Here is a 224,856-nt window from a genome sequence, read left to right on the forward strand (position 1 = left end):
GTCCGGAGCGATCTCACTCCTCCAAGGCCTGCGGCGGCACCACCGCGACCGGGCTCGCCGCGTGCAGCAGGACCGCCTGGGTGACCGAGCCGAGCAGCCGTGCCGGGGACAGCAGGCGGCGGCGATGACGGCCCACGACGACGAGATCCGCGTCCTTGGAGGCGGCGACGAGGTGACCGGCCGCGTCGCCCGGTGCGACGTACGGTTCGACGAGGACGTCCGGGTGGTCCTTGCGGTGCGGGGCGAGGAGGGACTCGGTGAGGACGCGGGTCTCGTTCTCGATGGCGTCCTGGTCGATGACCGGCGGGACGAGTTCACCGGTGGACGCCCAGGTCTGCGGCGGCCACGGGTAGGCGGCGACGACCTGGAGACGGGCTTCGCGCAGGGCGGCCTCGGCGAAGGCGAAGGCGAGGGTGGTGCCGTCGGGGCTGTCCACGTGCAGGCCGACGACCACCCGGGGTCCGGGCTCGGCCGGTGGCGCGTCGTGGACCTCGCGTCCGGGCCGGGGCACCACGACGACGGGGCAGCCGGCGTCGCGGGCTGCTGCCATGCCGTTGGAGCCGAGCAGCAGGCTGGCGAAGCCGCCGCGGCCACGGGAGCCGAGCACCAACAACTGTGCGCCGGCGCCGAGTTCGGGCAGTACGGCACCCGGTGCGCCCTGCAGCCCGAGGTACTCCGTGACCGGCCGGTCGGGGCGCCCGTCGAGGTGGGCACGGACCTGGTCGAGCACCTCGTCCTCGTCCGTGCCGGGCGGTCCGGCGACCGGGACGCCCGGCGGTGTCCAGGCGGCCGCGTTCTGCCACACATGGACGACCCGCAGGGGCGCCCCGCGTCCACGCGCGGCACCGAGGGCCCAGTCCAGGGCGCGCAGGCTGTCGTCCGAACCGTCGACCGCCGCGATGACCGGCAGGGTGCTCTTGGGGGTGCTCATGGGGTTCCTGACCTCCGGAGTAACGGGACCTTCCCCTCCGGGGCCAGCCTGGCTCAGCCGCCGGCTCCGGAAGGGCACTCAAGGTCGCGTGTCCGGAAAAACAGGTGGGACACCCTCCAGGTCAGGTGAAACGCCCTTCAGGTCAGGTCGAACTCCCCTTCCCGCGCCCCCGACACGAACGCGCCCCATTCCGCGGGCGTGAAGATCAAGGAAGGGCTTTCCGGGCGGCCACTGTTGCGCATCGCGATGAATCCCTCGACAAAGGCGATCTGGACATCCCCCAGTCCACGGCTCCCTGAATGCCACTCGGCGTCACTGAGGTCCAGCTCCGGCTTGTCCCAGCCCGCAAGCGGGTGCTGCTGGATGGTGCTCTCGGCCACGTCCGTGCTCCTCCCGGTTCGTCGTCCGCGGCCAGCCTAGCGATCGGTTTCTGATGCCAACAGGCCACGTGAGGGGGACCTTTCAGGAGGCGGGGGGTTCGCTGCCCACGAGCCACATCGAGAAGAACTGGGATCCGCCGCCGTAGGCGTGTCCGAGAACCCGTCGGGCCCCTTCCACCTGGTGTTCTCCGGCCTGGCCGCGCACCTGGAGGGCGGCCTCCGCGAAGCGGATCATGCCGGAGGCGCCGATCGGATTGGTCGAGAGCACCCCTCCTGACATGTTCACGGGAAGGTCGCCGTCCAGCTCGGTCACCCCCGACTCGGTGAGTTTCCAGCCCTCGCCCTCGTCGGCGAATCCGAGGTTCTCCAGCCACATGGGCTCGTACCACGAGAACGGCACATACATCTCGACGGCGTCGATGTCCCGGCGCGGGTCGGCGATCCCCGCCTGCCGGTACACGTCGGCCGCGCAGTCCTTGCCGGCCTGCGGCGACACACAGTCCTTGCCGGCGAACAGTGTGGGCTCGCTGCGCATGGCGCCACCGTGCATCCAGGCCGCCGGACGTGGCGCCCGGGCCGCACCCGCCCGGTCGGTGAGGACCATCGCGCAGGCGCCGTCCGAGGAGGGGCAGGTCTCCGAGTAGCGGATCGGGTCCCACAGCATCGGCGAGGCCTGGACCTTCTCCAGGGTGATGTCGTGCTCGTGGAGATGGGCGTACGGGTTCTTCAGCGCGTTGCGCCGGTCCTTGTACGCCACCAGGGAGCCGACCGTGTCGGGCGCTCCGGTGCGCCGCATATAGGCGCGCACATGCGGGGCGAAGAAGCCGCCCGCGCCCGCCAGCAGCGGCTGCTGGAAGGGGATCGGCAGGGACAGTCCCCACATGGCGTTCGACTCGGACTGCTTCTCGAAGGCGAGGGTGAGGACGGTGCCGTGCACGCGGGCCGCGACGAGATTCGCGGCGACCAGCGCGGTCGACCCGCCCACCGACCCGGCGGTGTGCACCCGCAGCATGGGCTTGCCCACGGCGCCCAGCGCGTCGGCGAGGTACAGCTCGGGCATCATGACGCCCTCGAAGAAGTCCGGCGCCTTCCCGATGACGACGGCGTCGATGTCGGCCCACGTCAACTCGGCGTCGTCCAGGGCCCGTCGGGCCGCCTCCCGCACCAGCCCGGCGATCGACACGTCCCGGCGCGCGGCGACATGCTTGGTCTGGCCGATCCCTACGACGGCCACGGGCTCCTTGCTCATCGCGGATCCCCTTCGAGTACGGCGACCAGGTTCTGTTGCAGACAGGGGCCGGAGGTGGCGTGGGCGAGGGCCCGGTCGGACTCGCCCCGGTGGATGCGGGCGGCGGCCTCGCCGATGCGGATCAGTCCGGCGGCCATGACCGGGTTCGCGGCGAGGGCTCCTCCGGACGGGTTGACGCGCACGTCGTCGCCGAGGCGCAGCGCCTTGCGCAGCACGACCTCCTGCGCGGTGAACGGCGCGTGCAACTCAGCGGTGTCCACCGGCCGTTCAAAAGCCCCCGCCCTCTCGGCGGCCAGCCGCGTGGACGGCGAGTCGGTCAACTCCCGCACACCCAGACCGTGTGCCTCGATGCGGTGGTCGATGCCCCTGATCCAGGCGGGCCGTTCGCACAGTTCGCGGGCCCGGTCCCCGGCCGCGAGGATCACGGCGGCGGCTCCGTCGCCGATCGGCGGACAGTCACCGGTACGCAGCGGCCGTACCACGTAGTCGCCCTGTGGCACCGAACCCCGCACCTGAGCATGGGAGTTGGCGCTCGCATCGGTCCGGCTGCGGGCCGCGACGGCGGCGAGCGCGGGTTCGTCGGTGTCACCGGCGTCGATGAGGGCCTGCGCCTGGAGGGCGGCCAGCGCGACGGAGTCGGGCCACAGCGGGGCGACGTAGTACGGGTCGAGCTGCCGGGTCAGGACGTCGCGTACGGAGCCGGGGGACGACTTGCCGTACGAGTAGACGAGCGCGGTGTCGGCGTCGCCGGTCAGGAGTTTGGTCCAGGCCTCGTAGAGCGCCCAGGCGCCGTCCATCTCGACGTGCGACTCGGAGATCGGCGGCCAGGCGCCGACGCCGTCGAGGGCGAGGGTGAAGGAGAAGGCCCGGCCGGCGAGGTAGTCGCTGGAGCCGGAGCAGGTGAAGTCGATGTCCGCGGTCTTGAGGCCGGTCTGTTCGAGTACGCCGTGCAGGACCGGCATGAGCATCTCCACCTCGGAGAGCTCGTCGGTGGTGCGCCGGTGGTCGGTCTGCGCGAAGGCGACGACGGCGATCTCACGCATCGCGGCAGCTCCATGCATCACAGCAGCTCCTTGTAGGCGTCGTAGTCGGCGTCGGGCTCGCCGGTCGGCCGGTAGTGGTCCGGATAGCGACCGCCCTCGCTCCACACCGCCTCGACACGCAGCCCCATGCGCACCTGGTCGTAGGGGATGCCGCCGATCCGCCCGTGCAGCGCGAGGTCGGCTCCGTCGAGGGCGATGTGCGCGTAGACGTACGGCACCTCGATGTCGAGGTTCTTCGCCTTGATGTTGACGATGCAGAACGTGGTGACGGTGCCGCGCGGCCCCACTTCGACGTGTTCCGCCGTGGCGACACCACAGGTGGGACACGCACCCCTCGGCGGGACGTACACCTTGCGGCAGGAGGGGCAGCGTTCACCGACGGTGCGCCGCTCGGAGAGCGCGTGGATGTAGTCGGTCTGGGCGCGGCCGGGCGAGTAGACGTAGTCGAGACGGGCGGGGGCCACGATGCCGGTGACCATGTTCTCGAACTCGCCGCTGTGGCCGGTGGATTGGGGTGAGTCGTCGCCGTCGTACGGCTCGAAGCAGGCGATGTCCGTGATGGCGCCGGTACGTTCCCCGGCCCAGCGGACGCGGACGCGCATTCCGGTGCGCACGGCCTCGGGGCCGGGGGCGTCGAGGGCGTGCAGGAGGGCGGTGTCGGCTCCGTCGAGCCGGACCAGAACCCAGGCGAAGGGTGTGTCGAGGGGCTGACCGCGCCGGGGTTCGTGGTTCCAGGCCCAGGTGGTGACCGTGCCGGTGGATGCGACCTCGACCAGGTCGCGGATCTCCTCGGCGGTGACGGGGTCGTACTCGACGGGAGGCACGAGGGTACGTCCGTCGCCGGTCTTCACACCGAGGACGACGCGTTCACGCAGCCCGGTGAGAAACGCACTCTGGACGGGCCCGAGGGATCGGGTGAACGGAAATTCAAGGACCAGAGGCGCTTTGAGTATTTCGGGCACAGCATCTCCTATGACTGAAAAGCTCGGGCCACGCTTCCCCACTCAGGGGCGCGGGGCTGTGTCGTATGAGCGGCTCCGCCGCGTGGGCGCGACCGGCCACAACGAACCCGCAGATACGAACCGGCCTCCTGATGGAGCACTACGCCCGCTTGTAAACAGGCGGCCTCTTCTCCGCAAAGGCACGCGCCCCCTCCTTCGCATCGGCGGTGTCGAAGATCGGCCACCCGCGCTTGAGTTCGGCCGCGAGGCCCTCCGTCTCGGTCAGCTCCGCGGTCTCGTACACCGACGCCTTGACCGCCTCGACCGCCAACGGCCCGCATGCATTGACGAGTTCGGCGATCTCCAACGCCTTGGCGAGAGCCGTCCCGTCGGGGACGACGTGACCGACCAGACCGACATCCGCCGCCTCCCGCGCGCTGTACGGCCGCCCGGTGAGCAGCATCTCCAGAGCATGGGTGCGCGGAATCTGCCGCTGGAGACGGACAGTTGAGCCCCCGATCGGGAAGAGCCCGCGCTTGACCTCGAAGAGCCCGAAGGTCGCGGACTCACCAGCCACCCGGATGTCCGTGCCCTGAAGAATCTCCGTACCGCCGGCCACGCAGTACCCCTCGACCGCAGCGATCACCGGCTTGCGGGGCCGGTGATGCCGCAGCATCGCCTTCCAGTGCAGATCAGGATCGGCGGTGAGCCGCTCGCGGTACTGCTGACCCTCCATGCCTTTTCCGGCAAGGGCCTTGAGGTCCATGCCCGCGCAGAACGCACCGCCCGCCCCGGTCAGCACGATCGACCGGATCCCGTCGTCCGCGTCGGCCTCGATCCACCCGTCGTAGAGCCCGACCAGCATCGGCAGCGAGAGCGCGTTCTTGGCCTCGGGCCTGTTGAGCGTGAGCACCAGTGTGGCGCCTTCGCGCCGCACGGTCAGGTGTTCCGTACCGCTCATTGCCGTCCTCCCGTCGCCGTACCGCCTCCGGAACGAGAACAGGTTGCAGGAGGCGCCCTGCCAGTACAAGAGGTTTCTGACACTCAGTCAGATTTCTTCTGCGCGGACCCTTCACAGTTGCCGCGCCCTTTGCTCTGATGACCGGCGAACCGACGTCAGGAGGAGTGGTGGAGTACAACATTGCCGACCTGTTCGAGTCGGTCGTCGACGTGGTCCCGGACCGCGAGGCGCTCGTGTACATCGACCACCCGGGCTCGGGCGCGGAACGCCGCCTGACCTACGCGGAGTTGGACGCGGCGGCGAACCGCATCGCCCACCATCTGATCGATGCCGGGATACGCCCGGGTGAGCACCTGGGGCTCCATCTCTACAACGGCGTCGAGTACTTGCAGACGGTGCTGGGCTGCCTGAAGGCGCGGGTCGTGCCGGTCAACGTCAACTACCGGTATGTCGAAGAGGAGTTGGTGTACCTCTACCGGGACGCCGATCTCGTCGCGCTGGTCTTCGACACGGAGTTCACCGAGCGGGTGGCGGCCGCGCTGCCACGCGCGGAGAAGCTTCGGCACCTGGTCCGGGTGGGGGCACCGGCCCAAGACGCTCCGGAGGTACCCGCCGTGGCCTTCACGGACGCGGAGGCCACCGGGTCCTCCGGGCGGGGATTCCCGGACCGTTCGGGGGACGACCAGTTCATCATCTACACCGGCGGCACGACCGGCATGCCCAAGGGCGTGATGTGGCGCCAGGAGGACCTGTTCTTCTCGGGGCTCGGCGGTGGCGCGCCGACCGGCGAACCCGTGAAGACACCCGAGGAGTTGGCCGAGCGGGTGGCGGCCCGCGGGGCGGGGATCACGTTCTTCCCCACTCCTCCGCTGATGCACGGCACCTCCACCCTCACCGCGTTCATCGGCTTCAACTTCGGCCAACGCATCGTGATCCACCGCAAGTTCGTGCCGGAGGAGGTGCTGCGGACCATCGAGAAGGAGAAGGTCACCAGCATCTCCCTGGTCGGCGACGCGATGCTGCGGCCGCTGATCGACGCCCTCAACGGGCCGATGAAGGGCACGGACTGCTCGTCGGTGTTCAGTGTCTCGTCGTCGGGCGCGATCATGTCGGAGACGGTGCGCCGGCAGTTCCAGGAGCTGCTCCCGAACACGATGCTGCTGAACAACTACGGTTCGTCCGAGTCCGGCTTCAACGGCACGGCGACGGCCGACTCCGGGGCCGGGCAGTCCTTCCGTATCCGGGTCAACTCCCGTACCCAGGTGGTCGATCCGGCCACGCACGAGCCGGTCGCCGTCGGCGAGATCGGCCGGGTCGCGCAGTGCGGCCATGTGCCGCTCGGCTACTACAACGACGAGCGGAAGACCGCCGAGACCTTCTTCGAGAAGGACGGACGGCGGTGGGTCCTGCTCGGCGACATGGCGACCGTGGACGAGGAGGGCGTCGTCACGGTGCTCGGCCGTGGTTCGCAGTGCATCAACACCGGTGGGGAGAAGGTGTATCCGGAGGAGGTCGAGCAGGCGCTCAAGTCGCATCCGGATGTCTACGACGCTCTGGTGGCCGGGGTGCCGGACGCGAAGTGGGGCAATCATGTGGCCGCCGTCGTCGAGTTGCGCGCGGGTGCGGTACGGCCGTCGCTGGACGACATCCAGACGCACTGCCGTTCCCAGCTCGCCGGGTACAAGATCCCCCGGCAGTTGGTGATCGCGGAGACGATCCAGCGGTCACCGAGTGGCAAGGCGGACTACCGGTGGGCGCGGGAGGTGGCCGTCTCCGCAGATCAGTGAGTCAACAGTGGGTCAACACGCAGGCCGTATTGAACTGGCGGTAGCGTGCCACCGTACTTTTGGTGACGGATCTGGTGGCCCGGGCCAGGTGCGTCATGCCATCACCGGGCTCAGCACGGAAGGACGTTCGGGTGCCGCTCTTCACTCGCTCTCACCCATTGGCGCAGCAGAAAGCCAGCGGGGAGACCGACTCGACAGCGGCGACGGAGGCCGCCGCACCGTCCGAACCACAGGACCCACCCGAGCCACACGACTCGGCGGACACGTCCGGGCAACTCGAACAGGTCGACGCGCCCGAGACGGCCGCCGAGTCCACGGGCCCCGCGGAATCCGCCGCGCCCGACGAGCTCTCTGAGCCGACGGAGTCCTCTGAGTCCTCTGAGTCCTCTGAGTCCTCTGAGTCCTCTGAGCCAGTGGAGCCTACGGCCTCCGAGGCGGAATCCGCGGCCGACTCCGCCGAGCGGTCGTCCCAACTCCCGCGCCGCGCCGGTTGGTTCGGCTGGCGGACTCGGTACCCCCGTACCGCAGGCGCCGTAGGGGTGGGCACGACCGTACTGGCCGGTGTCCTGTTGTTCGTCGCGCTGCTCGTGCCCGACCGACTCGACCGGATCACTCCCCAGTCGTTCTTCCGCTTCCCGGTCGAGGCGATCGTGCTCGCGATCGTCCTGCTCGTACTGCCCGCGAAGGCACGGCGGATCGTGGCCGTCGTGCTGGGGGCGTTCGTCGGGCTGTCCACCGTCCTGAAGTGCCTCGACATGGGCTTCTACCAGACCCTGGCCCGGCCGTTCGACCTGGTCTTCGACTGGGTCCTGCTGAGCGACGCGGCGGACTTCCTGAAGGACTCGGTCGGCCGCTCGGGCGAGGTCCTCGCGATCGTCGGGGTGATCCTGGCGCTGATCGCCGTGCTGGCGGGGAGCGCGCTGGCGATGGTGCGGCTGTCGGACGTGATGGCCAGGCACCGGCCCATGGCGGTACGCACCACACTCGTCCTCGGCGTTGTGTGGATCATGTGCTTCACGCTGAGCTTCCAGGTGGGCGGCGTCACGCTCGCCACGAAGGGCTACAGCACGTTCCTCGCCAACCGGGTGCAGTACGTCCGCGAGGGTCTGGGGGACGCCGACGTCTTCAAGAAGCAGCTCAACGTCGACGCCTTCGCCAAGACCCCGCCCAACCAGCTGCTGACCGGCCTGCGCGGCAAGGACGTGCTGTTCACCTTCATCGAGAGCTACGGCCGGGTCGCGATCGACGATCCGACGATGGCGCCGGAGATGGACGCGACGCTGAAGGCGGGCGACGCCCGGCTCAAGGCGGCCGGCTTCGCCTCGCGCAGCGGCTGGCTCAGGTCACCCGTCACGGGCGCCGGCAGCTGGCTCGCCCACTCGACGTTCCTGTCCGGCCTGTGGGTCAAGAACCAGCAGCGGTACCGGACCGTGACCACCAGCACCCGCGCGACCCTGACCAGTTACTTCCAGAAGACCGGTGCCTGGCGCACGGTCGGCATCGTCCCCGGTGTGCGCAAGGCCTGGCCCGAGGGCAAGTACTTCGGTCTCGACAACATCTACGACTCCACGCACCTCGGCTACCACGGCCCGTACTTCAGCTGGACGCCGGTGCCGGACCAGTTCAGCCTGCAGTCCTTCGAGGATCTGGAGTACGGCAAGAAGAACCGCGACCCGATCATGGCGGAGATCATCCTCGCCTCCAGCCACAACCCTTGGTCGCCCATCGCCCACACCATCCCCTGGAACCAGCTCGGGGACGGCACGATCTTCAACCAGATCAAGAAGGAGGGCACCAACCCGACGGAGGTCTGGAAGAGCGCCAAGCGCGTGCGCACCGAGTACCGCAAGGCCATCCAGTACTCCGTGGACAGCCTGACCCAGTGGATGCAGCGCTACGGCAACAAGAACACCGTCCTCGTCTTCCTCGGCGACCACCAGCCCGTCCCGACGGTCACCGGAGGCACCTCCGACCGGGACGTGCCGATCACGATCGTCGCGCACGACCCGAAGGTGCTGGACAAGATCTCCAGCTGGAACTGGACGGACGGGCTCAAGCCGGCGGACAACGCACCGGTGTTGAGCATGGACAAGTTCCGGGACCGCTTCATGACGACGTTCGCGAAGTGACGGTCGCCGTCCGGTCGTCGCCCGGCTCCCCGCTCCGCCCCGCGAGGAACGGCTCCACCGCCGCCAGGAACTCCTCCGGCCGGTTCTCGTGCACGAGGTGTCCGGCGTCGATGGTCACCAGGCGGGCGTCGGGGATCCGTTCGGCGAGCGTGACGACCCGGTCCTGAGGAACCCCGCTGGAGGGACCGCCCGCGATCACCAGCGTGGGCATGGTGATCCGCCCCATGTGGTCCCACCACGTGGGGTCGGGGAGGTTCGCCTGGACGTCGGCGGCCTCGATCATGGCCCAGTCGAACGGCAGTTGCCCCTCGGGGCGTTCGGTGGGGGGCCTCGGCGGATCGAAGGGGATCGGCGCCGGCACATCCTCCAGGACCAGTCGCCGTACGACCTCGGGCGCCTCCTGCGCGAGCAGGTACGCGACGATGCCGCCCAGCGAATGGCCGATGACGTCGGCCCGTTCGAGGCAGAGGACGGTGAGGAGCGCGCGGATGTCGTCCCGCATCGCCTCGTACGCGTACACGTCGGCCGTGGCTCCCGGCGCGGTGCCGGGCCAGTCGCTGCCTCCGTGGCCGCGCAGGTCGGGGGCGTACACGCGGCGCGGGTCGGGTCCGGTGGCGAGCCGTTCGGCGATCCGCGTCCAGTCGCTGCCGTCGGCGCCCCGGCAGTGGAGCAGGAGGACGGGCGGCGCCTCCTCGGGGCCCCGGGCGCGAAGGGCGAGGTCGATGCCGTTCGCCTTGACGGTACGGGTCTCGGTGTCCATGTCGGGAACGTAACCGCCGCGGCACCGGTCCCGCCCCTACTCTGCCGAGGGCAGAACCGCACCGTCCACGTCGAGAAACGCGACGACATGGCGCACGAACCACTCCGGATCGTCCAGCCACGGGTAGTGACCGGAGCCTGGCTGCACAACCGAGGTGGCGTCCCTGAAGACGTCGGCGCTGCGACGGGCGAGCTCGGGTCGGGGACCGCCGTCGAGTTCACCCGCGAGAACCAGCACGGGTGCGGGCAGCCGGCCGAGGGCGGCCCGGAGGACCGGTGGGTCGAAGGCGCCCTCCGAGAAGTACCGTTCGGCGGCTTCGTCGTTGGTCTGTTCGTCTTCGAGTGCGGAGTTCTGTTCGGCGACGGCATCCCAACGGCCGTAGAAGAAGGGCTCGAAGACGGGGTCGAAGTCGGCGGTGCCCGCGAGCCACGCCTCGAATGCCGGGAACGCGTGCTCGAACCACGGTTCGCCCTTCCGCAGCCGGGCGGCGGCGAGCCGTCCCTCGGCCGTGGCCGGCATGCCCAGCGCCCAGGGGGTGACGGTGATCAGTGCCAGGCGTGTCACCCGCTCGGGGTGGCGGGCCGCGTACAGCATCGCGAGGCTGCCGCCCGCCGAGTGCGCGAGCAGATCCATGTGGTCCAGGCCCATGTGGGCGCGCAACACCTCGACGTCGTCGACCAGTCGGTCGCAGCGGTACGTCTCCTCGTCGGCCGGCACCGCGGAGTCACCGGTGCCCCGCAGATCCAGCAGGATCAGCCGTCGGTGCGCGGTGAGCCCGCCCAGGTCGCCGAGGTAGGCGGAGGCCCGCATGGGTCCTCCGGGCAGGACGACCAGCGGCTCGCCCGCACCCCGTACGTGGTAAGCGAGTTGGGTGCCGTCGGTGGTGGTGAAGGTGCCGGTCACGGTCTGCATGACGGTAGATCCTCACGGCCGACCGGGCACGGGCGCAAGGCAGGGCTCAGCCGTCGAACCGCTCCCGCAACTCCCGCTTCAGGATCTTCCCGCTGGCGTTCCGCGGCAGCCTGTCCACGAACACGACCCGCTTCGGTGCCTTGAAGTGGGCGAGCTTCTCGCGGGCGTGGTCGATGAGTTGGGCCTCGGTGACCTCGCCGCGCGGGACGACGACCGCGGTGACCGCCTCGATCCAGCGGTCGTCGGGAAGGCCAATCACGGCGACCTCGGCGACGCCCTCGTGGGTGTAGAGCGCGTCCTCGACCTGGCGTGAAGCGACCAGTACGCCACCGGAGTTGATGACGTCCTTCACCCGGTCGACGACGGTGAAGAAGCCGTGCGCGTCCCGTACCGCGAGGTCGCCGGAGTGGAACCAGCCGTCACGGAAGGCCGCGGCGGTCTCCTCGGGCTTGTCCCAGTAGCCCTCGCACAACTGCGGTGAGCGGTAGACGACTTCGCCCTGGGTGCCGTCGGGTACGTCCTTGCCGTCCTCGTCGACCACGCGCGCGTCCACGAAGAGGACCGGACGTCCGCAGGAGTCCAGCCGGCCCTTGTGCTCGTCGGGGCCCAGGACGGTGGCCAGGGGGCCGATCTCGCTCTGTCCGAAGCAGTTGTAGAAGGCCAGCTTGGGGAGGCGTTCGCGCAGCCGCTCCAGGACGGGCACCGGCATGATCGACGCCCCGTAGTACGCCTTGCGCAGGCCGCTCAGGTCGCGGGTCTCGAAGTCAGGGCGGTTCGCCAGACCGATCCAGACGGTGGGCGGCGCGAACAGGCTGTCCACCCGCCCGGCCTCGATCAGGTCCAACAGTCGGTCGCCGTCCGGCGCGTCGAGGATGAGGTTGGTGGCGCCGACCGCCAGATACGGCAGCAGGAACACGTGCAGCTGCGCCGAGTGGTACAGCGGCAGCGCGTGCACGGGCCGGTCCCCGGCGCTCAGGTCCAGGGCGGTGATCGCGCTCAAGTACTCGTGCACCAGGGCCCGGTGGGTCATCATCGCGCCCTTGGGCAGCGCGGTCGTGCCCGAGGTGTAGAGCAGCTGCACCAGGTCCTCGGTGCGCGGCTCGGGACCGTCGTACGGCGGCGCGGACGCCAGCCGCTCCAGCAGCGAGCCGTCCGCGTCCCGCAGCGGCAACGTCCGTACTCCGTCGGGGAGTTGACCGGCGAGGTCGGGGTCGGTGAGCACGAGCGCGCTGCCGGACTGGCCGACGATGTACGCGAGGTCGTCGCCGGTGAGGTTCTGGTTGACCGGCACGTGCACGAGGCCCGCGCGGGCGCAGGCGAGGAAGCCGATCAGATAGGCGTCCGAGTTGTGGCCGTAGGAGCCGACCCGGTCGCCCGGTGCGAGGCCCTGGTCGAGGAGCACGCTCGCCGCCCCGGAGACGGCGTCGTCGAGTTCCTGGTACGTCCAGGAGCGCTCGCCGTAGTCCACCGCCACGCGGGCGGGAGTGCGCCGGGCACTGCGTCGCAGTACCCCGTCAACCGTGCTGCCGTGTCCGGGCGTCATGACACATGATCCTCGGGCCGGCGCCCGGGCGGGTCAAGCCGGGTGGCCGAGGTGGGCCCGGCCCCCATGGTCCGGGCCCGCGCGGGCGGCACTCACATGGGCCTCGTATGCCCCTCCCAGTACGGTTCCCGCAGCCGCCGCTTGTACAGCTTGCCGTTGGGGTCTCGGGGCATCTCGGTGATGAAGTCGATGCTCTTGGGCCGCTTGTAGCCGGCGAGTTGCTCGGCGCAGTGGTCGAGGAGGGCGGCGGCGAGGTCCGGGCCCGGCTCGTACCCCGGGGACGGTTCGACGACGGCCTTGACCTCCTCGCCCCAGTCGTCGTGCGGGATGCCGAAGGCGGCGGCGTCGGCGACGGCGGGGTGGGCGAGGAGCGCGGACTCGATCTCGGCCGGGTAGATGTTGACGCCGCCGGAGATGATCATGTCGATCTTGCGGTCGCGGAGGAAGAGGTAACCGTCCTCGTCGAGGAAGCCGAGGTCGCCGACGGTGAAGAAGTCGCCGATGCGGTTCTTCTGCGTCTTGGCCTCGTCCTTGTGGTAGGCGAAGCCGCCCGTGCTCATCTTCATGTAGACGGTGCCGAGTTCACCGGGCGGGAGCCGGTTGCCGTCGTCGTCGAAGACCGCGAGTTCGCTGATCGGCCAGGCTTTTCCGACCGTGCCCGGCTTCTTCAGCCAGTCCTCGGCGGTCGCGAAGGCACCACCGCCCTCGCTGGCCGCGTAGTACTCCTCCACACAGTCGCCCCACCACTCGATCATGGCCCGCTTCACATGGTCGGGGCACGGGGCGGCGCCGTGGATGGCGTGCCGCATGGACGAGACGTCGTAGCGCGCCCGGATGTCCTCGGGGAGGGCTAGGAGGCGGTGGAACTGGGTCGGGACCATGTGGGTGTGGGTGCACTTCTCGCGGTCGATGAGGCGGAGCATCTCCTCCGGGGTCCACTTGTCCATCAGGACCAGGCGGTGCCCGATGTGCAGGCTGGCGCCCGCGAACTGGAGGACGGCCGTGTGGTAGAGCGGCGAGCAGACCAGATGCACGTTGTCGTCGAACGGCCTGATGCCGAAGATGCCGAGGAAGCCGCCGAGGTACGCCGACTCGGGCGGCTTGCCCGGCAGGGGGCGACGGATGCCGCGGGGGCGGCCGGTGGTGCCCGAGGTGTAGTTCATGACCCAGCCGAGCGTGCGGTCCGCGGGCGCCGACTCCGGTTGTCCTGCGAGGAGTTCGGGGTACGGCCGGAAGCCCTCGATCGCGCCGACCGCGTACCGGTGGGTGGCCGGGAGGCCGGCCTCGTCGGCGGACCGGCGGACGGGCTCGGCGAACCGCTCGTGCGCGATGAGCACCTTGGCGCCGGAGTCGGCGACGATCCAGGCGATCTCCGGTGCGACGAAGTGGTGGTTGACGGGGACGAGGTAGAACCCGGCCTGGGTGGCGGCCAGATGGGCCGTGAAAAACTCGACGCCGTTGGGCAGGACGACGGCGAAGGCGTCGCCGCGTTCGAGTCCGGCGGCGCGCAGGCCGTGGACGAGCTGGTTGGCGGCGGCGTGCAGGCGGCCCGCGGTCCACACCTCGCCGTCGGGAGCGACGAGGACCTCACGGTCGGGGTTCTGAGCGGCCTGGGCCCAGAAACCGGCGGGGGGTGTGCTCACGCCCTGTGCGGCGGACGCGCTCCCCGTAGCCCCGCCCTGTGCAGCGGCGGACCCGCTCCCCGTGGCCCCGTCCGGCGTGGCGGCTCCATCTGCCGCGACCCCGCCCTGCGTGGTCTCACCCCGTGCGCTCTCGCCCTGTGTGCTCACTGGCCGCTCCTTCCGGCGATGCGGTTGATGCGGTCGACGGCCTGCTCGAAGCCGCGGGTGAGGTCGTCGAAGACGGCCTGGACACTGCGTTCGCTGTTCATGCGGCCGACGATCTGGCCGACGGGGGTGCCGAGCAGTGGTTCGACCTCGTACTTCTGGATGCGCGAGACGGCCTCGGCGACGAGCAGGCCCTGGAGTGGCATGGGGAGCGTGCCCGGGCCGTCCGGGTCGTCCCAGGCGTCGGTCCACTCGGTGCGCAGTTGGCGGGCCGGTTTCCCGGTCAGGGCGCGGGAGCGCACGGTGTCGCCGGACCCGGCGGCGAGCAGTTTGCGGGTCACGCCGGCCGAGTGCATGTCGGCTTCCGTGGTGGTCAGCCACAGGGAGCCCAGCCACACACCCTGGGCGCCGAGGCTGAGCGCGGCGGCCACCTGCTGTCCGCTGCCGATGCCGCCCGCGGCGAGTACCGGCAACGGGTCGACGGCGTCGACGACTTCGGGCGTGAGCACCATGGTCGCGATCTCGCCGGTGTGTCCGCCCGCCTCGTAGCCCTGGGCCACGACGATGTCGATACCGCCCTCGGCGTGCTTGCGGGCGTGCCGGGCACTGCCCGCGAGCGCGGCGACCAGTACGTCCTGGTCGTGGGCGCGGGCGACGACGTCGGCCGGTGGGGAGCCCAGCGCGTTGGCGAGCAGCTTGATCGGGTAGTCGAAGGCGACGTCGAGCTGGTTGCGGGCGACCTGTTCCATCCACCCGGTGATGCGCCAGCCGGACGCCTCGCCCTCGGCGAGTTCGGGCACGCCGTACTTGGCCAGGGTCTCGGTGACGAACCGCCGGTGCCCCTCCGGGATCATCGCCTCGACCTGGGCCTCGGTGACGCCTTCCACCTTCTTCGCCGGCATGACGACGTCGAGGCCGTACGGCATCCCCTCGACATGCGCCTCCAGCCAGTCGAGGTCGCGCTTGAGATCGTCGGGGGCGGTGTAGCGGACCGCGCCGAGCACACCGAATCCGCCGGCCCGGCTGATGGCCGCGGCGACGGCGGGGAACGGCGTGAAGCCGAAGATGGCGTGCTCGACTCCCAGTTTCTTGCTCAACTCCGTCTGCATGGGCGCAGAATGCCGCAGTCCTCCGGACGACGGAAGGCCTTTTCTGATGCTCCGTCAGATTTTCCCGACGGTCAGGTACCCCGTGCCGTGAGGACGGGCTGGTAGAAGCCGCTCCCCTCCGGCTCGTGCCAACTGACGTCCGTGAAGCCCGCGTCGAGCACGGCGTCGGTCAACTGGCGTCGGGTCAGGGCCCAGTAGGCGGTGCGGCGGACCCGTACCTCCCAGCCGTTCCCGTCCGGCACGAGCTGGAAGTGCTCCAGGTCGTAGCGCTCACCGTCCTCGTGCCAGTGCCACAACTGGAAGGTGACCACGCGGCCTTCGGCGGTCGTCGCCACCTGCGGAGGCGCGGACGCCGGGCGGGCGGCGCGGATCGTGTCGTAGTCCCGGACGCTGAGCAGCAGGAGCCCGTCCTCGCGAAGGACCCGGCGCATGTCGGCCAGGGCCGTGCGCAGGTCGTCGGCCGCGAGCAGATGCGGCAGCGAGTTGTCGGCGCAGACCACGACCTCGAACACGGAGGCGCGGAACGGCAGTGCCCGCATGTCGGCGGCGGTCGCAGGAAGGCCGACACCCCGCGCCGCGGACTCCGCGGCGGCGCGCGCGGCAGCCGCCGGACTCAGGTCGCTGCCGACCACCCGGTGTCCGCGCCCCGCCAGCCCGATCGCCTGGGTGCCGATCCCGCAGGAACAGTCCAGCACCCGCTGCGGCCCCGCGCCCAGCCGGGCGCGGACGACCGCGTCCAGCGCGGCCGCCTGCCGGGCCATGCTCGCGTCCCAGTCCGGGAAGATCAGGTGGTAGTCGGCGGCGAGGCCGTCGTAGAAGTCCCGGACCGAGGACACGATCACCTTTCCGTCAGCGGCTTTCCAGTCGGACGTGCAGTTCCCGCTCCTGATCGCCCGACGTCACCGCGAGGTCGTGCACGGTGAACAGGGAGTCCAGGGTCGTACGGAACTGTTCGATGGCCCAGTAGCCGCCCTGGAGGTCCGCGTCGACGGAGGCCGAGAGGCGGGCCGGGGTGCCGGTGGGGCGCTCGTGGGTGTCGGCGACGTCGAAGGTGCCGAGCCAGACCGTGGGGCGGGTGTCGTGGTGGTCGCGGGGTACGTCGTCGGCGCACCGGTCGGATCCGAAGCACGCGCACAGCGTGTCGAACACGATCCGGGCGTCCTCCTTGCTGCACCCGCTGATCTCCACCGAGACGGATTCCGGGTGTCCTGGCACTGTGTGCACGCTGTCCATGGCGAACACTCCTCTCGTCCACTCCCAGAAAAGCACCACTCCCCCGGCAGGGCACCAGGGCGGTCAGCCCGCGTCGCCCGCAAGTACCGCCATCGCCGCGTTGTGCCCCGGTACCCCGCTCACTCCCCCGCCGCGCACCGCGCCCGCCCCGCACAGCAGCACGTTCGCGTGCCGGGTCTCGACGCCCCAGCGGCCGGTGTCGTCCTGGGCGTAGGGCCAGGTCAGTGCGCGGTGGAAGATGTTGCCGCCGGGGAGCCGGAGGTCGCGTTCCAGGTCGAGCGGGGTCTTCGCCTCGATGCAGGGGCGGCCGTCCGCGTCGGTGGCGAGGCAGTCCGCGAGCGGTTCGGCGAGGTGGGCGTCCAGCTGGGCGAGGGTGGACTTGAGGAGTTCCTCGCGTACGGCGTCGTTGTCCCGTGCGAAGAGCCGGGCCGGGGTGTGCAGGCCGAAGAGGGTGAGGGTCTGGTAGCCGTCCTCGACGAGGTCCCGGCCGAGGATGCTCGGGTCGGTGAGGGAGTGGCAGTAGATCTCGGAGGGCGGTGCGGCGGGCAGTGAACCGGACGCGGCCTGGGCGTGTGCGGCGGCCAGTTGGTCGTACCCCTCGGCGATGTGGAAGGTGCCGGCGAAGGCCTCGCGCGGGTCGACCGAGGTGTCGCGGAGTCTGGGCAGCCGCTTGAGCAGCATGTTCACCTTGAGCTGGGCGCCCTCGGCGGGGGCGGGCGGTGCGTCGCCGGTGAGGGCGGCCAGTTGCTGCGGGGAGGCGCCGACGAGGACGTGCCGGGCGGCCACGACGCCCTCGCCGTCGGCGGTGCGGTAGGTGATCTCGGCGGCGTGTCCGTCCGTGTCGATACGGACGGCCTCGTGGCCGGTGGCGAGTACGGCACCGGCGGTGCGCGCCGCGGTCGCCAGGGCGTCGGTGAGGGCGCCCATGCCGCCGACCGGAACGTCCCAGGCACCGGTGCCGCCGCCGATGACGTGGTAGAGGAAGCAGCGGTTCTGGGCGAGGGAGGGGTCGTGGGCGTCGGCGAAGGTGCCGATGAGGGCGTCGGTGAGGACGACTCCCCGGACCAGGTCGTCCGTGAAGTTCTCCTCGATGGCGACGCCGATCGGCTCCTCGAAGAGCATCCGCCAGGCGTCCTCGTCGTCCACGCGGCGGCGCAGTTCGTCGCGGGTGGGCAGCGGTTCGGTGAGCGTGGGGAAGACCCGCTGCGCCACGCGGCCGGTCATGCCGTAGAGCCGCTGCCAGGCCGCGTACTCGCTCTCGCCGCCGGTGAGCCGGGCGAAGGCGTCGCGGGTGCGGCGCTCGCCGCCGCCGACGAGGAGGCCGGTGGGGCGGCCGTCGCGTTCGACGGGGGTGTACGACGAGATGGTGCGCCCGCGGATGCGGAAGTCGAGGCCGAGGTCCCGCACGATCTTCTTGGGCAGCAGGCTGACCAGGTACGAGTACCGGGACAGCCGTGCGTCGACCCCGGCGAACGGGCGCGTCGACACGGCCGCGCCTCCGGTGCCGTCCAGTCGTTCCAGGACGAGCACGGAGCGCCCGGCCCGGGCCAGGTAGGCGGCGGCGACCAGGCCGTTGTGGCCACCGCCGACGATGACGGCGTCGTACGTCCGGTGTCCGGGTCCCTCGTGTGCAGGCATGGTTCTTCGTAACACGAGGTGATCTAGGTCGGCCAGAGGTGGACGCGGGACCGTGTCAGCGCCCGCCGGATGCCCGCCCCTGTCGCAGCACCGCCACCCGGCGGTACAGCTCGACCGCCTCCGCGTTGCGGCCGAGCTGTTCCAGGCAGTGCGCCTCGTCGTTGCGGCTGGCGAGGGTGTCGGGGTGGTCGGGGCCCAGGACGCGCTCGCGGGCGGCGGCGACGCGGCGGTACTCGGTGAGGGCGTCGGCCCAGCGGCCGAGCCAGCCGAGGCCGACGGCGACCTCGCGGCGACTGACCAGGGTGTCGGGGTGGTCGGCGCCGAGGACGCGCTCGCGGATGGCGCAGACGTCGCGGGACTCGGCGAGGGCCTCCTCCCAGCGGCCGAGGCGGCCGAGGTTGACGCCGAGGCCGTGGCGGGCGCGGAGGGTCTCCGGGTGGGCGGGACCGTGGACGCGGGTGCGGTCGTCGATCAGGTCGCGGTAGAGCTTGAGGGCGTCGGCGCTGCGGCCCAGGCGGCCGAGGCTGATGCCGATCTCGTAGCGGGCGGCGAGGGTGTCGGCGTGGTCAGGACCGAGGGCTTGCGCGCGGGCCTCGGCGACCTCGCCGTAGGTCTGGAGTGCCTCCTGCCAGCGGCCCAACTGGCCCAGCGCGTAGGCGACTTCGTAGCGGGTGACGAGGGTGTCCGGGTGGCCGGGGCCCAGCACCCGGGCGCGGGCGGCGGCGACCTCGCAGGCCATGCGGTACGAGTCCTCAAGGCGGCCGAGGCGGCTGAGGTTGAAGGCGAGGTTGTGGCGGCAGCGCAGGGTGTCCGGGTGATCGGGGCCCATCGCCCTTTCCCGGGCGGCGAGTACGGACGTGTACACCTGGTGCGCGTCGAAGTGGCGGCCCAACTGGCCCAGGACGTACGCCATTTCCTGCCGGGCGGCGAGTGTGTCGGCATGGTCGGCGCCCAGCGCCCGTTCCCTCGCGCGGGCGACGTGGGTGTACTCGCGCAGGGCTTCGGCGGCGTGGCCGGTGCGGCTGAGGGTGAAGCCGAGTTCGTAGCGGCTGGCGAGGGTGTCGGGGTGGTCGGGGCCCAGGAGGTGGCCGCGTTCGGCGGCGACCGCGCGGTGCACCTCGCCGGCCTCCGCCCAGCGGCCGAGGCGGCCCAGGCTCAGCCCCGCGTTGTGCCGCCCAGTCAGGGCCTTGAGGGCCTCCTGGGGCGGCGCGGACGGTGACTCGGGTGCGGGCGCCTCGGCGTGGCCGGTGGCCGGGCGCGCGATCCACTCGCCGGTGAGGCCGGCCCCGGCGTCCGGCGGGGTGGTGCGCAGTCCGACGCCGGTCGCCTTGTGCCCGGTGGTCATCCCGCGCGTCCAGGACGGCAGCCGCGGCTCGCGGGACACCGGCTCGGGCGGGGGCAGTTGGGGGCGCGGGGTGACAACTGTCGGCACGTAGAGGGGTGTCGTACGGCCCATGGTGATACGGCGGCCCAACTCGCGTGCGTCGTGCGGGCGTTGTTCGGGGAGTTTGGCCAGCAGGTCGAGGATGACCTTCTCCAGGTACTCGGGCAGTTCGGCGCGCTGCGTACGCGGTGGCCGGGGCGGGGTGTCGCGGTGGCCGATGAGGATGGCCCAGGCGTCGCCGAGGTCGAACGGCGGTGCGCCGGTGGAGAGTTCGTACAGGACGCAGCCGAAGGAGTAGAGGTCGCTGCGCTGGTCGACCTCGGAGCCGCCGATCTGTTCCGGCGACATGTAGTGCGGGGTGCCCATCGCGATACCGGTGCCGGTCAGCCGGGAGGTGAAGCCGATGTCGGCGCCCAGGCGGGCGATGCCGAAGTCGCAGATCTTCACCGTGCCGTCGGTCAGCCGCATGATGTTCGCGGGCTTCAGGTCCCGGTGCACAATGCCTTGTTGGTGGCAGTAGGCGAGGGCGGAGGCGACCTGCTCGGCGATGTCGACGACGTCAGCTACGGGCAGCGGCTGCTGCTGGTTGTCCTCCAGGAGCTGGCAGAGGTTGCGGCCGTCGAGGAGTTCCATCACCAGGAAGAGGACGCCGTCGGACTCGCCGAAGTCGTGGACGACGGTCACCCCGCGGTGCTGGAGCGCGGCGGCGACCCGGGCCTCGCGCCGGAACCGCTCGCGCAGGACGCGGGTGAACGACTGGTCGTGGTGCGGGTTCAGCGGCTTGAGGCACTTCACGGCGACATGGCGCCCCAACGACTCGTCCCGTGCCCGCCACACCTCGCCCATGCCGCCGCGCCCGATCAGGTCGAGCAGCCGGTAGCGGCCCTGGATCAGCCTGCTGTCCCCCATTTCCCGCGATCGCCCCCGTCGGTGTTCGTCCTGCCCTCCCCTGGCTCGTCCAGTATGGCGAGCGATCGTCCGACTTTGTACGGGGCTGGCCGGGAGCCGGGGCCGAGCCGTGACATGGCGCGGATGACGTGCTTGGGCGGGAGTTGCCGGCGCACATGTGCCGGAACGCAGCGCAACAGGGTGCCTACGACGCGAAGTTGCCGGGTGACGGTGGCTGGGGCGGGGGCCGGTCTGCCGTACAGGCGGTGGGCGTACGGCGGCAGAGAGGCGTACGCCAGGTGTGCGACGCGCCGCCAGAGCAGCTCGCGCGCCGGGACGAGGAGGGGGTGCGTCGGTGGACGGAGCAGGAAGTCGTCCACTTCGCGTGCCTCGGGTCCGGCGGCGAGGGCGGGCCTGATCCGGTCGAAGTAGGCGGCCAGTTCGGCCCGGTCACCCGGCACGGAGGCGGGGTCGAGGCCCACCAGGCGGGCGCTCTCCCGGTGTTCGGCGAGGTAGCGGTCGGCCTGGGCGTCGGTGAGGCGGAAGCCGGAGCGGCGCAGCACGTGCAGATAGGAGTCGATCTCGGCGCAGTGCACCCACAGCAGCAGCTCGGGTTCGTCGACTGCGTACCGCTCCCCCGTGTCCGGGTCGGTCGCCCCGAGCATGCTGTGGATCTTCCGCACCCGGGCGCCCGCCTTCTCGGCGGCCTCCGTGGTGCCGTACGTGAGGGTGGCGACGAAGTTCGCGGTACGCATCAGCCGGCTCCAGGCGTCCCGTCGGAAGTCGGAGTTCTGCATGACCCCGCGGACGGCTCTCGGGTGCAGGGCCTGGAGGTAGAGCGCGCGGACGCCGGCGATCCACATCATGGGATCGTCGTGAACCTGCCATGTCACGGACTCCGGACCGAACAGTCCCGGGTCGCCCGTCCCAGGGGCGTCCATGTCCGCAGGCTAACGCCGTACCCTCGGCATTCCCAGACCTATCCACGAGATGATCTCGCGCTGGATCTCGTTGTTGCCGCCGCCGAAGGTGAAGATCACGGCGGAGCGGTAGCCGCGTTCCAGTTCGCCGTGCAGGACGGCGCCCGCGGAGCCCTCCTTCAGGGCACCGGCCGCGGCGACGATCTCCATGAGCCAGGCGTAGGCGTCGCGGCGGGCCTCGGAGCCGTAGACCTTGACGGCGGAGGCGTCCTGCGGGGTGAGGGTGCCTTCCTGGACGGCGTTCACCATCTGCCAGTTGAGGAGTTTCATCGCGTCGAGCCTGGCGTGGGTGCGGGCGAGGAGGCGGCGGACCCAGGGGAGGTCGACGACGCGGCGGCCGTCGGCGAGTTTGGTCTCCATGGCCCAGTGCTGGACGTCGTGCAGGGCCCGGATGGCCATGGTGCCGTGGGCGGCGAGGGTGACGCGTTCGTGGTTGAGCTGGTTGGTGATCAGGCGCCAGCCCTGGTTCTCCTCGCCGACCCGGCGGGAGACCGGGACGCGGATGTTCTCGTAGTAGCTGGCGGTGGTGTCGTGCGAGGCGAGGGTGTTGATCACCGTGCAGGTGTAGCCGGGGTCGGCGGTCGGCACCAGGAGCATGGTGATGCCCTTGTGCGGCGGGGCCTCGGGGTCGGTGCGGACGGCGAGCCAGACCCAGTCGGCGGTGTCGCCGTTGGTGGTCCAGATCTTCTGCCCGTCGACGACGTACTCGTCACCGTCTCGCACGGCCCTGGTCTTGAGCGCGGCGAGGTCCGTGCCGGCCTCGGGCTCGCTGTAGCCGATCGCGAAGTCGATCTCGCCGGAGAGGATCTTGGGAAGGAAGTACGCCTTCTGTTCGTCGGTGCCGAACTGCATGATCGTCGGGCCCACGGTGTTGAGCGCCATCAGCGGCAGCGGTACACCGGCCTGCGCGGCCTCGTCGAAGAAGATGAACTGCTCCATCGGCGTCAGCCCGCGCCCGCCGTACTCCTCGGGCCAGCCGACACCGAGCCAGCCGTCCGTGCCGAGCCGGCGGATCGTCTCGCGGTAGAAGCGTTTCTGGGCGGCCGGGTCGGCGTAGCGGGAGTAGGCGTGGTCGGGCACCAACTCGGCGAAGTAGGCGCGCAGTTCGGTACGCAGCCGCTGCTGCTCGGGCGTGTATTCGAGATGCACGGCGCCTCCAGGCTCCCAAGGCCGGTCCTGACGGCGCACACCGTAGAACGTGTTCCAGAAATTGGGAATGGCGATGCCCCCGAAGAGAGCGCCCGCCGCGGTCAGTTCAGCGTCGCCAGGAACTCCGTGCACGCCCGTGCGCAGTCCCGGCAGGTCTCCGCGTCCGCCTCCGCGCCCGCCCGCCCGTCGAAGACCTGGGCGCACTCCAGGCAGACGAGCAGACACCACTTGGCCTGGAGGCGCAGGGCGGACTCGTCCTGGAGGTTCTGTTCGGCCAGCATCCGGCAGGTCGCGTCGCACACCTCCGCGCACCACAGCGCCTTCTGCCGTACGAGTGCCTCGTGGTCGGTGGCGTCCGGATCCGTGCGGCTGACGCGCAGGACACAGGCCCGCGCGCACGCGGTGCAGGCCTGCGCGCAGGCGAAGCGGTCCTCCAGAAACCGGACGAGCTCCTGTTGGGTCGTCATCGCAGTCACGGACTCCGGGTTGCCGCCGCCGGCCGCCGCAAACCCGGCGGGCGGGCGTCCGGGGGTGCGCCGGGGCCCGGCGATCAGTACGGTGCTGTCCAGGTGTTCGACCTTGGACACAAGCGACTGCGCACGTCATCGAGGGGTTGAGGCGGCATGGCCGGCAAGAAGGCGGCAAAGCTGACGCGCGAGGCGTACGAAACCGAACTGCTGCGTCTGCAGACGGAGTTGGTGAAGCTCCAGGAGTGGGTGCGGGCCGAGGGCGCCCGGCTGGTGATCGTCTTCGAGGGCCGGGACGCGGCGGGCAAGGGCGGCACCATCAAGCGGGTCGCGGAGCACCTCAACCCGCGCGTCGCCCGGATCGCCGCACTGCCGAAGCCGACCGACCGGCAGCGCACCCAGTGGTACTTCCAGCGGTACGTCGAGCATCTGCCGGCCGCCGGGGAGATCGTGCTGTTCGACCGCTCCTGGTACAACAGGGCCGGCGTCGAGCGGGTGATGGGCTTCTGCACCAAGGAGGAGTACCAGCTGTTCCTGCGCCAGTGCCCCATCTTCGAGCGGATGCTCGTGGAGGACGGGATCCTGCTGCGCAAGTACTGGTTCTCGGTGAGCGACGCCGTGCAGCAGGACCGGTTCCGGCGCCGGCTGGAGGATCCGCTGCGGCGCTGGAAGCTGTCGCCGATGGACCTGGAGTCCATCACCCACTGGGAGGGCTACTCGCGGGCCAAGGACGAGATGCTGGTGCACACCGACATCTCCGAGGCCCCGTGGTACGTCGTGGAGAGCGACGACAAGCGCCGGGCCCGGCTGAACATGATCGCCCATCTGCTCGGCTCCCTCGCCTACCACGAGGTGACGCCACCCGTCCTCGAACTCCCGCCCCGTCCGCCGTCCACCGGTTACGAGCGCCCGCCGCGCGATCTGCAGACCTACGTCCCGGATCACGCGGCGAGCCTCTGAACGCGACAGGCCGAGGAACACCGTGTCCCAGAGCCCGGGCGGGCGCCGCGCGGAGTGGCGGCGCCTGACGCCCGGAATCGCCGCGCTCGCCGGATACCGGCGCGCCTGGCTGCGCGGCGACCTGCTGGCCGGTGTCACGGTCGCCGCGTATCTCGTCCCGCAGGTGATGGCGTACGCCGGGGTGGCCGGGCTGCCCCCGGTGGCCGGCCTGTGGGCGATCCTCCCCGCGCTCGCCCTCTACGCCGTACTGGGCTCGTCCCGGCTGCTGTCGGTGGGCCCCGAGTCGACCACCGCGCTCATGACGGCGACCGTGGTGGGTCCCCTCGCGGCCGGCGACCCGAGCCGGTACGCCACACTCGCCGCCGCCCTCGCGGCCACGGTCGGCCTGCTGTGCGTGGCCGCGTGGGCCGTACGGCTGGGCTTCGTCGCCGATCTCCTCTCCCGCCCCGTCCTGATCGGCTATCTGGCGGGCGTCGCCCTGATCATGATCGTGGACCAGCTGCCCAAGCTCACCGGAGTGCCGACGACCGGTTCGGCCTTCTTCCCCCAACTCTGGTCCTTCGTACGGCACCTGGACCATCTCCACGCACCCACGCTGCTGTTCGCCGCCGTCGTGCTCGCGTTCCTGTTCGCGGTGGCGCGCATGTCCAAGGCGGTGCCCGGTCCCCTGCTGGCCGTGGTGCTTGGCACGGCGGCCGTGGTGGTGTTCGACCTCGACGACCGGTACGGCATCAAGGTGATCGGCCATGTCCCGGCGGGGCTTCCCACAGTCGGCCTGCCGGACCTCACCGAACTGCCCCACCTGGTGCTGCCCGCACTCGGTGTCCTGCTCGTCGCCTACACCGACTTCATCCTCACCGCCCGCGCCTTCAGCGGCGGCGACGAGGACGAGGGCCCCGGTCTCGACGCCGACCAGGAGTTCCTGGCACTGGGCGCGGCCAACCTCGGCGCCGGTGTGCTGCACGGCTTCCCGGTGAGCAGCAGCGCCAGCCGCACCGCGCTGGCCTCCTCGGCGGGCGCCCGCAGCCAGGCGTACTCACTGGTCGCCGGGGCGGTCGTCCTGGCGGTCCTGCTGTTCCTGAGCCCCCTCCTGTCCCGCACCCCCTCGGCGGTGCTCGGCGCCCTCGTCGTCTACGCGGCCGTCCGCATGATCGACCTCTCCGGCTTCCACCGCCTCGCCACGTTCCGCCGCCGCGAACTCCTCCTCGCCCTCGGCTGCCTGGCCGGAGTCCTCGCCCTGGACATCCTCTACGGCGTGATCGTCGCCGTCGGCCTGTCGGTGGCCGAGCTCCTCACCCGGGTGGCCCGCCCGCACGACGCGGTCGAGGGCCTGGTCCCCGGCATGGCCGGCATGCACGACGTGGACGACTTCCCGCAGGCCCGCACCGTCCCCGGCCTGCTGGTCTACCGCTACGACTCACCGCTCTTCTTCGCCAACGCGGAGGACTTCCGCCGCCGCGCGCTGGCCGCCGTCGACCAACAGGCGATCCCCGTAAGGTGGTTCGTCCTCAACACCGAGGCCAATGTGGAGGTGGACATCACCGCCCTGGACGCGGTCGACGAACTCCGCCGCGAACTCGTCCACCGCGGAATCGTGTTCGCCCTGGCCCGGGTGAAGCAGGACCTCCGCGACGACCTGGAGGCGTACGGGCTGGTGGACTCGGTCGGCGAGGGCCACATCTTCCCCACCCTGCCGACAGCGGTGGCCGCGTACGGGGCGTGGAGCGACGGGACCGCCGGTCAGGGAACGGCGGATTCTGCAACCTAGCAGGCGAGTTGGCCGGATGAGGGCTGCCCGAGTCACTGATCCGTACTTCAACAGGTATAGACCCTTGACCTGGCGTGGGCCGCCCCGGGCTGGATCAGCGGCGGGTTCTGGTCCACCGACACCATCAACTACCTGATCTCCTGGCTGGGTTGCGCCAAGCAGCACGGTCTGACGATCAGTTACCTCGGCGGCTGGAACGAACGGGGACACGACGCCGGCTGGTACATCCAACTGCGGTCCGCGCTCGACGGCGCCGCCCCGGGGCGAGCCGGACCAACGGCACCCAACTCGCGCTCTGGGACTGCAACGGCGCCGCGAACCAGGCCTGGACCCTGACCCCGGCCGGCCAACTCGCCGTCTACGACGGCACGAAGTGCCTGGACGCCAAGGGCGGCGCCACCACCGACGGCACCCCGGTGCAGATCTACGACTGCGACGGCACCGCCGCCGAGAAGTGGACCGTGAACAGCGACGGTTCGGTGGTCAACCCCGCCTCGGGCAAGTGCCTGGACGCCACGGCCGGGGGCACCACCCCGGGCACCCTGCTTGAGCTGTGGACCTGCACCGGCGGCACCAACCGGAGCTGGCTGCGCGGCGCGGTCGCGGCACCTCTCAAGGGCCAGGAGTCCGGCCGCGGTGTGGACGTCCCCGGTGCCAACCAGGCCAACGGCACCGAGCCCGCGCTGTGGGACTGCAACGGCGGCACCCATCAGACCTGGACCTCCACGGCCACCAACCAGCTGACCGTCTACGGCTCCAAGTGCCTTGAGGTCACCGGCGGTGCCACCGCCGACGGCAGCCCGGTGGAGATCTGGGACTGCAACGGCGGCGCCCACCAGCAGTGGCGGGTGCGCTCCGACGGCAGCGTCGTCAACGTCGGCTCCGGCAGGTGTCTGGACGCGGTCGGCCACGGCACGGCCAACAGCACCGCACTGGAGATCTGGACCTGCACGGGCGGCGCCAACCAGAACTGGCGCCGGTCGTAGTCGTCACCGGCCCCCGCCGGGTCGTAGGCCATGGGTCTGTTCCTGGGCGCGACCCGGCGGGGGGCCGCTCCCGCCCGTGCGGAGATGGCACGGAGCCCGTCCGCTGAGTAGCCTCCGGGACATGCGGATCTCTGTTTCCTCCGACATGGACGAACCTGTGGCGCGCGCCCTCGTCGCGGAGTTGCGCGAGCGCGGTCACGAGGTGCTGACGCACGGGGCGCTGCGGCCCGGGGACGACCCGCAGTGGGCGGTCTGCTCGGAGGCGGCGGCCCGCGAGGTCGCGGCCGGGACCGCGGACCAGGCGGTCGTGTGCTGCTGGACCGGCACGGGTGCGTCGATCGCCGCGAACAAGGTGGCGGGCGTACGGGCGGCGCTGTGCACGGACGGCTACACGGCGGACGGCGCGCGCCGCTGGAACGACGCCAATGTGCTGGCCCTCGGTCTGCGCCTGACGTCCGAGCCGCTGCTCAGGGAGATCCTCGACGCCTGGTTCGCGGCGGAGCCGAGCACGGACGCCGACGACCGGGAGAACGTGGCCCGAGTCGGCCGGCTCGACCTGAACAGGACTGCTCCGTAGGCGAGTTCTCGTACTAGGACGCGATCGCCCGCCGGAGTGCCTGACGGCAGGCGCGGATGGCGGGGTGGGGGCCGCGTCCGCTGCGTACGGCGGTGAACAGGGAGCGGGTGCGTTGGCCCTCGGGGAGCTGTCGCAGCGCGACGGCGGGCGGGCGGCCGTGCCAGGCGAGGTCCGGCAACAGGGCGGCGGCATGGCCCAGTTCGGCCAGCCTCAGGTGCAGCACCAGGTCGGCGGACTCGAAGCGCACATCCGGTTCGAAGCCCGCGGTGCGGCACAGTGCGGTGGCCCAGTGCCGGGCGGGTGAGCCCACGTGTTCCATCACCCAGGGGTGGTCGGCCAGCGCCCGGAGCGCGTCCATCGGTCCGGTGTCCTGGTCGACGGGTCTCGGGGTGGCCAGCCGGAGTGGGTCCTCGCAGAGGGGTTCGTGTTCGAGTTCGGCGGGCCGGGGGTGCGGGTTGCCCGGGTACTCCTCGGTGATGACGAGGTCGAAGTCGCGGGCGAGGAGCGCGGGCAGCGCCTCGCTCGGCTCGGCCTGGGCGACCTCGACGCGCAGCCGGGGGTGGGCGCCGCGCAGCAGCGTCAGCGCGGTCGGCACCAGGGCGAGCGCCGCGGTCTGGAAGGAGGCGATGCGCAGCGTGCCGGTGAGGTCGGTGAGGGAGGTGGCGATGTCCGCCTCGGCCTCCTCCAGCCGCTTGAGCACGGCCTCGGTGTGCGCGACGAGGATCTCCGCCTGCGGAGTGAGCCGCACCCTGCGCCCCACGGGCACCAGCAGCGGGACGCCGACCTCGGATTCGAGCTGCGAGAGCTGCTGGGAGATCGCGGAGGGGCTGTACGACAGCGCGGCGGCGACGGCGGCCAGCGTGCCGCGGTGCTTCAGCTCGCGCAGGAGACGCAGTCGGTGCAGGTCGAACATCACCGGCCTCCATCGGTCTGCCCTCGGTCGACTGCCGGTCAGTTTTTCTGACGAATACCGTTCGAAAACATGCGCTGGACTAATCATACAATTGATCACACGCTGATCAGGTGTCCAAGACCCCTCTCCTCTCCGACAGCCCCGCCCCGCGCCGCCTGCCCTGGTACGTCAGGTCCGGCGCCCGAACCTGGACGTGTGCGCCGCCTCCGGCCGAGGTGCGGGACTTCCACGCCGGGCTGCCCGGCTACGCGCCCACCGCCCTGACCGAACTCCCCTCTATGTCTGCCGAGTTGGGGGTCGATCGGGTGTTCGTCAAGGACGAGTCCGCACGCCTGGGGCTGCCCGCGTTCAAGGCGCTGGGCGCGTCCTGGGCGATCCACCGGGTGTTGGCCCGGCGTACGGACGGCCGCCCGGTGCGCCTGGTCACCGCCACCGACGGCAACCACGGCCGGGCCGTGGCCCGGATGGCACGGCTGTTCGGGCAGCAAGCCCAGGTCTTCGTGCCGCGAGGCGTCCACCCGGCGGCCGTGACCGCCATCGAGGACGAGGGCGCGGACGTGGTCCTGGTGCCCGGCTCCTACGACGAGGCCGTGCGCCGGGCGGCCGAGGCGGCGGGCGGGCCGGACTCCGTGCTCGTGCAGGACACCGGCTGGCCCGGCTACGAACGGATCCCCGGCTGGATCGTGGAGGGCTACTCCACCCTGTTCGCCGAGATCGACGAGCAGCTGGGTGCCGGGGCGCCGGACCTGGTGGTCGTCCCGGCGGGCGTGGGCTCGCTCGCGCAGGCCGCCGTCACGCACTACCGCAGTCGGCGGGACGGGGCCGCCGCGACCGCGTTGCTCTCGGTGGAGCCCGTCACCGCGGCCTGTGTGCTGGCGAGCCTCGGCCGCGGGGAGCCGGCCGGTGTGCCGACCGGCACCACCACCATGGCCGGACTGAACTGCGGCACCGTCTCCAGCCTGGCGTGGCCGCTGCTGCGCGACGGTCTGGACGCGGCCGTCGCGGTCACCGACGCCGACAGCGCGGGCGCCGTCCGCGATCTCGCCGCCGCCGGTGTCTTCGCGGGCCCCTGCGGCGCGGCCTCGCTCGCGGGTGCCCGTGCCGCGCTGACCGGGGCGGGCGCCGCCGGGCGCCGTAGAGCCCTGGCCGTCGGTTCCGACTCGACCGTGGTCCTGCTGAGCACCGAGGGCACGGCCGCCAACCCCCACGTCCAGGAGGAGCAGCGATGACGCAGAAGTCCGAAGAGCTCGACCCCGTACACCTGTTGGGGCGGCTGGTCGCGGTCGACTCGGTCAACCCGGGTCTCGCGGCCTCGGGCGCGGGGGAAGGAGCGATCGCCGATCTGTGCGCGGACTGGCTCGGCGCGCGCGGGTTCGAGATCCACCGGCTGGAACGGAATCCGGGTCGTCCGTCCCTCGTCGCGATCGCCCGGGGCACCGGTGGTGGCCGTTCGCTGATGCTCAACGGCCATCTCGACACCGTGGGCCTGGGCGGCTACGAGGGCGAGCCGCTCATCCCCAGGACAGAGGACGGGAGGCTCTACGGGCGCGGGGCCTGCGACATGAAGGGCGGTGTCGCGGCCATGATGGTCGCCGCCGTCCGGGCCACCGCGCGGGGGCCGTTGCGCGGTGATGTGCTGCTCGCCCTTGTCGCCGACGAGGAGAACGCGAGTGCCGGTACCGAGGAGGTACTTGAGTCGTTCACCGCGGACGCGGCGATCGTCACCGAGCCGAGCCGGCTCCAAGTGGTCCTCGCCCACAAGGGGTTCGTCTGGTTCGACGTGATCGTGCACGGGCGGGCCGCCCACGGGTCGCAGCCCGGCCTGGGCATCGACGCGATCGCCAAGGCCGGTCATTTCCTCGTGGCCGTCGAGGAGTTGGGCCGACGCCTCGCCGCCGCCGAGGGCCATCCGCGGCTCGGCTCCGGAACCGTGCACGCCTCCGTCGTCCACGGCGGCGAGGAGCCCTCGACGTACCCCGCGCAGTGCCGGATCACCCTGGAACGGCGCACGGTGCCGGGCGAGGACGCCGACACCGTCCGGGCGGAGCTGACCGCCATCCTCGACCAACTCGCCGCCACCGTCCCGGACTTCAGCTACGAGCTGCTCCGCGGCCTGCACCGCGAGCCGTTCGAGGGGGACCCGGACCAGCCCGTCGTCCGTACACTGCTCCGCCACGCGCGGTCCGTCCTCGGACACACGCCCGCCGTCCTCGCCGAGCCTTACTGGACCGACTGCGCCCTCCTGGACCGGGCCGGGATCCCCTGTCTGCTCTTCGGGACCGACGGCGCGGGGGCCCACGAGGCCGTCGAATGGGCCGACATCGCCTCCCTGCACAGGCTGACGGACATCCTCGCCGACACGGTCACGGACTTCTGTTCCTGACGCCCGCGCGGCTGGCGCCGTAGACTGCCGCGGGTCGTGGACATGTTCCGGCCCGGACGGACGAGGATCGAGGTGGTGGGATGAGTACGGCCACCGACGGTCGACCGTTCGTGCATCCCGCGCTGTTCTACCGGGGCGAGGAGCAGTACGCGGCGGGCACGGTGCCGTTCGTCCGGGACGGTCTGGCGGCCGGGGAGCCCGTCGCGGTCGCCGTTCCGGGCCCCCACCTCGACCTGATCAGGGCCGGACTCGGGCCGGGCGCCGCCGGGGTGCGGTTCCTCGACATGACCGAGGTCGGCCGCAATCCGGGGCGGATCATCCCGGGCGTGCTGCGGGCCTTCGCCGACGCCCACGCCGGCGGCCGGGTGCGGATCGTAGGGGAACCGGTCTGGCCCGGTCGCACGGCTGTGGAGTACCCGGCGTGCGTCCAGCACGAGGCGCTGATCAACTCCGCCTTCGCAGGCCGCGAGGTGACGATCCTGTGCCCCTACGACGCGGATCGTCTGGCACCGCAGGTTCTCGCCGACGCCCGCGCCACCCACCCGCTCGTCATCGACGGACAGGGTCGACTCCCCGTCGACACCTACGATCCCGAGCGGATGATCGCCCGCTACAACGAGCCTCTCGTCCATCCGCCGGGTGCGGCCTCCCTCGCGTTCGGCGCGGGCGAGCTCCCCAAGTGCCGCGGTTTCGCGGTGCAGGAGGCCGGGCGGCTGGGCCTGGCGGGCACGCGGTCACAGGATCTGGCGCTGGCCGTCGCGGAGCTGACCACCAACAGCGTGGTGCACGGGGGCGGTTCGGGGACGCTGCGGATCTGGGCCGAGGGCGAGCAGATCGTCTGCGAGGTCGAGGACCGCGGCCGGCTGACCGACCCACTGGCCGGCCGCCGCCCGCCGTCACGCGACCTGCCCGGCGGGCGCGGACTCCTCCTGGTCCACTCCGTCGCCGACCTCGTCCGCGTGCACACGGCCCCGGAGGGCACGACGATCCGTTTCTATCTCTCCCGTTGACGGTTCAGGTCCGCGCCGCCGGAGGGGTCCAGGCCGCTTCGGCCGCCTGCGCGGTGGGGTGGGTGGCGAAGACCTGGTCGAGGCCGACCATGTGGAAGATCCGGTCGAGGTGCGCGGGGACCGCGGCCAGCGCGATGTCCGCCCGGGCGGCGAGGGCGTGGTTGCGGGCCGCGAGCAGGGCGGTGATGCCGCTGGAGTCGCAGAAGGTGACTCCGGTCAGGTCGACGACGAGCTGCTGGCCGTCCCGGAGCGCGAGTGCGGGCAGGAGGTCGCGCACCTGGGCGCAGCTGTCGTAGTCGAGCTCGCCGGTCAGTTCGACGACGGGGCCCGCGGGGGTGGTCCGGGTCTGTACGGCGAGTCGGTTCACTGCTGCTCTTCGCTGGGCGGTCGGGGCACGTTGATGGCGAGGACGGCGGTGTCGTCGTCGATGCCGGTGCCGAAGGTGTCGAGCAGGTCGCGGATCGCCGCGACGGCGCCCGAGGCGGTGGTGGGTGCCAGGGCCCGGGCGAAGTCGAGAAGGGCCTCGTCCCCGTAGCGGTCGCCGTCGCCGCTGCGGGCCTGGCGGGCCTCGGTGAGACCGTCCGTGTGCAGCAGCAGGGTGTCGCCCGCCGCCAGATGGACGGTGGCCGTGGCGATGTGGGCGTCGGGCAGGACGCCGATGAGCTGTCCGCCGGGGGTGTCCACCTGGTCGGCGCTGCCGTCGGCGCGCAGCAGCAGGGCCGGGGGGTGGCCCCCGCTGGCCAGGGTGATGCGGAAGCCGCCGTACTCGCCCTCGGGGGTGAGCAGGCCGAAGACGACGGTGCAGAACCGCGGGTCGTGGCCGTTGTACTCGTGGTTGAGGACGGTGTTGAGATTGCTCAGGACGGCGGCCGGATCGGGGTCGTAGACGGCGGCGGCGCGCAGCGTGTAGCGGGCCAGCGAGGTGACGGCCGCGGCGGCGGCGCCCTTGCCGCACACGTCCCCCAGGAACAGTCCCCAGGTCCCGGCGGAGAGCGGGAAGAGGTCGTAGAAGTCGCCGCCGACCATGTCGGTGGAGGCGACGTGGTAGTACGCGGCGACGTCGAGTCCGGGCACGTTCACCAGAGTCGGCGGCAGCAGGGTCTGCTGCAGGGTGGCGTTGAGACGCATGAGTTCTTCGCGTTCGCGCTCGGCCTGCCGGCGGGCGCGCAGCAGTTCCGTCTCGTAGGCGCGGCGGTCGCGGGCGTCGAAGACGGTGGTGCGGATCAGCAGCGGCCGGCCGTCGTCGCCGGTCTTGACCGTGGACGTGACCAGCACGGGCAGCCGGTCGCCGTCGGTCTTCCGGAGTTCCAGGGCGATGCCGCTGACCTCGCCCTGGATGCGCAGCAGCGGGGCGAAGTGGGTCTCGTGGTAGAGCCGGCCGCCCACGGTCAGCAGGTCGGAGAAGGTCCTGCGGCCCACCAGGTCGCCGCGTTCGTGGCCGAGCCAGTCGAGCAGCGTCGTGTTGATCTTCGCGATGGTGCCGTCCATGAGGGTGGACAGGTAGCCGCAGGGCGCGTGTTCGTAGAGGTCCTCGGCGCTGTCCTCCAGGAGTGCGGAGAACGCCGCGTGCTCGGTTCCGGGCTGTGTCCCGGGTGGGCGGTGCTCGCCGCGCCCGGTCCCGCCGCTGATGTTCATCGGCGGGTGGCCCCGACGAATCCGGTGATCGCCGCGGCCGTCTCCTCGGGCGCGGCGAGCTGGGGGCAGTGGCCGGTCGCGTTCAGGGTGACCAGGCGGCTGCCCCGGATCCGGGACCGTACGAACTCGCCGACCTCCGGGGGCGCGATCGCGTCCCGGGAGCACTGGGCGACCAGCGTGGGCACGGTGACGTCGGCGAGGTCCTCCCGGTTGTCCGACAGGAAGGTGACGCGGGCGAAGGAGCGGGCGATGTCCGGATCGGTGCGGCAGAAGCTGTTCGTCAGCTCCTCCGCCAGTTCCGGGCGCTCCGGGTTGCCCATGATCACCGGTGCCATGGCGCCCGACCAGCCCAGGTAGTTCGCGTCCAGGGAGCCCAGGAGTTCGTCGATGTCCTCGGCGCTGAACCCGCCGCGGTAGCCGGTGGCCGGATCGTCGACGAAGCACGGCGAGGGAGCGAGCAGCACCAGGCCGGCGAACGTCTTGGGCTCGCGCGCGGCGGCCAGGACGCCCATCATCGCGCTCACCGAGTGCCCCACGAAGGTCACCGGGCCGAGGTCCAGTTCACGGCAGATCTCCAGCACGTCCTCGGTGTAGCCGTCCAGGGTCGAGTAGCGCTCCGGGCTCCAGGCGGACAGATCGGACCGTCCGGCTCCCACATGGTCGAAGAGCACCACGGTGAAGTCGCGTTCCAGGAGCGGTACCACCAGCCGCCACATGTGCTGGTCGCACCCGAACCCGTGCGCCAGCACCACCACCGGCCCGCCGGCCCGGCCGGTCGCCGTCACCCGGTTTCTGCTGCGCACATCCATGGGGTCCATCCTCACAGACCGCTTCCTCACCCACCCACTCCGCCCGCCCCGCGGCGGACGCCCGCGACGGCTACTTCGGCTTCCCCAGCGACCAGCCGGACACGTCCGTGAGCCGGCCGCGCCACAGGGGCATGACCACGGACCCGCCCCCGGCGGCGAAGCCGGTGGCGTCGCGCAGATGGATCCACTGCGGCAGCCGTTGCGGTGCGGACCGGCCCTGCCGCTCCTCGACCACCTCGTCCACCTGCTCCGGGAACCGTTCCAGCAGCTTCGCGCCGGGGCCGTCGAGACCGTGCAGGCTGCGCGCCCAGTCGGTGGTCCACGCCTCGTGGGAGATCAGGTCGCCGTGCAGGAAGGCACCCCCGACGGTGAGCGTGACGGGCAGGGCGGCCTGGGCGTCCTGGCCGATCAGCCGTACCAGCAGCTGGAGTTGGAGGTCGGGTACCGGCTCGGTGACGACGGGTGCGGACGGTTGGTGGAGCGGATCGTGCTCGGCGCTCATCCCTGACCTTTCGGCGCGCTGCGGGCGGGGATCACGTGGACAGGAGGCCGGTGCGCAACTTCTTGAGGGTGCGGTTCAGCAGGCGGGAGATGTGCATCTGCGAGAGGTCCAGTTCGCGGCCGATCTCGGCCTGGGTCAGCTCCTGGCCGAAGCGCATCTCGATGATGGTCCGCTCCCGTTCGTCGAGCCGTTGCAGCAGCGGGGCGAGCGTGTGGAGATCCTCGAACAGTTCCAGGGCCGGGTCTTCGTCGCCCAGGGTGTCCGCGTACTTGGGCGCGCCGTCGGTCTCGTCGTCGCCGCCCGGGGTGTCGATGGAGCCGGCGACATAGCCGTTGGCTGCGATGAGCCCCTCGATGACCTCGTCCTCGGTCAGCTCCAGGTGGGTGGCGAGTTCCTTCACCGTGGGGGTGCGGCCCAGTTCGGTGGCGAGGGTCTCCTTGCTCTTGGCGAGGTCGACGCGGAGTTCCTGGAGGCGGCGCGGGACGTGCACGGCCCAGGTGGTGTCGCGGAAGAAGCGCTTGATCTCGCCGACGATGTAGGGGATCGCGAAGGAGGTGAACTCGACCTCGCGGGTCAGGTCGAAGCGGTCGATGGCCTTGATCAGGCCGATCGTGCCGACCTGGATGACATCCTCCATGTCGCCGCTGCCCCGGTTGCGGAAGCGGCGGGCGGCGAAGGCCACCAGGGACAGGTTCATCTCGATGAGCGTGTTCCGCGCGTACTGGTATTCCTGAGTGCCCTCCTCCAACTCCCGCAGCCGGTCCAGGAAGAGCCTCGACATCACGCGTGCGTCCTTGGGAGCGACCTTGGACCCGTCCTCGATCCACGGCAGTTCGTCCGCCGACTGCTCTGTTCCCGCGCGGGCAGGGGCAGTTGCGCCGAGGGTGTTCACGGAGGAAACCACGATGCCGCCTTGAGTGGGAGGACAGGACGAACCCCACGTGCCCCCTCCGGGCGACTTCATGTCTGCGCGGACGGATATTTGTTCCCCGGCCCCCACCGGATTTCGGCCAGGCACCGGTCACAGGCGGCGCCAGCGCGCCGACGCGAAGGAGAATCCGCCGAACAGGACGAGTCCGACGGCCACCGCGACCAGCAGCCGCGGGCCCGCCGGAGTGTGCGCGAAGGTGCGGAGGGTGGCGTCCATGCCCTTGGCCCGGTGCGGGTCGAAGCGGACGGCCGCGACCAGTACGAAGACGCCCACCCCGGCGAACACGGCACCGCGCGCCGCACCGCCGGCCACACCGAGGGCGGTGACGACCTGCCGTACCCGGCGGCTCATCCTCCCGGTCTCCAGCCTCCGCAGGAAACGCCGCATCACCGCGCGCACCGCGAGGGTCGCACCGACTCCGATCAGGACGCAGCCGGCGAGCCCCACCAGGACCTGGCCGCCCGGCAGCCTCAGCGCCGAGGCGGTCCAGTCCCGTGATGTGGCGTCACCGCCGGACGACCCACCGGTACCGGCGGCGAAGGAGGCCGTACCCCAGCAGACGAAGCCGTAGAACACGGCCCGGCCGCCGTCCAGCAGCCGTGAACCGAACTTTTTCTTCGGCCCCTTGGCCGGCAACGCCCGGGAACCCCGCCAGATCGCCATGCAGCCGAAGCCGACGACCAGCATCCACAGCATCACCTTTCCGAAGGGCTGCGCCGCGACCTGCTGCAACGCGCCCTGCCGGTCCGCCTCCGGGCCGCTGTCGCCGAACGCGATCCGCAGGGCGAGGGCGCCGACGAGGACGTAGACGACGCCTCGTGCGACAAATCCGGCGCGCCCCATGACGGACAGCGTCCGCTTCCCCTCGGCCTCGCCCGGCACGCGGCTACGGCGGTTCGTGGAACTGCCGTTCCGTGAGCCCCACTTGTGCGTATGAGACGACGCCATGACGCCTTCCTGGAAACCACTGGACGGGCCGATGCGCGGGCGCACGGAACGTGGCCCACTTTCCCGCGTGCCCCGGTCGGGCGGTTCGATGTGCGTCGGAGGGGATGGCGTGCGGGTGCCGGTAGGGCGGCGACGGCCGGACCGACCGCCTCCGGAACGCCGTGCGGCGCGCTCCCGCCCCGCCATCGTCTACAGTGCCGTAGACGGTCTACAGAATTGTAGTCACCCAGGGGAGCTTCATGCGCCGGACCATCCTGGTCGTCGAGGACGATCACGCGCTGCGGGACGTGCTGATGCGCGGGCTGCGGGACGAGGACTTCGACACTGTTCCCGCGTCGGACGGCGCGACCGCCCTGCGGCTGGCCACCGGCGACATCTGTGCGGCCGTGCTCGACATCGGGCTGCCCGACGCCGACGGGCGGGACGTGTGCCAGGCGATGCGCGCGAACGGGTTCCGCTCCCCCGTCGTCTTCCTCAGCGCGCACCACCGGCTGCCCGACCGGCTGTCCGGGTTCTCGGCCGGAGGCGACGACTATCTGTCCAAGCCCTTCCATCTCGCCGAACTCGCCGCCCGGCTGCGAGCGGCCCTCAAACGGGCCGCGCCACCGGCCGCCGCCACGGCGGGAGACCTGGTGCTGGACGCCGTCCGGCACACGGTCGACGTGCGCGGCGCGCGGGTGGATCTGACGCCGACCGAGTTCCGGCTGCTGGCCGCGCTCATGGCGGCCCACGGCGGGACCGTCAGCCGCCGCGAACTGGTCCGGGCCGGCTGGCCCGAAGGGGCCCGGGTCCACGACAACACCCTCGACCAGTACCTGACCCGGCTGCGCCGCAAGCTGCGCGAGGCGGGCAGCGAGCGGACCATCGGCACGGCTCGCGGGATCGGGCATCACCTGGCATGAGCGAGAACGGGATCGGGATCGGGATCGGGATCGGGATCGGGATCGGGATCGGCAGCCGGAACGGGATCGGCCCGCATATGTCACGAGTCGGCCGACGGCAGTCATGAGCGGCGCCCTTCGCCGGTGGCACGTGAGCGGCGCCCGTCGCCGGTGGCCCGCGAGCACCCTCCTGCGCCGTGCGGCGCCCCGCACCCTGCGCGGCCGGCTCTCGCTCGTGGCCCTCGTCACGGCCACGCTGCTGATGCTGGTCCTGACCGTCGCCTTCAACGCCGTGGCCGGCCACCGCCTCCAGCACCAGGCGGACGACGAGCTGCGCACCCGCGCCGCCGCCGTGGCCACGACGATCGACACCAGCGGCCCGACGGTGAGGGTCCTGGAGACCTCCCACGACGACCTCCTCGACGCCGACGTGTGGATCTACTCCGGCCGTCGGCTGCTGGAGGCGCCGCCGGCCTCGGGCCCCCTGACCCGGGTCGCCGACGCGCTCGCCGGGCGCGGTGGGCAGCGGTGCGTCACCACCGACGTCCACGGGCCGCTGCGCCTGTGCTCCCGTCCGGTCCCCGGCGGCACCGGTGGAGCGACCGTCGTCACCGCGCTGGACCTCTCCCCGTACCGGAGTTCGGCCGACACCCTGCTCCTGGGATCCCTCGCCCTGGACGCCGTCATGCTCGCCTGCACCTACGTCCTGACCCGGCTGGCGGTCGGCCGCGCCCTGCGTCCCGTGCGCACGATGACCGACCAGGCCGGCCAGTGGAGCGCCGTGGCGTCCGGGGAACGCTTCGGCAGCATGCGGCACCCGGCCGAACTCGCCCGTCTCGGCGCGTCGTTGGACGCCATCCTCGACCGCATCCGCACCCTGCTGCGCCACGAGCGGCAGCTCACCGGGGAACTCTCGCACGAGCTGCGCACACCCCTGAGCCGGATCATCGCCGAGCTCGACTGGTGGCGGGCCCGCCCCCGCACGGCCGACCAGACCGACGCCAGTCACCAGGTCATCGCGGAGGCCGCCGAGTCCATGCGCACGATCTGCGACACCCTCCTGGCCGACGCCCGCGACGGCACACTCACCGCCCCGGGCACCGCGGAGACCCTGCCCACGCTCCGGCGGCTGGCCGAAGTCCACTGCCCGAAGGGCAACTTGACGGTCACCGTCGACGGCCCGTCCCTGGTGGCCGGAGTGCCGCCCGCCCTTCTCGAACGCATCGTCAGTCCACTGCTCGCCAACGCCTGCCGCTACGCCCGCACCGCCGTCGCCGTCCGCGTGCACCGCACACCCGACGGCGTGGGTGTCGACGTCACCGACGACGGCCCCGGCGTACCGTCCGCGTTCGCCGGGCTGCTCTTCGAGCCCGGCCGGCGGGCGGATCCGGACGACGGCCACGGCGGGGCGGGCCTCGGCCTGCCGCTTGCCCGACGCCTCGCCCGGTCCGCCGGGGGCGAGGTGGCGTACGACGCCGGGCACAGGCCCGGGGCACGGTTCGTGGTCACGCTGCCCGCCGGGTGACCGCGTACCTGTCCCTCACCCCGTGGCGCCCTGCCCGACATCCTTGCGGGAGAACGCCAGGTACGCCACGAAGCCGAGGATGGCCACCGTCCAGGACAGCGTGACCGGCCCGAGCCCCATGGCGAGGCCGCCGCGGCCGTGGCCGACGGCCATCCAGTCGGCGACGGACGCGCCGAGCGGGCGGGTGATGACGTACGCCGTCCAGAACGCGGCCACCGCGTTCAGGGAGCCCCACCGGTGGGCGAAAGCCGGAACGGCGATCGCGACGGCGTACAGGACGGCGGAGCCGAGGTAGCCGAGGCCGATCGTCGCGGTGAGGTCCCCGGCGGCCGTGCCCAGGGCGAAGGTGGCCAACACCGTGGCCCAGTAGAAGAGTTCGCGGCGCCGGGTGTGGATGCTGTGGATGGACAGGGTGCCTTCGGAGCGGTACCAGAGGGCGAAGACCGCGGCCAGCGCGACCATGAAGAACGGCGTCGAGACCGCGTACGGCACACCGAGGCCGACGTGCAGGACGTCGGCGGCCATCGTGCCGAAGACGCTGACCATGACGACGGCGGTCCAGTAGATCCAGGCCACGTACCGCCGGACCGCGAACTGGACCACGAGGGCGGCCACGAGGGCGAGGCCGCCGAGACCGACGGCGGGGATCGGGCCGAACGCGTGGGCCAGGAAGTCGGAGGCCGTCTCGCCCATGCCGGTCGTCAGCACCTTGATGATCCAGAAGTAGACGGTCACCTCCGGCACCTTGCTCGCCGTGTGTCGTACGTGGCCCGGGGGCCGGTGGTGCGTGAGGTGATCTGTCGTCATGGCAGGCACGATGACATGCTGTCCGGCTCTCGCCCCAGCCCCCTTTGCCAGAGCTTTGGCGCTTCTGGTGCGTGAGTTGGCCGAGGCGCGTCCGAGCCTGAACACAACCTGAACGCGGCGGCCGAAGTCCTGGTCAGCGGCGTGCGGCCGGTGGTACTGGCACCGCTCCCGCCCGTCAACTGAGGCCATCCGCAAGGTCAGTTCGCCGGCGCCGGCGATCGGCGTTTCTTGCGTCGCCCGAAGCGTGACTGGTAGGACTGTGGCGCGCCGTACGTCACATGTTCGATTCTGCGGGGGTTCATGTGGTCGCCACGGCCGTCAGGTCTTCGCCGCGACGGGGCCCGGGTGCTCCGCGTCCGGCCCGGCGGCGGCTTCCCGTGGTCGCCAGGCGGGCCGCACAGCACGGGCTGGTGCTGGCCGCCGTCGCGGTGACCGTGCTGCTGTGCGCGACGGCACTGGCCGCCCTCACGGCGCTGGCGGGCAGTTCGGTGCAGGCCGGTGCCGTACGGCGGCTGGCCGCCGACCCCGACGCCCAGGTGAACGTCAACGCGTCCTTCCGCGCCGGAGGCATGGCAGCGGCCGACCGTGATGTGCGGGCCGCCGCCGACCGGGTGTTCGCCGGGGTGCCGCAGCGGACCTATGTGGGGCTCCTGGGCACCTCGCCGGTCTCGGTGACGGGCGTCGACGGGGTCGCGGGCCCACCCCACACCCCCGGAGGCACCGGGCTGCATCCGGTCGCGGTGCAGGACGGGGGCGGGTTCGGGCAGTTGGTCGCGGGGCGGTGGCCCGCCGGTACCGCCGACGCCCCGGCCGACGCGTTCACCTCGCTGCCCGAGGTCAGGGTCTCCACCGGGTCCACCGCCCCGGTCGACACGGCGGTGCCGGACGCGCTGGCGAAACGCCTGGGCATCGGACCCGGCTCCGGCCTCCAGGTGAAGGACGCCTTCGACCGTGCCATGACCCTGCGGGTCACCGGCGTCTTCCGCGCGACCGGGGCCGTCGGGTTCTGGCCCGCGATGGCCGGCGACCTCGCCGAGGGAGAGACCGCGGACCAGGACCTGCTGGTGGTCTCGCCGTCCGCTCTCAACGGCAGCGCCGTCCTGAACGGACATCTGACGGCCCACTGGAGTGTGCAGCCCGACCTCTCCCGGCTCGACGCGGACGGCCTCGCCGCACTGCGCGACCGGCTGCGCGCCTTCTCCGGCAGCCGGAGCGGAGTGTCGGTGTTCGGGGGACATCGACCGTCACTGGCCGATGTGACGGTGGCCTCCGGACTGCCGGGCGCGATCGACGACCTGACGGTGCCGACGGTGGCCGCCCGGTCCTCGCTGTACCTCCCGAGCGTGCTGCTGGCGGTCCTCGCCCTCGCCACCCTGGTACTGACCGCCCGCGAACTCACCGTGCGCCGGCGCGAGGAACTGGCACTCCAGCAGGCCAGAGGCGCCGGCACCCCGCGGCTGCTGCGCGGCGCGGCGGCCGAGTGGGCGCTCACCGGTGTCCCGGCCGCCGTGGCCGCCCCCTTCCTGGCCGGGCTGCTGCACCCCGGCAGGCGGGGCACCGACGCGTGGGCGGCCGTAGGACTGACTCTGCTGGTGCACGCGGCGGCCGTACTGCTTCCCGTACTCCCGTCGGCGCGGTCGCGGCCGACCCGTGGCGCACGGGCCGCCGCCGCACAGCGGCTGGGCGCAGACCTGGCCCTGCTCGCCGTCGCGGGCCTGGGCTATCTGGAGCTACGGCGGCACCACTCGCTGATCGCCGACATGGGCACCGGCAGCGCCTCCGTGGACCCGGTGCTGGTCCTGGTGCCGACGCTGGTGGCCGGTGCCGCCGCGCTCCTGCTGCTGCGGCTGCTGCCGCTGACCTCACTGCTGCTGGACGCGTTCGGCCGGCGCGGCCGGGGGCTCGTACTCCCGCTGGCCGGCTGGCAGTTGGGCCGGCGGGCGGCACGCAACGCGGGGCCGGTGGTCCTGATGTGCCTGGCCATGTCGGTGAGCGCCTTCGCCACCACAGCGCTGGCCTGCCTTGGCGGTCTGGCTTCGGAGCAGGCCGCGTTCACCGTCGGCGCGGACGTACGGATCACCCCGTCGGCGGACGACGGCTACCCCTCCCCCGTCCTGGGCGCCGCCTATCGCGCGCTGCCGGCGGTGACCGGCGTGGCCCCGGTGACGCGGTCGACGGTGAACCTGCCCGGCGGCGCCACCGAGGACCTGGTCGGCACGGTCGGCGGCCCCGCTCCCCGCACCCCGGCACCGGTCGTCCCCGGCCTACCGCTCCCCGGGCGTCCCACCGCGCTGCTGCTGGAGGAACGACTGCGCAGCGACGGCAATCGCGTGGCACCGAGCCTGGAGCTGACCGTGCAGGACGCGTCCGGCCTCGTCAGTGTCGTGACGGCCCGGCTGCCCGCCGCCGACGGTGCGAGACACACCGTCGCGATCCCGCTCGGTGTGGCGCTGGGCGGCGGCCACCCGAGGGCGTATCCGCTGACGGTGACCGCCGTCAACGTCCTGCCCCAACCCCACACGCGTCCCGCGCGCTTGAACCTCGATCTGATCCGGATCGGCGCGCGCGACACCACGGACAAGTGGGTCACCCGCCTTCCCGGCGAGCAGGTCTGGGCCGACGGCACGGACCACGCCGCCGACTCCACCGAGGGCGCCTGCAAAGGGCAGTTGGCCGACAGCTACGAACCCGGCGCCCCCGGGGTGTGCTCGATCGCCCGGGGTGGTTCCGAGGTGCTGCGGACCGTCATCAGCACCGGCATCCGGCCCTCCCGCGCGACCTCGGACGCCTTCGGCGGTCTGTCCGACAGCGACTACGACACCCGGCCCGGCAGCCAGGTGCGGCTGGTGGCGGGTCCGGCGGGCGGTCCTGCGCCGCTTCCGGTGCGCGCCGACGCCACGACTCTGCGCGCGGCACGGTTGAGTGTGGGCGGCACCACCACCCTGGACCTGGGCGAGGGCCGGATCACCGCCCGGATCGTGGGCCGAGTCGACGCACTGCCCGGACTCGGTCGCGGCCAGGGGCAGCTGATCGCCGATCAACGGCAACTCGCCACCGCGCTGACACAGGCCGGCGTGGATCAGGAGGATCCCGCGTTCTGGTGGCTCGGCAGCACCGACAGCGCGCGTACGGCCGCCGCCGTGGAGGCGCAGCCCGCGCTGGGCCGGGTCACCACCACGGCGCGCACGGCCGCGTCCCTCCGGGCCGACCCGTTCCGCGAGGGGCTGCGCCGGACGCTGGAACTGGTCCGGTATCTGGCCCCCGGTTTCGCGGTCGTCGCCTTCACCGTGCACGCGGTGGTCTCCACCCGGCAGCGGCGCAAGGAGTTCGCCCTGCTGCGTGCGATCGGCGTCCGCGCCAAGAGCCTCTCCGCGCTGCTGGGCGCCGAGCAGCTGAGTCTGGCGCTGTTCGCGGTGGTCCCCGGGGCGCTGATGGGCATGGCCCTGGCAGCGGCGGTGCTGCCGCTGGTCACCGTGGACGACAGCGGTCAGGCCCCCTATCCGCCGTTGCCACAGATCATCCCCTGGGGCACCGTGGCCCTGACCGCGCTGGCGACCGCGCTCGCCATCAGCACGGTCGTAGTGGCACTGGCCCGACTGCTGTCGCGGGTGGACCTGGTGCGTGTGCTGCGAGCGGGGGAAGACCGTTGAGCCATACCGCTGAACACGAGCGCACGGTGGCAGTGACGCGCCGTTTGATCCGCAAGGAGACCCGGGGCGACCTGCCCCTGCTGGCCTGCCTCGCCGCGCTGGTCCTGGTACTGACGGCACTGTGCGCCTGGGCCCCCGCCTTCGCGGGCGGCCAGGAGGACCGGGCGCTACGGCAGCGGGTCGACGCGGCGCAGGCCCAGGCGCCCCTGATCAGCCTGAGCACCACTCCGGAGGTCTTCAACACCCAGCCGCCCGCCGTGGACATGGCCACCCTGCTCGGCGCGGGCCGCACCCTCACCAAGCAGCTCGGCGGCGGGGCCGCCCGGCACGTGGCCTTCACCGGCGGCGGCAGCTACGACTACGACCAGGCGTCCCTGCTCTCCCCGCGACCGCCGGAACCGGCGACCACCAGCACCCAACTGACGGTCACCTATCTGCCATCCGCGCGGGCCCACCTGCGCTACGTCGGCGGCCACGCGCCCGCCGATCGCACACCGCCGGCCACCGCGCCCCAGATCGCGCTGTCGCAGACCATCGCGCGGGCGCTGGGTGTCCGCGTCGGCAGCCGGCTGACGCTCGGGTTCGCCAAGACGCCCGGGGCGCAGAACGCCCCGCCCCAGGCGCAGTTGGTGGTGAGCGGGGTCTATCGCACCACGGCCGCGACCGACGGTTTCTGGACCGGCCGGGAGACCCTGGACCAGCCCTCACGCCACCCGGCGGAGCGTTCCGCAGGGACCGTGCTCGCCGTCCGCGGTCTCGTCGGCCTGGACACCGCCGACCTGCTGGCCGGCGCCGGAGTGGGCGGCCCACGCGTGACCTGGCAGTTGCACGCCGACCTGTCCGGGGCGGCCCTCGACCGGGCCCGCGCCCTGACCGGGCCGCTGTCCCACTACGGCGCGGACCTGAGCGCCGCCCTGTGCCAGGGAGTCGACCCGATCACCAGCGACATCGCCTGCCAGGTCGGCGGCCAGACCACCGGCCCCCTGCTGCTGACCGACTTCCTGACGCCGATGCTCGCCGCGTTCACCGCGCAGGACCAACAGGCCAGATCCCTCGCGACGTTCGCCGTCGACGCGCTGGTCGCGGTCGCGCTGGCCACCGCGGCGGTGGCGGTACGACTGCTGCTGCGCCGAAGGCAGCCGCACCTGCGGTTGCAGCGGGCGCGGGGCGCGTCCACCGCGCGGCTGGTGCTGCTGCGCTGCGCCGTGGCCTGGCCGGTGGTGCTGACCGCCGCCCTGCTCGGCTGGGCGGCGGGACGAGCCCTCGCGCCCACCGGCACCTCCGGATCGCCGCAACCGGTGCCCGCCGCCCTGGCCACAGCCGTGGTGGCGCTGACGGTGCCGCTGATGACCTGGCTCGCGGTCCGCGAGCCGCGCAGGCCCGGCCGACTCCGCCGGTCGCGTCGGAGGACGGTCGTCGGCCGACGCCTGGTCCTGGAGCTGACGGTGCTGCTCACGGCTGCGGCCGGAGTGGCAGCGCTGCGCTCGCAGGGTCCCGACGGGATTCTGGGCGCGGTGCCGGTGCTGGTGGCGCTGGCCGTCGTACTGCTCCTGCTGCGGATCTACCCGCTCGTCCTGCGCCTGGTGCTACGGCAGGCCCGGCGCGGCCGGGGAACGGTGGGCTTCGTCGGCGCGGCCCGGGCCGCCCACGACGCCCCGGCGACCGGGCTGGCGCTCTTCGTCCTGGTGCTGACCCTGGGGACTGCCGTGTTCGGCGGCCTTGTGCACCGCACGATCGACGAGGGCCTGACCACGGGGGCGGCCTGGACCACCGGCTCCGACGCGAGCGCGACGGTGTCCGGGACCGCGGCCCCCGCCGGGGCCGGCACGACTGGTATCCGGACCGCCGTCCAGCGGCTCCGCATCCTCGACCTGGCGGGACAGGCCGACGGCGCGGCGATCCCCCAGGTCGCCGTGGTCACCGTAGATCCACGCCAACTGGCCGCCGTCGCCCCGAAGTCACCGCTGGCCGAAGCCCTGCTGTCCGGGCTTGCGGGGACCCGGTCCGATGCGGGCACCCCGCTGCCGTCGTTCCTCTCCCCCGGTCTCCGAGCGAGGGAGCGCACGGGCGCCTTCACCACCACCGTGGTGACTCCGGGCCGGCCTCCGGTGGACCTGACCCTCAAGCCGGTCGGCACCCTCACCGCCGCGCAACTCGACGACCCCCTCCTCGGGCCGGTCACGGCACTGGTCCCCGCCGGGACGCCGCTGCTGATCACCACCGCCGACGCCGACCGTCTGCTGCCCCAACAACCCTCGGGAAGCACCGTGTTGCTCCTCAAGGGCGACAATCCCGCCGGCACCGGGCCCGCCGCACTGCGGTCGGCGGCGGCCAGAGTGCTCGGGCCGTCGGCCCGGATCCTCGTCCGCTCCGAGACGCTGAACACCCTGCGCGCGGACGGCCTGACGCGAGGGCTCGTCACGATCTACACCGTCACCTCGCTCCTCGCCGCGCTGACGGGCCTGCTCGCGCTCGCCCTGGAGCTCACCCTCACCTCCGACGAGCGCAGCCGCACCACCTCGTTCCTGCGCACCCTCGGACTCGGCGCCAAGGAGGCCGGGGCGCTGCACTTCCTGCAGCTGCTGCCGCTGGCGGTGGCCTCGGCGGTGGGCGGCACCCTGCTCGGGCTGCTCGAACCCCGGCTCATGGCAGGGGTGTTGGACCTGCGGCAGTTCACCGGCGGGCCCGCCCAGCCGGCGCTGCGGACCGACTACTCGCTGACCCTCGTCCTCGTCGCCGGCGTGACCGCACTGATCCTGACGGCGGCGGCCACCGAGACTGTCCTCGCCCGCCGACGCCGGTTGGGGGCGGTACTGCGCCTCACGTGAGCGCCCGCTACACCGCGTCCTCGGCCTCGGACTTCGCCCGCCGGGCCGCCTCGTCCGGCCACACGCCGATGTGGTCGCTCTCCAAGGCGAGCCGCACCCGCTTGCGCATGTGCAGGCGTTCGGTGAACTCGCCCGGCAGCTGCAGTCGGCCGCTCGCGTCCAGAACCGCGTACTCCTCGGCCGTGAGCACATCGACGCCGTCCTCGCCGGTGGCGACCCGGCGCAGTACCTCGGTCGAGGTGCGGCCGTTGCGGATCAGGACGGTGCGCTGGACCTGTTCGGACACCAGCGCGTCGTGGGTGACCACGATCACGGTGACGCCCAGGTCCTCGTTGGCCCGGCGCAGGGCGGCAAAGACCTCGTCGCTGGTGGCGGTGTCGAGTTCGCCGGTGGGTTCGTCGGCGAACAGCACCCGGGGCTCGTTGGCGTTGGCGACGGCCACGGCGACCCGCTGCTGCTCACCGCCGGAGAGGGTGTCGGGGGTACGGTCCCGGCAGTGGCCGACGGACAGCAGGTCGAGCAACTCCTCGGCACGGGCCCGCCGTTGGGAGCGCTTGACCCCGGTGTACGTCATCGGGAGCATCACGTTCTCGGCCGCCGAGAGGTAGGGCAGCAGGTTGCGGGAGGTCTGCTGCCAGACGAAACCCACAGTCGTACGGCGGTAGTCGAGCCGCTCGCGGCGCTTCATGGCCAGCAGGTCGTGTCCGGCGACCTCGGCGGCACCCGCGGTCGGCACGTCCTGGCCGGAGAGTATGCCCAGCAGAGTGGACTTGCCGGAGCCGGAGGCACCGATCACCGCGATCATCTCGCCCTCGGCCACGGCCAGGTCGAGCCCTTGGAGGGCCTGCACTTCGACGCCCTCGGTCTGGTAGATCCGCACCAGGTTCTCGCAGACGACCAGCCCCTCCTCGCGTCGCGGGGCGGCGGCCGCGGTGGCCCTCCGCCGCAGCTCGTCCAAGTCCGGCGCCCCGGTGGGCTGTTGGTGAACTGCCACGCGGACTCCCGGGAGTTGAGGTCTGGCACCGAAGCGGTGGGACAGCGGCCAGGCTAGTGCGGAACGGCGCATGGGTGCGCGGCGGCGGGTGCGGTCAGGCGTCGTCGACGATGCGGCCGTCGCGGAGTTCGAGCACGCGGTCGGCCAGCGCCAGAAGTTGGGTGTCGTGGGTCGCGACGAGCGCGGTGACGGACTCGCTGCGGACCACGGCACGCAGCAGGTCCATCACGGTGAGACCGGTGTCGGCGTCGAGTTGGCCGGTGGGTTCGTCGGCGATGATCAGGGCCGGGTTGTTGGCCAGCGCACGGGCGATGGCGACGCGCTGCTGCTGGCCGCCGGACAGTTCGCCGGGACGCTGGTCGGCGTGCTCGGAGAGCCCGACGAGGGAGAGCAGGAGGGCGACACGGGCCTCGCGCTCGCGGGCCGGGACCTTCCGCAGCCGCAGCGGTACCCCGACGTTCTCGGCCGCGGTGAGAATCGGGATGAGCCCGAAGGACTGGAAGACGAAGCCGATACGGTCCCGGCGCAGCGCCAGCAGATCGTCCTCCCCCAGGCCGGCCAGGTCGGTGCCGCCCAGGGTGATCCGGCCGCCGTCGGGGGTGTCGAGACCGCCGACCAGATTGAGCACCGTGGTCTTGCCGGAGCCGGATCGGCCTCTGAGGGCGACGAGTTCACCGCGCGGCACGCCGAAGGAGACACCGCGCAGGGCGTGCACGGCGGTGTCACCACTGCCGTAGGTCCGCCGCAGGTCCTCGACCACCACCATGTCGTCCATGTTTCCCCCCACCCGCCGACAGCCGCACCGTAGGGTACGCCGGACCCGGCAGGCGATGTCGCGCGGAAGGGGACCGGCGGGCAATCCCGCCGGTCCCCTTTTCCACACCGGTGGCACGGGAATCAATTCCACGTGCCGAAGAACAGTGCTACCAGCGATACCACCGGCCGCTCCCGCCCTTCGGACGGGCCACAAAGCCGACGAGCCACAGCACCAGCACGATGATCGCGACCCACCAGAGAATCTTCAGCGCGAATCCCGCACCGAAGAGAATCAGGGCAAGCAGAAGAACTAGAAGCAGGGGAATCATAGTTTTCAACCTCCGACCCTCCGTGTTCCCGCCCATTCCTCGTTCACGCCCACGGATTCCCCGCGCGGTGTCCGGGCCCGCCTCGCATGTCACATCCGGGCCTCCCGCACGGTCTATGCGGTGACGGACAACGAAGCAGAGGGAATCATGCGAGAGATCCTGATCGTCGGCGGCGGCTACGCGGGCTTCTACACCGCATGGGGCCTGGAGAAGAAGCTGCGTCCGGGCGAGGCCCGGGTCACGGTCGTCGACCCGCGCCCGTACATGACCTATCAGCCCTTCCTGCCGGAGGTGGCGGCCGGTTCGGTGGAGGCACGGCACGCCGTCGTCTCGCTGCGCAGGCATCTGAGCCGTACCCGGCTGATCGCGGGGACCGTGACCGGGATCCGCGCGGCGGACCGTACGGTGACCGTCCGCCCGGTGCGCGGAGCCGCCTACGAGCTGCGCTACGACATCCTTGTGGTCACCGCCGGAGCCGTGACCCGTACCTTCCCCATCCCCGGACTTGCGCGGCAGGCCATCGGTCTCAAGCACGTCGAGGAGGCCGTGGCGGTCCGTGACCGGCTGATGACCGCCTTCGACCAGGCCTCGTCGCTGCCGGCAGGCCCCGAGCGGCGGAAGCTGCTCACCGTCACGTTCGTGGGCGGCGGGTTCTCCGGCGTCGAGGGCTTCGGAGAACTGCTCTCACTGGCGACCGCGATGCTCAGGTCCTACCCGGAACTAACCGCCCACGACCTGTCCTTCCACCTGGTCGAGGCCCGCGGCCGCATCCTCCCCGAGGTGAGCGACGCACCCGGCGCCTGGGTGGTGCGCGATCTGCAACGCCGGGGCGCACATGTCCACCTGAACACCCAGCTGCTGTCCGCCGAGGGAGGCCATGTCGTCCTCTCCGACGGGCAGGAGTACGACTCCACACTCATCGTCTGGACCGCGGGCAACGCCTCGAACCCGGTCGTGCACAACCACACCGACCTGCCGCTCGACGAGCGGGGCCTGCTGCTCGTCCGCGCCGATCTGCGCGTGGGCACAGACGCCGAACCGGTGCCCGGCGTGTGGGCGGCGGGCGACGACGCGTCCGTTCCCGACCTGGCCTCGCCGGTGCCGGGGGCGCGCACGGTGCCCAACGCCCAGCACGCCGTACGGCAGGGCCGGCTCCTCGCCCGGAACCTCGTGGCCGACCTGCGCGGGAAACCCGTCCGCACCTACCGCCACAGCAGCCTCGGCGTGGTGGCGACACTGGGGCTCGGGCGGGGAATCTTCCAGTACAAGGGCATCGTCATCAAGGGATTCCCGGCATGGTTGATGCACCGGGGCTATCACGTGCTGGCCGTGCCCAGCTGGGAGCGGAAGATCCGCGTCCTGGCGGTCTGGCTCACCGCGGCACTGACGGGCCGGGACCTCGTGTCCCTCGCGTCCGTGCAGCACCCCCGGGACGCCTTCGTCACGAGCGGGCGCACGCAGGGCCAGGGTGTCGGCCGTACGAAGGAAGGGAGCACGGCATGACCGCGCGGGGTTCTCGATTCCACCGGGGGTACGCCATGACCGCACGTGAGGAGGCCGCTCGCGGCCTGAGCGACATCGAGGGCTACCTGTACCGGGAGGCTCACATGGGAGCGGTGAACCGCCGTGTGGCGGACCTGACCGCGCGCGTGGAGGGGCTCACCCCCGAGCAGAAGCGGGACATCGGAAGGTGGTACGTCGACGAGCAGCGACACGTCGCCCGCATGGTGACCGACCACATCGCCGAACAGGTCGCCGCGGTGGAAGCGCGGCACCAGGCCCGGATCCGACAATGGCTGCGGGGAACGCTTGTCGCCATGGTCCTGGTCACCCTGGCGATGAGCGCCGTCGTCGTGGTGGTCCTGAAGTCGTCGCGCTGACCGGCGCGCGCGGCCCGAGAACGCCGGTGCGCGCCCTTCTCGCCGTTCACGGGCTCGTGTCCGGACCGGCGCCGCCTTCGGCGCGGGCCCGGTTCCAGGGCCGCAGTTTGTCGGGGTTGAGCATGACCCAGAACCGGGCGACCCGGTCGCTCGCGACGTCGAGGCTGATGACGGCGGTCACCTGACGGCCGTAGCGGGCGACGAGGCCGGTCCGGCCGTTGACGGAACGGGTGCTCAGGGTGGTGTGCGGGTGGTGGGCCAGGAGTGTCAGCAGGCTGTCGGCGACCGGCCGGCTGCCGTGGAGCGGTCCGGTCAGCGCGCGTATCTTGCCGCCGCCGTCGAAGAACGCCGTGACGTCCGGGCACAGCAATGACATGAACAGTCCGCCGTCCTCCGTGAGACTCGCCCGGTGCACCGCGCGGACGACGGCGTCGTGCTGGTGCCGTGTGGTGGAGCGGGTGCGCTGCGACCGCACCAACTGCCTCGCCCGTGCGGCGAGTTCGGCGAGTTCCGGCTCCGGGCGACCCACGATGTCGGCGACCGTGCCGGGGGCCATCCCGAAGGCGCGGAACACGAACGCCGCGCGCTCGGCCGTCGGCAGCGACTCCAGCGCGGTCAGGACGACCCGGCCGGCTTCCTCCTCCGCCTCCGACGGCCGTTCGTGCCCCGCCTCGCGGCCGGCCGCGTCCCGGCCGGGCAGTGCGAGCCGGCCCAGGCAGATCCCGCCGACGGTCTTCGCCAGCCAGGACCGGGGAACGGCGACCTGCCCGCGTGCCGCGCCGGACAGTCCGTACCACCGCCGATAGGCCTCGTCGACGACGGCTTCCGCCGCACCCGGGTCGCCCAGCATCCAGTGAGCGACGTCGAGCAGATACCGGCGCTCCTCCCACAGCTCGGCGATCGGCACCGCATCACCCTGGTCCACGTCGCACCCGCCCTCTCGCCCGCACGGCCCCGCACACGGCAGGGGCATGGGCTCACCCCTTGAGACCGGGAACTCCGGGGTCCTGTGACAGGGGCCCGCGGTGATCGCATGTCACACATTCGGCGGCTGCCCGGTCTTACAGGGAAACACCGCATTTCTTCTTCGACCGCCGAACGAGGTGACCATGCCATGCGCGTGGAGCGGGCGGACGGCATCCGGGGCGGAACGACGGACGGGGAACGCCGTGCGATGCGCGGACTCGACATCTCGCGCGCACAACGCTGCCCGGGCGATCTATGAGGGGCGGCAGCAACATGGGCAAAGGTGAAAGGCTCGCCGACTGGGCCGACGGACGCCTGGGCGTCCGCCGCATGGTGAGGGAGAAAGCGCGACGGGCTTTTCCGGACCACTGGTCCTTCCTGCTGGGAGAGATCTGTCTCTACAGCTTCGTCATTCTCGTCGTCACGGGCGTGTATCTCACCTTCTACTTCCATCCGTCGATGAACGAGGTGCAGTACAACGGCAGTTACGCACCGCTGCGCGGACAGATGATGTCCGAGGCGTTCGCCTCGACCTTGCACATCTCCTTCGACGTCCGCGGCGGTCTGCTGATCCGGCAGGCCCACCACTGGGCGGCGCTGATCTTCGTCGCCTCCCTGCTCGCCCACATGATGCGGGTGTTCTTCACGGGCGCCTTCCGCACGCCGCGCGAAGTCAACTGGGCATTCGGATTCCTGCTGTTGGTCCTCGCCATGTTCGCGGGACTGACGGGATACGACCTCCCGGACGATCTCCTGTCCGGGACCGGCCTCGCTGTCGTGAACGGAACGGTCATTTCCATTCCGATCGTCGGCACATACCTGTCGATGTTCCTCTTCGGAGGCGAATTCCCCGGCCACGACCTCGTGGCCCGCTTCAACACCATCCACGTGCTGATCATCCCTGCCCTCATGGTGGGACTCCTGACCGCCCATCTCGCCCTGGTGCTCCACCACCGGCACACCCAGTACCCGGGCCGCGGGCGCACCAACAGCAATGTCGTGGGGCTGCCGGCCAAGGTTCACGCCGTCAAGTCCGCCGGGTATTTCCTGCTGGTGACCGGCGCGGTCTTCGTCATCGCCGCGGTCGCGCAGATCAACCCCGTCTGGCAGTACGGCCCTTACCGCGCCGACCAGGTTTCGGCCGGGTCGCAGCCCGACTGGTACATGGGCGTGGCGGACGGACTGCTGCGGGTGATGCCCGGCTGGGAGATCAATCTCTGGGGCCATACCCTCGCGCTCGACAACCTGATTCCACTGACCGCCGGTGTCGGCTTCTTCCTCGCCCTGGGCGTATATCCGTTCATCGAGTCCTGGGTGACCCGCGACGGACGCGACCAGAACCTGCTGGACCGACCGCGCAACCGCCCTGTACGAACGGCACTCGGCGTGGCCTGGCTCAGTTTCTACGCGGTGGCCCTGATCGGCGCGGGGAACGACATCATCGCCGTCCGTCTCCATGTCGCGGTCGAGTCGGTGACGTGGGCTGTCCGCATCGGTCTCTTCATGGTGCCTGCCGCGGCCTATTCGGTAACGAAGCGATGGGCGCTCGGACTTCAGCGCGGCGACCGCGAAAAGGTACTGCACGGCCGCGAGACCGGCATCGTCAAACGCCTCCCCGACGGCGAATTCGTCGAGGTGCACGAGCCGCTCAGCCGGGAACAGCTCCACCTTCTCACCCAGCACGACCAGTACCGTCCGCTGGATCCCGGCACCGCGAACCCGCGCGCCGCGCTCCGCCTCGCCCGGGTCCTGCGCGCCCGGCTCAGCCGGAGCCTCTACGGCGAGGGCGCGCAGATCGCCAAACCGACGGCGCAGGAATACCAGGACCAGAACCCGCCGGCCAAAGAAGTCCGCCTTCGGTGAGCGGCGCCACGGCGCACGCTTCTCGCCACGGCGCACGCTGCAAAAGAAGTCCGGGTGGCCCTTTCGGAGGAAAGGGCCACCCGGAACGAACGGACTCTACTTCTGTCGCGTGAGCCAGTCGGCGAACCGCGTATCGGCGATGTGTGCGTCCGGACCCGGCAGGAGCGTGTTCTCCTGCAACTCGGCGCCCCAATAGGTCGCCTGCGGGTCCGTGACGATCTTCCGGGGGTCGTCCTGGGCCGTGAGCCCCATGCGGATGAACTCCTCCAGCTGGAACGCCTCGGGGCCGGCGACCTCCACCACGCCACCCACCGGGTCCCCGACCGCCGCACGGGTGACGGCCTCGGCGACGTCGTCGGAGACGATGGGCTGGATCTTCGCGTCGGGCAGGTGCACGGTGTCGCCCTGGGTGACCCCGTCGGCGAGTCCCTTCGCGAACTCGAAGAACTGGGTGGCGTGGACGATGGAGTAGGGGTTGCCGGACGCCTTGATCAGGTCTTCCTGGACCTGCTTGGCACGGAAGTACCCGCTCCCCTGGAGGCGTTCGGTGCCGACCACGGACAGCGCCACGTGATGCGCGACGCCCGCCTCGGTCTCCGCCTTCAGCAGATTCGTCGTCGAGGCGCGGAAGAAGTCCATGACCGCCTGGTCCTCGAACGACGGCGAGTTCGACACGTCGACCACCACCGACGCGCCCTTCAGGGCCTCGGCCAGTCCCTCGCCCGTCAGCGTGTCGACGCCGGTGCTGGGCGCCGCCGCGACCACCTCGTGCCCGTGCGCCGCGAGCCCGGCGACCACCTTCGAGCCGATGAGCCCGGTGCCACCGATCACTACGACCTTCATGACGGAATTCCTTTCGGGTTTGTCTGATGCCTGCATCAGGAGAGACCAGACACGGGCTCTGTTTGTGACACCGGCTCCTCGACCTATTCGACGAGTTTCCCCTCGGTCGACACGTCCTGCATCAGGGCGGAGATCTCGTCCGGGACGGCCGGAATTGCCTCGCGTGTGATGCCCGTCGTCGGGGACCACACGAGATTCACCCGCAGCGCCGAATCCAGTTCGGGATGGTCACTGCGGTTGTGGCAGCCACGCGTCTCACGGCGCTCCAAAGCCGATTCGAGAGTGGCCCGGGCCGCGAGCGCCGCGGACTTCAGGTCGAAGGCGTGCGCGAGATCCTGATAGCCCGCGATGTCCGGGTGGATGCCGACGGCTTCCATGCGCTTCTCGATCACGGTGAGTTCCGCAAGGCCGGCCCGCAGGCCGTCCTCGTCGCGTACGACGCCCGCGTGCTCGGTCATGGTGTCGCGGATCGCGCGTTGCAGGGCCCGTACGTTCTCCGGCCCGTCGGCGGCGAGGAGCCCGTCGATCTCTGCACGGGCCTGCGCGAGGGCCGACGCCGACCGCCGCTGCGCCGTCAGGGACTGCGCATACGCCGCGGCAGCCCGGCCGGTGAGGCGGCCGAACACCAGCAGTTCGATCAGGCTGTTGCCGCCGAGCCGGTTGGCGCCGTGCAGCCCGCTCGACGCCTCGCCGATGACGTACAGGCCGCGTACGTCGGTGCCGTGGTCCTCGGGGCGCACCCACACCCCGCCCATCGAGTAGTGCGCGGTGGGCGCGATCTCGATCGGATCGCGGGTGATGTCCAGCATCTGCAGGTCCAGCAGGGTCTGGTAGACCCGGGGCAGCCGCGTCATGATCGTCTGCCGGGGCAGGTGCGAGACGTCGAGCCACACACCGCCGTTGGGCGTGCCGCGCCCTTCCCTGATCTCCGTGTACGCGGCCAGAGCCACCCGGTCGCGGGTGGACAGTTCCATGCGTTCGGGGTCGTAGCGGGCCATGAAGCGTTCCCCGAGCGCGTTGCGCAGGATGCCGCCCTCGCCGCGGGCGGCCTCGCTCACCAGGGTGCCGGCGGCGTTCTCCGGTTCGATGATGCCGGAGGGGTGGAACTGCACCAGCTCGGCGTCACGCAGCCGGGCCCCGGCCTCCACGGCCAGCCGGAAGGAGTCCCCCGTGTTCTCGTCGCGCCGCGAGGAGGTCCGCCGCCAGATGCGGGTGTGGCCGCCGGCGGCCAGGATCACCGCGTCGGCGTGGATGACGTAGCGCCGTCCGCTCGTGAGGTCGAAGCCGTACGCGCCGAACACGGCGCCTTCGTGGACGAGCAGCCGGGTGATGTACACCCCTTCCAGCACCGGGATGTCCAGTTGCTCGGCGCGCCGGACGAGGGTGCGCTGGATCTCCAGGCCGGTGTAGTCACCGGCGAAGGCGGTCCTGCGGAACGTGTGCGCGCCGAAGAAACGCTGCGAGATCCGGCCGTCCTCCTCCCGGGCGAAGGCCATGCCGTAGCGCTCCAGGTCCTCGATGCCCCGGGCGGCGCCCCGGGTGACGATCTCCACGGTGCGGGGGTCGGCGAGGAGGTAGCTCTCCTTGAGGGTGTCGGCGGCGTGCTGCTGCCAGCTGTCCCCGGGGTCCATGGTGGCCAGGGCCGCGTTGATGCCGCCGGCCGCCAGTGCCGTATGGGCGTCCTCCTTGGGGCGCTTGCCGACGGCGAGGACATCGACGCCGGCCTCGGCCAGTTCGATCGCCGCCCGCAGACCGGCCCCTCCGGTGCCGATCACCAGCACCATGGTCGCGAGACGTTGTTCGGTGACAGCCACGATCCACTCCGATCACTGGGATTCATCCAGTACGACCGGACAGCCCCGCGATCTGTGACGGCTCAGGCCGTGGTGCCACCGCCCAGCGAGGCCGCGTAGGGTGCCAGCTTCTCCGGGTTCATGACCCACATGGCCCGCTCGATGCCACGTTCCGAGATGTCGAGGGTCAGCAGCACCACCGCCGTCCCCTCGGCCGTGACGAGGACGGCCGGCCCGCCGTTGGCCTCGACCCAGTGGATCTCCTTCTCCGGCCAGAAGCGCGGCGCGAACGCGGCGAGGTACCGGGAGACGTGCACCAGGCCGACGACCGGAAACTTCGACGCCCCGCGCAGTCCGTTCCCGTCGGTGTAGCTGACCACGTCCTCGGCGAGGATGTTCTCCAGCACAGCCAGATCACCGGTCTGCGCGGCGGCGAGGAAGACCCCCATCAGCCGCCGGTGCTCGGTGGCGTCGACGGGCTTGCGGCGCTCCGACGCGAGGTGCCTGCGCGCGCGACTCACCAGCTGACGCGTATTGGTCTCGCTGGTCTCCAGCATGTCCGCGATCTGCTGGTAGGGGTAGTCGAAGGCCTCGCGCAGCACATAGGCGGCCCGTTCCACGGGGTTGAGCCGCTCCAGCAGGAAGAGCACCGCCGTGTCGAGCGCCTCGGCCCGCTCGGCGCCCAGCTGCGGATCCGCGCGCGTGTCGACCGGCTCCGGCAGCCAGGGGCCGATGTACGACTCGCGCCGCACCCGGGCGGACTGGGCGACGTTCAGCGCCAGCCGGGCGGTGACGGTGGCGAGGAACGCCTTCGGCTCACGGACGACGGCACGGTCGGTCTGCTGCCACCGCAGCCAGGCCTCCTGGAGTACGTCCTCCGCCTCCGTGACGCTGCCGAGCACGCGGTAGGCGATCCCGAAGAGCTGGGGGCGCGCCGCCATGAACACGTCCGCCGCCTCGTCGAGGGAATCCGTGCCGTCCCCGATACCCATGAGTGCCGCCTTCAGTTCCGATCCGGTTCGCGCAAACGCCTGCTCATGCTACGGCGGCCCTCTCCTGCCGATCTCGCTCGGCTGGTCCCGCGGCGGCACGATCGGCAGGCGCGTCAGGTGCTCTTCTTCACCTGGTCAGCGGCGGCGCGGTCGACGTCGAGTTCGGCGACCAGGCCGCGCAGGACGGGGCCGTACTCGGGGTGGGCGAGCGCGAAGGCCATCTGGGCGACCATGTAGTCGGCCGGATTGCCGGTGTCGTACCAGCGGCCCTGGATGACCTGTCCGTACACCGCGCGGGTGGCGGCGTAGGCGTTGATGGCGTCCGTCAGGTAGACCTCGCCGGTCCTCGTCTCGTACCAGCGGCGGGTCTGCTCACGCAGTTCGTCGATGATTCCGGGGGTGACGACGTAACCGCCGATGGCCGCGTACGACGACGGCGCGGCGGCGGGCTCGGGCTTCTCGACGAGGCCGGTGATGCGCAGTTGTCCGTCCCCGAGGTCCTCCTTGACGATGGGCACCCCGTAGCGCTGGGAGTCGACGGGGTCCATCGGCATGAGGGCCAGCACCGGGCAGCCGGTCTGCTCGTAGGCGCGGACCAGCTGCTGGGCACGGGGGATGTCGGCCACGAAGACGTCGTCGGGCCACAGCACGAGCACCGGTTCGTCGCCGAAGGCACGGGCGGCGTTCAGCACGGGGGTGCCGTTGCCGTAGGGACCGTACTGGTCGAGGTAGGTGATGTGGCCCCGCCGGGCCAGCTCCGCGACCTCCTCCACCGCGTCCGCGTAGGCCGTCTTGCCGTCCTGGCGGAGCTGGTCGACCAGGGCGGGGTTGGGGCGGAAGTGCTCCTGGATCAAGGACTTGCCGCCCGAGACCACAATGGTGATGTCGGTGATGCCGGAGTCCACCAGCTCGCGGACGGTGTGCTCGATGACCGGCTTGTCGCCGACCGGCAGCATCTCCTTCGGCGTCGCCTTCGTCAGCGGCAACAGCCGGGAACCGAGCCCGGCGGCGGGAATCACGGCCCTGCGAATCGTCGGGGACATCACGTCTCTCTCCGGTCGAGCGTCATGCGCCCGTCGGCAGGCACACCCCGCCGACGCTACCAACGGCCTGCGCCGAACCCCGCGCGGCGCCCAAAGCGAAGATCGAGTACAAGCCATGCCGGAGTGGTGCGGCCGTCCCGTCTCGACAACGCGGAGTGCGTCGGCGGCGCGGGCATCGCAGGCCGTCGCGGTCCGACCTCGGCAACGGCTGAAGGGGCAGGCAGCCTGAAGGCCGTCCGGTGTCACCCGGGCGGGGAGGTGGCGCGGAGCCGTGTGATGGCCTGCCGCAGCTCGTTGTAGGCGCGTTCTTCCTCCCGCGGGTCGGCGCGGGACGCGGCAAGGACACTGTCACGCGCCCCACGGACACGGGCATAGACATCGAAGCAGGTGAGGACCTCTTGGATCACCACCTCCCGCGGCGTGCGGGAAGGCGTGGAGGAGCGTTCGTTTCGGAGTGACATGGCCGGACTCTTATCTCATCGCGAGGCTACGAATCGGGAAGAAGCAGGGCGTCCATCAGGCGCTGCATGCCCGGTACCCGGAGAACGCGCACGCTGCGCGGCAAGCGCGGGGAACCGCATAACGGACCGGCTTGCAGGGGCCGGCAGCAGCGCGCTGGACTCGGGTCAACAGAGGTGGCCTTGCCGGGGCCCACTTCCGTGCCGCCGGGAGCCCGGGCCAAGGCTCCCAGGAGGTGCCTCCGGGCACGAGAAGCTTCCCGGGCGATCGACTTACCCGGCAGGCGGACGACCGCAGGAGAGCGTGGAGGGACCGTGAGCGGCACAGCAAGCCTTTCGGGCGCGGACTGACACGTCGCCGACCAGGCTTCCCGGCACACCACCCACCCCCGAGCGGCGAGGTGAGCTGTCGTCACCCTACGCGCCGCCACGGCCGCCAGCACAGTCCGGACCGCCGCCTCAGCCGTCCGCATCCCACGCGGTGTGCTCTTGCCGACTGGCCCATCCCAAGGCTCAGGCCAAACGGGCCGCCGCGGGCCGACTCACCGCGCCACCACTGTCGTCGTGGCCCGTTGGCCGACCAGGACAGCCGGTCCGTATGGCCGGGCCGCGCCATTGCTTGAGCCGGTTGATGCATCGTTCGACCGTGTTGCGCTGCTTGTATGCCTCGGCGTCGAAGGCGGGCGGCCGACCTCCGGCGCGGCCTCGCCGCAGACGATGGCCGGTCTGGTCGGGCGGCTGGGGAACGGCAGCGGGGATCCCGCGTCGGCGGAGGTGATTTCGGATTGCGCGAGATGAGGATGAGTACGCGCGGTCCGCGAGCACAGTGTCGCGTCGGGTTCCCGGTCCTCCGGGACCGCATCGCGGCACACGGAATCGCTGCCATGACAGCCTTCAGGGCCGGAGCATCGCCCGCCTGGCCTGCGGTGACCCGAAGGGCCAGCGACCGGGCATGGCTGTCGCCGGCGAGGTCGACCTTTGCACTCGGGCCGCCTCGGGAGCGTCCGAGAGCGTGGTCGTCAGGCTCGGCCCCGCCTGGAGCCCCTTTGTCCCGGTCCGAGCGGCATGCTGGTGGCCCGGCGGACGGTGGAGTCCACCGACACCGTCCAGCCGACGTCGTCGCTGTCTTCCGCTGCTGACAAGACTGCCGCAAGGATCCGTTCCCAGGTGCCGTCCGTGGCCCACCCGATCAGCCGATTGCGGGCGGTCCGGAACGAGCCGAGCGCGTCCGGCAGGTCCCGCCAGGGCGAGCAGGCGCGGCACTTCCACGCGACGGCCTCCAGGGTCTGCCGGTGGTCAGCCCCATCGCGGACCGGATCGGCCGGCATCAGCGGCTCGATCCGATCCCACATCGCGTCAGTGATCACTATCCGGACAGACACACCCGATCACCTGACCAACCGACCAACAGGCCAAGGAGGCACGCCGGCCGGTGCGAACTGGACATGAACTCCCACCTCGACCTCGCCGCCGCAGTGGCCGCCCTGCCGAGCCCCCGCACTCCGCCCGAGGTGGAGTCCGCACAGTTGGCGGCGGCCAGTGCGGCCGGGTCGGCAACCGGAAGACCACAGAACCGGCGTCGCCGGCGGGCGGTCGGCGTTTGACCCCACTACGGGGCCGTGAGGGTGTCGAGCCGGGCGGCGAGGTCGGGGTGTGCGGCGGCCAGGTGGGGGCGGGTGGCCGTGAGCGGGGCGATGAGGTCGGCGGGGTCGTCGTGGGCGAGGGCCGCATGGAGTTCGCCGAGCGGGCGGCGGGCCGCGGCGGGCAGGTCGGTGAGTGCGCTGATCTGTCCGGCAAGACGTCGCAGGTCGGCTGCGTTGCGGCGGGCCCAGGCGGCGGCGGTGCGGTCGGCGGCACGGGCCTGGCGGGTGGCCGTCACGCGCTGTTCGCCGGTGGTCCCGACAGGGCCGGGGCGGCCGCGCAGGTAGCGGCGCTCGGCGGCCTGGCGGCTGGCGACGCCGAGGGGCTGGGCGAGGTCCGCCCAGCTGGCGCCCGCGTCGCGGGCGATTTCGATCAGGCCGGTCTCCCATCCGGCGAGTTGCTCGCGGACCTGCCGCAACAGCATCAGTGAGGCCAGAGCCTGCTCCGGGCCCGGCCCGGCATCGGAAGGATTCGGGGCCCCCTGCCGGGCTTCGCGCAAGGCGTCGTCTATGGCGTTGAGGGCCACCGCGGCGGCGAGGAACGACGCCGGGCTGTGGGCGTCGGTGCCGGTCGTGGACGGCTGGTCGGCCGAGGTCACGGACACCTCCCTGGGGTCGTCATCGAGGTGACGACATCATGTTTGTCATCCATTGGATGACATGTTACAACGGTGTCAGTGAGGCGCATTGGCAGCAACTGCCTGAACCTGCTGGAGGTGTTTTCACGATGTTGATGCGCACTGACCCCTTCCGTGAGCTGGACCGGCTGACGCAGCAGCTGCTGGGCCCGGGAACCTGGTCGAGGCCGTCGGCGATGCCGATGGACGCCTACCGCGAGGGCGACCAGTTCGTGGTGGCCTTCGACCTTCCCGGCGTTACCGCGGACGCGATCGACATCGACGTCGAACGGAACATGCTCACCGTCAAGGCCGAGCGCCGGCCGGTGGTGAAGGCCGACGACGTGCAGATGGAACTGTCCGAGCGGCCGCTGGGCGTCTTCTCCCGCCAGATCGTGCTCGCCGACACTCTCGACACCGAGCACATCAAGGCCGACTACGACGCGGGTGTGCTCACCCTGCGCATCCCGATCGCCGAGCGCGCCAAGCCCCGCAAGATCTCCATCGGCGTCGGGACCGACCACAAGGAGATCTCCGGCTGACACCGGCCGGACCGGTGCGGAGGACGGGCGGCTGATCTCCCCCTCACCCCGTCCTCCTCACCCCCGTGGGCAGTTTGAAGAGCAAGAAGGGGTGGCGGCCGAGATGACACCACGACGCGAAGTGTTTCTCGACCAGGTCAAGGAACGCGGCGAATACGGCACTGTGGAGGAAGCCGAGCGCGCGGCCCGTGTGGTACTCGCCCTGCTCGGCGCACACCTGGTCGGCGAGGTCCGCGCCCTGCTCGCGGCACGCCTGCCGGAGGAATTCGCCCTGATTCTGCTCAACCCGCTGCAGAGCGCCGAGCCGCTGCCACCGGAGCGGTTCGTGCGGGCGACCGCCGCCTGGATCGAGGGCGCCACCGAGCAGACCGCGACCTGGGACGTCAGCGCCGTGCTGTCCACGGTCGCCGACACCTCCGGCGACGACCTACTGGGGCAGATCCTGCTCCAGCTCCCCGTCGGCTACGACCTTCTCTTCGGCCGCCCCCAACCCACCTGACCACCGGTGCCGCACAACGGCACCCACCCGACCCCGGCTTGACGAAAGGCATCCACCGCAGTGATCACCGACGTGCGCGTACCGCTTGAGCACCAGCAGCCGTACTCGACGGCGTATGAGCAGATGCTGGAGAAGGTCCGCTACGAAGGCGCCTACCCCAACCGCGAGCGAGCAGACGAAGCCGTCCGCCTGGTCCTGGCAGGGCTGGGACGCCAGCTGACCGGCGACGAACGCGTCGACCTGGCCGCCTGCCTGCCCCTGGAAGCCGCCCGCGTCCTGGCCGCACAGATCCCCGACCCGCAGCCGCTGGGAGGCTGGGACTTCGTCAAGGACCTCGCCACCCGCTCCGGCGCCTCCCTGGCGACCACTCGCTGGGACACCGGATCCGTCTTCGCCGCCGTCACCGCCCACGCCGGCCCCGGCCTGATCACCCGCATCCTCCACCAACTCCCCACCGGCTGGGCCCTGCTGTTCGGCCGAGCCGAACTCAGCCCGACCGCGTAAACGGACACCCGGCACCCAGAGCGGCAGCAGGCCCACCCCGATCCCTCGGGCCGGCTCGCCCGGTGAAGTCCCCCGATCCGCGCGATCGGGGGACAGCAACTGACCAGACAGGGCATACAGACGGCGCAGTGCGGTGACGTACACGGGGCGCGACACGGCGAGCGCCGCGTACGCACGCTGCCAGTCCGCCTGGAGTGCGATGAGGTCGGTCGAGAGGGGGTAACTCAGCGCCCCCGTTGGCCACTTAGTACTCCAGTCGGCCACCGGGGAGCTTGACTTGCCGCTTCATCGTCAGGCCGGGGGATCACGGTGTTCCTCAGGCGGATGAAGGCGTGCCTCTGGTCAGGCGCGCGGGGTAAGCCAGGAGTTGAGGGGGAGCGGGCCGCGGTCGATGACGGTGCGGATGCAGAAGGTGCTGCGGGCGTCGCGAACGGGACCGATGGCCAGGATCTGGTCGGTGAGCACCTTTTCGAAGGTGCGCAGGTCCGGCACGGCGAGCTCGACGAAGAAGGGCGTCGCCGGAGACCACGTGGCAGGCGACGACGTGCTCGATCGCCTTCAGCGCTTCTTCGACCACCTGGACGGTGGTGCTGGAGTGATCGAGCTTCAGGGAGAGGAACACAATCGGATCGCCGAGGCACTGGAGATCATCACCGCCGAGGTCAAACGCCACACCAGCGCGTAGCGATGCAGGGGGACGAGAACACGGCCCGCCGTCAACAGGCTCGACGAGCGGCCACCTCGATAGCAGCTGAAGGGAAGGAGACGCCGGCGCGCTGGAGCCCGACTCACTCCCCTACTTGGCCAAGGCCCTCGACGCACCCGTCGAGTGCTTCAGAGTCCGAGCACCCGAACGGCCTGTGTGGGTCTGCTCGGTCCGCTCCACCGCTCGTCGGCCGGACCTCACCGACCCGCAGTGGGCCACTGTCGCCCGGTGGCGGCCGGTGGATCGCCCTGCGCAACCAGCCCCGTCAGGTGCACGTCGTGGCCACCCTCGCCCGTGAGGACGGCAGCCTCCGCAACGCCTGCCGCGACGCCTTCCGCCTGCAGACCGAGTGCCACCGCCTCGCCGCTTCACTGGGCAGACATGCTGCTCGCCATCACTGTCGGCGGCGGCATGGTGATGACCTCCTTCCGCGCCGAGGGACGGCAGTTGAAGAACCGGCGGGTCCTTGACTTCGGCGGCCAGTTCCCGGCAGGCATCGCGGGGCACGGCACGCTCGCGTACGTCATGAATGCCGGCGGCGAGGGCCGCAGCCAGGGCTTCAAGGTGCCGCACGAGGCTTCAACAGGGTGGCCGAGAGCCATACTTGCCCATACGGGGGCCATCCCGTGGTGGCTTGAAATGAGAGGCAGCACATCCGGTGAGCAGCGACAGCCATGGAGTCGGGAAGGCCGAGGTCCGGCTCAAATGGGACCCGAGTCCCTGGGACCAGCCACCTCACCATCTCGACATCATCGCCGCGACCTACTCGGCGGATGCCCCCTACGGGCGGCCGGTGTACGTCGTCCACTTCGACAGCCGCTCACCGGACGGCACCATCAACATGAGCCGGCACAGCCAAACCGGTCAGGGCTTCGGCTACGTCGAAGCGATGACCCTCGAACTCGACCGCCTCGCCCCCTCCTTCGCACGGGTGGTGGTGGGTGTGGCGATCCACCAGAACAGCGGCCCCAAAACCTTCGGCCACATATCGAACGCCGGAGTTCTGGTGGTCGAGGGGTACACGGAGCTGCTGAAGGACGACTTCGCACAGCTCTCCGGATACACCGCCGCGACGGTCGCGGAGTTCACCAGGGACGCCTCCGGAACGTGGGAGTTCCACGAGATGGTCCGAGGATTCGACAGCGACCCCGTGGCCTTCACCGCCGAGATGGGCAGCACCCCCCGGCCCTGACCAAGCAGCAGCGCACGACCGTCACGCCCGCGACATCACCCATGTCCTGCACTGGTTCGCCTGGCGACGCCGTCACCAGTCCGTCGCGCAAGCCCGCCACCGACGCTGGAACAACATCACCGCCGCCACCGCGACCACATGACACCACCATGACGATCAAGAGCTACAGCTGCCGGCACCAGGCGGCTCGTGATCAGGGCCCGGGGCGATCTCGCGGGTGACGAACCCGTGGCGCGCGTTCTGACGGCGCCGCCGGGACGGCGCGGGTTCGTCAAGGTGTCTTCGGGTGCGGGGTGTCCGTCGGCCTGTCGTGCTCTGCGCTGGCGGACTCGGTCTGTGAGAGTGCGGCGAGGAGCCGCAGTTTCTCGTCGCTGTCGCTGTCCTTGGCGGGGTAGTAGACGACGAGGAGGACATCGTCGATGGGGAGTTTGTCCCGGTGGAGGCGTAGTTCACCGACGACGGGGTGGTGGACCGTGGTCGTACCTCCGTCGAGACTGCGCACGTCGTGGCGGGCCCACAGGGTACGGAACCGCTGACTGGACAGTGCGAGTTCTCCGACGAGTTCGACGAACCGGGGGTTGTCGGTGTCGTCCCCGATGGTGGTGCGAAGGGTGGCGATGAAATCGGCGGTGGCTTTCGTCCAGTCCTGATGGAAGGCTTGTTCCTCAGGATCGAGGAGGAGAGAACGCAGCCGGTTCTGGCCGGGCCGCAGCCGGGGGGAGAGCGCGACGGCCATGGGGTTGGAGGCCAGGACATCGAACGCGCGCCCTTCGACGAACGCGGGGATCTGAAGGTGGGCGAGCAGGTCGTACACCCGCGCCGGTACGTGCTCGGGCCGCTTGCGGCGTGGCGTCCTGGGGCGTGCCGCCGCGAGACCCAGCAGATACGTCCGTTCGATGTCGTCGAGCCGCAGGACGCGCGCGAGTGATTCGAGCACCTGGGGTGAGGGGTTCTTGTCGCGGCCCCGTTCCAGGCGCAGGTAGTAGTCGGGACTGATTCCGGCGAGCAGGGCGACTTCCTCACGGCGCAGGCCGGGCACGCGGCGGTTGCCGCCGGGCGGGATTCCTGCCTCCGCCGGGGAGACCAGCTCACGCCGGGCACGGAGGTAGCTGCCGAGCCGGTTGCCGGATTCCTCGTCCTTCATACCGACACCGTAATGCGGTGCGCGCATCTCGGAGGGGGCCCTGACAGGACCAGGGAAGACGGGGGTCCTGCCACACCCGGCGAATGCCGTCAAGACTGCGATAGCCCTGTTTCGAAAGAGACAGAGACCATCGCTGTCGGCGCCGCGGGCCTGAACGCCGGCGGCGCTCTGGACCGAAGGGAAGACCTCGTGGATCTCTCCAACCGCACCGTTCTCATCATCGGCGGAACCTCGGGTATCGGGCGAGAGCTGGCCCGGCGGTTCGCTGCGGCGGGCAGCACCGTGGCCGTTGGCGGCCGCAGCCCGGAGGCACTCTCGGAACTCGCCGGGGAAGGCTTCGGCACGATCAGCATCGACGTCACCGACAGTGTCTCCGTCGCATCTGCCCGTGACGCCACGCTCGCCCGGTACCCCGAGCTGGACACCGTGGTGACGATGTCGGGGGTCATGCTCCTGGAGGACCTGCGCGACCCCGCGCACTTCGAGGTGACAGAGACGACGATCGACACCAACCTGCTCGGCACCATCCGAGTCATCGACGCCTTCACCCCCCACCTGGTCCGGCGGGGCACCGGCACCTTCATCACCGTCACCTCCGGAATCGCCTTCCTGCCGTTCCCGCCCATGCCCAGCTACGCCGCCTCGAAGGCCGCAGTGCACGCCTACTCCGAGGCACTGCGCGCGCAGCTCGACGGCACCGGTGTCGGGGTCGTCGAGCTCGTCCCCCCGGCCGTCGCCACAGCAGGCCAGGAAAAGGTGAACCCGCACGCGCTGCCGCTCGACGACTTCGCCACCGAGGTCATGCACCTGCTCTCGGAGAACCCCACCCCTCACGAAGTCCTCGTGAAGGGCGTCCTCATGCACCGCTGGGCCGAGCGCGACGGCACCTACGAGGACCTCGTCGCACAGCGCTCCCAAGCCCTGGCCATGCTCCCCAGCCGCGAAGGCTGAAGCCCTTCCCCCGCCAGCAGCCTCCTCACGCATCGCCCCCCTCCGAGCAGCCAACGTGCAGTCACGCGTCCTGGACACGAACGGTCGATCTACCCAAGGGCGCCCAAGGCTTCGTCGTACTCCCGCGACGTCCCGCGACGCCGACGAGTCGATCGCACCCTGAGGTGGATCATGAACGCCCGCCGCAACGCACGCGATGACGAACGTCTCCCGCAGCATTCCGAGGCTCACCTGAACTGGTCGCTCATCAATCTCATGACCAGGTTCCCCTCGCCCCTCCGGATTCACGGATCGCGACTCCACTCGCAGCGCCCCTGCTCCCCTGGCCTCGGCCTACGACCCACCGAGATCCGGAACATACGCGGGCCAGGGCTCGACCACTCTCCCCGCGATACAGCGTTTGCGCAGGTCAAAGCCTTCTGCGGCCCGTACCACCAGCAGACCAAGAACCCTCGGGCACGCGCATGACCTACTTCCGGCACCAACCTTCCATGCTTCATCAGCGAAATGGCACCGCGTCGCCGAACACCACCCCCTCACAGCCGTCGAGCAGCTCAACCAGCAGAACAGCCCGAGGCGGCCTGGCACGCTCACGAGCGTCCGAGCCCGTGACCTTCACTGCTACAAGGTCGATACTTTCCATAGAGACGTTCGTGCAGCCTCTCGTCCGACCGATCCCCGACGCCTGACAACCCGTCACCAAAGTCAGCATTAGGTCAGCATCAGCCCCGCCAGAACCCGCTTCCGACCGCCAAGGAACACCAAGGCCAAGAACCGACGTAACCCAATCCGACCAGCAAAACCCCAGGTCAGAGCCCCATCTGCTAGTGTCACCAGGAGGCATCCATGAAGATGTTGATCAACGTCGCGGAAACCGTGGTCACGGACGCGCTGCGGGGCATGGCGGCCGCCCACCCCGAGTTGACCGTGGACGTCGAGAACCGGGTGATCGTACGGCGGGACGCTCCCGTGGCCGGGCAGGTCGCGCTGGTTTCCGGTGGCGGGTCGGGGCACGAGCCGTTGCACGGTGGGTTCGTGGGTCCGGGGATGCTGTCCGCAGCCTGTCCCGGCGAGGTGTTCACCTCCCCCGTGCCGGACCAGATGGTGAGGGCTGCCGCGGCCGTCGACAGCGGGGCCGGGGTGCTGTTCATCGTGAAGAACTACACCGGAGACGTCCTCAACTTCGACATGGCGGCCGAGCTCGCCGAGGACGAGGGCATCCAGACCGCCAAGGTGCTGGTCAACGACGATGTCGCCGTCACGGACAGTCTGTACACCGCCGGTCGGCGCGGCACCGGTGCCACGCTGTTCGTGGAGAAGATCGCCGGTGCCGCCGCGGCCGAGGGGCAGCCGCTGGACCGGGTGGCGGCGATCGCCCGGCAGGTCAACGAGAACTCGCGCAGCTTCGGCGTCGCGCTCAGCGCCTGCACCACCCCCGCGAAGGGCAGCCCCACCTTCGATCTGCCGCCGGGCGAGCTGGAGTTGGGCGTCGGCATCCACGGCGAGCCGGGCCGGGAGCGGCGGGCGATGATGACCTCCGGCGAGATCGCGGACTTCGCCGTGCACGCGATCCTGGAGGACATGCCGCCCACCAATCCGGTGCTGGTCCTGGTCAACGGCATGGGCGCGACCCCGCTCCTGGAGCTGTACGGCTTCAACGCCGAGGTGCACCGGGTGCTCGCCGAGCGCGGGGTCGCCGTCGCCCGCACACTGGTCGGCAACTACGTCACGTCCCTCGACATGGCGGGCGCCTCGGTCACCCTCTGCCAGATCGACGAGGAGCTGCTGCGGCTGTGGGACGCGCCGGTGAAGACACCGGGACTGCGCTGGGGCGTGTGACACGTCGGCGCGATCGGCCAACTCACCCACCACGCAAGGAGATCCAGTGCTCGACGCCGACTTCTTCCGCCGTTGGATGACGGCGACCGCCGCCTCCGTCGCCCGCGAGGCGGACCGGCTCACCGAACTCGACTCGCCCATCGGCGACGCCGACCACGGCGCGAACCTGCAGCGCGGGTTCACCGCCGTGGCGGCCACCCTGGAGAAGGAGGCGCCGGACACCCCCGGCGCCGTCCTCACCCTCGCCGGGCGCCAGCTCATATCCACCGTCGGCGGCGCCTCGGGGCCGCTCTACGGCACACTGCTGCGCCGCACCGGCAAGGCTCTGGGGGACGCCGCCGAGGTGAGCGAGGAGGAGTTCGCCGTCGCGCTGCGCACCGGAGTCGACGCGGTCATGACCCTCGGCGGTGCCGCGCCCGGCGACAAGACCATGATCGACGCGCTGGTCCCGGCGGTCGACGCGCTGCCGGAGGGCTTCGGCGCGGCGCGGGCCGCCGCCGAGGCGGGCGCCGTCGCCACCACTCCCCTTCAGGCCCGCAAGGGCCGGGCGAGCTATCTCGGGGAGCGGAGCATCGGTCACCAGGACCCGGGCGCCACCTCGTCCGCGCTCTTGATCGCCGCGCTCCAGGAAGCCGGGGAGGCCGACGGTGAGTGACGAGAAGCTCGTCGGGATCGTGCTGGTGTCGCACAGTGCCCAAGTCGCCGCCTCCGTGGCCGAGTTGGCGCGGGGTCTCGCGGGCGGCGGTGCGGCCGTGCCGCTCGCTCCGGCCGGCGGCACCGAAGGCGGTGGGCTCGGCACCAGTTCCGAACTGATCGCCGCCGCTGCAGCGTCCGTCGACCGCGGCGCGGGGGTCGCCGTCCTCACCGACCTGGGGAGCGCCGTACTCACCGTGAAGGCCCTGCTCGCCGAGGGCGACGAACTCCCGGCCGGCACCCGCCTGGTGGACGCCCCGTTCGTCGAGGGCGCGGTGGCCGCGGTCGTCACGGCGTCGACGGGAGCGGACCTCGACGCGGTGGAGGCGGCGGCCGCGGAGGCGTACACGTATCGGAAGGTGTGAGACAGCCGCCTGTTGAAGGGTCCGCCCCGGAACCTCCTCCTACGTCACGAGCGTCATGAGACCCCTTCCGCCGCGATCGCCAGTGCCGCGCGCAGCGTCTGAGCCACCTCGGCCTCCCCGGTCGTCACGTCCGTCGCGGTCCCCTCCGGGCTCCACGCGAACCGTTCGACCGCCGCGCGCAGTGCCGCGTTGAGCATCGCCGCCTGGATCATGGGGCGCAGGTCGCCCGCGGACAGGCCGGCGCGGTCGGCGAGTGCGCGGGCGAACGCCGGTTCGGCCTCGTCGTAGGTCTGGAGCCAGATCGCGCGCAGGCCCGGTTCGGTGCGGGTGAGGCGTACCAGCGCGCTGCCGGTGGCGCCGTCGGGGCTGGTCGCGGTGAGGAGGCCGGTCGCCAGGTCCGGGTCGCAGAGGTCCTCAAGGGGGAGTCCGGGCGGCCACTCGCGCAGCCGGGCGGCGATGACGTCGATACCGGCCGAGAACAGCGGTCGTACGCAGCTCTCCTTGCTCGGGAAGTAGCGCCAGACGGTGCGCGCCGAGATGCCGACCGCCTGGCCGATCTGCTCGCCGGTGGTCGCCGCCACGCCCTGGGCGACGAACAGTTCCACCGCCGCCCGGGCGATCTCCAGGCGGATCTCGGCCTTGCGCGCCTCGGTGAGCGGCGGTCGTCCCGTGCGTCCGCTGGATGCGGTCATCAGTTCCCCTCCGGCTCCGGTAGTGAGGTGACCTCCGGGGATTCTGCACCATGATCCGCCCACGACTTTAGGTCACTTGAAGACATTAAGTCGTAGGATGAGCGCACCACGGGCGCGGAGCCCTCGCACGACGAACAGGAGCACCTCATGGCCAGTGGACTCGACGGACGCAGCGTCGTCGTCACCGGAGCGGGTTCGGGTATCGGGCGCGCCGCCGCGCTCGCCTTCGCCGCGGAAGGCGCCAAGGTCGTGGTGGCCGACCTGAACGCCGACGGCGCCGAGGCCGTCGTCAAGGAGATCGAGCAGGCGGGCGGCACCGCCGTCGCGGTCACGGGCGACCTGAGCGAGCAGGCGGTCGTCGACGAGGTGACCGCGACCACCGTGGAGCGGTTCGGCGGGATCGACGTCCTGGTGAACAACGCGGGGATCATGGACCGCATGTCGGCGCTGGCGGACGTGGCCGACGAGGAGTGGGAGCGGGTCATCCGGGTCAACCTGACCGCGCCCTTCCTGCTCACCCGGGCCGTGCTGCCGCACATGCTGGCCGCGGGCCGGGGCGCGATCGTGAACACCGCCTCGGAGGCGGGCTTCCGCGGCAGCGCGGCGGGCGCCGCCTACACGGCCTCCAAGCACGGGGTCGTCGGCCTGACGAAGTCCCTCGCGGTGATGTACCGCAAGCAGGGCATCCGCGCCAACGCCATCGCCCCGGGCGGTACGGCGACCAACATCACGGTGGACGCCGACCGGACCGCCCTCGGCCCGGCGGCGCTCGGCCCGCACTTCGTCAACATCGGCCGGGTGGCCCAGCCCGAGGAGCAGGCCGCCGCGATCGTGTTCCTCGCCTCGGACGCGGCGAACAACATCAACGGCGCGATCCTGCCGGTCGACGACGGCTGGTCGGCGGTCTGACGCCGTCAGCCGCCCGATGCCCTACGACCCTCCGGCGTGACCGCTCCCCCTACGAACAGCCGCGCCAGCCGCTGCCCTTTCTCCACGGCGGCGGCATGGTCCTCGATGGGCTTCACCCGCGCGTCCTTGAACACGATGTAGGTGACCCCGGCGTCCGTCCCGCCGCCGCGCGGATCTGCGCGGATGCCGAGGGCCTTGGCCGTGGCGTACGAGGCCTCGCCGATGATGTCGTGCGGGCCGACGTCTCCTACGACGGCGTACTGCACCCGGTCCCGGTAGACGACGGCGGCGACCGAACCGCCGCCGATCCGGTGGTCCCGGTGGTTCCAGAGGGCGCTGGCGGCCGGGACCACGATGTACGGGAGCCGCTCGGCGTCCAGGTAGCGGCCGTCGGACTGCTGGTACGCCGTCATGGCCGAGAAGAGCGGGTCGGTGCGCCCGTTGCAGCGGGCGCCGGCCTGTCCGTCGCAGTCGATGTCCATGTCGGCCTTCCAGTAGACGGCCTCCTTGGTGCCGCACACCGGGATCGACGCGGGTTCCCCGTCGTCGGTGCGGTAGCGGCCGCGTGAGACGGGGGCGCAGTCACGCACCTTGGCCAGCAGGTCGGCCGCCGCGACATCGCCCTCGCGCAGCGCCGCCGGCCCCGCCTGGGGTCGGGCGAACGCGGCGGGTGAGGCGGGCAGCGTGGTCGGGGCGAGCAGGGCGGCGCCGGCCGCGACCAGCGTCAGCGTCTGGACACGCACGATGAGGACCCTCTCCTGGGGGATCTGACGGACACTCAGCCCACCCTGGTACCGGTCCGATCATGCGGCCACTGATAGGGGGCCGGACGGTGCACGCCCGCGAATCCCGGCGGGTCCAGGTCACTTCCGACGGGGGCCGGGGGCCCGAGCCATGTCGGCTCCGGCCGCCCGACCGCCCGCGCCGGCGCGGGATCAGCGACGACAGCGGTCCGCGCCACCGGCATGAACTCCCCACTCACAGGGGTGAGTTCAGCCGTGAGGAACTCAGCATACGTAACGTTCGCGACCGATCTTCGTCGGCGCCCCTCTTGATGCGATTGCCCCACCCGCGCCATATTGGTCCGGACCTTTCAGTTCGTGTGATGCCCGTGCCATGCCGGGGAGGCAGAATCGTGCGACGCGTCCGGGCCACCCACACACTCCCCCGCGCCGCCCTCACCTGCGCCGCGCTCCTGCTGCTCACCTCCTGCGGCACGGGGGGCGACGGAGACGGCCACGCGCCCGGTGCCCCGGTCGGCGTCACGGCCGCGGCGGGGAGCGCGACCAGCGTGCACGTCATGTGGGACGTGGTGACGGCGAGCCCGGGCGTCGGCACCTACGAGATCTATCGGGGCACCAAGAAGGTGAAGGAAGTACCGGGTTCCGAGCACATGGTGGACGTCACCAGGCTCAAGCCCGCGACCGTGTACGTCTTCACCGTGCGGGCCCGGGACACGGACGGACGCCTGGGACCGCGCAGCCGGGAGGTGAGGGCGCGCACTCCGGTCGCCGTCGCGGCCGACCACTCGGCGCCCACCCGGCCGGGCGCACCGCGGGGCCGGGTCATCGGCAGCCGAGCGGTCCAGTTGTCCTGGGGCGACTCCACGGACGACCGGGATGTGGTGTCGTACGACATCTACCAGGGCGGGGCGAAGATCCACAGTGTGGGCGGCGCCCAGACGGCGACCGTGGTCACGGGGCTGCGGCCCGGCACGCGCTACTCCTTCACGGTGCGGGCCCGGGACGCCGCCGACAACCTCTCCCCCGCGAGCACGGCCGTCCCGCTCACCACGGCGCCTGGCAGCGACGACGGGCGGGGCACCGCCCCCACGGACTTCACCGCCAAGACGCACCGGGGCGACGACGGGGCGTACTACATCGACCTGTCCTGGGTACCGCCGCGCACGGACGGGGTGGTCACGGAGTATCAGATCAACCTCGACGGGCAGCCGGCCACCTCCCTCGTCTGGGGCGGGACCGCGCCGCGCGACCGGGCGACCTACAGCTTCTACGTGGGCCGGGAGGCCGGGGACAGCCATCGGGTGCGGCTCAGGGCGCGGCTGCCGGACGGTACGTGGGGAGGGTTCTCGGCGGAGCGGACGGTGACGACGGGCGAGGCCCGGCCATAGGCGAACCGTAGGATTCGGCTCATGGTCCATGGGAATTCCAATGACTCGGCGCACCCCGCCCCGGCCGCCGCCGCACCGCTCGACCTCTCCCTGCTGCGCACGTTCCTCGCCGTGCACCGGGCCGGTTCGTTCACGGCGGCGGGGCGGCTGCTCGGGCTGTCGCAGCCGACGGTGACGACTCACATCCGGTCGCTGGAGGAGCATTTGGGCCGGGAGCTGTTCGAGCGGCGGTCGCGCGGGGTCGTGCCGACCTCGGTGGCGGACCAGTTGGCCGCGCAGGTCGCGGCGCCGCTGGACGAGCTCGCCGTAGTGGCGGACCGCGGCGCCCTCGGCACGGACCAGCCGCCGGAGCCCGTACAGCTGGCGGGGCCGGCCGAGCTGCTGTGCACCCGGGTGCTGCCCGCCCTGGCACCGCTGACCGGCGAGGGCGTACGACTTCGGGTCACCCCGGGGCTGACGGACGATCTCCTCGACGGCCTGCGGGGTGGCCGCTACGACCTGGTGATCGCCACCGCCCGGCCGCGTGGGCGGACGCTGACCTGGGAGCCGCTCGCGGACGAGGAGTTCGTCCTGGTCGCCGCGCCCGCGTGGGCGGAGCGCATCGGTGCCGGGCGGGTCGCGACCGAGGGGCCCGCCGCGCTGCGCGGGGTGCCCCTCGTGTCGTACGCGGAGGATCTGCCGATCGCCCGGCGCTACTGGCGGCACGTGTTCGGTACCCGGCTCGGCGGGCGGGCCGCGATCACGGTGCCCGATCTGCGCGGGGTGCTGGCGGCGGTCGTGGCGGGTGCCGGGATCACCGTGCTCCCCCGCTATCTGTGCCTCGACGAGCTGGCGTCCGGGGCGCTGGTGCCGCTGCTGAAGCCCGAGGATCCGCCGATCAACACCTCGTACCTCACCCGCCGCCCCGGCTCTCCGGACAACCCGCACGTCACGCTCGTCCGGGAGCGACTGCTCCGTGTGGCGCCCACCTGGTGAGCCCGCACATGTGGTGAGCCCACACCCAGGACGCGGGGCTGTCCGTCCCCTGACCACGCGTCACCCCTGGGCCGGACGAAGGAATCCGTCACCTGCCCGGTCGCCGTCCGCATGCGGGACGGGCCCGGGGCGCGTTGGCTTCCTTGGAGGCAGCACGGCCGTTTCCCGATCCCGGCGGCGCAAGGGATGTTCCGCCAACCGTGCCGTTGGAGGGCAGTCCCATGCGCACTTTCCAGCTACTACTCCGCTCCGGCCTGACCGTGACAGCCGCCGCCGTTCTCCCCCTCGCCCTGACCGCCGGACCGGCCGGCGCGGCTTCGGGGATCTCCGTGAGCACGACCGGGACCACCGTCTCGGTCACGACCAGCGCGTGCTCCCAGAACCGCACCACCGGTGTCTGGGGCACCGGCTCCCTGCTCACCAGCAGCCAGGCGAGCTTCGCCGAGGGGCGGAAGGCGACCCTGGCGGGAACCACCGTCAGCCAGTCCACCGCCTGGACGAACGTCACTCCGGGCACCTACACCGTCATCGTCATGTGCCAGAACGCCAGTACGCCCGCGGGCACCCAGACCGTGATCGTCTCCGCCGCCGCGACCCCCAGGGCCACCGCCACGGCCTCGCCCTCGCGCGGGGTCATGGGCGGGCTCGGCGGCGCCACGAAGGACTACGGTCCGCTCACCCTGGGAGTCGGCGCGGGCCTGGTGGGAACCGGTGTCATCGCGGCGGCCTGGTTCCTGCGCAGACGCGCGAAGCCCTACCGACTCTGACCGTCCCCACCGGTTGAGGGGCCGCCTGGTCGGGCGGCCCCTCTCCCATGGCCTACGGCAACTCGGCGAACTCCTCGATCGCGTGCGTGAGCCACTGCGTCCAGAAGGTCTCCAGGTCGATGCCCGCGCGCAGCACGAGATGCCGCAGCCGGTCCTGCGGGGTGTCCCTGCCGGGCGGGAAGTCGTGCTTCTCGATCTCCTCGTACTCCGCCAACTGCCGCCGGTGCAGGTCGAGATGGCGGCGCAGGTCGGCCTCGATGCCGTCCGTGCCGACGACCGCCGCCGCGCGCAGCCGCAGCAGCATCGTGTCGCGCAGCGGCTTGGGGTCCTGGGCGGACGCGGTCCAGCGGGCCAGTTCGGCGCGGCCCGCGGGCAGGACCTCGTAGCTCTTCTTCCGGCCGCGGGCCGGCTGCTCGGTCGCGAGCGCCCTGATCTGGCCCTCGGCCTCCAGTTTTCCCAGCTCGCGATAGATCTGCTGATGCGTCGCCGACCAGAAGTAGCCGATCGACTTGTCGAAACGCCGGGTCAGCTCCAGCCCCGAGGACGGCTTCTCCAGAAGGGCGGTGAGGATCGCGTGCGGGAGTGACATGGGGTCATCCTAGGGACGGCGCTCAGAGGACGGCGGCGACCTCGGTGCCCTGCTTGATGGCCCGCTTGGCGTCCAGTTCGGCGGCCACGTCGGCACCGCCGACCAGGTGCACGCTGCGTCCGGCGGCGGCCAGTTGGTCGTACAGATCGCGGCGCGGGTCCTGTCCGGTGCACAGCACGATCGTGTCGACGGCGAGGACCGTGCTCTCCTCGCCCACGGTGACATGCAGTCCGGCGTCGTCGATCAGGTCGTAGCGGACGCCCGGGACCATGGTGACGCCCCGGTGCTTGAGCTCGGCACGGTGGATCCAGCCGGTGGTCTTGCCGAGTCCGGCGCCGACCTTGGTCTCCTTGCGCTGGAGGAGGTGGACGCTACGCGGCGGGGCGGGCCGCTCGGGTGCGGCGAGGCCGCCGGGGGCCGCGTAGTCCATGTCGACGCCCCAGGCGCGGAAGTACGTCTCCGGGTCCTCGCTCGCCTTGTCGCCGCCGTCCGTGAGGAACTCGGCGACGTCGAAGCCGATGCCGCCCGCGCCGAGGATGGCGACGCGCTCGCCGACGGGGACGCGGTCGCGCAGGACATCGAGGTAGCCGACGACGCTGGGGTGGTCGACGCCGGGGATGTCGGGGGTGCGCGGGGTGACGCCGGTGGCGACGACGACCTCGTCGTAGTCCGCCAAGTCACCTGCCGTCACAAGGGTGTTGAGGCGTACGTCCACCTCGTGCTCGTCGAGCCGGGTGCGGAAGTAGCGCAGTGTCTCGTCGAACTCCTGCTTGCCCGGGACCTGTCGGGCGACGTTGAGCTGGCCGCCGATCTCACTCGCGGCGTCGTACAACGTGACCTGGTGGCCGCGTTCGGCGGCGGAGACCGCGCAGGCGAGTCCCGCCGGGCCGGCGCCGACGACCGCGACGCGCTTGCGCAACCGGGTTGGCGCGAGGACGAGTTCGGTCTCGTGGCAGGCGCGCGGGTTGACCAGGCAGGAGGTGATCTTCCCGCTGAAGGTGTGGTCGAGGCAGGCCTGGTTGCAGCCGATGCAGGTGTTGATGGCGTCGGAGCGGCCGGCGGCGGCCTTGGCGACGAAGTCCGGGTCGGCGAGCATCGGGCGGGCCATCGACACCATGTCGGCGTACCCGTCGGCGAGCAACTGCTCTGCCAGTTCGGGGGTGTTGATGCGGTTGGTGGTGACGAGGGGGATGGACACCGCGCCCATCAGCTTCTTGGTCACCCAGGTGTACGCGCCGCGCGGCACCGAGGTCGCGATGGTCGGGATGCGCGCCTCGTGCCAGCCGATGCCGGTGTTGATGATGGTCGCCCCGGCGGCCTCAACCGCCTTGGCCAGGCTGATGACTTCGTCGAGTGTGGAGCCGCCGGGGACGAGGTCCAGCATCGACAGCCGGTAGACGATGACGAAGTCCTCGCCGACCGCCTCGCGCACCCGGCGCACGATCTCGACGGGGAAGCGCATGCGGTTCTCGTAGGAGCCGCCCCAGCGGTCGTCGCGGTGGTTGGTCTGAGCGGCGACGAACTCGTTGATGAGGTAGCCCTCGGAGCCCATGATCTCGACGCCGTCGTAGCCGGCCTGCCGGGCGAGGCGGGCCGTGCGGACGTAGTCCTCGATGGTCTGCTCGACCTCGGCGTCGGTGAGCGCGCGGGGCGCGAAGGGGCTGATCGGCGCCTGGAGGGCGCTCGGCGCGACGAGGTCCTGGTGGTAGGCGTACCGGCCGAAGTGCAGGATCTGCATCGCGATCCGGCCGCCCTCGCGGTGCACGGCGGCGGTGATCCCGGCGTGCTGGGCGGCCTCGGCGTCGGTGGTCAGCTTGGCGCCGCCCTCGTAGGGTCGGCCGGCCTCGTTGGGCGCGATGCCGCCGGTGACGATCAGGCCGACACCGCCCCGCGCGCGGGCCGCGTAGAACTCCGCCATGCGCTCGAAACCGCGCTCGGCCTCTTCCAGGCCTATGTGCATGGAGCCCATGAGGACACGGTTGGGCAGGGTGGTGAAGCCCAGGTCGAGGGGGTTCAGCAGGTGCGGGTAACGGCTCATCGGGCCCTCCGTGCGCGGTGTCGTGCCTCTTTTGTAGAGGACGGGACGAGGTTTGTGCAACTAGTTGCACAAAGGCTCGGGCGGACCGGTCCCCGGATTCACAGGGCGATTCACAGGGAGCCGTTACCTGTTCCTTATCGGGGGGAGTCGAGAATCACAGGGAGGCGTGCCGTGGGATGCCGGACGCCCGGGCCGAGGGAGCGAGCCGTGACGCACGACCCTGAACACGACGACCACAGCGCCGGGGCGATTCCGCCGATGCCGGACCACGCACCCGAGTGGGAGGTCCTCACCGGGCCCGGCGGGGCCGAGCGGGAGCACGGTCTCGACCGGCTGTGGCGGCAGCGTTCGAAGCGGGCCCGGGCGGTGATCGCCGCGGTCACTGTGGGTGTGCTCGCGCTGGGTGGAAGCGTCGCCTACGCGGCGACCGCCGGAGGTTCGGGCAGTGCTGCGACACCCGCCGCGGCCGGGTCCTCCGCCCCGTCCGGTTCGCCGTCGCCCGGCGGGCCCGGCTTCCGGCACGGGGGCGGCATGTGGTTCGGCTTCGGGGTCGGCGGCAAGGCCGTGCACGGGCAGGCGACGGTCAAGGACGACTCCACCGGCAAGTGGGTCGTCCGGATCTGGCAGCGCGGAACGGTCACGAAGGCGGACGGCGACCAGGTCACCGTGAAGAGCGACGACGGGACCTCGTGGACCTGGACCATGAGCTCCGATGCCACGGCCCAGAACTCCGCCGCCCTCAAGAAGGGCGACACCGCCTCCCTGATCGGCACCCGCTCCGACAGCGGCACCAGGACCGCCGACCGGGTCTTCACGGGCACCCTCGACCGCAAGGGCGAGGACGGGCCGGGCGGGTTCCGGGGCGGCCACGGCCCGTGGGGACGCGGCGGCCCGAGCGGTGCACCTTCGCCCAGCCCGTCCGGCAGCGGCGCTACGACCTGACCGAGCCTGCCGACGCGACCCCGATCACGACGTTGGCGTACAGCTCGTCGGAGTAGGCCGCCCGCGTGTCGAGACCGGCGTTCCTGAACGCCTCGACCGCTGACGGGAGTTGACGCTCACTGGTCTCGACGAGCAGACAGCCGCCGGGGGCGAGCCAGTCGGGCGCGCCGGCGGCGACCTCGCGGAGTATGTCGAGGCCGTCCGCGCCACCGTCGAGCGCGACCAGCGGCTCGTGCTCGCGGGCCTCCGCGGGCAACAGAGCGACCTCGCCGCTGGGGACGTAGGGCACATTGGCCGCGAGGATGTCGACGCGTCCGCGCAACTCGCCCGGCAGTGCGGCGAACAGGTCGCCGGTGTGGACGTGCCCGCCGAACGCGGCCACGTTGCGGCGGGCACAGCGTGTGGCGGCGGGGTCGATGTCGGCGGCGTGCAGTTCGACCCGGCCGAGGGCGGCGGCGAGGGCCGCGCCGACCGCACCTGAACCGCAGCACAGGTCCACGACGACGGACGCGTCCGGGGAGTGCGCGAGGGCCTGCTCGACGAGGAACTCGGTACGGCGGCGGGGCACGAACACACCGGGTTCCAGGGCGATGCGCAGGCCCCTGAACTCGGCGTGGCCGACGACGAGTTCGAGGGGCAGTCCCTCGACGCGGCGGTCCACCATGGCGGCGGCCTCGTCCGGGGTGCGGGCGGCGGAGAGGATCAGCCGCGCCTCGTCCTCGGCGAAGACACAGCCCGCGGCACGGAGCGCGGCGACGACGGAGGCGGGGGAAACGGGGGAAAGAGGAGGCATGGAAGCCGAGAGCCTTTCGGGAGGTGGCCGAAGGGTGCTCTCGCGGTCACCTGCTACCGGTGATCCGAGCTGTCCTGAGGTGAGAGCACCCGGCATGACACAGCGGAAATGGGTCTCACCTCCCAGGAGTTCAGGGCCGCGGACGTCCGCGACGGAGGGCAACAGTACCCGAAGCGCGGGACCGACGAGGAGCCGGGCTCCGCACTGAGTTGTACTGTGCAACCAGGAGAGCGAAGGAGACGCAGTGGGAGCGGACCGGGCCGTGGAGACCATCCAGCGCGAGATGACGACCTTCGCGCGGCGGGCCCGTGCCTCGGCCGGCCGACTGCACCCCGAGCTGTCCCTGGTGTCGTACACCCTGCTCAGTCACCTGGAGGAGCGCGACGGCCGCCGGGCCACCGACCTGGCCGCGCACTACGCCCTCGACAAGTCCACGGTCAGCCGCCAGGTCGCCGCCCTGGAGCGCGCCGGCCTCATCGAACGGCGTCCCGATACCGAGGACCACCGCGTCCAGGTCCTGCATCTGACCGACGCCGGCCGCCGGATCCTCGCCCAGGTCACCCAGAACCGCCAGGCCGCCTTCCGTGAGCGGCTGGCGGACTGGCCGGAGGAGGATCTGCAGCGGTTCGCCGGCTATCTGGAGCGCTACAACGCGTGGTCGGGCGAGGCTCCCGCCGAGGAGAACTGAGGAGTCGGTCCTACGACACCCCGACGGCCCGGTTCTCGGTCAGGTGCTCCGGCGCCCGTGCCGCGAGGAACGCGGTGGTTCGGCGCAGCCGGAAGCCCAGGGACTCGTAGAGCCGTATCGCGGTGGTGTTGCCCGCACCGGTGTGCAGGAACGGGGTCTCGCCGCGTTCGCGGATGCCGTGGGCGACGGCGAGGATCAGGCGGCTGGCCAAGCCCTGGCCGCGAACGGACGGGTCGGTGCAGACGGCGCTGATCTCGGTCCAGCCGGGCAGGCGGAGCCGTTCGCCTGCCATGGCGACGAGGGCGCCGCCGCGGCGGATGCCCAGGTAGGTGCCGAGTTCGACGGTGCGGGGCAGGAAGGGGCCCGGCCTGGTCCGCTCCACCAGGTCGAGCATCTCGGGCACGTCGGCGGGGCCGAGGAGGACCGCCTCGGGGTCCGGTGCGGCGGCCAGACCGTCGTCGACCATCTGGACGCCGTCGATGTCGAATGTGATCTCCCAGTCGTCCGGGACCCGGCCCCGGAAGCCCAGCAGCGGGATCTCCGCGCCCGGCCCGGCGAGCGCGGCGACGTCCGCCCAGTCGTCGGCGTCGGGCTCGTCGGGCAGGGCCAGCCACGGGGAGACGTCGACCGGGTAGCGCAGGATCCGGCCGCGCCGCTCGGCGAAGTGGGCGTGCGGGCCGGTGAGGGCGGCGCGGGCGGGGTTGTCGAGGAGGCGTTCGTCGGAGGTGCTCATGCGGAGACCTCGATCACGATCTTGCCGCGCGCGTGACCGTCCTCGACGGTGCGCAGGGCTTCGCCCGACTGATCGAGCGGGAAGGTCCGCGTCACGTGCGGGTCCAGTTCGCCGCCCACCACGAGCCGCGCGACCACGTCGAGGACGGCCGTGCCGCGGGCCCGCTGGACCCGGGCGCCGCCGAGCTTCTCGACCTCGGGTGCGGGGGCCCCGGCGGTGACCAGCTTCGCGGGGTCGGTGAGCAGGGTCGCGGCCTCGGCGAGCACCTCGCCGCCGACGAGGTCGTAGACGCCGTCGACACCGTCCGGGGCGACCGCCCGCACCCGTACGGCCAGGTCGGCGCCGGACGGGACGTGGACCGCGCCCAGCGACTCCACGAAGTCCTTCTTGCCCTCGCTCGCCACGCCCACGGCACGCAGTCCGAGGGCCCGGGCGATCTGCAGGGCCGCGGAGCCGACACCGCCGCCCGCGCCGGTGACCAGCACGGTCGCGCCGGCGGGCAGGCCGAGCTGGCGGACGCCGTCGTAGGCGGTGGCCGCGGCGACGGGGAGGGTGGCGGCGTCCTGGAAGGAGAGCTCGGCGGGCTTGTGCGCGGTGATCGTCGCGGGGAGCAGGGCGTACTCGGCGTAGCCGCCGGCCACCGTGTTGCCGAAGACCTCGTCGCCGACGGCGATGCCGTCCACGCCCGCGCCGATCTCCTCGACGACGCCGGAGACCTCGTTGCCGAAGACCGCGGGGAACGTGCGGGTGTCCGTCTCGCCGGGCCGCCGGTAGCCGGTGCGCAGCTTCCAGTCGACCGGGTTCACCCCGGCCACGCGCACCGCGACAAGGACTTCACCGGGACCGGGACTCGGCCGGTCGACCTCTACGAGCGCCTCCGTCTCAGGTCCCCCGTAACGCGTGAAGACGTATGCCTTCGGCATCTGCTCCCTCACTCTCCTTCGCAGTCAGCACATCGCCGGCACTCAGGACCAAGGTCGGCCGCCGGGCGGCTATTCCCCGGAGCGCGGAGAGTTCATACGGCCGCAATGATCGGCGGTACCCCTCGGACCTGGGCATACCCGGTGGACGCGTACCGTTGAAACGAGAAACCACTGATCACGCTCGCCCGGCGGACCCGCGCCGCAGCGGCCTGGAGGCCCCACCCGTATGCACGTCACCCGAGGCTTCACCGGACGCCCCCGCGTCCCCGACGCCGGCCTGCCGCCCGGCCAGTACGACGCGGGCGACGACTGGCCCGTCCTGTCCGCCGAGGTCACCCCCGACCTGGCGCCCGCCGACTGGACGTTCCGCGTCGACGGACTGGTCGAGGAGCCGCGCACCTGGAACTGGACGCAGGCCCACGAACTGCCCGCGTCGGCCTACGAGGGTGACATCCACTGTGTGACCAGCTGGTCGAAGTTCGGGGTGCGGTTCGGGGGCGTCTCGCTGGACGCGTTCCTCGATGCGGTGCGGCCCCATCTGTCCGCCACCCATGTGGTCGCCTATGCGCACACCGGGTACACCACGAACCTCCCGCTCTCCGACGTCACCGGCGGCCGTGCCTGGATCGCGTGGGAGTACGACGGGAAGCCGCTGCCCGCCGAGCACGGCGGGCCCGCCCGGCTGCTGGTGCCGCACCTGTACTTCTGGAAGAGCGCCAAGTGGATCGCAGGGCTGCGTCTCCTCGACCACGACGAGCCCGGCTTCTGGGAGCAGAACGGCTATCACGCCCGGGGCAACCCCTGGGAGGAACAGCGGTACTCCGGTGACTGACGCCTTCGCCCCCACCACCAGGTTCGCGGTGCCGGGACGCATCGCGGTGAGCAACCGGGCCGCCGCGGTGTGGCAGACGGCCACCCTCACCGAGATCCGCCGGGAGACCCCGCACGCCTCGACGTTCCGGTTCGCGGTGCCCGGCTGGAGCGGCCACCTCGCGGGCCAGCACCTGATGCTGCGGCTGCGCGCCGAGGACGGCTATGTGGCGCAGCGCCACTACTCGATCGCCTCGCACCCGGACGACACCGGGCATGTGGAACTGACCCTGGACCATGTCGAGGGCGGCGAGGTCTCCGGCTGGTTCCACACGGTGGCCGAACCCGGTGACACGGTCGAGGTGCGCGGCCCGCTGAGCGGCTTCTTCGCCTGGCCCGGCGACCGGCCCGCGCTGCTGCTGGGCGCCGGTTCCGGGGTCGTACCGCTGATGTCGATGCTCCGGCAGCACCGGGCACGGCGGCTGTCGGTGCCGCTGCGGCTGGTGGTGTCGGCGCGCGGTCCCGAGGAGTTGATCTACGCGCGGGAGTACGGCGCCGAGACGACGACCGTCTTCACGCGCAGCGCGCCACAGGGTGTGCCGGTGGAACGTATGGCCGCGGCCCATGTGGCGCCGATCCTGGCCGAGCGGCCTCCCGGTGGGTGGGAGGCGTATGTGTGCGGCTCGAACGGGTTCGCCGAGCATGCGTCGCGGCTGCTGGTCGAGGCGGGACAGCCGGTGGACCGCATCCGCATCGAGCGCTTCGGCTGAGATCCGCCCGGGGCCGTGCCCGCACCACCGGCCGATCCTGTGCTCCGGTTGAGGGAAGTGCCTCGGAGGGGGTACGACTTGCATAGGGACGCTCGCACACGTGCGCGGCGTCGAGGCAGCGGCGGACAGCCCCGGCACAGGTCTTCCGGCTCCTCGGCTCCGGTGACGGCGAGGAGGCCGGCATGCGGACACGGGTACGGAGTCGAGGCCGACGGCACAATCCCCTGCGGCGCCGGTCGGACGTCGTGGCACAGTGGACGGCGCTGGCCGTCGCCCTCCTCCTGTTCCTGGGCGCCCCCGCGGCCGGCGCCGTCGCCGGTCTCTGGGCCCACGACCAGGCCCGGACGATCGCCGCGGCCCAGCGGGTCGACCGTCATCGCGTCCCCGCACAGGTCGTCGGCAACCCGCCCGTCGGCACCCCCTCGGTGAAGGACACCAGCCCGCGCTCCGTGCTGGTGACGGTGCGCTGGACCGAGCCGGGTGACGGGCCGCGTACGGCCACGGTCGAGGTCCCGGCGGGTACGGCACGCGGTGACGTGGTGGACGTGTGGCTCGACGCGAAGGGCCGCAGTGTCGACGCGCCCGCGGACGACGTGGCGATCTGGGAGCACACGGTGACGGTTGGCGTGTGGGTCGCGGGCGGTGTGGCCGGCCTGGTCCTCCTCGCGTCCGCGGTGACCCGGCGGGTCGCGCTGCGCCATCGGCTGGCCGAGTGGGAGCGGGACTGGGCACTCACGGAACCGGAGTGGACCCGGCGGCGGGCGTGACCCGCGGATCCCCATCGGCGTCCCGGGGTTCACCGCCAGGGCTCAACGGCGCATCCGCGCAACGGAGTCGAGCTGTCGTCGCACAACGTCTCGGCCGCCCCTACACGCCCCGCTGCATCCGCCGCGCGATCCGCCCGTGGTCGCGCAGCACATCCCCCAGCGCGGGCAGCACCGGTTCACCCCGGTCGACGAGGACCCGACCGCCCACGACCGTGGTCCACGCCCGTGCCGGTCCGCAGCGCAGCCACGCCTCGACGGGGTCGCTCAGCGCACCGGCCAGGGCGACCTCGTGCAGGTCCCAGACGACCAGGTCGGCACACGCGCCCGGCCGCAGCTGCCCCAGTTCGTCGGCGCGGCCCAGGCAGCGCGCCGAGCCGCGGGTCGCGATGTCGAGGGCGTCACGTGCGGTCATCGCGCCCGGTCCGCCCCGGTAGCGGCCGAGCAGCAGCGCGCCGCGGGTCTCCATCCAGAGCGAGGCGTGATCGGTGGAGGCGGAGCCGTCGCAGCCGATCCCGACCGGCAGCCCGAGTTCGCGCATCTCCTTCACGCGGGCCGTGCCCCCGCCGATCAGCATGTTGGAGCTGGGGCAGTGCGCCACACCGACACCGGCGGCGGCCAGGCGGCGCAGTTCGTCGTCGTTCGGGTAGATGCAGTGCGCGACCCAGGTGCGGTCGCTCATCCACCCGGTGTCCTCGAAGTACTCGACGGGCCGGCAGCCGTAGGTCTCCTGGCAGTAGGTGTCCTCGTCCCGGTCCTCGGCGAGGTGGGTGTGCAGCCGTACGTCGTAGCGCTCGGCGAGTTCCGCGGTCGCCGTCATCACGTCCTTGGTGACCGAGAACGGCGAGCAGGGTGCGAGCGCGACCCGGATCAGCGCGCCGGGTTCCGGGTCGTGGTGGGCCTTGATGAGCCGCTCGCTGTCGGCGAGCACCTCTTCCGTGCTCTGGGTGACGCTCCTCGGCGGCAGTCCCCCGTCCTCGACGGACCGGGTCATCGAACCGCGGGTCGCGTGGAAGCGGAAGCCGATGTCGCGGGCGGCGCGGATCTCGGCGTCGACCAGGTAGGGGCGCGGATGCACATAGAGGTGGTCGGAGGATGTGGTGCAGCCGCCCATGAGGAGTTCCGCCATACCGACGTACGCGGACACGTACGCGGCCTCCTCGTCGAGGCCCGCCCACAGCGGGTAGAGCGTGGTCAGCCAGTCGAAGAGGGTGCCGTTGACGGCGGGGGCGTAGGAGCGGGTGAGGTTCTGGTAGATGTGGTGATGGGTGTTGATCAGGCCCGGGGTGACGAGCCGCCCGGCCGCCGAGACGGTCGTGGCGGCGTCGGGCTCGGCCCCTCCCGCGCCGACGGCGGTGACCCGACCACCCGTGACGGCGACCCAGCCGCCCGGGATCTCCCGCCCGCCGTCCACGACGAGCAGTTCGGCGTCCTTGACCAGCAGATCCACGGCAGACGACATGCCGACATGGTAGGCGCGGGACCCCGCACGGGCCTGGCGAGTCCTCCGATGTCGCACGTACGGTGTGATCATCCGCACTCACACTTCACAAAGGCGGTCATCGATGGCCCTGTTCGACCTTCCGCTCGACGAACTCCGTGAGTACCGCAGCGCGTCCGCCGAGCCCGAGGACTTCGACGCCTTCTGGTCGAAGACCCTCCAGGAGACCCGCGAGCACGATCTGGCCGCCCGCTTCGAACCGGTCGACGCGGGACTGTCCACGGTGACGGTGTACGACGTGACGTTCGCCGGGTTCGGCGGCCACCCGGTGAAGGGCTGGCTGCGACTGCCGGCCGCTGCGACCCAACCCCTGCCGCTGGTCGTGGAGTTCGTCGGTTACGGCGGCGGCCGGGGGCTCCCGCACGAGAACCTGCTGTGGGCGTCGACGGGCCGCGCGCACTTCGTGATGGACACACGCGGCCAGGGCAGCGCGTGGGGCGGCGGCGGTGGCACCCCGGACCCGGTGGGCGGCGCGCCCGCGTACCCCGGCTTCATGACCCGGGGCATCGACGCCCCCGAGAACTACTACTACCGCCGTGTGTTCACGGACGGAGTGCGGGCCGTCGAGGCGGCCCGCTCGCACCCGTCGGTCGACCCCGCGCGCACGGTGGCGCTCGGCGCCAGCCAGGGCGGCGGCATCACCCTCGCCGTGGGCGGGCTGGTCGGCGATCTGGCCGGGATCGCGCCGGACGTGCCGTTCCTGTGCGACTACCCGCGTGCCGCGACCCTCACGGACCGCGACCCGTACCGGGAGATCGGCAACTACCTGAAGACCCATCGCGGCCGCACCGAGGACGTGCTGCGCACGCTCTCGTACTTCGACGGCGTCCACTTCGCGGCCCGTGGCCGAGCCCCCGCCCTCTTCTCGACCGGCCTGGAGGACCAGACCTGCCCGCCCTCGACCGTGTTCGCCGCGTTCAACGCCTGGGCGTACGAGGACAAGCGGATCGAGGTCTACGACTTCAACGACCACGAGGGCGGCGGGCCTTACCAGGAGGCGGCCAAGCTGGACTGGCTGCGGTCGTACGTCTGACCACGACCGCACGTACGACACCTTCCATCCGGTCCGACCAGTCGGTATGTTCAGGAGGTCCGGGCCGCAGCGTCGCGGCCCGGACCCACGGCGTACCACGGAGGCACCATGTCCGAGCACCAGCCGGCCGTCGACGGCCACTGCGACGCCCGCTTCGCGGCGGTGCGTACGGCGTTCGAGGAGAACTTCCGGGACCGTGACGAACTCGGCGCCGCCGTGACCGTGACGCTGGACCGCGAGACCGTGGTGGACCTGTGGGGCGGCTGGGCCGACGCGGCACGGACCCGCCCCTGGGAGCGCGACACGGTGGTCAACGTGTGGTCCACGACCAAGGGCCCGGTGGCCCTGTGCGCCCACATCCTCGCCGACCGGGGCCTGCTCGACCTCGACGCCCGAGTGGCCACGTACTGGCCGGAGTTCGCCGCCGCCGGCAAGGAGAACGTTCTCGTACGACACCTGCTGTCGCACCGCGCGGGACTGGCCGGCCTGCGCGAGCCGCACTCCCTCGCGCAGCTCTACGACTGGGAGTTGACGACTCGGCGGCTCGCGGCCATGGAGCCCTGGTGGGAGCCGGGGACGCGGTCCGGGTACCACGCGCTCACCTTCGGCTTCCTCGTCGGCGAAGTCGTGCGCCGCGTCTCGGGGTTGCTGCCGGGCGCGTTCCTGGAGCGGGAGGTCACCGGCCCGCTCGGGATCGACTTCACCATCGGCCTGCCGGAGAAGGAGGCCGGGCGGGCGGCCGAGCTGGTGCACCCGCCCGTCGCGTCGACCAGTGAACAGGCGGCGATCTTCAGCCAGTTGGCACCCGCCGCCATCGCCGCGCTGACCAACCCGATCGCGGGTGCGGCCGAGGCCAACACCCCGGAGTGGCGAGCCGCGGAGATCCCGGCGGCGAACGGCCACGGCACCGCCCGCGCGATCGCCGCGCTGTACGGCGTCTTCGCCGGACGCGGTTCCTACGGCGGCCACCGGATCCTCTCCCCCGAGGCGGCCGAGCGGGTGCGCGAGGGCCAGGGCAGCTGCCGTGACCTGGTGCTGGGCGCGGGCTTCGCGCACGAGACGGAGATCGGGCTCGGCCTGTGGCTCAGCGGCCCGAACGGCTCCTACGGTCCCGACCCGAGGGCTTTCGGACACGACGGCTTCGGCGGCTCCTGCGGTCTGGCCGACCCGGACGCGGGCGTGTCGCTGGGCTACGTGATGAACCGGATGGGGCCTCATATCGCCGACGACCCACGGAAGGCGGCCCTGATCGACGCCCTGTACGGCGCGCTGTGAGGAGTGATCGGCGCGGGTCGGTTTCGGCCTAACTGCCCTGCCGCTCTTCCCTGGTGGTTTAGACCAATGCTAGATCTGGTTGCGCAACGAGCCCGCACGGCTACGTCTTGTCACCGGTTCTGCCCTCAGTCTTGTCACCCTCAGGAGGCGCGGCATGGCCCGCACCACCCCCCATCACCCGACCGCCGACGACCAGCCCCTCTACGGGAAGGTCGCCACCCAGTTGCTCGCCGAACTCCACGACGGCACCATCCCGCCCGGCGAACGCCTGCCCGCCGAACGGCAGTTGGCCGAACACTTCCAGGTCAGCCGGGAGACCGTACGGCAGGCGCTGGAGCTGTTGCGCAGAGACGGTCTGGTCGCCACCGACCGGCGCGGCAGCCACGCCACACTGCCCGGTCTGCCGGTCGAGACCCCGTCCTCCCTCACCTTCCCGGTCGGCGCCCGGAGCACCGACCCGACCGGCACCGACCGGACCTCCGTGACCTGGGAGACTCCCCCGCCCGAGCACGCCGAGGCCCTGGGGCTCGCCCCGCACCGCCCGACCCTGGTGCACCACTACGCGTCCGCGGCGGCCGACGGCAGCGGACTACGCACGGCCGTCACGTCCTTCTCGGCGGTGGCGCTGGCCGAGGTGGCGGAACTGGCCCGCTACCGCGACCGCGCCGACGGCTCCGCGTCCGCCCAGTTGCGGCGCGCCTACGACTGGATGCGCCGGGCCGGCCTGACCCTGCACCACCGGGACACCATCACCCAGGTCGCGAACGCGCCCTCGGTGCGGGTGACCCGGCGTGTGCACGACCAGTACGCGCGCCCGTTGGAGATCACCGACCTGGTGGTGGAGGCCCAACAGGACGCCCTGATCTACGAGTTCACGGTTCCGTCGGCGGGCTGAACCGGGTGGCGAGCGGCGGGTCCGGCTCGCCGCGCGCCACCCGGTGTCAGGCGCTGGTCAGCACGACGAGTTGCCGGGTCGCCCGGGTCATCGCCACATAGTGGTCGACCGCTCCCTCGATGCCCTCGCCGAACGTCTCCGGGTCGACGAGCACGACCAGGTCGAACTCAAGTCCCTTGGACAGCTCGGGAGTCAGCGACCGGACGCGGGGCGTGGCCCGGAAGTCCGGGTCACCGATGACACAGGCGATCCCCTCGGCGTGCTCGGCGAGCCAGGTGCCGAGGATCGACTCCCGGTCGGTGACGGGACCGTGGACGACGGGAATGCCGCTGCTGCGGATGGACGTCGGCACATTGGCGTCCGGGAGTACCGCGCGGATGACCGGCTCGGCCTCCGTCATGATCTCTTCCGGCGTGCGGTAGTTGATGGTCAGGGAGGCCAGGTCGATCCGGTCCAGGCCGATCCGCTTCAGCCGTTCCTGCCACGACTCCGTGAAACCGTGCCGGGCCTGGGCGCGGTCACCGACGATGGTGAAGCTGCGGGACGGGCAGCGCACGAGCAGCATCTGCCATTCCGCGTCGGTGAGTTCCTGGGCCTCGTCCACGACGATGTGCGCGAACGGCCCGGCGAGCAGGTCGGGTTCGACGCCGGGCTGGGCCGCTTCGTCGATCAGGGCGTCGCGCAGGTCCTGTCCGTGCAGCATGCCCATCGCGCCCTCGCTCTCGTCGATCTCGACGTTCTGCAGCAGGCTGTCGATGACGTCGGTCCTGCGGGCGTGTTCGGCGGCGACCGCGGCTTCCTGCCGGCGCTTGCGGCGCGCCGACTCCGGGTCACCGAGGCGCTGCCGCGCCGCGTCGAGCAGCGGGAGGTCGGACACCGTCCAGGCCTGGGCGTCCGCGCGCTGCAGCCGCTGGACGTCCTCGCGGCTCAGCGAGGGGGCGCACTTGCGCAGGTAGGCGGGCACCGTCCACAGGTCTCCGACGAGGTCGGCCGCTTCGAGCAGCGGCCAGGCCTGGTTGAAGGCGGTGAGCAGTTCGCGGTTCTGCCGCAGCGACTTGCGGAGCAGGGCGGGTGTGACCGCGCCGTCCTGGGCCGAGCCGGTGTCCTCGTGCTTGTCGACCAGGATCGTGAGCAGCTCCTGCCAGACCTGCTCGCGGCCCTCGTTGTGCGGGGTACCGGGTTCGGCCGCCTCGAAGGCGACGGCCCAGTCCTCGGCGCTCAGCCAGATGTCGGACCAGTGGGTGGTGACGTTCATGCCCTTGGTGGGCGGCTCCTCGTAGAACCGCACGGCGGGTTCGATCGCCCGCACCAGCTCGACGGACGACTTCAGACGGGCCACCTCCGGGTCGGCCTCGATGCCCGCCGCGGCGCCCTCGTCGACGAGGTCCCGCAGGATGCAGGTCTGCACGCCCTCCTCGCCGAGGCTGGGGAGGACGTCGGCGACGTAGTCCAGGTAGGGCCGGTGCGGGCCAACGAACAGCACGCCGCCCCTGCGGTGGCCGAGGCGCGGGTCGGAGTAGAGGAGGTAGGCGGAGCGGTGCAGGGCGACGACGGTCTTGCCGGTGCCGGGGCCGCCGTCCACGACGAGTGCGCCGCGTGATCCCGCGCGGATGATGGCGTCCTGGTCGGCCTGGATGGTACCGAGCACATCGCGCATCCGGCCCGAACGGTTGCCGCCGAGGCTCGCGATGAAGGCGGACTGGTCGTCGAGCGCGGCATGCCCGGCGAAGCCGTCGGCGGTGAACACCTCGTCCCAGTAGTCGCTGATCCGGCCACGGGTCCAGCGGTACCTGCGGCGGCTCGCCAGGCCCATCGGGTTGGCGTGGGTGGCGCCGAAGAACGGCTCGGCGGCGGGCGAGCGCCAGTCGAGCAGCAGCCGTCGGCCGGTGCTGTCCGTGAGGCCGAGCCGCCCGATGTACACGGGCTCGGATGTGGTGGCGTCGACCATGTGGCCCAGACACAGGTCCAGGCCGAAGCGGCGCAGGGTCCGCAGCCGTGTGGTGAGCCGGTGGATCTCCGTGTCCCGGTCCATCGCCGCCCGGCCGATGCCCCCCGGCGCCCTCCGCTCGGCGTCGAGGCGCCCGGTCAGTTCCGCGATCGACTGGGCCAGGGACTCCGCGATGGCCGCGAAGTGCTGCTCGTCGCCGGCGATCAGCGCCGGGTCGGCCTTGGCGGAGAGCCGGTCCGGGAGGTCGAAAGCGCTGGTGGTCAGGGGGTTCACGGCATCAATTCCGATCTGCGGTCGCTCACGGCCGTGCGGGCGGCAGGCCGTGCGAACCGGTGCGTACGGGTTCTCGTGTGCGGGGTTGGGCCGGCTCTGTCGTACGGGGTTCGGCGGGTTCTCGTGTTGCGGGTTCGGCCGGTTCACGCGCGCGTGGGCGGCCTTTCCCCGCCGGCCGGGTCGAGGAGCATCTTCGCGGCCACCGTCGTCCCGTCGGTGCGGAGCTCGCCGGCCACGGTCCGTGCCCGGGCCCGGACCTCGGGGGTCAGGACTGTGGTGAGAGCGGCCGACAGGGAGTCGTAGGTCGGCGTCGGCCCGTCGTGTGCGACGCCGATGCCCAGTTCGGCAACCCGTGCGGCCCAGTATGGCTGGTCCACGATCTGCGGCACGACCACCTGGGGCGCGCCGGACTGCGTGGCCGCCGTCGTGGTGCCCGCACCACCGTGGTGCACGACGGCGGCGACCCGGCGGAACAGCGCCTGGTGACTGACCTCGCCCACGACGAAGCAGTCGTCCCGGTCGTCGATCGGAGCCAGGTTCGCCCAGCCGCGGCCGAGAACGACGCGGCGGCCGTGCGCCCGCGCCGCTGCCACGGCGTCCCGGGCCACGTCGGGCGAGGTACGGAGTGCCATGCTGCCGAAGCCCACGTACACCGGCTCCTCGCCCGCCTTCAGGAACACCTCCAGATCCGCGGGGTGCGGGCGCTCGTCGGGCAGGATCCACGGTCCGGTCACCACGAGGTCCAGATCCGTCTGGTCCTGCCACGGGAACAGGTCGGGGTCCGAGGCCAGCCACGGCCGCTCGGTGAACGCGTGGTCGCGGACGTTGTCCACCGGCGGCAGGCCGATCGCCGCCCGGTGCCGGTTCTCCGCGTCGCGGTACAGGGCGTTCACCCGCTGGGCGTCCTCCTCCCAGAGCACCTTGATGTCGGTCTCCTCCGGCGAGGACTGATGGCCGGGACGCGCCAGTGGCCGGTACTTCGACGACGGCAGCCCGGCCGTGTGGAAGCAGGCGAACACATAGCGGATGCCCAGTTTCTCGGCCACCGAGCGGGCGCCGGTCGGCATCAGACCGCTCGCCAGCAGCACGTCGCACCCCTCGGCCGCCGGCAGCAGCGTCTCGTACCGGGCGGCGACCAGCTCGGGCGCGAGCCGGAACGCGGTCGCCGCCGTCGGCGGCTTGGCCCCGGTCACGACCGAGCGAACCGTCGGCCCGAGCGGCAGCAGCGGCACACCGGCCCGGTCCAGCAGCTCCACGAACTCCTCGTCCGGCGGTGCGGCGACGCTCACCTCCGCGCCGAGTTCCAGCAGTCGGGCCGCGAGTCCCGCGACGGGTTCGACATCCCCGCGCGATCCCCACGTCGTCAACAGCACACGCATTCCGCGACTCCCATTTCCGCAGGTCATGCCCTCAGGCCGGACATTCTGCGGTACGACCGGGGCCTTGCCGCAAGCCCCCCGGTGCGCTATACGTTAAGAAGGGCAGAGGAGTGAGTACGCCTCCCTTTCCCCCCTCCCCCGCCGAGCCCGCGAAACTCGCGCGAGAAAATCCGCTCGCCGATGTCGAGAACCCGCGCCCGGCTCCGTCCCCGAGGTGAACGCGACCACAATGGGTCGCGCCGGCACCGAGGAGAACGACCATGGCCAAGTACCTGCTGCTGAAGCACTACCGCGGCGCCCCCGCCGCCGTGAACGACGTCCCCATGGACCAGTGGACGCCCGAGGAGATCACGGCCCATGTGCAGTACATGAACGACTTCGCGGCCCGGCTGGAGAAGTCCGGCGAGTTCGTCGACAGCCAGGCGCTCTCCCCCGAGGGGACGTTCGTCCGCTACGACGGCGAGGGGCGCCCGCCGGTCAGCGACGGCCCGTTCGCCGAGACCAAGGACGTCATCGCCGGCTGGATGATCATCGACGTCGACAGCTACGAGCGGGCCGTGGAGCTGGCCGGTGAGCTGTCGGCCGCCCCCGGAGCCGGTGGCAGGCCGATCCACGAGTGGCTGGAGCTGCGCCCGTTCCTGGGCACGCACTCGACCACCACGGACTGCACCTTCAAGTGAACGACGTCCTGCTGAGGAGCCTCACGCCGAGTGTGCTCGGCATTCTCGTCCGCCGCGGAGCAGACTTCGCGGCGGCCGAGGACGCCGTACAGGACGCGCTCGTCGAGGCGGTGCGGGTCTGGCCGGACGATCCGCCGCGCGACCCGAAGGGGTGGCTCGTCACGGTGGCCTGGCGGCGGTTCCTCGACGCGACGCGGGCGGGCACCGCCCGCCGTAGACGCGAGGACCTGGTGGACGAGGAGCCCGCTCCCGGCCCCGCTCCTGCCACGGACGACACGCTCCAGCTCTACTTCCTGTGTGCCCACCCGTCGTTGACGCCGTCGTCGGCGGTCGCGCTCACGCTGCGCGCGGTCGGCGGGCTCACCACCCGGCAGATCGCCCAGGCCTATCTGGTGCCCGAGGCGACGATGGCGCAGCGCATCAGCCGGGCCAAGCGCACCGTGTCCGGGGTTCGGTTCGACCAGCCCGGCGATGTGGCCACCGTGCTGCGCGTCCTCTACCTGGTCTTCAACGAGGGCTACTCCGGTGACGTCGACCTCGCCGCCGAGGCCATCCGGCTCACCCGGCAGGTCGCGGGCGCGATCGACCACCCCGAGGTGTCGGGCCTGCTCGCCCTCATGCTGCTCCACCACGCCCGCCGCGCCGCCCGGACCTCACCCGACGGCAGCCTGGTACCGCTCGCCGAGCAGGACCGCGCCCGGTGGGACACGACATTGATCGCCGAGGGCGTCACGATCCTCCAACTCGCCCTCGCCCGCGACCGGTTGGGAGAGTTCCAGGCGCAGGCCGCGATCGCGGCGCTGCACGCGGACGCGCCCTGCGCCACGGAAACGGACTGGGTGCAGATCGTCGAGTGGTACGACGAACTCGTCGGTCTGACCGACAGCCCGGTGGTCCGTCTCAACCGCGCGGTGGCGGTCGGTGAGGCGGACGGCCCGCGCGCCGGCCTCGCCGCGCTCGCGGCACTCGACGACTCACTCCCCCGTCATACGGCGGTGGCGGCCTACCTCCACGAACGGGACGGCGACCTGACGACGGCGGCCCGGCTGTACGCGGAAGCGGCACACAAGGCACCCAACCTCGCCGAGCGCGATCACCTGACCCGCCAGGCGGCCCGGCTCAACTCCCGCCGGAGTCAATGAGATCGGAGCCCCGGTCACTCCCACTGGTACTGGAGGTACTTCCCGTCGAGGGTGATGACGACCCGGTCACCCGCCGGGTCGGGCACGCGGCTGACGTCGAGGCGAAAGTTGATGGCGCTCATGATGCCGTCGCCGCACTGCTCGTGGATCAGTTCCTTGATGGTGGGGCCGTAGACCTGGATGACCTCGTAGAGCCGGTAGATCGTGGGGTCCACGGGGATCGCCGCGTCCAACGCGCCGCGGGTCGGCTGGAGTTGGAAGGCGAGGGCGGCGTCCTCGCCGAGTTCGAGGAGGGCCGCGGCCGTCGCCGCCTCGCCCTTGTTCATGGGGTGCTGGCCCAGCAGGGCCGCGGTGGTCCAGGCGAGCGGTCGGCCCACCGCCTCCGCCAACTGGGCCCATGTGACACCGGTCTTCACCTTGGCCTGTCGGACCGCCTCGGCGGCTTCAGCCTTGCTGAGCATGCGCAACTCCGTTCCCGGACAGCACTCCTGGTCACCCGCCCGCTCAGCGTAGGAGATCACCCATCCCCCGACAACGGAGCCCCTACGGCCGCCGCCGTGCCGCGACCATGCGGACGCGGGGACTGCCGTCGCCGCGATGCCCGAACTCGGACAGGGCGTACAGGTCGACGTCGAAGCCGATCCGCTGCAATTCCCGCTGGACAAAGCCGAGTTGGAAGTCCCGGTAGTACATGACGAAGGGCGGGCGCCAGACGGCGTTGCGGATCTTCATCACCGTGTCGAAGCCGGACAGCATCCAGTACGCGGGCGAGGTGGGGCGCGGCGGCGCCAGGACGGGGAACGCGAAGCATCCACCGGGCCGCAGCACGGAGCGGACCTGGGCGAACAGGCCCGGAAGTTCGCGGGGCAGGAAGTGGCCGAACGCGCCGAAGCTGACCACCAGGTCGAAGTCGGCCCCGAACGGCAGGGCCCGCGCGTCACCGCGCACCCACGCGACGCTCGGCTCGTCGCTCTTCACCCGCTCTCGCGCGACCGCGAGCATGCCCGCGCTGAAGTCGACGCCGGTGACGGTCCGTCGGCACACCGTGGTCAGCGCTTCGGCACCCGCGCCGGTGCCGCAGCAGAGGTCGAGTCCGTCGTCGAAGGGCCCGATGCGCCGCAGTGCCGAGGCGACCGCGTCGAGCACCGGGGCCGGTGTCCGGAAGGGGGTGTGGTCGAACTTGGGCGCGAGCAGGTCGTAGCCGTGCTCGACGGAGGACAGCGCCTGGACGGCGAGTTCACGCAGGCTGGGACCTTCGGGGCTGAACATCCGGGTCAGCCTAGGGCAACCCGCTGCTTCAGGATCGCGAGAACGCGTTCGCACCAGCGCAGGTTCTCCTCCTCGAAGGTGATCCCGGCCATCAGCGTGAGATACGGCCCGACGCGGTCGGCGTCCCGGAGGTACTCCTCCTCGGTCCGCCCGCCGAGGAGGTGGTCCCGTACCCGCTCGTATCGGTCCAGCTTGCCGCGCGACCACGAGCTGCGCTCCTCGATCAGCTCGCGGATCACTGCGGGGTCGGTGCCGTCCATGGCCTGGATCTTGATGAGGAACTCGTCGCGGATGGCGGTGGGCCGCCTGGGCGGCTCGGCGGCGAAGGCGTCGAGGTCGCGGCGGCCGGCCTCGGTGAGCGTGAACATCCTTTTGTTGGGCCTGCGTTCCTGCTGGACGACCCGTGCCTCGATCAGTCCGTCCTGGGCGAGGCGCTCCAGTTCGCGGTAGAGCTGCTGCGGGGTCGCGGGCCAGAAGTTCGCCAGCGACACGTCGAAGGTCTTGGCCAGTTCGTAGCCCGAGGCCTCCCCTTCCAGGAGGGCCGCCAGGACCGCGTACTTGAGGGACATGTGGACACGCTAACAGCGGTTGATTAGTCTCATCCACACCTACTCAACTAATTGACTATGAGGTGAGCCGATGCGCGCGTTCCGTGAGGCGGTCGAGGCGCAGGACATGGAGGCCGTCGAGGCGCTGCTGGCGGAGGACGTGGTCTTCACCAGCCCGGTCGTGTTCAAGCCGTATCCCGGGAAGGCGATCACCGCGGCGATCCTGCACGCCGTCGCGCGGGTCTTCGAGGACTTCCGCTACGAGCGGGAGATCGGCGACCCGGACGGCCCCGACCACGCGCTGGTGTTCAGCGCGCGGATCGGCGACCGTCAACTGACCGGCTGCGACTTCATCCACGTCGACGAGGAGGGCCTGATCGACGACCTGATGGTCATGGTCCGTCCGCTGTCGGGGGCGCAGGCTCTCCAGGAGGCGATGGCCGCGCAGTTCGAGAGCATCGTCAAGGAGGCGGAGGCGCGGATCGGTTGAGCGGATCGCCAAGGAGGCGGAGGCGCCGGTCGGTTGGGCCTCGCGCCTCCGCCACGGGTCACGCCACGGTCAGGGTGAGCGCGCCCGAGTAGGTCTGCCCGGCCGTGATGGCCGTGGCCGTCCCGTCGACCGTCAGCGTGACCTGCTTGCCCCGGGGCGCCCTGACGGTCGCGTCGGCGGCGAGGGCGAGCCGGGTGAGGTACGAGGTGCCGGTGACCGTCCAGGTCGAGCCGCTGTTCAGCCGCACGATCGCGCCGTTGTTGACGGCGGCCTGTGCGGTGTTGGTGACGATGCCCAGCTCGTAGAAGGTCGACGCGTCGATGCTGGACACCCGGTGCTTGGCCGCCGTCGCGGAGATGACGCCCTCGACGCTCGCGTCCTCGAAGGTGAGGACCATGTTCTTGCCCTTGCGCATGCCGTTGTAGAAGTCGCCCTTCAAGGCTATGGAGTTGAAGGTCGCGGCTGCGTCGGTGGCGTGTACGGCGGTCGGGTCGAAGCTCGCGTCCTTCGCCGGGTCGCCCGTCGGCTCGGTGTAGACGCCGATGTTCATCATCTTGCCGTTGACCGGGACCGGGCCCGGGTCGTCCAGCTCGATCATCTGGAGGATGATCCCGTCGCGCGGGTTGAGCCGGGCGCCCTGCGAGCCGTCGACGCTGATCGTGGTCTGCTGGCCCTTGTTGAGGAAGGTCGCCCGCTCGGAGTTGATCACCGTGCCGCCGTCGAGGGTGAGTTGGCCGGTGCCGAAGAACATGTAGCCGAAGTGCCCGGAGTTCACGACGGTGTTGCGCACCGGGATCGACGCCAACTCGATCCTGGACAGCCCGAGTTCCAGCTCGGTGTTGAGCGCGGAGACAGCCGCCCTGGTGCTGTCGCCGTAGTGCACGACGGCGGCCGGGCCCGCGATGATGGTCGCGTAGCTGCCGACGTCGAGCCGCGAGCCGAGTACCCGCACGGTCGCGTCGCCGATGGCGTAGGTGCCGTAGCCGTACTCCCCCGTGTTGCCGAAGTGGCTGTTGATCGCGGTCAGTTTGAGTCCGCTGCCGCCCTCGACCGACAGGGCGCCCCACGTCTCCGAGAAGATCGTGGAGTTGAGGTAGGTGGCCTTGCTGTTCTTGCCGATCAGATTGGTGGCGCGGACGTTGCCGTCGAGGCCGAGCATCCAGGGCACTGACTCCATGTACGGGGTTTCCACGGTGGCTTGGTAGTCGGCGGGCAGTACGCCGTTGCGGGCGCGGAGGACGGAGTCCTTGACGATGACATTGGCGCCGTCGTTGGCGATGACGGCGGTCCGGACGACGCCCTTGTTGTCGATGCGGGCGCCGTCCACGACGAGCGTGGTCGAGGAACCGTCGCCGACGACCGCCGCGCCGTAGCCCGCGAAGTCGCAACGGCCGTTGCCCGTAAGGGAGATGGTGGGCCGGTCGAGCGTGTAGGTGGCGTCCTGGACGTACACGCCGTCGAAGCACTCGCCGGTCGAGGTGATCGACACGTTCCGGGCGTAGGCGTCGGTGAGCTTGCCCCCGAGGACGGCGGCGAGGACGGACTTGTCCTTGACCACGCCGTCGCCGTCGACGTAGACCGCCTGCCGGAAGGGGAAGGTGAGCGTCTCGTACGTGACCTCGTTGGCCGCGGCGACGGTCAGGACGACGTCGCCCCGGTAGGTGCCGGCCTGGATCAGGGTGGCCGTGGCGCCGGTGGCGGTGAGCAGCTGGCCGGTCTCCACGCCGTCGACGGTCAGCGAGAGGCTGGAACCGTCCGGGGCGACGATCTTCCCGCCGGAGGCGATGGTCAGCTCGCTCACGCGAGTGGTCGCGGAGACCGTGTACGTCTCGCCGGATGCCACCGAGATCCGGGTGCCCGAAGCCTTCTTGGCCGTCGGCGCGGCGGTGGCGGAGACCGCCGGCACCAGTACGGCGCCGGCCGTGGCGGTACCGGCGATCAGGACCGAGCGTCGGGTGATCAGCGTCATTGCTTGCCTTTCCAGGGATCGATGCGCCGTCGCGCAGTGTGACCGGCCGGCCGTCGAACGCGGGGTGCGGACGGGCCCGGCGGAGGCACCGAAGGTGCGCACGAGGGAGTGAAGCAGCCGTGAGAACCAGGGAACAGGCGGGCGGCACACACATATCGGAGTCCGATGCCTCGGATCACGCCGACCATTTCATGGCGGTTACACAGAGTTGTCATAGCGGGTGGGCAAGCTCGGACACGGCGGTGAGGCGGGCGGCTCGTGGGCCGTCCACCTCACCGTTCACCGCACGCTGTTCCGCTACGCCGGAGCGATCATCCCCGCCGACAGGTCGATGTCCGCCCCGCACAGCCCGGGCATCGCCAGCATGGCCACGAGTGCCCGCGCGACCTCGTACTCCTCCACGAGCCGACCGAGGGCGGCCCGGGAGGCGAAGTCGCGTTCGGCCTCGGCGACCGTACAGCCGGTCAGTTCGGCGGTGAGCCGGAAGTTGCGGTCCATGCGCGGGCCCCGAACCGGGCCCGGGGAAAGGGAGTTGACCGCGATACCCCGCGGTCCGACCTCCCCCGCCAGCGTCCGCGTCAGTCCCAGCAGCGCCATCTTGGAGGCGGTGTACGGGGTGCGGTTGGGCAGGGGACGTTTGCCGCTGACCGAGGCCACGTTGACGACGTCGCCGCGTCCGGCCGCCAGCATCGGCGGCAGGAAGGCCCGGCACATCAGATAGACGCCCCGGACGTTGGCGGCGAACACGTCGTCCCACTCGCCCGGCTCGATGTCGACGAGGGGCCGGACGGGGCCCGCGACTCCGGCGTTGTTGACGAGCAACGACACCTCTTCGTCTGCGAGTTGGGCGGCCAGGGCGCCGACAGCGGAAGGGTCGGAGACGTCGCACACGGCCGTACGGGCCTGTCCGCCGTCCTTGACCACATGCGCCGCCGCGTCCGCGAGCGCCGACTCGTTGCGCCCGACCAGGACCACCCGCGCGCCGGCGTCCGCGAGGGCGAGCGCGAAGGCACGGCCCAGCGGTCCGCCGCCGCCGGTGACGAGCGCTGTGCGGCCTTCCAGTGTCATGCGGTGTTCCAGGGCAGTTCGTCGCCCGCGGCCTTCGCGGCGCGTACGTCACCGGAGCGCGCGTGGCCCTCGAACAGCTCGACGCGGGCCGCCCGCCCGCACAGCCGCCCCAACAGCGCCTGGGAATCGGCGTCGGTGATCTCCTGGTAGGTCACCGTCTTGAGGTACTTCCCCACCCACAGACCGCCGGTGTAGCGCGCGGCACCACGTGTGGGCAGCACATGGTTCGTGCCGATGACCTTGTCGCCGAACGACACACAGGTGCCCTCGCCGAGGAAGAGGGCGCCGTACTGGGTCATGCGCTCCAGCGCGAGGCGGGGTTCGGCGGTCAGCACCTCCACGTGCTCGAAGGCGAACTCGTCGGCGAGAGCGTACAGCTCGTCGAGCGTGTCGACGACGTGCACCTGGCCGTGGTCGCGCCAGGCGGGCCCGGCGAAGTCGCGGGTGGGCATGGCGGGCAGGAGGCGTTCCACCTCTGCGACGGTCCGCTCGGCGACCTCGCGGGAGGTGGTGATCAGGACGGCCGGGGAGTCCGGGCCGTGCTCGGCCTGGGAGAGCAGGTCGACGGCGCAGACGAACGGGTCGGCCTGCTCGTCGGCGAGGACGAGGATCTCGGTCGGTCCGGCGAACAGGTCGATGCCGATCTCCCCGAAGAGCTGCCGCTTCGCCTCGGCGACATAGGCGTTGCCGGGTCCGGCGATGAGGTTCACCGGCCGCATCGTGTCCGTTCCGACGGCCATGGCGGCCACCGCCTGCACCCCGCCGAGCAGCCAGATCTCGTCGGCGCCGGCGAGGTGCATGGCGGCGACGGTGGCGGCCGGGATCTCGCCGTGGATGGGCGGCGTACAGGCGACGACCCGGGGTACGCCCGCGACCTTGGCGGTGACGATGGTCATGTGGGCGGAGGCGGTGAGTGGGTAGCGGCCACCGGGGATGTAGGCGCCCGCCGCCTGCACCGGGATGTGCTTCTGGCCGAGGCGCACTCCCGGCAGGGTCTCGACCTCGAACTCCCGCAGGGAGTCGAGCTGGTGGCGGGCGAAGCCGCGCACCTGGTCCTGGACGAAGCGGATGTCGTCGATGACCTGCTGCGGCACCGACGCGACAATCTTCTCGACCTCCTCGTCGGACAGCCGGAAGGAGTCGGGGCTCCACTTGTCGAACTTCTCGGAGCAGGCGCGCACGGCGGCGTCACCGCGCTCACGGATGTCCGCGATGACGCCGGTCACGGTCTCACGCACCTGGTCGAGGGAGGCGGTCACCTCCGCCTTGGGCACGGCGTGCTTCAGGATCGTTGCCACAACTGCGGCCTTTCTGCGGGTGGTTCGCGACAGACGGGGGGTCAGACCGGCGGTGCTTCGAACAGCACGTCGGGGTCGTTGAACTGCTCCTTGGCGACCGACTCGCTCATCGGGTCGGCGGTGCCCCACTGGTCCTGGGTGATCGGGTCGTCGACGTCATGGCGGCCCGGGTGCCACACGTCCTCTTCGAGAACGGCGAGTTCGGTCGTGTACTCGACGGTGTTGCCGTGCGGGTCGTGGAAGTAGGAGAAGGTGTTGTCGCCCGCGAGGTGTCGGCCGGGCCCCCAGGTGAGCCGGGTTCCGGCGCGCAGCGCCCGCCCGGTGCCCCGCATGTACTCCTCGACCCCGCGCATCTCGAACGAGGCGTGGTGCAGGGAGACATGGGGTCCCCGGGCGATGGCGAAGGAGTGGTGGAGGGGGCTGCACCGCAGGAAGTACATGAGGTCGCCCATGTGCGTCGAGTACAGGGTGTCGGTGAGCCGGAACCCGAGGTGCTGGACGTAGAAGTCCCGTAGCCCTTCCGGGTCCTGGGAGTTGACCACGCAGTGCGAGAGCCGGACGGGGATCGCCTCGCGCTCCTCGATCTTCCGGTGAGCGCGGGTGGCGACGTCGGCGGAGACCTCGACGACCCGGCCGTCCGGGTCGAAGAACCGGAAGCCGTAGCCACCGCCCGGGGTGTCCAACGCACCTGGCTCACCGAGGAGTTGGCCACCGGATCGCCCCAGCCGCCCGTGCAACTCGTCGACGGCCTCCGGAGAGACGGCCCCGAAGGCCACCAGGTCCATCCGCTTCCGCTCGTCCTCCCGGATGCGGACGATGTACTGCTCGGGACTGCCCTCCGCCGCGAAGAAGGCGACACCGCTGTCGTTGGCGACCTCGGTCAGGCCCCAGGTGGTGCCGTAGAAGGCGCGCTGGCGGGCGAAGTCCGGTACGGCCAGGTCGACATGGCGCAGATGGGTGATGGGCTGGAAGGTCACTGTCCGCTCCTGACGGTGTTGCGCTGATGGCCGAGGCCGGTGATCTCGGACTCGACGACGTCGCCGGGCTTCAGGAAGACGCCCCAGTGCGCGCCGTTGCCGGCCGGGGAGCCGGTGAGCAGCAGGTCGCCGGGGCGCAGGGTGGTGGTCGTGGAGACATAGGCGATGAGCCGCGGGATGTCGAAGATCATGTCCTTCGTCGACTCGTCCTGGCGGACAACTCCGTTGTGGCGCAGGGTGATCCGCAGGTCTCCGGGGTCTCCGACGAAGGCCGCCGGTACCAGGAAGGGGCCGGTCGGCAGGAAGGTGTCGGCGTTCTTGGCGGTGAACCAGTCGGTGCCGATGGCCTTGAGGTCGGGCCGGTAGAGGCGGTCGCGGGTGGTGAGGTCGTTCGAGATCGTGTATCCGGCGACGTACTCCATCGCTTCCTCGGCCGGGATGTTCTTGCCCGACTTGCCGATGACGAGGGCGAGTTCGAGTTCCCAGTCGTGCTGTTCGCCGAGCGCGGGGAGCACGATGTCGTCGTAGGGGCCGCTGATCGCGCGCGGGGAGCCGAGGAAGACGTACGGAACGCCGTTGCGGGCACGCTCGTCCATCATCGACTCGGCGTCGGCGCGGGCCTCTTCGGGGGTGGCGCCGTGCACGCTCTCCTTCTCGGCGGCGACCAGATCGACCACGTGCTTGCGGTAGTTGGCGCCGCTCTGGAGGATCTGGCCGGGCTCGACCGGGGTCAGGACACGCAGCGCGGCCAGCTCGTGCCAGGTGCCTTCGGAGGACCGGGCAAGGCCGTCGAGCCGGGCCAGCCAGTCGTCCCAGTCCTCGACGAGCGCCCGGACGGACGGCACGAGGTCGGAGAGGTCACGCACTCGGGAACCGGTGACCAGGCCGGGGAAGACCGCCGCACCGGAGGCGAACGTACCGAGTGCGAAGGGTCCGGCATGGGTGGGCTGTGGATCGGGCACGGCGCTCTCCTCGTACGGGTGGGGGCTCGCCCTCGACGCTAGGCAGCCCGGGCATCCGGCGGAAATGGCGATCCGCGATGCCTGCCATCACCGGCCGGTCCGGCCCACCGGGTCGTGGTGCGGCGCCCCGCGCGGCGGACCCGTCGGCCGCTCAGCTGCGGCTCCATCGCCGTACGGGATGCATGACGTCCCCCTTGCCGATGCCTCGATCCGTTGACCGTGGATCGGCCGCCCACGCAGGCTCGGAGCACCCACTTCCCGAGGAGAAGAACGTGATAGTCGAGCATGCCGAGCTGACCGTCGAGGCGGACCGGGAGCGGGAGTTCGCGGAGGTGTTCGGCAAGGCCCGCGAGGTGCTGGCCGAGGCCGACGGGTTCCGCTGGGCCGAGTTGCTGCGCGGCGTCGAACGGCCGGGAGTCTTCCTGCTGTTGGTCGGCTGGGACTCGGTCGAGGCACACATGGTCGGCTTCCGGGAGTCCGAGGCCTTCACGCGCTGGCGGGCCCTGGTCGGACCGTTCTTCGCCGGGCCGCCGGCCGTCGAGCACTTCCGTGAACTCGGGCCGCGCCTCTCCCGGTGACCCCCACTCCTTTCTTCTACGTTCGCAAGGATCGCCCATGCCCGTACAGAAGGTGCTCGTCGTCGGCGGCGGCATCACCGGTAGCGTGCTGTGTCTCGCGCTCGCCCAGCGGGGCGCCGAGGTGGAGCTCGTCGAGATCTCTCCGCAGTGGTTCGGTGTGGGCCATGGCATCACCGTGCAAGGCAACGCGCTCAAGGCGCTGCGTTCCGTGGGTGTCCTGGACCGGGTGCTGGCCCGGGCGGTGCCGTTCGACATCATGCGGCTGCGCACGGCCGACGGCGGGCTGATCACCGAGTTGCGCACCCCGCACACCGGCGGGCCCGAACTGCCGTCCACGGCGGGCGCGCTGCGCTCCGATCTGCAGGACGCGCTGTGCGACGCGGTGCGCGGGCACGGGGTGCGGGTGCGGCTCGGGCTGAGCGTGGACCGGCTCGACCAGGCGCCCGGTCATGTGGACGTGGCCTTCACGGACGGTTCGACCGGCCGCTACGACCTCGTCGTGGGTGCCGACGGCATCAACTCGGCGATGCGCGCACTGATCGGCATCGACGCCAAGCCCCGTCCCGTCGGCATGTCGATCTTCCGGGTCGTCGCGGAGCGTCCGGCCGAGATGGACTGCGCCGAGGTGTACTACGGCGGGCCCCGCTTCAAGGCCGGCTACAGCCCGATCTCGCCGGACCGGTGCTACGCCTACCTCCTCGACGAGAACCTCGACACCTCGCACATCGGCCCGCGCGCCCCGCTCTCCCTGCTGCGCGAGCGCGGCGCCGGGTACGGCGGGACCTGGGGGAAGATCCTGGCCTCGCTGCCCGACGACACGGCGGTCGACTACCGCTGGATCGAGGCGATCCTCGTCGACGGGCCCTGGCACCGGGGCCGTGCGATGGTCATCGGCGACGCCGCGCACGCCTGTCCGCCGCTGATCGCGCAGGGCGCGGCGATGTGCATGGAGGACGCGGTGCTGCTGGCGGAGCTGGTGACGGCGGACGAGCCGACGGAGCAGGCCCTGGACCGCTTCATGGCCAGGCGGCTCCCCCGGGTGCGGATGGTCCTGGAGAACTCCCTCCGGCTCGCCGACTGGGAGATCCATCCCGGCACGCCCGGCGCCGACCCGGCCCGCATCATGTCGGAGACGCTCGACAACCTGACGGCGGCGGCGTGACCGCCTCGCCGGTGGTCGACTTCCACGGCCACCTCGCCGTCCCCGCCGCCGACACCCTGATCGCGGGCACCCCGGGCCTCGCCGCCGAGCTGGCCGCCGAGCAGCGCGCCCACTCCCCCGCGTCCCTGGCCGTCAACCGCGCCCAACTCCGGTGCCTGGCAACCAGGTTGACCGACGTGACCACCCGCCTCGCGGACCTCGACGCGATGGGCGTCGACATCCAGGTGGTCGGCCCGATGCCGATGCACCACTACTGGGCGGACCAGGACCTCGCGATCCGGCTCGCCCGCACCGCCAACGAGGCCGTCGCCGCCCACTGTGCCACCGCGCCGGACCGACTGTTCGGACTGGGCACCGTCCCACTCCAACATCCGGACCTGGCGGTCGCGTTGCTGGACCAGGCGGTCAACGTCCATGGCCTGTACGGCATCAGCGTCTCCACGACGGTCGACGGCCGCGAACTGGCCGACCCCGCACACGACACGGTGTGGCAGCGGGCCGAGGAACTGGGCGCGGTCGTGTTCATCCACCCCTGGGGCTGCTCCCTCGGCGAACGCCTGGCGACCAACTACCTGGGAAACACGGTCGGTCAGCCGGTGGAGACGACGGTCGCGCTCTCGCAGCTCATCTTCACCGGTGTCCTCGACCGCTTCCCGCGCCTGAAGCTGGTGGCGGCACACGGCGGCGGCTATCTGCCGACGTACATCGGCCGCTCGGACCACGCCTGGCGGGTGCGCGAGGACGCGCGCGGCTGCGCCGAGTCGCCCAGCTCCTATCTGCGGCGGATGTGGTTCGACGCGCTGGTGTACACCCCGCGCGCACTGCGCCGGCTCGTCGAGGAGGTGGGTGCGGACCGGGTCGTCCTCGGTACCGACCATCCCTTCGACATGGGTGTCGACAATCCGGTGGCCCGCCTGGACGCGGCCGGGCTCGACCCCGCCGACCGGGCCGCGATCGCCGGGGGCAACGCTCTCGACCTGCTGTGGAAAGGACACACCCGATGACGACCCGCCCCGCTCTCGGCCCGATCGAGGAAGAGCTCGCCAAGGCCCGTTCCGCCTACCGCAATTGGGGCCGCTGGGGTGAGGACGACGTGCTCGGCACGCTGAACTTCATCGACGACGCGATCCGCGCCCACGCGGTGGGCCTGGTGCGGCGCGGGCGGTCCTTCTCGCTCGCCCAGGAGTTCAACGAGTCCGGCCCGCAGCGCGGTTTCCGCGGCCGGATCAACCCGGTGCACTACATGAAGGACACCGGTTCCGACGCGGCGGCCGGCACCCAGGGTTTCCCGCACGGCTTCGGCGGCGCCGACGACCACGTCGTGATGCCCCTTCAGGCCTCCACCCAGTGGGACGGCCTCGGCCACATCTACGACAACAAGCAGGCGTGGAACGGCCGTCCGTGCACCATCGTCAACGGCGACGGCGACTCGGTCACCGGCATCGAGCACATGAAGGACGTCTTCACCGGCCGCGGGGTCCTGCTCGACGTGGGCCGTGCGGTCGGCGACGAGCACGGTGAGCTCCCGGACGGATTCCCCATCCTGGAGGAACATCTGCGCGCCACCGTCGAGGCGCAGGGCGCGACGAGTTCGGTTCGGCGCGGCGACCTCGTCCTGATCCGCACCGGCCAACTCGGCCGCGTACGGCGGCTCGGCGCGTGGGGCGGTTACGCCGCCGGTGACGCGCCCGGCCTCTCCTTCACCACCCTCGGCTGGCTGCACCGCACCGAGATCGCGGCGATCGCTGCCGACACGTGGGGACTTGAGGTACGGCCGTACGAGTTCCCGCAGCCCGCGATGTCCCCGCTGCACCAGATAGCGATCCCCAACATGGGCCTCCCGCTGGGCGAGATGTGGGACCTGGAGGCACTGGCCGAGGACTGCGCGGCGGACGGCGTCTTCGAGTTCCTGCTGGTTGCCGCACCGCTGCCGGTGACCGGAGCGGTGGGCGCCCCCGTCAACCCGATCGCGATCAAGTGAGCCGACCTGTGAACCTGAACCGCTTCTCCGGCACCCTCCACCTCCCCGACGACGAGGACTTCGAGGCGGCCTGCTTCGGCCGGGTCTTCAACGCCCGCCGTCCGTACGACCGTTCACCTGCGGCGGTCCTGATGGCCGAGTCGGAGCAGGACGTCGTGGAGGGGGTACGACTGGCTCTGGACTGCGGCTGGCAGGTCGCCGTCCGCTCCGGCGGGCACAGCTGGGCCGCCTGGTCGGTGCGCGAGAAGGCGCTGCTGATCGATCTCGGGGGCTTCCGCGAGATGGCGTACGACCCGGGGACCGGGATCGTGACGGCGACCCCCAGCATCAAGGGCGGCGACGAACTGAACCCGTATCTTGGCGAGTTCGGCCGCTTCTTCAACGGCGGGCACTGTCCCTCCGTCGGCATCGGCGGCTTCCTCCTCCAGGGCGGACAGGGCTGGAACGCGCGCGGCTGGGGCTGGGCGGCGGAGAACATCGTGGCGATCGATGTCGTCACCGCCGAGGGCGAGTTGGTGCGCGCCGACGAAACGCACCACAGCGACCTGTTCTGGGCGGCGCGCGGCGCGGGTCCGGGCTTCTTCGGCATCGTCACCCGCTTCCACCTCCGCACCCGCCCGCTGCCGAAGTACCTCGGACACACCGTGCACGCGTATCCGCTCGACCTGTTCGCCGAGGTCATGACCTGGTTGCACGGCATGCACCACACGGTCTCGGACCTGGTGGAGATCGTCGCGCTCACCCAGACACCGCCCGACCTGGACGAGCCGGTGCTGCTGGTCACGGGCGTGTCGATGACCGACACCGCCGAACAGGCCGCCGAAGCACTGGCACCCCTGCACGCCAACCCGTACGCGGACCGGGCCCTGTTCCGCGTGGAGGCCCAGCGGACCACACTCGCCGAGCAGTTGGCGGGCCAGCGCACCGCCAACCCGGAGGGCCACCGCTACCTGGTCGACAACGCCTGGCTGACCGGCCCGGCCGAGGAGGTCGTACCGGCGATCCGCAGGGCGTTCACCGAGCAGCCCACCCGGCAGACCTTCACCATCTGGTTCTCCATGGCCCCGGTGCGCCAACTCCCGGACATGGCCTTCTCGTTGCAGTCGGAGATCTACTGCGCCACGTACGTCGTCCACGACGATCCCGCGCGGGACGCGGAGTTGCGCACCTGGCTGGACGACGCGATGGCCGACATGCGGCCGGTGACCGCCGGCCAGTACCTCGGCGACTCGGACTTCACCGTGCGGCAGTTGAGGTTCATGGGCGACGAACAGTGGCGGCGGCTGCGGGAGATCCGGGCCGCCCGCGACCCCAAGGGCCTCTTCGCCGGCTATCTGAGCGCGGGGACCGTTACCAACACCAACCACTGGGAGCAGTGAGCGATGCGTTTCGCGACATACGAGTACGAGGGCGTGGAGCGCGCCGGGGTCGTCCGGGACGGGACCGTCCATCCGCTGCCCGAGGGCGTCACCGTACTGACCCTGCTGGAGCAGGAGGTGCTGCACGCGGCCGGTACCGAAGCGCTGCGCCGGCCAAGCGACTTGACGGTGGATCACGTACGACTGCTGCCGCCGCTGAAGCCGCCGTCCATCCGGGACTTCGTCGGGTTCGAGGCACACATCGAGGGGGTGTCGAAGTCACTGGACGGACTGGAGCACGTACCCGAGGAGTGGTACCGGGCGCCCAACTTCTACTTCACCAACCCCCATGCCGCGTACGGCGCGCACGACGAGGTGCCGGTACCGGCGGGCTGCTCGGTGCTCGACTTCGAGCTGGAGGTCGGGGTCGTCATCGGCCGCGCCGGGCGCGATCTCACGCCGGAGCAGGCGCGTGAGCACGTCGTCGGCTATCTGGTCTTCAACGACTGGTCGGCGCGGGACCTGCAGAAGCCCGAGAAGAACCTGGGCCTCGGCTTCTCCAAGGGCAAGGACTTCGCGAACACGCTCGGCCCCTGTCTGGTCACCGCCGACGAGGTCGAGGACCGGCGCGACCCGGACGGCTTCCTCGACCTGGAGATGACGGTCACCCTCAACGGCGAGCTGATCGGCCGCGACACCCTGGCCAACATCTCCTGGACCTTCGAGGAGATGATCGCCTACGCCTCCCGGGACGCCTGGGTGCGCCCCGGGGACATCCTCGGCTCGGGCACCTGCGGCTGGGGCGCGCTGGCCGAGTTCTGGGGCCGGGTCGGCGAGCGCACCCCGCCGCCGCTGAAGCCCGGCGACGAGGTGACCCTCGCGGTGGAGCGCCTGGGCACGCTCTCCAACCGCGTGGTGCCCGGCCGCAGGGACGTGTATCTGCCGCGGGCACGCAAGCGCGGCCGGACGCCGAGGCCATAGACCGGACGGCCAACCCTTCCGACCTGCACACATCCGGGGATCCGATGGCAGCTATCGGATCCCTGTGACTTCCCTCCCGGACTCTTCCTCGGCGGGAAGGCGGTCGTTACGCTCCGGTTTCACCGAGCTTCAACGACGCGGCCGGAAGGACAGGCGCATGGGTCTGGGAGCAATCGACCTGAATCTTCTGGTGGCTCTGGAAGCCCTCCTGGAGGAGAAGAACGTCACCCACGCGGGCGTACGGCTGTCCACCAGCCAGTCCGCGATGAGCGGCTCCCTGGCCCGGCTGCGGCGCCACTTCAACGACGAGCTGCTGGTGCGGGTGGGCCGCGAGTACGAACTGACCCCGCTCGCGGAGCGGCTGCTGCCGGTCGTCCAGTCCTCGCTGCACAAGGCGGAGGAGGCGCTCTCGCTGACCAGGCACTTCGATCCCTCGCGCAGCCGGCAGCGGTTCTCGGTCGTGATGTCCGACTACGTGATGACGGTGTTCGTGGAACCGCTGCTGCGGGCCCTCGCCCAGGAGGCCCCGGGCATCCGGATCGACTTCCACCCGATCGTCATCGGGCAGCTGGAGACGGAGACACATCTGCGCTGCCACGACCTGATGATCGTGCCGCTCGGCTATCAGCTGCCGGGCGTCAGCGAGGCCGTGATGCACGACCGGTTCGTGTGTCTCGTCGACCCGGACAACCCGCGTCTGGTGGACGGACGGCTCTCGCTGCGCGACCTCGCGGAGATGCCGCACGCGGCCTGCGCCGTCGGCAAACTCACCCCCGCGGACCGGCAGTTGGAGACCTTGGGCATCACACCTCGGGTGCAGGTGAGCACGCCCGGCTTCAATGTGCTGCCGTTCCTGGTGAGCGGCACCGACCTGGTCGCCGTGGTCCCCGAGCGGCTCGCCCGGCGCTACGAGGGGTTCGCGCGCTGTGCCGTCGTACCGACGCCCTTCCCCGACGTACCCCTCGTCGAGGCCATGTACTGGCATCACAACCGGCACGCGGACCCGGCGCACCGCTGGCTGCGGGAGACGGTCCGCGAGGTGGGCGCGTCGCTGGACGATCCGGTGGTGCGCGAGATCGCCGGCGCGGATGCCACCCATGCCGATCGTGCGTTTCCGGAGCTGACCGCGGCTTCCTAGCGTGGACGGGAGACAGCCCGCACCCCTTGGAGGCAACCGTGAGCCGCACGCGTCTGGCCGGTCGTACCGTCGTCGTCACCGGGGCGGCACAGGGCCAGGGAGCCGCCGAGGTGACGGCCGCGGCCCGGGAGGGGGCGACGGTGATCGCTACCGACGTCCTGGACGAGGCGGGCGAGAAGCTGGCCGCGTCCCTGCGTGCCGACGGCCTGGACGTCACCTACCGACACCTGGACGTGGCGTCCGAGGCCGACTGGGCGGACCTGGCAGCCTCCCTCACCGAAGTGCACGGCCTGGTCAACAACGCGGGCATTCCCATGCGCGCGCGGCTCGGCGACGTCCAACTCACCGACTGGAACCGGGCGTTCGCGGTCAACACCACCGGCGCGCTGCTCGGCATCCAGGCGCTGACACCGCTGATGCCGCCCGGATCGTCCATCGTGAACGTCGGCTCGGTCGCGGGTCTCACCGCGCATCACGCGGTCGCGTACACCGCGAGCAAGTGGGCGCTGCGCGGCCTGTCGAAGGTGGCCGCGCTGGAGCTGGCCCCGCGCGGCATCCGTACGAACGTCATCCACCCCGGCTACATCGAGACCCCGCTGATGACGTCCGCGAACCCGGTGTTCGTACAGGCCCATCTGTCGCTGACGCCGCAGGGACGGGCCGGGACGGTGGACGAGGTGGCGCCGCTGGTCGTCTATCTGCTGTCGGACGAGGCGTCGTACGTCAACGGCGCGGAGATCACCGTGGACGGCGGGTACGCGGCGCACGGCGGGGTGAAGGCGATCACGAACGCGCTCGACGCACGGTGACGGCCGGCGTCCTGGGCGGCGCCGGCCGTCGTGGGTGAGGGCTGGGGCGCTACTGATCGGCGCGGTCGCCGCGGAGGTTGGCGGTCAGCCGGTTGATGCTCTTGACCGCGAGTTCGGCGAAGTTCGAGCGGGCGACGATGGCGGTCGTCTCGCCGTGCCGTCGGACGCTGCGCAGGTCACGCTGGACCTGGCGCGAGAGCTGGTGGAGTTCGCGCTGGGCGGTGGCGAGCCGCTGTTCGGCGGCGGTGCGGGCCTGCCGGTGCTCCCGTCGGGTGCGGGGAGCGCCGGTGCTCTCGGACGAGGTCTCTGTGGGCATGTCGGGGCTCGCTTCCGTGGTGGTGGGTCGCGTCGCCGCGAGGGGACGGACGCCGACGTTGTCCAAATAGGCTTCTAGGGACGGGAGTTCGGCGGTGTCGACCACGGCGGCGACGTAGCCGTCCGGGCGGACGAGCACCCACTGCTCGGAGGACAGTCCGTAGGCGCTCTGGACGCGGTCGCCGCTGTCGACGATGTCGCCCCGGGTGCCGATGGTGTGGATGTGCAGGCCGGGGCGCGGCGCGGGGGCCGATGCCTCGTCGACGTCATGGCCCAGCAGGGTCCAGTGGGGGCCTTGGAACAGGCTGAACAGGCGGGTGGGCAGGCCGCCCGCGCCGGTGACGGGCGCGTCGGGCGCGCGGTCGCCGGCCAGGACGCCCTTGTCGCGCGCCGAACCGTGCAGCGACAGGGACGAGTTCAGGTAGCCGAGGTCGAGCTGACTGACCTCGCGGCCCCGGTGGATGTCACGGTTCTTGGCCGCTTCGAGCAGCTTCTCGGACAGGCCGAGGACGGCTTCGGCGATGGGCCGGCGTTCCTGCTCGTACGTCTCCAGGAGGGAGTCCGGGGCACCGCGGAGTACGGCGGCGAGCTTCCAGCCGAGGTTGTAGGCGTCCTGGACGCTGGTGTTGAGGCCCTGTCCGCCGGTCGGCGGGTGGCAGTGCGCCGCGTCCCCGGTCAGGAACACGCGCCCCCGCCGGTAGGTGTCGGCCAGCCGGGCGTTCATCTGGAACGCGGACGCCCAGGACACCGAGCGGATCACCACGTCCTCGCGGCCGGTGCGTTCGCGGAGGAAGGCGGTGAGTCCCTCGGCCGAGAGGTCGAGGTCGACGTCGAAGGGGACGGGGGCCTGGAGCTGGAACATGTCGGTGCCGTAGAGCGGGCACATGGAGACCTGCCCGGCGGTGTCCTCGCCCCAGCGGTGCCAGGCGTCCGACGAGACGCCGTCGACGTACACGTCGGCCACGATCGCCCGCACCCCGAGGGTCTTGCCGGGAAAGCCGATCCCGAGGGTCTTGCGGACGAAGCTCGATCCCCCGTCGGCACCGATCAAATACCTTCCGCGTACGGCCTGTTCGCCGTTCGGGGTGGCGATGCGCGCGGTCACGCCGTCGGCGTCCTGGTCGAAGCCGACGAGTTCGTTGCTGTAGTGCGGGGCATGCCCCAGCTCGGCGAGGCGTTCGCGCAGCCGGCGCTCGGTGAGGAACTGCGGGACGAGCAAGGGTATTTGGTACGGCTCCTCCGGCGTCGGCTCCGACATCTCCACGCCGACCTGGTCGATGGGCCCGTCGGCGGTGTAGACGCGCTGGACGGGATACTCGCCGCCGGAGGCGACGATCCGGTCGATCACGCCGAGGTCCTCGAAGACCTCCTGGCTGCGGGGCTGGATGCCCTTGCCGCGGGAGCCGGCGAACGGCTGCGGCGCCTTGTCGATGAGCAGGAAGGCAATGTTCCTGCGGGCGAGGTCGAGGGCGAGGGTCAGACCGGCCGCGCCGGTGCCGCAGATGATGACGTCGGTGTCCGTGGTGGGGGACATGGCTCCGAGCTCCTTCGGTAATTTCGTTGGTTCCAGTGCGAGTTGCATGACGGTCGTGTCGGGGTCAGGGCACCAGGACGGTGCGTACGCCCGGGATGTCGGGCGCGTTCCACGCGCTCTCCACCTCGGCGAGGGGTACCGCCTTGGCGGTGACCGCGATTCCGCCGCTCTCGATCTCCTCGACGAGGGAGGGGAGTTCCTCCAGGTACGTCCTGGTCGACACGGCGCCCTGGCCGTTGCCCTGGAGCCGGAAGTTCGCCGAGCGCAGCGCCACCGACGGGAGTTCGATGGTGGGACCCGCCATGGCGCCGATCTGGATCCAGTTCAGGGCGCGGCCGCGGTCGGCCCGGGCCCGCAGCACCGCCATGATCGCGTCACCGGCGGGCTTGCCCCACAGGTAGTCGATGACCAGGTCGACTTCGGCGGCCTCCTTGGCCAGTGCCGCCGCGGTGGCGTCGGCGTCGTCGGTGAGCGCGACGGTCGCGTCCGCGCCGATTGCGGGCAGGGCCGCCAGGCGGGCCCGGTCGCGTCCGGCACCGACGACCCGTCCGGCGCCGAGCCGCTTGGCGACCTGGACGGCCATCTGTCCCGCGTTGCCGGTGGCGCCGAGGATCAGCACCGACTGCCCCGCCTCGATCGGGACGCGGCGGCGCAGCGCCACCCAGGACGACATGGCCGGGTTCATCGCCGCGGCGATCTTCACCACGTCCGCGCCGTCGGGCAGCGGGATGCTGTGCCGGCTGTCGATGACGGTCCGGGTGGCCATGGGCCCGGCCAGTTCGTCGTCGGCGACGAAGTACACCAGTCGGCCGTCCGCCCGCCGGCCGACCCCGTCGACTCCGGGCACCATCGGCAGCTTGCCGGTGCTGGTGTAGTGGCCGCCCGACGCACCGGTGCGCACTCGGGGGTGCAGGCCCACGGCGAGGACGTCGACCAGCTCCTGGTCCTCGTCGGTGGGGGCGGGCAGGTCGAACGGCTCGTAGCTGGGCGGGGCGTCGAACGAGTGGACCACCGCGGCATGGACGTCCATGAGAGCTCTCCTCGGCTTTGGTGCGCGGCACGGACAGTACGCGACACAGAAAGTACGTGGAACAGAAAGTACGTGGCACGAATTAAAGTAGTAGGTGTCACGTACCTTTGCAAGTAGAATCCGGAACATGACGCCACCGCACGACACCCCGCCCCCGGCCACCGAGGACCTCGGCCTGGTCGACGGCCTCGCCCAGCTGTCGTTCCTGGTGCAGAGCGCCCTCGCCGAGATCGCGGCGCAGTACGACATGTCGGTCGTCCAGACCCGGATGCTCGGGATACTGCGGGACCGGGAGCCGACGATGAACCAGCTCGGCCGACACCTCGGCCTCGACAAGTCCTCGATCACGGGCCTTGTCGACCGGGCGCAGCGCCGGGGGCTGGTCACCCGTACGGCCAGCACCGTCGACCGCCGCTCGTTCCAGGTGTCGATCACCGACGCCGGCCGGCAGCTCGTGGAGCAGGTCGCCGCCCAGTTCGCCGAGCGGATCGAGAAGTGTGTCGAGCCGCTTCCCGGCACCGACCGGAAGCTGCTGTCGCGGATGGCGACACGCATCGTGACCGCCGACGCCCACGACCGCGGCATCGACCTGCGCACCGATCCCCGCTGACCGGACTCCGTCAGAGAGAGCCGCGCGGCACCGTCACCACGTGCTTGCCCACGACGCCGCCCCGCTCGAACGCCTGGTGCGCCGCGGCGATGTCCGCGAGCGGGTACACGCTGTCGATCACCGGGCGCAGCGCACCCGAAGCGACACGGTCGGCCACATCCCGCAGCACGGGAGTCTCCGGGTTGGCGCTGAAGGTGCGGATGCGGCGGGAGCCGTGCACGCTCGACGCGGCGATCGCGGCGATGGCGGACGGGGACAGTCCGACGGTGACCATCCGGCCGCCCTTGGCCAACCTGCCGCGGTAGCAGTGCAGTTCGGTGCCGACGGTGTCGACGATGACGTCGAACGGCCCGATCTGCTCCGAGGTGGTGGAACCATAGTCCAGGACCTCGTCGGCGCCGAGCTCGGTCAGGATCTTGGCGTGGCGGTCGCGGGCCAGCGCCGTCACGTGGCCGCCCATGGCGTGCGCCAACTGCACGGCGGCCGTGCCGACTCCGCCGGCCGCGCCCCGCACCAGAACCCGTTCCCCGCCCGCCAGTCGCACACTGTCGCGCAGCGCGATCAGCGCCGTGGAACCCGCGACCACCAGAGCTGCCGCCTCGACCGACGAGAGGTCCGCCGGAGCGTGCGAGATGCGCTCCACGGGAACCACGACGTACTCGGCCGCCCCCGCGACGGAGTGCCGCTGCCGGGGATGCACCATGCCCCACACCCGGTCCCCGACCCGGTAGCCCTCGACACCCGAGCCGGTCGCGGCGACGACACCGGCGAAGTCCAGACCCACACCGATCGGGAAGCGGCGCCCCGACACCATCTTCAACTCCCCCGCCCGGACGATCACATCGTGCCCGTTCACGCTGGACGCCTCGACCGCCACCAGCACCTCGCCCGAACCGGGAGCGGGACGCTCCACTTCATTGACCCGCAGAACGTCCGCAGTACCGAAACTCGTGATCTGAACGGCCTTCATGTCGCTGTCCTTCCGTGGCCCGCTGTGTGGTTGGTCCGATGCTGGACCGCGCACGCAGCATCACGGTCGTTCTCCTTTTCCTGGGTCCGGCAGACCCACCCTCGCGGGCCGCACCGACGGCATACTGACGCGGTGACCGACTCCCCCCACACCATGAGCGACGATCCCCGACGCGAACTCGCCGAGTTCCTGCGCACCCGCCGAACTCGGCTGCGGCCAGAGGACGTTGGGCTGGAGCCTGGTCCGAGGCGGCGCGTCGCGGGGTTGCGGCGGGAGGAGTTGGCCCTGCTGGCCGGGGTGAGTTCCGACTACTACCAGCGCATGGAGCAGGGACGGGACGTACGCCCCTCCGAGCAGGTCCTCGACGCCCTCGCGCGCGCCCTCGGCTTCTCCGCCGAGGAGACCCGCCACCTGCACAGCCTCGCCGCCGCCGCGCGCAACCCGGTCCGCCCACCGCGTTCGTACGAGCCGGAGGAGGTACCGGACACCACGCTACGGCTGCTGCACGGCATGACCGCGCCCGCTCTGGTCGTCGGCCGTTTCCTGGACGTACTGGCCTGGAACCCGCTCGGCGGTGCCCTGTTGGGGGACTTCACCCGCCTGCCCCAGCGGGAGCGGAACCTGCTGGCGCTGTTCCTGCGCCCCGAGGCCGACCGGACCTGCCCCAACCGGGCGGCCACCGTCGCGGAGCTGATCGGGATGCTGCGGACGCACGTCGCCGCCGATCCCGGCCACCCGCGTGCCGTCGAGCTGGTGGGTGAACTCGCCGTCCACAGCGATGAGTTCGCGGCCCTGTGGGCCCTCCACGACGTGGAGGAACCGACCCGCGGCCAGATGCGCCTCGACCATCCCCGGGTCGGCGAACTGAACCTGGACTGGGACGCCTACCCGATACCGGGCAACCCCGGTCCCGCCCTCATGGTCTGCACGGCCGCCGAAGGGAGCCTCGACGCGGAGCGGCTCCAACTCCTCGCCGGCCAACTCGACGCCCGCTGAGGACTGTTCCCGGTCAGCCGCCCAGCCGGAGGCCCGCGAGCCAGACGTCAGGCGTGCCGGGTTTCGATTCCCCGGCCGCCAGTCGGACCAGGATCTGCCGTGCGCGGCGCAGAAGTGCGTGGGCGGTCATCGGAACCTCCGGTGTCGTGGGTTGCTTTCACCTCACCGACAACGGCCCCCCTACGCGGATCGACACTCCGCGAGCCGCCGCTCCAGAAACCTTCGCTCCGCGTCGTTCTCCACCAACTCCAGTGCCCGCCCGTACGCTTCGACGGCCTCCGCCGTACGACCGCTGCGGCGCAGCAGATCGGCGCGGGTCGCGGGCAGCAGGTGGTAGTCGGCCAGTTCACCCGACCGTTCCAGCTCGGTCACCAACTCCAGCCCGGCTTCGGGCTGTTGGGCCATACCGACGGCCACCGCACGGTTGAGGCGCACCACGGCCGAGGGCACGAAGCGCTCCAACTCGCCGTACAGGCCCGCGATGTCGGCCCAGTCGGTGTCGGCGGCGGTGGGTGCGGTGGTGTGGCAGGCGGCGATGGCGGCCTGGATCTGGTACGGCCCCGGGCGGCCCCGGCGGAGGGCCGTCTCCAGGAGTTCGGCGCCCTCGTCGATCTCCGACCGGTCCCACTCCGTACGGTCCTGATCCTCCAGTGTCACCAACTCACCCGCCGCATCCACGCGCGTGTCACGGCGGGCGTCGTGCAGGAGCAACAGGGCCAGCAGGCCGAGCACTTCGGGCTCGTCCGGCATCAGGTGGGCCAGCACGCGGGCCAGTCGGATCGCCTCGGCGCAGAGGTTCGTCCGGACGAGGTCGGTGCCGGACGTGGCCGCGTACCCCTCGTTGAAGAGGAGGTAGACCACACCGAGCACACCCGTCGTGCGCTCGGGCAGCAGATGCGCGGGCGGCACCCGGTACGGGATGCCGGCGTTGCGGATCTTCTTCTTGGCGCGCACCAGCCGCTGCGCCATGGTCGCCTCGGGGACGAGGAAGGCACGGGCGATCTCGGGGGTGGTCAGCCCGGCGAGCGCGCGCAGGGTCAAGGCGACCCTGGCCTCGATGGGCAGCGCGGGATGACAGCAGGTGAAGAGCAGCCGCAACCGGTCGTCCTCGACCCCGCCGTCGTCACCGTCGTACTCCGGGTCGTACGGCCCCTCGTCCCGCCCCAGCACCGCGACCTCCCGGAGTTTCGCCGCCCCGACCGCCTCCCGGCGCAGGACGTCGAGGGCGCGGTTGCGGGCGGTGGTGGTCAGCCAGGCGCCGGGGCGGCGCGGGATTCCGTCGCGCCGCCACCGGTCGAGCGCCTGGGCGAAGGCGTCCTGCGCGCACTCCTCCGCGAGGTCCCAGTCGCCGGTCACCCGGATCAGGGTGGCGACGACCTGGCCCCACTCCTCGCGGAAGGCGGCGGCGACCGCCTCCTCGACGTCCGGCACGTTCACTCCCAGACCGGCCGTACCTCGACCGAGCCGCCGGCGAGCGCGGCGGGGTGCCGGGAGGCGAGGGAGATCGCCTCGTCCAGGTCCGCGACCTCGATGATGTCGATGCCGGCGACGTACTCCTTGGACTCGACGAACGGGCCGTCGCTGAGCAGGACTTCGTCGCCCTGGACGCGGACCGTGGTGGCGTCGGAGGACGGCCGCAGACGGGCCCCGCCGCGCATCAGGTCACGGCCGCGGACCTCGTCGATGTACGAGGTGAAGCGGGGGTCGGCGGCGATCTCGGCGGGGCTGAGTTCCTCGCCGTCCACGGGGGTGCAGATCAACAGGACGTACTTCATGACCGCTCCTCGGCCTTCTCGGTGACGGCTGAGATGTGTTCGTGGACGATCTGCCAGGCCAGTCCGGTGTTGCGGTAGCCGGTGGTCACGCGCAGTACGTCGTCCAGGGGCCGGCCGTCGGTGCGGGTCCCGCGCAGCCGGACGAGGGCATGGCCGAAGGCGACGGACTCGTCGACGTGGACGCGGAACTCCAGCACCTCGCGGGTCAGGGGCCAGGTCACGCCCCCGAGGACGTCCTCCACGGCCTTGCGGAAGGCCGCGGTCCCGAGCCGTTCGGCGTCGAGCGCGCGGATCTGCGTCTCGCCGTCCTCCTCGCCGTCCATCGGCCAGAAGGGGCGCACCTCCATGGCGCCGATGGTGGCCACGGGGTGTTTCCCGGCGGCCTCGACGGCCTCCTCTAGGGTGTCGCACTCCAGGATGTCGAATCCGGCGACGTACTCCTTGGTCTCCGCGAACGGCCCGTCCGTACGGAGCACCTCCCCGCCGCGCACCCGTACGGTGACGGCGTCGGCGGGCAGCGCGAGCCGGTGGCCGTGCAGCCGTACGCCGCGGTCGCCCAGTTCCTCCACCCAGGGTTCGACGGGTGCCATCCCGGAGGCGTCGGCGGTGTCGTCGCCGCACACGAGCAGCATGTACTTCATGGATCCTCCCGGTCCTCATGAGCTTCCTACACCCCACCGACGAACGCGGCCGGGCCGGATCGACACCCCCTTCGGAAAACTTCTCCGGAAACACGAAGAGGCCGGGGCGACAGGGCCCCGGCCTCCTCCTACGACGTACGTCCTACGCGGTCGCCGCCTGCACCGACGGCTCCCCCGTTTCCACGGTCGCGCGCTCGGTGTTCCTGCGCACCAGCAGCAGGGTGACGACCGCGCCCAGCAGGGAGGCGCAGCCGCAGATCACCACGCCGAGAGCCATGCCGTGGCCGAGTGCGGCCTGCGCGGCGGCCTTGGCCTGGGCGCTGCCCGCGTTGACGACGGCGAGGGGTCCGACCGCCTTCTCCATGCCCGCGTCGGCCCCGCTGAGCTTGCCGACGAGGGCGGAGGACGCGGCGCTCATCGCGATGGTGCTGATGACGGCGGGGCCCAGGCCCTGGCCGAACTCGCGGACCAGGCTGGTCGCGCCGCTGGCCATGCCGGTCATGTTGATCGGTACGGCGTTCACGGCGGCGGAGGTCAGCGAGGACACCACACAGATGAAGCCGACGCCGAGCAGCAGCACCGGGCCGATGAAGGCGGCGAGGGAGGTGGTGGTGATGGGCAGGGCGGCGATCCAGAACTGTCCGGCGGCCATGGGCAGCAGACCGCCCATCAGGAGCCAGCGGGCGTCGACGCGGGTGAGCATCTTGCTGAGCACCGGCGCCAGCAGCAGCGGGATCAGCTGGAGGATCACGAACGGCATTCCGGCCCGCAGCGGGCTCAGGTGCATCACCGCGCCGAGGCGGATCGAGACGCAGTAGGCGGTGCCGATGAAGCCGAACATGCCGGCCAACGCGACGACGGCCGCCGCCGCGAACGAGGGGATCTTCAGCAGGCCCAGGTTGAACATCGGGGAGGCCGCGCGGGTCTCCGCGACGACGAACCCGACGAGCGCGACGGCCGCCAGGGTCAGCGAGCCCACGATCGCCGCGCTGCCCCAGCCGCGGCCGCCGCCCTCGATGACGCCCCAGAGCAGGGCAGTCAGGCCGACGGCGATGGTGATCTGGCCCGGCCAGTCCAGCGCGCGGCCCTCGGGTGCCTTGGAGTCGGTGACGAGCTTCCAGCAGGCGCCCGCGACGATCAGACCGAGCACGACCGGCGGTACGAACGCCCAGCGGAAGTCGGCGACCGTGGCGAGGACCCCGGAGGACAGCGGGCCGAGCGCGGAGGCGAGGGAGATCGACAGCGCCCAGGTGGAGACGGCTTTCGCCCGGTCCTTGCCGTCCGGCGTGGCCGCCGCGATGACCGCGAGGGAGCTGGGGAACAGCGCGGCGGCGCCGATGCCGGCGAGGGCCTGCCCGGTCCACATCATGGTGATGTTCTGCGAGGTGGCGTTGAGGAGTTCACCGAGCGCCAGGACGAGCCCGCCGAGCACCAACAGCCGCTTGCGGCCGAAGAGATCGCCCACCACACCGAAATTCAGTTCCAGAATCGCGGTGGGGAGAATGAACGCGGAGGTGACCCAGGCGACCTGGGAACCCGAGGCGCCGAATGCGGCCTGGATTTCCCCGTTGATGGGCGAGGGAACGGTAATGCACAACTGTGCCGCCGCGACCGCGAGACAGCACGCTATGAGCGTTCCGGGGTCCAGTCTTTTCAAGGAGATCGAATCCGTCATCGTGCGTGCCCTCACTCTGCGTTTTTCTCTATGAGTTCGATGAGATTTCCCTCGGGGTCGCTGACCCAGGCCATGCGTACTCCGGGCTCGGGGGACGGCCCGGGTGCCATGACCTCGCCCGCGCCACGGGCCACCAACGCCTCGTGGACGGGGTCGAGTTCGGGGGTGGTGACCGCGAAGTGCCCGTATCCCTCGGTGAGTACGGCGGTCATCGGGTCCGGTGCGCGAAGGCCGGGGGCGGAGCCGGGTCTGGCGAGCAGTTCGATGCGCCAGCCGCGCGGATGCTCCAGGACGACACCCCGCAGACCTGGCCCTTCGAGATGGAACTCGAAGACGGTCTTGAGGCCGAACGCACCCTGGTACCAGGCGGTTTGGGCGGTCAGGTCGCGTACGTTGACGCCCACGTGGTCGAGTCGGACGGTCACGGCGGCTCAGCCCGCCATCGCGCTGTCGCCGCCGTCGACCATGAGGTTGGCGCCGTTGACGAAGGCCGCCTCGTCGGAGCAGAGGAAGGCGGCGGCCCGCGCGATGTCCTCGGGCTGCCCCACCCGGCCGGCCGGGATGCGCGCCTCCAACTGGGCCCTGGGACCGTCCGGATCGTCGAGGAAGGGCGCGGTGGCGGAGGTGCGGGTCATGCCCGGGGCGATGGTGTTGACGCGGATGCGGTGCGGGGCGCCGGCCGCGCACAGGTGCATGCTCATCGCCAGCACCCCGCCCTTGGCGGCCCCGTGGGGCACCATCGGCATGAACGGCGCCCCGCGTACGGCGGCCACGGAGGCGACGTTGAGCACGGCCCCACCACCACGGGCGATCAGGTGCGGCCAGGCGGCCTGGGTGCAGAAGTAGGGGATGTCCAGCTCGTTCTTGATGGTGAAGTACCAGTCCTCGGCGGGCATGGTCTCGAACGGGCCGTTCCGCAGCGCGGAGGCGTTGTTGTAGAGGATGTCGATCCCGCCGAAGGCCGCGATCCCGGCCTCGATCCACTCCCGCGCACCGTCCTGGGTGGACAGGTCCACGGGTGCCAGGGACCGCATGATTCCACCGGCCTTTTCGACGAGTTCCACGGTTTCCGCGGCACTGTCCTCGTCGAGGTCACAGCCGAAAACCTCGGCGCCCTCCGCCGCGAATATCTGCGCCGCGGCCCGCCCTATTCCTGCCCCCGTTCCACTGATGAAAGCGATTTTCCCGGCCAGTCGACCCATGATTGCCAAGTCCCTTGTCCCGTGCCGCCGTGGTGCGGTGGTGGCAGCGTAGGTACGGCCATTGACCAGAACAAGAAATGGGTCGACGAAGGGCCATCGGGGGTTCGTATGGCTGGTATGAGGCGGGAAGCCGGGAACTCCGCACGGCTTCACGGCAGGATGTCCCCATGAGCACCGACGACCAGGCCCGGCTGATGCGCGCCAACCAGGCCAACTGGGACGCCCGCACCCCCGTGCACCTCGCCAGCCGGTTCTACGGCCTCGACGGCGACCCGGACCCGGACCGCTGGTTCGCCGCCTTCGAGTGGGACGACCTCGGCGAACTCGCGGGCCGCGACGTGCTCCACCTCCAGTGCCATCTCGGCACCGAGACCCTCGCGTTCGCGCGGCGCGGGGCACGAGCCGTGGGACTCGACTTCTCCGAGGCGTCGGTGAAGGCCGCGACCGGCATCGCGGCGAAGGCGGGCCTCGACGTCGAGTACGTCCAGGCGAATGTGTACGACGCCGTCGAGGCCCTGGGACAACGGCAGTTCGACGTCGTGTACACCGGCAAGGGCGCCCTGTGCTACCTGCCCGACCTCCCGCGCTGGGCCGACGCGGTTGCCCAACTCCTGCGCCCCGGGGGACTGTTGTACATCGTCGAGTTCCACCCCCTGCTCAACTCCCTGGGCCCGAAGCCGAATCCGGGCGAGGGACCGGAACTCCTGCTGCGCCACGACTACCTGGGCGGCGGCGGTCCGGTGCACCGGGACGCGACGTTCACGTACACCGACGGTCCGGCCGTCGCGGACGCGACCGACAGCTACGAGTGGATGCACGGAATAGACGAGGTCATCAACGCGTTGACGACAGCGGGACTCAACATCCGAAGGCTCCGTGAGAGCGACGGACTGCCGTGGCCGCGCTGGCCGCGCATGGAGCGGACCCCGACCGGCTGGTGGCGGTTGCCCGAGCCCAGGATTCCCCTCCTCTACGGCCTGCTGGCGAGCCGCTGAGCCGTATCTCACAGCCGCAACCGCACCGGGTGTGCTACGGTGCGATCAGCACTTGTGTACGCCCCGTTCAGGGCGCCGGTGCCAGCACCACTTCTTCTCCGCCGACCGGCCCGTCGATTCCGACCGGCACACGGCTTCCTCACACCACCTCGCGACCGGCGTTCTTCCGCCGCACCCGAGGTGATGTTCCCGCCGCCCCGAGGAGCGCTGATGCGCCCTCCCTCTGCGGCTTCTCCCCCTTCCTTCCGCATGACACATGCAACCGTCCTTGAAAGGACCACCCATCATGACCACCACACTCGAACCCCCCGTACAGCAACAGCCCCGCACCCAGACCGCGACCGGTGTCCTCGACATCGACGGCAACGGGAAGGGGCACCTGCGGGCGCTGAACTGCCAGCCCGCGCCCACCGACCTCCAGGTCTCCCCCGCGCTGATCCGCCGTCACGGCCTGCGCAAGGGCGACCTCGTGGAAGGTGTCCGCGGCGGGCAGCGCGCCCTGACCGAGGTCGCGTTCGTCAACGGCCGTACGCCCGACGAACTGCGCGGCCGACGCCACTTCCGCGACCTCACCCCGCTGCACCCGCGCGAGCGGTTGCACCTCGAACACCCGGCGGCCGGACTCACCGGACGCGTCGCCGACCTGATCGCCCCCGTCGGAAAGGGCCAGCGCGGACTGATCGTGGCCCCGCCCAAGACCGGCAAGACCGTACTGCTGCAGCAGATCGCGGCGGCCGTCGCCGGCAACCACCCCGAGGCCCGCCTCATGGTGGTACTGCTCGACGAGCGGCCCGAGGAGGTCACCGACATGCGGCGCTCCGTGCGCGGCGAGGTGTACGCCTCCACCTTCGACAAGGCGCCCAAGCAGCACATCGCGCTGGCCGAGCTCGTGATCGAACGGGCCAAGCGGCTCGTCGAGGCGGGCGAGGACGTAGTGATCCTCCTCGACTCGCTCACCCGGCTCTGCCGGGCACACAACAATGCGGCGGCCTCCGGCGGCCGTACCCTCAGCGGCGGTGTCGACGCGACCGCGCTGATCGGCCCGAAGAAGTTCTTCGGCGCCGCCCGCCTCGCCGAGGAGGGCGGCTCGCTCACCATCCTCGCCACCGCCCTGGTCGAGACCGGCTCCCGAGCCGACGACTTCTACTTCGAGGAGCTCAAGAGCACCGGCAACATGGAGCTCCGCCTCAGCCGCGAGCTGGCCTCCCGCCGGGTGTTCCCGGCCGTCGAGATCAACCCGTCCGGCACCCGCCGCGAGGAACTCCTGCTCACCCCGGCCGAGTTGACGACGGTGCACGGCCTGCGCCGCGTCCTCCAGAACAGGGACGGCCAGAGCAGCACGGAGACCCTGCTGGAGCGCATGCGAGAGACCCCGGACAACGCGACGTTCCTACGCCGCATCCAGCCCACGCTCCCTTCGAGCTGACCTGAGCGTGCTCTTCCAGGGGCGCGGGGCTGTCTCGACATACGGCTCCGCCGCGTGGGCGCGACCAGCCCCCACCGGCCGTCAGCCAAATCACTAGCGCATCCGGGTGCACACTCACCCCACCCGGCCCCGCCATCGCCGTCCATGACGACTCCGTTCCTACGTTTGCCGGTATGACTATCGGATTCTCGCCCCGGATCGCTATGTCAGCCTGCGCCCTCTGCCTGACAGGCGCCCTCGCGTTCACCCCCACCGCGGCGACAGCCAACACCGGGCCGGATCCCAGCACCCAGGTCCACCCCCGCCCCGGCGCCCCGCAGCTCCCGGACGTCTCAGCCCTCTCCTGGCTCGTCGCGGACGCCAACACCGGGCAAGTCCTGGCCGCACACGACGCGCACCGCAGACTCCCGCCCGCCAGCACCCTGAAGACCCTCTTCGCCCTGACCGTCCTCCCCACGCTCCCCGCAGGGCTCCGGCACCGCGTCAGCGAACAGGACCTGGCCGGTATCGGCGAGGGCAGCAGCCTGGTCGGGGTCGAGGCGGGCCACACCTACCGCGTCGCCGACCTGTGGCGCGGGGTCTTCCTCAACTCCGGGAACGACGCCGTGCACGTCCTGGCCGCCCTCAACGGCGGCTGGGACGTCACGGCCGCCCGGATGCAGGCCAAGGCGCGCTCCCTGGGCGCGCTCGACACTCATGTCATCTCGCCGGACGGCTACGACACCGACGGCCAGGTGTCCTCCGCCTTCGACCTCGCGGTGTTCGGGCGGGCCGGGCTGCGCAACGCGGACTTCGCGCGGTACTGCTCCACCGCCGAGGCCGAGTTCCCGGGTGACGGGTCCTCGTACGCGATCCAGAACACCAACCGGCTGCTGACCGGCAACGACGGTGTCGAACCGTATCCGGGACTCATCGGTGTCAAGAACGGCTACACCACCCACGCGGGCAACACACTGGTCGCTGCGGCGCGTCGGGGCGGGCGGTCGCTCGTCGTCACGGTGATGAACCCTCAGGCGGGCGGCGGCTTCACCGTGTACGAGGAGGCGCGCGAGCTGCTCGACTGGGGTTTCGCGGCTGCCGGGCGGGTGTATCCGGTGGGTTCGCTGGACGCGTTGCGGGCGAGTCCGCGACCGGGGCCCGCCGCCGTGCCGGTGGCCGCAGCGGCCGTACCGGACGATGGTCCGGGCTGGGCCGAGACGGCGGCGATCGTTGCGGCCGCGGTGCTGGGCGCGGGCGCGGTGGTGGCGGCCTTGCGGTTCAAGGGCCGGCGGATTCCCTCGGCCTGACAGGTCGGCAGCCACAGCAGCAGGCCGAGCGTGACCCAGGTGTACGTGTTGCTGCCGAGGAAGCCGTCGATGCCCGAGGAATCGTCGAACCACAGCCACACGACACTCGTGCACATCACCGCGTACAGGGCGCCCGCGATCCGCGGGTGCCCCGCGCGGACCAGCACGGCGAACGAAGGCAGCAGCCACACCAGATGGTGCACCCATGTGATCGGGCTGATCAGACACGCGGTCAGCCCGGTCAGCGCGAAGGACGCCGTCCAGTTCCCCGCGACGACCGCACGCCGTACTCGCACCGCCCATACGCACAGCACGAGCAGGACGACCGTCGCCCACAGCGGGCGGCCGGTCTCGCCGAGGCGGGCCAGGACGCCCTGAAGGGACTGGTTGGAGACGTAGTCGAGGCGACCCACCCGGGTGGTGTCCCACATCGCCCGGGTCCAGTAGAACTTCGAGGCACCTGGGTCCACCAGGGCCGCGAGCCCGGTCGCCGCGAGCGCCACGGCCGTCGCCACCGCGGCGGCCTTCCAGTGTCTGGCCACCAGCAGCAGGCCGATGAAGAGCGCCGGCGTGAGCTTGATGGCCGCGGCGAGTCCGATGCCGAAGCCCGCCCAGCGGCCCCGGCCGGTGGAGAGCAGCCAGCCGTCACCGAGGACCAGGGCCAGCAGCAGGAGGTTGACCTGCCCGAAGCTGAAGGTGTCGCGCAAGGGCTCGAACAGCGCGAGACCGCAGGCCACCAGAGCCCACCCGAACCAGCCGTAGCGCCGCCATCCGGGACCGGCCAGGATGCGCAGCACCACGGCGAGGGCGACCAGGTTGAGGATCAGCGCGGCGACGATCGCGGTGCCGAGCCCGAGGTAGCCCATCGGGGCCATGCTGACGGCGGCGAACGGCGGGTAGGTGAAGCCGTAGGCCGTCCCGGGCACGTGGTAGTCGTAGATCCGGCCGCCGTGGTGGAGCCAGGTGTGGACGGTGCCGTAGTAGACCCGCAGGTCGAACCAGTCGCGCAGCAGTGGGACGGTCGCGGTGAAGACGGTCACGGTGGTGGCGAGGGCCAGCACCAGGAGGATTCGGCCGCGGTCGGTGGTGGGTGTTCTCATGCCGTACGTCCCAGGGCCGGGGCTTCTGCCGCCTGGCGGGCCTGCCAGAGGACGACGATGGCGAGGACGCCGCCGGAGACGGCCAGGACGAGTTGTCCGATGTCGGCGGGTCCGCCGCTCGGCAGGACGGCGAGCGCGAGGACGCCGGTCACGGCGGCCACTCGGTGCCGTACGGACGTGCTGGGCGCTGCGGCGGCGATGAGGAAGAGGCCCCACAGGGCGTACCAGGGGCGGATGGCCGGGCCGAAGGCGGCCACCACGGCGAGGCTCAGGCCGAGCGCGTAGACCGGGCTGGGGCGCAGGCGGAACCATATGGCGAGGACGGCCGCGCCGGTGACCGCCAGTCCGAGGGCGTGCCACGCCGGGATCGCGAAGGGGGCCAGGCTGCTGCCGAGGTGTTCCAGCAGGGCGCCGGTGGCGCGGCCGAGGAGGCTGGTGAGCGCCCAGTTGTGTGCCGAGACGGGTGTGTCGAGGGCGCCTATCCAGCCGTAGCCCGTGCCCGCGACGGCCGTGGCGGCGACCGTGGTGACCGCGGACGCGACGACGGTCGTCGTGACGGCCTTGGCCGGGCTGCGGCCCGCGCGGATCTGGAGCAGCACGACCGCGGCGAGCCCGAGCGCGGCAGGAGCCTTGACGAGCGCGGCGAGCGTGACGAGGACGGCGCCCAGGATCGGCCACCGGCCGCGCGCCGCGACCAGGCCGATGCCGAGCAGCCCGAGCATGATCGCGTCGTTGTGGGCGCCCGCGACAAGGTGCAGGAGCACCAGCGGGTTGAGGGCGCCCAGCCAGAGCGCGGCGGCCGGGTCCGCGCCGCACTGCCGGGCGAGCCGGGGCAGGGCGGCGGCCATCAGTCCCACCCCTAGCAGGGCGACGAGCCGCATCCCGAAGAGCCCGGCGGGGAGTTGCCCCCGGGTCAGTCCGGACAGCCCGGAGGCCAGGGCGAGGAACACCGGGCCGTACGGCGCCCCGGTGTGCTGCCACAGGGGGGCGACCTCGTCGGCGAGGGGGCCGCCGAGCGCGGCGGGGCCGTGCGCGTAGACGTCCATGTGGGCGTCGACCATGGCGCCCTGCGCGAGATAGCTGTACACGTCCCGGCTGAACAGGGGCGGCGCGAGCAGCAGCGGGGCCGCCCACACGGCGAGGACCAGCAGCAGGGAGCGCGGGCTCGGCGGTTCGGCGCTGCGGATCTGCCTGCCCAGCAGAAGCCAGGCCGCGATCAGCAGGACGACACCGAAGTAGACCCCGACCAGCCCCAGCGCGGCCTGCGCCGAGGCCGGGGAGAAGACGTCGGCGGACGGCAGCGCTCCGGCCGTCTCACCGCCCAGCGCGAGGACGGCGGTTCCGGCCAGACCGAGTACCTGGCAGCGGCGGAGATCGACGGGAAAAGCCATGGCCAACACTCGTTCAGCGTGTCAACGCCGGATGGCGGGAAAGCGACGTGCCGCTCTCCGTGCGGCGGACTGCGCGTGACCTCCGTGTGATCGGGCCTCGCTATCAGTGAGTTCGCCGTGCGTGTGCGGCTCCGGTCAGAAGACCGAGACCCCGGTCAGCGTCGTGAAGCGGTCCAGCGCGGCCACCCCGGCGACCGAGTTCCCCCGCTCGTCGAGTCCCGGGCTCCACACGGCGAGGGTGCACCGGCCCGGGACGATCGCGATGATGCCGCCGCCCACTCCGCTCTTGCCGGGCAGGCCCACCCGGTAGGCGAACTCGCCCGCCGCGTCGTACGTCCCGCAGGTCAGCATCACGGCGTTGACCTGCTTGGCCTGGGTGAGGGTGAGCAGCCGGCTGCCGTCGGCGCGGCTGCCGTGCCGGGCCAGGAAACCGGCCGCGAGGGCGAGATCGGCACAGGACGCCATGATGGAGCACTGCCGGAAGTACTGGTCGAGGAGGACGGGCACCTCGTTGTCGATGTTGCCGTAGGACTTCATGAAGTGGGCCAGGGCCGCGTTGCGGTCGCCGTGCGCGGACTCGGAGGCGGCGACCTCCTTGTCGAAGTCGAGGCTCGGGTTGCCGCTCTCGGTGCGCAGGAAGGACAGCAGCTCGCCCGCCGCGTCGCCGGTACGGGTCTGCAGCCGGTCGGTGACGACGAGGGCTCCCGCGTTGATGAACGGGTTGCGCGGGATGCCGCTCTCGTACTCCAGCTGGACAAGGGAGTTGAAGGGGTTGCCGGAGGGCTCGCGGCCCACGTGCTCCCAGAGTTCGTCGCCCTCGCGGGCCAGGTCGAGGGCGAGGGTGAAGACCTTGGTGATGGACTGCGTGGAGAACGGCTGCCGCCAGTCCCCCACGCCGTAGACCGTGCCGTCCAGCTCCGCGACGGCCATCCCGAAGCTGCGCGGGTCGCAGGCCGCGAGCGCCGGGATGTAGTCGGCGGGCCGGCCGCGGCCGGGGGTCCGCTCGATCTCGCCGGCGATGCGCTCCAGGACCGGCAGGAAGGTCATCGAGGGGGACATGATCACCATTGTGCCTCCGGTCCGGTCCTGGTGCGCGTCCGCCGTCAGACGGCCACGGGACCGCTGCCGGCCAGGACCTCGGGCCGCAACAGACCGGCGAGCGTCTCTGCGGGCAACAGGCCCTTCTCCAGGACGAGTTCGGCCACGCCCCGGCCCGAGGCGAGGGCCTCCTTGGCGATGTCGGTGGCGGCCGTGTAGCCGATGTGCGGGTTGAGCGCGGTCACCAGGCCGATGGAGTTCTCCACGCTCGCGCGCAGCGCCTCGGTGTTGGCGGTGATGCCGTCCACGCAGCGCTCGGCCAGCGTGAGGCAGGCGGCCCGCAGATGCGTGATGCTCTCCGACAGCGAGTGCAGGATGATCGGCTCGAACGCGTTGAGCTGGAGCTGTCCGGCCTCGGCGGCCATCGTGATGGTGACGTCGTTGCCGATCACCTCGAAGGCGACCTGGTTGACGACCTCCGGGATCACCGGGTTGACCTTGCCGGGCATGATGCTCGAACCGGCCTGCACCGGCGGCAGGTTGATCTCCCCGAGCCCCGCGCGCGGCCCGGAGGACAGCAGCCGCAGATCGTTGCAGCTCTTGGAGAGCTTGACCGCGACCCGCTTCAGCACACCCGACATCTGCACGAACGCCCCGCAGTCCTGCGTGGCCTCGACCAGGTTGGCCGCCGTCACGAGCGGCAGCCCGGTGATCTCGGCGAGGTGCCGCCGCGCCGACTCGGCATACCCGGCCGGCGCATTGAGTCCGGTCCCGATGGCCGTGGCTCCCAGGTTGATCTCATGGATCAACTGGACGGCCTCGTCAAGACGTTGACGGTCCTCGTCAATCATGACCGCATACGCGGAGAACTCTTGACCGAGCGTCATCGGCACCGCGTCCTGCAACTGTGTACGGCCCATCTTGAGCACGTCACGGAACTCGACGGCCTTACGGGCGAACGCGTCCTGCAGTACGGACATTGACGCGATCAATCCGTGTACGGCGAAGACGGTCGCTATCTTGACCGCGGTCGGATACACGTCATTGGTCGACTGCCCGAGGTTGACGTCCTCGTTCGGGTGCAGGTATTGGTACTCACCCTTGCCGTGCCCCAGCAACTCCAACGCCCGGTTGGCGACAACCTCGTTGGCGTTCATGTTGGTGGAGGTGCCGGCCCCGCCCTGCACCACGTCCACGACGAACTGGTCGTGCAGCTTCCCGTCCCGGATCTCCCGGCACGCGGCGACAATGGCGGCCGTCTTCTCCGCCGACAGCAACCCCAACTCCTCGTTGGCGAGAGCGGCGGCTTCCTTGACGGCGGCAAGAGCGTTGATCAAGTGCGGGTAGGTCGAGATGGGGGTACCGGTGATGGCGAAGTTCTCGGTGGCCCGCAGGGTGTGAACACCCCAATAGGCATCGGCGGGAACATCACGGTCTCCGAGCAGGTCGTGTTCACTGCGGTTCATGAGGGTGCAGGTCCTCTTTCATCGGGATGAGTGCAGTCTTTTTGGGGGCGCGGGGAACTGCGCGACCAGCCACCGGACCCGCAGTGCCCCAACAACCGATCTAGGCACACGCGGACAACGGCGACACAGGGTCCAAAGCCCGCACAGGCCGCACACGACCCACCGGCTCCCCACCCCCCAGCAACGGCTCCCCCGCAAACTCGACAAGCCGAACCGGATCAACTCCAGCCCGCGCAAGCCCAGCCGCAGCGACCGGCACCCGCGCCCGATTCGCCCCGTCCGCGATCTTCACCGCAACAGCCCGCCCATCGGGCAACGCGGCAACCTCGACACCCTCGAAACCGTCCTTGGCCAACAGCCCGGGAACGGCCCGCATCAACGCGGCCACATCCCGCCCGGCCCCGGACGCCATCTCCGGAAACTCCCGCATCGCATCCGCGACCCGAGCCTCCGGCGTACCGGGCGCGGCAGTGGTGATCCGCGAAACAGCCCGAGCAAGCCCGTGCAGCGAGATGGAGAACAGCGGAGCCCCGCACCCGTCCACACTCACCCGAGCGATCCGCTGGCCGGTGAGATCCTCGACGATCTCCGCGATCGCCTGCTGAAGCGGATGCGCGGGGTCGAGATAGTCGTCGAGGGACCAGCCGTTGAGCTTCGACACGTACAACATCGCCGCGTGCTTCCCGGAACAGTTCTGGGCGAGCCGGGACGGCTGCCGACCCTCGCGCACCCAGGCATCGCGCGCGACCGGGTCGTAGGGCAGATCGGGGACGTTGCGCAGGTCGTCCTCGGTCAGCCCGGCGAGTTCGAGGATGCGCCGGGTCCCGGCGAGGTGGCGTTCCTCGCCGGAGTGACTGGCGGCGGCGAGCGAGAGCAGCTCGCCGTCGAGCGGTAGTCCCGCCCGCACCATGGCGACGGCCTGGACGGGCTTGATCGCCGAGCGCGGGTAGAACGCGGCCTCGATGTCGCCGATCTGGAGCTGGACCTGGCCGTCGGTGTCGAGGACGACGACGGAGCCGTAGTGGATGCCCTCGATCATTCCGCCGCGTATGAGGTGGGCGACGGGTGCGTGGAGGGGTTCACGGATGAGGGGTGGGTCCGCGAGGGGACTGCTGTACATCGCTGCCTGTCAGGTCAGGACGGCGTGGGTCTCACGCGTCGGGTGCGGTGGTGGACGTGCTCACCACGCGGCGGCGGACGGCGAACCATCCGGCGACCAGCGCGGCGGCGATCAGCGGCAGACACAGCACGGTGGTGCGTCCGGCGCCGCCGTCGGCGTACATGAGGACCAGGACGGAGGCGAGGAAGGCCAGCGTCACGAGTTCGGTCCAGGGGGAACCCGGCAACCGGTAGCTGGGCCGGGAGAGTTCGCCCTTCTCGGTCTTCCGCCAGAAGAGGAAGTGACAGAGCATGATCATGCCCCAGGTGGCGAGGATGCCGATCGCCGCGAAGTTGAGGACGATCTCGAACGCGTCGGCGGGCACTACGTAGTTGAGGCCGACGCCGAGGACGCAGATGCCGCTGGTGAGCAGGATGCCGCCGTAGGGGACCTGGCTGCGGCTCATCACCGAGGTGAATTTCGGGGCCGAGCCGGACATCGCCATGGAGCGGAGGATGCGGCCGGTGGAGTAGAGGCCGGAGTTGAGCGAGGACATGGCCGCGGTGAGGACGACGAGGTTCATGACGCCGCCCGCCGCCGGGATGCCGATGTTCGACAGCACGGTCACGAAGGGGCTCTGGCCGGCGCTGTACTTGTTCCAGGGCAGCAGCATCGAGAGCAGGAGCACCGAGCCGACGTAGAAGAGACCGACGCGCCACATGATCGAGTTGATCGCCTTCGGCATGATCTTCTCGGGGTTCTCGGTCTCGCCCGCGGCGACACCTACCAGCTCGACGGAGGCGTAGGCGAAGACGACACCCTGGATGATCAGGAGCATGGGCAGCAGGCCGTTGGGGAAGATGCCACCGTTGTCGGTGACCAGGGACGGACCGGGGGTGGTGCCGTCGACCTGGTGCTGGGTGACCAGGAGGAAGATGCCGATCAGCATGAAGACGACGAGCGCGCTCACCTTGATGATCGCGAACCAGAACTCAAGCTCGCCGAAGAGCCGGACCGAGATCAAGTTGACCGTCAACACGACCGCGAGAGCGATCAATGCGATCAACCATTGAGGGATGTCGGAGAACATGCCCCAGTAGTGGGTGTACACGGCCACCGCGGTGATGTCGGCGATGCCGGTGGTGGCCCAGTTCAGGAAGTACATCCAGCCCGCTACGTAGGCGCCCTTCTCGCCGAGGAACTCTCGGGCGTACGACACGAAGGCGCCGGACGAGGGCCGGTAGAGGACGAGTTCGCCGAGGGCGCGGACGACGAGGAAGGCGAAGAGTCCGCAGACCGCGTACGCGATGAAGAGGGAGGGGCCGGCGTCGGCGAGGCGGCCGCCGGCGCCGAGGAAGAGGCCGGTGCCTATCGCGCCGCCGATGGCGATCATGTTGACGTGCCGGGACTTCAGGGACTTGCTGTAGCCGGCGTCTCCGGCGTCGACATGGCCGGATCGTTTCTGCACGCCGTCGCGCAGGGACTGCTCGCTGCCGTGCAGGGACTGGTCGCTGCCGTGCAGGGACTGGTCGCTCACGCCTCGGGTCCGCCTTCCGTGGGGGTGTCCGTGCGCGCGGGGCGCACGATGTCGGTGAGGGTCGTCTCGACCCGGTCGAGGTGGTGGGACATGGCCTCGACGGCGTCCGGCTCGCTGCCGTCGATCAGCGCCTCGACGATCGCCCGGTGCTCGCGGTTGGACTGCTCGCGCCGGCCGCCGAGTTCGTTGAGGAACGCGGACTGGCGGGCCAGCGCGTCGCGGATCTCCTCGATGACCCGGCGGAACACCGGGTTCTGGGCGGCCTCCGCCACCGCGAGGTGGAAGAGGGTGTCCATCGCGACCCACGCGGTGGTGTCCGTCTCCCGTTCCATCCGGTCCAGGAGGTGCGCCAGGTGGTCCAGGTTCTCCGGGGTGCGGCGCAGTGCCGCGTACCCGGCGACCGGGATCTCGACATGGCGGCGCACTTCCAGGAGGTCGCTGGCCGCGTAGTCGCCGAAGGTGGGGTCCTCCACGGCGCTGGCGACCACGAAGGTGCCCTTGCCGGTCTTGGAGACGGTCAGGCCCATGGTCTGCAGGGCCCGCAGGGCCTCGCGGAGCACGGGTCGGCTGATCTCCAGGGTGCGGCACAGCTCGGCCTCGGAGGGCAGCTTGTCGCCGATGGCGTAGTCGCCGCGCTCGATGGCGCCGCGGAGGTGGACGAGCACCGCTTCCATGGCGCTGACGCGCCGCGGTCCGACTCCACCTGTCTGGCTGTCTGACAGGTTCACGGACGTGATCCTGCGGGTGACGGGACAGTGCTGTCAAGCGGTCGGAAAAGAAAAATACAGAGGGCGCGCAGCCTGAAAATCCGGCTTCACGCCCTCCGTCATGATCGACCATGCGGTGTCAGCTGTTGAGCACACCCGTGCCGAGCAGGCCGAACAGCAGCAGCCCGATGATGATCCGGTAGATCACGAACGCGTTGAAGGAGTGCTTCGCGACGAACTTCAGCAGCCAGGCGATGGAGGCGTAGGCCACCACGAACGACACGATCGTGCCGACGGCGAGCGGCGCCGCGCCGACCCCCGCGCCCAGAGCGTCCTTCAGCTCGTAGATGCCTGCGCCGGTGAGGGCGGGGATGCCGAGGAAGAAGGAGAGCCGGGTGGCGGCGACCCGGTCCAGGTCGAGGATGAGACCGGTGGACATGGTGGCGCCGGAGCGGGAGAAGCCGGGGAAGAGCAGCGCGAGGATCTGCGAACTGCCCACCAGCATCGCGTCCTTGAAGGTCGTGTCGTCCTCACCGCGCTTGTGCCGGCCCATCTGGTCTGCCGCCCACATGACCCCACTGCCGACGATCAGCGACGCGGCGACCACCCACAGCGAGCCGAGCGGGCCGTCGATGAGCGGCTTCGCGGCGAGACCCACCAGCACGATCGGGATCGTCGCGTAGATCACCCACCAGGCGAACTTGTAGTCGTGGTGATAGCGCTCCTCGCGATTGCGCAGACCACGGCCCCACGCGGTCACGATCCGCACGATGTCCTTGAAGAAGTACACGAGGACGGCGGCGATCGCGCCGACCTGGATGACGGCCGAGAACCCGACGACGGAATCGTCGTCGACGGGGATCTTCATCAGCCCCTCGACGATCTTCAGATGGCCGGTGGAGGAGACGGGCAGGAACTCGGTCACCCCCTCGACGACTCCGAGGACGGCGGCCTGACCGACGCTGATGACGCTCATGGGATCCAGTTCTTCGGGATTGGTCGACAGTGCTGTAGACAATAGCGCTGGAGGCGGTCCTGCACGGGCGCGGGATCCGCCCGATTTCTTACGCCCACAGGGCCTGCGCGATCGACACCCCGACAAATGCCGCACCGAGGCCCGCCGTCACGCTGCCGACGACGTTGGCGGCGGCATAGAGCCCCGCCCCCGTCTCGGTCAGTCGCAGTGTCTCGTACGAGAAGGTCGAGTACGTCGTCAGGGCCCCGCAAAGGCCTGTCCCGACGAGGAGTTGGAGATGCGAGCCGGCCGCGCCGGCGGACACCGCTCCGGTCAGGGTGCCCAGGATCAGACAGCCGGTGACGTTCACCGCGAAGGTGCCCCAGGGGAAGACGGAGTCGTGTCTGGTCTGCACCGCGCGGTCGGTGAGATAGCGGAGCGGGGCGCCGACGGCGGCTCCCGCGACGACCAACAGCCAGTTCACAACGACCTCTTACCCTTCACGCCTGTTTCGCCGGGCTCGTCGGCGCGGCCGACGTACCGGATGACCTCGCAGTCGTCGAGGATCACGAGTCCCTCGGTGACGAGTTCGTCGAGCTGCGGCAGGAAGGCCCGTACGCGCTCCTCGGTGTCGACGATCACGATCGCCACCGGCAGGTCCTCGCTGAGCGACAGCAGCCGTGTGGTGTGGATCAGGGAGGAGGCGCCGAAGCCCTCGATGCCCCGGAAGACACTGGCACCGGCCAGCCCGGCGGTGTGCGCGCGGTGGACGATCTCGGTGTACAGGGGCTTGTGGTGCCAGGTGTCGTTCTCGCCGATGAAGACGGTCACGCGCAGGGCGCTGCCGGTCAGCCTGGTCATCGCTGCCTCCACTTCAGGACACGCCGGGCCGCCGTCACCGCGAGCCACACCGCCGCGAGGGCCGCTAGCAGGGTCGCGGCGAGATAGGCCAGCGCCGTGCGGGGATGGCCCGCGTCGATCAGTTTCTGGATGTCGACGGCGTACGTAGAGAAGGTCGTGAAGCCGCCGAGCACCCCGGTGCCGAAGAACGGCCGCACCAGCCTGTGCGCGGCCCACACATCGGTGATGACCACCATGAACACGCCGATGACGGCGCAGCCGACCACATTGATCCAGAACGTCGTCCAGGGAAATCCGCCGCTCTGCGCGGGCCACCACAGGGAGGCCGCGTAGCGCCCTGTGGCGCCGATCGCGCCGCCCAGCGCGACCACCGCGACGACGGGTCCCTGACCGCGCCAGACAGACGGCCGCGGGGCCTGTGGCCGGGCGCGGACGCTCTCTGCTTCGGGAGCTGTCATGGCCGTACGTCTCCTACTCGTCGGGGGCCCTGGGGGCACACGCCTCTACAAGTAGGGACCGTTGGCGGCACCTCTGCCGCGGTTCGGGTACGGCGGGCCCCACCGCCGCGCCGCGAGGGGTGCTCGCGGCCGGGCATCAGGGTAACGCCGGTGACCTGCCGGGGTCACTTCGGGGCGGGCGGCTCGCACAGCGCGATCCCGCGCTCCCGCACGCTGCCGAGCACCAGGTGCCCGGCGGCCTCACAGACGCTGGTGGCCATCCGGTACGGCGAGCCGTGCGCGACGAGGTGGTGGACGGCGGTTCCGTCGTCGTCGAACGCCATGGCGCCGATCATGCCGGTGGGGCGGAAGGGCACGCGCACGGCTACCCGGGCCGCGGCCTGCCGTACGGCGGGTGAGGCCCGGTGGAGGAGTTCGAGCGGCGCGACGCGCGGGCCGGCCAGCGCCACCCAGATCGGTCCGTCCGGGCCGGCGCGCCAGAGGTTGTCGGGCATTCCGGGGAGATCGTCGACGAAGGACTCACTCTCGCCCGCCTTCGGTCCGGTGAGCTGGTAGCGGGTCAGCCGGCGGGCGCCGGTCTCCGCGACGACCAGGAAGGACTCGTCGGCGCTCGGGGCCAGTCCGTTGGCGAACTGGAGTCCGTCCAGGAGGACTTCGGGAGTGTCGGCGCCGGGTGCCAGGCGCAACAGCCGCCCCGTGCCGGTGTGTTCGACGATGTCGCCGATCCACCGGTCGATCGGGTAGCGAAGGCTGAAGACGGTGAAGTACGCGCTGCCGTCCGACAGCGCGACCACGTTGCTGCAGCCCACCAGCCGCTCCCCCGCCACCGAGTCGACGAGGACACGCACGGTTCCGTCCGCCAGGTCGACAAGCAGCAGCCCGCGTTCCGCGTCGGCCACCAACAGGGCGTCGTCCGGGAGGAGTTCGAGGCCGAGCGGCCGTCCGCCGGTGTCGGCAAGGGTCTCGACCCGCACCGCCTCGGGGTCGATCAGTCCGTCGAGGCGCAGGATGCGGCCGTCCTCGACGCCGGTCAGCACCCGGCCGCGGGCGTCGGCCACCACGTCCTCGGGACCCACGCCCCCGATCGCGACAAATCGGCGGGCGAGCAGTGCACTGGGTCGGTCCACGAACACCTCCACGGTTGGGCCCGGCGCGCGTACGCTTGCTGTTCTTCCCGGTCATCGCGGCACCCGGGCACGTTTGCCGAGCGTATTCCCGGTGACCCGGATCGCGCTGCCGACAGGCGAGAAGTGAGAAGGGGGCCTCGCATGACGTGGCCGGCCGCCCGCCGCGCGGGAACGCCCCGGTGAACCGAGTCCGCACCGCCTGGAAGCGCCTCGGGCTCGCCGAACTCAACCGGCGCGGGCGGGAGTTGGAGCTGCTGCACCGGGCCATGGGCTTCGCGACGCTCGCCCTGGTCACACTGGCGCCGCTGCTGATCGTGGTGGCCGCGGCCGATCCGATCGGGCACGGGGGGTTCGCGCTGTGGCTGGTGGACGGCATGGACCTGTCCGGCCGCTCGGCCCGCGCGCTCACCGACGTCTTCACCCCGCCCCGCAAGGTCATCGGCACCACCAGCGCCTGGAGCGTGGGGCTGCTCGCACTGTTCGGCCTGTCCTTCGCGTCGAGTGTGCAGAGCGGCTACGAGCATGTGTGGGGCCCGGCCGGCGCGCCCTGGCACCGCATCTGGCGACAGCTGATCTGGCTGGTCATGCTGATGGGCTATCTGTACGCGCAGGTGCAGACCCGCAACGTCCTCGCGGGCACGCCCCGGATCCTGCTCAGCATGGCGGCCGGCCTGCTGTTCTTCTGGTGGGGCCCGCACTTCCTGCTCAACCGCCAGGTCCACTGGCGCTATCTGCTGCCGGGCGCGCTCGCCACGATGGCGGGCCTGGTCGGCCTGCGCTGGTTCTCGTACCTGGTGTTCACCCCGCTCCTGGTCACCAACGCGGTCAGCTACGGCCCGGTCGGCACCGTACTGGTGGTGGAGTCCTGGCTGGTCGGCGTGGGGTTCGTGCTGTACGGCGGCGCGCTGGTGGGCAGGCTGCTGTGCGAGCGGTTCGGGGACCCGGACGCGTCGTTCCGCACCGAACCGGAGACGCCAAAGGAAGCGGAGGAAGCTGACGCCGGGCAGGATACGGTGTGACGCTCGGACCGGCGGTCCCGCTACCAGCCCTTCTCGAACATCCGGGCCACCTCGGCGATACGGACCTCGTCGCGCCGGTAGTAGGTGCGCAGCCGGATCCGCCGGGTGCGCAACAGGCCCAGGGACGCGAGGAGTTCGAGGTGGGTCTCGGCCACCTGACGGGGCACGCCCAGCTTGGCCGCCACCGCCTCCGAGCCGACCCCGGCCTCGTCCAGATACCGATGGGCCGGGAAGTGGGCGGCCGGATCTCTCAGCCACTCCAGGATGTCCAGTCGCCGCTGACTTGCCGGAGTCCTCAGCATCTCGTGCCCCTCCGTCCTGCGCGCCGCTTGCCGCGCCCTCCCACTCTCCCGCAGCATGGTCCGCCTCGTCCCGGACTCGGTGCCCCTTGTCCGGGACCGACCGTTCCTGTTCGGCGCGCTTGTCACCGGCGGGGCATGGGGCAACGGGCGGGACGTGCGGAGACCACAGGGAACGAACTCCGCCTTCCGCAGCCGGAGTTGGCCGAACCACACCGTCGCAGCCGCACAAGAACGCACGCGCGCCGGCCGCCGTCGTGCCGCAGGCCTGCGGCACGTTCACCGGTCAGCAGATCGGTGGCGTCTGCGCTGAGGCGCAGAACAACGAACGGGACGCGGTAACCCACCAGGACACGAACTCCCCCCACCAGAACAGGAGTTGGCAAACCAACACGGCCGCAGCCGCACAAGAACGCACGCGCGCCGGACGTCGGACGTCCCCCTCCGCCCGCGGCTCACGGCTCTCGCGGGCGGAGGGGAGTCGGCTCAGCCGTCGAGTCGGACGACCCGCACGGCTCCGGCGGGAACCGCGAGTCCGCCCGCGGCCCGCTCGCCGGTCAGCAGTTCGGTGCCGTCGGCGCCCAGCGGCACCTTGACGTCCGAGGCACTGTGGTTGATCGCGAAGAGGAAACTGCCCGACTCGCCTTCCCTGCGCACGACTTCGACGTCGTACGGCAATTCGGCGCGCGGGGCGATCCGGGCGTCCTCGGCCGCCCAGCCGAGCAGGGCGTCGAGGCCGTGCGCGTCGAGACGCGTGGACACGTACCAGGCGGTGCCCTCGCCGAGGCGGTGCCGGGTGACGGCCGGGTGATCGGCGGTGAGGCCCTCGGCGTACGTCCACACGGTCTCGGCGCCGCTCGGGACCACGAACTCGGTCCATACGTCGCCGGTGAGTTCGGAGCCGTCTGCTCCGGTGATGCGCACCCGCTCGCCCGCCAGCAGCGGCGAGAACTCCTCGACGGTCAGGCCGAGTACGTCCCGCAGCGGGCCGGGATACGCGCCCTCGTGGACGGCGTCGTGCTCGTCGACGATCCCGGAGAAGTAGGAGACGACGAGGGTGCCGCCCAGCTCGACGTACCGCTGAAGGTTGCGGCCGGCCGCCTCCGTCATCAGATACAGCGCCGGTACGACGACAAGGGGATAGGCCGACAAGTCGGCTTCCGGGTGGGCGAAGTCGACCGTGAGGTGACGGTCGTAGAGTGCCTCGTAGAAGGCGTCGGCGCGCTCGCGGGCGTCGTGGTCCTCGCTGGGCCGCCACTCCAGTTTCTGCGCCCACCACGACTGCCAGTCCCATACGACAGCCACGTCGGCCTGCGTGCGCGTGCCGCGTATCTGGCTCAACTCATTGACGGACGAGCCGAGTTGGACGACCTCGCGCCACACACGGGTCTCGGTGCCGCCGTGCGGGAGCATCGCGGAGTGGAACTTCTCGGCACCGCGCCGGGACTGGCGCCACTGGAAGAACATCGCGCCGTCGGAGCCGCGCGCCACGTGGGAGAGGGCGTTGCGGGCCATCTGGCCGGGAGCCTTGGCGGGGTTGCGGGGCTGCCAGTTGACGCCCGAGGTGGAGTGTTCGAGCAGCAGCCAGGGGGCGCCGCCCGCGACGGAGCGGGTGAGGTCGGCGGCCATCGCGAGGTTGACATGGGTGCGGCGGCCGTCGGTGATCAGGTAGTGGTCGTTGGTGACGAGGTCGACCTCGCGGCCCCAGGCCCAGTAGTCGACGGACTCGCACTGGCTGAGAGCGGCCATGAAGTTGGTGGTCACGGGGATGCCGGGCGCGAGGCGGTGCAGGATGTCCCGTTCCGCGACGAAGTTCTCGCGCATGGTGGCGTCCGCGAACCGCGTGTAGTCCAGCGCCTGGGCCGGGTTGACGGCGGTCGGGGTGCGGCGGGGCGGGTTGATCTGACTCAGATCCGCGTAGCGCTGGCCCCAGAAGGCCGTTCCCCAGGCCTCGTTGACGCCGTCGACGGTCCGGTAGGTCGTCGTCAGCCAGCGGCGGAAGTGGGCGGCGCAGGAGTCGCAGTAGCAGGCGGAGACGGGAACGCCGTACTCGTTGAAGACGTGCCACAGCGCGAGGGCGGGGTGGGTGCCGTAGCGCTCGGCGAGGCGGGTGGTGATGTTCGCGGCGGCGGCGCGGTAGTCGGCGTTGCTGTGGCAGATCGCGCCGCGTGAGCCGAACTCGTAGCGGGTGCCGTCGGCGGTGACGGGCAGGGCCTCGGGGTGGGCGCGGTAGAACCAGGCGGGCGGGGCGACCGTGGGGGTGCCGAGGTCGACGCGGATGCCGTGCTCGTGCAGGAGTTCCAGGAGGCGGTCGAGCCAGCCGAAGTCGTACACAGCGGACTCGGGTTCCAGCAGGGCCCAGGAGAAGATGCCGACGCTCACCATGGTGACGCCGGCCTCCCGCATCAGCCGGACGTCCTCCTGCCAGACGCTCTCCGGCCACTGCTCGGGGTTGTAGTCCCCACCGAAGGCGAGCCTGGTGAGCCCCTTGGGTGTGGTCTCCGGCATGGATCTCTCCCGTAGTCGATCATTTGGGAACGTGCACACAGCGCGCCCTGAAACATTGCCCCAACATAACCGCACGTCCTTGACCGCTGACAAGTGTCCCTGCTGTTTCCCTGCCATGAATACTGTGAACGCTCACATAGCGGTGCTTCAGGCTCCCGGTCCGGGAGCCGTAGAGTCTGACCATGAGCAATACGGGGGGTCGGCGCAGGCCGCCGACGATCCATGACGTGGCACGCGAGGCGGGCGTCTCGCGGGGCACGGTGTCGCGCGTCCTCAACGGCGGCCACTACGTGAGCCCGGCCGCGCAGGAGGCCGTCAACGCGGCCATCCGCAGGACGGGTTACGTCGTCAACCGGCACGCGCGCTCGCTGATCACCGGGCGCTCGGACTCGGTCGGTTTCCTGCTGACGGAGCCGCAGGAGAAGTTCTTCGAGGACCCGAACTTCAACGTGCTGCTGCGCGGCTGCACCCAGGCGCTGGCCGCGCACGACATCCCGCTGCTGCTGATGCTGGCCGGCACCGAGGACGAGCGCCGGCGCATCACGCGGTACATCACCTCCGGGCACGTCGACGGGGTGCTGCTGGTCTCCAGCCACTCCGGGAACCCGGTGGCGGAGGAGCTGAGCGAGGCGGGCGTGCCGCTGGTCGCGTGCGGCAAGCCGATCGGGCTCGGCTCCAAGATCAGCTATGTGGCCGCCGACGACCGGGACGGCGCCCGGGACATGACCCGGCATCTGCTCTCCCTCGGCCGTCGCCGCGTCGGCATGGTCACCGGGCCGCTGGACACGCCGGGCGGTGTCGAGCGCCTCGCGGGCTACAAGGAAGTGCTCACCGAGGCGGGCGTCGAGGTGGACGAGCGGCTCGTCGTCTCCGGCGACTACAGCCGCCTCAGCGGCGAGAAGGGCGCCGAGCGGTTGCTCGCCCAAGTCCCGGACCTGGACGCGGTGTTCGTCGCCTCCGACCTGATGGCGCGGGGTGTGCTGACCACGCTGGAGCGGGCCGGGCGGCGGGTTCCGGAGGACGTGGCGGTCGGCGGCTTCGACGACTCCCCGGCCGCGCTCGCCTCCAGCCCCGAACTCACCACGATGCGGCAGCCGTTCGACCGGATCAGCGCGGAGATGGTGCGGGTGCTGCTGGCGCAGATCGGGGGCGAGGACACGGCGGCGGTGATCCTGCCGACGGAGCTGGTGAAGCGGGAGTCGACGTAGGGAGGAGGGGGCGGGCTTTCGGCGCGCCCCCTCCTCGTCGCGCCGTCAGGCGGTCGGGTTGACGATCACCTCGGCCGTGTTGTTCGCGGAGTCCTGCTCGGCGCGCCCGCCGTCACGTCCGCACTCGGGGAGGGCTCCGCCGCCACTTGGGGTCTGCGGCTCGCGGTCGCCTCGACCGTCACGGTCGTGGTGAGCTTCTTCTTCGGCGGGGACGGCCCGTCACTCATGACGGGCCACGGCGGTGGCGGTGAGCGCGAGGACACCGGCCAGGCAGAGCCAGGCGAAGGTGTCGCCGATCCGGTCGTAGACCGTGGCGACGCCGCGGACGGGCACGTAGGCCACCATGGTCTGGCGTTCGGTCGTGAAGTAGTCGGTGGAGGCGAGGACATGGCCCTCGTCGTCGTAGGCGGCCGAAACTCCCTCCGCGTCCTGGCGGATCAGTGAGTAGCCGCCCTCGATCGCCCGCAGGCTCGCCTTCTCGGTGTGTGCGGCTCCGTACTCCCGCCAGTCGTGGGAGGGGACGAGCATGATGTCGGCACGGGTCCGCATCATGGCGGGGAAGTCGGCGTCGTAGCAGATGACGTTGGCGATTCGGCCGTACGGGGTGTCGGCGACGGGCACGCGGCCGTCGCCGGGCGTGAACTCCTCGGAACCCGGGATGGGATGGGCCTTCTGGTAGGTCCACAGCACCTTCCCGCGCGGGTCGATGAGGACCGCCTCGTCCTTGTCGTGGGCAGGTCCGCTTCGGCTGTAGACGCGGACACCGATCTCCAGGTAGACGCCGGATCGGCGGGCGCCGTTCTGCGCGGCGGCGAGGGCGGACGGCTCGTGGGACTCCTGTGTCCTGACGGCCTCCTCGGGCCAGATCACGATCTTCGCTCCGGCGGCGGCCTCGCGCCGGGTGGCGGCCAGCAGGTCGTTCTCGACGGCGGTCATGACGGGTTGAACCGTCACGGCGGGCGCGGTGGCGATGTCCGGGACCTTCGAGAACACCCTCCGCTGGGCGTCGGTCACGGTCCGGGCCGGGCTGATTCCGGCGACGCGGACGGTGGGGGCCTCGGAGGGCGCGAGGGCGAGGCGGGCACCACCGGCGAGCAAGACGGTCAGCAGTACGGCCACGTAGACCAGGCCGCCCCGCCAACTTGGCTGCTCCCAGAGCCTGTTGACGGTGCTCGCGAAGTAGGCGATCAGGAATCCGATCCCCCACGGGCCGGTGACGGAGGCGACCTGGAGGAGCGGAAGGTCGCCGTACTGGGTGACCGCCAGCGAGCCGTAGGCCGTACCGAACGGGGACACCACGGTGATCAGGAACTCCGTGGCGGCGACGGCGGCCGGGAAGGCCAGGGCTGCCACCCCGGGGCACAGGCGACCGGTCAGCAGTCTGTCGGCCAAAAACGGCAGTGTCTGCAGGGCTGCCAGCGCGACGGCGCCCGCGACCACCACCGGGCCGAATCCGATCGCCGACTCCTGGACCCAGAAGACGGCGGCCACCGCGTGCGCCGCCCAGATCCACAGGGCTCCGGACCACGCGCGGCCGAGTCGGGTGAAGCGCAGCAGGAGCACCAGGGAGATCCAGGCGGCGGCCGGGACGTCCCAACGGCCGCCCACCGCGAACAGCGCCGTCCCGGTGCCGAGCAGGAGCAGGCCCCATTTCGCGGTGGGCTGCGAACTCCCCCTCTTTTCACGGGACTTGGTCACCGCACCCGTGACGGGAGAAGGGCGGATCTGTGGTGCAGGAAGGTTCGTCATGGGGAAGGACGCTAGGAGGACGGCAGCCTCTGGCGCCTCCGGCCCTGTGGCGATCTCCGGCAGGAGCGCGCAACCATCGATGCGCGCCCGGCGGAGGATCCCGCCGGACTCCGGCTGTCCTAGTCTGACGAGCTGAGATGGTCATGGAGACAAGGGCCCTGCCAAGGGCCGCACAGCGCTGGTTCGCCACCCGGCCGCGACTGACGGATGTCGCGCTCGGCGGCGGTCTGACGTTGTTCGACATGGTCACGGTGCTCGGCCGCGACCCGGCGCCTGGCGGCTGGGCCGTGGCCCTGTGGGGAGCGCAGACCGTCCCACTGCTGTGGCGGCGGACCCGTCCGCGCACCGTCCTGGCCGCGATGACCTTCCTCTATGTCGCCTTCCAGGTGCTCGGCCCGATCCCGGGGAAGATCCCCGGCCCGTTCCTGCTGATGCTCGGGGTGTACGCCCTCGCCCGGTACGAGCCGGTCACGGCCAGCCTCCCGGGAACCCTGCTGTGTCTGACCGCGGCCCTGACCTCCGACGCCCTCAGCGGGAACTGGCAGACACCGCACCTCGGGTCGCTGGAGCCGATCAGCGCCACGACGTTCGTCTTCTTCTTCGCCCTGGCCTGGACCCTGGGACACGGCGGACGCAGGATCGGGGCCGACGCCGACCGGCTGCGCGACCTCAACCGGCGGCTCAGGGCCGAGCAGGAGCTCAACGCCCGGCAGGCGGCGATCGCCGAGCGGGCCCGTATCGCCCGCGACCTGCATGACGTCGTCGCCCACCACGTCAGCGCCATCGCCGTACAGGCACGTGCCGCACAGGACGTCATGGACGACGATCCGCCGCTCGCGGCCCACGGGGTGGAGCTGATCGCCATGACCGCCGACACCGCGCTCGTCGAGATGCGGCGCCTGCTGGGGCTGCTGTCGTTCCGGGAGCGGGAACTCGCGCCCGAACCGTCCCTCGACCACCTCGACACGCTCATCGACGCCGCCAGGTCGGCGGGGTGCCGGGTGACGTACACGCCGGAGATCCGGGCGGGGACGGCACCGTCGGCGGGGATGCGGGTCTCGGCGTACCGGATCGTCCAGGAGGCGCTGACGAACGTGGTCAAGCACGCCGGGCCCGTGGATGTGCTGGTCCGCGTGCGCGGCGACGACAGCGGCCTCGTCATCGAGGTGTGCAACGCCGCGGCAGCGCCATGCCACCGGTCCGTCGGCGGATCGGGGCGGGGGCTGATCGGCATGCGGGAACGCGTGGCGGCCTTCGACGGTGAGCTTGCTGCGGGGCCGCGCGCGGACGGCGGCTGGGTGCTGCGCGCCGTTCTGTCCGCGGCGACGCCACGACCCGCGGAGGCGGCGGGGTGAACGTACGCGTGCTCGTCGTCGACGACCAGGAGATCGTCCGCACCGCACTGCGGCTGGTCATCGACCGCCGCGAGGGTCTGACGGTCGTCGGCGAGGCGGCGGACGGGGAGCAGGCCGTGACCCGGGCGGTCGAACTCCGACCCGACGTCGTGCTGATGGACGTCCGCATGCCCGGCACGAACGGCGTCGAGGCCACCCGGCGCATCGTCGGCGACTGGCCCGGTCCGGGCCCCGCACCCCGGGTCGTCGTCCTCACCACGTTCGACCTGGACGAGTACGTACACGCGGCCCTTCGCGCGGGCGCCGACGGCTTCCTGCTGAAGAACAGCCACCCCGACGACCTCGCCCGCGCCCTCCACGCTGCGGTCGCGGGAGAGCCTGTGCTCGCGCCGAGCGTCACCCGCCGGCTCATCGACACCCTGACCGCGCTGCCGACCGCTCTCCTCCCCGACACACCGGACGCGCCGACGGCAGCCGGGCAACCCGCGCTGACGGAACTGCTCACCGAGCGCGAGCTCCAGGTTCTCGTCCTGGTCGCGCGCGGCCTGTCCAACTCCCGGATCGCCTCGGACCTCGGGCTCAGCGAGGCGAACGTGAAGAGCCGCGTCAACCGCATCCTCACCCGCCTCGGCCTCGACAACCGGGTGCAGGCGGCCCTGATCGCGCAGCGGGCGGGCCTCACCTGAACCACCTGAGCAGGTCTTACGGACCGATGACACCACGGCCTTGACACTGCCGTGCGCCGGGTCTGCGGTCCTAGCGTCTGACCCATGCGAGTACTGGTCACCGGCGGTGCCGGGTTCATCGGGTCCCATGTCGTCGAGGCGCTGACCGCGCGCGGACACGAGGCGGTGGTGTTCGACCTGCGCGACGGGCCGGACGTGCGCGACGGCGAGGCGGTCGCGCATGCGCTGCGGGGCGTGGACGCCGTATGCCATCAGGCGGCGATGGTCGGACTGGGCACGGGATTCGGGGACGCGCCCGACTACGTCTCGCACAACGACCTCGGTACGGCGGTGCTGCTCGCCGCCATGGCCGCCGCGGGGGTGCGCCGGCTGGTGCTCGCCGGGTCGATGGTCGTCTACGGCGAGGGGTCCTACGCCTGCGAGTGGCACGGGCCGGTGCGGCCGGGGCCCCGGGCCGTGGCCGATCTGGACGCGGGGCGTTTCGAGCCCCGGTGTCCGCGCTGCGGCGAGGAGCTGACGCCGGGGCTGGTGGGTGAGGACGCGCCGGTCGACCCCCGCAACGTGTACGCGACGACCAAACTCACCCAGGAACATCTGTCGGCGAACTGGGCCCGCGTCACGGGTGGTTCGGCGATCTCGCTGCGCTACCACAACGTGTACGGCCCGAGGATGCCGCGCGACACCCCGTACGCCGGGGTCGCCTCCTTCTTCCGGTCCGCGCTCGCCCGTGGTGAGGCGCCCCAGGTGTTCGAGGACGGCGGGCAGCGGCGGGACTTCGTGCATGTACGGGACGTGGCGGCGGCGAACGTGGCGGCGCTGGAGGCCGAGCCCCGGGAGGGGGCGCTGACCGCGTACAACACCGGCAGCGGCGACCCGCACACCGTCGGCGAGATGGCGCGGGTGCTGGCCGCCGCGTACGGCGGGCCCGAGCCCGTCGTGACCGGGGAGTACCGGCTCGGCGACGTCCGCCACATCACGGCGGACTCCGCCCGTCTGCGCGCCGGGCTGGGGTGGAAGGCGGAGGTTCCGTTCCCGGAGGGGATGCGGGAGTTCGCGGTGTCGAAGCTGCGCGGGGAGCGGTAGCCGGCCGGCCGGGGGCGTCTTGCGCGGTCACCCCTCGGCCATCGGCAGCGTCACCTCGAAGCGGCAGCCGCCGGACACGTTCCGTACGGCGGCCCGGCCCTGGTGGGCCTCCACGATGCCGCGCACGATCGCCAGGCCCAGGCCCGCCCCCGCCGGGGGTGTCCGCGCGTGGGTGCCGCGCCAGCCGGTGTCGAAGACGCGCGGCAGATCCTCCTCCGGGATACCGCCGCAGCCGTCCGTCACCGACAGGACCACGCCCTCGGCGGACTGCTCGGCGGCGACCGCGACCGTGCCGTCGGCCGGTGTCCGGCGGATCGCGTTGACCAGCAGGTTTCCCAGGACCCGGCTCATCTCGCGGCCGTCCACCTCGACCGGTACCGACACGATCCGGTCGCCGACCAGCCGCACCCCGTGCTCGCGGGCGAGGGGGTCCGCGCCGGCGAGGGCGTCGCCGATCAGGTCGTAGAGCGACATCCGGGACGGGGAGAGCGTGAGGGTCCCGGCGTGTATGCGGGAGAGTTCGAAGAGGTCGCCGACCATGTCGTTGAGGCGTTCGACCTCGGTGCGGATCTGGCGCAGATAGCGGTCGGGGTCGGCGGCGACACCGTCCTCCAGGGCCTCGGACATCGCGCGCAGACCGGCGAGCGGGGTGCGCAGGTCGTGGGAGATCCAGGCGACGAGTTCGCGGCGCGAGGACTCCAACGCACGTTCGCGGTCTCGGGATTCGGCGAGCTTGGCGCTGGTCGCGGCCAACTCCCGGCTCAGCTCGGCCAGTTCGGCCGTCGCCGGGCCCACGGGAGCCGAGAAGTCGCCGCCGTCGCCGAAGTCCCGCGCGGCGCGGGCGAGTTCACGGCTGCGGGCGACGACCCAGCGGCCGAGCAGCAGCGCGGTGGCCAGGGAGACCACGGCCGCCATGGCGACGACGGTGGTGACGACGGACAGGTCGTGCGAGGACAGGAACATCGCCTGCGCCACCGCCAGCGTGCCCGCGAACATCGCCGTCACGGCGACCGCGGCGACCACGGACACGGACGCGGTGAGCGACCGCCGGCGCAGCAGCCGGAGCGCGCCCGCGCCGAGCACCCCGGCCCCGGCGGCGCCCAGAAAGGCGAACAGGGCGATGAGCAGCATGTCGCGCATGATCAGCCCTCCTCGACGGAGCCGGTGCTCGCGGGCTCGAAGCGGTAGCCGACGCCCCACACCGTCTGGATGAGGCGGGGTCTGGCAGGGTCGTCCTCGACCTTGCCGCGCAGCCGCCGTACATGCACGGTGACGGTCGACAGGTCGCCGAAGTCCCAGCCCCACACCTCCCGCATCAGGTCCTCCCGGCTGAAGGCCCGCCCGGGGTGCCGCAGGAAGAACGCGAGGAGGTCGAACTCCCGCAGGGTGAGGGCGAGTTCGGTACCGCTCTTGGTGGCGCGGCGGGCGGCGGGGTCGGCGGTGAGGCCCGCCGAGCGCAGCGGGCGGGTGGCGGCCGGGGGGCCGCTGCGGCGCAGCACGGACTCCACGCGGAGGACGAGTTCGCGTGGGCTGAACGGCTTGGTGACATAGTCGTCGGCGCCGACCTCCAGGCCGAGGATCCGGTCGTCCTCGTCGCCGCGCGCGGTGAGCATGATGACCGGCACGGGTCCGTGGCCGCGCAGCCGTCGGCACACCTCCAGGCCGTCCATGCCCGGCAGCATCAGGTCGAGGACCACCAGGTCCGGCCAGTGCGCGGCGGCCCGGGCGAGCGCGCCCGGCCCGTCCTCGGCGCGGTCCACGACGTATCCGGCGCGGTCGAGGTATCCGGAGACGATCTCGGCGACGGTCGGATCGTCGTCGACCACGAGGACGCGCATCGGGTGCGCGGGCCCGCTCGGGGCGGGTACGGCACCTGGGGATTCGTACGGTTGCTGCATGTGGTCCAGGGTCCCACCGGCCGCGTCCGCCGCTCGACTCCGCTGCCCCGACGTCCGTGTTTCGTAAGGACCCGAAGTCCGGTATGCCCGTTTCGCGCTCGTAGGGTGAGAGCCGTGACGACACCTCCCCCACCAGAACCGGACCCGGCGCCCGTCGACGTGGTCCTCCCCTGTCTCGACGAGGCCGAGGCCCTGCCCTGGGTGCTGGCCCGCATCCCGCGAGGCTGGCGCGCGCTGGTCGTGGACAACGGATCCACTGACGGTTCCGCGGCAATCGCCCACGGTCTCGGCGCCACCGTCGTGCGTGAGGAGCGCCGCGGGTTCGGCGCCGCCTGCCATGCCGGGCTGCTGGCCGCCACGGCGGACATCGTGTGCTTCTGCGACTGCGACGCCTCGCTCGACCCGTCCCTGCTGGTGGACTTCGTCCGCGAGGTACGCGAGGGCGAGGCCGATCTCGTGCTCGGCCGACGCCGGCCGCAGGGGCGCGGCGCCTGGCCCGCGCACGCCCGGGCGGGCAACCTCGCGCTGGCCCGGATGCTGCGCCGCCGCACCGGACTGCGGCTGCACGACCTCGGGCCACTGCGGGCCGCCCGCCGCGCGGATCTGCTCGCGCTCGGCCTCACGGACCGCCGCAGCGGCTATCCGCTCCAGATGGTGGTGCGTGCCGCCGACGCCGGCCTGCGTGTCACCGAGCACGACGTGCCGTATCTGCCGCGCTCCGGCGCCTCCAAGGTCACCGGGACCTGGCGCGGCACCTGGCAGGCGGTACGGGACATGCGCCGGGTGCTGGCCGAACCCCCTGCACCCGCGACCGTGCCGACAGTCGCCCCCTCACCTCAAGGAGCCCCTTCCCGGTGACCACCCTTCTCGTCATCGCCAAGGAACCGCGGCCCGGACGGGTGAAGACCCGGCTGACTCCGCCGTTCACGCCCGAGGAGGCCGCCGCGCTCGCCGAGGCGTCGCTCGTCGACACCCTGCACGTGCTGCTGGCGACGCCCGCGCGGCGGCGGGTGCTGGTGCTGGACGGAGCGCCGGGCCCCTGGCTGCCGCCGGGCTTCGACGTCGTACCGCAGTGCGGCGGAGGGCTCGACGAACGGCTCGCCGCCGCCTTCGCGGGCTGCTCCGGGCCCGCGCTGCTGATCGGCATGGACACGCCGCAGGTGACACCCGCGCTCCTCACCGTCGACTTCGCCGACTGCGACGCGTACTTCGGGCCTGCGGAGGACGGGGGCTTCTGGGCGCTGGGCCTCGCCGACCCGGACCCGGCGCTCCTGCGCGGCGTGCCGATGTCGACGCCCACCACGGGCGCCGTCCAGCGCGCCCGGCTCACCACCGCGGGCCTGCGCGTCCACGACCTCCCGCCCCTGCGCGACGTCGACACGGCGCACGACGCCGAACTGGTCGCCGCCGACGCACCGGAGGGCCGGTTCGCGAAGGAACTGGCGCGGCTGAGGACGGGAGTCGGCAGGTGAGTGCGGCGCGTCCGGTGCCGACCGGCGAGGCCACCAGCCCGGCGACCGCGCGCGTCGACCGCCCGCCCTCGGACTCCCCCGCACGCCCCTGGTCCGCCGACCCGTACACCGACGCCCTGCGCACCGGTCGCGGTCCGCTCTTCCTGCGCCGTAACGACGGCTGGCTGCTGCCCCTGGAGGTGGAGCGCTGGTGCGCGGAGGCCGACGCGGCGGACCGGGAGGTGCTGCGCCGGTGCGAGGGGGCCGTGCTCGACGTGGGATGCGGGCCCGGTCGGCTCGTCGCGGCGCTCGCCGCGCAGGGGCGGCCGGTGCTGGGCATCGACGTCAGTGAGGCCGCCGTCGCGCACACCGTCCGGCTCGGCGGGCAGGCGCTGCGCCGGTCCGTCTTCGAGCCCGTCCCCGGCGAGGGCCGCTGGGACACCGCCCTCCTCATCGACGGCAATGTCGGGATCGGCGGCGACCCGCACGCCCTGCTCCGGCGGATGTCCCAACTCCTCACCCATGGAGGGTTGTTGGTCGTGGAGACCGCTCCGGTCGACGTGGACGAACGGGTGCGGGTGCGGGTCGCCGACGGCCGTGGAGCCTCCGGTACGTCCTTCCCGTGGGCCCGTCTGGGAACTCCGGCCCTGGTGCGCCACGCCGGCTGGGCCGGGTGGCGCACGGAGGGTCAGTGGACGGCCGACGGGCGCTTCTTCCTCGCCCTCCGCAACCGCAGCGACCGAAGGACGAGCAGTACGGCCGAGCCGCCGAACAGCGCCGCCGTGACCAGCAGCCAGCGGGACAGGAACCCGTCGCCGGAGAGCGTGGTCGCGGACCTGTAGCGGTCCGCGACCTGCCCGCTGATCAGCGGGAACCACACCAGCAGCAGGAGGCCGGAGAGCAGGACCGGGACTCGGACGTAGCCCGTCCGCTCCCGGTGTCCTGCGTTGCCCAGCACCCGTGCGAGCGCCCGGTCCGCGCCCGCGTACAACGGCACCAGCACCAGGTCGTGCAGCACGGCCGCGCCCACCAACCACAGCGCCACCCCGAACCAGTCGTCCGCGAGCAGTCGCACCCCCGCGTACCCGGCGAGCGCGAACGAGCAGGCCAGCAAAAGGAGTTGGAGCGGACTGCCGAGGGCCGGCCGCCTGAACGGAATGCGCATCACAGGTCTCCGAAGGTCATACGGGCCACCCATTTGGTGTTGAGCACGCCGGGTGCCGCGGGGACGATGACGCGTGCCGGGTAGCCGTGGTCGGGGGTGAGGTCCGCGCCGTTGACGAACAGGGCGAGCAGCGAGCGCGGGTCGCGGACCTGGTTGTCGCGCAGGGCGGACCGGCGGAACGCCCCGTGCCGTTGCAGGGATTCGACCAGGACGTCGGGTGCCGTGTCCGTCTCGTAGCCGACGAGCGCCGCGAGGTCCCGCAGCCGTACGCCGCGCCACCACTGGTCGGACGTCGACCAGCCCTCCACGCAGGCGATGGGCAGGGCGGCGCTGTGCAGCGGGAGTCGGAGCAGCGCGGCCCGGCCGAGGCGGACCGTGCGGCCGTTGCCCTCGACGACCAGGCGCCATGCGTCCTCGGACGTCTCCCTCGCGTCGATCCCGACCGCGGCGGCCGTCTTGTTGATCTGGAAGGCGCCGGGTCCCGAGCCCGGTTCGGATCCGCCGTGCGGTGCGAGCAGGGCCGTCTCCCGCAGCGGTCCGTCGAAGCCGCGGCCCACTGTCGTACCGAACAGCAGCAGTGATCCGCCGCCGACCACACCGAGGGCACCGCGTCGCGAGACGGTGGGTTCGGCGGGGTTCGGGGAGACCAACTCCCCTTCCTCCGGCGGGTGTTCGCCTCTCATGTGACGCAGGTTGCGCAGGGCCGCGGGGGTCTTCAGGACGGCGTGGGCGAGGAAGGCGGCGAAGAAGACCCAGGCGCCGTAGAAGTGCAGGGGGTAGAAGGAGCCGGGGAAGACGTAGTCGAGCTGGACGTTGAGCACGCCGGTGGTGAACTCGAACAGTCCGCCGCCCACGAGGAGCAGCAGCGAGAGCCGTTCCAGCGCGTGGGCGAGGGAGCGGGCCGGCGGCAGGGCGAAGAGCTTGGGGACGACCGACCACAGCTTCGCCAGCAGGACGGGGATCAGCGCGATGCCGAGGGTGACGTGGGTGCCCTGGGTGAGGCGGTACAGCCAGGACGGGTCGGTCGGCCAGGCGAAGAGATAGAAGCCGAGGAGGCCCTTGTCCGGGGTCTGGTCGTTCACCGGCGACAGGTCCGGGTTGTAGGCGGCGTACGACAGCAGACCCGTCACGAACAGCACGGTGATCCCGACGAGCAGCACGACGCCCAGCACGGAGGTGAACCAGGGGCCGCGCAGCGGGCTGCGCCAGAAGGCGGGCGAGGAGGGGGAGCGTGGCATGTCCCGACCGTAGGCCGGGGACACCCCGCGAACGGGTTCGCAATCCATGACGAAACCCTGACGTCTGCTGCGGCGGCGGCTCCGCCGGGCACACCCCGACCTAGCGTGGCGGTGTGAACCGCGATCTTCTCGTAGACCGTGAGCGCCACCACGGCGCCCGCCCAGCCGACCGTCCTCATGACGCTCCGGAGGACCGCCGGCGCGACCACGTCCGCGACCTGTCGGCCGCCCTGGCCGCCGCGCTGCTCGTCCTGGTGGCGGTGCTGGTCGGCACCGCGATCCAGGACCGCCACCACTCGCTCTTCGTCGCCTGGCCGCCCGTGTTCGCCCGGTGGGAGCCGCACGTCGGCCCCGGCACCCCGGCGGCGCTCGCCGTCGCGGTCGCCGTGGTGGCGTACGGTCCCGTCCTGGCCGCCCGACTGCCCTGGCGCACACTGCTGTCGACCGCGTGGGGCACCGCCATGGCGTGGACGTTCTCGCTGGCCCTGGTCGACGGCTGGCAGCGGGGCATCGCGGGACGACTGACGTCCCCGAACGAGTACCTGACGGTGATCGGCCGCTTCCACGACATCCCCGCCACCCTGCGCGACTTCACCCATCACATCCTCAGTCACTCCCCCGCGCCCTGGCCCGCGCACATCGCCGGACACCCCCCGGCGGCCACCGTCACCTTCGTCCTCCTGGACCGGATCGGACTGGGCGGCGGGGGCTGGGCGGGCGTCTGGTGCATCACCGTCGGGGCGACGGCGGGCGCGGCGGTCCTCGTCGCCGTGCGCGCGCTCGCCGGAGAGCAACTCGCCCGCCGCGCCGCCCCGTTCCTCGTCCTCGCCCCGGCCGCCGTGTGGGTGGGCGCCTCGGCGGACGGCTACTTCGCGGCGGTCGCCGCCTGGTCCGTCGCGTTCCTCGCCCTCGCGGTCACCGGACACCGGCCGCGCTCGGCCGGCCTGGCCGCCGGGCTGTTCTTCGGGCTCACCGCGTATCTGTCGTACGGGCTGACGCTGTTCGCGGTGATCGCGGGCGCCGCGCTGCTGCTCGGGCGGCGGCGGCTTCGTCCGCTCCCGTACGTCGTCGCCGGACTCGCCGTCGTACCGGTGGTGTTCACGCTGCTCGGCTTCAACTGGTGGGAGGCGTACCGCCTGTTGATCACCCGCTACTACGAAGGCGTCGGCGGGATCCGGCCGTACGGCTACTGGGTGTGGGCGAACCTGGCCTGCACCGTGCTGATCGTGGGCCCGGCGACGGTGGCGGGTCTGCGGCGGGCCGGCACCCAACTCCCGGAACTGCGGGGTGGTGTGCGCATTGCCCCGCCCCGACCCCGGCTCGCCCTGCTGGTGTTCGCCGCGCTGCTCGCCCTGCTCGTCGCGGACCTCTCCGGCATGAGCAAGGCGGAGACGGAGCGCATCTGGCTGCCGTTCGCGATGTGGCTGCTGCCCGCCTGCGCGTTCCTCCCCCGGCCCCGCGCCTGGCTCACCGCGCAGGCCGCCCTGGCCCTGCTCCTCAACCACCTGCTCCTGACGGGCTGGTGAGGCGCCGACGGGCTACGCCACCTCGTGGGGCTCCGGAGCCGTGGTGTTCGTGTCGGCCACGGGAGTGGCCTTGTCCCGTCGGCGTCCGGTCAGGCGGGTGGCCAGCGGCTCGGTGTAGCGAGCACTGAGCGGGCCGACGATCACCAGGATCAGCACGTACGCCGTCGCCAGCGGGCCGAGCGAGGGTTCGATGCCGGCGGTGACGGCGAGCCCCGCGATGACGATGGAGAACTCGCCGCGGGCCACCAGCGTGCCGCCCGCCCGCCAGCGGCCCTTGGCGGAGATGCCCGCGCGCCGGGCCGCCCAGTACCCGGTGGCGATCTTCGTGCCCGCGGTGACGATCGCCAGGGCGAGCGCGGGCAGCAGGACGGGCGGGATGCTCGCCGGGTCGGTGTGCAGGCCGAAGAAGACGAAGAACACGGCGGCGAACAGGTCCCGCAGCGGGGAGAGCAGGCTGTGCGCGCCCTCCGCGGCCTCCCCGGACAGGGCGATGCCGACCAGGAACGCGCCGACGGCGGCGGAGACCTGGAGCTGCTGGGCGAGACCGGCGACCAGGAGGGTCAGGCCCAGGACGACCAGCAGCAGTTTCTCGGGGTCGTCGCTGGAGACGAAGCGGGAGATGTGGCGGCCGTAGCGGACCGCGACGAGCAGGACCAGGGCCGCGGCGCCGAGGGCGACGACGAGGGTGAGGCTGCCCGAGGCGAGGCCCGTGCCGGCGAGCAGTGCGGTGACGATCGGGAGGTAGACGGCCATCGAGAGGTCTTCGAGGACGAGGATGCTCAGGATGACGGGGGTCTCGCGGTTGCCGAGGCGGCCCAGGTCGCCGAGGACCTTGGCGATGACGCCGGAGGAGGAGATCCAGGTGACCCCGGCCAGCACCACCGCGGCGACCGGTCCCCAGCCGAGCAGCAGGGCCATGGCGGCGCCGGGCAGTGCGTTCAGGGCGGCGTCGACGAGACCCGCGCTGTACTGGGTCTTGAGGTTGGAGACGAGATCGCTGGCCGTGTACTCCAGGCCGAGCATCAACAGCAGCAGGACGACACCGATCTCGGCACCGATGGCGACGAACTCCTCGCTGGTGCCCAGCGGCAGCAGCCCGCCCTCGCCGAAGGCGAGCCCGGCGAGCAGATAGAGGGGTATCGGGGAGAACTGGAAGCGTGCGGCGAACCGGCCCAGCAGTCCCAGGGCCAGGATGATCGCGCCGAACTCGATCAGGAACCTCGCGGAGGAGTGCATCGCGCTCACTCCCGACCGAGTATCGCGGCGGCCGACCCGACGCCCTCGCGCGTGCCGATCACGATCAGGGTGTCCCCGCCGGCCAGCCGGAAGTCCGGCGTCGGGGAGGGGACGGCCTCGGCCCGGCGCAGCACGGCCACGATCGAGACGCCGGTCTCGGTGCGCATTCTGGTCTCGCCAAGGACCCGCCCGTTCCAGTACGAGAGCGCCGACAGCTGAATGCGCTCGGCGACCAGGCCCAGTTCGGTGGTGGACAGCAGGTTCGGGCTGTGGTGCTCGGGCAGCAGGGCGTCGACCAGCGCGGCCGTCTCCCCCGTGGTGAGCCGTACGGACAGGGCGCAGGCATCCGGATCGTCCGAGCGGTAGGCGTTCAGGGTCCGCTCGCCGTCCCGGTGCGCGACCACCGACAGCACGCGCTGCTCACGGGTCGTCAGGTCGTAGCGGACACCGATCCCCGGCAACGGCGTACTGCTCACGCGTGGAGCGCCCATGACGTGTCTCCCTGTTCCTCGCCGATCTCCGTGGACCTTACATGTTCTTGACGCTTCTTTACCAGTTCTTGAATGATCTGCCGAAGGACCCGCGTGGAGTAGAGAAGCCGAACACGGGCAGACGGGGAACCTGGGGAGAGGTGGATGGGCATGAGCACACCGTTCGCGGCGATGATCGCGGTCCGGCCGCCCGCCGCGTGGTGGCCCGCGCTGCGGCGGACGCCGGTCGCGCTGTGGAACGACGACATCACGGACTACGCGGCGGCGCTGACGTACTACGCGATCCTGGCCGTTCTCCCCGCGATGCTGGCGACGGTCCTGGGGTTCGGGATGATCAGCCCGGACACCGCCCAGGAGTTCATCAGCCATGTCGCCGCCTACGCCCCGGCCGACTCGGGCGCCGATCTGCACACCGTCCTGTCCCACGCGCTGGCCGCGGACGGCACGGCCTGGCCGTTGCTCGTGACCGGTGCGGGCAGCGCGCTGTGGTCGGCCTCCAGCTATCTCGCCGTGTTCCGCCGCGCCCTGCACCGGATGCACCACACCGAGGACCGGCGGTCGACCTGGCGCAAGGCACACCGGATCGTGCTCACGGCGCTCCTGCTGCTCGGGCTGCTCCTCGTCGGCTCGCTCACCCTGCTGCTGACCGGCCCGCTGGCGGAGGTCGTCGGCCGGATGTTCGGCATGGGCAGTACCGCGGCCTGGGCGTGGAGTCTGCTGCGCTGGCCGGTGCTGCTGTGCCTGGTGGTCCTCCTGGTCGTGGTCGTCTTCCACACCGGCCCGGCCTCGGCGCGCCGGCGCGGGCACACCCTGCCCGGTGGCGCCCTGGCCGCCGCGCTGTGGCTGGCCGTCTCGGCGGGCTTCTCGTCGTACGCCTCGACACTCGGCGCCTACAGCAGGCTCTACGGCTCGCTCTCCGGCATCGTCGTCTTCCTCGTCTGGCTGTGGCTGTCGAACCTGGCGCTGCTCACGGGAGCGCAGTTCGCCGCGGAACTGGCCGGGCCGCCGGGTGGTCCGGCCCCTCGGTCACCTGATCACAGCACGGGGAAGGCGGCCGTTCCGTAGGACTCCTCGGGCAGTGGGTCCGGAGTGCCGGCGGGGTCGAGGAGGTGGGCGACGAGGGCGGCCGCGGTGTCGTGCCAGAGGCGGTGGCGGCGGAGCATGCCGTGGTCGCCGCCGCCGATGAGTGCCATTCCGGTACGGGCCCCCGTGGTTCGCGCCCTGCGCACGCAGTCCGCCGAGTCGGTGGGTGAGGTGACGCGGTCCTCGTCGCCGTGCAGGCAGACGACGTGTCGGCCCGCCGTCTGCTCCACCGGTTCGCCGGACGGCCACCACGGTGCCAGGGCGACCACACCGCGCACCTGCGGGTGACCGGCGGCGCGCAGGGCGGCCCGGCCGCCCATGGAGTGGCCGAGCAGCAAGGTCGGTACGGGGCCCGCCAGTTCGGCGAGTTCGTCCAGCGCGCGCAGGGTGTCCCGCACGGGGTCGGCGCGCTCGCCGTTCCAGCCGCGCACTCGGTAGCGGGCCCGGGCGAGGAGGACGTCGTCGCCGGGCAGCGCGCCGGACACCGCCCGCAGGAACGGTCCCATGCGCAGCGCGGCGAGCTGCCAGGGCCGGGCGGCGCGGAGGCTCGTCTCCTGGCCGCCGTGCAGGACCAGGACGGCCGCCCGCGGGCGGGCCGGACGGTGCCGGAGCAGCAGTGCGCCTCCGGGCGCGGGCGACGGAAGTCCGGTCTCGTCCTGCTGCACGTCGGTGTGCCTCCTGTTCCGGTGTTCCGGCCTCGCCGTGACCTCCGCGTCGCGGGTCACGGAGATGATCCTCCCCCGGACGAGGGGTCGCATCGGCCCCGGGGCGGGTGGCGGACCGGCCGGGATCGTCGACGGGCCCGCCGGACACGGCGGTGGGCGACTGATCCGCCCCGCACGGCGACCGGTGACGGACCGTCCCCGCACGGCAGCCGGTCAGGATTGGAGAAGCCTCCGCCCGCTCCCCCGTCCTAGCCTGAATTCACCGGCGAAATCCGCCGGACCACGCTTCACGGAGGAGCTCGCCATGACCGACGGCCTGAACACGATCATCTACCCCGTCAAGGACCTCGACCGCGCGAAGGCCCTGTTCGGCGCCCTGCTGGGCGTCGAACCGTACGCGGACGAGCCGTACTACGTCGGCTACAAGGCCGCGGGCCAGGACGTCGGTCTCGACCCGAACGGGCACTCCCGGGGCATGACCGGACCGGTGCCGTACTGGACCGTGGACGACATCCGGACACGGGTGGCGGCTCTCGTGGAGGCCGGGGCCGAGCTGGTCCAGGACGTCCAGGACGTCGGCGGCGGCAAGCTGATCGCCTTTGTGAAGGACGCGGACGGGAACTTCGTCGGGCTCACCCAGAATCCGGCCGCCTGACACCGCCGCCGGACGGGGCCGGCCACCCGCGGACGCTACTTGCACGCGCACTAGTTGCAGACTCAACGATTGGCCGGATCGGTGTTACCGTGCAGGTATGGCAGTGAAGTCGGCCGGTGCCCGGCAACTAGAGGACCAGTGGCGGGACATCCTGTCCGTGCACGCGCGCACGATGTGCGAGATCGACCGTGTGCTGCACCCGCACGGGCTGGGCGCGAGCGACTTCGAGGTGCTGGACATGCTCGCGTCCGAGGCGCCCCGGGACGGCGACCAGTGCCGGGTGCAGAACCTGGTCGGGCGGGTCCATCTCAGCCAGAGCGCGCTCTCCCGGCTCATCGGCCGGCTGGAGAAGGACGGCCTCGTGGAACGCTCCGTGTGCGTCGAGGACCGCCGCGGGGTGTGGGTCGCGCTGACCCGCAAGGGCCGCGATCTGCACGCGGAGGTACTGCCGCTTCAACGGGGCGTGCTGGCAAGGATGTTGGACAGCGCGCAGGAGTAGCCGCGGCCCGGCCGGGCCGCCTCACACCACGAACTCGGCTCCGTCCACGAGCACTTCGACACCCGCACCGTTCACCTGCGCCCGCGCCGTCGAGCCGGGGTCGAGCAGCGGGTTCGCGTGGTCCAGGTGGGTGTAGATCCGGCGGACACCGGGATACCGGGCGAGGACGGCGAGGCTGCCGCCGGGACCGGTGACGGGCACATGCCCGGTGCCCACCTCGTCCGTACCGAAGAAGGTGCCGTCAAGCACCGCGCAGTCCGCCGTCTCCAGCAGGTCGTCGAAAGCGTCCGTCCAGGCGGCGACGCGTGGTGCGTAGACGAAGGCTCCGCCGGTCGCCAGATCCTCGACGCGGTACGCGACCGCCCAGCGGTCGTCCGGCCGGCGGGGCGGCACGTACCCGGGTGGCCCGTCGCCCACCGGATGGGCCGTGACGACCAGCCCTCCGGCGAGCACGAACCCGTCCTCGGCGAGGCCGTCGCCCCACTCCCAGGGTGCGTAGCGGTCGAGAGCGGCCCGGGCCGGGGTGAGCGCGGTGAGAACGGGTTGCGGGGCGTACACCTTGAGACCCGCCGCTCCGCGCAGCACGGTCAGACCGGCCACGTGGTGGGGCTCGGCATCGGTGAGGAGCACACCGCGCACGGGGGTGTCGCGCGGGCCGGGGCCGGGCCACAGAGCGGGGATGGCGGAGAGCTGGGTACGGACGTCGGGTGAGGCGTTGAGCAGCCACCAGTCGCGCGCGTTGCCGGTGACGGCCACGCAGTCCTGGGTACGGGAGGGCAGTTTCCCGTCGCGGGCGGCCGCGCACAGCGCGCAGGCGCAGTTCCACTGCGGGAAACCGCCACCGGCGGCGGTACCGAGCAGGACGGCCCTCACGACGATCGCGCCCCCTTCCGGAATCGGAATCACCATCGGGGTCGGCTCGCCATCCGAATCGGTTCACCATCCGAATCTCCCCGGGGCATCTTTCCTCCGAAACGCCTCGGACTACCCCGTCACAGGGGGCAGTTCCGGCCGATCTGCGACCGCGGCGCGCCTCAGCGCAGCAGATCCCGTACGGCGGCGAAGGCCGCATCGACCGTCGCCGGGTCGGCGCCCGGGCGGGCGAGCGCGCTCATGGGGATCGGGGTGACCGAGGGCAGGCCGTCGTACGGGGTCAGCCCGTCCGGGGCCGATCCGACGGCGGCGAGCAGGGCGACGCCCTGGCCGGTGCGGGCGATGTCGAGGACGCCCGCGAGATAGCCCGCGTCGCCGACGACCGCGGCCGGAACCCCGTGCGCGGCGAGCGTGGAAATCGCGCGGCGACGGATCGCGCACGGGTCCTCGATGGCGACCAGCGGGACGGGCGCGGGCGCGGCCGGAGGCCGCCAGCCGGGCGTTGCGTGCCAGGTCAGCGGAAGGCCGCCGACCGGTGTGCCCTCGGTGGCGGCGGCCTCGGTGACGTACACCGCGACGTCGACGCTGCCGCGCTCCACCGCCTCGACGAGCCGGGCCGAGCGGTCGATGCGGAAGCGGACCCGGCAGCCGGGCCGTACCTCCTGGACGGCCGCGGTCAGCCGTGGCAGAAACTGGTCGGCCGCGTGTTCGGTGGAGCCGATCGTGATGGTGTCGCCGTCCACGTCGAGCAGGGTGCGTACGGCCTCGTCGTGCACGGCGAGGATGCGGCGGGCCTGTTCGAGGAGCAGTCGCCCTTCGGGGGTGAACCGGGTGCCGCGCCCTTCCCTCTCGACGATCGGCAGGGCGAGCGTCTTCTCCAGCCTGCGCACGTGCTGGCTGACCGCGGACTGGCTCAGGGCGAGAGCCCGGGCCGCGCGATGGAAGCCGCCGCAGTCGGCTATCGCGGTCAGGCTGCGCAGGGCCACGATGTCGAGGACAGGTTGGGGCATGCCGGTGACGGTAGTCGTTCCGGTCATCGATCGCGACAACTGATCGATTTCGATGCAGAATCATCGTTGGACGCGATCGGTCGGATCCGGTCATGATGAGCGCATGCTGCACACGACCGCTTTCGCTGCCCTTCTGACGCAGCGCCGAGTCATCGACTTCGGCGTGGCGTGCAGCGCGCGCTGTCGTTGACCAACCGCCTCTCCGCGGCACCCTTCCCGAGTTCTCGCTGATCACGTCCGCCCTGCGCACTGACACGTGACGGCGGCTCCGGCCTGCTCGCTTCCCCTCCCCCTTGCTGGATTCCCCTCCCCCGCCCCTCGTTGGGAGTTGCCACCCCATGCCCTCTCACTCCGTCTCGTCCTGGGACGAACCCGAAGGCCTCGCCGCGCGCGGCACGTTGATCGTGCTGGCCGGGCGGGGCGAACACGGCGGTGTCTACGAGCGGTTCGGCCGCCGGCTCGGCTACGACGCCTACCGCGTCCGCGCCCTCGACGACCCGGCCGCCGACCCCGCCGTACTGGAGCAGGCCGCCAAGCTGCTCGCCGACGAGTCGCTGCCGGGCCCGAAGGTGCTGGTCGGTTCCGACACCGGCGCGCGATACGCCCTCCAGCTCGCCGCCGAGCAGACCGCGGGCATCGACGCACTGATCCTGGCCGGGCTGCCCACCGGCACCTGGACGGCGGGGAGTTGGGAGGAGGAGGCCGCGGCACGCACCGCCTGCCCGACCCATCAGGGGCGTCTCACCAACGATCCCGAGTTCCGCCGGGGCGCCATCGGCGACAACCCCGAGTCGCCCGAGCCGCGCCTGGATCAGGTGCGGGCCCCGGTGCTGGCCCTGCACGGCAAGGAGGACACGATCAGCCCGCTCGACCGGGCGCTGAGCGTCTACGACGGTCACCCGAACGTGCACACCGTGACCTTCGTGGACGGCCGGCACGACGTCCTCAACGACGCCCTGCACCGCACCGTCGCCGCCACGGTCGTCCTCTTCCTCGAACGGCTCCGTCTCTCCCCCGAACTCCCCGCGATCGCCGTGGAGTTGACATGAGCCGCCGCGTGACGACCACGGTCCCCGAGCTGGCCGAACTCCTCGGCACCGAGCAGCCGCCGGTGCTCCTGGACGTCCGCTGGGCACTCGGCGATCCCTACGGCCGCGACCACTACGCCGACGGTCACATCCCCGGCGCGGTCTATGTCGACCTCGACACCGAACTGGCCGCGCCCGCGAGTCCGGAGGGCGGCCGGCATCCGCTCCCGGACCTCGCGGAATTCCAGGAATCGGCACGCCGCTGGGGCATCGGGACCGGGCGGCCCGTCGTGGTCTACGACGACCTCGGCAACACGGCGGCGGCCCGCGCCTGGTGGCTGCTGCGCTACGCCGGCGTCGGCGACGTGACCCTGCTGGACGGGGCGTTGGGCGCCTGGCGCGCGGCCGGGCTGCCGCTGGAGTCCGGGATCACCGCCGATCCGGAACCGGGCGACGTCGTACTCCGCGCGGGTGCGCTGCCGATCACCGACGCCGACGGCGCCGCCGAACTCGCCGCCTCCGGGCTGCTGTTGGACGCTCGCGCCGGTGAGCGGTACCGGGGTGAGGTCGAGCCGGTGGACCCGCGCGCGGGGCATGTCCCGGGGGCGGTGTCCGCGCCGACCGGGGAGAACCTGACGGCGGACGGGACCTTCCGCTCGCCCGAGGAGCTGCGCAAGCGGTTCGAGGATCGGGGTGCCGGGGCCGCGTCACGCATCGGTGTGTACTGCGGGTCCGGGGTCACCGCCGCCCATCAGATCGCGGCGCTGGAGATCGCCGGGTTCGAGGCGACGCTCTTTCCCGGTTCCTGGTCGGCCTGGTCCGCCGATCCCGCCCGCCCGGCGGCGACGGGAGGCCGGCCATGACGACGAAACCGCTGAACGCGGCGGTGCTGCCCGCGCAGTCGGCCCCCGAGGACAAGGCCCCGGCAGCGGCGGCCCGCGTCACCATCCGGGGCACGGCGAGGACCGCCCGCCGCTTCACCGTCCCGCGCTCCGTGCGGCGGGCCGCAGGACCGGTCGGCCTCGTGCTGCTGTGGTTCCTGACCTCCGCCACGGGAGTGCTGCCCGAGTCCGTGCTGGCCTCCCCCGTCGACGTCATCCGACAGGCCCTCGACCTGACGAAGGACGGTGAACTCCCCCGCGCCATCGCCGCGTCGGGCCGCCGTGCCGCCATCGGATTCCTCATCGGCGCGAGCGTCGCGCTCGTGCTGTCGCTGACGGCCGGGCTGTTCCGGCTCGGCGAGGACGTCATCGACTCCTCGATGGGCATGTTCCGGGCGATCCCCTGGGTGGGTCTGATCCCGCTGTTCATCGTCTGGTTCGGCATCGAGGAGACCCCGAAGATAGCCCTGGTCGCACTCGGTGTGACCTACCCGCTGTACTTCAACATCTACGGCGGCATCCGCTCCACCGACGCCCAACTCGTCGAGGCCGCACGGATGATGGGGCTCGGCCGGCTCGGTCTGATCAAGTACGTCATCCTGCCGAGCGCACTGCCCGGGGCACTCGTGGGACTCCGGTACGCGCTGTCCACCGCCTGGCTGGCGCTGGTGTTCGCCGAGCAGGTCAACGCGGACGCGGGGCTCGGCTATCTGATGAGCAACGCCCAGCAGTACTTCCGCACCGACGTCATCGTGCTCTGCCTCGTCGTGTACGCGTTGCTCGGGCTGGCCTGCGACTTCGCCGTACGGATCCTGTCGCGCCGCCTGCTGACCTGGCGGGCCAACTTCGAGGGCGAGGCGTAACCATGGCCAACTCCGTGGAGATACGGGGCCTTTCGCGGGCCTTCGACGGCAACACCGTGCTGCACGCCCTCGATCTCGACATCCGTGAGGGCGAGTTCGTGGCCCTGCTCGGGCACAGCGGCTGCGGCAAGTCGACGCTGCTGCGGATCCTCGCGGGGCTCGACGACGAGATCTGCGGCGAGGTGACCGTGCCCGCGCGGCGCAGCGCGGCCTTCCAATCGCCGCGTCTGCTCCCGTGGTTGAAGGTGTGGCGCAATGTCGTGCTCGGTCTGCCGGGCCGCCCGGACCGGGCGCTCGCCGAGAAGGCGCTCGACGAGGTCGGCATCGCCGAGCGCGCGACCGTCTGGCCGAAGACGCTGTCCGGCGGTCAGGCCCAGCGCGTGTCGCTGGCCCGCGCCCTGGTCCGCGAGCCCGAACTCCTGCTGCTGGACGAGCCGTTCGGCGCCCTGGACGCGCTGACCCGGGGCAAGGTGCAGGCGCTCGTCGCCGAGCTGTGGCGGCTGCACGGGTGCGCGATCCTCCTGGTCACCCATGACGTGGAGGAGGCGCTGCTGCTCGCCGACCGCGTGCTGGTGATGGACGAGGGCCGTATCGCCCACGAGTTGACCGTCGACCTGCCGCGCCCCCGTGATCTGACCGCCCCCGAGTTCGTGACCCTGCGCGCCCGCCTCCTGAACTGGCTCGGCGTGACCCGCACCCTGGAAGGAACCCCCTCGTGATCCGCAGAATCGCCGCCGCCACCCTGAGCCTGACCGCCCTGCTGGCGCTGAGCGCCTGCGGCGGCAACTCCTCGGCGGACACCGCATCCGGCGGGCAGGTCACCCTCACCATCGGCGACCAGGCCAAGACCCTCCAGACCATCATCGCCGCCTCGGACGCGCTCAAGGGCGCCAAGTACAAGGTGAAGTGGGCAGAGTTCCAGGGCGCGGCCCCCCTCTACCAGGCCGTGCAGGCGAACGCCGCCGACACCGGTTACTCCGCCGACCTGCCCGCGCTCCAGGCCCTCAGCGGCGGCGTCAAGATCAAGAACGTGGCCGCCCTCAAGAACGACGGCACGCACGTCGGGATCGTCGTCCGCAAGGACTCCGGCATCGACAGCGTGCAGGACCTCAAGGGCCAGAAGGTCGTGGTGTCCTCGGCGAAGGGCAGCGTCTCGGAGTACCTGCTGGCCAACGTCCTCAAGCAGAACGGGCTCAGCTACAAGGACGTCAAGGTGCAGTACCTGCTGCCGACCGACGCGCAGGCCGCGTTCGCCTCCGGGAAGATCAAGATCTGGGCGACCTTCGGCGTCTACCAGGCCGTCGGTCTGGAGCAGGGCGGCAAGCTCCTCGTCGACGGCGCGGACGGCCGGGTCAGCGGTATCGGGTTCATCAACGCCTCCGACAAGGCCCTCGCCAACTCCGCGAAGAAGACCGCGCTCAGCGACTTCCTCGACCGCCTGAGCACGGCACTGAAGTGGACCAGCACCCACCAGGACGCGTACGCGAAGGCCATCGAGCAGCGCAACGGCGCCGACGCCTCGGTCGCGAAGACGCTCGCCTCCGCCGCGTACAGCCAGGTCCTGCCCATCACGTCGGACGTCAACACGACGGTCCAGCAGGTGGCCGACCTCATGAACAGCATCGGGGTCCTCGACCCGAACGTGGACGTGGCGAAGACCGCCGACACCTCCCTGCTCAAGTGACCTTCGCTTCTTAGGAGTTGATCATGCCTGTCGAGTTCATCAGCGCCGTCCACACCGACTCCGGGGCCTCGGGTCCCGCCGCCTCCAGCCGTACCGGCCTCGATGTCGACCACCTGCGCAAGTACGCCCGCGCGCTCGACGACGGCGGCTTCGACCACACCCTGGTCGCTTACCACTCGGCCTCGCCCGACGCCTTCCAGATCGCCCAGTTCGTCGCCACCCACACCGAGCGGATCCGTCCGATCCTCGCCCACCGGCCCGGCGTGATCTTCCCGACGCACGCGGCGCGCGCCCTGGCCACGCTGGATCAGATCAGCAACGGCCGGCTGACCCTGCACATCATCTCCGGGGGCAGCGACGAGGAGCAGCGCCGGGAGGGCGACTACCTCAACAAGGAGGAGCGGTACGAGCGTTCGGACGAGTACATCCAGATCCTGCGGAAGGTGTGGCAGGCCGAGGGACCCGTCTCGCACGAGGGCAAGTACTTCCGGTTCGACGGCTACTACTCCGACGTGAAGCCGGTGAAAGGCCTGGTCCCGATCTCGGTCGGCGGCTCCTCGCGGGACGCGTACCGGGTGGGCGGTCAGCAGGGCGACATCTTCGGCCTGTGGGGCGAGCCGCTGAAGGAGACGGCCGAGCAGATCGCCGCCGTCAACGCGGTCGCTGACGCCGCCGGGCGCCCGCACCCCCGTATCTGGGTGTCGTTCCGCCCGATCATCGCGCCCACCGAGGAACTGGCCTGGGAGAAGGCCCACCGCACCCTCGGCGTCCTCAAGGACCAGGCGAAGAACACCGAGTTGCTGCGCCACTACCGCACCACCGGCCGCCCGGCGAACGTCGGCTCGCAGCGTCTTCTCGACATCGCCGAGCGCGGTGAGGTCCAGGACCGCTGCCTGTGGACCGCACCCGCCGTCGCCACCAACGCCGCCGGCGCCTCAACTGCCCTTGTGGGCACGCCCGAAACGGTCGCGCAGGCACTCCTCGACTACGTCGACATCGGCTGCGACCTGCTCTCGATCCGCGGCTACGACCCGCTCAACGACGCGATCGACTACGCCCGCCACGTCCTGCCCCTGGTCCGCCAGGAACTCGCCCACCGGGCGACCACCTCGCAGGCCGCCTGATCCGTCCGTCCCCCTCTGATTGCGAACCCCCTTATGGAGACCCCGTGTTGTTGCGTCACACCCTGCGCGCGTCCACCGCCGCCCTCGCCCTCCTGCTGCCCTTCGCCGCGGCCTGCGGAGGCAGCGCGACGGCCGACTCCTCCTCCTCCTCCGACGTCTCCTCCGTGACCCTGCGGGTCGGCGACACCGGCTGGAAGGTCGACGAGGCCGTCCTCAAGTACGCCCACCTCGACGACACCCCGTACAAGGTGAAGTGGAACCTCTTCCAGGGCGGCGACAAGCAGCTCCAGGCCGTCCGCGCCGGAGCACTGGACCTCGCCTCCTCCAGCGAGATCCCGCCGATCTTCTCGGCCGCCGACGGCAAGCCCGACTTCAAGGTCGTCGCCGTCCAGCGCGGCACCACCCTCAACCAGGAAGTCGTCGTCCCCAAGGGCTCGAAGGTGACCGACATCGCGGGCCTCAAGGGCAAGAAGGTCGGCTACGTCCAGAACACCACCGCCCACTACTTCCTCTACGAGCTGCTGAAGCAGGCCGGCCTCAAGTGGTCGGACATCGACGCCAAGCCGCTGCTGCCCAACGACGGCCTCGCGGCCCTGAACGGCGGCTCCATCGACGCCTTCGCCTCCTACGGCACGTCGATCATCACGGCCCACCAGCAGGGCGCCCGCACGGTCGGCTCCGGGGCGGACATCCTGTCCGGCAACTTCCTCTGGTCGGCGCGCGACAGCGTCCTCAAGAGCCCCGCCCAGAAGGCCGCCGCGGCCGATCTGATCGCCCGGATCACCAGGGCGTACGCCTACGTCCGCGACGGCCACGAGGACGGCTTCGCGAAGGTCACCGCCGACGCCACCCACCAGCCGGTGGCCCAGGCCAAGTCGGACCTGGTCGCCGCGCAGAAGCAGCGCCCGACGCAGGCCAGGACGGTCGGCGACGACGCGATCGCCTCGCAGCAGAAGGTGGCCGACGCCTTCACCGAACTCGGCGCGCTGAAGGAGCACCTGGACGTGAAGTCGTTCTGGACCACTGCACTCAACTCCGACCTGAAGAAGGCCCTGTGACCGCCCGGATCGCCGAACTGGCCGCCGGCTACGACCAGTCGGGCGCCTTCCCCGCCGAGTCCCTCCGGATCGCCCACGAGGCCGGACTGCTCACCGCGACCATAGGGAAGCAGTACGGCGGTCGGGGCGCCCGGGTCGAGGAGAGCGCGCACATCCTGCACCGGATCGGCCAAGGCGACCCGTCCGTCGCCCTGATCGCGGCGATGACCCTCAACACCCACGCCCGGCAGGCCGTACAGCCGCACTGGCCCGAGGAGTTGTACGCGCGGCTCGTCAAGGAGTCCTTCGAGCGGCCGGTGCTCGTCAACCACGCGCGCGTGGAGCCCGAGTTGGGCTCCCCTGCGCGCGGCGGCCTCCCCTCGACGCTCGCCCGGCGCACTCCCGACGGCTGGTCGCTGAGCGGCACCAAGCGTTTCGTGACCGGCGCGGAGGGCCTGGACTGGTTCCTGGTGTGGGCCACCACCGACGAACAGGAGCCGCGCGTCGGCACCTTCCTGGTGCCGGGCGGCACCCCCGGTATCGAGATCACCGGCCGCTGGGACCAGTTGGGGCTGCGGGCCAGCGGCAGCCACGACGTGACCTTCCGGGACGTGGAGATCCCCTACGAGCACGTCATCGGCATCGGCCCGTACGGCGCGGCGGCCGAGCAGGACAACCGGGCGGGCGCGGCCCTCCATCTCCCGCTCGCGGCCCTCTACTTGGGGGTCGCGCGGGCCGCGCAGTCCTTCTTCCACACGTTCGCCCACGAGCGCGTGCCCGCCAACCTCGGTCATCCGGTGGCCCGTACGGAGCGGTTCCGCAGGACCGCCGGAGAGATCGAGGTGCTGCTGACCGCCGCCGAGGAGCTGGTGTTCGGCGGAGCGGCGCGCCTCGACGCGGGTGACACCGCCTACACCCCCGAACAGGCCCTGGGGACAAGGGTGTTGGCCGATCGGCACGCTGTGCGCGCGGTGGAGCTGGCGGTACGGCTGCTCGGCAATCCCGGCCTCGCGCGCGGCAACCCGCTGGAGCGCCACTTCCGGGACATCCAGTGCGCGCCCGTGCACGCGCCCCAGGAGGACATCTCCCTGCTCGCGATCGGAACGAAGGCGCTGAATCCGTGAAGGCACGCACAGTGAGGGTACGGAACCCGTGACCACAGCTCCCCCGACCACTCCCACCGCCGCCGCCCGGCTCCTCGGTCTGCTCGCCCGGGATCTGCCGCCCGACCGACTGGCCACGGATCCGCGCACCTTGGCCGCGCACGCCACGGACCGTTCGGGCACCCGGCCGGACGGTGTCCCGCTGGCCGTGGTGCACGCCCGGCGCACCGAGGACGTGACTGTCACACTCCGGCACGCGAACGCGCTGCGCGTGCCGGTGGTCCCGCGCGGCGCGGGCACCGGCCTGTCGGGCGGGGCGTCGGCCGGCGAGGGGGTGCTCGTGCTCGACCTGTCCGGGATGAACCGCATCCTGGAGCTGTCGGTCGACGACCAGCTCGCCGTGGTCGAACCGGGCGTGATCACCGCCGAGTTGGACCGGTCGGCGGCCGAGCACGGGCTGCGGTACGCGCCGGATCCGGCGAGTGCGGCGATCTCCACGATCGGCGGGAACATAGCGACCAACGCGGGCGGGCTGCGGTGCGCGAAGTACGGGGTGACACGGGACAGCGTGCTCGGTCTGGAGGCCGTCCTCGCCGACGGGACGGTGGTCACGACCGGCCGCCGTACCGTCAAAGGGGTCACCGGTTACGACCTCACCGCGCTGCTGACGGGCTCCGAGGGCACCCTCGCCGTCATCACCTCGGCGACCCTGCGGTTGCGCCCGGTGCCGGCGGCGACCGCGACGATCGCCGCCTGGTTCGACTCGTTCGAGGCGGCGGCCGAGGCCTCGTACGCGATCGGGCGGGCCGGGGTCGTACCGGCGCTCGCGGAGCTGCTCGACGGGCCGGTGCTGCACGCCGTCGACCCGGCGCTGGGCGCGCGGGGGGCGGCGCTGCTGCTGGTGCAGTGCGACGGGGCGGGGGCGAGCGTCGAGGCGGAGCAGGTCGCTCGGGTGCTCGCGGCGACGGCCACGACCGTGGAGACCACGGCGGACCCGGTGGAGGCGGAGGCGCTGCTGTCGGCCCGCCGGCTCGCGCTGCCCGCGCTGGAGCGGCTGGGCCGGCCGCTGATCGAGGACATCGCGGTGCCGCGCTCCCGGCTCGCGGAGGCGGTCCGCGAGATCCGCGCGATCTCCGCCCGTCATGCCGTGCCGGTCTACACCCTCGCGCACGCGGCGGACGGCAACCTGCATCCGATCATCGTGGTCGATCCCGCTCTGGACCGGCTGCCGGACGCGGCCTGGGAGGCGGCCGGCGAGATCTTCGCGCTGGCGCTGCGGCTCGGCGGAACACTGACCGGCGAGCACGGCGTGGGTGTACTCAAGCGGCAGTGGGTCGCGGACGAACTCGGCCCCACCGCCCACGCGTTGCAGCGGCGGCTGAAGGACGCCTTCGATCCGCACGGGATCCTCAATCCCGGCAAGACACTGTGAACGGCCCTGGGCCGGATACCCCGAAAGGGTGATGCCGGGGCAACCGGGGGTCGTGCGGAGGCACGTGCGATCGGCATGTGCCTCGACCGCCGGCAGAGGTCATCACTCGTCGTGACCGATGAGGGGTAGCTGTACGCACGGAACGTGACGGGACGCAGGCATTCCGTCATCCGTGCGACAGGAGAGTAGGCACCATGTCGGTCGAGACCGGTAGCGCGCCCGAGGCGGCCGCCGAGGAGCGCGAACAGCAGAGCCTCGGAACGGCCGCGGCACGCACCCTGGCGACCACGACCAAGTCCGAACCGCAGATGCAGGGGATCAGCTCGCGCTGGCTGACCCGCCTGCTGCCCTGGGTGAACGTGCCCGGCGGCACCTACCGCGTCAACCGCCGACTGTCGTACACGCTCGGCGACGGACGGGTGACGTTCGTACAGACCGGAGCGCAAGTACGGGTCGTCCCGGTCGAGTTGACCGAGCTCCCGCCGCTACGCGGCTTCGAGGACAGTGACGCGCTCGGCGCGCTGGCCGAGCGGTTCGAGCAACGGGACTACGCACCGGGCCAGTTGATCGCCCAGGCGGGCCGGCCCGCCGACTCGGTGTTCCTCGTCGCGCACGGAAAGGTGGAGCGGCTCGGAGTGGGCCCCTACGGCGACGAGGCGGTCGTCGGACTGCTGGCCGACGGCGACACCTTCGGCGGCCAGGTGCTCGCCGAACCCGACGGCGCCTGGGAGTTCACGGCCCGCGCCGCCACGGCCACCACGGTACTGACGCTGACGCACGCGGCGTACCAGGCCGTCGCGGACCGGCACGCGGAGCTGCGCGCACATGTCGAGGCGCGCGCCACGGACGAGCCCGGTCCGCTCAACACCTTCGGCGAGGCGGCGATCGCGCTCCGCGCCGGGCATGTGGGCGAGCCGGACCTGCCGGGCACGTTCGTGGACTACGACCTCGCACCGCGCGAGTACGAACTCGGCGTCGCCCAGACCGTGTTGAAGGTGCACTCCCGCGTCACCGACCTCTACAACCAGCCGATGAACCAGACCCAGCAGCAACTCCGGCTGACCGTCGAGGCCTTGCGTGAGCGGCAGGAGAGCGAACTCGTCAACAACCGGGACTTCGGGCTGCTGCACAACGCCGACTACGACCAGCGGATCTCCTCCCACTCCGGGCCACCGACCCCCGACGACCTGGACGAGCTGCTGAGCATGCGGCGCGGCACCCGGTTCCTGTTCGCGCATCCACGGGCGATCGCCGCGTTCGGCCGCGAGTGCAACAGGCGGGGCGTCTACTTCAGCGGCATCGACGTCGGCGGCCACCATCTGCCGGCCTGGCGCGGAGTCCCGCTGCTGCCGTGCGGCAAGATCCCGGTCAGCGCGTCCCATACGTCGTCCATCATCGCGATGCGCACCGGCGAGGACGACCAGGGCGTGATCGGCCTCCACCAGACGGGCATCCCGGACGAGCTCGAACCGGGCCTCAACGTACGGTTCATGGGCATCGACGAGCAGGCGATCATCTCCTACCTGGTGAGCACCTACTTCTCTGCGGCGGTCCTGGTACCGGACGCGATCGGCATCCTGGAAAACGTCGAAGTCTCCCGCCGGAACGGCAACTGACCACGCACGGGCGCTAGTTCAGAAACGCGTCCAGTCGTGCCGAGTCCGGCGCGGTCGCCGGGCCCGGTGCGGTGACCGCCAGGGCGGCACCCGCGTTGGCCCGGCGGGCGGCGGCCACTGGGTCAAGCCCCCGAGCCAGGGCGGCCATGAAGACACCGGTGTGCGCGTCGCCCGCGCCATTGAGGTCGACGGCGTCCACATCAAACCCCGGGACCTCGACAAAACGTCCGCCCTGGTGCACAAGACAGCCGCCGGGACCGGTGCGGACCACCACCGAGCCACGCCCCAGGCGGGATTGGAGGATGCGGGCGGCTCCGACCACATCATCGTCATCGATGCCGATGAGCAGCGCGGCTTCGCGGGCGTTGCAGCTCCACCAGTCGGCGCGGGCGAGCAGCAACTCCAGTGCGGCGCCCGGGATTTCGGCCGCCAGCGGGCCCGGATCCACGACCAGCGTGACGGCCGGGTCCAGTCGGGGCAGGAGGTCGAGCAGGGCAGCCCGGTTGCTGTCGTACAGCAGGCTGTATCCGGTGATGTACACCAAGTCGCCTGCACCGGGCCGGAGTTCGACAAGGTCGGCAGTGGCGAGGGTGGCCTCGGCACCGGGGCTGGTGACGAAGGTGCGCTCACCGCCCGCGTCGACCATGCAGACCACGAAGCCGGTGTCCGGTTCCGGGCGCGGGGCGAGCAGGGCGTCGACGCCCTCGGCGCGCAGCGCGGCACGGGCGCGGTCGCCGAAGGGCCCGGTGCCGTGGGCTCCGGCGTAGGTCACCGGGAGGCCCTGGCGGGCGGCGGCGGCCATGACGTTGAAGCCGCCGCCGGGGGTGCGTTCGGTGCGGGTGGCGAGGACGTCACCGCCGCGCTCGGGGAGGGCGGGCACATCCAGGACGAGGTCGACGACGACGTTGCCGAGGTGCCAGAGCCGCGCGCTCACGTCAGCTCCCGCAGGCCGAGCAGTGCCGCCGCCGTGGCGTCCAGATCCAGCGCCGGGTTGACGCGGACCAGCGTCTCCCGCGCGTCGGACGGGAAGGCGTCCACGCCGTGGCAGGCGCCGCCGACTGCGCCCGCGATCGCGGCGATCGTGTCGCAGTCGCCGCCGACGGATGCCGCGAGCAGTGCGGCCTGCCAGGGGTCGTCGGGGCAGGCCGCCAGGATGGCGAAGGCGGCCGGGACCGACTCCTGTGTGGCCAGGCTCGTCCCGACCAACGCGTAGACCCGCTCGCAGACTTGGGCCTCCGCGAGACCTCGCACCAGGCCGGTCGCCCATACGATCCGCTCGGCGACATCGGCGGCGGCCACCCAATGGCCCCGCCCCGCCGCCAACCGGGCCGCCGACACGGCCACTTCGACCGCCTCGGGAACCGACGCCCCGTCAACTCCCGCGCTCACGGCGGCGGCCACCGCTGCCGCACCGGCGAGGGCGACCCCGGTGTTGTGGGTGAGGCTGCTCGCCTCCACCACCCGGTCCACCAGAGCCGCCGGATCGGCGACCGGCATCGCGATGCCCACGGGGGCGATCCGCATCGCCGCGCCGTTGGTGGTGCCGTAGCGTCCCACCTCGTCGGCGGGGGTGCCGGCCAGGACCTGCTCCACGGCCCGCTTGGTGGACGGGCCGAGCAGGTCGAGGGAGCCCCGGGCTCGCATGTCGTCCTCCCAGGCGACCAGGCGCCGGGCGAGTTCCGCGGGGTCGATCCGGCCCTTGCCGTCTAGCAGCAACTGGGCCAGGAGCAGGGCCTGTTCGGTGTCGTCCGTGACCGCTCCGGCCGGCATTCCGGCGGCCAGCGGATGGTCGGGGTCGGCCGGGTGGAAGCCGGTGAGGAACGGGCCGTAGCGGGCGGTGATCTGTGGGTGGGACAGCATTTGGGTGGGCATGCCGAGGGCGTCGCCGAGGGCCAGTCCGTGGAGGGCTCCGGTGGCGCGGCTCTGGAGGGTCATGGGTACTTTCCGGTGCGGGTTCGCGGGTTCTGCGGTTCAGCCGAAGGCGAGGGTCAGTTGGAAGTGGTCGGGGTCGAGGAGGCTCACGACATGTTCGACGAAGGAGCCGTCGGCGGCCCGGCTGGTGCGGCGCGTGTCGAGGAACCAGTCCCCCGGTTCGCGGCGCAGCAGCTTTGCCTCCCGGCCGTCGATGCGCCGCCCGCTGACCCGCTGCTCGCCGTGGTCGGGCCGCAGCCCGGCCCGCAGCATCACATCGGTCAGCGACTCCTGGTCCAGGCCGCGGGACGGCAGCTCCCGTACCCCGGGCACGGGCGGCAGGAAGCTGCGCTCGTACGACACGACGACCCCGTCCGCGACCAGTTCCCGTATCCGCTCCACACACACGAACTCGATGGTTTTCAGGGTGAGTTGACGGGCCAGCTCCGCGTCCCGCCTGGCGTCCACCGCGAGCGTGCGGACCCGGGTGTCGATGCCCTGGGTGGCGAGCGCGTGGGCCCAGCCGAGGCTGTCGTCCAGCGGGCGGCCGTCGAAGAGGACGTAGGAGCCCTTGCCGGTGCGGGTGGCGATCAGGCCGGCCTGGCTGAGTTCGGCGAGGGCCGCACGGACGGTCGTACGGCTGACGCCGAAGCGTTGGGCCAGGGCGTGTTCGCCGGGGAGTTGCTCGCCGGCGGGGCGGTGGCCGCTGCGGATCTCCTTGGCAAGGACCTCGGTGATGCGCTGGTGTTTGAGCCGGACGCCGGTCATGACGCCGCCCCGACCGCCTCGGCGACCGTGACCACCCGGATCAGGGGGCGGTAGAGGTCCATCACGTGCAGGGCCTTGGCGTGGGAGTCGTCGTCCACGCCCGCGCAGGCATCGGCGACGACCAGTACCTCGACTCCCGCGTCGGCCGCGGCGAGGGCGGTGGACAGGACGCAGCAGTCGGTGCTGACGCCCGCGAGGACGAGGCGGCCGGTGGGGGCGACGCGTCCGGCGAGGGCCGGGGTCCACTTGCCGAAGGTGGGTGCGTCCACCAAATGCCTTGCCCGGGCGGCGAATTCGTCGGTCAGGTGCCAGAGCGGAGCGTCCGGTGGCTGGAGGGCGAAGGGCCACTGGTCGTAATAGACCTGCCAGGCGCCCTCGGGTTTCTCGGGGGCCAGGAAGCGGGTGAAGGTGACGTCCTCCCCGAAGGCCGGCAGCAGGCGTCGCACACCTGCCGCCGCCTCCTCGAAGCGGGGTGTGGCCCAGGGACTGTCGGGTTCGGCGAAGACGCGCTGCATGTCGATGACGGCGAGGTGGCCGGGTGCGGTGGTCATACGGCGGGCACCGCCTCGGGGCTGGCGGCCTGCTGCTCCTGGCGCCGGATGCGGCCGCGGCCCAGGGCGAGGGTGCCGAGGAAGCCGAGGGCGAGGGCGGCCAGGACGCCGAGGTTGGCGTAGGCCCAGGCGCCGGACTTGCCGCCGAGGCCGAGCGGGTCGAGGAGGTAGCCCTGCCAAGTGAGCCAGCTGGCGGCCGTGTTGGTGACCAGGCCCCAGCCGATCGCGGTGGCGGCGAGGGTGAGGAGGAGGGGCGTGAGCGGTACGTCGCCGTAGCGGCCGTTCGGACGGAAGAGGTCGCCCTCGTCGTAGTCGCGGCGGCGCAGGGCGAGGTCGGCGAGCATGATGCCGCACCATGCGGCGATGGGGACGCCGAGGGTGGTGAGGAAGCCCATGAACTGGCCGAGGAAGTTGTCGGCGAAGAAGACGATGTAGATGGAGCCCGCGATCATCAGGACGCCGTCGACGAGCGCGGCGAGATAGCGCGGCACCCGCAGGCCCGCGGAGAGGAGGGCGAGGCCGGACGAGTAGATGTCGAGGACCGCGCCGCCGACCAGGCCGAGGACGGCGACCACGGCGAACGGGACCAGGAACCAGGTGGGCAGGATCGTCGTCAGCGCGCCGATCGGGTCGGCGGCGATCGCCTTGTTGAGCGTGCTGGAGGAACCGGCGAGCAGCAGGCCGAAGACCAGCAGGAGCAGCGGGGCGACGGAGGCGCCGAAAGTGGTCCAGCCGATCACGCCTCTGCTGGACGAACTCCGGGGCAGATAGCGGGAGTAGTCGGCGGCGGCGTTGACCCAGCCGAGGCCGAAGCCGGTCATCATGAACACCAGCGCGCCGATGAACTCCTGGGCGGAGCCCGCCGGTAGGGCACTGACCGTGCTCCAGTGGATGTGGTCGGCGACGAGGGCGATGTAGACGACGGTGAGCACGGCGGTGACCACGGTGATCACCGTCTGGAGCCGCATGATCAGGTCGAAGCCCATGACTCCGCCGACGACGATGAGCGCGCCGACGATGATCAGCGCGACCACCTTGGTCTCGGTGCCGCCGCCCCAGCTGAGCCGGTCGAAGACGGTCGCCGTGGCCATCGTGGCGAGCGCGGTGAGGACGGTCTCCCAGCCGACGGTGAGGATCCAGGAGATCACCGACGGCAGCCGGTTGCCGCGCACTCCGTAGGCGGCGCGGCTGAGCACCATCGTGGGCGCGGAGCCGCGCTTGCCCGCGACCGCGATGAAGCCGCAGAGCAGGAAGGAGAAGACGATGCCGATGACACCGGCGATCAGCGCCTGCCAGAAGGAGATCCCGAAGCCGAGCGCGAAGGCGCCGTAGCTCAGTCCGAGGATGGAGACGTTGGCCCCGAACCAGGGCCAGAACAGCGTGCGAGGGGTGCCTTTGCGCTCGGCGTCGCCGATCACATCGAGGCCGTGGGTCTCGACCTGAAGCTGCCGGGACTGGGAAGTCTGGGAGTCCGCCATCGTCGACCTACCTGTCTAGACGTGTTCAGTCGAGGCTAGGTGCGGTGGTGAGGGCCGTCAAGAGGAGAGGGCGGTGGAGCGGAGGACACTCCGCCGTTCCGCTCAACGGCACGGCACGCGACAGGGCGCCGGGCGGTCCGCAGGCTGGTTCTGTCGGTCGGGCGTCGCAGGTACCGCACCTGATGTGCCGCGCTTCCGCGTTCTCGAAGGAGGGCAACCATGGAGTCGTCCACGACGCGTCAGGGGCACGGTGAGCCCGCCCGCACTCCCCGCGGCACCGCCCCCCGCGTCCGCGACCCCCTCGCCCTGCTGACGGCGGAGTTCGACGGCGTGCACGACGTGTGGCGCTCGGCCGCGGGCACGGTGTGTGTGGCGGGTCCGGAGCAGGCCCGGGCGGTGCTCGGCAACCGGGACGGGGCCGTAGCCGAGGCGGCCGATTTCTACCGCACCCGGCACGGCGACTTCGGCCCCCGTGCGGCACAGATCCGGATCGGCCGGGCGGGCCGCGCACTGATCCGCCGTCATCTGGACGCGCGGCGGCCGGAGTTGCCCGCCCTGGTCGCCGAACACCTTGTCCCCAGCAGTCTTTGGCCGGACGCGGGGAACCTGCTCGTGTTCCGGCATCTGCGGGACATCCTGCTGCACGAGGACGCCTCGTCCCAACTCCACGCCACCGTCGGGCAGATCGTCCACCGGGCGGTCCTTGCGGGCGCGCGGCGCCGGCACTCGCCGCCCTCGCGGCTGCTCTTCCGGCGTCGCGCGCTGGGCGTGCTGCACGCCGAAATACGGTCCAGGCAAAGGGAGTTCGGCACTCTCCACGAGCCGCGCGACCTTCTCGACGTGGTGGTGCGGGAGAGCGAGCCGGGGTCGGATCCGAAGGACCTCGCCGAGGTCTATCTCTCCTTCCTGTTCGCCGCCGTGGGCTCGGTCGGCTTCGCCCTCGGGTGGACGGTGCATCTTCTCGGCACCCATCCCGACCGCCTTGCCATGGAGCCGAGTTGGACGGTCCGGGAGGCGCTGCGGCTGTGGCCGGTGGCGTGGCTGTTCGCGCGGACGCCGAGCCATGTGCAGGAACTCGGCGGGACGGAGGTCGGCCCGCGCGACCGCCTCGCCGTCTGCACCTATCTGGTGCACCGGCATCCCGGGCACTGGGAGCGGCCGGACGAGTTCGTACCGGAACGCTGGGCGGCGCCCGTGCCGGACGGGGCGTACCTCCCGTTCGGTCACGGGCCGCACACCTGCGCCGGGGCGACCGTCACCATGCGGCTCCTCGAAGACCTCGTCGGCATCATCACCCGTGACCGGTGGCTTTCGGTCACCCACGACGGCGCCGGTCCCCAGGTGGGCCCGGCGCTCGCTCCACCGCGTTTCACCGCGGTGCTGAGCGACCGCACCGGCTGTCCCGGAAGGAGGTGAACGCGCATGCGCGCCCTGTATCGCAAGACCAAGTCGGTCCTCAACGTCCGAGGCTCCTACGGCTACTTCTGGTACCTGTACCACCACATCTGACCGGACCGGCGCGGGGAACCGTCCGAGCGGCCGGCTCCCCGCGCCCCCACGAGGGGAGCGCCCTCCATGACCACCCCGCAGCACCCCGAGGACTTCCTGCACGCCATGCGGACGCGCAGCGCGGCCGAGGACGGGATCTTCTGGGTCGACGACATCCGGCTCGGCGTGTTCGAGCCGGAGGCGGCGCGACGGGTCAGCGCCACGAACTGGCACCGGTTCGTGATGAACGACCGGCTGGTCGACATGGTGCGCCGGCGGCGCAGTCCCGAGGTGCGGTGGAGCCAGGTCCGTTCCGCCTGGCTCACCCAGTTGCACGCGCTGGCCACCGCGGAGCACCACGGCGGGCTGATCGACCGGATGGAGCGGATCATCGACGCGCGGCTGGGCGAGGACGTGGACCTGGTCATGCTCACCCAGGACGTGGCGCTGCGGTCCCTGCTGCCGGTCGCGCTGTCCGGTCTCACCGCCGGCGAGGCCGATCTCGTGCGCCGGGACCTGGAGATGAAGCTGCAGCGGCTCGTCGCGCCCGCGCCGGGCGGGGTGCGGCACCGACTGCGGTTCGTCACGGTCCAGTTGCGGTCCGGGCTGGTCGTGCGCCGGGTGCTGCGGCAGCGCGCGAGCGGCAGGCGGAGGCGTGAGCCGGATCTCGCCGATCCGTTCGTCGACCTGCTGCCCCAACTCGGTATGGACCGTGCGCTGGATGTGGTGACCACCGTGCTCACCGCGATCGGCGGCCCGCCGGGCACCGCCGCCGCGAGTCTGCTGTACGAGTTCGTCCGGCACCCCGAGTGGCAGCGCCGGCTGGCCGACGAACTGTGCGCGGTGGACCCGGTGGAGTTCCGCACGGCACCCACGCACGCGGCTCCGGTGACCCACCGGTTCGTCAAGGAGGTGCTGCGGCTGTGGAGTCCGCCGCTGCTCCTGGTCCGGCACAACAACCACGTCTTCGACTTCGGCAAGACCCGGCTGGAGCCCGGCGACTGGTATCTGCTGAGCCCGCATCTGATCCACCGTGACGAACGCGTCTGGAAGCGGCCCGACGTCTTCGACCCGGACCGCTTCCTTCCCGGAGCGCCGCACGGTCCGGCCGACCGCAACTGCTACGTGCCGTTCGGCTGGGCGCCCAAGAAGTGTGTCGGCGCCGCCATCGGCACCGTCCAACTGATGGCCCTCTGCCACCTGTTGTGCACCCGCTACCGACTGACCGTCGACCACCCCGAGGACCTCACGATGGCCCTCCGCTTCGCTCCGATCCCGGAGAACTTCCGCGGCCGACTCGCCCTGCGCCGACCGTGATCGCCCTCCGCCGACCTCGAACTCCCGGAAAATTGTCCGTACTCCGTAACAGCGGGATCCCTTCGCTCGTTTATACCGTCCTGACGAATGCACGGAGCGGACAACAGGACAGGGAACAGGGCGGACATGGCACGTCATGGCGGGCGGGGTTGGTACGGCCGGGTACTCGCGGCGGCGGTCGGTGTGACGGCGGTGGCGGCGGCCACCTCCATATGGACCGCGCAGGCCGGTGTGGTCGACGCGCAGCGGGGCGGGGCCAATGGGCGTCCCGGCGCCTCCAGTTCGGCACCGGCCCGGGTGGCGGCCGTGTCGGCGGAGATCGTGCACGCCTCCGACAAGGGCGCGCGCGGCGTCAACATCACCATCGACGACGGGCCGGACCCCACCTGGACACCGCAGGTGCTCCACGTGCTCAAGGAGTACGGGGTGAAGGCCACCTTCTGCATGGTCGGCCCGCAGGCCGAGGCCCACCCGGACCTGGTCAAGGCGGTGGTGGCGGCCGGGCACAGGCTGTGCGACCACTCGGTGTCGCACGACACCACCATGGACAAGAAGTCCGAGTCCTACCAGAAGCAGGAGATCCTGAACGCCGCCGCCATGATCACCAAGGCCTCCGGGGGCGTACGGCCGCTGTACTACCGGGCGCCGGGCGGCGCGTTCACGCCGTACAGCCGTCATCTCGCCGCCGCGCAGGGCATGCGCCCGCTGGGGTGGAACGTCGACTCCAAGGACTTCGAACTCCCCGGCACCGGCACCATCGTCACCACCGTCAAGAGCGAACTGCCCAACGGGCCGACCGTCCTGTTCCACGACGCGGGCGGCGACCGCTCCGAGACCGTGGCCGCGCTGCGCGAGATCCTGCCGTGGCTGAAGCAGCAGGGCTATTCGTTCGGTTTCCCGGTGCGCTGAACACCGCGTCGGGCGCGGGTGGAACGATGCGCCGAATTGACGGTCGTCGTTTTTCGGATGGCGAATATGTGTGGGAAATGTGGAACGGCCGACGAGGTGGCGGTATTTAAGCGTGTCAGTGCCGATTCGCACTGCTGTCGATTCGCCATGAAGGGTTGCGGCGATATCACCCGTGCAGTAACTACGTGAAGCATGAACCTGTTCAACCGTGCTGCGCCCCTCCGCCGCCCGGCGCCCCCCACAGCTCCGCAACGCCCCGCCGCCCCACCGGCTTCCACCCCCTCCGGCCTGCCCGATCCCGCCCTGGCGGCGCTGACCGGAGAGTGGATGATCGACCCCGCGCACAGTCGGATCGGTTTCTCCGTCCGGCACGCCATGGTGACGACCGTGCGCGGGTCCTTCGCCGAATACAAAAGCCGGCTCTACTTCGACGGCCGCAACCCGGCCCGTTCGCGGGCGGAGATCGTGGTGTCCACCGGCAGTGTCGACACCGGCGTGGAACAGCGCGACGCCCACTTGGTGGGCCGGGACTTCCTGGACTCCGCGACCTACCCACGCATGCGCTTCGCCAGTAACGCGGTGCAGATGTCTGGCAACGATGTCTACCGGATGCTCGGCGACCTCACCATCAAGGACACCACACGCCCCGTCGTCCTGGAACTCACCTACATCGGACATGTCACCGACCCGTTCGGTGTAGAACGGGTCGGTTTCGACGGCACCACCACGATCGACCGTTCCGACTGGGGCCTGACCTACAACTCACGGCTCGCCGAGGGCGGTGCCATGGTGAGCGAGAAGGTACGGCTCCAGTTCGACATCGCCGCGATCAGGACGATGCCGGCCGGGTGACGAGACCGCCGCCCACGAACGTGTGCAGGGGGTTCAGACCGCGCAGGGCGTCGCTCGGGCAGCGGGCGGGGTCCTGTTCCCAGACGGTGAGGTCCGCCAGGCGGCCCGGGCTGAGCGTGCCGCGCAGGTTCTGGTCGCCGCACAGCAGCGCCGCGTTGGCGGTGTGCAGAGTGAGGGCCTCGTCGTAGGTGATGGCGTGCTCGGGGCCCTTGGGGCCGATGACGGTCTGGCGGGTGATCATGCCGTGGACCGAGCGCATGGCACCGAACTGGCCGACGGGGAAGTCCGATCCGGCGCTCACCTGGGCGCCCAGGTCGACCCAGCCGCGGGCGGGGAAGAGCCGGGCGACGCGCTCCGATCCCCAGAAGCCCTCCGCGACCTCGGCGGTGTCGTGCAGCAGGGGCTGCTGGATGGTGACGGGGATGCCCAACTCGACGGCGCGGGCGCGCTGTTCGGGCCCGGCCAGACCACCGTGCTCCATGACCAGCGTGCCGGCGGGCAGTCCGGGGTTGCGGGAGAGGACCCGCTCGTAGACGTCCAGGAGGGTGCGGACCGCGCGGTCGCCGTAGGCGTGGGTGCCGACCCGCCAGCCGCGCCGGACCACGGCCTCGACGGCCTCCGCCAGCGCGTCCGGCTCCCAGGTCAGCGTCCCAAAGAAGGCGTGGTCACAGGCGTACGGCTCCTCGGTCGCCCCGGCCTCCAGGCCGCCGTCGAGCCCGAACTTCACGCCCCACACGCGCAGCCACGGGTCGGAGTCGTCGAGCCACTTCTCCATGGCGTCGAGCAGGTCCTCCACCTGGGCCGCGTCGGTCATGCCGAGCGCCGAGATCAGGGCACTCACCCGGATGCCGAGCGCCCCGGCCTCGCGGGCTGCCGGCAGCACGGCGTAGTCCTCCAGGCCGACCGCGCAGTCGCGCACGGTGCCGATCCCGGTGGCGGCGTACTGGGCGGTGGCCAGCCGCAGCCCCTCGATCCGTCCGGCCCGTTCCGGGGCCGGGACCAGGCGCTCCACCGGGCTCAGGGCGTTGTCGATCAGCCGCCCGTCCAGTCGGCCGTCGGCGTCGCGGCCGATGACGCCGCCCGGCGGTACGGGGGTGTCCTCGGTGATGCCGGCCAGGCGCAGCGCGTAGTTGTTGACGACGTCGTTGTGGCCGCCGCGCTTGACCAGGACGGGGTGCCGGTCGGTGGCCGTGTCGAGTTCGGCGGCGGTGGGCATGCGGCGCTCGGCGAGGTTGAGTTCCTGCCAGTTGGTGGTGGTGCGGATCCACTCGCCCTCGGGGGTCGTCTTCGCCCGCTCCCGGATCAGCTCCAGGAACTCGGGGATGTCGTGGGCTTGGTGCACCGGGACGTCCTGAGCGCCGAGCGCGGCGTAGATCAGGTGGGTGTGGGTGTCGTCGAAGGCGGGCAGCACGGTGGCGCCGGGCAGGTCGTGCACGGTGGTGTGCGGACGCAGCAGGTGGTCGAGTCCGTCGGGCTCGGGCGAGAGGGCCGTGATGCGGTCGCCGCGCACGGCCGGCGCCCGCTGCGGGGCCTGTCCGGGTACCAGCGTGTGGATCGCCCCGGCCCGGATCACCAGATCGGCTCCGTGATCAGTCATCGTTCTCTCCCACTTCCTCGGTGCATCCGCTGACCAGGCTTTTGTACGGACGATCGGCCGATCGGCGCACTTTCGGCGGGTTCTGTCGCAGGAAACACGCCACGAAAGCCGCCCGAATCGGAGATCATGCGCCAATCCATCGGCACATCTCGTCCACCACTCGGGACCGTCATTGACAAGGCGATTCCGCAACGGTTGTCATGAACACATGCCGAACTGCCCGGAAACCCGCCGCACGCACCGACCCGCCCGCCCCGCCGTGGCGCGGAAGTGCGGTCGTTGACCGGGCACCGCGCGCTGATCGGCACCGCCCGCACCGAGTTGACGGACCGTCAGGGAGTGCTGCTCCACGGCCCTGCGGGGACGGGCAAGTCCGTGCTCGTGGCCGCCCTCCTGGCGTCCTCGGACGCCCATGTCCGGCCGTCCGGAACGGTGTTGCACTGCTCGCCCGCCGAGGAGGACGCCCGGCTGCCGTTCGCCGGTCTTGTCGACCTGTTCGCACGCGTGCCGGAGAGCTGCCTGGACGCCCTGGCACCCGAACCCCAAGGGGCTTTGCGGGCCGCCCTGTTGCGCGGCGAGGTACCGGCCGGCGACCGTGACCGGCTCGCCGTCCGGGTCGCCGTTCTCGAAGTGCTGCGCGCCCTCGCCGCCACCGGCCCGGTGCTGCTTGTCCTCGACGGCCTCCAGTGGCTCGACGAGGAGACCGTCGAGGTGCTCGCCTACGTCGTACGTCGTGTCGGGGGCCTTGACGTAAAAGTGGTGGCCGCCGAGCGGGTGGCGGACGGCGAGCAGCCCGGACGACCGCGCTGCTGCCCGCCCGGCACCGTCGAACTGCCCGTGCCCCCACTGACGGACGACGAGGTGGCGCGGCTGCTGCCCGCCGACCTGCCACCGGCGGTGCTGCGGGCCGTCCAGGACACGGCCGCCGGAAACCCCTGGTACGCCCTGGAGTTGGGGCGGGCGGCCCCGCGCGACGCGGCGGCCGTCGGCCTCGGCCGGACGCTGCCGGTGCCGCACCGGCTGCGCACCCTGCTGCTGGAGCGGGTGCACACTCTGCCGGAGAGCACGCGCCACGCGCTCCTCGTCATGAGCGCCGCCGCCCGCCCCACTCTCACGCTGCTGCGCGCCACCGGGTTCACCGATCCGGCCGCCGACCTGGCCCGGACCGAACGGCTCGATGTCGCGACGGCCGACGCCCACGGGACCGTACATTTCCGGCATCCGCTGCTCCGGGCCGCAGTCTACGCCGATGCTCCGGAGTACGGCCGCCGGCAGGCGCACGCGCTTCTGGCCGACGCGGTCGCCGATCCCGTGGAGCGGGCCCGGCATCTCGCGCTCGCCCGTCCCCACGAGGACGAGACCACCGCCCGCACCCTGCTGGCCGCCGCCGAATGCGCCCGCCGCGACGGCTCACCCGACGCCGCCTCCGAGCTGGCCGGGCTCGCCGCCCTGCGCACTCCCGGCGACCGGCCCGTCGAGCGCGCCGACCGGCTGCTGGCGGCGGCCGAATACGCCTGTGACGCCGGGCAGTTGGAGGACGCGGGGCAGTCGGCCGAGACCGTCCTCGCCGGTTCGGGTTCGGCCCGGCAACGGGTGCGGGCCCGGCTGGTCCTGCTCCGCAACGCCGGTCAGGCCCTGCACGGCACCCACGCGCTGATCGAGGAAGGACTCCGGGACGCGGCCGGCGACCCGGAGGCGGAGGCATGGCTGCACCACTGGGCGGCGGTACGGGGCTTGCTGTGCGGGGAGTTGGCAGCGGCGGCCCGGCATGCACAGCGCGCCGCCCGACAAGCGGCCGTGGCCGGTGACACCGACACACGCATCGGGGCGCTCGCGACCCTCGCCCGGGTGCGTTCGCTGGGCGGTGAACCGGTCGCCGCCGACGCCGCGTTGGCGGAGGCCCTCGCACTGACCGGCGGCGCGGGCGCCGGACCGGAGAGCTGGGGACTGATCCGGATGCGCGCGATCCTCGCCCTGGACTCCGACAAGGTCACCGAGGCACAGGAGAGGGTCGCTCAACTCCTCATGAAGATCGGGGAGTTCGCCGGGGTCGAGGAGGTCATGGCGACCCTGGTCGCGCTGACCCGCATCCAGGTGCGCGCCGGGCACTGCCGGGAGGCGCTGACCACCGCCGCCCGCTGCACCCGTGCCGTGGCCGAGACCGGCGTACAGGCCGCTCCGGCGCTGTACGCGGCGGCGCTCGCGGCGACCGCGGGCGGCAATGCCGACGAGGCCCGGGAGTTGGCCGGGCAGGCGGTGCGGGCCTCGGAGGCGGACGGCGACCGGCTGTTCCTGCTGCGCGCCCTCGCGGTGCTGGGGCAGGCCGAGTTGCTGGCCGGCGATCCGCGCGGGGCGGCCACGGCGGTCGAGGCACTTCAACGCGTCAAGGAACTCGGCGAGGCGATGTCGGCCGCCGACCCGCCCCTGCTGCACTGGTACAGCGATCTGGCCGAAGCCCTGGTCGTGCTCGGCGAGACGGAAGAGGCCGGGGCGGTGCTGCGCGAAGCCCGCACCCGGGTGTCCGGCGACGCGCCCGGCAGCGTACTGGCGGCCCTGGAACGGGCGGAGGGGCTGCGCGAAGCCGGGCTCGGCCGGGCGAAGGAGGGGGCGGTACGGCTGCGCACCGCCGTGGAGCGACTGCGTCAACTCCCGTTGCCCATAGAGCTGGTACGCACCCTCATCTCGCTCGGCGCGGTCGAGCGCAGGGCCCGCCACCGCAACGCGGCCCGCACCGCGCTCGGTGAGGCGCTGGAGACCGCGACCCGTATCGGTGCCGCTCCGCTGGCGGCGCGGGCGGGCGACGAACTCGCCCGGCTGGAGGCCGGCGACCGGGACGGCGAGGGGCGGCCCGAACTCACGCCGACAGAAGCGCGGGTGGCGGAACTGGTCGGCGGCGGGGCCACCAACAGGGAGGTCGCCGCCGAGCTGTTCATCAGCGTCAAGACGGTCGAGGGCACCCTGTCCCGGGTCTACCGCAAGGTCGGCGTCCGCTCGCGCACCGCGCTCGCCCATGCCATGGCGGTCGCCGTCATCGCGTCCGGAGCGGCGACCGTGAGCGTCGGCGACGACGACCAACAGCAGTCCACCGCACAGGCCGTGACGATCAGTCAGCCGGGGCGGGTGCGGACTGCCCGCACGCTCGACACCCGGCGCTGACCTGTCATCCACGGTTCATGTGACACCCGCAGTTAACACGTGACGCAAGGGTTCCCCCGCTTATGCGGGTGGGGCCGCTGTTCCTACGGTGAAGCCGTTCCGCTTCCGGGACAGCAACCCCCCACTCCTCGGAGGACCTCCGTGACGTCACGTCTGAAGCTGGTCGGCCTCGTCGCCGTACCGGCCCTGCTCGCCGCCGCCGTCCCCAGCGCCTACGCCGCCGTCCAGCCGCACGCGACTCGCGCCGCCGTCGCGGGAGACGTCCTCAAGGGACTGAACCACGATGCGTCCCGCACCGGCGCCGTCGCGGCCGGCAAGCGCATATCGGTGGCCATCAGCCTGACGCCGAGAAACGACAAGGCGCTCGACACGTTCGTGGCCGACGTCAGCAATCCGCGGTCGAGCTCGTACGGCCACTATCTGACGAAGGCCCAGTTCGCGGCCCGGTTCGGCCGGACCGACGCCGAGGTCAAGCAGATCAAGGACTTCCTGCGGGCCCAGGGTCTGACCGTCGGCAAGGTCCACTCGGGGAACCTGCTGGTCGACGCCAGCGGCACCGCGGCCCAGCTGGAGAAGGCGTTCGGCACCAAGCTGTCGACGTGGAAGGACGCCAAGTCGGGCCGCGCGTTCTACGCCAACGAGACCGCGCCGACCCTGCCGACCGGCATCGCCGGCCTGGTCAGCGACGTGACCGGTCTCAACAACCGCGCCCAGCTGCACCACGAGGGGTCCGCCAGGGTCAACCCGCACAACGGCCCCGGCGGCGGTTACACCCCGGCCCAGATCAAGGGCGGCTACAACGTCTCCGGCACGTACACCGGCAGCGGCCAGAAGATCGCGCTGCTGGAGTTCGACGGCTTCCAGCAGTCCAACATCACCAAGTACGACACCAACTACAGCCTGGGCTCCCCCACTCCGACCGTGTCCAAGGTGGACGGCGGTTCCGGCGCCCTGGGTGACGGTCAGGTCGAGGTCGAGCTCGACATCGAGGTCCTGCACGCGATCGCCCCGAAGGCCAACGTCACCGTCTTCGAGGGCCCCAACTCCGACGCCGGTGAGGTCGACACCTACCAGGCGATCGTCGACAGCGGCATCCCGACCACCTCGATCAGCTGGGGTGCCTCCGAGAGCCAGCGCACCACCTCCAACATCAACGCCGTGGACGCCGTCTTCAAGGCGGGCGCGGCCGAGGGCCTCGGCTTCTACGCGGCCTCCGGCGACGACGGCTCGGACGACGCGGGCGACGGCACCACCACCGTCGACTACCCGGCTAGCGACCCGTATGTCACCGGTGTCGGCGGCACGACGCTGACCGTGACCTCCGCCAACGCGTGGAGCAAGGAGACGGCCTGGTCGGGCGGTGGCGGCGGCAAGTCCTCCGTCTTCAAGATCCCGAGCTGGCAGACCGCGGTGCAGAAGACCGCGGGCGGCGGCTACCGCCAGGTCCCGGACGTGTCGGCGCTCGCGAACCCGAGCCCCGGTGTCTCGATCTACTCGCAGGGCAGCTGGGGCACCGTCGGCGGCACCAGCGCCGCCGCGCCCGAGTGGGCGGCGTTCGGCGCGCTCTACAACCAGCAGGCCGCGGCGGCCGGCAAGGCCAACCTCGGCTTCGCCAACCCCGCGCTCTACACGGCGAGCGGCACCGGCTTCCACGACATCACCAGCGGCAGCAACGGCGCCTACTCCGCGGCCAGCGGCTGGGACTTCACCACCGGCTGGGGTTCGTACAACGCCGCGACCCTGGCGGCCAAGCTCCTCGGCTGACAGCCGGTAGCCGGATGAGTTGACCGAAGAGGGGGCCGGGATCCCTCCCGGCCCCCTCTTCACGTCCGTCGAAGTGTCAGCTGTCGTAGTCGACGGCGAGGGTGTCGGACACCGGGAAGGTCTGGCAGGTGAGGACGTAACCGGCGTCCACCTCGGCGGGTTCGAGGGCGTAGTTGCGCCGCATGTCCGCCGTGCCGTCGGTGACCAGCGCGCGGCAGGTGCCGCAGACGCCGCCCTTGCAGGCGAAGGGCAGGTCGGGCCGGTTCTTCTGGGCGCCGTCGAGGATCGAACTGTCCTTGGGGAGCTCCGAGTTGGTGGTGCGGCCGTCGAGCGTGACGCTCACCTGGCTGACGGGACCGGTATAGGCCTTGTCGACGTGCTCGTTCGGGCGGACGGGCTCGTCGTCGGCGTAGAACAGCTCTTGGTGGACGCGTTCAGCCGGGACGCCGAGTCCGCCGAGGACCCGCTGGGCGTCGCGGACCATGCCGTGCGGGCCGCACAGCCACCAGTGGTCGGCGGTGTCCACGTCCACGAGGGCGTCGACGAGCGTGGTGAGCCGGTCGGCGTCGAGGCGGCCGGAGAGGACCTCCGCCTCGCGCGGTTCGCGGGACAGGATGTGCGCGAGCTGGAAGCGGCCGGGGTACAGGTCCTTCAGGTCGGCGAGGTCGTCGGCGAACATCACGGTGTCGGAGCGCCGGTTGCCGTAGAAGAGCGTGACGCGGGAGCGGGTGTCGGCGGCGAGGACGGATTCCGCGATGGACAGCATCGGGGTGATGCCGGAGCCGGCGGCGATCAGGACGTGGTGGCCGGGACGGGTGAGGTCGGGGGTGAAAGCGCCGGTCGGAGCCATCACCTCGACGGTGTCTCCTGGGCGTACCTCGTTGACCAGCCAGGAAGAGAACAGGCCGCCGGGGACGACCCGGACGCCGATGCGCGGGCGCGCTCCCGCCGGGGAGCAGATGGAGTACGAGCGGCGCTCGTCGCGGCCCTCGACCTCGCGGCGGAGCGTCAGCGACTGGCCCGGCCGGTACGCGAACTCCTCTGCCAGGTGCTCGGGGATGTCGAAGCCGATGGCGGCGGCGTCCTCGCACAGCGGCTCGACGGCGGCGACCCGCAGGGCGTGGAAGGCGGGGCGGCGGCGCGCCGGACGGGCGGGCGTGGTGGGGGCCGGGGCGGTCACTGGTCCACCGTCCTTTCCGCGGGCGGGAGTTGGGGACCCGCCGTGCTCTCCGCGAGCGGGGGTCGGGGGCTCGCCACAGTCGAGTGGTGGGGGCTCGCCATCAGATCTCCTTGACGTACTCGAACGGCTCGCGGCAGGCGCGGCACCGCCACAGGGCTTTGCAGGAGGTCGCGGCGAAGTGCGAGGTCTCCTCGGTGTCCGTCGCCCCGCAGCGGGGGCAGGCCACCGTACGGCGGATCGGCGACAGCGTGAGCCCGACCGGTCCGCGCGGGGCGGCACCTGGCGGTGCGATGCCGGATTCGGCGAGCTTGGCGCGGCCGGCCGGGGTGATCCAGTCGCTGCTCCAGGGCGGGCTGAGAACCGTACGGATCTCCACGCGCGCGTACCCGGCGTCCGTGAGCCGTGCGGCCACCTCGGCGCGCATCTCGGCCATGGCGGGGCAGCCGGAGTAGGTGGGCGTCAGGCTCGCGACGACCGTGCCGTCCTCACGGACCTCGACATCGCGCAGTACGCCGAGGTCCGCCAGCGTGAGCATGGGCATCTCGGGGTCGGGCACCTGCGCGGCGATGTACCGGGCGCGCCGCGCGTCGAGCAGGGTGGTCACCATGTCGCCTCCGGGTGGGCGCGGGCCACGCTCTGGAGTTCGGTGAGCAGCGGGGCCAGGTGTTCGGTGTGGTCGCCCTCGCGGCCGTGTCCGGGGACCGGTGCCGCCTCGGGCCAGGCGAGTCCGGCGGCGTCGGTGACCTGGCGGAGCACGGCCAGCACCTCGGCCTTCAACTCCCCCGTCGCCGCGAAGAGTTCGTCCAGGTAGGGCGCGACGGCGGCCAGCGCGTCCCGCATCCGCCGCTGCGACTCCGCCGTGCCGTCGCCCAGCCGGACGACCCACTCGGCGGCGTACTGACGGTGGTACGCGAGCTCCTTGACGCCCTTGGCGGCGATGGCGGCGAGCACCGGGTCCGAGGTCGTGACGGCGAGCCGCTCGAAGAGGGCCAGCCGCCAGGAGGACAGCACCAGCAGCCGGGTGATCGAGAACGCGAAGTCGCCGTTGGGCAGTTCGGCCAGCCGGACGTTGCGGAAGGCGTCCGCGTCACGGAAGTAGGCGTACGCGTCCTCGCCGCGTCCGGTGCCGTCGACCTGGCCGGCACGGGCGTAGAGCAGGCGGGTCTGGCCGAGCAGGTCGAGCCCGATGTTGGCGAGCGCGACCTCCTCCTCCAACTCGGGGGCGGCCGTGCACCATTGGGCCAGGCGCTGGGCGCTGACGAGCGCGTCGTCGCCAAGTGCCAGGCAGAAGGCGGCCAGTTGAGCGGTGTCGGTCCCCTCCGGCACGCTCTGGTCGACGCCGTGCAGCGGGTCCTCGAAACCGGTGCCGAAGGCCCAGCGGGCGTCGCCGCCGTCGTGCCCCTCGGCCAGGGACAGATAGACGTGGTCGTCACTCATTCCCTGCTCCTAGATGTGGGGGACGTCGTCGGGGATGTCGTAGAACGTGGGGTGGCGGTAGACCTTGTCGGCGCTCGGCGCGAAGAACGGGTCCTTCTCGTCGCGGGTCGAGGCGGCGATGTGCTCCGAGCGCACGACCCAGATGGACACGCCCTCGTTGCGCCGCGTGTAGAGGTCACGGGCGTGGGTGAGGGCCATCGCGTCGTCGGCGGCGTGCAGCGAGCCGACGTGGACGTGGTTCAGGCCGCGCTTGCCGCGCACGAACACCTCGTACAGGGGCCAGTCCTGCGTCATGCCGCCGCTCCTTCGGTCTTCTTCGTACGGGCGGCCTGCTTGGCCGCGTGAGCGGTGGCCGCCTCCCGGACCCAGGCGCCCTCCTCGTGGGCGGCCCGGCGGCGGGAGACCCGCTCGGCGTTGCGGGGTCCGTCGCCCTTGATCACGCGCTGCAACTCGGACCAGTCGGGGGTGCCGAAGTCGTGGTGGCCGCGCTCCTCGTTCCACCTCAACTCCGGGTCGGGCAGGGCGACTCCGAGCTTCTCCGCCTGCGGGACCGTCATGTCGACGAAGCGCTGGCGCAGTTCGTCGTTGCTGTGCCGCTTGATCTTCCAGGCCATGGAGCGGGCCGAGTTGGGCGAGTCGTCGTCGGGCGGGCCGAACATCATCAGCGACGGCCACCACCAACGGTCCACCGCGTCCTGGACCATGGCCCGCTGGGCGTCCGTGCCGCGCATCATCGTGAGCAGCAGCTCGAAGCCCTGGCGCTGGTGGAAGGACTCCTCCTTGCAGACCCGCACCATGGCCCGCGCGTACGGCCCGTACGAGCAGCGGCACAGCGGGACCTGGTTGCAGATCGCGGCGCCGTCCACGAACCAGCCGATCACGCCGACGTCGGCGAAGGTCGGCGTCGGGTAGTTGAAGATCGACGAGTACTTCTGCCGGCCCTCGATCAGCGCCTCGGTCAGCTCCGCGCGGTCCGCGCCCAGGGTCTCGGCGGCCGAGTACAGATACAGCCCGTGTCCGGCCTCGTCCTGCACCTTCGCGAAGAGGATCGCCTTGCGGCGCAGAGAGGGCGCACGGGTGATCCAGTCGCCCTCCGGCTGCATCCCGATGATCTCCGAGTGCGCGTGCTGCGCGATCTGCCGGATCAGGGTCTTGCGGTAGCCGTCGGGCATCCAGTCGCGGGGCTCGATCCGCTGGTCCTTCGCGATCGTGGCGTCGAACTGCTCCTCGAACCGCGTCTCGTCCCGGTCGGCGGCTGACGCCTCCGTGCCTGTGCTCGTCATCGACACCTCAACTCCCCTACCGACCATTCGTTCGGTTCCCAGTGTGAAGGGTTTCCCCCGGTGAGGCAAGACCTGCCGGGTGAATGACTGGTCAGCGGCCCGCGAAACGCCGTCCGCCCGCCCGTGCTCACTCCCACGTGTAGAACCCCTGTCCCGTCTTGCGGCCCAGTTCACCGCGCGCGATCTTCTCGCGCAGCAGCTGCGGCGGGGCGAAGCGCTCGCCGAGGGTGGAGTGGAGGTACTCCGCGATGGCCAGGCGTACGTCGAGGCCGACCATGTCGGTCAGCCGCAGCGGTCCCATGGGGTGCTTGTAGCCGAGGCTCATGGCATCGTCGATCGCCTCCGGCTCGGCGACGCCCTCCTCGACCATGCGGATCGCCTCCAGGCCGAGCGCCAGTCCGAGGCGACTGCTGGCGAAGCCGGGCGAGTCCTTGACGGTCACGTCCTTCTTCCCGAGGGCGTGCGTCCAGCCGAGGGCGGCACCGACGGTGGCGGCCTCGGTGCCGGGCGCGACGACGATCTCGACGAGGGCCGAGGCCGGCACCGGGTTGAAGAAGTGCATGCCCAGGAAGCGGCCGGGCCGGGTGAGCGCGGCGGCGAGTTCGGTGACCGACAGGGAGCTGGTGTTGGTGGCCAGCACGGTCGTCGCGCCCACCGCCCGCTCGGCGGCCGCGAGCACCCGCGCCTTGAGCCCGGCGTCCTCGGGGACGGCCTCGACGACCAGATCGGCGCCGGCGGGCAGACGGTCGACGGAGTCCGTAATGGTGACGCGGCCGAGGACCTGCTCCGCAGGCTCGCCGAGCAGACCACGCTCGGCGGCCCGCTTCAGCCCGGTCGCGACCCGGTCAAGCGCGGCGGCCGAGGCCTGCTCGCCGCTCTCCACGACGGTCACGGACGATCCGGCGGCGGCGAAGGACTGCGCGATACCGGCGCCCATCCGGCCACCGCCGATGACTCCTACAACTGCGGGCACGGAGTGGGGTGTTGGGCTCATGCGCGGCTACTCCTCTTCTCCAGGAAGCGTGTCATACGGTCCCTCTTGTCCTGCCCCTCGAAGAGCACGGCCTGCGCGAGGTCGTCGGCGATCGGGTGGGCCCCCGGCGAGTCGACCACGAGTTTGGTGAGCCGCAGGGCGGTGGCCGAGGACCGGGCCATCCGGTCGAGCAGCGCGTGCGCCTCGTCCAGCAGCTTCTCCGCCGGTACGACGTCGATGACAAGCCCGGCGGCCAGCGCCGCCTTCGCGTCGAGGTTCCGTCCGGCGAGCAGCACCTGCTTGGCCACGGACTCGCCGACCAGCTCGGGCAGCCGCCAGCAGGCACCGGCCGCGGCGAGGATCCCGAGACCGGGCTCCGGGTTCCCGAAGACGGCGTCCGGACCGGCGATCCGCAGATCACAGGCGTACGACAGCTCCGCGCCGCCACCCAGTGCCCAGCCGTCCACCGCGGCGAGGGTCGGCATCGGCAGTCGGCGTACCCGCTCGAAGAGCCGGCTGTTGATGCCCTGGAGCGCCTCGTCCCGCCCGCGCTCCAGCAGCTCCGCGATGTCGGCGCCGCCCGCGAAGACCCCGCCATGGCCGGTGAGCAGGAGCAGCTTCGGGCGCTGCTCCAACTGCTCGCAGACGGTGTGCAGTTCGCGGATCATCAGCCCGCTGATGGCGTTGCGGGCCTCGGGGCGGTGCAGGCTGACGACGACTCGGTCCGCGCGCTCTTCGACGAGGAGGGTCTCGTACGAGCCGGTGGCGGCCGGGGCGCTCGGGCGGGTGACAGCGGGACACGGGCCGGAGCCGGCGGCGCTCGGGTCGGAGCTGCGGGCGCTCGGGCCCGCCGCGGGCGCGCTCACACCCGCTCCACGAGCATCGCGACACCCTGGCCGACGCCGACGCACAGCGTGGCCAGCCCCCGTCGGGCGTCCTCCCGCTCCAGCCGGCCGAGCAGTGTGAGCAGGATGCGGGCGCCGGAGCAGCCGAGGGGGTGGCCGAGCGCGATGGCACCGCCGTCGGCGTTGACCTTGTCCTCGTCGAGCTTGAGGCGGCGGGTGACGGCGAGGGCCTGGGCGGCGAAGGCCTCGTTCAGTTCTACGGCGTCCAGGTCGCCGGTCCCCCATCCGGCTCGGGCGAGCGCCTTCTCGGTGGCGGGGACCGGGCCGAGGCCCATGAGGTGGGGCTGCACTCCGGCCGAGGCGGAGGTGACGATCCGGGCCCTGGGGGTGAGCCCGTGGCGCCGGACGGCGGCCGCGCTCGCGACCACCAGGGCGGCGGCGCCGTCCGACAGCGGTGAGGAGGAGCCCGCGGTGACGATGCCGCCGTCGCGGAAGATGGTGCGCAGGGAGCCGAGCTTCTCCAACGTGGTGCCGGGACGCGGGCCCTCGTCGCGGGTGACTTCCCCGTCCTTCACCGCGACCGGCACGATCTCCCGGTCGAAGCGGCCCGACTCCTGTGCTGCGACGGCCCGTTGATGGCTGCGCAGCGCGAAGGCGTCGGAGTCGGCGCGGGTGATGCCGTCGAGCGCGGCGACCTCCTCGGCCGTCTCGCCCATGGACAGGGTGTCCTGCGCGGCGAAGCGCGGGTTGGTGAAGCGCCAGCCGAGCGAGGTGTCGTGCACCTCCCCGGGTTTGGCCCAGGGGGTGCCGGGCTTGGCCATCACCCAGGGAGCGCGAGTCATGGACTCCACGCCACCCGCGACGACGAGGTCCGCCTCGCCGGCGCGTATCGCCTGGGCGGCCGAGGCCACGGCGGTCAGTCCCGAGGCGCATAGCCGGTTGACGGTGTAGCCGGGCACGGTGTGCGGCAGCCCGGCCAGCAGGACGGCCATACGGGCCACGTCCCGGTTGTCCTCGCCTGCCTGGTTGGCGGCGCCGAGGATCACCTCGTCCACCTCGCCGGCCGGGATCCCGGCCCGGCGGACCGCCTCGCCGACGACCAGCGCCGCGAGGTCGTCGGGCCGTACGGACGCCAGGGCGCCGCCGTAGCGGCCCTGCGGGGTACGGGCCCCGTCGATCAGATAGACCTCGTCGGAGGAGGGCTCGGGGCTGGTCAGGGGCATGCGTTCCACCTCTTGACAGGCAGTGGTGATGCTGGATTACTTGGCCGTGGCGCACGGTAACCGAATGTTCGGTCGGCCTACAAGGTGGTGGAAAATGACGCAGGCCACGAACACGGCCCCCGGTCCGGTGGAGAAGATGTTCGCCGCGGACGAGGCGTCCCGGGCGCTCGGAATCGAGCTCGTCGAGCACGGCGAAGGGACCGCCGTGCTCCGTATGACCGTGACCCCGGCCATGGTCAACGGACACGGGACCGCGCACGGCGGCTATCTGTTCCTGTTCGCCGACTCCGCCTTCGCCTGTGCGTGCAACAGCCACGGCCCGGTGACCGTGGCCGCCGCGGCCGACATCGACTTCGTCGCCCCGGCGCACGAGGGCGACGTCCTGGTGGCGACCGCGCGCGAGCGCACCCGGTTCGGCCGCAGTGGCATCTATGACGTGCGCGTGGAGCGCGGCGACCTGGTGATCGCGGAGTTCCGGGGACGGAGCCGCAGTATCGACAGCACGAAGACGAAGGAGTCTCCATGAGCAGCGACCCGCCGGCCCCGGTGATCGTGCCTTCGGCGCCCGCGAGCCCGCGCCTGGGCGAACCGCTCCCCGAAGGGCTCCTGGACGCCGCCGAGCGCCTCACCCGCGAGGAGCTGCGCGCGCACCAACTCGGCCTGCTCCAGGCCACGTTGCGGCACGCCTACGACAACGTGGAGCTGTACCGCCGCAAGTTCGACGAGGCCGGTGTCAAACCCGGCGACTGCCGCACCCTTGAGGATCTGGCCAGGTTCCCCTTCACCACCAAGGCCGATCTGCGGGAGACGTACCCCTTCGGCATGTTCGCCGTCCCCATGGACCAGGTCCGCCGCGTGCACGCCTCCAGCGGCACCACCGGGCGCCCCACGGTCGTCGGCTACACGGAGAACGACCTCTCCATGTGGGCGGACGTGGTGGCCCGTTCGATCCGCGCGGCCGGCGGCCGTCCCGGTCACAAGGTCCATGTGTCGTACGGCTACGGGCTGTTCACCGGCGGTCTGGGCGCGCACTACGGCGCCGAGCGCGCGGGCTGCACCGTGATCCCCGCCTCCGGCGGCATGACCGCCCGCCAGGTGCAGATCATCCAGGACTTCGAGCCCGAGATCATCATGGTCACCCCGTCCTACATGCTGACCCTCCTCGACGAGTTCGAGCGCCAGGGCGTCGACCCGCGCACCAGCTCGCTCAAGGTGGGCATCTTCGGCGCCGAGCCGTGGACGGAGGAGATGCGCCGCGAGATCGAGGAGCGCATGGACATCCACGCGGTCGACATCTACGGCCTGTCGGAGGTGATCGGCCCCGGCGTGGCGCAGGAGTGCGTGGAGACCAAGGACGGCCTCCATGTGTGGGAGGACCACTTCTTCCCGGAGGTCGTCGACCCGTTCACCGACGAGGTGCTCCCGGACGGCGACAGCGGCGAGCTGGTCTTCACCTCCCTCACCAAGGAGGCCCTGCCGATCATCCGCTACCGCACCCGCGACCTGACCCGGCTGCTGCCCGGCACGGCCCGCCCGGCCTTCCGGCGGATCGAGAAGATCACCGGCCGCAGCGACGACATGATCATCCTGCGTGGGGTGAACGTCTTCCCCAGCCAGATCGAGGAGATCATCCTGCGCACCCCCGCCGTCGCCCCGCACTTCACGATCCAGCTGACCCGGCGCGGCCGGATGGACCACATGACGGTCCGCGCCGAGGCCCGCTCCGGCGCGAGCCCCGAGCAGCGGACGGCCGCGGCGGCGGCGATCGCCAAGGGCGTCAAGGACGGGGTGGGCGTGACCGTGGACGTGGAGATCGTCGACCCCGAGACGCTGGAGCGCTCGGTGGGCAAGATCCGACGGGTCAAGGACCTGCGGGGGAAGTGACGTTCGGGCGGGCTGCCGGGCCGGTGACCGGCCCGGCGGGCCCAACTCCCCTCCCCCGCAGGCCACATGACCGTCCCGAGTACGATGATCGAGAGCTCGTCCCGATCCGTCCACTCGGCACGATGGAGTTGCCATGACGACCGACCCGCAGTCGGCCCCGCAGATCGACACCGGCAAGGCACATCCCGCGCGGGTCTACGACTGGCTGCTGGGCGGCAAGGACAACTACCCGGTCGACGAGGCCGTGGGGGAGAAACTGCCGCCCGAGGCGAAGGACGCGGCCCGGCAGAACCGTCAGTTCATGCACCGCGCGGCGACCTGGCTGGCCGGCCGGGGCATCGACCAGTTCCTGGACATCGGCACGGGCATCCCCACCGCGCCCAACCTGCACCAGATCGTGCAGCGGACCGTACCGGCCGCGAAGGTCGTCTACACAGACAACGACCCGATCGTGCTGCGCCATGCCGAGGCCCTGCTGATCAGCCACCCCGACGGGGTCACCGACTACATCCAGGCCGACGTACGACAGCCCGAGGCGATCGTCGAACACGCCCGCCACGTCCTGGACTTCGGCCGCCCGATCGCTCTCTCGCTGATCGCGCTGATGCACTTCGTCCCGGACGAGCAGGACGCGCACGGCATCGTCCGCGACCTCGTCGCGACCATGCCGTCCGGCAGCTATCTGGTCCTGTCGCACGCCGCGTCCGACCTCTACCCCGAGCTGGCCGCGCAGGTCACCGCCGAATACGCCAAGGGCGGTATCAAGCTCGGCTTCCGCACCCGCCCGGAGGTCGCCCGCTTCTTCGACGGCCTCGACCTGGTGGAGCCCGGCCTGGTGACGGCGACGGAGTGGAACCCTCCGGCGCCGGGCGGGACCCCGGAGGGCAGCGGGATCTACGCGGCGGTCGCGCGGATCCCCTGAGGGCTCGGACCACCTACCGCGCTCTCAATGCGCGGTATTGGTCTGCCACACGACCCCGCCGTCGGTCGCGATGACCATGTTGCCGTCCTCCAGCACCTTGAGGGTCGCCCCGTCGGCGCCCCCTGTGTTGCTGGCCCACACCGGCTGCGTCTGGGCGTTGTAGACCACCAGGTTGCCGTCCGCCTGGAACACCGCCGTGTTCCCCTCGCCCGAGGTCCGGCTCGCCCAGTGCGCGGTGCCGTCCTTGTCGTAGAGCACCAGGTTGCCGTCCGCCTGCATGATCAGCTTCGAGCGCACGGTCTCCACGAACTTCCCGGGCTCGAACGTGAACGGCGGCTTGACCACCACGGCGTCGGCCAGGCTGCCCGCACCCGTACTGGAGGCGGAGGGAGACGCCGTCGCTCCGCTCGCGGACGGACTGGCCGACGTGTCGGTGCCCCGGCTGGCGCTCGCGGACGGTGAGGCGTGGCCGGAGGCGGAGCCCTTGTCCTGGAAGGCGTGGGACAGAAGCAGCGCGCCGGTGCCGGCGACGACCAGCGAGGCCACGGCGATGGCGGCCCACAGCGCGCGGCGCCCGCGGCGGGTCCCGCCGCCGTCCGCCCGGGCCGGCGGGTAGGGACCGTGGGCGCCCGGCGCGGGGGTGTCGAGACCCACCTCGGGTGCGAGGAGCGTGACGGCGTGATGCTGCCGGGCGCCGTCCAGGGTGGCCGTCACCGCGTCCGGGGCGGCGGAGACCGCGCCGCCACCGAGGTCGGCGACGGTCGCGGCCCGCTCCCGGTCCGTCAACGAGCCGACAGCGAGGGCGCGTTGGTAGGCGGGGTGATGGACGAGGTCGGCCTCGGCCCGGGCGAGTTCGATGATCTGCTGCGGGGTGGGGCGCTGCGCGGGGTCGCTGCGCACGCAGGCCTCGATCAGCTCGGCGACGCCGGGGTCCACACCCCGCAGGTCGATCTCCCCGTGCACCGAGCGGTAGGACACGGCCGCGAACGGCCCGTCCCCGTACGGCGGTCGGCCGGTGACGGCGAACGCCAGGGTGGCCCCGAGGGCGAACACGTCCGCCTCCGGACCGGTCCGGCCGCCGGTGAAGGTCTCCGGCGCGATGTAGCCGGGACTGCCCATCGCGCTGCCGACCTGTGTGAGGTTGGACGCGTCGGTGGACCTGGCGATGCCGAAGTCGATCAGTTGCGGGCCGGTGGCGGAGAGGATGACGTTGTGCGGCTTGAGGTCCCGGTGCCACACACCGCGGACATGGATGGCGTCCAGCCCCTCGGCGAGGGCGGCCAGCATGACCCGGGCCAGATCCGCGGAGAGCGGTCCGCCGCTCGCGACGGCGGCGTGCAGCGTGGGCCCGGGCACGTACTCGGTGGCCAGCCAGTACGGCGGGGTGTCCAGCTCCGCGTCGATGAGCGAGGCCGTGTACGCGCTGCGGACCGTGGCCAGGGTCTCCACCTCGCGGCGGAACCGGCTCAGGGCGTGCTCGTCGTGCCGGAGGTGGTCGTTGATCACTTTCACGGCGGCGGGACGGCCCCCGGGCGACCGGGCGAGGTACACCTTCCCCATCCCGCCTTCGCCGAGCCTGCCGACCAGACGGTAACGGCCTATGTGCGCGGGGTCGGAGCCATCGGGCGAAAGCACGGAACATGTCCTCCTTGAGCGGGCCCGACGATCACCGATTCCACCGTCAGGTCGCCTCGGCCGGGCTCCGAACCGACATACTAGGGGTGTGATCGCCGACGTCAGGCCAACTAGCCGCCATCGACCGCCAGTTGCCCGTGGATGTCCTCGTGCAGGTGGACGACGAGCCAGTGTCCGCCGGGACGGCCCCGCCGCAGCACCGCCGTGATACGGGCCAGTTCCGCTGGCGCCGCACGGTAGTCGACCCGCAGCCAGTAGCGGGCCACCGCCAAGTCCCCGAAGACGTCGACTACTTGATCGTAGGCCGTGAGGCCGGTCTCGTCGGGGCCGCCCTCGGAGGTGGGGCGGCCGTCCCGGACGTCGTTCAACTCCGTTCTGCCGCAGATGAGTTCGCGGGTCGCCGAGTCCCAGATGGTGGCTTCGGGGTCGAGGAAGGAGTCGATGCGTTCCCGGTCGCCCGCGGTGTAGCCCTCGTACATTCCCGTGATCACCCTCCACACCTCGGCCAGTTCGGCGGGCGCGCCACCCGGGCGGGCGCCGCCGTCGTCGGCGGGACGGGCGGAGGGGGGCGGTGGAGCGGGCATGGCGGGTCCTTGGGGTGGGTGACAGGTGGAGGGTGGAGGGGGGCGATCAGGGCAGTACGACCAGGTCCCGCGGCCTGCGGTTGAGGCGTTCGCCGCCCGTCTCGGCGCAGATCACGATGTCCTCGATCCGCGCTCCGTACCGGCCGGGCAGATAGATGCCCGGCTCGACGGAGAAGGCCATGCCCGGCGCGAGCGGGAGCGGGCTGCCGGCCACGATGTACGGCTCCTCGTGGCTCTCCAGCCCGATGCCGTGTCCGGTGCGGTGGATGAAGTGCGGCCCGTAACCGGCGCCGGTGATGATGTCCCGCCCTACGGAGTCAAGTTGACCGGCCGTCAGACCTGGCCGTACGGCGTCCGTCTGTGCGCGTTGGGCCCGCAGCAGCACCTCGTACAGGCGGCGGAACTCGGCGGGCGGCTCGCCGACCGCGTATACGCGCGTCGAGTCGGAGCAGTAGCCGTCCGGGGTCGTACCGCCGATGTCGACGACCACCGGGTCGCCGGGGCGGATCACGCGGTCGGAGAGTTCGTGGTGCGGGCTGGCGCTGTTGGGGCCGGAGCCGACGATGACGAATTCGGCCCGCACATGGCCCTCGGTGACGATGGCGTCCGCGACGTCCCGGCCGACCTCGCGTTCGGTGCGGCCCGCCCGCAGCCACTCCCCCATGCGGGCGTGCACCCGGTCGATGGCGGCACCGGCCCGGCGCAGGGCGTCGGCCTCCTGCGGGGTCTTGCGCATCCGCAGCCCGTTGAGCACCCCGCCGGCCAACTCCTGCTCCGCGCCCGGCAGTACGGCACGGAAGGTGAGGGTCTTCTCCGCCCACATGCGGTTGTCGACACCGACGCGGGCCGTCCGGGCGGGCAGCCGGGCCGCGACGAGTCCGTACGGGTCGTCGGTCTCGTTCCAGCCGGTGATCTCGATGCCCAGGTCGCCGGCCGGGGACGCCCGCGCGGCGGGTTCCTCCAGCGCCGGGACGAGCAGGAAGGGGTCGTCGTCGGCCGGCAGGACCAGGCAGGTCAGCCGCTCCAGCGGCATGGCGTCATAGCCGGTCAGATAGCGCAGGTCGGCGCCGGGCGAGATCAGCAGGGCGTCGAGACCGGCACGGGCCGTGGCCTCCCGGGCGCGGTGGAGGCGGTCGGCCGGGTAGAGGTTCGTGACGGGTGCGGCGGGGTGGCGGGGGTGGTCGCCGTCGGGCGGCGGGGTGGCGGACATCGGCTCTCCATGGGGTTCGGCGCGAGACTCGGCGCGAGGTCTGCAGGACGGTCTGCGGGCGGGGTTCCGCCGCGTGCGGAAGGGAGCCCCGAGCACACGGACGGCGAGCAGGGCACCGCGATCAAGCGCTGCCGGGGCACAAGGGCGCCGCGCGCGAGCCGCGAGGGGCGCTGATCGGCGTTGCGGCGAGCGCGCATCCCCCGCCATCTCTCCCGCTCACGCCGCGTACAGACGACACGCGACCCCCCCCGCGATCAGCTGCGGCTCCTCGCGGTCGCAGCCGTCGAAGGCCTGGGGGCAGCGGGGGTGGAATCGGCAGCCGCTCGGTGGTTCGGCGGGGTCGGGGACGTCGCCGGGGAGTTCGGCGGGCAGCACGCCCGCTCCGTCCGGCTTCGGTACGGCGGCCAACAGGGCCCGGGTGTACGGGTGCCGTGGGTCGGCCCAGACCTCGGCGGTGGGGCCGGTCTCCACGATCCGCCCGAGGTACATGACCGCGATCCGGTCCGCGATCAGCCGTACGACGGACAGGTCATGGCTGATGAAGAGCAGCCCGGCGCCCGATTCGACGGCCAACGACCGCATCAGCGTGGCCACTTGGAGCTGGGCGGAGGCGTCGAGCGCGGAGATCGGTTCGTCCCCGACCAGCAGCCGGGGGCGGGCGGCGAGCGCGCGGGCGATGGCGATGCGCTGCCGCTGGCCGCCGGAGAACTCCTGCGGGTACCGCTCGGCGGCCTCCACCGGCAGCCCGACCCGGGTCAGCAGGTCCTCCAGGGTCGCCCCGTCTGCGGCTTCCCCCCGCCCGGTCGCGGTACGGATGCCGTCGGCGATCTGCGCGCCCACCCGGCGCCGGGGGTTGAGGGAGCCGTACGGGTCCTGGAAGACCATCTGGATGCCGGTCAGGGCCGGGTCGCGGCGACGGACGCGCAGCGGGCGTACCTGTGTGCCGTCGTAGGTGATCCGCCCTTCCGCGGCCGGGGTGAGCCCGCAGACCGCGCGGGCCAGCGTCGACTTCCCGCAGCCCGACTCGCCCACCAGACCCACGACTTCGCCCGCCCGCACCTGGAGGCTGACCCCGGCGACGGCCCGGGTGGGCGAGGCGCCCGGCCGGTGGTACTGCACGACGAGGTCCTCGACAGAGAGGAGGGGGGTCATACGGTGCTCCTTCCGGGGAGCGCGTCCAGGAGCCGGCGGGTGTACTCGTGCCGCGGTTCGGTGAGGACCCGGCCGCGCGGGCCGGTCTCCACGACGAGGCCGTGGCGCATGACGCTCACCTCGTCGGCGATCGCGGACATCACCCCCAGGTCGTGGGTCACCAGCAGGACGGCGAGGCCGAGTTCGTCACAGAGGCCGCGCAACAGCCGCAGTACGCCTGCCTGCACGGTCACGTCGAGGGCGGTGGTCGGCTCGTCGGCGATCAGCACCTTCGGTTCGCAGGCCAGCGCGATGGCGATCGCGATGCGCTGCCGCATCCCGCCGGAGAACTGGTGCGGGTAACGCCCCAGCGCCTCAAGGGGGTTGGGGATGCGCACCTGGGTGAGCAGCTCGGTGGCCCGCTCCTTGGCGGCCTTGCGGTTCAGCTTCAGGTGGTGGCGCAGATGGTCGGTGAGCTGGTGTCCGATGCTGAGCATCGGGTGCAGGCTGGTGGACGGATCCTGGAACACCATGCTCACGGATCGGCCGCGCAGCGCGGCCAGTTGGCGGGGTGGGAGGGTCAGCAGGTCGGTGCCCTCCAGCTCGATCCGGCCGCCGGTGCGGGCGCCCGGCGGCAGCAGACCGAGCGCCGCGAGCCCGGTCATCGTCTTGCCCGAACCGCTCTCTCCCGCGAGCCCGTGCACCTGACCGGGCCGCACCGCGAGGTCGACGCCGCCGAGGATGCGACGGCCGCCCAGGTCGAGGGTGAGGCCGCTGATCTCCAGCACATTGCCGGCGGTCATCCGACACGCTCCTTCTCCGCGCCGAGGGTGCGGGCGGTGCCGGGGTCGAGGGCGTCCCGGAGCGTGTCGCCGAGGAAGTTGAAGGCGAGCACGACGGTGAGGATGGCCAGGCCCGGGAAGACCCCGATCCACCACTTGTCGAACTGCTGGGTGCCGTCCGCCACCATCGCGCCCCACTCGGCGGTCGGCGGCTTCGCACCGAGCCCCAGGAAGGACAGCCCGGACAGCAGCAGGGTCGCCGTACCGATGTCGAGGGTGGCCAGGACGAGCAGCGGCCCGAGCACGTTGGGCAGGATGTCCACGCGCAGCGACCGCCAGGCGGAGAAGCCCAACAGCCGTCCGCTGAGCACGAATTCACGGTTGCGCAGACCCATGACCAGGCCCCGGGTGACGCGTGCGTACGACGGCCAGGACACGACCAGGACGGCCAGTACCGCGTTCTGGAGGCTGGCGCCGAGAGCGGCGGCGACCACCATCGCCAGGATGACGGTGGGGAACGCGAACACCAGGTCCGCGATCCGCATCACGGTCTCGTCCACCCATCGTCCGAAGAACCCGGCGCAGGCCCCCAACACCCCGCCGACCAGCAGGGACATGGCCACCAGCAGCAGGGCGAGGGGGATGGAGACCCGGGCGCCGTACAGCACCCGGCTCAGTACGTCACGGCCCAACTCGTCGGTGCCGAACCAGTGTCCGGAGCCGGGGGCGGCCAGCCGGGGCAGGTCCTGCGCGAGGGGGTCGTGCGGGGCGAGCAGCGGGGCGGCGACCACGATCAGCAGCCAGAACACCGCGACCAGGCCGCCGGTGACGGCGAGGGGGCGGCGCCAGGCGGGCGGCAGCCGTCGTAGGAGGGAGAACCTCACTCGCCCTTCGGGACTGCGTTTCACTGCACCCTCACCCTCGGGTCGATCACGCCGTACAGGACGTCCACGGCGAGGTTGACGGTCAGGTACACCAGGCCGACGACGAGTCCGACGCCCATGACGGCGGGCAGGTCGAGGGTGGTCGCGCTGCGGTAGGCGTAGGCGCCCAGGCCCGGCCAGGCGAAGATCGACTCGACCAGGACGGTGCCCGAGAGGAGCGCGCCGAAGGCGAGCCCGGCGACCGTGACGACGGGGACGAGGGCCGCGCGCAGGACGTACTGGAAGAGGACGGTCCGGCCGGGCAGGCCCTTGGCGCGGGCCGCTCGGACGTAGTCCTGGTTCAGGACTTCCAGGACGGCGGAGCGGGTGAAGCGGGTGAGCAGGCCGACGGTGTACGCCGTCAACACCAGTGCGGGCAGGGCGAGATGGCCCACCGCGTTCCAGAACACCGGCCACTGGCCGGCGAGTGCCGCGTCTACCGTGTAGAGGCCGGTGACATGGGGTGGGGCGGTCATGCCCGGGTCGAGGCGACCGCTGCCCGGGGCCCAGCCGAGCCGGTAGAAGAAGAGGTAGAAGGCGAGCAGCGCCAGCCAGAACGTCGGCACCGACACGCCCAACAGGCTGACGACACGCAGGAGTTGGTCGGTGAAGCGGTCCCGGCGCAGGGCCGCCACGACACCGAATGCCACGCCCACGATCAGGGAGACGGCGATCGCGGCCCCGGCGAGTTCCAGGGTGGCCGGGACTGCGGTGGACAGGTCGGTGAGGACCGGCTGATGGCTCTGCTGGGACTCGCCGAGGTCGCCCTGGAGCAGGTTGCCGAGGTAGGTGACGTACTGGACGGGCAACGGCTTGTCCAGGCCGTTCGCGTGCCGCCACTGGGCGACGATCGCCGGGTCGCCGATCGCCCGCTGGCCGAGGTTGGCCGCCGCCGGGTCGCCCGGGACGAGGTTGGTGAGGACGAACGTCACCAGGGTCACGCCGACGGCGAGCAGGACGGCGGTGGCGGTACGGCGCAGGAGGAAGCGGGCGAGCGGGTGGCGGGCGAGGGGACGGCGGCGGACGCGGGGCCGTCCACCGTCTCCGCCGCCCGCTTCCCTACTTGGCGCCCAGCGCGGCGACATCGATCGTCCATACGGGGTTGTAGGCGACGCCGGTGACGGACGCGGCGTAGACCGTGTTGCGGCTCGGCTGCATCAGCGGGACGAAGGGGCCGTCGGCGTTCAGCTTGGTCTGTATCTGCTCGTACAGCGTCTTGCGGGTGTCGTCGCCGATCGTGGTGGCGGCCTTGTCGCCGAGCGCGCTGAGGGCGGGGTCGGCGCCGGCCTTCCAGCCCGCGCGCAGGCCGACCAGGTTGCCGGGCAGGAAGGTCAGGTAGTCGCTGGGGTCCGGGTAGTCCGGGCCCCAGTACCAGAGTCCCAACTGCTCTTTGCCGTTGCGGTAGTTGTCCAGTTCCGTGGTGGTCGGCGCGGGGGCCAGCGTGACGGTGATGCCGACCTCCTTCAGCTGCGCCTGGACCCGCTCGGCGAGGGTCTGCAGGGACAGCCCGTCGACGGTCAGGTCGCTGGCGTACCCGAGCGTCACGGACGGCTTGGCGATGCCGCTCGCCTTCAGGGCCGCCTTCGCCCCGGCGAGGTCGCGGCCGGCGGCCGCGGAGGCGGGCAGCGCGCCGAGGAAGGTCGAGGGGATGATCCCGGCGGGCTGGACCGAGCCGGTGCCGGCGAGCGAGAGGAGGCTCTTGTAGTCGATGCCCTTGCGCACCGCCTCCGCGAACTTGGCGTTGGCCGTCGTACTGCTGACCTTGGTGTTCCGGTTGAGCAGCAGGAAGATCACGTCCGAGGACGCGCCGCTGTCCACCTTGAGTCCCCCGGTCAGCCCGCCGACCTGGTCGGAGGTGAGGTCGAGGGCGATCTGGCTGTCGCCGCGCTGCACGTTCAGCTTCTGGGTGGGCGCCTGGACGTTGCGGATGACGATCTTGTCGTAGGTCGGCTTGTCCGTGCCCGTGTACTTGGGGTTCTTGGCGAGGACGACCTCGGTGTTGGTGTTGAACGAGGTCAGCGTGTAGGGGCCGGAGCCGGCCGACGTGGTGTTGAGGTACTTCTCCGCCCCGTCAGTCGAGCTCGCCGAGCCGCCGTGGGCCTGCACCGTCCTAGCGCTGAGGATGCCGAGCGCGGGGTTGGGGAGGATGAAGGGCAGGGCGGGGTTGGCCTTCTTCGACACCAGGGTGACCGTCGAGGCGTCCGTCTTGGTGACCGTGACGCCGTCGAGCAGGAACGACGGGTTGCCCTTGAGCGCGATCACCCGGTTCAGCGAGAAGACGACATCGTCGGCGGTGACCGCGCTGCCGTCCGCGAACTTCGCGCCGGTCCGCAGGTGCAGGGTGAGCGTCCTGCCGTCCGCGGACTGCTCGTAGGAGGAGGCGAGACCCGGCACCGGCTTGGTGACGTCGGAGCCCTTGAAGGTCAGCAGCGTCTCGTAGAGCGCCTTGTCCACGATCTGCCCGGTCGGCTCGAACTCACGGCCCGGGTCGGCGGTCTTCAGGTTGAACGACGTGTCGACGACCAGGGTCTTGCCGGCCGACGAGCCGGTAGCGCTCGTACCGCCGGAGCAGGCGCTCAGGGTGAGCGCGGCGACCGCGACGAGGGAGAGTGCCACCGGGTACGACCCGGCACTGGATCTGGACATGCGTGCCTCCGTGAGCAGGGCGGAGCGGAAGAAGGCCGGGCGGGAACGGGCGGACACCGGGAGGGGACCTGGACGATTCGCCGTTAGGGTGGGCTGAAACTAACCAGGACTTTCGGCCGACGGGATCACCGCGAGACGAAAATCGACGGAGAGGCGCGAACATGGAAGATCTGTCGAGCCCGGAGACCCCTGCCGAACGCCGCTCTGGACGGATCGGCATCGGCCTTGCCCTGGATTCGGTGCATTTCAAGATCCTCGATGTGCTGCGCACCCAGGGCCGGATCTCCGTCGCGGCCCTCGCGGAACGCGTCGGTGTCTCGCGCGCGAACGCCTACACCCGCCTCGAAGCCCTGCGAGCCGACGGCGTGATCAACGGCTTCAGCGCCCGCGTCGACCACACCCGGGTGGGGCTGGAGATCTGCGCCCTGATCTTCGTCACGGTCCGCCAGGAGCTGTGGAAGCAGTTCCGCACGGCGCTCGCGCAGATGCCGGAGGTGGAGTACTGCGCCGTCACCACCGGCCAGCACGACGCCATGATCCAGATCCGGGTGGCCGACGTCACCGCCGTGCACCGCCTGGTCACCGACCGGCTGTCCACGATTCCCGCGGTCCGCGCCACCGAGACGGTGATCATCCTGGACGAGGTGCTGCGCCGCCCCTACGTCCTGCCGTCCGCGCCCCGCTCCAGCGAGACGGCGGCCGGCCCTCCCCAGGACACCGCCGCCACGAGCCAGTTCGGCATGACCCGCTTCATCCGTGCCGCCGAGGGCCGGGCCGACCTCCAGCGGACGTCCGAGCCGGAGGACTGACGGGCACCGGGCTCCGTGCTTCCCGGCGCTCGCTCCCGGGGCATTGTCAGTGGTGACAGGCAGGATGAGAGTCATGACTACACCAGCTGCAGTGATCGTGGATGCCGTCGGCTACGCACAGGCGGTCGAGGACGCGGTGAAGGCTTCGGCCGCCTACTACACCGGCGGCACCTCGGTGCTGGACGACGACTCCTACGACCGGCTGGTGCGCGGTATCGCCGTGTGGGAGGCGGACCATCCCGAACAGGTGCTGCCCGACTCCCCGTCCGGAAAGGTCGCCGGCGGCGCGGTCGAGGGCGACGTCCCGCACACGGTGGCGATGCTCAGCCTGGACAATGTGTTCTCCCCCGAGGAGTTCACCGCCTGGACCGTCTCGCTGGCCCGAAGAACCGGCCACGAGGTCACGCGGTTCAGCGTCGAGCCGAAGCTCGACGGCCTGGCGATCGCCGCCCGCTACACCGACGGCCGCCTCACCAAGCTGATCACCCGCGGCGACGGGACGGCCGGGGAGGACGTGTCCCACGCGATCGGCACCATCGAGGGCCTGCCCGCCGAGCTGACCGAGCCGGTCACCGTCGAGGTGCGCGGCGAAGTCCTGATGACCACCGCCCAGTTCGAGCACGCCAACGAGGTCCGCACCGCGCACGACGGACAGCCGTTCGCCAACCCGCGCGGCGCCTCGGCGGGCACGCTGCGCGCCAAGGAGCGCGCCTACACCGTGCCGATGACGTTCTTCGGCTACGGCCTGCTGCCGCTCGCCGGCACGGAGGCGGGGCTCGCGGAGCGGCTGGGCGAGCTCGCGCACAGCGAACTCATGGACCGGACCGCCGAGTTGGGCGTCAACACCACCGCCACCACACCCGTGCCCGGCATCACCGCCGACACGGTCGAGGAGGTGCTGACCCGGGTGCGGGAGATCGCCGCGCTGCGGGCCGGGCTGCCGTTCGGGATCGACGGGATCGTCATCAAGGCCGACCTCGCCGCCGACCAGCGGGCCGCCGGGTCGGGCTCACGGGCCCCGCGCTGGGCGATCGCCTACAAGCTGCCCGCCGTGGAGAAGATCACCCGGCTGCTGGAGGTGGAGTGGAACGTGGGCCGCACCGGCATCATCGCCCCGCGCGCCGTGCTGGAACCGGTGGAGATCGACGGGGCCACCATCACCTACGCCACGCTCCACAACCCCGGCGACATCACCCGCCGCGATCTGCGCCTGGGCGACCACGTCATGGTCCACCGGGCCGGTGACGTCATCCCCCGCGTCGAGGCGCCCGTCGCGCATCTGCGGACCGGAGACGAACGGCCCATCCTCTTCCCGGAGGTGTGCCCGCGCTGCGGTTCCGGCATCGACACAGGCGAACTGCGCTGGCGCTGCGAACAGGGCCGCAACTGCCACCTGGTCGCCTCCCTGTCCTACGCCGCAGGCCGCGACCAGCTCGACATCGAGGGCCTGGGCCACACCCGCGTCGTCCAGCTCGTCGAGGCGGGTCTGGTCACCGATCTCGCCGACGTGTTCGCCCTGACCCGCGAGCAACTCCTGGGCCTGGAAAGGATGGGCGAGACCAGCACGGACAGCCTCCTCGCCGCGATCGTCACGGCCAAGGGACAGCCGCTGTCCCGGGTGCTGTGCGCGCTCGGCGTGCGCGGCACCGGCCGGTCCATGTCCCGCCGTATCGCCCGCTACTTCGCCACCATGGACAACATCCGCGCCGCCGACGCGGAGGCGATGCAGCGGGTCGAGGGCATCGGCACCGAGAAGGCCCCTTCGATCGTCGGCGAACTCGTCGAACTGGCCTCGCTGATCGACAAGTTGGCCGCCGCCGGGGTCAACATGACCGAGCCCGGCGCGACGCCGCCGGCGCCCGTGACGGACGAGGCGGCGGCCGACGGCGACGGCTCGCCGGACACGGAGACGGGTGCGGGTGCGGCGGACGGTCCGCTGGCCGGAATGGCGGTGGTCGTCACCGGCGCGATGACCGGCGCGCTGGAGAAGCTGAGCCGCAACGAGATGAACGAACTCGTCGAGCGCGCCGGCGGCCGCTCCTCCTCCAGCGTCTCCAAGAAGACCACTCTGGTCGTCGCGGGCGCCAACGCGGGGTCGAAGCGCGCCAAGGCCGAATCGCTCGGCATCCGGCTCGCCACCCCCGAGGAGTTCGCGGTCCTGATCGCCGACTACCTCGACTGAGGCCGGGAACAACCCGGGCCGGTCGGCCGTTCTTCCCACGTGCGGCCCCGGCCGGTCTCCCCCGTCCGGCCGGGGCCGCTTTCACTCCCAGGAGCGACCTCTCGCACTCCGCGACAAGGGCAGAATGGACGCCACACAGCCGCTGCGGATGGGGAGTTCATGGACACGCGTACGTTCGACGCGCTGACGGAGTCGATGAAGAGCGCGTACGTCGCGGGTCTCGGTGAGGACGCCGTGCCCCGTCCGGTCATCATGCCGCTCGTGCGCGGCGAGTTGGTCGGCCTGATCTGGCTGCGCCCGGTCGAGCCCGGCCGCGACGCCCTCACCGCGATCGCGTCGCTCTCGAACATCGCCGCGGCGGCCGGCGCCGACGAGATCGTCCTCGCCTGGGAGACCCACGACGTGGCCACCGTCTGCGAACTTCCCGTCGACGGCCCGTCCCCCTGCCTCAACATGGTTCACGCGTCGAAGGACGGCCACACGCTCCACCAGTTCCCCTACACCGAGGACCCGGCATCGGGCGTGCCGCAGTGGCAGCCGGCCCCGGCCCCCCAGCCCGACGCCAAGCTGGCGCCGCCCGTGCAGGCCGCCGTCGACTACGCCTTCACTCCCCTCGACCTGGACCACCCCTCCCCGTTCGGCGTCACGGTCGTCCTGATGGAAGAGGACGGCTACCACCTGCGCCTGACGGAGGCGTTCGCCTTCTGACCACCTCGGGGCCGACGACATCGTCATTCGGCACACCGAAAACGGCCGTCACAGACATGACACAGTTCATGGCCCAACGGCGCCGCGCGCCCGCCCCGGGCCTACGCTGTGGCGGTGACCAGTGTCGATGTCGCCGTAGGACCCGCCGCCGAGAGCGGTCCCGAACCGCGCACCCAGTCCCTGATGCTGACCTTCTTCGGCGCCCATGTACTGGGGCGGCCCATCGCCGTGTCGTCGGGCAGCGTGATCGCGGCGCTCGGCAGGCTGGGCAGCACCGAGGAGGCGGTGCGCACCACCCTGAACCGCATGGTCAAACGCGATCTGCTGGAACGCAGCCGCCAGGGCCGCAAGACGTACTTCGGACTGACACCGCACGCCGTCCAGGTGCTGACGGACGGCCGCGACCGCATCTGGCGCACCGGCGCGGTGAACCGGGACTGGGACGGCCGCTGGACGATGGTCGGCTTCTCGCTGCCCGAGGCCTGGAGCCGCGAGCGGCACGATCTGCGCTCCCGGCTGATCTGGGCGGGCTTCGGCCCCCTGCAGAACGGCCTGTGGGTGGCCCCGGCGCCCGTCGACGTCCGCGAGATGGTGGCGGGTCTCGGCCTGGAGCCGTATCTGCGGGTGTTCCGGGCGGAGGTGGAGTCGCCGACCGACGTCCGCGAGGTGCTTGAGCAGGCCTTCGACGTACCGGCCATCGGCGCGCGCTACCGGGCGTTCCTGGAGCGCTGGGACCGTACCGACCCACTGCCCGCGGCAGCTTCCGGAGACGAACTCGCAGGCCAACTCCTGCTGCACACCGACTGGTTGGACCTCGTACGACGCGACCCGCATCTGCCCGCCGAGCACCTGCCCGCGGACTGGCCCGCCGCCCAGGCGGAGACGGTGTTCCGCGGCCTGGCGCGCCGCTGGGACCGCCCGGCGGCACGCGCCGCCGCACGGCTGCTGGACACCCTGACACTGGGCTGATCCACTCCCCGCGCCTCGCCGGTCCACCCCGAGCCCCCGCATGCCCCGAGGACCGCACCCGTCCGCCTCATTATTGGTCATTCTATTGACGGCAATGAAAAAAGAGCCCTACATTCACAGCGCTCTTCCGGCTCGGCCTTCCCGGCCTGGCCTTCCCGCCCGCTCCCCCACTCGGTCCCCCCTCGACCCGCGGAGCCGCCGTCATGCCCCGACCCCGTCTCTCGACCCTCGCCGCAGCCTGCGCGACAGCCCTCGCAACCGCCCTGATCGGCCCGGTGGCCGACGCCCATGCCACGACCGCCGCCCACTACTCCGGCACACTGACCGACGGTGCCACCTGGATCGCGGACACACCCGAGACCTGGAACGGCACCCTGCTCCTGTTCAGCCACGGCTTCGGCCCTACGACCGCTGCCGACGCCCCGTCTCCCGCGGTGGCCCAGGCCCTGCTGGCCGCCGGTTACGCCCTCGCCGGCTCCTCCTACGACCCGAACGGCTCGATGTGGGCGCTCGACTCGGCCGAGCGGGACCAGTTCGCCGCGCTCACCGCGTTCCGCCGAGAGGTCGGCGCCCCGACCCGGGTCATCTCGGTGGGCCAGTCGATGGGCGGTCTCGTCAACGCCCAGGTCGCCCGGGACGGCGCCGGACGTGTCGACGGTGCGCTCGGCCTGTGCGGCCTGGTCGCGGGCGGTGTCGACCTGGACAACTACCAGCTGGACGCGGAGTACACCCTGGCCACGTTCTTCGACCCCGGCGACGCCGACGCCCTGGTGGACCTGGACAGCCAGGCCGACGGCGCCGCCCTCGCCGGTCGGCTCACAGCGGCCGTGGAGACGGCGCAGCAGACTCCGACGGGCCGCGCCCGGATCGCCCTGGCCGCCGCCTACCTCAACCTGGCCGACTGGGCGCCCGGTCAACAGCCGCCCGCGCGCGGGGACTTCGCGGGCCAGGAGCAGCAGCAGTACGCGTGGCTGGCCCAGGGCCTGCTGGGGTTCATCGTCCCGGCGCGCTGGTCGGTGGAGCAGTCGGCCGGCGGCAACACGTCCTGGAACAAGGGCGTCGACTACGCCGGGCTGCTGCGCGGGTCCGCCCACGCCAAGCAGGTCGAGGCGCTGTACCGCGACGCCGGGCTCGACCTGCGCACCGATCTGAATCGACTCACCCGTGGTGCGGACATCACGGCCGACCCGGCCGCGGTGGCCCGTCTGCAGCGGACCTCGACCGCCGGGCAGAGCCTGGCCGTACCGCTGCTGGACATCCACACCGTCGCCGACCAACTGGTGCCCGTGGAGCAGGAGTCGGCCTTCGCCGGCCGAGTCCGCGCGGCCGGCGACTCCGCGCTCCTTCGCCAGGCCTACGTGGCCCGTCAGAGCCACTGCAACTTCACCACCGCCGAAGTGGTCGCCGGTCTGCACGCGGTGGAGCACCGGCTGGACACCGGACGCTGGAGCGACTCCGTCTCCGCCGCCCAACTCCAGCGCAGCGCCGACGAGTTGGGCCTCGACGGCGCCGCCTTCACCGACTACCGGCCGAGCCGCCTGACCGGCACGCGCTGATCCCGATACGCCCGCCCCACATCTCTCTCCCGTCCCCGCCCCGTCCCGCACGCATCAGGAGCCCTCCGTGTCGATGACGACCGAACCGACCGAATCCTCCACCAGAACCGCCACCGGGCCCGGCCTGACCACCGGCACCCTGGTGGCCGGTCTCCTCGCCGTCTGCCTCGCGCAGATCGGCCTGGCCATACCGGCCACCCTCAACGGGCTGTTCCAGTCCGACCTGCATCCGGTCGGCTCCCAACTCACCTGGATCTCCGACGCGTTCCTGCTTCCGGTCGCCGTGCTGGAGCTGACCTTCGGTCTGCTCGGGGACCTCTTCGGACGCAAGCGGCTGCTGGTCGGCGGCGCCGCGCTGCTGGCCGTGGGCGAGTTGGTCAGCGCCACCTCCTCCGGCGTCCACCAGCTCTGGACCGGGCAGGCCCTGGCGGGGCTGGGGGCCGCCGCCCTGTTCCCGACCTCGCTGGCCATCCTGGCGGCCGGCACCACCTCACCCGCGCAACGGGCCCGCGTCATCGCGATGTGGGCGGCCCTGTTGTCCACCGGCGGGTTCATCGCCCCGCTGCTCGGCGGAGTCACGGCGACCTACGGATCCTGGCGCTGGTCCTTCGTCGTGGTCACCGCCGTCGCCGTGGCGAGTGTCGCGGTCAGCGCCCTGTTCGCCGTCAACTCCAGTGCACCCGAGGGCCGTTCACTCGACATCGCGGGACAGGTCACCATCGGCCTGGGTCTGTTCGCCCTGCTCTACGCCATCATCCAGGGCCCGACGGACGGTTGGGCCTCGCCCTCGATCGTCATCGCCTTCGTCCTGGCGGCCCTGTTCCTCGCGGCCTTCGTGCTGGCCGAGAAGCACGCCAAGTCACCGCTCCTGCGCCTGGACCTCTTCCGCAACCGCGCCTTCGCCGTCGCCTCGGTCGTGGCGGTGGTGGGCATGTTCGCCTTCCTCGGCACCGCCTACTCCGTCAGCATCCGGCTCGGCCCGGTGCAGGACCAGGCACCCATGCGCACCGGCTTGGCGTTCGTCCTCCTCAACGGCGTCACCCTGGCCATGCTGCCGCTGACGGAACGACTGCTGCGAACCGTCGCTCCCGGCCTGCTCCTGGGCACCGGGCTGCTGTTGATCGCGGCGGGCGACTACTGGGCGGCCACGCTCCCGATCACCGACACCGCCTTCACCTCACTGATCCTGCCGCTCGGTCTGGTCGGCCTGGGCTTCGCCATCACCGTCTCGTCGATCACGGCGACCGCCGTGAACACCGTGCCGACCCATCTGGCGGGCATGGCGAGCGCCACCACCAACCTCCTGCGCGACTTCGGCTTCACCCTCGGCCCGGCCGTCATCGGCGCGGTCGCCCTGAGCCGCGCGGCAAGCAGTTTCGCCGCCTCCCTCGACAACTCCGCCCTGCCGCAGGCTCTGAAGGGCGCGGGCACGGCCGTACTGGAGGAGGGCGGCCCGCTCGCGGTGAACGGCGCCTCGGCGGCCTCACCGAAACTGGCCGACCTGCACCCCCTCGCGCTGGACGCCCTCGGCCACGGCTACTCGATCGGCTTCGTCGTCTGCGGCAGCGCGGCCCTGGTCTCGGCACTGCTGGCCCTCGTCGCGCTCCGGGGCCGCAAGGCTTCCTCCGTATGACGGGTCAGCCCGGGATCCGCCAACCGCCTTAACCACAGGGCGAGTTGGGCTCCCGGATGCGGGACGGGGTCCTTTCAGTCCGCGCCGAGGAACCTGCCCACGCCTTCCAGCCGCAGGGCGAGTTGGATCTCCAGGGCGTGGGCCGGGCTCATGCCGCCGGCGAAGTACGCGTCGAGGGTGTGCAGCAGATCGGTGCCGCGGCCCTCGTCGTACTGCGCGACCGGGCCGCTGGTCTGCTCGACGAAGCCGCCGATGTCTCGGTCCCCGGCGAGGGGCAGTCCGAGGTGGCCGAAGTCCTCGGCGGCGGCGCCATCGCAGCAACGGCCCAGGAAACGCAGGGCGTCGAGACACCGCAGCGCCTCCTGGTAGGCGGCGACCACGGCGTCCGGCGCGGCGGCGGGTATCCCGAAGGGCCCGGAGGTTCCGACGGTGACCGCTTCGTGGACCGCCGCTCCCAGGTGGGCGGCGGTGCGCCGGGCCAGGTCCGTGGCGGTGTCGCCGGAACCGAGGGGCAGCAGCAGGACGGTGCTGCCGTCGCGGGCGGCGGCCGAACCGTACCGGGTTCCGGCGAGATGCGAGGCGGCGGACCACAGCCGTCCGCTGGCGGCGGCTTCCTGGTCGTCGTCGCCCTCCGGGCCGTCGAGGCGGGCGGCGAGGACGACATGGGTGGCGCCCAGGTCGGCGTGCAGCCCGGGCGCGCGGTCCCGCAGCAGGCGCGGATCTCGGGCGCGGGCGTCGAGCAGGTCGTCCAACAGCTCGCCGCGGACGCGGTGTTGGGCCTGGGCCGCGCTATGGCCCCACCACATAGGGGCCGAGCCCGTACTTCAGTCAGACGTCGTGGTGTCGAACCATGTGGGTGCGTCGGCCAGGGTCTGCTTGATCCGGAACAGCTGGTGATCGCTGAGCTCGGGCAGTGCGTCCAGCTCGAACCATCCGACCTCCAGGGACTCGTCGTCGTTCACGGCCGCCTCGCCGCCGACGGCCCGGCACTGCAGGGTGATGTCCATGAACTGGCAGGCGTCACCGTTCGGGTAGCTGATCGGCCCCCCGGCCTTGACCATGACGACCCGCTCTGCCACACACTCGACGGCCGTCTCCTCGAACACCTCGCGCACCGCGCACACCGCGGGCTGCTCACCGGGCTCGGGAATGCCGGAGGGCAGGGCCCACTCGTGGTTGTCCGACCGCTTGCCCAGCAGCACGCGTCCCGCGTCGTCGAAGACCACGGCGCTCACCCCGGGAAGCCACAGCAGTTGGTGCCCGGCGGATTCCCGGATCGTGCGAATGAAATCAGGAGTAGCCATGGTCAGACCCTAACGGGACGATCCATGGCCACTCCACCAACTGCCGCGCGCGCGGCGGATGTACGACGGGCGTACGGCTAGGCGTCGCTCGTGCGCCGTCGGCGCAGACCCGCGCCGATCGCCCAGCCGAGGCCGCCCGCGGCGACGAGGACCAGGGCCATCTCGGGCAGGATGCCGAGCTTGGTGGCCGGTGTCTCCGAGGAGCGCAGCGGCACCTTCTGGACCAGGGAGTCGGCCACGAACATGCCGGTCTTCTGGGTGATCTTCCCGTCCGGCATGATGATCGCGCTGACGCCGCTGGTCACCGGGACCGTGACGGTCCGACTGTGCTCGACCGCGCGGACCCGGGACATGGCGAGCTGCTGGTAGGTCATCTCGCTGCGGTCGAAGGTCGCGTTGTTGCTGGGCACGGAGATCAACTGGGCGCCGTCGGTGACCTCGGAGCGCACGGCCCAGTCGAAGGCGGCCTCGTAGCAGGTGACCAGGCCGATCCTGGCGCCGTTCATGGTGAACACGCCCGGCTTGGTGCCCCGGCTGAAGTCCTGGCGGACCATGCTGGTCCAGTTCTTGTTGATGGCCCCGAGGAGCGAGCGCATCGGAAGGTACTCGCCGAACGGCTGGATCTGGCGTTTGTCGTAGGTGCTGGTCGGGCCCTTCACCGGGTCCCAGAGGATCTGCTCGTTGTAGAGCTTGCCGCCCCGTTCGACCACACCGCCGACCGAGATGGGCGCGCCGATCGCCTTCGCGGCCTCGTCGATGTCGAAATAGGCCTGGGCGTCGGCGAACGGATCGACGTCGGAGGAGTTCTCCGGCCACAGGACCACGTCGGGCTTCGCGACCTTGCCCGCCTTGACCTTCGCGGCCAGCCGCAGGGTCTCCTTGACGTGGTAGTCGAGGACGGCACGGCGCTGGGCGTTGAACTCCAGCCCCGCGCGCGGGACGTTGCCCTGGATGACCGCGACGGTCGTGGTGCCGTCCTCGGCCTTGTCGCTCACCAGGGACCGCGCGGCCAGTGCGCCGACGACCGGTACGGCCACGCTCAGCAGGGCCACGGCCGCGGCGCTCCGCCGTACCTCGTGGGTGCGCCGCCTCTCCAGGGCCAGGCGCACGATCTCGTACAGGCCGAAGCCGCACAGGACGACGGCGAAGCCGAGGACCGGGGTGCCGCCCACCGCGGCGAGCGGCAGGAAGACGCCGTCCGCCTGGCCGAACGCGATCTTGCCCCACGGGAAGCCGTGGAAGGGGGCACGCGCGCGTACCGCCTCACCGGCGATCCACAGTGCCGCCGCCCACAGCGGCCAGGCGGGCAGTCTCGACACCGCGGTGATGGCCGCGCCGACCAGGGCGACGAAGATCGCCTCGACCGCGACCAGCGCGAGCCAGGGGCCTGGGCCGACCTCGACGCCGGTCCACACCAGCAGGGGCAGCAGGAATCCCAAGCCGAAGAGGTAGCCGAGGCCGAGGCCCGCCTTCCAGCTGCGGCCGCGCAGCACCCACCCGAAACAGGCGAAGGCGGGCAGCGCCAGCCACCACAGCGTGCGGGGCGGGAAACTGACGTAGAGCAGCACTCCGGAGAGGGCGGCTACGGCGGCCGGGACCAGACGGACGAGCCGGGCGAGGCGCGCTGCGGGCGCGGCCTGGGGCTCCAGCTGGTCCGACTCGTCCACGGAAGTTGCGGTGACGGTCACTCCGGGAGTGTACGGCGGTTGACCTTGGGGCCGACAGCGCGGTCCGGATGGCAGCACGGGGCACGGAACAGCCCGGGAGCCGCATCGTTCCTGCGCAACTCGTCCACAAATCGGTCATCAGCCGTTACGGTGTGCCGGAGCCCCTGTCGTGCGGTCGGTCCAGGCCGGCGGCCGGGGTCGGTCACGGGTCGGGGGGCTCGGTTCAGGGGGCGGCGGGGTGGGTTCCACGGGGATGGCGTCGGCGACCGGTCCGGACGCCGACAGCGAGAGACGAAACGTTTCGGATGCCGTAGGGGCCGCGGTGCTCGGGGCGTGCGCCGCGTGGTCGCTGATCACCGCCGCGATGCACGACGGCCGGCCCGAGGGGGTGCTGCTCGCGGTCCTGGCAGTCTCCGCCGGGTATGCGTCGGGACGGATCTCCGGGGCGCTCGTGCCGGTCGCCGCGCCCTGTGCCGGGGCGCTGGCCGGTCTCGGTCTGGCGCTGGCCGAGCCGCGTCTCGCCCCGGGCCCCCAGTTCGTCGCCCCGCTCGGCGACGCCGGTGCCACCGCGGCCCTGCTGACCCTGGCCGCCGGTTGCGCGTGCTGCGCGGCCTGGGCCGCCACTGCCCCGGTGTTGCGGCTCGCGCTGCGGCTGCTGGCCGCCGGGATCACGGTCACCGCGCTCGTCCTGGGCTCCGTCTCGGGGTTCGTCACCTGTACGGCGGTGTTGTTGTGCTCGCTCGCCGCCGGCCGGATGCGGCACCGCGGTCTCGGTGTCGTGGGCCTCGGTCTGGCCGCCGCGCTGGTCACCGGGGGGACCTGGGCCATCGCCGGGAACGTGCTGCCGGACGGGCTCACCGAGTCCCTGGAGGGCCAGCTGAGCCTGCACCGGGTCCAGCTGTGGCAGGACGCCCTGCACATGGCGCATCGGGATTCCGCCCTGGGGGTGGGACCGGGGCGCTTCGGGGAGCTGAGCAACGCGGCGGCCGAGGCCCTGCTGCCGGACGGGAAACCGCACTCGGCGCCGTTCCAGATGGCGGCCGAGCAGGGGGCCGTCGGCGTGCTCCTGCTGGCGGCGGCCTTCTGCTGGGTGCTCCACGCGTTGTGGCGCACTCCGCGCTCCACCCCGATCGCGCTCACCGCGGGTGCAGCGCTGACGGGGCTCGCGGTCATCGCCTCGGTGGGCAACGCGCTCAGTTTCACGACGGTCACGGCCGGCGCGGGCTTCCTGGCCGGGCTGGCCACGGCCCACCCGATCATCGACGACGCCTCACGCGCCGTCCCCGACGCACGCGCGCGTGGCGATCGCTTCACCCCATGAGGGCGTGGGTGCCGTCAGTGCACCGCACCGGGTGTGGGCGGCACCAGCCGGTCCGTGATGATCCGTACGGCCGCCTCGGCGTTGTCCACGGTGATGGTGAACGTGTGTCCGTCCCACAGCCGCAGCACGATGCCCTCACCCCGTCGCACGACGACGGCGGTGCCCTTCTCGGGCCGCCAGCGGTAGCCCCAGCCGCCCCACTGGCGCGGGGTGACGTGCGGGGCGAACTCGGCGCCCGCGACGCTGGCGAGGGGGATGCGGCGGCGGGGCACACCGATGTGGCCGCAGCGCACTTCGAGGGTCTCCGTGTCCACCTTCAGGGCGACGTGCACGAAGGCGAGCGTGCCGAACAGCATCAGCAGTCCGGCCGCGATGCACCCGACGACGGACATGACGAGCGGGGCGATGCCGGACGTCCAGGCGGAGTCCACGGCCAGCTCGATGCCGAGCGCCATGCAGGCGGCACCGGCGAGCGCCAGCAGCCACTGGAACCGGTTGGTGGCCCGTCCGGTCCAGATCTCGGTCTGCGGGGAGGTTTCGTCGCGGGGGTGGTCCCTCATGCCTACGAGACTACTCAGGTTTCGCTGCGCGGGTACCGCGTTGCGGAGGGTGACCGTTTTGCGCGACGGTAGGGCGGACGCACAGCGTCCGCTTCTTCGCGGGTGGTCAGTGGGCCGGGGTGACCGCCCTCAGCAGCCGGCCTTCCGCGTAGGCCGCCGCCTCGACGGGCAGCGCGCCCTCACGGCCGCTCAGCAGCACCGTCAGGGTGCCGTCGGCCGGCGCCTCGGGTGCGGGCTGGACACCGATCCGGCGCAGCGCCTGGGCGGCGACGGCGTCGGCGGAGCCGTGCAGGAGGAGCGGCGGGCGGTCGGGGTGCTGGACGGCCGCGCGGATGCGTTCGGCGACGATTTCGTAATGGGTGCAGCCCAGGACGACGGTCGTTACATCGTCGGGGGTGAGCGCGGCGGCCGCCGCGATGGCCGCGTCGATGGCCGTCTCGTCCGCGTGTTCCACGGCCTCGGCCAGTCCCCAGCAGGGGACCTCCGTCACCGGTACTCCATCGGCGAAGTCCTCGATGAGGCCGCGCTGGTAGGGACTGCCGGTGGTGGCGGGCGTGGCCCAGATCGCGAAGGGCGTGCCACCGGCGGCGGCCGGCTTGATCGCCGGGACCGTGCCGATGACCGGGATGCCCGGCTCCAGGAGGTCGCGCAGTGCGGTCAGGGCGTGGACCGTCGCCGTGTTGCACCCCACGATCAGGGCGTCGGGCCGGTGCGCTGCGGCGGCCTCGGCGACGGCGAGCGCGCGCCGCGTGAGGTCTTCCGGAGTCCGCGGTCCCCAGGGCATGCCGTCGGGGTCCAGGGAGAGCACGAGATCCACGTCGGGGCGTACGCGTCGTACCGCCGCGGTGGCCGCCAGAAGGCCGATTCCGGAGTCCATGAGCGCGATCTTCACCCGGCCACGATAGACGATGGCCTCTGTGGAGCCGCTTCCCTGGGGCAGACTGCGGCCGTGAGCACCCTCGCGTGGACCGCCGCCGTATCACTCGCCGCCTGGCTGTGGCTGCTGCTCTGTCAGGGCTTCTTCTGGCGCACGGACGTCAGACTGCCGGCCCGCACCGACCCGGAGGACTGGCCGTCGGTCGGCGTGGTCGTGCCGGCCCGTGACGAGGCCGCCGTACTGCCGGAGAGCCTGCCCTCGCTGCTCGCCCAGGACTATCCCGGGCGGGCTGAGATCTTCCTTGTCGACGACGGGAGTTCGGACGGCACCGGGGAGCTGGCCCGTGAACTCGCGCGGACGCGGGGCGGGTTGCCGCTGACCGTGGACTCCCCCGGTGAACTTCCGGCGGGCTGGACCGGCAAGCTGTGGGCCGTACGACACGGTGTCGGGCTGGCACGCGCGCGTGGCCCCGAGTATCTGCTGCTGACGGACGCGGACATCGCGCACGCCCCGGACAGCCTGCGGGAGTTGGTGGCGGCGGCACGCACCGGTGGCTTCGACGTCGTGTCGCTGATGGCCCGGCTGCGCGTGGAGAGTCCCTGGGAGCGGCTGGTGGTGCCCGCGTTCGTCTACTTCTTCGCGCAGCTCTATCCGTTCCGCCGGATCGGCCGGAAGGGCGCCCGCACCGCGGCGGCGGCCGGCGGCTGTGTCCTGCTGCGCGCCGATACGGCGGAGCGGGCGCGGATCCCGGACGCCATCCGGCACGCGGTGATCGACGACGTGGCACTCGCGCGTGCCGTCAAGGGCGGCGGGGGCCACATCTGGCTGGGGCTCGCCGAGCGGGTGGACAGCGTGCGCCCCTATCCGCGGCTGCACGACCTGTGGCGGATGGTCTCGCGCAGCGCGTACGCGCAACTGCGGCACAACCCGCTGCTCCTCCTGGGCACCGTCCTGGGGCTGGCGCTGGTGTATCTCGTGCCCCCGGTGGCCCTGTTCGTCGGGCTGGGCACGGGCAGTGCGGGAGCCTCGGTTCTCGGCGGGCTCGCGTGGCTGGTGATGACGGGGACGTACGTCCCGATGCTCCGCTACTACGGGCAGCCGCTGTGGCTCGCTCCCCTGCTGCCGTTCACCGCGTTTCTGTACCTCCTGATGACGGTCGATTCCGCGGTGCAGCACTACAGGGGACGCGGTGCGGCCTGGAAGGGCCGCACCTACGCGCGTCCTGACGCCGTCGTCGGCGAGGAGAGCTGACCACTCACTTGCGACCCGGGGTCCAGTTCATGCCCCACCCGTAGATGCGGTCGACGGTCCGCTGCGGGCTCACTCCACGGTCGGGCACGAGGTAGCGGGCCTCGCGCTGGACGACGAGGTCGCCGCCGGTGTTGGTGATCAGGGCGAGCGCGCACACCGTGGAGGGGACCGTGCACTCGTCGAGCGAGAAGTCGATCGCGGCGCCGTGCTGGGGCTGGAGGGTGACGGTGGCGTGCAGGTCGGCGAAGGAACGGGCGCCCTCGTAGATGGTCACGAAGACGAGGATGCGCCGGAAGTCCTTGATGTGGTCGAGGTTGATGGTGAGGTTCTCGCCGCTCGCGGACGCGCCGGTGCGGTCGTCGCCGTCGAGGTGGATGTACGGGGGCCGCTGCAGGGAGCCGTACGCGTTGCCGAGGGCCTGGACGACGCCCTTGCGGCCGTCGGCGAGTTCGTACAGGGCGCACAGGTCGAGGTCGAGGTCCGCGTGCATCGCGACGGCACGGCCGCGCTTGCTGCCCCAGCCCGAGAACTGCTTGCGCACCTCCCAGTTGAGGTTCACGCGCATGGCGCCCGAGGTGCCGCCCTGCTTGGTCAGGGAGACCGAGGGGGCCGCCTTGGTGAGCGTCACCTTGGACAGCCGGACGGGGGCGGTGGGCGGCATCGGGGGCGGAGGGGGTGGCGCGGTCACCGGCACGGGGGGAGCCACGGTCACGGGCGGCGGGGGCAGGTTCACCGGTGGTCCCGAGGGCGGCGGCATGGTGACGGCCGGTGCCGCCTGCTGCGGTTCGTCCACGGTGATGCCGAAGTCGGTCGCCAGGCCTTCGAGCCCGCTGCCGTAGCCCTGGCCGACGGCCCGGAACTTCCAGGCGCCCTGGCGGCGGTAGAACTCGCCGAGCACGAAGGCGGTCTCGACCGTCGCGCCCGTGCTGTCGAAGCGGGCGACCACGGTGTTCTGCACGGCGTCCCGGACCTCGATGTACAGATCGGGGACCTGACCAAACGTTCCTCCGTCGGCGGAGGCGGCGAGGACGACACGGTCCACGGCGGCCTCCACGCGCGCGAGGTCGACGAGCAGGGTGTCGGTCATCCGCCTGCCGGCGTTGTTCTTGCCCTCGTGGCGGACCGCGCCGGAGGAGTGCGCCGGCTGGTTGTAGAAGACGAAGTCGGCGTCGGTGCGGACCTTCCCGTCGACCAGGAGCAGGGCCGAGGCGTCCGCGTCGGGGACTCCGGGGCCGGGCCGCCACCCCAATTCGACGCGCAGCGCCGTCGTCGGCACCGGAACATTCGATCCTTTCGGCATTGACATGTCTGCCCCCATCACGTGTCGCCGTGCCAGGACACGCCCCGGCAGCCCATTGGGTGTCTACACGCACAACCTATTCCCCGGGGCCGCGAACGCCCATGAGGAGCGCGGCAACACCCGTGACCAACCGCTGGTAACCCGCCGGGAACTCGCGCTTTACACGATCCGAACACGGATCCATGCCCTTTTTTGACAAGTTCGCTCGCATTGGGGATCCCATGCCGCTGCCGACACGGAAAACAACCCTCTAATCGGTCTCCCCAACCACCACATCGTGGGCTTAACTTATGTCCCATGACCTCCCCCCGCTCCACTTATGGCGGCGGCTACTACTCCGCCTCCTTCCCGGACACTCCGATCTACGACTCCCTCGTGGCCGAGCGGGGGACCCCGCAGATCGCCCCGATCCGGGTTCCCGCCGCGTACGACATGCCGGGGAGCAACCTGCCCGCGCTGCCGTCGGCGCTGCCCGCCCTCCCGGCGGGCCCCTCGCAGACCCCCTACGGCTATCCGCAGGCGCAGCAGCCGTCACCGCTGCAGCAGGCGCCCGCCGCGTACATCCCGCAGCAGGCCCCGCCGCGCGGTTACGGCCAGCAGCAACAGCAGCCGCGTCCGATGGCGGCTCCGGCCGGCTACGAGGCGATGCGTCCGGCGGCTCCCCGCCCGGGTCCCGCTCCGTACCAGCAGGACCCGTACAGCAACAACCAGCAGTACCGCGGTTACTGATCCGCACCCTGCACTGTCGGTGCCGCCTGGCACGATGGAGTGATGGGGAATGCGGAGCTGCGGTCGATCCACGTTCATCCGGTCAAGGCGCTCCGGGGCTTCTCTCCCCGGGAGGCTCACGTGGAGCCTTGGGGGCTGGCCGGAGACCGACGCTGGGCGCTGATCGACGACGGGGGAAAGGTCGTCACGCAACGCGAGCACCCGCGTCTCGCACTGGCCGCCGCCGAGCTGCTGCCCGGCGGCGGTGTTCGTCTGTCCGCGCCCGGCCTCGACCCGCTGACCGTGTCCGTTCCGGAGCCGGCCGCCACCGTGGTGATGGAGATCTTCGGCACCAAGGTGGACGCGGTGCCCGCCCCGGACGCCGCGCACGCGTGGTGCGGCGCGTATCTGGGGTTCGGGGTACGTCTCGTCCACATGGACGATCCCGCCACGCGACGCCCTGTGGACCCCGAGTACGGACTTCCCGGTGAGACGGTCGGCTTCGCCGACGGCTATCCGCTGCTGCTGACCTCCGAGGCCTCCCTGGACGCCCTCAACTCCCTTGTCGCGCAAGGCGATCACCCCGCCGAGGGGCCACTCCCCATGAACCGGTTCCGGCCCAACGCGGTCGTGGCGGGTACGGCCGCCTGGGCCGAGGACGACTGGTCGCGCGTCGCGATCGGCGAGGTCACCTTCCGGGTCGCGAAGATGTGCGGGCGCTGCGTCGTGACCACCACCGACCAGGCCACCGCCGAGCGCGGCAGGGAGCCGTTGCGCACCCTGGCCCGGCACCGCCGTATCGGCGGCAGGCTGATCTTCGGGCAGAACCTGGTGCCCCTGTCCACCGGCACGATCAGCGTCGGCGACCCGGTCCGGATTCTCGCGTAGGCGAAGATCCACCGTTGGCGGTGCGGGGCGGGAACCCTCCCTGTGGGCCCGGTCGTTGAGATCCCGTGAGAAGTTCATGAGAGGCCCGGGGAGAGGTGATTTCGCTCTCTCTTCGACGCCCGTCTCGCATGGACGGCTCTCCCAGGAGTTATTACGGAGCGGGAAGGGGGTGCGGGACGGTGGGAGCAATCAGGGGTCTGTGGCGCTGGCGGCACAATCCGCTGCGTCGCGCGACCGATCTGGTCGAGGCCTGGCTGGCCCTCGTGGTCCTGCTGCTGGTCCTGGTCGCCGCGCCCTTGATCGGTTCACTCGTCGGCGCCGTCGCGCAGGACACCCTGCAGCGGTCGGTGCGTGAGCAGCGCGCGGACCGGCATGCCGTGACGGCCACGGTGGTCAAGAAGCTCAAGGGGGCCGAGCTGGACCCCGACCCCGATTCGGCGACCGCGCGGGACGTCCGCACCCGGGTCCTCGCGGACTGGACCGCACCGGACGGCACCGTCCAGCACGGCGCGGTGATGGCGAGCCTCAACACCCCGCACCAGGGTGACCACTTCACGGTCTGGACGGACCGGCGCGGGCACATGGTGGCCCGCCCGCTGGACTCGGCCACGGCGACGACGCACGCCGTGCTCGCCGGGTTAGGTGCGGCACTGCTGGCCGCCGGGCTCGTCGACAGCGGCCGACGGTTCGTGCTGTGGCGCATGGTCCGCCGCAGGTACGCGCGTTGGGACCGGGCATGGGAGCGGGCGGGCCCGGACTGGGGCCGGACCGGCACCGGCAGCTGACAGCCTTCCGGCTCTGGTCAACCCACCGCCCGCACGCACGCTACGGTGGACCGGCGAAGGCTTCGGCATCATCCCGCGTACCACGAGGTGGGGGCACAGCAGCGCCATGGCACAGGGCACGGTCCAGGTGACGCACACCGGCACATCGCGGTGGCGGCGCCGCACAGGTGAGTACGCGTCGCTCGCCGCCGCCCTGGAGGCCGCGGCCGAGGGCGACGTACTGACCGTCGCTCCCGGCACCTACCGGGAGAACCTCGTCGTGCAGCGGTCGGTGACCCTGCGCGGCCCCGAGGGTTCGCCCGGCTCGGTGCGCATCGCGCCCCTGGACGGCGTGCCGTTGACCGTTCGCGCCTCGGCGATCGTCCAGGACCTGCATGTCGAAGGACAGGACTCGGCCGCGCCCGCCCTCCTTGTCGAGGACGGGACACCGGAGTTGACCGATCTGCGGATCGTCACGCGCTCCGCGTCCGGCATCGAGGTGCGCGGCGGCGCCCGCCCCACCGTGCGGCGCTGCACCGTCGACAACCCGGCCGGCATCGGGATCGCCGTACTCGACGGCGGTGGCGGGGTGTTCGAGGAGTGCGAGGTCGTCTCGGCCGGCCAGGCGGGCGTCGCCGTCCGCGCCGGCGGCCACCCGCGCCTGGAGCGCTGCCGCATCCACCACGCCTCGGGGGTGGGGCTGTCCGCCACCGGCGAGAACTCCTCGCTGGAGGCGGTGGGTTGCGAGGTCTACGAGACGCGCGGCAGCGGCGTCCAGATCACCGCCCGGGCCACCGCGCACCTCACCGACTGCGATGTGCACCGTACGGCCGCGGACGGTGTCACGCTCGACACGGACGCGGTGCTGACGCTCGCCGACTGCCGGATCCACGACATCCCGGAGAACGCGGTCGACCTGCGGTCCCGGTCGGTCCTGACGCTGACGCGGACGACGGTGCGTCAGTTCGGGCGCAACGGACTGTCGGTTTGGGACCCGGGCACCCGCGTGGACGCCAACCA

At 71.6% G+C, this 224,856-nt stretch carries 210 protein-coding genes and 4 pseudogenes (1 of these 214 only partly in view); 97 read left to right on the plus strand and 117 right to left on the minus strand.

Annotated elements, in window-relative coordinates; all coding sequences use genetic code 11:
- Window positions 1-13 precede the first annotated feature (13 nt).
- From ACWDEW_RS17785 to ACWDEW_RS17810, 6 genes are all read right to left on the minus strand, one after another.
- Window positions 14-931, minus strand: coding sequence for a universal stress protein (locus ACWDEW_RS17785; RefSeq protein WP_450513883.1), 918 nt, complete (start codon window positions 929-931; stop codon window positions 14-16).
- Window positions 932-1,068: 137 nt separating this feature from the next.
- A complete protein-coding gene (locus ACWDEW_RS17790) occupies window positions 1,069-1,311 on the minus strand; it encodes a DUF397 domain-containing protein (protein ID WP_019069076.1) in 243 nt (80 codons plus the stop codon).
- A gap of 82 nt (window positions 1,312-1,393) precedes the next feature.
- On the minus strand, window positions 1,394-2,560 hold the full coding sequence (locus tag ACWDEW_RS17795; protein WP_362978302.1) for a thiolase domain-containing protein: 1,167 nt from the start codon (window positions 2,558-2,560) through the stop codon (window positions 1,394-1,396).
- A complete protein-coding gene (locus ACWDEW_RS17800) occupies window positions 2,557-3,603 on the minus strand; it encodes a thiolase domain-containing protein (protein ID WP_450513885.1) in 1,047 nt (348 codons plus the stop codon). Before ACWDEW_RS17800 ends, ACWDEW_RS17795 begins: the two co-directional genes overlap by 4 nt.
- A gap of 17 nt (window positions 3,604-3,620) precedes the next feature.
- Entirely contained in the window at window positions 3,621-4,565 is a 945-nt protein-coding gene (locus tag ACWDEW_RS17805) for a Zn-ribbon domain-containing OB-fold protein (protein ID WP_450513887.1), read from the minus strand.
- Window positions 4,566-4,704: 139 nt separating this feature from the next.
- Window positions 4,705-5,505, minus strand: a complete 801-nt coding sequence (locus ACWDEW_RS17810; protein WP_450513889.1) for a crotonase/enoyl-CoA hydratase family protein — start codon at window positions 5,503-5,505, stop codon at window positions 4,705-4,707.
- 167 nt (window positions 5,506-5,672) lie between these two features.
- Between ACWDEW_RS17810 and ACWDEW_RS17815 the strand changes: the two genes are divergently transcribed.
- Complete coding sequence (locus tag ACWDEW_RS17815) at window positions 5,673-7,292, plus strand: acyl-CoA synthetase (protein WP_450513891.1); 1,620 nt, start codon at window positions 5,673-5,675, stop codon at window positions 7,290-7,292.
- 95 nt (window positions 7,293-7,387) lie between these two features.
- Entirely contained in the window at window positions 7,388-9,421 is a 2,034-nt protein-coding gene (locus tag ACWDEW_RS17820; RefSeq protein ID WP_450513893.1) for a sulfatase, read from the plus strand.
- On the opposite strand, the gene ACWDEW_RS17825 is transcribed toward ACWDEW_RS17820, so the two are convergent.
- From ACWDEW_RS17825 to ACWDEW_RS17880, 12 genes are all read right to left on the minus strand, one after another.
- Window positions 9,399-10,181 carry an alpha/beta fold hydrolase gene (locus ACWDEW_RS17825; protein ID WP_450513894.1) on the minus strand — a complete coding sequence of 261 codons (783 nt, stop codon included), beginning with the start codon at window positions 10,179-10,181 and terminating at the stop codon, window positions 9,399-9,401. The two genes, ACWDEW_RS17820 and ACWDEW_RS17825, sit on opposite strands and share 23 nt — an antisense overlap.
- Window positions 10,182-10,217: 36 nt before the next feature.
- Entirely contained in the window at window positions 10,218-11,093 is an 876-nt protein-coding gene (locus tag ACWDEW_RS17830; RefSeq protein WP_450513896.1) for an alpha/beta fold hydrolase, read from the minus strand.
- Window positions 11,094-11,139: 46 nt separating this feature from the next.
- Entirely contained in the window at window positions 11,140-12,636 is a 1,497-nt protein-coding gene (locus ACWDEW_RS17835) for an acyl-CoA synthetase (protein ID WP_450513898.1), read from the minus strand.
- Window positions 12,637-12,728: 92 nt separating this feature from the next.
- Window positions 12,729-14,279 carry an acyl-CoA synthetase gene (locus tag ACWDEW_RS17840; protein ID WP_450513900.1) on the minus strand — a complete coding sequence of 517 codons (1,551 nt, stop codon included), beginning with the start codon at window positions 14,277-14,279 and terminating at the stop codon, window positions 12,729-12,731.
- 143 nt (window positions 14,280-14,422) lie between these two features.
- Window positions 14,423-15,532, minus strand: a complete 1,110-nt coding sequence (locus ACWDEW_RS17845) for an NAD(P)H-dependent flavin oxidoreductase (RefSeq protein WP_450513902.1) — start codon at window positions 15,530-15,532, stop codon at window positions 14,423-14,425.
- A gap of 71 nt (window positions 15,533-15,603) precedes the next feature.
- Window positions 15,604-16,374 carry a class I SAM-dependent methyltransferase gene (locus ACWDEW_RS17850; protein WP_450513904.1) on the minus strand — a complete coding sequence of 257 codons (771 nt, stop codon included), beginning with the start codon at window positions 16,372-16,374 and terminating at the stop codon, window positions 15,604-15,606.
- Window positions 16,375-16,381: 7 nt separating this feature from the next.
- Window positions 16,382-16,765 (minus strand): hypothetical protein, encoded by a 384-nt coding sequence (locus ACWDEW_RS17855; RefSeq protein ID WP_450513905.1) that lies wholly within the window; start codon window positions 16,763-16,765, stop codon window positions 16,382-16,384.
- A 63-nt stretch (window positions 16,766-16,828) separates the two neighbouring features.
- Complete coding sequence (locus ACWDEW_RS17860; RefSeq protein WP_450513907.1) at window positions 16,829-18,403, minus strand: phytoene desaturase family protein; 1,575 nt, start codon at window positions 18,401-18,403, stop codon at window positions 16,829-16,831.
- Window positions 18,404-18,458: 55 nt separating this feature from the next.
- On the minus strand, window positions 18,459-20,696 hold the full coding sequence (locus ACWDEW_RS17865) for a tetratricopeptide repeat protein (RefSeq protein WP_450513908.1): 2,238 nt from the start codon (window positions 20,694-20,696) through the stop codon (window positions 18,459-18,461).
- Entirely contained in the window at window positions 20,678-21,616 is a 939-nt protein-coding gene (locus ACWDEW_RS17870) for an oxygenase MpaB family protein (RefSeq protein ID WP_450513910.1), read from the minus strand. Before ACWDEW_RS17870 ends, ACWDEW_RS17865 begins: the two co-directional genes overlap by 19 nt.
- A 9-nt stretch (window positions 21,617-21,625) precedes the next feature.
- The gene (locus ACWDEW_RS17875; protein WP_450513912.1) at window positions 21,626-22,804 is read right to left on the minus strand and encodes an acyl-CoA dehydrogenase family protein; all 1,179 of its coding nucleotides are present in this window, start codon (window positions 22,802-22,804) and stop codon (window positions 21,626-21,628) included.
- A 101-nt stretch (window positions 22,805-22,905) separates the two neighbouring features.
- Window positions 22,906-23,271: a ferredoxin gene (locus tag ACWDEW_RS17880; protein WP_450514102.1), complete on the minus strand. Its 366-nt coding sequence runs from the start codon at window positions 23,269-23,271 to the stop codon at window positions 22,906-22,908.
- A gap of 156 nt (window positions 23,272-23,427) precedes the next feature.
- Here ACWDEW_RS17880 and ppk2 point away from each other — a divergent pair, with 156 nt between their 5' ends.
- The 5 genes and pseudogenes from ppk2 to ACWDEW_RS17905 all read left to right on the plus strand — a co-directional run bounded on the left by ppk2 (window position 23,428) and on the right by ACWDEW_RS17905 (window position 27,562).
- Window positions 23,428-24,231, plus strand: a complete 804-nt coding sequence (gene ppk2, locus ACWDEW_RS17885) for a polyphosphate kinase 2 (protein WP_450513915.1) — start codon at window positions 23,428-23,430, stop codon at window positions 24,229-24,231.
- A gap of 22 nt (window positions 24,232-24,253) precedes the next feature.
- Window positions 24,254-25,999: a SulP family inorganic anion transporter gene (locus tag ACWDEW_RS17890; protein ID WP_450513917.1), complete on the plus strand. Its 1,746-nt coding sequence runs from the start codon at window positions 24,254-24,256 to the stop codon at window positions 25,997-25,999.
- A gap of 69 nt (window positions 26,000-26,068) precedes the next feature.
- A pseudogene (locus tag ACWDEW_RS17895) lies at window positions 26,069-26,249 on the plus strand (hypothetical protein); the annotation flags it as partial.
- Window positions 26,218-26,985, plus strand: coding sequence for an RICIN domain-containing protein (locus ACWDEW_RS17900; protein WP_450514103.1), 768 nt, complete (start codon window positions 26,218-26,220; stop codon window positions 26,983-26,985). The pseudogene ACWDEW_RS17895 and the gene ACWDEW_RS17900, both read left to right, overlap by 32 nt.
- A 121-nt stretch (window positions 26,986-27,106) precedes the next feature.
- Window positions 27,107-27,562 (plus strand): RpiB/LacA/LacB family sugar-phosphate isomerase, encoded by a 456-nt coding sequence (locus tag ACWDEW_RS17905; protein WP_450513919.1) that lies wholly within the window; start codon window positions 27,107-27,109, stop codon window positions 27,560-27,562.
- A 13-nt stretch (window positions 27,563-27,575) separates the two neighbouring features.
- Here the strand turns inward: ACWDEW_RS17905 and ACWDEW_RS17910 are convergent, their stop codons facing one another.
- Window positions 27,576-28,475, minus strand: coding sequence for a LysR substrate-binding domain-containing protein (locus ACWDEW_RS17910; RefSeq protein ID WP_450513920.1), 900 nt, complete (start codon window positions 28,473-28,475; stop codon window positions 27,576-27,578).
- A gap of 110 nt (window positions 28,476-28,585) precedes the next feature.
- Here ACWDEW_RS17910 and ACWDEW_RS17915 point away from each other — a divergent pair, with 110 nt between their 5' ends.
- The 3 genes from ACWDEW_RS17915 to ACWDEW_RS17925 all read left to right on the plus strand — a co-directional run bounded on the left by ACWDEW_RS17915 (window position 28,586) and on the right by ACWDEW_RS17925 (window position 31,868).
- Window positions 28,586-29,704: a pyridoxal-phosphate dependent enzyme gene (locus tag ACWDEW_RS17915; RefSeq protein WP_450513922.1), complete on the plus strand. Its 1,119-nt coding sequence runs from the start codon at window positions 28,586-28,588 to the stop codon at window positions 29,702-29,704.
- A complete protein-coding gene (locus tag ACWDEW_RS17920) occupies window positions 29,701-30,858 on the plus strand; it encodes an ArgE/DapE family deacylase (RefSeq protein ID WP_450513924.1) in 1,158 nt (385 codons plus the stop codon). Before ACWDEW_RS17915 ends, ACWDEW_RS17920 begins: the two co-directional genes overlap by 4 nt.
- 80 nt (window positions 30,859-30,938) lie before the next feature.
- Window positions 30,939-31,868, plus strand: a complete 930-nt coding sequence (locus ACWDEW_RS17925) for an anti-sigma factor RsbA family regulatory protein (protein WP_450513926.1) — start codon at window positions 30,939-30,941, stop codon at window positions 31,866-31,868.
- 4 nt (window positions 31,869-31,872) lie between these two features.
- Here the strand turns inward: ACWDEW_RS17925 and ACWDEW_RS17930 are convergent, their stop codons facing one another.
- The 6 genes from ACWDEW_RS17930 to ACWDEW_RS17955 all read right to left on the minus strand — a co-directional run bounded on the left by ACWDEW_RS17930 (window position 31,873) and on the right by ACWDEW_RS17955 (window position 36,693).
- Window positions 31,873-32,235, minus strand: coding sequence for an STAS domain-containing protein (locus ACWDEW_RS17930; RefSeq protein ID WP_450513928.1), 363 nt, complete (start codon window positions 32,233-32,235; stop codon window positions 31,873-31,875).
- Entirely contained in the window at window positions 32,232-33,503 is a 1,272-nt protein-coding gene (locus ACWDEW_RS17935; RefSeq protein WP_450513930.1) for a PP2C family protein-serine/threonine phosphatase, read from the minus strand. Before ACWDEW_RS17935 ends, ACWDEW_RS17930 begins: the two co-directional genes overlap by 4 nt.
- Window positions 33,500-34,312: an alpha/beta fold hydrolase gene (locus ACWDEW_RS17940; RefSeq protein ID WP_450513932.1), complete on the minus strand. Its 813-nt coding sequence runs from the start codon at window positions 34,310-34,312 to the stop codon at window positions 33,500-33,502. The genes ACWDEW_RS17935 and ACWDEW_RS17940 overlap by 4 nt, the downstream gene beginning before the upstream one ends.
- Before the next feature lie 70 nt (window positions 34,313-34,382).
- Window positions 34,383-34,814: a hypothetical protein gene (locus ACWDEW_RS17945; protein ID WP_450513934.1), complete on the minus strand. Its 432-nt coding sequence runs from the start codon at window positions 34,812-34,814 to the stop codon at window positions 34,383-34,385.
- A gap of 31 nt (window positions 34,815-34,845) precedes the next feature.
- Window positions 34,846-35,721 carry an RNA polymerase sigma factor SigF gene (locus tag ACWDEW_RS17950; protein ID WP_450514104.1) on the minus strand — a complete coding sequence of 292 codons (876 nt, stop codon included), beginning with the start codon at window positions 35,719-35,721 and terminating at the stop codon, window positions 34,846-34,848.
- A gap of 114 nt (window positions 35,722-35,835) precedes the next feature.
- Window positions 35,836-36,693, minus strand: a complete 858-nt coding sequence (locus tag ACWDEW_RS17955) for a DUF1206 domain-containing protein (protein ID WP_450513936.1) — start codon at window positions 36,691-36,693, stop codon at window positions 35,836-35,838.
- Between the two features lie 239 nt (window positions 36,694-36,932).
- On the opposite strand from ACWDEW_RS17955, the gene ACWDEW_RS17960 reads away from it, so the two are divergent.
- The gene (locus ACWDEW_RS17960) at window positions 36,933-37,595 is read left to right on the plus strand and encodes a response regulator transcription factor (protein WP_450513937.1); all 663 of its coding nucleotides are present in this window, start codon (window positions 36,933-36,935) and stop codon (window positions 37,593-37,595) included.
- Window positions 37,596-37,698: 103 nt separating this feature from the next.
- A complete protein-coding gene (locus ACWDEW_RS17965; protein ID WP_450513938.1) occupies window positions 37,699-39,099 on the plus strand; it encodes a sensor histidine kinase in 1,401 nt (466 codons plus the stop codon).
- A 15-nt stretch (window positions 39,100-39,114) separates the two neighbouring features.
- On the opposite strand, the gene ACWDEW_RS17970 is transcribed toward ACWDEW_RS17965, so the two are convergent.
- A complete protein-coding gene (locus ACWDEW_RS17970; protein WP_450513939.1) occupies window positions 39,115-39,906 on the minus strand; it encodes a COG4705 family protein in 792 nt (263 codons plus the stop codon).
- A gap of 377 nt (window positions 39,907-40,283) precedes the next feature.
- Between ACWDEW_RS17970 and ACWDEW_RS17975 the strand changes: the two genes are divergently transcribed.
- Both ACWDEW_RS17975 and ACWDEW_RS17980 read left to right on the plus strand, forming a co-directional pair.
- Window positions 40,284-43,556 carry an FtsX-like permease family protein gene (locus ACWDEW_RS17975; protein ID WP_450513940.1) on the plus strand — a complete coding sequence of 1,091 codons (3,273 nt, stop codon included), beginning with the start codon at window positions 40,284-40,286 and terminating at the stop codon, window positions 43,554-43,556.
- Window positions 43,553-46,384 carry a hypothetical protein gene (locus ACWDEW_RS17980; RefSeq protein WP_450513941.1) on the plus strand — a complete coding sequence of 944 codons (2,832 nt, stop codon included), beginning with the start codon at window positions 43,553-43,555 and terminating at the stop codon, window positions 46,382-46,384. The genes ACWDEW_RS17975 and ACWDEW_RS17980 overlap by 4 nt, the downstream gene beginning before the upstream one ends.
- A 7-nt stretch (window positions 46,385-46,391) precedes the next feature.
- On the opposite strand, the gene ACWDEW_RS17985 is transcribed toward ACWDEW_RS17980, so the two are convergent.
- From ACWDEW_RS17985 to ACWDEW_RS17995, 3 genes are all read right to left on the minus strand, one after another.
- Complete coding sequence (locus ACWDEW_RS17985; RefSeq protein WP_450514105.1) at window positions 46,392-47,342, minus strand: ABC transporter ATP-binding protein; 951 nt, start codon at window positions 47,340-47,342, stop codon at window positions 46,392-46,394.
- A 130-nt stretch (window positions 47,343-47,472) separates the two neighbouring features.
- A complete protein-coding gene (locus tag ACWDEW_RS17990) occupies window positions 47,473-48,153 on the minus strand; it encodes an ABC transporter ATP-binding protein (protein WP_450513942.1) in 681 nt (226 codons plus the stop codon).
- A 148-nt stretch (window positions 48,154-48,301) separates the two neighbouring features.
- Window positions 48,302-48,463: a hypothetical protein gene (locus ACWDEW_RS17995; protein WP_026178601.1), complete on the minus strand. Its 162-nt coding sequence runs from the start codon at window positions 48,461-48,463 to the stop codon at window positions 48,302-48,304.
- A 147-nt stretch (window positions 48,464-48,610) separates the two neighbouring features.
- Here ACWDEW_RS17995 and ACWDEW_RS18000 point away from each other — a divergent pair, with 147 nt between their 5' ends.
- Window positions 48,611-49,966, plus strand: a complete 1,356-nt coding sequence (locus ACWDEW_RS18000; RefSeq protein ID WP_450514106.1) for an NAD(P)/FAD-dependent oxidoreductase — start codon at window positions 48,611-48,613, stop codon at window positions 49,964-49,966.
- A 35-nt stretch (window positions 49,967-50,001) separates the two neighbouring features.
- Window positions 50,002-50,343, plus strand: coding sequence for a hypothetical protein (locus ACWDEW_RS18005; RefSeq protein ID WP_450513943.1), 342 nt, complete (start codon window positions 50,002-50,004; stop codon window positions 50,341-50,343).
- Window positions 50,344-50,389: 46 nt separating this feature from the next.
- Here ACWDEW_RS18005 and ACWDEW_RS18010 read toward each other — a convergent pair whose 3' ends face one another.
- Entirely contained in the window at window positions 50,390-51,268 is an 879-nt protein-coding gene (locus ACWDEW_RS18010; RefSeq protein WP_450513944.1) for an RNA polymerase subunit sigma, read from the minus strand.
- A gap of 314 nt (window positions 51,269-51,582) precedes the next feature.
- Between ACWDEW_RS18010 and qcrB the strand changes: the two genes are divergently transcribed.
- Window positions 51,583-53,172 carry a cytochrome bc1 complex cytochrome b subunit gene (qcrB, locus tag ACWDEW_RS18015; protein WP_450513945.1) on the plus strand — a complete coding sequence of 530 codons (1,590 nt, stop codon included), beginning with the start codon at window positions 51,583-51,585 and terminating at the stop codon, window positions 53,170-53,172.
- Window positions 53,173-53,268: 96 nt separating this feature from the next.
- Here the strand turns inward: qcrB and ACWDEW_RS18020 are convergent, their stop codons facing one another.
- From ACWDEW_RS18020 to ACWDEW_RS18050, 7 genes and pseudogenes are all read right to left on the minus strand, one after another.
- On the minus strand, window positions 53,269-54,015 hold the full coding sequence (locus ACWDEW_RS18020; RefSeq protein WP_450513946.1) for an SDR family oxidoreductase: 747 nt from the start codon (window positions 54,013-54,015) through the stop codon (window positions 53,269-53,271).
- An 83-nt stretch (window positions 54,016-54,098) separates the two neighbouring features.
- Window positions 54,099-55,799 carry an L-aspartate oxidase gene (locus tag ACWDEW_RS18025; protein ID WP_450514107.1) on the minus strand — a complete coding sequence of 567 codons (1,701 nt, stop codon included), beginning with the start codon at window positions 55,797-55,799 and terminating at the stop codon, window positions 54,099-54,101.
- A 92-nt stretch (window positions 55,800-55,891) separates the two neighbouring features.
- Window positions 55,892-56,800 (minus strand): RNA polymerase sigma-70 factor, encoded by a 909-nt coding sequence (locus tag ACWDEW_RS18030; RefSeq protein WP_450513947.1) that lies wholly within the window; start codon window positions 56,798-56,800, stop codon window positions 55,892-55,894.
- Between the two features lie 113 nt (window positions 56,801-56,913).
- Entirely contained in the window at window positions 56,914-57,843 is a 930-nt protein-coding gene (locus tag ACWDEW_RS18035) for a UTP--glucose-1-phosphate uridylyltransferase (protein WP_450513948.1), read from the minus strand.
- Between the two features lie 242 nt (window positions 57,844-58,085).
- On the minus strand, window positions 58,086-58,304 hold the full coding sequence (locus ACWDEW_RS18040) for a hypothetical protein (protein ID WP_450513949.1): 219 nt from the start codon (window positions 58,302-58,304) through the stop codon (window positions 58,086-58,088).
- A gap of 588 nt (window positions 58,305-58,892) precedes the next feature.
- Window positions 58,893-59,683: pseudogene (locus ACWDEW_RS18045) on the minus strand (IS5 family transposase); the annotation flags it as partial.
- Between the two features lie 227 nt (window positions 59,684-59,910).
- Window positions 59,911-60,540 carry a type III effector protein gene (locus ACWDEW_RS18050; RefSeq protein WP_450513950.1) on the minus strand — a complete coding sequence of 210 codons (630 nt, stop codon included), beginning with the start codon at window positions 60,538-60,540 and terminating at the stop codon, window positions 59,911-59,913.
- Between the two features lie 128 nt (window positions 60,541-60,668).
- Between ACWDEW_RS18050 and ACWDEW_RS18055 the strand changes: the two genes are divergently transcribed.
- The 3 genes from ACWDEW_RS18055 to ACWDEW_RS18065 all read left to right on the plus strand — a co-directional run bounded on the left by ACWDEW_RS18055 (window position 60,669) and on the right by ACWDEW_RS18065 (window position 62,103).
- Complete coding sequence (locus ACWDEW_RS18055) at window positions 60,669-61,100, plus strand: Hsp20/alpha crystallin family protein (protein WP_450513951.1); 432 nt, start codon at window positions 60,669-60,671, stop codon at window positions 61,098-61,100.
- A gap of 103 nt (window positions 61,101-61,203) precedes the next feature.
- A complete protein-coding gene (locus ACWDEW_RS18060) occupies window positions 61,204-61,599 on the plus strand; it encodes a DUF2267 domain-containing protein (protein ID WP_450513952.1) in 396 nt (131 codons plus the stop codon).
- 60 nt (window positions 61,600-61,659) lie between these two features.
- Complete coding sequence (locus ACWDEW_RS18065) at window positions 61,660-62,103, plus strand: DUF2267 domain-containing protein (RefSeq protein WP_450513953.1); 444 nt, start codon at window positions 61,660-61,662, stop codon at window positions 62,101-62,103.
- Between the two features lie 342 nt (window positions 62,104-62,445).
- Here the strand turns inward: ACWDEW_RS18065 and ACWDEW_RS18070 are convergent, their stop codons facing one another.
- Complete coding sequence (locus ACWDEW_RS18070; protein ID WP_450513954.1) at window positions 62,446-62,595, minus strand: hypothetical protein; 150 nt, start codon at window positions 62,593-62,595, stop codon at window positions 62,446-62,448.
- Window positions 62,596-62,632: 37 nt separating this feature from the next.
- Here ACWDEW_RS18070 and ACWDEW_RS18075 point away from each other — a divergent pair, with 37 nt between their 5' ends.
- Entirely contained in the window at window positions 62,633-62,788 is a 156-nt protein-coding gene (locus ACWDEW_RS18075; RefSeq protein ID WP_450513955.1) for a hypothetical protein, read from the plus strand.
- A 679-nt stretch (window positions 62,789-63,467) separates the two neighbouring features.
- A complete protein-coding gene (locus ACWDEW_RS18080) occupies window positions 63,468-64,001 on the plus strand; it encodes a TerD family protein (protein ID WP_450513956.1) in 534 nt (177 codons plus the stop codon).
- A gap of 271 nt (window positions 64,002-64,272) precedes the next feature.
- On the opposite strand, the gene ACWDEW_RS18085 is transcribed toward ACWDEW_RS18080, so the two are convergent.
- Entirely contained in the window at window positions 64,273-65,145 is an 873-nt protein-coding gene (locus ACWDEW_RS18085; RefSeq protein WP_450513957.1) for a helix-turn-helix transcriptional regulator, read from the minus strand.
- A gap of 189 nt (window positions 65,146-65,334) precedes the next feature.
- Here ACWDEW_RS18085 and ACWDEW_RS18090 point away from each other — a divergent pair, with 189 nt between their 5' ends.
- The 4 genes from ACWDEW_RS18090 (at window position 65,335) to ACWDEW_RS18105 (ending at window position 68,993) form a co-directional block, all read left to right on the plus strand.
- On the plus strand, window positions 65,335-66,096 hold the full coding sequence (locus tag ACWDEW_RS18090; protein WP_450513958.1) for an SDR family oxidoreductase: 762 nt from the start codon (window positions 65,335-65,337) through the stop codon (window positions 66,094-66,096).
- A gap of 846 nt (window positions 66,097-66,942) precedes the next feature.
- Window positions 66,943-67,935: a dihydroxyacetone kinase subunit DhaK gene (gene dhaK, locus ACWDEW_RS18095; protein WP_450513959.1), complete on the plus strand. Its 993-nt coding sequence runs from the start codon at window positions 66,943-66,945 to the stop codon at window positions 67,933-67,935.
- A gap of 46 nt (window positions 67,936-67,981) precedes the next feature.
- Window positions 67,982-68,590, plus strand: coding sequence for a dihydroxyacetone kinase subunit DhaL (dhaL, locus tag ACWDEW_RS18100; protein WP_450513960.1), 609 nt, complete (start codon window positions 67,982-67,984; stop codon window positions 68,588-68,590).
- Window positions 68,583-68,993, plus strand: a complete 411-nt coding sequence (locus tag ACWDEW_RS18105; RefSeq protein ID WP_019068997.1) for a PTS-dependent dihydroxyacetone kinase phosphotransferase subunit DhaM — start codon at window positions 68,583-68,585, stop codon at window positions 68,991-68,993. Before dhaL ends, ACWDEW_RS18105 begins: the two co-directional genes overlap by 8 nt.
- A gap of 53 nt (window positions 68,994-69,046) precedes the next feature.
- Here the strand turns inward: ACWDEW_RS18105 and ACWDEW_RS18110 are convergent, their stop codons facing one another.
- The gene (locus tag ACWDEW_RS18110; RefSeq protein ID WP_450513961.1) at window positions 69,047-69,685 is read right to left on the minus strand and encodes a TetR/AcrR family transcriptional regulator; all 639 of its coding nucleotides are present in this window, start codon (window positions 69,683-69,685) and stop codon (window positions 69,047-69,049) included.
- 147 nt (window positions 69,686-69,832) lie between these two features.
- Between ACWDEW_RS18110 and ACWDEW_RS18115 the strand changes: the two genes are divergently transcribed.
- Complete coding sequence (locus tag ACWDEW_RS18115; protein ID WP_450513962.1) at window positions 69,833-70,594, plus strand: SDR family NAD(P)-dependent oxidoreductase; 762 nt, start codon at window positions 69,833-69,835, stop codon at window positions 70,592-70,594.
- Window positions 70,595-70,599: 5 nt separating this feature from the next.
- Here the strand turns inward: ACWDEW_RS18115 and ACWDEW_RS18120 are convergent, their stop codons facing one another.
- Window positions 70,600-71,337 carry a glycoside hydrolase family 75 protein gene (locus ACWDEW_RS18120; RefSeq protein WP_450513963.1) on the minus strand — a complete coding sequence of 246 codons (738 nt, stop codon included), beginning with the start codon at window positions 71,335-71,337 and terminating at the stop codon, window positions 70,600-70,602.
- 392 nt (window positions 71,338-71,729) lie between these two features.
- Between ACWDEW_RS18120 and ACWDEW_RS18125 the strand changes: the two genes are divergently transcribed.
- The 3 genes from ACWDEW_RS18125 (at window position 71,730) to ACWDEW_RS18135 (ending at window position 74,467) form a co-directional block, all read left to right on the plus strand.
- Window positions 71,730-72,725, plus strand: coding sequence for a fibronectin type III domain-containing protein (locus ACWDEW_RS18125; RefSeq protein ID WP_450513964.1), 996 nt, complete (start codon window positions 71,730-71,732; stop codon window positions 72,723-72,725).
- Window positions 72,726-72,746: 21 nt separating this feature from the next.
- The gene (locus ACWDEW_RS18130) at window positions 72,747-73,700 is read left to right on the plus strand and encodes a LysR family transcriptional regulator (RefSeq protein ID WP_450513965.1); all 954 of its coding nucleotides are present in this window, start codon (window positions 72,747-72,749) and stop codon (window positions 73,698-73,700) included.
- 221 nt (window positions 73,701-73,921) lie between these two features.
- Entirely contained in the window at window positions 73,922-74,467 is a 546-nt protein-coding gene (locus ACWDEW_RS18135; protein WP_450513966.1) for a hypothetical protein, read from the plus strand.
- A gap of 52 nt (window positions 74,468-74,519) precedes the next feature.
- On the opposite strand, the gene ACWDEW_RS18140 is transcribed toward ACWDEW_RS18135, so the two are convergent.
- Window positions 74,520-75,056 (minus strand): PadR family transcriptional regulator, encoded by a 537-nt coding sequence (locus ACWDEW_RS18140; RefSeq protein ID WP_450513967.1) that lies wholly within the window; start codon window positions 75,054-75,056, stop codon window positions 74,520-74,522.
- A gap of 22 nt (window positions 75,057-75,078) precedes the next feature.
- On the minus strand, window positions 75,079-77,094 hold the full coding sequence (locus ACWDEW_RS18145; protein WP_450513968.1) for an FAD-dependent oxidoreductase: 2,016 nt from the start codon (window positions 77,092-77,094) through the stop codon (window positions 75,079-75,081).
- Window positions 77,095-77,301: 207 nt separating this feature from the next.
- Between ACWDEW_RS18145 and ACWDEW_RS18150 the strand changes: the two genes are divergently transcribed.
- Window positions 77,302-78,036 carry a hypothetical protein gene (locus tag ACWDEW_RS18150; RefSeq protein ID WP_450513969.1) on the plus strand — a complete coding sequence of 245 codons (735 nt, stop codon included), beginning with the start codon at window positions 77,302-77,304 and terminating at the stop codon, window positions 78,034-78,036.
- Here ACWDEW_RS18150 and ACWDEW_RS18155 read toward each other — a convergent pair.
- Entirely contained in the window at window positions 78,026-78,829 is an 804-nt protein-coding gene (locus ACWDEW_RS18155) for a putative protein N(5)-glutamine methyltransferase (RefSeq protein WP_450513970.1), read from the minus strand. The two genes, ACWDEW_RS18150 and ACWDEW_RS18155, sit on opposite strands and share 11 nt — an antisense overlap.
- 283 nt (window positions 78,830-79,112) lie before the next feature.
- Between ACWDEW_RS18155 and ACWDEW_RS18160 the strand changes: the two genes are divergently transcribed.
- A complete protein-coding gene (locus ACWDEW_RS18160; RefSeq protein ID WP_450514108.1) occupies window positions 79,113-79,517 on the plus strand; it encodes a MarR family winged helix-turn-helix transcriptional regulator in 405 nt (134 codons plus the stop codon).
- A 10-nt stretch (window positions 79,518-79,527) separates the two neighbouring features.
- Here the strand turns inward: ACWDEW_RS18160 and ACWDEW_RS18165 are convergent, their stop codons facing one another.
- Window positions 79,528-80,250 (minus strand): GNAT family N-acetyltransferase, encoded by a 723-nt coding sequence (locus tag ACWDEW_RS18165; protein ID WP_450513971.1) that lies wholly within the window; start codon window positions 80,248-80,250, stop codon window positions 79,528-79,530.
- Window positions 80,247-81,173 carry an NADP-dependent oxidoreductase gene (locus ACWDEW_RS18170; protein WP_450513972.1) on the minus strand — a complete coding sequence of 309 codons (927 nt, stop codon included), beginning with the start codon at window positions 81,171-81,173 and terminating at the stop codon, window positions 80,247-80,249. The genes ACWDEW_RS18165 and ACWDEW_RS18170 overlap by 4 nt, the downstream gene beginning before the upstream one ends.
- A gap of 226 nt (window positions 81,174-81,399) precedes the next feature.
- Here ACWDEW_RS18170 and ACWDEW_RS18175 point away from each other — a divergent pair, with 226 nt between their 5' ends.
- From ACWDEW_RS18175 to ACWDEW_RS18185, 3 genes are all read left to right on the plus strand, one after another.
- Window positions 81,400-82,005, plus strand: a complete 606-nt coding sequence (locus ACWDEW_RS18175; RefSeq protein ID WP_450513973.1) for a sulfite oxidase-like oxidoreductase — start codon at window positions 81,400-81,402, stop codon at window positions 82,003-82,005.
- The gene (locus tag ACWDEW_RS18180) at window positions 81,998-82,753 is read left to right on the plus strand and encodes a ferredoxin reductase (protein ID WP_450513974.1); all 756 of its coding nucleotides are present in this window, start codon (window positions 81,998-82,000) and stop codon (window positions 82,751-82,753) included. Before ACWDEW_RS18175 ends, ACWDEW_RS18180 begins: the two co-directional genes overlap by 8 nt.
- 182 nt (window positions 82,754-82,935) lie before the next feature.
- Window positions 82,936-83,520 carry an Rv1733c family protein gene (locus ACWDEW_RS18185; protein WP_450513975.1) on the plus strand — a complete coding sequence of 195 codons (585 nt, stop codon included), beginning with the start codon at window positions 82,936-82,938 and terminating at the stop codon, window positions 83,518-83,520.
- A gap of 100 nt (window positions 83,521-83,620) precedes the next feature.
- On the opposite strand, the gene ACWDEW_RS18190 is transcribed toward ACWDEW_RS18185, so the two are convergent.
- Entirely contained in the window at window positions 83,621-84,979 is a 1,359-nt protein-coding gene (locus ACWDEW_RS18190; protein WP_450513976.1) for an 8-oxoguanine deaminase, read from the minus strand.
- A 103-nt stretch (window positions 84,980-85,082) separates the two neighbouring features.
- Here ACWDEW_RS18190 and ACWDEW_RS18195 point away from each other — a divergent pair, with 103 nt between their 5' ends.
- The 3 genes from ACWDEW_RS18195 to ACWDEW_RS18205 all read left to right on the plus strand — a co-directional run bounded on the left by ACWDEW_RS18195 (window position 85,083) and on the right by ACWDEW_RS18205 (window position 88,221).
- Window positions 85,083-86,051, plus strand: coding sequence for an acetylxylan esterase (locus tag ACWDEW_RS18195; RefSeq protein WP_450513977.1), 969 nt, complete (start codon window positions 85,083-85,085; stop codon window positions 86,049-86,051).
- 108 nt (window positions 86,052-86,159) lie between these two features.
- A complete protein-coding gene (locus ACWDEW_RS18200; protein WP_450513978.1) occupies window positions 86,160-87,326 on the plus strand; it encodes a serine hydrolase domain-containing protein in 1,167 nt (388 codons plus the stop codon).
- A 154-nt stretch (window positions 87,327-87,480) separates the two neighbouring features.
- Window positions 87,481-88,221: a GntR family transcriptional regulator gene (locus tag ACWDEW_RS18205; protein WP_450513979.1), complete on the plus strand. Its 741-nt coding sequence runs from the start codon at window positions 87,481-87,483 to the stop codon at window positions 88,219-88,221.
- A gap of 46 nt (window positions 88,222-88,267) precedes the next feature.
- Here ACWDEW_RS18205 and helR read toward each other — a convergent pair whose 3' ends face one another.
- Both helR and ACWDEW_RS18215 read right to left on the minus strand, forming a co-directional pair.
- Entirely contained in the window at window positions 88,268-90,442 is a 2,175-nt protein-coding gene (gene helR / locus ACWDEW_RS18210) for an RNA polymerase recycling motor ATPase HelR (protein WP_450513980.1), read from the minus strand.
- A 143-nt stretch (window positions 90,443-90,585) separates the two neighbouring features.
- Complete coding sequence (locus ACWDEW_RS18215; RefSeq protein ID WP_450513981.1) at window positions 90,586-91,821, minus strand: glycosyltransferase; 1,236 nt, start codon at window positions 91,819-91,821, stop codon at window positions 90,586-90,588.
- Window positions 91,822-92,081: 260 nt separating this feature from the next.
- Here ACWDEW_RS18215 and ACWDEW_RS18220 point away from each other — a divergent pair, with 260 nt between their 5' ends.
- Together ACWDEW_RS18220 and ACWDEW_RS18225 are read left to right on the plus strand one after the other, a co-directional pair.
- On the plus strand, window positions 92,082-92,501 hold the full coding sequence (locus tag ACWDEW_RS18220) for a YciI family protein (protein WP_450513982.1): 420 nt from the start codon (window positions 92,082-92,084) through the stop codon (window positions 92,499-92,501).
- Window positions 92,498-93,643, plus strand: coding sequence for an RNA polymerase sigma factor (locus ACWDEW_RS18225; protein WP_450513983.1), 1,146 nt, complete (start codon window positions 92,498-92,500; stop codon window positions 93,641-93,643). Before ACWDEW_RS18220 ends, ACWDEW_RS18225 begins: the two co-directional genes overlap by 4 nt.
- A gap of 14 nt (window positions 93,644-93,657) precedes the next feature.
- Here the strand turns inward: ACWDEW_RS18225 and cynS are convergent, their stop codons facing one another.
- From cynS to ACWDEW_RS18240, 3 genes are all read right to left on the minus strand, one after another.
- Window positions 93,658-94,104 (minus strand): cyanase, encoded by a 447-nt coding sequence (gene cynS / locus ACWDEW_RS18230; protein ID WP_450513984.1) that lies wholly within the window; start codon window positions 94,102-94,104, stop codon window positions 93,658-93,660.
- Window positions 94,105-94,186: 82 nt separating this feature from the next.
- A complete protein-coding gene (locus ACWDEW_RS18235) occupies window positions 94,187-94,912 on the minus strand; it encodes a class I SAM-dependent methyltransferase (protein WP_450513985.1) in 726 nt (241 codons plus the stop codon).
- A gap of 5 nt (window positions 94,913-94,917) precedes the next feature.
- Window positions 94,918-95,481, minus strand: a complete 564-nt coding sequence (locus ACWDEW_RS18240) for a PadR family transcriptional regulator (protein ID WP_450513986.1) — start codon at window positions 95,479-95,481, stop codon at window positions 94,918-94,920.
- Between the two features lie 70 nt (window positions 95,482-95,551).
- On the opposite strand from ACWDEW_RS18240, the gene ACWDEW_RS18245 reads away from it, so the two are divergent.
- The gene (locus ACWDEW_RS18245; protein WP_450513987.1) at window positions 95,552-95,950 is read left to right on the plus strand and encodes a nuclear transport factor 2 family protein; all 399 of its coding nucleotides are present in this window, start codon (window positions 95,552-95,554) and stop codon (window positions 95,948-95,950) included.
- A gap of 58 nt (window positions 95,951-96,008) precedes the next feature.
- On the opposite strand, the gene ACWDEW_RS18250 is transcribed toward ACWDEW_RS18245, so the two are convergent.
- The 5 genes from ACWDEW_RS18250 to ACWDEW_RS18270 form a co-directional block, all read right to left on the minus strand.
- Window positions 96,009-97,919 (minus strand): hypothetical protein, encoded by a 1,911-nt coding sequence (locus ACWDEW_RS18250; RefSeq protein WP_450513988.1) that lies wholly within the window; start codon window positions 97,917-97,919, stop codon window positions 96,009-96,011.
- 297 nt (window positions 97,920-98,216) lie between these two features.
- On the minus strand, window positions 98,217-98,987 hold the full coding sequence (locus tag ACWDEW_RS18255) for an SDR family NAD(P)-dependent oxidoreductase (protein ID WP_450513989.1): 771 nt from the start codon (window positions 98,985-98,987) through the stop codon (window positions 98,217-98,219).
- Complete coding sequence (hisD, locus tag ACWDEW_RS18260; protein WP_450513990.1) at window positions 98,984-100,285, minus strand: histidinol dehydrogenase; 1,302 nt, start codon at window positions 100,283-100,285, stop codon at window positions 98,984-98,986. Before hisD ends, ACWDEW_RS18255 begins: the two co-directional genes overlap by 4 nt.
- A 41-nt stretch (window positions 100,286-100,326) precedes the next feature.
- A complete protein-coding gene (locus tag ACWDEW_RS18265) occupies window positions 100,327-101,262 on the minus strand; it encodes a VOC family protein (RefSeq protein WP_450513991.1) in 936 nt (311 codons plus the stop codon).
- Complete coding sequence (locus tag ACWDEW_RS18270; RefSeq protein ID WP_450513992.1) at window positions 101,259-102,224, minus strand: fumarylacetoacetate hydrolase family protein; 966 nt, start codon at window positions 102,222-102,224, stop codon at window positions 101,259-101,261. The genes ACWDEW_RS18265 and ACWDEW_RS18270 overlap by 4 nt, the downstream gene beginning before the upstream one ends.
- A gap of 272 nt (window positions 102,225-102,496) precedes the next feature.
- On the opposite strand from ACWDEW_RS18270, the gene ACWDEW_RS18275 reads away from it, so the two are divergent.
- The 8 genes from ACWDEW_RS18275 (at window position 102,497) to ACWDEW_RS18310 (ending at window position 110,231) form a co-directional block, all read left to right on the plus strand.
- A complete protein-coding gene (locus ACWDEW_RS18275; protein WP_450513993.1) occupies window positions 102,497-102,802 on the plus strand; it encodes an antibiotic biosynthesis monooxygenase family protein in 306 nt (101 codons plus the stop codon).
- A gap of 37 nt (window positions 102,803-102,839) precedes the next feature.
- A complete protein-coding gene (locus ACWDEW_RS18280) occupies window positions 102,840-103,964 on the plus strand; it encodes an FAD-dependent monooxygenase (RefSeq protein ID WP_450513994.1) in 1,125 nt (374 codons plus the stop codon).
- A complete protein-coding gene (locus tag ACWDEW_RS18285) occupies window positions 103,961-104,968 on the plus strand; it encodes an amidohydrolase family protein (protein WP_450513995.1) in 1,008 nt (335 codons plus the stop codon). Before ACWDEW_RS18280 ends, ACWDEW_RS18285 begins: the two co-directional genes overlap by 4 nt.
- A complete protein-coding gene (locus ACWDEW_RS18290) occupies window positions 104,965-105,945 on the plus strand; it encodes a cyclase family protein (protein ID WP_450513996.1) in 981 nt (326 codons plus the stop codon). The genes ACWDEW_RS18285 and ACWDEW_RS18290 overlap by 4 nt, the downstream gene beginning before the upstream one ends.
- A gap of 8 nt (window positions 105,946-105,953) precedes the next feature.
- Complete coding sequence (locus tag ACWDEW_RS18295; protein WP_450514109.1) at window positions 105,954-107,324, plus strand: FAD-binding oxidoreductase; 1,371 nt, start codon at window positions 105,954-105,956, stop codon at window positions 107,322-107,324.
- A gap of 3 nt (window positions 107,325-107,327) precedes the next feature.
- Window positions 107,328-108,284: a fumarylacetoacetate hydrolase family protein gene (locus tag ACWDEW_RS18300; protein WP_450513997.1), complete on the plus strand. Its 957-nt coding sequence runs from the start codon at window positions 107,328-107,330 to the stop codon at window positions 108,282-108,284.
- Between the two features lie 157 nt (window positions 108,285-108,441).
- Window positions 108,442-109,422, plus strand: coding sequence for a LysR family transcriptional regulator (locus ACWDEW_RS18305; protein ID WP_450513998.1), 981 nt, complete (start codon window positions 108,442-108,444; stop codon window positions 109,420-109,422).
- Window positions 109,423-109,460: 38 nt separating this feature from the next.
- On the plus strand, window positions 109,461-110,231 hold the full coding sequence (locus tag ACWDEW_RS18310) for an SDR family NAD(P)-dependent oxidoreductase (RefSeq protein ID WP_450513999.1): 771 nt from the start codon (window positions 109,461-109,463) through the stop codon (window positions 110,229-110,231).
- A 49-nt stretch (window positions 110,232-110,280) separates the two neighbouring features.
- On the opposite strand, the gene ACWDEW_RS18315 is transcribed toward ACWDEW_RS18310, so the two are convergent.
- Both ACWDEW_RS18315 and ACWDEW_RS18320 read right to left on the minus strand, forming a co-directional pair.
- On the minus strand, window positions 110,281-112,080 hold the full coding sequence (locus ACWDEW_RS18315) for an FAD-dependent oxidoreductase (protein ID WP_450514000.1): 1,800 nt from the start codon (window positions 112,078-112,080) through the stop codon (window positions 110,281-110,283).
- 64 nt (window positions 112,081-112,144) lie between these two features.
- Entirely contained in the window at window positions 112,145-113,110 is a 966-nt protein-coding gene (locus ACWDEW_RS18320) for a zinc-binding dehydrogenase (protein ID WP_450514001.1), read from the minus strand.
- A gap of 127 nt (window positions 113,111-113,237) precedes the next feature.
- Between ACWDEW_RS18320 and ACWDEW_RS18325 the strand changes: the two genes are divergently transcribed.
- A complete protein-coding gene (locus tag ACWDEW_RS18325; RefSeq protein WP_450514002.1) occupies window positions 113,238-113,720 on the plus strand; it encodes a MarR family winged helix-turn-helix transcriptional regulator in 483 nt (160 codons plus the stop codon).
- A 10-nt stretch (window positions 113,721-113,730) separates the two neighbouring features.
- Here the strand turns inward: ACWDEW_RS18325 and ACWDEW_RS18330 are convergent, their stop codons facing one another.
- Window positions 113,731-114,690 carry an NADP-dependent oxidoreductase gene (locus tag ACWDEW_RS18330; RefSeq protein WP_450514003.1) on the minus strand — a complete coding sequence of 320 codons (960 nt, stop codon included), beginning with the start codon at window positions 114,688-114,690 and terminating at the stop codon, window positions 113,731-113,733.
- A gap of 153 nt (window positions 114,691-114,843) precedes the next feature.
- On the opposite strand from ACWDEW_RS18330, the gene ACWDEW_RS18335 reads away from it, so the two are divergent.
- Window positions 114,844-115,686 (plus strand): helix-turn-helix transcriptional regulator, encoded by an 843-nt coding sequence (locus ACWDEW_RS18335; RefSeq protein WP_450514110.1) that lies wholly within the window; start codon window positions 114,844-114,846, stop codon window positions 115,684-115,686.
- 180 nt (window positions 115,687-115,866) lie between these two features.
- On the opposite strand, the gene ACWDEW_RS18340 is transcribed toward ACWDEW_RS18335, so the two are convergent.
- From ACWDEW_RS18340 to ACWDEW_RS18365, 6 genes are all read right to left on the minus strand, one after another.
- Window positions 115,867-117,123 carry an RNA polymerase sigma factor gene (locus tag ACWDEW_RS18340; RefSeq protein WP_450514004.1) on the minus strand — a complete coding sequence of 419 codons (1,257 nt, stop codon included), beginning with the start codon at window positions 117,121-117,123 and terminating at the stop codon, window positions 115,867-115,869.
- Window positions 117,120-117,461: a YciI family protein gene (locus ACWDEW_RS18345; RefSeq protein ID WP_450514005.1), complete on the minus strand. Its 342-nt coding sequence runs from the start codon at window positions 117,459-117,461 to the stop codon at window positions 117,120-117,122. The genes ACWDEW_RS18340 and ACWDEW_RS18345 overlap by 4 nt, the downstream gene beginning before the upstream one ends.
- Window positions 117,458-118,102 (minus strand): YciI family protein, encoded by a 645-nt coding sequence (locus tag ACWDEW_RS18350; RefSeq protein ID WP_450514006.1) that lies wholly within the window; start codon window positions 118,100-118,102, stop codon window positions 117,458-117,460. The genes ACWDEW_RS18345 and ACWDEW_RS18350 overlap by 4 nt, the downstream gene beginning before the upstream one ends.
- A gap of 142 nt (window positions 118,103-118,244) precedes the next feature.
- A complete protein-coding gene (locus tag ACWDEW_RS18355; protein ID WP_450514007.1) occupies window positions 118,245-119,777 on the minus strand; it encodes an MFS transporter in 1,533 nt (510 codons plus the stop codon).
- 11 nt (window positions 119,778-119,788) lie between these two features.
- Window positions 119,789-120,202 (minus strand): VOC family protein, encoded by a 414-nt coding sequence (locus ACWDEW_RS18360; RefSeq protein WP_450514008.1) that lies wholly within the window; start codon window positions 120,200-120,202, stop codon window positions 119,789-119,791.
- 6 nt (window positions 120,203-120,208) lie between these two features.
- A complete protein-coding gene (locus tag ACWDEW_RS18365) occupies window positions 120,209-120,979 on the minus strand; it encodes an SDR family NAD(P)-dependent oxidoreductase (RefSeq protein WP_450514009.1) in 771 nt (256 codons plus the stop codon).
- 167 nt (window positions 120,980-121,146) lie between these two features.
- Here ACWDEW_RS18365 and ACWDEW_RS18370 point away from each other — a divergent pair, with 167 nt between their 5' ends.
- The 3 genes and pseudogenes from ACWDEW_RS18370 to ACWDEW_RS18380 form a co-directional block, all read left to right on the plus strand.
- The gene (locus ACWDEW_RS18370; protein WP_450514010.1) at window positions 121,147-121,974 is read left to right on the plus strand and encodes a class I SAM-dependent methyltransferase; all 828 of its coding nucleotides are present in this window, start codon (window positions 121,147-121,149) and stop codon (window positions 121,972-121,974) included.
- 286 nt (window positions 121,975-122,260) lie between these two features.
- Window positions 122,261-123,400 carry a transcription termination factor Rho gene (gene rho / locus ACWDEW_RS18375; protein ID WP_450514011.1) on the plus strand — a complete coding sequence of 380 codons (1,140 nt, stop codon included), beginning with the start codon at window positions 122,261-122,263 and terminating at the stop codon, window positions 123,398-123,400.
- Between the two features lie 203 nt (window positions 123,401-123,603).
- A pseudogene (locus ACWDEW_RS18380) lies at window positions 123,604-124,350 on the plus strand (D-alanyl-D-alanine carboxypeptidase family protein); the annotation flags it as partial.
- Between the two features lie 59 nt (window positions 124,351-124,409).
- Here ACWDEW_RS18380 and ACWDEW_RS18385 read toward each other — a convergent pair.
- The 12 genes from ACWDEW_RS18385 to ACWDEW_RS18440 form a co-directional block, all read right to left on the minus strand.
- On the minus strand, window positions 124,410-125,786 hold the full coding sequence (locus ACWDEW_RS18385; protein ID WP_450514012.1) for a glycosyltransferase family 87 protein: 1,377 nt from the start codon (window positions 125,784-125,786) through the stop codon (window positions 124,410-124,412).
- Window positions 125,783-127,177 carry a polyprenol phosphomannose-dependent alpha 1,6 mannosyltransferase MptB gene (mptB, locus tag ACWDEW_RS18390; RefSeq protein ID WP_450514013.1) on the minus strand — a complete coding sequence of 465 codons (1,395 nt, stop codon included), beginning with the start codon at window positions 127,175-127,177 and terminating at the stop codon, window positions 125,783-125,785. The genes ACWDEW_RS18385 and mptB overlap by 4 nt, the downstream gene beginning before the upstream one ends.
- A gap of 135 nt (window positions 127,178-127,312) precedes the next feature.
- The gene (locus ACWDEW_RS18395; RefSeq protein WP_450514014.1) at window positions 127,313-128,245 is read right to left on the minus strand and encodes a glutaminase; all 933 of its coding nucleotides are present in this window, start codon (window positions 128,243-128,245) and stop codon (window positions 127,313-127,315) included.
- Between the two features lie 35 nt (window positions 128,246-128,280).
- On the minus strand, window positions 128,281-129,681 hold the full coding sequence (aspA, locus tag ACWDEW_RS18400; protein WP_450514015.1) for an aspartate ammonia-lyase: 1,401 nt from the start codon (window positions 129,679-129,681) through the stop codon (window positions 128,281-128,283).
- A gap of 100 nt (window positions 129,682-129,781) precedes the next feature.
- Entirely contained in the window at window positions 129,782-130,801 is a 1,020-nt protein-coding gene (locus ACWDEW_RS18405; protein WP_450514016.1) for an asparaginase, read from the minus strand.
- Between the two features lie 31 nt (window positions 130,802-130,832).
- Window positions 130,833-132,317: an amino acid permease gene (locus ACWDEW_RS18410; protein WP_450514017.1), complete on the minus strand. Its 1,485-nt coding sequence runs from the start codon at window positions 132,315-132,317 to the stop codon at window positions 130,833-130,835.
- Window positions 132,314-132,991 carry a FadR/GntR family transcriptional regulator gene (locus ACWDEW_RS18415; RefSeq protein WP_388104425.1) on the minus strand — a complete coding sequence of 226 codons (678 nt, stop codon included), beginning with the start codon at window positions 132,989-132,991 and terminating at the stop codon, window positions 132,314-132,316. The genes ACWDEW_RS18410 and ACWDEW_RS18415 overlap by 4 nt, the downstream gene beginning before the upstream one ends.
- Window positions 132,992-133,163: 172 nt before the next feature.
- Window positions 133,164-134,000, minus strand: coding sequence for an undecaprenyl-diphosphate phosphatase (locus ACWDEW_RS18420; RefSeq protein ID WP_262060689.1), 837 nt, complete (start codon window positions 133,998-134,000; stop codon window positions 133,164-133,166).
- Window positions 134,001-134,088: 88 nt separating this feature from the next.
- Window positions 134,089-134,463 carry a fluoride efflux transporter CrcB gene (gene crcB, locus ACWDEW_RS18425; RefSeq protein WP_362976376.1) on the minus strand — a complete coding sequence of 125 codons (375 nt, stop codon included), beginning with the start codon at window positions 134,461-134,463 and terminating at the stop codon, window positions 134,089-134,091.
- Entirely contained in the window at window positions 134,460-134,840 is a 381-nt protein-coding gene (locus tag ACWDEW_RS18430; RefSeq protein WP_450514018.1) for a DUF190 domain-containing protein, read from the minus strand. The genes crcB (ACWDEW_RS18425) and ACWDEW_RS18430 overlap by 4 nt, the downstream gene beginning before the upstream one ends.
- Complete coding sequence (gene crcB, locus ACWDEW_RS18435; RefSeq protein WP_450514019.1) at window positions 134,837-135,298, minus strand: fluoride efflux transporter CrcB; 462 nt, start codon at window positions 135,296-135,298, stop codon at window positions 134,837-134,839. Before crcB (ACWDEW_RS18435) ends, ACWDEW_RS18430 begins: the two co-directional genes overlap by 4 nt.
- A 164-nt stretch (window positions 135,299-135,462) precedes the next feature.
- Entirely contained in the window at window positions 135,463-136,425 is a 963-nt protein-coding gene (locus ACWDEW_RS18440; protein WP_450514020.1) for an SMP-30/gluconolactonase/LRE family protein, read from the minus strand.
- 179 nt (window positions 136,426-136,604) lie between these two features.
- Between ACWDEW_RS18440 and ACWDEW_RS18445 the strand changes: the two genes are divergently transcribed.
- Window positions 136,605-137,444: a ribonuclease BN gene (locus ACWDEW_RS18445; RefSeq protein ID WP_450514021.1), complete on the plus strand. Its 840-nt coding sequence runs from the start codon at window positions 136,605-136,607 to the stop codon at window positions 137,442-137,444.
- Between the two features lie 20 nt (window positions 137,445-137,464).
- On the opposite strand, the gene ACWDEW_RS18450 is transcribed toward ACWDEW_RS18445, so the two are convergent.
- On the minus strand, window positions 137,465-137,746 hold the full coding sequence (locus ACWDEW_RS18450) for an ArsR family transcriptional regulator (protein ID WP_359613544.1): 282 nt from the start codon (window positions 137,744-137,746) through the stop codon (window positions 137,465-137,467).
- Window positions 137,747-138,229: 483 nt separating this feature from the next.
- The gene (locus tag ACWDEW_RS18455; RefSeq protein WP_450514022.1) at window positions 138,230-140,251 is read right to left on the minus strand and encodes a beta-galactosidase; all 2,022 of its coding nucleotides are present in this window, start codon (window positions 140,249-140,251) and stop codon (window positions 138,230-138,232) included.
- Between the two features lie 176 nt (window positions 140,252-140,427).
- Here ACWDEW_RS18455 and ACWDEW_RS18460 point away from each other — a divergent pair, with 176 nt between their 5' ends.
- The gene (locus tag ACWDEW_RS18460; RefSeq protein ID WP_450514111.1) at window positions 140,428-141,459 is read left to right on the plus strand and encodes a LacI family DNA-binding transcriptional regulator; all 1,032 of its coding nucleotides are present in this window, start codon (window positions 140,428-140,430) and stop codon (window positions 141,457-141,459) included.
- A gap of 219 nt (window positions 141,460-141,678) precedes the next feature.
- Here ACWDEW_RS18460 and ACWDEW_RS18465 read toward each other — a convergent pair whose 3' ends face one another.
- Window positions 141,679-143,208, minus strand: coding sequence for a nitrilase-related carbon-nitrogen hydrolase (locus tag ACWDEW_RS18465; RefSeq protein ID WP_450514023.1), 1,530 nt, complete (start codon window positions 143,206-143,208; stop codon window positions 141,679-141,681).
- A 143-nt stretch (window positions 143,209-143,351) separates the two neighbouring features.
- On the opposite strand from ACWDEW_RS18465, the gene ACWDEW_RS18470 reads away from it, so the two are divergent.
- From ACWDEW_RS18470 to ACWDEW_RS18480, 3 genes are all read left to right on the plus strand, one after another.
- Window positions 143,352-144,563: a sensor histidine kinase gene (locus ACWDEW_RS18470; RefSeq protein ID WP_450514024.1), complete on the plus strand. Its 1,212-nt coding sequence runs from the start codon at window positions 143,352-143,354 to the stop codon at window positions 144,561-144,563.
- Complete coding sequence (locus ACWDEW_RS18475) at window positions 144,560-145,249, plus strand: response regulator (protein ID WP_450514025.1); 690 nt, start codon at window positions 144,560-144,562, stop codon at window positions 145,247-145,249. Before ACWDEW_RS18470 ends, ACWDEW_RS18475 begins: the two co-directional genes overlap by 4 nt.
- 84 nt (window positions 145,250-145,333) lie before the next feature.
- A complete protein-coding gene (locus tag ACWDEW_RS18480) occupies window positions 145,334-146,332 on the plus strand; it encodes an NAD-dependent epimerase/dehydratase family protein (protein ID WP_450514026.1) in 999 nt (332 codons plus the stop codon).
- A 27-nt stretch (window positions 146,333-146,359) separates the two neighbouring features.
- On the opposite strand, the gene ACWDEW_RS18485 is transcribed toward ACWDEW_RS18480, so the two are convergent.
- The gene (locus tag ACWDEW_RS18485) at window positions 146,360-147,472 is read right to left on the minus strand and encodes a sensor histidine kinase (RefSeq protein WP_450514027.1); all 1,113 of its coding nucleotides are present in this window, start codon (window positions 147,470-147,472) and stop codon (window positions 146,360-146,362) included.
- Between the two features lie 2 nt (window positions 147,473-147,474).
- Window positions 147,475-148,230 carry a response regulator transcription factor gene (locus tag ACWDEW_RS18490; RefSeq protein ID WP_450514028.1) on the minus strand — a complete coding sequence of 252 codons (756 nt, stop codon included), beginning with the start codon at window positions 148,228-148,230 and terminating at the stop codon, window positions 147,475-147,477.
- Window positions 148,231-148,335: 105 nt separating this feature from the next.
- Between ACWDEW_RS18490 and ACWDEW_RS18495 the strand changes: the two genes are divergently transcribed.
- From ACWDEW_RS18495 to ACWDEW_RS18505, 3 genes are read left to right on the plus strand one after another with little or no spacing between them, the layout of a single operon-like run.
- On the plus strand, window positions 148,336-149,088 hold the full coding sequence (locus ACWDEW_RS18495; protein WP_450514029.1) for a glycosyltransferase family 2 protein: 753 nt from the start codon (window positions 148,336-148,338) through the stop codon (window positions 149,086-149,088).
- The gene (locus ACWDEW_RS18500) at window positions 149,085-149,702 is read left to right on the plus strand and encodes a TIGR04282 family arsenosugar biosynthesis glycosyltransferase (protein WP_450514030.1); all 618 of its coding nucleotides are present in this window, start codon (window positions 149,085-149,087) and stop codon (window positions 149,700-149,702) included. Before ACWDEW_RS18495 ends, ACWDEW_RS18500 begins: the two co-directional genes overlap by 4 nt.
- Window positions 149,699-150,523: a class I SAM-dependent methyltransferase gene (locus ACWDEW_RS18505; protein WP_450514031.1), complete on the plus strand. Its 825-nt coding sequence runs from the start codon at window positions 149,699-149,701 to the stop codon at window positions 150,521-150,523. Before ACWDEW_RS18500 ends, ACWDEW_RS18505 begins: the two co-directional genes overlap by 4 nt.
- Before the next feature lie 322 nt (window positions 150,524-150,845).
- Here ACWDEW_RS18505 and ACWDEW_RS18510 read toward each other — a convergent pair whose 3' ends face one another.
- Window positions 150,846-152,084: a molybdopterin-dependent oxidoreductase gene (locus tag ACWDEW_RS18510; RefSeq protein WP_450514032.1), complete on the minus strand. Its 1,239-nt coding sequence runs from the start codon at window positions 152,082-152,084 to the stop codon at window positions 150,846-150,848.
- 113 nt (window positions 152,085-152,197) lie between these two features.
- Here ACWDEW_RS18510 and ACWDEW_RS18515 point away from each other — a divergent pair, with 113 nt between their 5' ends.
- On the plus strand, window positions 152,198-153,610 hold the full coding sequence (locus tag ACWDEW_RS18515) for a hypothetical protein (RefSeq protein WP_450514033.1): 1,413 nt from the start codon (window positions 152,198-152,200) through the stop codon (window positions 153,608-153,610).
- A gap of 12 nt (window positions 153,611-153,622) precedes the next feature.
- On the opposite strand, the gene ACWDEW_RS18520 is transcribed toward ACWDEW_RS18515, so the two are convergent.
- Together ACWDEW_RS18520 and ACWDEW_RS18525 are read right to left on the minus strand one after the other, a co-directional pair.
- Window positions 153,623-154,846: a cation:proton antiporter gene (locus ACWDEW_RS18520; RefSeq protein WP_450514034.1), complete on the minus strand. Its 1,224-nt coding sequence runs from the start codon at window positions 154,844-154,846 to the stop codon at window positions 153,623-153,625.
- Window positions 154,847-154,851: 5 nt separating this feature from the next.
- The gene (locus tag ACWDEW_RS18525) at window positions 154,852-155,337 is read right to left on the minus strand and encodes a cation:proton antiporter regulatory subunit (RefSeq protein ID WP_450514035.1); all 486 of its coding nucleotides are present in this window, start codon (window positions 155,335-155,337) and stop codon (window positions 154,852-154,854) included.
- Window positions 155,338-155,481: 144 nt separating this feature from the next.
- Here ACWDEW_RS18525 and ACWDEW_RS18530 point away from each other — a divergent pair, with 144 nt between their 5' ends.
- The gene (locus ACWDEW_RS18530; RefSeq protein ID WP_450514036.1) at window positions 155,482-156,402 is read left to right on the plus strand and encodes a YihY/virulence factor BrkB family protein; all 921 of its coding nucleotides are present in this window, start codon (window positions 155,482-155,484) and stop codon (window positions 156,400-156,402) included.
- On the opposite strand, the gene ACWDEW_RS18535 is transcribed toward ACWDEW_RS18530, so the two are convergent.
- The gene (locus ACWDEW_RS18535; RefSeq protein ID WP_450514037.1) at window positions 156,372-157,085 is read right to left on the minus strand and encodes an alpha/beta hydrolase; all 714 of its coding nucleotides are present in this window, start codon (window positions 157,083-157,085) and stop codon (window positions 156,372-156,374) included. The two genes, ACWDEW_RS18530 and ACWDEW_RS18535, sit on opposite strands and share 31 nt — an antisense overlap.
- Before the next feature lie 304 nt (window positions 157,086-157,389).
- On the opposite strand from ACWDEW_RS18535, the gene ACWDEW_RS18540 reads away from it, so the two are divergent.
- Both ACWDEW_RS18540 and ACWDEW_RS18545 read left to right on the plus strand, forming a co-directional pair.
- The gene (locus ACWDEW_RS18540) at window positions 157,390-157,740 is read left to right on the plus strand and encodes a VOC family protein (RefSeq protein WP_019075909.1); all 351 of its coding nucleotides are present in this window, start codon (window positions 157,390-157,392) and stop codon (window positions 157,738-157,740) included.
- Between the two features lie 97 nt (window positions 157,741-157,837).
- Complete coding sequence (locus ACWDEW_RS18545; RefSeq protein WP_450514038.1) at window positions 157,838-158,239, plus strand: MarR family winged helix-turn-helix transcriptional regulator; 402 nt, start codon at window positions 157,838-157,840, stop codon at window positions 158,237-158,239.
- A gap of 21 nt (window positions 158,240-158,260) precedes the next feature.
- Here ACWDEW_RS18545 and pqqB read toward each other — a convergent pair whose 3' ends face one another.
- Together pqqB and ACWDEW_RS18555 are read right to left on the minus strand one after the other, a co-directional pair.
- The gene (gene pqqB / locus ACWDEW_RS18550) at window positions 158,261-159,148 is read right to left on the minus strand and encodes a pyrroloquinoline quinone biosynthesis protein PqqB (protein ID WP_450514039.1); all 888 of its coding nucleotides are present in this window, start codon (window positions 159,146-159,148) and stop codon (window positions 158,261-158,263) included.
- A gap of 125 nt (window positions 159,149-159,273) precedes the next feature.
- The gene (locus ACWDEW_RS18555) at window positions 159,274-160,122 is read right to left on the minus strand and encodes a LysR family transcriptional regulator (protein WP_450514040.1); all 849 of its coding nucleotides are present in this window, start codon (window positions 160,120-160,122) and stop codon (window positions 159,274-159,276) included.
- Window positions 160,123-160,460: 338 nt separating this feature from the next.
- Here ACWDEW_RS18555 and ACWDEW_RS18560 point away from each other — a divergent pair, with 338 nt between their 5' ends.
- From ACWDEW_RS18560 to ACWDEW_RS18605, 10 genes are all read left to right on the plus strand, one after another.
- Window positions 160,461-161,171: an alpha/beta hydrolase gene (locus ACWDEW_RS18560; RefSeq protein WP_450514041.1), complete on the plus strand. Its 711-nt coding sequence runs from the start codon at window positions 160,461-160,463 to the stop codon at window positions 161,169-161,171.
- Entirely contained in the window at window positions 161,168-162,013 is an 846-nt protein-coding gene (locus ACWDEW_RS18565) for a sulfurtransferase (RefSeq protein ID WP_450514042.1), read from the plus strand. Before ACWDEW_RS18560 ends, ACWDEW_RS18565 begins: the two co-directional genes overlap by 4 nt.
- The gene (locus ACWDEW_RS18570; protein ID WP_450514043.1) at window positions 162,010-162,894 is read left to right on the plus strand and encodes an ABC transporter permease; all 885 of its coding nucleotides are present in this window, start codon (window positions 162,010-162,012) and stop codon (window positions 162,892-162,894) included. The genes ACWDEW_RS18565 and ACWDEW_RS18570 overlap by 4 nt, the downstream gene beginning before the upstream one ends.
- Before the next feature lie 2 nt (window positions 162,895-162,896).
- A complete protein-coding gene (locus ACWDEW_RS18575; protein WP_450514044.1) occupies window positions 162,897-163,613 on the plus strand; it encodes an ABC transporter ATP-binding protein in 717 nt (238 codons plus the stop codon).
- On the plus strand, window positions 163,610-164,578 hold the full coding sequence (locus tag ACWDEW_RS18580) for an ABC transporter substrate-binding protein (RefSeq protein ID WP_450514045.1): 969 nt from the start codon (window positions 163,610-163,612) through the stop codon (window positions 164,576-164,578). Before ACWDEW_RS18575 ends, ACWDEW_RS18580 begins: the two co-directional genes overlap by 4 nt.
- Window positions 164,579-164,601: 23 nt before the next feature.
- On the plus strand, window positions 164,602-165,702 hold the full coding sequence (locus tag ACWDEW_RS18585; protein WP_450514046.1) for an LLM class flavin-dependent oxidoreductase: 1,101 nt from the start codon (window positions 164,602-164,604) through the stop codon (window positions 165,700-165,702).
- Window positions 165,703-165,746: 44 nt separating this feature from the next.
- Window positions 165,747-166,760: an ABC transporter substrate-binding protein gene (locus ACWDEW_RS18590; RefSeq protein ID WP_450514047.1), complete on the plus strand. Its 1,014-nt coding sequence runs from the start codon at window positions 165,747-165,749 to the stop codon at window positions 166,758-166,760.
- Window positions 166,757-167,863: an acyl-CoA dehydrogenase family protein gene (locus tag ACWDEW_RS18595; protein ID WP_450514048.1), complete on the plus strand. Its 1,107-nt coding sequence runs from the start codon at window positions 166,757-166,759 to the stop codon at window positions 167,861-167,863. Before ACWDEW_RS18590 ends, ACWDEW_RS18595 begins: the two co-directional genes overlap by 4 nt.
- Window positions 167,864-167,891: 28 nt before the next feature.
- Complete coding sequence (locus tag ACWDEW_RS18600; RefSeq protein ID WP_450514049.1) at window positions 167,892-169,274, plus strand: FAD-binding oxidoreductase; 1,383 nt, start codon at window positions 167,892-167,894, stop codon at window positions 169,272-169,274.
- A 194-nt stretch (window positions 169,275-169,468) separates the two neighbouring features.
- Complete coding sequence (locus ACWDEW_RS18605) at window positions 169,469-170,890, plus strand: family 2B encapsulin nanocompartment shell protein (protein ID WP_450514050.1); 1,422 nt, start codon at window positions 169,469-169,471, stop codon at window positions 170,888-170,890.
- A 13-nt stretch (window positions 170,891-170,903) separates the two neighbouring features.
- Here the strand turns inward: ACWDEW_RS18605 and ACWDEW_RS18610 are convergent, their stop codons facing one another.
- From ACWDEW_RS18610 to ACWDEW_RS18630, 5 genes are read right to left on the minus strand one after another with little or no spacing between them, the layout of a single operon-like run.
- Window positions 170,904-171,824 carry a PfkB family carbohydrate kinase gene (locus ACWDEW_RS18610; protein WP_450514051.1) on the minus strand — a complete coding sequence of 307 codons (921 nt, stop codon included), beginning with the start codon at window positions 171,822-171,824 and terminating at the stop codon, window positions 170,904-170,906.
- Window positions 171,821-172,825 carry an ADP-ribosylglycohydrolase family protein gene (locus ACWDEW_RS18615; RefSeq protein ID WP_450514052.1) on the minus strand — a complete coding sequence of 335 codons (1,005 nt, stop codon included), beginning with the start codon at window positions 172,823-172,825 and terminating at the stop codon, window positions 171,821-171,823. The genes ACWDEW_RS18610 and ACWDEW_RS18615 overlap by 4 nt, the downstream gene beginning before the upstream one ends.
- 36 nt (window positions 172,826-172,861) lie before the next feature.
- Window positions 172,862-173,569 (minus strand): GntR family transcriptional regulator, encoded by a 708-nt coding sequence (locus tag ACWDEW_RS18620; RefSeq protein ID WP_450514053.1) that lies wholly within the window; start codon window positions 173,567-173,569, stop codon window positions 172,862-172,864.
- Window positions 173,566-174,120 carry a cysteine hydrolase family protein gene (locus ACWDEW_RS18625; RefSeq protein ID WP_450514054.1) on the minus strand — a complete coding sequence of 185 codons (555 nt, stop codon included), beginning with the start codon at window positions 174,118-174,120 and terminating at the stop codon, window positions 173,566-173,568. Before ACWDEW_RS18625 ends, ACWDEW_RS18620 begins: the two co-directional genes overlap by 4 nt.
- Entirely contained in the window at window positions 174,117-175,598 is a 1,482-nt protein-coding gene (locus tag ACWDEW_RS18630) for a purine-cytosine permease family protein (protein WP_450514055.1), read from the minus strand. Before ACWDEW_RS18630 ends, ACWDEW_RS18625 begins: the two co-directional genes overlap by 4 nt.
- A 219-nt stretch (window positions 175,599-175,817) precedes the next feature.
- On the opposite strand from ACWDEW_RS18630, the gene ACWDEW_RS18635 reads away from it, so the two are divergent.
- From ACWDEW_RS18635 to ACWDEW_RS18650, 4 genes are all read left to right on the plus strand, one after another.
- Window positions 175,818-177,014, plus strand: a complete 1,197-nt coding sequence (locus tag ACWDEW_RS18635) for a cytochrome P450 (RefSeq protein WP_450514056.1) — start codon at window positions 175,818-175,820, stop codon at window positions 177,012-177,014.
- A gap of 159 nt (window positions 177,015-177,173) precedes the next feature.
- A complete protein-coding gene (locus tag ACWDEW_RS18640) occupies window positions 177,174-178,403 on the plus strand; it encodes a cytochrome P450 (protein WP_450514057.1) in 1,230 nt (409 codons plus the stop codon).
- Window positions 178,404-178,529: 126 nt separating this feature from the next.
- Entirely contained in the window at window positions 178,530-179,312 is a 783-nt protein-coding gene (locus ACWDEW_RS18645; RefSeq protein WP_450514058.1) for a polysaccharide deacetylase family protein, read from the plus strand.
- Between the two features lie 192 nt (window positions 179,313-179,504).
- Window positions 179,505-180,164 (plus strand): YceI family protein, encoded by a 660-nt coding sequence (locus ACWDEW_RS18650; RefSeq protein WP_450514059.1) that lies wholly within the window; start codon window positions 179,505-179,507, stop codon window positions 180,162-180,164.
- On the opposite strand, the gene ACWDEW_RS18655 is transcribed toward ACWDEW_RS18650, so the two are convergent.
- Window positions 180,142-181,761 carry an amidohydrolase gene (locus ACWDEW_RS18655; protein ID WP_450514060.1) on the minus strand — a complete coding sequence of 540 codons (1,620 nt, stop codon included), beginning with the start codon at window positions 181,759-181,761 and terminating at the stop codon, window positions 180,142-180,144. The genes ACWDEW_RS18650 and ACWDEW_RS18655 overlap by 23 nt on opposite strands.
- A 270-nt stretch (window positions 181,762-182,031) precedes the next feature.
- Here ACWDEW_RS18655 and ACWDEW_RS18660 point away from each other — a divergent pair, with 270 nt between their 5' ends.
- Entirely contained in the window at window positions 182,032-184,917 is a 2,886-nt protein-coding gene (locus ACWDEW_RS18660) for an AAA family ATPase (protein WP_450514061.1), read from the plus strand.
- A 141-nt stretch (window positions 184,918-185,058) separates the two neighbouring features.
- Window positions 185,059-186,681: a S53 family peptidase gene (locus ACWDEW_RS18665; RefSeq protein WP_450514062.1), complete on the plus strand. Its 1,623-nt coding sequence runs from the start codon at window positions 185,059-185,061 to the stop codon at window positions 186,679-186,681.
- Between the two features lie 76 nt (window positions 186,682-186,757).
- Here ACWDEW_RS18665 and paaE read toward each other — a convergent pair whose 3' ends face one another.
- From paaE to ACWDEW_RS18705, 8 genes are all read right to left on the minus strand, one after another.
- Window positions 186,758-187,861, minus strand: coding sequence for a 1,2-phenylacetyl-CoA epoxidase subunit PaaE (gene paaE / locus ACWDEW_RS18670; RefSeq protein ID WP_450514063.1), 1,104 nt, complete (start codon window positions 187,859-187,861; stop codon window positions 186,758-186,760).
- Window positions 187,862-187,961: 100 nt separating this feature from the next.
- Complete coding sequence (gene paaD / locus ACWDEW_RS18675; protein ID WP_450514064.1) at window positions 187,962-188,468, minus strand: 1,2-phenylacetyl-CoA epoxidase subunit PaaD; 507 nt, start codon at window positions 188,466-188,468, stop codon at window positions 187,962-187,964.
- On the minus strand, window positions 188,462-189,298 hold the full coding sequence (paaC, locus tag ACWDEW_RS18680; protein ID WP_450514065.1) for a 1,2-phenylacetyl-CoA epoxidase subunit PaaC: 837 nt from the start codon (window positions 189,296-189,298) through the stop codon (window positions 188,462-188,464). The genes paaD and paaC overlap by 7 nt, the downstream gene beginning before the upstream one ends.
- 9 nt (window positions 189,299-189,307) lie before the next feature.
- A complete protein-coding gene (gene paaB, locus ACWDEW_RS18685) occupies window positions 189,308-189,592 on the minus strand; it encodes a 1,2-phenylacetyl-CoA epoxidase subunit PaaB (protein WP_019075091.1) in 285 nt (94 codons plus the stop codon).
- On the minus strand, window positions 189,589-190,581 hold the full coding sequence (gene paaA, locus ACWDEW_RS18690) for a 1,2-phenylacetyl-CoA epoxidase subunit PaaA (RefSeq protein WP_450514066.1): 993 nt from the start codon (window positions 190,579-190,581) through the stop codon (window positions 189,589-189,591). The genes paaB and paaA overlap by 4 nt, the downstream gene beginning before the upstream one ends.
- A 127-nt stretch (window positions 190,582-190,708) precedes the next feature.
- Complete coding sequence (locus tag ACWDEW_RS18695; protein WP_450514067.1) at window positions 190,709-191,575, minus strand: 3-hydroxyacyl-CoA dehydrogenase family protein; 867 nt, start codon at window positions 191,573-191,575, stop codon at window positions 190,709-190,711.
- The gene (locus ACWDEW_RS18700) at window positions 191,572-192,261 is read right to left on the minus strand and encodes an enoyl-CoA hydratase/isomerase family protein (RefSeq protein ID WP_450514112.1); all 690 of its coding nucleotides are present in this window, start codon (window positions 192,259-192,261) and stop codon (window positions 191,572-191,574) included. Before ACWDEW_RS18700 ends, ACWDEW_RS18695 begins: the two co-directional genes overlap by 4 nt.
- A gap of 155 nt (window positions 192,262-192,416) precedes the next feature.
- On the minus strand, window positions 192,417-193,622 hold the full coding sequence (locus ACWDEW_RS18705) for a thiolase family protein (protein ID WP_450514068.1): 1,206 nt from the start codon (window positions 193,620-193,622) through the stop codon (window positions 192,417-192,419).
- Window positions 193,623-193,716: 94 nt separating this feature from the next.
- Between ACWDEW_RS18705 and paaI the strand changes: the two genes are divergently transcribed.
- From paaI to ACWDEW_RS18720, 3 genes are all read left to right on the plus strand, one after another.
- Window positions 193,717-194,148 (plus strand): hydroxyphenylacetyl-CoA thioesterase PaaI, encoded by a 432-nt coding sequence (gene paaI, locus ACWDEW_RS18710; RefSeq protein ID WP_450514069.1) that lies wholly within the window; start codon window positions 193,717-193,719, stop codon window positions 194,146-194,148.
- Entirely contained in the window at window positions 194,145-195,506 is a 1,362-nt protein-coding gene (gene paaK, locus ACWDEW_RS18715; RefSeq protein ID WP_450514070.1) for a phenylacetate--CoA ligase PaaK, read from the plus strand. Before paaI ends, paaK begins: the two co-directional genes overlap by 4 nt.
- 133 nt (window positions 195,507-195,639) lie before the next feature.
- Complete coding sequence (locus ACWDEW_RS18720) at window positions 195,640-196,428, plus strand: SAM-dependent methyltransferase (RefSeq protein WP_450514071.1); 789 nt, start codon at window positions 195,640-195,642, stop codon at window positions 196,426-196,428.
- Window positions 196,429-196,452: 24 nt separating this feature from the next.
- Here the strand turns inward: ACWDEW_RS18720 and ACWDEW_RS18725 are convergent, their stop codons facing one another.
- The 8 genes from ACWDEW_RS18725 to ACWDEW_RS18760 form a co-directional block, all read right to left on the minus strand.
- On the minus strand, window positions 196,453-198,063 hold the full coding sequence (locus ACWDEW_RS18725; RefSeq protein WP_450514072.1) for a protein kinase domain-containing protein: 1,611 nt from the start codon (window positions 198,061-198,063) through the stop codon (window positions 196,453-196,455).
- Between the two features lie 110 nt (window positions 198,064-198,173).
- Entirely contained in the window at window positions 198,174-198,647 is a 474-nt protein-coding gene (locus ACWDEW_RS18730; RefSeq protein ID WP_450514073.1) for a DUF4440 domain-containing protein, read from the minus strand.
- Window positions 198,648-198,693: 46 nt separating this feature from the next.
- Complete coding sequence (locus tag ACWDEW_RS18735) at window positions 198,694-199,857, minus strand: M24 family metallopeptidase (protein WP_450514074.1); 1,164 nt, start codon at window positions 199,855-199,857, stop codon at window positions 198,694-198,696.
- Window positions 199,858-200,073: 216 nt separating this feature from the next.
- Complete coding sequence (locus tag ACWDEW_RS18740; protein WP_450514075.1) at window positions 200,074-201,009, minus strand: ABC transporter ATP-binding protein; 936 nt, start codon at window positions 201,007-201,009, stop codon at window positions 200,074-200,076.
- Complete coding sequence (locus ACWDEW_RS18745; protein ID WP_450514076.1) at window positions 201,006-201,791, minus strand: ABC transporter ATP-binding protein; 786 nt, start codon at window positions 201,789-201,791, stop codon at window positions 201,006-201,008. Before ACWDEW_RS18745 ends, ACWDEW_RS18740 begins: the two co-directional genes overlap by 4 nt.
- Window positions 201,788-202,654 (minus strand): ABC transporter permease, encoded by an 867-nt coding sequence (locus ACWDEW_RS18750; protein ID WP_450514077.1) that lies wholly within the window; start codon window positions 202,652-202,654, stop codon window positions 201,788-201,790. Before ACWDEW_RS18750 ends, ACWDEW_RS18745 begins: the two co-directional genes overlap by 4 nt.
- A gap of 20 nt (window positions 202,655-202,674) precedes the next feature.
- On the minus strand, window positions 202,675-203,778 hold the full coding sequence (locus ACWDEW_RS18755) for an ABC transporter permease (RefSeq protein WP_450514078.1): 1,104 nt from the start codon (window positions 203,776-203,778) through the stop codon (window positions 202,675-202,677).
- Window positions 203,753-205,339, minus strand: coding sequence for an ABC transporter substrate-binding protein (locus tag ACWDEW_RS18760; RefSeq protein WP_450514079.1), 1,587 nt, complete (start codon window positions 205,337-205,339; stop codon window positions 203,753-203,755). The genes ACWDEW_RS18755 and ACWDEW_RS18760 overlap by 26 nt, the downstream gene beginning before the upstream one ends.
- Before the next feature lie 161 nt (window positions 205,340-205,500).
- On the opposite strand from ACWDEW_RS18760, the gene ACWDEW_RS18765 reads away from it, so the two are divergent.
- The 6 genes from ACWDEW_RS18765 (at window position 205,501) to ACWDEW_RS18790 (ending at window position 213,196) form a co-directional block, all read left to right on the plus strand.
- Window positions 205,501-206,148 carry an Lrp/AsnC family transcriptional regulator gene (locus ACWDEW_RS18765; RefSeq protein WP_450514080.1) on the plus strand — a complete coding sequence of 216 codons (648 nt, stop codon included), beginning with the start codon at window positions 205,501-205,503 and terminating at the stop codon, window positions 206,146-206,148.
- 73 nt (window positions 206,149-206,221) lie between these two features.
- Complete coding sequence (gene ligA / locus ACWDEW_RS18770; protein ID WP_450514081.1) at window positions 206,222-208,330, plus strand: NAD-dependent DNA ligase LigA; 2,109 nt, start codon at window positions 206,222-206,224, stop codon at window positions 208,328-208,330.
- Between the two features lie 159 nt (window positions 208,331-208,489).
- Complete coding sequence (locus ACWDEW_RS18775; protein ID WP_450514082.1) at window positions 208,490-209,038, plus strand: hypothetical protein; 549 nt, start codon at window positions 208,490-208,492, stop codon at window positions 209,036-209,038.
- A gap of 108 nt (window positions 209,039-209,146) precedes the next feature.
- Window positions 209,147-210,007, plus strand: coding sequence for a PaaX family transcriptional regulator (locus ACWDEW_RS18780; RefSeq protein WP_450514083.1), 861 nt, complete (start codon window positions 209,147-209,149; stop codon window positions 210,005-210,007).
- A 203-nt stretch (window positions 210,008-210,210) separates the two neighbouring features.
- Window positions 210,211-211,563, plus strand: coding sequence for an alpha/beta hydrolase (locus tag ACWDEW_RS18785; RefSeq protein WP_450514084.1), 1,353 nt, complete (start codon window positions 210,211-210,213; stop codon window positions 211,561-211,563).
- 73 nt (window positions 211,564-211,636) lie between these two features.
- A complete protein-coding gene (locus tag ACWDEW_RS18790; RefSeq protein WP_450514085.1) occupies window positions 211,637-213,196 on the plus strand; it encodes an MFS transporter in 1,560 nt (519 codons plus the stop codon).
- An 11-nt stretch (window positions 213,197-213,207) separates the two neighbouring features.
- Here ACWDEW_RS18790 and ACWDEW_RS18795 read toward each other — a convergent pair.
- From ACWDEW_RS18795 to lnt, 3 genes and pseudogenes are all read right to left on the minus strand, one after another.
- Window positions 213,208-213,987: pseudogene (locus ACWDEW_RS18795) on the minus strand (PucR family transcriptional regulator); the annotation flags it as partial.
- Window positions 213,988-214,020: 33 nt separating this feature from the next.
- The gene (locus ACWDEW_RS18800) at window positions 214,021-214,500 is read right to left on the minus strand and encodes an NUDIX hydrolase (RefSeq protein WP_400967266.1); all 480 of its coding nucleotides are present in this window, start codon (window positions 214,498-214,500) and stop codon (window positions 214,021-214,023) included.
- A 77-nt stretch (window positions 214,501-214,577) separates the two neighbouring features.
- Window positions 214,578-216,188 (minus strand): apolipoprotein N-acyltransferase, encoded by a 1,611-nt coding sequence (lnt, locus tag ACWDEW_RS18805; RefSeq protein ID WP_450514086.1) that lies wholly within the window; start codon window positions 216,186-216,188, stop codon window positions 214,578-214,580.
- 232 nt (window positions 216,189-216,420) lie between these two features.
- Between lnt and ACWDEW_RS18810 the strand changes: the two genes are divergently transcribed.
- A complete protein-coding gene (locus tag ACWDEW_RS18810) occupies window positions 216,421-217,488 on the plus strand; it encodes an O-antigen ligase family protein (RefSeq protein ID WP_450514113.1) in 1,068 nt (355 codons plus the stop codon).
- Window positions 217,489-217,502: 14 nt separating this feature from the next.
- On the opposite strand, the gene ACWDEW_RS18815 is transcribed toward ACWDEW_RS18810, so the two are convergent.
- Together ACWDEW_RS18815 and ACWDEW_RS18820 are read right to left on the minus strand one after the other, a co-directional pair.
- Window positions 217,503-218,048 (minus strand): hypothetical protein, encoded by a 546-nt coding sequence (locus ACWDEW_RS18815; RefSeq protein ID WP_450514087.1) that lies wholly within the window; start codon window positions 218,046-218,048, stop codon window positions 217,503-217,505.
- A gap of 106 nt (window positions 218,049-218,154) precedes the next feature.
- On the minus strand, window positions 218,155-218,940 hold the full coding sequence (locus ACWDEW_RS18820) for a glutamate racemase (RefSeq protein ID WP_450514088.1): 786 nt from the start codon (window positions 218,938-218,940) through the stop codon (window positions 218,155-218,157).
- A 57-nt stretch (window positions 218,941-218,997) separates the two neighbouring features.
- Here ACWDEW_RS18820 and ACWDEW_RS18825 point away from each other — a divergent pair, with 57 nt between their 5' ends.
- Complete coding sequence (locus ACWDEW_RS18825; protein WP_450514089.1) at window positions 218,998-220,176, plus strand: glycosyltransferase; 1,179 nt, start codon at window positions 218,998-219,000, stop codon at window positions 220,174-220,176.
- A gap of 4 nt (window positions 220,177-220,180) precedes the next feature.
- On the opposite strand, the gene ACWDEW_RS18830 is transcribed toward ACWDEW_RS18825, so the two are convergent.
- Window positions 220,181-221,476, minus strand: coding sequence for a TerD family protein (locus tag ACWDEW_RS18830; RefSeq protein ID WP_450514090.1), 1,296 nt, complete (start codon window positions 221,474-221,476; stop codon window positions 220,181-220,183).
- 297 nt (window positions 221,477-221,773) lie between these two features.
- Between ACWDEW_RS18830 and ACWDEW_RS18835 the strand changes: the two genes are divergently transcribed.
- From ACWDEW_RS18835 to ACWDEW_RS18850, 4 genes are all read left to right on the plus strand, one after another.
- Window positions 221,774-222,205 (plus strand): DUF6643 family protein, encoded by a 432-nt coding sequence (locus ACWDEW_RS18835; protein ID WP_450514091.1) that lies wholly within the window; start codon window positions 221,774-221,776, stop codon window positions 222,203-222,205.
- Between the two features lie 42 nt (window positions 222,206-222,247).
- Entirely contained in the window at window positions 222,248-223,072 is an 825-nt protein-coding gene (locus tag ACWDEW_RS18840) for an MOSC domain-containing protein (protein WP_450514092.1), read from the plus strand.
- Window positions 223,073-223,251: 179 nt separating this feature from the next.
- Entirely contained in the window at window positions 223,252-223,857 is a 606-nt protein-coding gene (locus ACWDEW_RS18845; RefSeq protein WP_450514093.1) for an Rv1733c family protein, read from the plus strand.
- Between the two features lie 106 nt (window positions 223,858-223,963).
- On the plus strand, window positions 223,964-224,856 hold the 5' portion of the coding sequence (locus ACWDEW_RS18850) for a right-handed parallel beta-helix repeat-containing protein (protein WP_450514094.1). Its footprint extends 1,543 nt past the window's final position; only the first 893 of its 2,436 coding nucleotides appear in the window; its start codon is at window positions 223,964-223,966; its stop codon lies beyond the right edge, outside the window.

It is taken from the genome of Streptomyces sp. NPDC001100, from assembly GCF_053598575.1.

Bases quoted from the DNA above. Each gene is read 5' to 3' on its own strand.
- ACWDEW_RS17785 (WP_450513883.1), bottom strand. From the start codon at position 931: ATGAGCACCCCCAAGAGCACCCTGCCGGTCATCGCGGCGGTCGACGGT.
- ACWDEW_RS17795 (WP_362978302.1), bottom strand. From the start codon at position 2,560: ATGAGCAAGGAGCCCGTGGCCGTCGTAGGGATCGGCCAGACCAAGCAT.
- ACWDEW_RS17800 (WP_450513885.1), bottom strand. From the start codon at position 3,603: ATGCGTGAGATCGCCGTCGTCGCCTTCGCGCAGACCGACCACCGGCGC.
- ACWDEW_RS17810 (WP_450513889.1), bottom strand. From the start codon at position 5,505: ATGAGCGGTACGGAACACCTGACCGTGCGGCGCGAAGGCGCCACACTG.
- ACWDEW_RS17820 (WP_450513893.1), top strand. From the start codon at position 7,388: ATGCCATCACCGGGCTCAGCACGGAAGGACGTTCGGGTGCCGCTCTTC.
- ACWDEW_RS17825 (WP_450513894.1), bottom strand. From the start codon at position 10,181: ATGGACACCGAGACCCGTACCGTCAAGGCGAACGGCATCGACCTCGCC.
- ACWDEW_RS17830 (WP_450513896.1), bottom strand. From the start codon at position 11,093: ATGCAGACCGTGACCGGCACCTTCACCACCACCGACGGCACCCAACTC.
- ACWDEW_RS17835 (WP_450513898.1), bottom strand. From the start codon at position 12,636: ATGACGCCCGGACACGGCAGCACGGTTGACGGGGTACTGCGACGCAGT.
- ACWDEW_RS17845 (WP_450513902.1), bottom strand. From the start codon at position 15,532: ATGCAGACGGAGTTGAGCAAGAAACTGGGAGTCGAGCACGCCATCTTC.
- ACWDEW_RS17855 (WP_450513905.1), bottom strand. From the start codon at position 16,765: ATGGACAGCGTGCACACAGTGCCAGGACACCCGGAATCCGTCTCGGTG.
- ACWDEW_RS17860 (WP_450513907.1), bottom strand. From the start codon at position 18,403: ATGCCTGCACACGAGGGACCCGGACACCGGACGTACGACGCCGTCATC.
- ACWDEW_RS17865 (WP_450513908.1), bottom strand. From the start codon at position 20,696: ATGGGGGACAGCAGGCTGATCCAGGGCCGCTACCGGCTGCTCGACCTG.
- ACWDEW_RS17870 (WP_450513910.1), bottom strand. From the start codon at position 21,616: ATGGACGCCCCTGGGACGGGCGACCCGGGACTGTTCGGTCCGGAGTCC.
- ACWDEW_RS17880 (WP_450514102.1), bottom strand. From the start codon at position 23,271: ATGACGACCCAACAGGAGCTCGTCCGGTTTCTGGAGGACCGCTTCGCC.
- ppk2 (WP_450513915.1), top strand. From the start codon at position 23,428: ATGGCCGGCAAGAAGGCGGCAAAGCTGACGCGCGAGGCGTACGAAACC.
- ACWDEW_RS17905 (WP_450513919.1), top strand. From the start codon at position 27,107: ATGCGGATCTCTGTTTCCTCCGACATGGACGAACCTGTGGCGCGCGCC.
- ACWDEW_RS17910 (WP_450513920.1), bottom strand. From the start codon at position 28,475: ATGTTCGACCTGCACCGACTGCGTCTCCTGCGCGAGCTGAAGCACCGC.
- ACWDEW_RS17920 (WP_450513924.1), top strand. From the start codon at position 29,701: ATGACGCAGAAGTCCGAAGAGCTCGACCCCGTACACCTGTTGGGGCGG.
- ACWDEW_RS17925 (WP_450513926.1), top strand. From the start codon at position 30,939: ATGAGTACGGCCACCGACGGTCGACCGTTCGTGCATCCCGCGCTGTTC.
- ACWDEW_RS17935 (WP_450513930.1), bottom strand. From the start codon at position 33,503: ATGAACATCAGCGGCGGGACCGGGCGCGGCGAGCACCGCCCACCCGGG.
- ACWDEW_RS17940 (WP_450513932.1), bottom strand. From the start codon at position 34,312: ATGGATGTGCGCAGCAGAAACCGGGTGACGGCGACCGGCCGGGCCGGC.
- ACWDEW_RS17945 (WP_450513934.1), bottom strand. From the start codon at position 34,814: ATGAGCGCCGAGCACGATCCGCTCCACCAACCGTCCGCACCCGTCGTC.
- ACWDEW_RS17955 (WP_450513936.1), bottom strand. From the start codon at position 36,693: ATGGCGTCGTCTCATACGCACAAGTGGGGCTCACGGAACGGCAGTTCC.
- ACWDEW_RS17960 (WP_450513937.1), top strand. From the start codon at position 36,933: ATGCGCCGGACCATCCTGGTCGTCGAGGACGATCACGCGCTGCGGGAC.
- ACWDEW_RS17965 (WP_450513938.1), top strand. From the start codon at position 37,699: ATGAGCGGCGCCCTTCGCCGGTGGCACGTGAGCGGCGCCCGTCGCCGG.
- ACWDEW_RS17970 (WP_450513939.1), bottom strand. From the start codon at position 39,906: ATGACGACAGATCACCTCACGCACCACCGGCCCCCGGGCCACGTACGA.
- ACWDEW_RS17990 (WP_450513942.1), bottom strand. From the start codon at position 48,153: ATGGACGACATGGTGGTGGTCGAGGACCTGCGGCGGACCTACGGCAGT.
- ACWDEW_RS17995 (WP_026178601.1), bottom strand. From the start codon at position 48,463: ATGATTCCCCTGCTTCTAGTTCTTCTGCTTGCCCTGATTCTCTTCGGT.
- ACWDEW_RS18000 (WP_450514106.1), top strand. From the start codon at position 48,611: ATGCGAGAGATCCTGATCGTCGGCGGCGGCTACGCGGGCTTCTACACC.
- ACWDEW_RS18005 (WP_450513943.1), top strand. From the start codon at position 50,002: ATGACCGCACGTGAGGAGGCCGCTCGCGGCCTGAGCGACATCGAGGGC.
- qcrB (WP_450513945.1), top strand. From the start codon at position 51,583: ATGGGCAAAGGTGAAAGGCTCGCCGACTGGGCCGACGGACGCCTGGGC.
- ACWDEW_RS18020 (WP_450513946.1), bottom strand. From the start codon at position 54,015: ATGAAGGTCGTAGTGATCGGTGGCACCGGGCTCATCGGCTCGAAGGTG.
- ACWDEW_RS18025 (WP_450514107.1), bottom strand. From the start codon at position 55,799: ATGGTGCTGGTGATCGGCACCGGAGGGGCCGGTCTGCGGGCGGCGATC.
- ACWDEW_RS18030 (WP_450513947.1), bottom strand. From the start codon at position 56,800: ATGGGTATCGGGGACGGCACGGATTCCCTCGACGAGGCGGCGGACGTG.
- ACWDEW_RS18035 (WP_450513948.1), bottom strand. From the start codon at position 57,843: ATGTCCCCGACGATTCGCAGGGCCGTGATTCCCGCCGCCGGGCTCGGT.
- ACWDEW_RS18040 (WP_450513949.1), bottom strand. From the start codon at position 58,304: ATGTCACTCCGAAACGAACGCTCCTCCACGCCTTCCCGCACGCCGCGG.
- ACWDEW_RS18055 (WP_450513951.1), top strand. From the start codon at position 60,669: ATGTTGATGCGCACTGACCCCTTCCGTGAGCTGGACCGGCTGACGCAG.
- ACWDEW_RS18060 (WP_450513952.1), top strand. From the start codon at position 61,204: ATGACACCACGACGCGAAGTGTTTCTCGACCAGGTCAAGGAACGCGGC.
- ACWDEW_RS18085 (WP_450513957.1), bottom strand. From the start codon at position 65,145: ATGAAGGACGAGGAATCCGGCAACCGGCTCGGCAGCTACCTCCGTGCC.
- dhaK (WP_450513959.1), top strand. From the start codon at position 66,943: ATGAAGATGTTGATCAACGTCGCGGAAACCGTGGTCACGGACGCGCTG.
- ACWDEW_RS18110 (WP_450513961.1), bottom strand. From the start codon at position 69,685: ATGACCGCATCCAGCGGACGCACGGGACGACCGCCGCTCACCGAGGCG.
- ACWDEW_RS18115 (WP_450513962.1), top strand. From the start codon at position 69,833: ATGGCCAGTGGACTCGACGGACGCAGCGTCGTCGTCACCGGAGCGGGT.
- ACWDEW_RS18130 (WP_450513965.1), top strand. From the start codon at position 72,747: ATGGTCCATGGGAATTCCAATGACTCGGCGCACCCCGCCCCGGCCGCC.
- ACWDEW_RS18135 (WP_450513966.1), top strand. From the start codon at position 73,922: ATGCGCACTTTCCAGCTACTACTCCGCTCCGGCCTGACCGTGACAGCC.
- ACWDEW_RS18140 (WP_450513967.1), bottom strand. From the start codon at position 75,056: ATGTCACTCCCGCACGCGATCCTCACCGCCCTTCTGGAGAAGCCGTCC.
- ACWDEW_RS18145 (WP_450513968.1), bottom strand. From the start codon at position 77,094: ATGAGCCGTTACCCGCACCTGCTGAACCCCCTCGACCTGGGCTTCACC.
- ACWDEW_RS18155 (WP_450513970.1), bottom strand. From the start codon at position 78,829: ATGCCTCCTCTTTCCCCCGTTTCCCCCGCCTCCGTCGTCGCCGCGCTC.
- ACWDEW_RS18160 (WP_450514108.1), top strand. From the start codon at position 79,113: ATGACGACCTTCGCGCGGCGGGCCCGTGCCTCGGCCGGCCGACTGCAC.
- ACWDEW_RS18165 (WP_450513971.1), bottom strand. From the start codon at position 80,250: ATGAGCACCTCCGACGAACGCCTCCTCGACAACCCCGCCCGCGCCGCC.
- ACWDEW_RS18170 (WP_450513972.1), bottom strand. From the start codon at position 81,173: ATGCCGAAGGCATACGTCTTCACGCGTTACGGGGGACCTGAGACGGAG.
- ACWDEW_RS18175 (WP_450513973.1), top strand. From the start codon at position 81,400: ATGCACGTCACCCGAGGCTTCACCGGACGCCCCCGCGTCCCCGACGCC.
- ACWDEW_RS18185 (WP_450513975.1), top strand. From the start codon at position 82,936: ATGCGGACACGGGTACGGAGTCGAGGCCGACGGCACAATCCCCTGCGG.
- ACWDEW_RS18190 (WP_450513976.1), bottom strand. From the start codon at position 84,979: ATGTCGTCTGCCGTGGATCTGCTGGTCAAGGACGCCGAACTGCTCGTC.
- ACWDEW_RS18195 (WP_450513977.1), top strand. From the start codon at position 85,083: ATGGCCCTGTTCGACCTTCCGCTCGACGAACTCCGTGAGTACCGCAGC.
- ACWDEW_RS18200 (WP_450513978.1), top strand. From the start codon at position 86,160: ATGTCCGAGCACCAGCCGGCCGTCGACGGCCACTGCGACGCCCGCTTC.
- ACWDEW_RS18205 (WP_450513979.1), top strand. From the start codon at position 87,481: ATGGCCCGCACCACCCCCCATCACCCGACCGCCGACGACCAGCCCCTC.
- ACWDEW_RS18215 (WP_450513981.1), bottom strand. From the start codon at position 91,821: ATGCGTGTGCTGTTGACGACGTGGGGATCGCGCGGGGATGTCGAACCC.
- ACWDEW_RS18220 (WP_450513982.1), top strand. From the start codon at position 92,082: ATGGCCAAGTACCTGCTGCTGAAGCACTACCGCGGCGCCCCCGCCGCC.
- cynS (WP_450513984.1), bottom strand. From the start codon at position 94,104: ATGCTCAGCAAGGCTGAAGCCGCCGAGGCGGTCCGACAGGCCAAGGTG.
- ACWDEW_RS18235 (WP_450513985.1), bottom strand. From the start codon at position 94,912: ATGTTCAGCCCCGAAGGTCCCAGCCTGCGTGAACTCGCCGTCCAGGCG.
- ACWDEW_RS18240 (WP_450513986.1), bottom strand. From the start codon at position 95,481: ATGTCCCTCAAGTACGCGGTCCTGGCGGCCCTCCTGGAAGGGGAGGCC.
- ACWDEW_RS18245 (WP_450513987.1), top strand. From the start codon at position 95,552: ATGCGCGCGTTCCGTGAGGCGGTCGAGGCGCAGGACATGGAGGCCGTC.
- ACWDEW_RS18250 (WP_450513988.1), bottom strand. From the start codon at position 97,919: ATGACGCTGATCACCCGACGCTCGGTCCTGATCGCCGGTACCGCCACG.
- ACWDEW_RS18255 (WP_450513989.1), bottom strand. From the start codon at position 98,987: ATGACACTGGAAGGCCGCACAGCGCTCGTCACCGGCGGCGGCGGACCG.
- ACWDEW_RS18280 (WP_450513994.1), top strand. From the start codon at position 102,840: ATGCCCGTACAGAAGGTGCTCGTCGTCGGCGGCGGCATCACCGGTAGC.
- ACWDEW_RS18290 (WP_450513996.1), top strand. From the start codon at position 104,965: ATGACGACCCGCCCCGCTCTCGGCCCGATCGAGGAAGAGCTCGCCAAG.
- ACWDEW_RS18300 (WP_450513997.1), top strand. From the start codon at position 107,328: ATGCGTTTCGCGACATACGAGTACGAGGGCGTGGAGCGCGCCGGGGTC.
- ACWDEW_RS18305 (WP_450513998.1), top strand. From the start codon at position 108,442: ATGGGTCTGGGAGCAATCGACCTGAATCTTCTGGTGGCTCTGGAAGCC.
- ACWDEW_RS18315 (WP_450514000.1), bottom strand. From the start codon at position 112,080: ATGTCCCCCACCACGGACACCGACGTCATCATCTGCGGCACCGGCGCG.
- ACWDEW_RS18320 (WP_450514001.1), bottom strand. From the start codon at position 113,110: ATGGACGTCCATGCCGCGGTGGTCCACTCGTTCGACGCCCCGCCCAGC.
- ACWDEW_RS18325 (WP_450514002.1), top strand. From the start codon at position 113,238: ATGACGCCACCGCACGACACCCCGCCCCCGGCCACCGAGGACCTCGGC.
- ACWDEW_RS18330 (WP_450514003.1), bottom strand. From the start codon at position 114,690: ATGAAGGCCGTTCAGATCACGAGTTTCGGTACTGCGGACGTTCTGCGG.
- ACWDEW_RS18335 (WP_450514110.1), top strand. From the start codon at position 114,844: ATGAGCGACGATCCCCGACGCGAACTCGCCGAGTTCCTGCGCACCCGC.
- ACWDEW_RS18345 (WP_450514005.1), bottom strand. From the start codon at position 117,461: ATGAAGTACGTCCTGTTGATCTGCACCCCCGTGGACGGCGAGGAACTC.
- ACWDEW_RS18350 (WP_450514006.1), bottom strand. From the start codon at position 118,102: ATGAAGTACATGCTGCTCGTGTGCGGCGACGACACCGCCGACGCCTCC.
- ACWDEW_RS18355 (WP_450514007.1), bottom strand. From the start codon at position 119,777: ATGACGGATTCGATCTCCTTGAAAAGACTGGACCCCGGAACGCTCATA.
- ACWDEW_RS18365 (WP_450514009.1), bottom strand. From the start codon at position 120,979: ATGGGTCGACTGGCCGGGAAAATCGCTTTCATCAGTGGAACGGGGGCA.
- ACWDEW_RS18370 (WP_450514010.1), top strand. From the start codon at position 121,147: ATGAGCACCGACGACCAGGCCCGGCTGATGCGCGCCAACCAGGCCAAC.
- rho (WP_450514011.1), top strand. From the start codon at position 122,261: ATGACCACCACACTCGAACCCCCCGTACAGCAACAGCCCCGCACCCAG.
- ACWDEW_RS18385 (WP_450514012.1), bottom strand. From the start codon at position 125,786: ATGAGAACACCCACCACCGACCGCGGCCGAATCCTCCTGGTGCTGGCC.
- mptB (WP_450514013.1), bottom strand. From the start codon at position 127,177: ATGGCTTTTCCCGTCGATCTCCGCCGCTGCCAGGTACTCGGTCTGGCC.
- ACWDEW_RS18395 (WP_450514014.1), bottom strand. From the start codon at position 128,245: ATGGTGATCATGTCCCCCTCGATGACCTTCCTGCCGGTCCTGGAGCGC.
- aspA (WP_450514015.1), bottom strand. From the start codon at position 129,681: ATGAACCGCAGTGAACACGACCTGCTCGGAGACCGTGATGTTCCCGCC.
- ACWDEW_RS18405 (WP_450514016.1), bottom strand. From the start codon at position 130,801: ATGTACAGCAGTCCCCTCGCGGACCCACCCCTCATCCGTGAACCCCTC.
- ACWDEW_RS18415 (WP_388104425.1), bottom strand. From the start codon at position 132,991: ATGGAAGCGGTGCTCGTCCACCTCCGCGGCGCCATCGAGCGCGGCGAC.
- ACWDEW_RS18420 (WP_262060689.1), bottom strand. From the start codon at position 134,000: ATGAGCGTCATCAGCGTCGGTCAGGCCGCCGTCCTCGGAGTCGTCGAG.
- ACWDEW_RS18430 (WP_450514018.1), bottom strand. From the start codon at position 134,840: ATGACCAGGCTGACCGGCAGCGCCCTGCGCGTGACCGTCTTCATCGGC.
- crcB (WP_450514019.1), bottom strand. From the start codon at position 135,298: ATGACAGCTCCCGAAGCAGAGAGCGTCCGCGCCCGGCCACAGGCCCCG.
- ACWDEW_RS18450 (WP_359613544.1), bottom strand. From the start codon at position 137,746: ATGCTGAGGACTCCGGCAAGTCAGCGGCGACTGGACATCCTGGAGTGG.
- ACWDEW_RS18455 (WP_450514022.1), bottom strand. From the start codon at position 140,251: ATGCCGGAGACCACACCCAAGGGGCTCACCAGGCTCGCCTTCGGTGGG.
- ACWDEW_RS18465 (WP_450514023.1), bottom strand. From the start codon at position 143,208: ATGACGAACCTTCCTGCACCACAGATCCGCCCTTCTCCCGTCACGGGT.
- ACWDEW_RS18470 (WP_450514024.1), top strand. From the start codon at position 143,352: ATGGAGACAAGGGCCCTGCCAAGGGCCGCACAGCGCTGGTTCGCCACC.
- ACWDEW_RS18480 (WP_450514026.1), top strand. From the start codon at position 145,334: ATGCGAGTACTGGTCACCGGCGGTGCCGGGTTCATCGGGTCCCATGTC.
- ACWDEW_RS18485 (WP_450514027.1), bottom strand. From the start codon at position 147,472: ATGCGCGACATGCTGCTCATCGCCCTGTTCGCCTTTCTGGGCGCCGCC.
- ACWDEW_RS18490 (WP_450514028.1), bottom strand. From the start codon at position 148,230: ATGCAGCAACCGTACGAATCCCCAGGTGCCGTACCCGCCCCGAGCGGG.
- ACWDEW_RS18510 (WP_450514032.1), bottom strand. From the start codon at position 152,084: ATGCCACGCTCCCCCTCCTCGCCCGCCTTCTGGCGCAGCCCGCTGCGC.
- ACWDEW_RS18520 (WP_450514034.1), bottom strand. From the start codon at position 154,846: ATGCACTCCTCCGCGAGGTTCCTGATCGAGTTCGGCGCGATCATCCTG.
- ACWDEW_RS18525 (WP_450514035.1), bottom strand. From the start codon at position 155,337: ATGGGCGCTCCACGCGTGAGCAGTACGCCGTTGCCGGGGATCGGTGTC.
- ACWDEW_RS18530 (WP_450514036.1), top strand. From the start codon at position 155,482: ATGGGCATGAGCACACCGTTCGCGGCGATGATCGCGGTCCGGCCGCCC.
- ACWDEW_RS18540 (WP_019075909.1), top strand. From the start codon at position 157,390: ATGACCGACGGCCTGAACACGATCATCTACCCCGTCAAGGACCTCGAC.
- ACWDEW_RS18545 (WP_450514038.1), top strand. From the start codon at position 157,838: ATGGCAGTGAAGTCGGCCGGTGCCCGGCAACTAGAGGACCAGTGGCGG.
- pqqB (WP_450514039.1), bottom strand. From the start codon at position 159,148: ATGGTGATTCCGATTCCGGAAGGGGGCGCGATCGTCGTGAGGGCCGTC.
- ACWDEW_RS18555 (WP_450514040.1), bottom strand. From the start codon at position 160,122: ATGCCCCAACCTGTCCTCGACATCGTGGCCCTGCGCAGCCTGACCGCG.
- ACWDEW_RS18560 (WP_450514041.1), top strand. From the start codon at position 160,461: ATGCCCTCTCACTCCGTCTCGTCCTGGGACGAACCCGAAGGCCTCGCC.
- ACWDEW_RS18565 (WP_450514042.1), top strand. From the start codon at position 161,168: ATGAGCCGCCGCGTGACGACCACGGTCCCCGAGCTGGCCGAACTCCTC.
- ACWDEW_RS18570 (WP_450514043.1), top strand. From the start codon at position 162,010: ATGACGACGAAACCGCTGAACGCGGCGGTGCTGCCCGCGCAGTCGGCC.
- ACWDEW_RS18575 (WP_450514044.1), top strand. From the start codon at position 162,897: ATGGCCAACTCCGTGGAGATACGGGGCCTTTCGCGGGCCTTCGACGGC.
- ACWDEW_RS18585 (WP_450514046.1), top strand. From the start codon at position 164,602: ATGCCTGTCGAGTTCATCAGCGCCGTCCACACCGACTCCGGGGCCTCG.
- ACWDEW_RS18605 (WP_450514050.1), top strand. From the start codon at position 169,469: ATGTCGGTCGAGACCGGTAGCGCGCCCGAGGCGGCCGCCGAGGAGCGC.
- ACWDEW_RS18615 (WP_450514052.1), bottom strand. From the start codon at position 172,825: ATGACCCTCCAGAGCCGCGCCACCGGAGCCCTCCACGGACTGGCCCTC.
- ACWDEW_RS18620 (WP_450514053.1), bottom strand. From the start codon at position 173,569: ATGACCGGCGTCCGGCTCAAACACCAGCGCATCACCGAGGTCCTTGCC.
- ACWDEW_RS18625 (WP_450514054.1), bottom strand. From the start codon at position 174,120: ATGACCACCGCACCCGGCCACCTCGCCGTCATCGACATGCAGCGCGTC.
- ACWDEW_RS18630 (WP_450514055.1), bottom strand. From the start codon at position 175,598: ATGGCGGACTCCCAGACTTCCCAGTCCCGGCAGCTTCAGGTCGAGACC.
- ACWDEW_RS18635 (WP_450514056.1), top strand. From the start codon at position 175,818: ATGGAGTCGTCCACGACGCGTCAGGGGCACGGTGAGCCCGCCCGCACT.
- ACWDEW_RS18640 (WP_450514057.1), top strand. From the start codon at position 177,174: ATGACCACCCCGCAGCACCCCGAGGACTTCCTGCACGCCATGCGGACG.
- ACWDEW_RS18645 (WP_450514058.1), top strand. From the start codon at position 178,530: ATGGCACGTCATGGCGGGCGGGGTTGGTACGGCCGGGTACTCGCGGCG.
- ACWDEW_RS18650 (WP_450514059.1), top strand. From the start codon at position 179,505: ATGAACCTGTTCAACCGTGCTGCGCCCCTCCGCCGCCCGGCGCCCCCC.
- ACWDEW_RS18655 (WP_450514060.1), bottom strand. From the start codon at position 181,761: ATGACTGATCACGGAGCCGATCTGGTGATCCGGGCCGGGGCGATCCAC.
- paaD (WP_450514064.1), bottom strand. From the start codon at position 188,468: ATGGTGACCACCCTGCTCGACGCGCGGCGCGCCCGGTACATCGCCGCG.
- paaC (WP_450514065.1), bottom strand. From the start codon at position 189,298: ATGAGTGACGACCACGTCTATCTGTCCCTGGCCGAGGGGCACGACGGC.
- paaB (WP_019075091.1), bottom strand. From the start codon at position 189,592: ATGACGCAGGACTGGCCCCTGTACGAGGTGTTCGTGCGCGGCAAGCGC.
- paaA (WP_450514066.1), bottom strand. From the start codon at position 190,581: ATGACGAGCACAGGCACGGAGGCGTCAGCCGCCGACCGGGACGAGACG.
- ACWDEW_RS18695 (WP_450514067.1), bottom strand. From the start codon at position 191,575: ATGAGCCCAACACCCCACTCCGTGCCCGCAGTTGTAGGAGTCATCGGC.
- ACWDEW_RS18705 (WP_450514068.1), bottom strand. From the start codon at position 193,622: ATGCCCCTGACCAGCCCCGAGCCCTCCTCCGACGAGGTCTATCTGATC.
- paaI (WP_450514069.1), top strand. From the start codon at position 193,717: ATGACGCAGGCCACGAACACGGCCCCCGGTCCGGTGGAGAAGATGTTC.
- paaK (WP_450514070.1), top strand. From the start codon at position 194,145: ATGAGCAGCGACCCGCCGGCCCCGGTGATCGTGCCTTCGGCGCCCGCG.
- ACWDEW_RS18720 (WP_450514071.1), top strand. From the start codon at position 195,640: ATGACGACCGACCCGCAGTCGGCCCCGCAGATCGACACCGGCAAGGCA.
- ACWDEW_RS18730 (WP_450514073.1), bottom strand. From the start codon at position 198,647: ATGCCCGCTCCACCGCCCCCCTCCGCCCGTCCCGCCGACGACGGCGGC.
- ACWDEW_RS18735 (WP_450514074.1), bottom strand. From the start codon at position 199,857: ATGTCCGCCACCCCGCCGCCCGACGGCGACCACCCCCGCCACCCCGCC.
- ACWDEW_RS18740 (WP_450514075.1), bottom strand. From the start codon at position 201,009: ATGACCCCCCTCCTCTCTGTCGAGGACCTCGTCGTGCAGTACCACCGG.
- ACWDEW_RS18745 (WP_450514076.1), bottom strand. From the start codon at position 201,791: ATGACCGCCGGCAATGTGCTGGAGATCAGCGGCCTCACCCTCGACCTG.
- ACWDEW_RS18755 (WP_450514078.1), bottom strand. From the start codon at position 203,778: ATGTCGCCGCGCTGGGCGCCAAGTAGGGAAGCGGGCGGCGGAGACGGT.
- ACWDEW_RS18760 (WP_450514079.1), bottom strand. From the start codon at position 205,339: ATGTCCAGATCCAGTGCCGGGTCGTACCCGGTGGCACTCTCCCTCGTC.
- ACWDEW_RS18765 (WP_450514080.1), top strand. From the start codon at position 205,501: ATGGAAGATCTGTCGAGCCCGGAGACCCCTGCCGAACGCCGCTCTGGA.
- ligA (WP_450514081.1), top strand. From the start codon at position 206,222: ATGACTACACCAGCTGCAGTGATCGTGGATGCCGTCGGCTACGCACAG.
- ACWDEW_RS18775 (WP_450514082.1), top strand. From the start codon at position 208,490: ATGGACACGCGTACGTTCGACGCGCTGACGGAGTCGATGAAGAGCGCG.
- ACWDEW_RS18785 (WP_450514084.1), top strand. From the start codon at position 210,211: ATGCCCCGACCCCGTCTCTCGACCCTCGCCGCAGCCTGCGCGACAGCC.
- ACWDEW_RS18790 (WP_450514085.1), top strand. From the start codon at position 211,637: ATGACGACCGAACCGACCGAATCCTCCACCAGAACCGCCACCGGGCCC.
- ACWDEW_RS18800 (WP_400967266.1), bottom strand. From the start codon at position 214,500: ATGGCTACTCCTGATTTCATTCGCACGATCCGGGAATCCGCCGGGCAC.
- ACWDEW_RS18810 (WP_450514113.1), top strand. From the start codon at position 216,421: ATGGCGTCGGCGACCGGTCCGGACGCCGACAGCGAGAGACGAAACGTT.
- ACWDEW_RS18815 (WP_450514087.1), bottom strand. From the start codon at position 218,048: ATGAGGGACCACCCCCGCGACGAAACCTCCCCGCAGACCGAGATCTGG.
- ACWDEW_RS18830 (WP_450514090.1), bottom strand. From the start codon at position 221,476: ATGCCGAAAGGATCGAATGTTCCGGTGCCGACGACGGCGCTGCGCGTC.
- ACWDEW_RS18835 (WP_450514091.1), top strand. From the start codon at position 221,774: ATGACCTCCCCCCGCTCCACTTATGGCGGCGGCTACTACTCCGCCTCC.
- ACWDEW_RS18840 (WP_450514092.1), top strand. From the start codon at position 222,248: ATGGGGAATGCGGAGCTGCGGTCGATCCACGTTCATCCGGTCAAGGCG.